Source organism: Flavobacterium tyrosinilyticum, assembly GCF_023656565.1.
Taxonomy (GTDB): domain Bacteria; phylum Bacteroidota; class Bacteroidia; order Flavobacteriales; family Flavobacteriaceae; genus Flavobacterium; species Flavobacterium tyrosinilyticum.
In genome coordinates this window covers 971,806-1,202,491 of the sequence record NZ_JAMOKG010000002.1, presented here as the reverse complement: position 1 = coordinate 1,202,491, position 230,686 = coordinate 971,806, and the positions used below count along the sequence as shown (strand labels likewise).

Below are 230,686 nucleotides of genomic sequence, written 5' to 3'. Positions count from 1 at the left end.
CTGAGTTTGATTATTCTTCTCCATAATTCCTAGTTTTTAAATGATTATTAAAATTAGCTCAAATACAATGGCTTGGTTTATATAATCATTTTTAAAAATTATAAAATAAAACTGCTCCTATTTATATCACACCTATTTACTGTATTTCGAAAATCTGCTAAGTATCGCTGTTTCCTAAAAGGCAATAAATACAACAAAACTTTAACTGACATATTATTAAGATACAGCAACTTAAATTAAATTTTAAAATCATGAGCTTATATCAACTTCAAAAAACCGCCATCATTATTATTGATCCCTTTAATAAAGCACTCAATATCAATAATTTGACAATTACAAAACTTCAACATTGAAAATCAAATAGTTTAAGCTTAACTTTGCATCCATAATACTTAAAGAGGTTATACAATAGAATATGTGGACTATATGCCATGAATGCCAGGGACAGGGTAAAATAAATCGCGGACTCAGTAAAAAAGCGCAACGCCTTTATAAAACGGAATTGGCTTTATATGAGAACAAGCAGAGTAATATTGCTCCAATACGTCCTAAGGCACATTTGCATTTGTGCACAAATTGTTCTGGGTCTGGATTAATGCAATCTGAAAATTATCTTGAACCCGATCTCACAAAACCGCACGTTGCCATTATTGGTGCAGGTATTGGCGGAGTTGCTCTAGCGGTAGCCTGTTTGCATCGCGGTATTCCGTTTACGATTTATGAAAGAGACAGCAACTTTGATGCCCGATCTCAAGGTTACGGACTTACGTTACAGCAAGCCAGTAAAGCTATGAAAGGGTTAGGAATTACTTCTTTAGGAGGTGTAATTTCTACAAAACATATCGTACACAATACCGAAGGAAAAATATTAGGCGAATGGGGAACCAGAAAATGGCTGGAAACCGCAATTAAAACGCCTACAAAACGCACCAACATCCATATCGCAAGACAATCGCTTCGTTTAGCTTTATTAGAGCAACTTGGAGGAAATAATACTATCCAATGGGGACATCAATTAATAGATTTTGCAGCATCTGAAAATGGTGTAGCGTTAAGTTTTCAGGTAAATGGCAAAATAAAAACTGCAAAAGCCGATCTTGTTGTTGGTGCCGATGGTATTCGCAGTGCCGTGAGAAAGCTAATAATTGGCGAAGAGGCAACACCGCTCCGTTATTTGGATTGCATTGTAATCTTAGGAATTTGTCCTTTAAGTTCGCTCGAAGGGCTTTCGAGTGATTTACTAGATGGTGCAACAATATTTCAGACTGCCAACGGAAATGAACGTATTTATGTAATGCCTTATACTGCAGATTCTGTCATGTGGCAATTGAGTTTTCCGATGTCTGAAGAAGAGGCCAAAGAACTAAGTGCAAAAGGACCACAAGCCTTGAAAGAGGAAGCCTGCCGAAGAACGCAATGGCATACTCCTATTCCTCAGATTTTACAGGCAACACAGGAAAATCTAATTTCTGGATATCCGGTTTATGATCGCGAGTTGTTGAGTTCTGAATTATTAGAAAAGAATCAAAATATTACTTTAATTGGCGATGCGGCGCATCCGATGAGTCCGTTTAAAGGACAAGGTGCCAATCAGGCTTTGTTGGATGCTTTAAAATTGGCTAGAAAAATTTCGAAAGGCTGTAACGCTAATTCCAAATGGAAAGAAAGAGGATTGAGAGAATGTGTATTAAATGATTTTGAAGCTGAAATGCTTGAACGCAGTGCCACGAAAGTACAAGGTTCTGCTGATGCCGCTCAGTTTTTACATTCTGAAATTATACTTCAAGAAGGTGATGAACCGCGAGGAAGGTGTTCTAAAAGGAGTAAAGAATAAAGAATAAAGAGTAAAGAATATAGGATAAAGAGCAAAGAATATAAATTGGAGATCAATAAAAAATGCTAAACCTATTGTTTAGCATTTTTTATATAGAGTTATTTTTCAGTCATATACATGGGAATTAAACAACAATTTAATATTTTTTTATAACTGATTCTGACGCGATCTTTTTACTTTTATGATCTCATTTACAAACAATTAAATAGTTGCGCCATGAATAATACACAAATAAATTTCAGTCCAAACAATAAAACCTGTACAGGCCGAACTTTGGTTTGTGATGGTGATAATAATGAATTAATATTTCGTAAAACTTATGTAGGAGATTGGGGAGATTGGGACGAGAAACCAGATGAAATTTTAAAAGATCAGCATCTTTACCTGGATCAAAATACTAGTTTTACAAATGCAATTTAAACTAAAAGCTACTTATTAAGTATATAATTTAAGCAATACAATCTTGCGATTCTATCTATTAGGCTAGAACGCTGATTGTATTGCTTAAATTTTCTTTGTTTATAAAATCCAAAATAAATTCTCTTACCTCTTTACTTGCTTCTGTTTTGGTTGCAAAAGAGTTAATGTAGAATTCATCGTCCTTGTCACTAATATGGATAATTTCTGTGTAGCCTTTAGTTATTAAACTCCCTTTTAGTTTAATAATGTTTACTTCTTGTTTTCCGTCAAGTTCTTTACGAACCTGTAATTTTATAGCTCTTTCCATATTCAAAAATTTTTAAATAATTAACTATCATTCAGTTATAAATTTAAAACATTTAATCTATCGAAATCAGATTTTAACACAGTTCGCAACGTATTATTTATCAACATATTATAAACATTTTCCTCTTTTTTAAAAAGAAATGTAAAACATCAGTAAAATCAATACTTTTCAAGCTAATTTCCTGTAAAATCTTTGTCGCTCAGGGTTTTCATAAATGCAAGAAGATTCTCTTTTTCTTGTTCTGTAAGCGGAATTCTATTGCCATTATTTTTAAAAATCGGATCTAAATTCTCTGCACTTAAGACTCCATTATCAAAATAATCTAAAACAGCTCTTAAGGTAGCAAACTGACCAAAACTTCCGTAAGGTGCTGTATATTCAACATTTCGCAAACTCGGAACTCTAAAACTCATAAAATCAGACGGAATTCCGGTAACTCTGCCTCGTCCTGCCTCATTAGAATCTGTGTTTAAAGGAAAACCGACATTTCTAAAACTCTGATCTGTAAACAATTCGGTACTATGACAGCTAGCGCATTTCTGCTGAAATGTGGCATAGCCTGCCACTTCGCTTTCTGTAAACGATTGCCCTTCTTTTCGTTTTACTTTATCGTATTTGCTGTTAGCAGAAATCAAGGTGTATTCGAACTGAGCAATACTTTTATAAATTCTATCAGGTGTAATCTCCTGATCTCCAAATGCTTTTTTGAACATCTCTTTATACGAAGCATCATCTTTAATTTTTCCAATTACTTCCAAAATCGAAGAATCCATTTCTTCGTGAGTTATAATAGGAACCAGAGGCTGAGTTTCTAATTGCAATCTGCTTCCATCCCAATTAAAGAATTTTAAAAACATTAAATTCTGAAGCGGTGGCGCATTTCTAAGTCCTACCCTCCCTTCAATTCCAATAGCTCGCGCATTATGATCTGCAAAAGCATTTGCTTGAATATGACAGCTCGAGCAAGAAATCGTATTGTCTTTACTAAATCTTTTGTCTGAGAAAAGCTTTTCGCCCAATTCTGCACCATATTTTGTGGGCTTATTCAAACTCACATAACTGTTTACCTCTGGAAAATCAGTCGGAATAGGCAATGAAAGCTCAGGATTATCAAAATAAGTCTCATCAGAATCACTACTGCTGCAAGAAGTGAAAAAGAGTACCATTAGGATAAAGCCAACTATTTTTTTCATTTTAATGATTTTTAAAATAGAACCGTCTTTATTAATTTCAGACGGCTCTGAAATATTTTTACAACATTTAGATTAAATTTAATCTGTATAAATCTGCTTTAATTCTTTTTAATCTGTGTGAAAAAATCTATTCGCAAAATATTTCACGCAGATTTTAAAAGATTTTAGCAGATTAAAGTTGATTTTAGCTTGATTAAAGTTTTCCAATAGCCCCTAGTTTTAATTAGGGGATTTTAGAAATGTAAATTAGCTAGGCTTTACCCAAACTAGCGTATTTAGGCTAAAGCCTTATTTGCGCAAATTTTATTTACCTCCATCTAAAGATGGAGGCAATTAATCTTCAAAACCTAAGAGTCAATTTAGTTTTCTACACTAGTAATAGAAAACATTCCTGTAATGTCGTTTGTTCCGTTTCCTCCTAAATTATCTACAAATTTTACCATTTGTGCTGCAGTATGAACATTTGGAGTTGCATTATCGCCCATTCCTGTTCCTGTAGACAACGTAATTGTATTGATTTTTCCGCTCAACAATTTGTCGAAATCAGCTTTAATTTTGATTTTCGGAGCATTTTTACCCACAGTTGCATTTGTAGTAAGGTTTAGTGTAATATCTCTGTATGCATTTACACCTTGTGTGTAAGCCCCTTCAGTACCCGCAACAGTACTTCCTGTATGAATAGATAGGGCTTTATTGTCTGTATCATAAAATCCTTCCACTTTTGTAAAACGATATCCTGTTCCCCACTCCCACATCATTGCCGTGTCGTTGGCACCAGCTGCTGCGTAAAACTTAGGAAATCTTGTTTGGTCTAGCGTATTTTGTTCTGTTTTAATTCCCAAACCAAATTTAATCTGCTTGTATGACGCAGAAGGCACATTGCTCAAAACATAGCTTAATGAAGCTGCTTTTGCCTGATCGATTACTGTTGCACCTTTGTCTAAATCATTTACGTTGTAAGGCACTTCACTTCCGTCATCTTTTATGAGACGAATATTACTAATCACATATTTTACTTCAGAAAAATGATGCACTTGTCCTACCGCTGAAGTATTTGTAGACGCAGATGCTGAAGTTGCATCTCCCAAAACAATGGTTTTATCTTTAAACGTATTGTTGAATTCCAACGTTACATTGTTTGCTGCTGGAGCATCATCATCGTTTGAACATGAAACAAATGCCAAAGCGGCCACTGATAATAAAAGGTATTTTTTAAAATTTTGCATTTTTATGATTTTAATTTTTGTATTGATTTTAAACCATTGAGCTAAATTATTCTAACACATAGAAACATAGTTTTCTAAACTTAAAAAAGGCGTTTCACTAATTTAAATTCACATAGCAAACTATGTGTTAGAAACTAGTTTCTTTCAATTTCCTTTACTAAAAAAGAAAAATCTATGTTTCTATGTGTTAAAGTTCAATTTAACGCAATGGCTATTTTATTAACCGAAAAGAAGATTATAAAATAGGCGGCGGTACAAAAATTTCAAGGCAAGGTTCTAGTCGATCCGATTCTTTGTAGATCGAAACTTTCTTGGGTGTTATAGTTTTTAATAGTGGAACCTGAAACTCAATAATTGTGTTTAAAGCAATATCGATCTTTTTGCTAATGCTTCTCAATTCCAAATCGGTATTTTTTTCCGATTCTTGAAGTTCTTTCTTCAAATGGCATTTACCATGACATTGCAGTTCTGGCTTGGCTTTGTTAACACAAAATTCTTTTTCTATAGCAACTTGATTCAGTTTAAAGTGCACCACGATAAGCGCCTGCTGGAAAGAAACCAGTAGGAACAGAATCGTCATTGTGATACTAAAAACTTTTTTCATTTTAATTATAATTATCCTTTTTATACACTTTTTTGTCATCCTGACAAACGTTGTCGTAGAACTATGTGTTAGAAACTAGTTTCTTTCTTTTTCTATTTTCTATTCTCTATTTTCTATTCTCTATTTTCTTTTTTCTTTTTTCTTTTTTCTTTTCAACATTAAAAAAACTATGTTTCTATGTGTTTCAATTTAATTTTAGTTAACGTATTAGAAATTCAATTTTAAAGAAGTGAAAATATTACGTCCCATTCTCGGGATATTTCCCCAATCGGCATAAGTACTGTAATACGCATTTAATACGTTCTCTGCACCAATTTGTATCCTGCTTTGCACCTTATTAATTTTAAAAGAATAATCGGCAGAAATATTCCAAATAGCATAAGACGCTGTCTGATCTTCTCCATATTCTGGACTGTAATTAATCTGTTCAAAATCACCATTTACAGAAGTCTGGATTCCAAAACTTTTATACATATAATGAATAGAAGTCAAATAGCTTAACGGACGTATAAAAGGCAGATTTCCTCCTTTATTATCCATTCCGCGTGCATAGGTAAGTGTTCCTTTCCAATGCAAATGCTCTAAAATATCGTAACCCACATTGGCAGACATATTTAAAAGCGTTGCATAATCTAATGACGTATACCCTTTTACTCCAACCGATTGATAATTCATCGGACTTCCCATGCTCAGGATTTTACCAATAATATAGTTCTTAATATAGAAATAGTTGACTTTTCCTTGAATGCTTAATCTTTCAATTTTAAAACCTGCGCTTGCATTTCCTTCATACGAAATTTCATTTTTTAGATTAGGATCTCCGATGTAATCATAACGGTCAAAACTATTATAGATATAATAGCCGTAACCCTCAGAAACAGAAGGTGCTCTATGGCCATAACCCGTTCCGACAGAAAAATTAAACTGATCAATATTTAAGTTATAGGCCGCATTTAGACTTGGCAGAAATCTCGTTTTTTCCTGAGGCGCTCCTGGATGAAAAATCCAATTAAATTCTACATATTTGGAATAATTGTAATTGACTCCCAAAGAACCTCCCAAATGCACTTGACTTTTTTCAGAAATATCCCAAGAATTATTCATAGAAAGTCCTGCATACCGAGTCGTAACCCAAGGCCAGCTGTAAGCAAACATCGTTCTTTCGCTACGATCTTGCGGATACATACGCATTTCTGCAATAGACAAATTATCATAAGCATTCAGCTGAATTTCAGAAGAGTAATCATTCTTTTTCAAATTCGCTTTCGAAACCAATCCGTATGTTGTGCTCCAACCCGGCATATCCATGTGAACTAAATTTTCTGGTCGTGTAGTATCGTCCATATAATGCTCAATGGCATTAAAATATACTTTCGTATCCACCACTCTAACCAAACCTTCTTCGAACAATTGCTTGTAAGAAGCCGAAGTAATTAGCGCTCGCGAAAGCCACAAATCCATTGGCAAAGCAGGATAACCTACATCTTTTGCCACATCAAAAATTGCGTCTAATCTAACCGATGATAAATCGCTGGTTTTATAAGCCAAACCCAACGAAGTATTGAATTTATTGTATTGAGAATGCTTTACTTCGTTGTTGTTTCCGTCGTAATAATTATCGGCCGTACGGTACGAAATGCTTCCATCGGCCACAAATTTTGTACCTGAATAAGCAATATTTCCTAAATTGAAAAACTGCTTGTTATTAAATTCAAATCCCGTTTGATACGCTCCATTCCATTTCTTTTGAAGTCCAAATGGTGTGCTTTTTCTTTTTAAATCAATACTTCCCGCAACAGTTGCTCCATGCAAGCTTCCCTCCTGACCCGATTTAATGTCTACTGCCGCCAAATTATTACTTTCAACATAAGACGTAATTGGATCCATTTTATCGGTGCACGCGCCAAAAACATGCATTCCGTCAATGGTAACCGTAGAACGTTCTGTACTCATGTTGTTTAATAAAGGTTCCCAAGCGTAAGCTCCACGTTTTATAAAACTAATATTATCAGATGAAGACAAAAATTCATCAACAGAAACAGCCATTTTCATCTCGGTTTCTATTTTCTTTTTCGTCGCGTTTTTTACCGTTACTTCTTCTAAGTTTTTTATGCTATCGTGATGTGCATGCTGATTTTGAGCTGTAACTGAAAAACCCAAGAAAAGCAGCATTATAATATATTTCATGTTTTTAAAATAAAGTATCAATATAAAGTTCACTTTTCGCGCCTTCTACTCCTGGCGTATGATCGGTTGGAACTATAGTTCCTTTTACGATTAAACCGTTTTGGTTCATCATAATTAAGTTTAAAGTCCAGTTTCCTGTCATCGTATAATTAACAACACCGTGATACAAACCATCATTTTCTTGTATCAAATCCTTATTATTTGGCGAAGAATGATTTCCCATAGAAGGTTCTGGCATTCTAGGATCTAATTTTAAAGTGTATCCCACAACTTTAGAATAAGAAAACTGTGACGGATCTGGAAAAGTTCCTGCAGGAGTTGTTGGCTTATTGTATTTGTAAACACCAGCAGCCAAAGCGTTTTCTGAAACTGTAGGCTTTTGAGGCGAAATCAAGGCAATTACATATTGCTCGCCATCATTTCCTGCAAAAGCAGTCATATTGAGGTTTTTATTGTTTTGTTTTTCAACACTAACATCTTTATTGATCTCATACTTTTGGTTATCAGCGGTAAAACTGATGTACAATTTCCAGCTTGCTGTTGTAGTGCTTTCTCCCGTAAAAACAGCATAACCGTTGTAGTATTTATTAGTAGAATCATATAACACATTATACTCATGCGGGCAAGAACTTTTACTTCCGTCAGCGTTACTTATTATGGGTAAAAAAGTTACTGCAGCTGTCGTCAATTCTTGGTTGTTTTGAGTATTGATAATTTTAAAATGAAGCTCATTATATCCTTTATAAAAAGTTCCGTTTAAAGCCTCTATACTAATCTTATAGTTACCGCTTGTAAGAGATGTGGCTTCTTTAAATTCTAGATTTTCAGGAACTTCAGAACCTATTTCAGCTTCGTAATCTGTTTTATCAATTGTACAGGAAGTAACCGCAAACAATAGTGCGATTATCCAAAAATTAAAAGATTTCATTTGATGATGTTATAAAAAACGTTTAAAATATAGCACCCTGCCATAAATTTTTGAATACCAAAAAAAGAGCCAAAATGCTGTGAGTGAGCCAAAAAAAAGGCGACGTAAATAAAAATGGAAGAGTTTTCCTTTTCAATTACAAAGAAGATCAAAATCAGTTTTAGAATAATAAATTATATAATCCTAGCCTAAACTTAGAATTTTTAATCCCTGCAAGTGAACCAAACCATTCAATTTCAGAATTGGAATTTGGAATTTAAAAATATTGGAATTTAAAACTAAATGTTGATCTCTAAACTGTGTAGAGAGGAGGATGAAAAGTAAGATTAGAAGCACCGATTGGTTTCTTCTCAAACAAAATTGAAGTGTTATTTTTTGATTCCATCACCGGAATTGCGCCAAAAGTGATTTCAGCAGTATTTTGAACATAAACAAGCTCTAATTTGTCCTTTAGGCTGTCTTGCATTTTTCGTTCATTATCAGAATATTTTTTAATGCTTTTTTGAAGTTCGCATCGACCGTTACAACTGTTAAAAGCTTGTTTACGCTGAACGCAAATCGTTTTAGCAATTTCTTTCTGATTGATTTTAAAAGAAGCATAAATAAACAAGCTGCCAAAAGATGGCGACATAAGTAAAATAGAAAGTGCTATGATGATTAACCTTTTCAAGTGCTTGTTCAAATAGTTTGGTCGCAAAAGTACATACTATTTTGTATTTATTTTAACTAATTCTGATTTTTTATTTAATAAAAGACAGATCCATTTTTATTTACAAAAAAGGGAATATTCATAAAATAACGAAATATCGTAAATAAAAAAACGCCGATTTTTAAACAATCCCCTTAAAATAAAGGTACTGCGAATAAGGCACGTTAATTGGCAATAGTTATGGCATTCTACTAAATCACTTAAAAATGCTACACATTATGAGGCCAAAATTACAGCCATTCTCAGGTCAAGATCCAGATTTTTGTAGAAAAGAAAAAGCAAATTTCTCTAGGAAAGATTCTGATAAGCTAAATTTTTTAACATCATTTTTCACTTCTTAATCTAGGTTAATCGATGCAGATGCTTTTCCGTAATAAGTTTGCATCAGAAACATCACAACATTGAACATCTATTAAGCCATTTGTTAAAAAATCAAACATAATTATCAATTATTCAAATATTTCAAAATAAAATTAATCCTAAAATCAAAAATCATGAGCACATTTACAGTAAAAGACGGAACACAAATTTATTACAAAGACTGGGGAACAGGACAACCAATTGTTTTTCACCACGGATGGCCTTTATCAAGTGACGATTGGGATGCACAAATGATGTTTTTTCTTCAAAAAGGCTACAGAGTTATTGCACACGACAGACGCGGACATGGTCGTTCTAGTCAAGCCTCTGAAGGAAACAACATGGAAACTTACGCATCTGATATCGCTGAATTAACTGAAGCTTTAGACTTAAAAGATGCTATACATGTTGGACACTCAACAGGTGGTGGTGAAGTAATTCGTTACGCTGCAAAATACGGAAAAGGTCGTGTTGCAAAAGCGGTAATCATAAGCGCAGTTACGCCAATAATGATTCAAAACGAATCTAATCCAGAAGGAGTTCCATTGTCTGTTTTTGACGAAATCAGAAAAGGAACAGGATTCAACAGAGCACAATATTTCTACGACTTCCCTATTCCTTTCTACGGATGGAACCGCGAAGGGCAAACTGTTCAAGAAGGCATCAAAGCAAATTGGTGGCGTCAAGGAATGATGGGTTCTGTATTGTCTCACTACGAAGGAATTAAAGCATTCTCTGAATCTGATTTTACAGAAGATTTAAAAAGTTTAGATATTCCAGTTTTAGTATTGCACGGAGAAGATGACCAAATCGTTCCTTATGGTCAAGCACCAAGAGCAGCAAAATTGTTGAAAAACGGGAAATTAATTTCTTATCCTGGATTTCCTCATGGTATGCCTACAACAGAGGCAGAAACGATCAACAACGATATTTTAGATTTCATCAAATAATCCATAACCACTGCCTGTAAAGGTTTATTTACAGGTAGTTTAATCTTCTCAAATTATGAGTTTTTTTCAACAACCCTCTTTTGATACGGTTACAGAAGCTTTGCAATGGTTGGGTACACAAGGTTTTACAGAAAACTTTAATCTGGATTCTAACTGTATTCGCTACAATAACAATACGCAGAGCATGTCGCCAGAAGAATTCAAAATCGAATATTTATTCCGTTTTGAAGGAGATACCGATCCAGGAGATGAAGATATTGTCTACGGGATTAAATCTGAAATCTACAATATCAAAGGTGTTTTAACCAGCGCTTTTGGAATTTATGCCGATTCAATTTCTTCCGAAATGATTAAGAAATTGTCTACACACTAATCTTAAAAAAAAACACGAAATATCGCTAATGATTACTCTATTTCATTAGCCTAACCAATTAAAAATCTTAAAAATAAATAGTATGAAACCATCAGTTAACTTATTATCACCAGATAATCACGCATTAGTATTAATCGATTTTGAAGGACAAATGGCCTTCGCAACGCACAATATTCCAGTAAGCGAATTACGCACGAATGTGGCAATTGTTGCTGGAGCATCGAAAATTTTTAACGTAGCAACAGTTGTCACTACAGTTGCAGAAGAAAGCTTTTCTGGACCTGTTTTTCCTGAAGTAGAAGAATTTTACCCTATTGCTACTTCTGGGTACATTGACAGAACTACCATGAATACTTGGGAAGACGAAAATGCTTATAAAGCTATCGTAGCAAAAAACAAAAAGAAAATTGTGCTTGCTGGACTGTGGACAGGCGTTTGCATTGTAGGTCCTGCATTGTCTGCAATTGAAGAAGGTTACGAAGTGTACATTATTACAGACGCTTGTGGTGATGTTACTGCCGAAGCTCACGAGCGTGCTGTACAAAGAATGATTCAAGCTGGAGCGATTCCGGTAACTTCTATTCAATATTTATTAGAACTTCAAAGAGATTGGGCACGCGAAGGAACTTACGGTCCTGTTACTTCTTTAATGAAAAAATATGGTGGTTCTTACGGAATTGGTATTCACTACGCACACAATATGTTGAAACACTAATCGGACTAATTCATTTTATTATAAATCTCTTACGCTTCATTATGTTGGAATCATCAAAATCCATATTATCAAAAATCCTTTTCCTCTGTATTGTTTCTTTTCTTTTGATAGGAAACACGGCATCGGCTCAAAGTTTTAAGCTGCTCCGTTACGATGAAAATTATGAATTCTTAAAAGATTCAAATAGAAACTTTTACGAACGACTAAAGTTCATTCCCTTAAATCAAGATAAAGACGTTTACATGTCAATTGGTGGCGAAGCCAGATATGAATATGTTGATTTCAACAATGAAGACTGGGGACGATTCAATATTGGGCACAACAATTTCTTACTGCAGCGTTACGATCTTCATGCCGATGTGCATTTAGGAAAACGCGTTAGAATATTTGCCCAATTGAGAAGCGCCCTAGAAGATGGCCGTGTAAATGGCGCTCGCGGTATAGACGAAGATCAGCTGAATGTGCAGAATCTTTTTGTAGATGTGAATGTATGGCAGCAAAAAGACAAAAAAATAACCGTACGCGCTGGAAGACAAGAGTTGGACTATGGTTCTGGAAGGCTAATTTCTGTTAGAGAAGGTCCAAATACGAGACTTTATTTTACAGGAGGAAAATTGATGTACACTTCGTCAAGAGTTTCAATCGACGCTTTTGCCATGATGGCTGACACGGTTCATAACGGTGTTTTTGATAATAAAATGTCCAAACAGCTTAATCTTTGGGGAGCCTATTCTAAAATAATTTTTCCAAAAGCAGGAAATCTTGATCTGTATTATCTCGGATTCAGAAGAGATGAATCTGTTTTTGAAGAAGGAATTGCTCCTGAAAGAAGGCATACAATCGGTTCAAGATTATGGAAATACGGTGGCGGTTTTATTTACAACCTTGAAGCAGCATATCAATTCGGAACTTTTGGTTCTGGAAAAATCAATGCCTGGACTGGCTCTGTAGATATTGGGTATATGTTTGAAAACGTAAAATTTAAACCCACCATAAATCTAAGAAACGATTATATCTCAGGAGATAAAAACCAAGGCAACGGAAATCTTCAAACATTTAATCCGCTGTATCCAAAAGGAGGATATTTTGGTTTTAGTCCGCAAGTTGGACCAGTAAACCTTATCGATATTCATCCGTATGCTACGATGGATTTATTGCCACAGCTAAAGATGCAGATCGATGTGGTTTTAAACTGGAGATTTTCAACACAAGACGGAGTTTATAGGCCAAGCGGAATTCTAAATCTTCGCGGAAGCGATTCTGACGAAAGATATATCGGAACTGCCTATCTCGCTAATTTTACCTATAGCGTAAACAAATATATTTCGGTTGTCAGTGGTATCCAGTATTTTAAAACTGGCGCTTTTATCGATGACATGATTCCGAACTCAAAAGACGGAGTTTTCTTTAATGCCCGTCTTGGATTCAAATTTTAATCAAATACATAAATTAATTTTTAACACATAGAAACATAGTTTTTGAGGCGTGAAAAGGCGTTTCACTTGCAATACTACACATAGAAGATGTACTGGCGCTATTTGAATTACAAACTTTGTCAAAGTTTTAAACTTTGACAAAGTTCTCACAAATCGTTAAAGTAGCTATGTGTTAGAAACTAGTTTCTTTCTCTACTCTTTTTCAAAGTAAAGAAAATCTATGTTTCTATGTGTTTAAAAAATTTTAACAACACTAAACCCTTAACAATGAAAACAAACACTTCAAAATATAGTTTTAGATTTTCCCATCTAATACTTCTAATCACAGCATTTGCAGGCTCTCTTAGCAACAATGCTTTTGCACAAACAGCTTCAATCGGTTCTACGGTAACTTGGGGGAAAGTAGACGGAATTGCAGTAAACGGATTGGTTCAAGGACCATCTGCAGCAGAAGCTGACTTGCAAGTTGCCTGCGTTTTTGAATATACAGAAGGTGATATTTTTAACCCTCCTGCCCTTCCTGCCAACTTAAACGGAATGGTGCATTTAGACGATGCGTTAAAAGGCATTATTACAGAACTACGCAAAAGTGGCAGATTTACTGGTCATTCTCTTGAAACTTTATTGATTACACCTCCAAAAGGAACTTTAGCATCCAAACAATTACTATTAATCGGATTGGGAGACCGCAATAAATTCACTCCAGATTTAATGATTAGTGTTGGAAGCACTGCCATGCGTGAAGCTTTACGTTTAGGGGTTTCAAACTATTCTTTTGCAAGTGATATTAAAGATGCAGGAATCGATTCACCAACTGCTCTGGTAGCCGAAAATGTGGTTTTAGGTTCGTTTGAAGCATATAGAACTCAATCTTATTTAAAAGAAAAAAAGTTAACAGATTATAAGCCTCTAACCAAAGTTATCTTGCTTGCTGGCCCAGCTTTTTATACCGTTGCCGGAGAAGGAATAAAAGAAGCAATTACCAAATTGAACGCTAAATAATCGAACTATGAAAGCAGATTTAATTTTATTCAACGGCAAAATTCATAGTTTCAACGCTGAAACTCCAAACGTTACAGCTGTTGCCATTAAAGACGGAAAATTTATTGCAGTAGGAAATGACAGCGACATAATGGATTTTGCATCTAAAGAAACCAAAATAATTGATCTTCAGAATAAAAGAGTTGTTCCTGGAATCAACGATTCACACATTCACCTTATTCGAGGTGGATTAAATTATAATCTTGAACTACGTTGGGATGGCGTTCCTTCGTTGGCAGATGCGCTTCGAATGCTGAAAGAGCAAGTAGATCGCACTCCAAATCCGCAATGGGTTCGTGTTGTTGGCGGTTGGTCTGAATTTCAGTTTGCCGAACGCAGAATGCCAACTTTAGAAGAAATCAATGCTATTGCACCCGATACTCCTGTTTTTATTCTGCATTTGTACGACAGAGCCATTATGAACAGAGCAGCGTTGAGAGCCGTTGGTTACAACAAAAATACGCCTGCGCCTCCGGGAGGACATATCGAACGTGACTCCAACGGAGAACCGACAGGGCTTATTATTGCGACTCCAAATGCGATGATTTTGTATTCGACTTTGGCAAAAGGCCCAACACTTTCTTACGAGCATCAGATTAATTCGACGCGTCATTTTATGAAAGAATTGAACCGTTTCGGAATCACAAGTGTTATTGATGCTGGAGGCGGATTTCAGAACTTTCCAGATGATTATAAAGTGGTTAATGAGTTGAACGAAAAGAAACAATTGACCGTAAGAATTGCCTACAATCTTTTCACCCAAAAACCAAAACACGAATTTGAGGATTTCTCCGATTGGATTGATACTGTAAAATTATATCAAGGAAATGATATGTACCGTCATAACGGAGCTGGTGAAATGTTGGTCTTTTCTGCTGCCGATTTTGAAGATTTCCTTCAGCCAAGACCAGATCTTCCTGAAAACATGGAAGCTGAATTAGAAAAAGTAGTTCGCCTTTTGGTAGAAAATCGTTGGCCATTTAGACTTCATGCGACTTATAACGAAAGCATTACAAGGTTTTTGAATGTTTTTGAAAAGATCAATCAAGATGTTCCTTTCAACGGACTTCCGTGGATTTTTGATCACGCTGAAACGATTGACGAAAGAAACATCGAACGTGTAAAAGCTTTGGGAGGCGGTATTGCAGTTCAAAGCAGAATGGCGTATCAGGGGGAATATTTCACCGATCGTTACGGAGCAAAAGCTGCCGAAAACACGCCGCCAATCAAAAAGATGATTGAAATGGAAGTTCCTGTTGGTGCAGGTTCAGACGCTACACGCGTAAGCAGTTACAATCCGTGGGTTTCTATGTATTGGATGACCGTTGGAAAAACTATTGGCGGATTGCAATTATACAATGAAACCAGATTGAACAGACAAACTGCTTTAGAATTGTACACCAGAGGAAGCGCTTGGTTTTCGCAGGAACAAACTAAAAAAGGAGATATTAAAGTGGGAATGTTTGCCGATTTAGTGGTTTTAGATCGAGATTATTTTACCATTGACGACGAAGACATCAAAAAAATCGAAGCCGACCTAACGATTGTCGATGGAAAAATTGTGTATGCTAATGGAGATTTTTCTTCATTCTCACCACCTCACATTCCGATTTTGCCAGATTGGTCACCAACCAATATTTACAACGGATATCCTGCAAGAAGCAGTTTCCAGAGTGCAATTGAAAAAAACGCAAAAGCAGATGCAAAACCAAAATTGACTTCGCAGATTCACAGCTGTAGCGGAAGTTGCGATGTTCATTTGCACAATCATGATGCTGCGAGAATGAGCAATGTTCCAGTAAACAATTATAACGCATTCTGGGGCGCTTTGGGCTGTTCTTGTTTTGCTTTCTAAATTTTAAAAATATGATCGAAATTATAAAACAAATATTGAATTCCGATTTAGGAAATTCATTCAACAACGCAGCGCTTTTAGCATTTAGAGTACTGCTGGCGATTGAGCTTTTCAGAGTACACGGAATGAAGAAATTCAGAGTTGAAAACGGTCAGAAAGAACAAGTTCCAAATCCGTTGCATTTGCCCGAAAAATTAAACGGTTTAGTTGCAACATTTTCAGATACTGTAATTCCGTTTTTTATTATTCTTGGACTTGGAACACGTCTTGCCGTTCTCCCAACAATTGGTGTAACTGCCATTGGGTATTTTGTAGTTCATAGAAATGATTCGCTAGAAGTGCGTGACGTTCCGTACATGTACACATTATCACTATTACTGCTTCTTGCCCTAGGCGCAGGAACGTATTCACTTGACAATTATTTATTATCATTACTAAACAATTAATTTTTAACACATAGAAACATAGCTTTTTTGAAGCGAGTAAAAGGCGTTTCACTTGCATTAATACACATAGCTTTTTCAACTTTCTCAAAGTTTTAAACTTTGACTAACGCAAAGAACTATGTGCTAGAAGTTTCTTTCTCTATTCTTTTCAAAAAACAGGAAAAATCTATGTTTCTATGTGTTTAATTTAATTACCCTTAACATAAATATTATTTATTAAACCTAATTTAAAAATGAAAACAAACATCGGAATTAAACAAGAAAACATCTCAAAAATTGTTGATGTATTAACTAAAATTCTTGCAGACGAATTCGTACTTTATACCAAAACAAAAAGAGCGCATTGGAACGTTGAAGGCCCAGATTTTTACAACAAACACCTTTTCTTTGAACAGCAATACGACGCCATTGACGAAATTGTAGACACGGTTGCAGAAAGAATTAGATCTTTAGGCCACTATACTCCAGCGACTTTAAAAGATTTTCTAGCGCTGACGCATTTAACAGAAGAATTAAAAGAGAAAAACGATAGTAATGGTTTTATCAAAGAATTGCTTTTAGATCACGAAAGCATTATTATTTATCTTCGAGAAAACATTAACCCTATTGCCAATGAATTGCAAGATGCTGGAACAAGCGATTTTATTACAGGTCTTGTAGAAAATCATGAAAAAATGGCATGGATGCTTCGTGCACATTTAAACTAAAAACAAATTATGGAAATTCAACAAAAAAATATTTGGTACGTAACCCTGCTTCTCACCATAATAGCAGGGTATTGCGATACCGTAACTTTTGTCGCAGCCGATTCGATATTTTCGGCGCACGTAACAGGTAACTTTATCGTTTTTGCCTATCAGATTGTAAAAGGTTCAGACCTTCATGCTTGGGTAAAACTGCTTACTTTTCCTGTTTTCATTATTGCGGTAATTACAGGAGGAAGAATTGCGCTAAAGGCAACCAATCGCTACACCATTTTATTTTGGGAAGGCATAATATTGGTTTTAAGTGGTATTGCATCTTATGTTTTTGGCTATTTGCAAAACTTCGAACAATGGACCATGTATACGGTTGCTATGACAACAGTTTTTGCAATGGGACTTCAGAATGCTTTTGGAAAACTTTACGCTAAAGAAACCTATGGACCAACCACTATGATGACAGGAAATGTGACTCAAGCTTCTCTTGATTTAGGAAGCTTATTAAAAAATGGGCTTAAAGATGCAGAAGTTCTTTTAAGTTTTAAAAAACAGTTTATTACCTTAATCGGATTTCTTGTTGGATGTTTTCTAGGAGCAGTTGCAGGAAAGTTTTTCGGATTAGGAACTCTAATTCTACCCGGAGCAGCCATGATTATTTGCTATTTATACCACCGAAAAAGCTAGTCAAATCTACATTTTCAGATTGCAGATTTCTGATAATATAGTATCTTTAAAAAATGATTTTAGTTCCCTTTTCTCAAAAGGGAATTCTAAAATCGGTCCAAAAGAAATTTCTAAAAAACTCCAAATTCTTGGCTATTCCTGAAAATTCTGAAATTATACAAACAATGTAATGAAGGAGAAACTACTAATTGTTGAAGATGATTTTATAGTTGCAAATGATTTAAAAATCATGCTGCATAAAGCGGGTTATCAAGTTGTTGGCATTGCTGCCTCTGTAGCTCAGGCTCGAAAATTAATCGAAGAAAAAAGCCCTGACTGGATTCTGCTTGATATCATTTTAAAAGGCCAATTGACTGGAATTGATCTCGCTTGGGAACTTCGCCAAAAAAATCTGCCTTTTCTCTATATTTCAGCAAATACCAATCAAAGTACACTTGAAGCTGTAAAAGCTACACATCCGTACGGTTTTATGGTAAAGCCTTTTAGAGAAAAAGATCTTATTGTAATGCTGGATATAGCCAGATATCGATTTAATCAGGAAAAAGAAGATTTGGCCGTAACGCAAGTAAATCCGGAAACTGAAGAAATTCAAGGAATTATTGGTCAGAGTCCTCTCCTAAAAGAAGCCATTGAAAAAATAAAAATTGTAGCTCCAACTGAAACTTCTGTTTTAATTTTAGGCGAAAGCGGTACAGGAAAAGAAAGAGCAGCAAACGCCATACACGAACTTTCGGCACATAACTCACATCCGATTGTAGTGGTAAACTGCGCCGCTTTACCTCAATCTCTAATAGAATCTGAGCTTTTTGGACATGAAAAAGGTGCTTTTACAGGAGCTAATGCCTTAAGAATCGGTAAATTTGAACAAGCCAATAACGGAACTATTTTTCTAGATGAAATTGGAGAATTACCTCTTGACTCTCAAGTTAAATTATTACGAGTTCTGCAAGAAAAAGAAATTCAGCGTCTTGGAGGCAATAAAACAATTAAAATTAATGTTCGTATTGTCGCGGCTACCAATAAAATTCTCGAAAAAGAAGTTGCAGAAGGACGTTTTAGATTGGACTTATATTACAGACTAAATGTGTTTCCGATACAATTGCCTTCTTTAAGAGAACGAAAAGAAGATATTGAAATGCTTGCTACTTATTTTCTGAAAAAATATGCATCAATTTCGAGAAGAAATGTAAACAGTATAAGCGCAAAAGCCTTAGGACAATTAAAAAATTACAACTGGCCAGGAAATATACGCGAATTAGAACATTTGATTGAAAGAAATGTACTTCTCGCCAAAACAAACGAAATCGAAAAATTTGATTTATCTTCCATTGCCTCTATCGTCTCTTTAGAAATCGGTACAGACAAAATAAAGTCGATGGAAGAAATGGAAAAAGAACATATTATGAATGCACTTCAAATGTGCAATGGCAAAGTTTCGGGTGTCGGCGGCGCTGCCGAACTTTTAAAACTGCAACCGCAGACTTTGTATTCAAAAATGAAAAAATTAGGTATAAAACAAGGATATAATTAAAATTATTTAACCGCAGATTTAACCGTAGATTTAACCGCAAAGCTCGCTAAGGTTTACGCAAAGTTCGCCAAGTTTTAATTAAAGATTATTGAAAAATTAAAAGTTTGCAAAAGCTTTGTGTAGACAAAGTTTTATCCGCACGAACCTTTGCGAACTCAATATTTAGATCTAGCTTAAGTTCTTTAAAAAAATCTTAGCGAACTCTGCGTAATTTTTTTGCGCAATCAAAAAGTTAAAAACTTCGCGAACTTTGCGTAACCCTTGCGTCTTTGCGGTTAAATTTCGCAAGCTATAAAAAGCAAAATATATGGAAACAATAAAATTAGAATTAGACGAGAAAAAACATGGAGCTTTCAACCTTTATGTAGACGATAAAAAACTAGGAGAAATGACTGTAAGCATCAAACCAGATTTGCTGACGGTTTACCACACAGGAGTTGAGCCAGAAGCAGAAGGAAAAGGCTATGCTAAGAAACTTTTAGAAGAAATGGTCTCTTATGTACGTGCCAATAACCTGAAAGTTTTACCGCTTTGTCCTTACATTCACGCGCAATTTAAAAGACATCCAGACGAATACGAAGATATTTGGAAGAAATAATTCTTGATAAAGCGGAGTAAATCTGATGACCGATTTTTCTCTCGCAGATTTAGCAGATAATGCAGATTCTTTAAAATCAAAATCTGCTAAAATCTCTTTAAATCTGCGTGAAACATTAATTCGCTGTTCTAATAATTTAAAACAAAAAACTATGAATACAGATATTTTAACAGATGGTATTCCTTTAAATGAAGCTAAAAAAGCCCTGATTCTAATTCACGGACGCGGTGCTAGCGCTCATGATATTCTTTCGATTGCAAAACATCTTAAGGTAGATGACTTTGCATTGGTTGCGCCTCAAGCAGAAAATAGAACTTGGTATCCGTATTCGTTTCTAGCTCCTTTGAACGAAAACGAGCCATCCTTTTCAAATTCATTAGAAGCCATACATAAAGTTGTGGTAGCTATACAGCAAAACGGAATCGAAAAAGAGAATATTTATTTCTTAGGGTTTTCTCAAGGTGCTTGTCTTGCTTTAGAATTCACTACAAGAAATGCAGCAAAATATGGCGGAATTGTCGCTTTCACGGGCGGATTAATTGGAGATCAAGTTTATGAAAATCATTATTCAGGAAACTTCGAAAATACACCTGTTTTTATCGGAACAAGCGATCCCGATTTTCACGTTCCTGTAGAAAGAGTCAATGAGACCGAAGCGCTTATGGAAAAAATGGGAGCAGATGTTACAAAAAAAATCTACCCAAATATGGGACATACGATCAGTCAAGACGAAATAAATTGTGCCAACGCATTAATTTTCAATAAAAAATAATGATTACGATAACTCGCGTTTACAGCGATACCAATGGAGAAAGTCATTTTGAAGACTTTGAAGTTCCGTTGAAAAACAAAGGCGATATCGGATTTTTATCTGATGATGAACCTGTGAAATCTATCGTTTTTAGAGAAGTTAGTCCTTCTTACGATTACGATTTTCACAATGCTCCAGATCGACAATACATTGTTTTGCTGGAAGGAGGCGTAGAAATTGAAACTTCATTAGGAGAAAAAAGAACATTCAATACGGGTTCTATTTTATTGGTAGAAGATACGACAGGAAAGGGTCACAAAACCAAAAATATGGAACCTAAACTGAGAAAATCTATTTTTATAAAGTTGGTTTAAATAGTTTCAGGTTTAAAGTATCAAGTATCAAGTTCTGTCGAACTTTGTCAAAGTTTAAAACTTTGACAAAGTTGATACTGTTTTTTTAAACACATAGAAACATATTTTTTTGATCGTGAAAAAGACTTAAAAAAGAAACTAGTTTCTAACACATAGCGCTATGTGTATTCATGCAAGTGAAACGCCTTTTGCACAAGCTAAAATCTATGCTTCTATGTGTTAAAACACTTTACACTTTCAAAAAAAATTAATCCAAAAAATGTTCTTTTTTAATTCCTAGCTTCTTCATTCTAGAAGTCAATGTTGTAGAGGGCAAACCGAGTAAAACAGCTGCGCCCTGCGGCCCCGAAATTCGTCCGTTGCATTTTTTTATGACTTTTAGAATGTGCTCCTTCTCTACTTCTTGAAGCGTTTTGGTATAAAATTCATTGACTAAAGTATCTGGGCTAGCCATTACAATTTCAGGAAAAATCATTTCTTTGATCTTTTCATCTTTGGCAAACAAGATGCTTCTTTCTACCATATTTTCTAGCTCACGTACATTTCCAGGCCATGCGTTAGTCATCATACTGTTGAGTACTTTTTTAGAAAACCGTTTTACATTTCTTCCCATTTTTGTGGCATGCTTTTCCAAGAAAAAATGTCCCAAAACCGGAATATCTTCTTTACGGTCGCGTAAAGCAGGAAGCTTGATCGGATAAACATTCAATCGAAAATATAAATCACTTCTAAAACGCTCGCCATAAACTTCTTTTTCAAGTATTTTATTGGTTGCGGCAATCACTCTCGCATTCACTTTTATGCTTTTGTTTCCGCCAACCCGTTCAATTTCCTTTTCTTGCAAAACACGAAGCAGCTTACCTTGCAATTCTAATGGCAGCTCTCCTATTTCGTCTAAAAAAATCGTACTGTTTTCGGCTTGCTCAAACTTACCAATTCTTTGTTCGGTTGCTCCTGTAAAAGCGCCTTTCTCATGACCGAATAATTCACTTTCGATTAAGTTTTCGGGAATTGAAGCGCAATTTACCTTAATCATTTTTTGGTTGGAAACTTCAGATAAATTATGAATTGCACTAGCTACAAGTTCTTTTCCGGTTCCTGTTTCTCCCAAAATTAAAACCGTAGAATTTGAAGAGGCCACTTGAGCAATCAATTCACAAACGTCTTTCATAGCATCGCTAGTTCCTATAATTCCATGAAAACCTTCCTTTTTCTGAATGTTTTTTTCTTTCTTTCCTAAAATATGCTGCTTCAATATTTGCAACTCAGCAAGCGTATCTTCATTTTGCTGCGTCAGCATAATGTTTCTCACTGTAATAGAAAGCTGCATCACAATTCCTTTCAAAACGCGATTCGATTCTCTGCTGAAAGTTTTAGCATTTTTAAAAAAAAGAAAAAGCACATTTCGATTTCCTTCTATATGAGGAAGCCCAACTCCAAACGCATTTTTAGAGCCTTTTTTATAAATGCTCTTAATGTAATCTGGATGCTTTGAGTTTGATAAATCGAAAGAAACTATATCAGCAGAATTAAGGCAATCATCAAAAAAGCCATCATTTATAGCATAACTTTTTGAATCTACATATTGATCTGTTGAATGAAAAATAAAATAATCTCCTTTGCTTTCATCAGAAGAAGCCAAAATAAAATCATCAAATTGGAAGTTATCTTTTAATATTCCGTTCACAACGGATTCTAGTTCCTTTTTGTTTAAAGCCCGAGAAAGTGCTGTACAAATAGATATAATAAGCATTTGTTCCTTTTCTCTTTCCTGCAATCGGTTTATTGCGATCGCAGCTTTATCTATAGGCTTTTCCATAAACGGTATTTATTGTGGTATTTTGGCGGTGATAGCGTAAAAATAAGGAATAGCATTTAGTAAACAAGTATAGATTTTCTAAATATGCCATTTTCAAATCATAAAATTACGATATATCGTAGGTTCTAAAATCTGGCACTTCTCCCAAAGCCTTGTTTTCAAAGCCTTTATTAAATCGGAATGTTATTTGGTTTGCTTTTGATGTTTTCAAAAAACAGTGCGTTTTTATTTCTTAATCTAGGTTAATCGATGCAGAAGCATAACCGCCGTAAATTTGTAAAAGAAAAATCAATAACAATTTAATATAAAAAATACCATGGAAAATAAAATTTTAGGCTTACACCATATTACTGCAATTGCAGGTGACGCTAAACGCAATTTTGACTTTTATTCAAAAATTTTAGGATTAAGATTCATTAAAAAAACTGTGAACTTTGACGATCCAGGAACGTATCACTTTTACTTTGGTGACGAAGTAGGAAGCGCAGGAACTATCTTAACCTTTTTCCCTTGGGGAGCAGGAATTCAGCAAGGAAGAAAAGGTTCTGGAATGGCAACTGAAATTGGATATTCTGTTCCTAAAGGAAGTCTTGATTTCTGGCAAAAACGTTTCGAAAAATACAACGTAATTTACAATAAACCAGCTGAAAAGTTTGGAGAAAAATATTTGACTTTCTTAGATCCAGACGGATTAAAATTGGAATTAATCGAATCTAAAACAGATGACAACAGAAAAGCTTGGGAAACTGACGAAGTAAAAGCAGATGTAGCTACAAAAGGTTTTCATAACATTACTTTGACTTTAAATAATGTTAAACCTACTGCGGCTATCTTAACTGATATATTTGGTTATAAATTGATTGACCAAGATGTAAACCGTTACCGTTATGCTACAGATGCTGTAGAAAATGCTGCAATTGTTGACTTGGTAGAACTACCGGAAGAAAAACGCGGTTTAAATGCAAACGGAACTGTTCACCACGTGGCTTTCCGAGTACCAAACGATGAAATTTTAATGAAATTCAGAGAAAAAATCGAAGACTACGGATTGCAGATTACTCCGCAAATTGACAGACAATATTTCCACTCTCTATATTTCAGAGAACCAGGCGGAGTTTTGTTCGAAATCGCTACTGACAATCCTGGATTTACAGTAGACGAAAGCTTAGAAGAATTAGGTCAAAACTTAAAACTTCCAGCTCAATACGAATCTCAAAGAGCTGCAATCGAAGAGCATTTGGTTAAAATTAATTAATTTAAAAATAAAACTAGGGTTAATCCCGAAACACACAACTATATTTTGAAAAAGCTGTCCTGAATGGGATGGCTTTTTTTGTTTGTTATATTGAAGGGGTTTATATCTTTTTATAGGAAAACATTTTATATTTGGGTAATCTAAAAAATGAGTTGGATTAGGATTACCTGCCCAATATAAAAAATGAACCTAACATGCATTTGTATTAATCGCAATAAAAATGAACCTAAAAACAATTCAACATCACAGATATGAAAAGGGACTTCCACAAGAAGGAAATTTTATACTCGGACAAAAAACTGGCTCCAATATTTTTGTCTATCAGGCATTCAATGATAGCATTGCAGATTATGCCATAAAAAATCAAAAATTCGGAGGAACAGATTACAGCTTCGAAAGAATGACGTGGATAAAACCCAATTTTTTGTGGATGATGTACAGAAGTGATTGGGCAGAAAAAGACAGCAACCAAAGTCGAATTTTGGCCATTGAGATGACTTTTGAAGGTTTCGAAGAACTTCTCGCTAATGGTGTTTTGACAAGCTACGACGAATCATATGGAGATGAATCAACATGGCGAGAAAATCTAAATAATAGCGATGTAAGAATTCAATGGGATCCAGACCACAATTTTAAAGGAGAAAAGCTAAAACGTAGAGCCGTTCAAATCGGAATTAAAAATGAGGCGTTACAAAAGTTCAACAACGAGTTCATAAAATCAATCCAAGATATTACTGCTTTTGTTAAAGAACAAAAAGCGAAAATTGATAGCGGAGACGAATGGTTTTACGTAATGAATGAATCCATAATTGAAGTCAACAACGCTTTAAAAAAGAAATTTTCAATTCCTGAAGCATTTCGCTCACCATTTGTAGAAGGAATAATTTCAGAATTTAACCATAAAAAGGCAATCAACCAAGCAGATTTTGAGAAATTGCTAATTTACAGTGACCAACCTGAAAGAAATGAATTTGTTGGTTATGTTAAAAATTACAAAAACACCGAACTATCAAGATATCTATTAAAAACCGCTATTGCTTACAGAAGAGATGATGAACTAGGAGAATTTGATTGTATGTGTGAAGACCTTTTAACGTTTAGTTACTTTGCTAGTAAAAATAAAGAGGTAATTGATCTTCACTTAATTTTAGAAGCTAAAATGGTTGACTTTGATACTTGGTGTGGATTTGATGGTGAAATGATTTTTTATCCATTAGGTCTTCAACCAACAAAAGAGTACATCGCAACGAATAAAGACTTTTTAGTGGAAAATATTGAAGGCTTTGCGCCCCAAACAGCCGATTATTTTATTGAATCATTTGATGAAGAATATGTGTATAATCAAATTCATAGTAGAGCGTTTTGGTATTTTTGATCAAAAAACATGTAACAAAAAAGCCATGTAAAAATTACAATTTAAAAAGAGATAAGTGCATTCGCTCAAAAAGTATATGAAATGATTAAAAAAAAGCTGCCTACATTCTAGGCAGCTTTTTTTATAATCGTTTCATCACATAATTCTTCGTCGGAGCAATAAATTATCAATAAAAATGTTTTTTAAACACTTTTAAATCCCTTAGTTTTACTCCTCCAAACAATCCTAAACATGAAAAAAGTAATTTTCTTACTTTTACTAACTTTCTTTACCACAACCACTTTTAGCCAAAATGAATCCAATAAACTTAAGCTTCAGAAAGATAGATTGATGCTACACAATGTCGCTATTTATCTTCGGAACGTTAATCAAGGTTCGATAGATATTGACAGCGCGATGATTTTGGCTAGCAAAGCACACAAACTTCCGTACACGCTTGCCAATGATGAAGGTTTTAATGACGGATCTAACTTTCCCGGAAATAATTTAATTACCAATAATTACGCTCGTGGAGCAGAATTGCTATTGCCAAGATTAAATACAATCGATCAAATTAGACTGTCCTTGCAAATTGGGAGCTTTTACCTTTTTAAAGCTGGCGCAAAAAAAGAGGATCTAAAAAATGCGCTTTTGTATATTAATAAAGCCCAAAAACTGGCAGAAAAAACCAAAATTCAAAAGTGGTATTTTCAATCCAAATATCTTCTTGCCAAATATTATTACCAAGCAGACAAACCACAACTGAGCAGCACCATTTTTTCGCAACTGGTTAATGCCGCAAGAAAAACACAAGACGAACAAATATTAGCAGAAGCTATTGACAATCAAGGTACGTTTATGCCCGATAGCAACAAAGAAAAAGCAGTTATTTTGGCTGAGGCTTTGGCTATTTATAAAAAATTAGGCAACAAGGAAAAAGAAATTGAGACCTATATGAAAATAATTCCAGTTCATTTTTGGACTGGTAAAATGAAACTGGCCAAACAAGAACTCCTTACAAGTCTTAATCTTCAGAAAAAATTTGGTTTTCTATACACACAATATACTGAAACGACTATTTCGTATATTGAATTATTTCACAACAATTTTAAAGATGCGCTTTATTATGCTTTAAGAAGCGTTAGCTCGATGGAGAAAACTAAAGATTATGCTTTTGCAGATAGCTTTTACATACGCCTAGGCAACATTTATAACAGCACGGGCTATTATGAAGATGCTATTAAATTTTATCAGAAAGGAATTGAGTACAACCAAAGAGAACTTAATGCGGGGACTTGGTACAAAAGTTTTTTTGGTTCTTTACGAGCATTAATGGATAATTCTAAATACTCAGAAGCGTTAAAATATTTGGAAAGCAACTCTAAAAAATACCCTCCAAAAAATGATTTGGATAATATGATCCTAAATCAGCTTAAAGCTTGCTGCTATGACCAATTGGGAAGGTTGAAAGAAGCCGAAGCCTGTTATGAAAAAGTTGATTTTTTTGCTAAAAAATTAAATTCAGCAGAAACAGTCAAAGATGTTGCGACTTGTACTTCTATTATGGCGCTGTTTTATGTCAAAATTCATAAACCTCAAAAAGCAGAAGAAATTACCAATCGTATTCTTGCTCTTCCTCGTGGCACAGAAGGATTTAGCCGTCATGTTTTGGAACTTACTTTATTTAAAATTGATTCCTTAAACGGAAATTATCTTTCTGCGATTGAGCACATGAAAAGCTATACTCGAATTCAAGATTCGATGGATAACATGCGTAAAAACCTTGATTATGAAAATTTGAAATTCAAGTTTGAAACAAGTGCCAAAATACAAAATATAAAATCTTTAAAACAGCAGACCGATCTTCAGAAACGTGAATTGCATTCTTCCAAACTTTTAAATATAATCTCTATAAGCAGTTTATTTTTATTGCTGATTATCATCATTTTATTGTACAACAGAGCCAAAATAAAACAGCGCAGTACGAGCCGCCTTCAATTAAAAGAAAAAGAAATTAAGCTTAAAAATGTAAAATTGGAGCGTTTGGTTGAAGAAAAAGAATGGCTTCTCAAAGAAATTCATCATAGGGTAAAAAATAATCTTCAAACCATCATTAGTCTGCTTAATTCTCAATCTTCTTATTTAAAAGATGATTTGGCGATTTCTACGATAAAAAACAGCCAAAACAGAATTTATGCGATGTCATTGATTCATCAAAAACTGTATAAGGAAGACAATGTCTCTATGATTGATATGCCCGATTACTGCAATGAATTGGTTGAGTATCTAAAAGAGTCTTTCAATGCAGAATACATTCATTTTGAAGTGAAAATTGATGCGATCGAATTGGATATTTCGCAAGCCATTGCATTGGGTTTAATTATCAACGAAGTAATTACCAATTCGATAAAATATGCTTTTAAGGATACGCAAAATTGCATTATTAGGCTTTCCTTATCTGGGATTTCAGAAAACTGCTATAAGCTGTTTATTTCTGATAATGGAATTGGTATACAAGATATCGTAGAGTTGCAAAATAGCAATTCGTTCGGAATGACACTTATAAACGGTTTAAGCAATACGCTTGAAGGAGATTTAGCGATTAAAAATGAAAATGGACTTAGCTTTGAGTTAGTATTCAAAAAGGAATTTAGATAAAAACTACTCTTCGGCGCCCATTAATTCTATTTTAGCCATAATTAATGCCAGATTATTTTCTAAAGTAATCTGGCCATCGCGCCATTCTTTTTTATTAGATCCTCTTGAAATTCTAAAAATGAAATCGCCTGTAAAAATGTAGCCAGAAGTTTCTCTTAAACCTGTTTTGGTCATTCTTTTCTGCGCTTCTCTTAAATCGATTTTTATTTCATTTTCATTTTTAAAGACGATGGTATCCAAACCATCAAGGCCTTTTCTAAATTCATGTCCGCGATATTGAATCAGTTTGATTAAAGCATTCATAAACAGCAAAGCACGATTCAGGTTTTCTTTAGAAACATTTAAATCTAAAATCTCTAATTTATCTGGCTGAATATCTTGATTTAAAGTTTTGTCTTCCCAATATTGCTTGGTTGCCGTAATAATCTCAAACGGATTTTCTAGCTTATCGCTAATGGTCAACGGAGCATCGACATCGTTTTTGATGCTTTGAGCCAAATCAAGCAAAGGTGTTGATTTTGAAGGAACTCGAAGTTGCATTTCGTACGTCTTTTTTAAAATGGCAATTTCATTATTTCCTTTAAAATCCAATGAAAGTTGAGGAACATTTTTTCTCTTATATGCGGGTCCAATCCAATGTCTGCTTTTAGGAAGCGGAATATTCATTTTTTCGCAAGCATTTTTAATTCCCATACTAGAAACTTCATAATGTTTTGCAATCTGCGGAATTGGAAATTTCCAAACCAAGCTATAAAGTTCTGATCGGGTAAAAGTAATTTTGTCCATACATCAGATAAAATCAATTCAAAAGAAAATTCACCATCTCTATAATTTCTTATAGCAATGGTGAATTAAGAAAAATTAAGTACTACTCTACTCCGCCTCCTAAAGCACGGTACAGGTTAATTGCTGCATTCAGTTTTTCGAGTTTTATGGTTACCAGATCCAATTCGTTTTGAAGCGAACTGTTCTGCGCTGCGATTACTTCAAGATAATTGGCCATTCCGCTCTTATAAAGTAGAGAAGCATCTGAAGTTGCTTTATCTAGAGATTCTGCTTTATCTTTTGCTAAAACAATACGTTCGTCTGCATATTTCAATCTAGACATGGCATCATTTACTTCGCCAACTGCTGTTATAAAAGACTGTTTGAATTGTACAACCGCTTTTTCTTGTTCTAAAACCGCTACTTCATAAGCTGTTCGCAAGGCTTTTTTTCTAAAAATGGGCTGTGCTAAATTGGCTACAATGGTTTTGGTAACAGAACCTGGAAAATTAAACCAGTTTTCAAATTCAAAAGAGTTCAAACCAATCGACGGACTCAGACTTAAAGTTGGATACATCGTTGCTTTTGCTAATCCCGTTTTAGCATTGGCAGACATTACCGCATATTCGCTCGCTTTTACATCTGGCCTTCTGCTTAAAAGTGAAGCTGGAATTCCTGTTGGAAAAAGTACCGAAACTTCGGCAGCATCAATATTCCCAGCTCTTTCAATCTTATCTGGATATTCTCCGCATAAAATCTGCAAAGCATTTTCTTGAACTGCAATATTCGCTTTCGCTAAAGGCACTAGCAATTCGGCCGTTTTTTTCTGAGCCTCAGTTTGGTTTACTGCCAAAGAACTAATAGAACCTGATTTGTATTGCAATTGCATCATGCTCAACGTATTCGTGCTCAACTCGATGTTTTTTTCTGCAATTTTCAGCTGTTCATCTAAACCTAAAAGATTATAATAAGACTGCGCTACCTGAACAATAATTCGAGTCTTTAATGCCGAAAGGTTTTCTTTTTGAGCAAAATAAGCCGCTTTAGCATCTCTTTTCTGCATGGCTGCCTTTCCCCAAATATCGACTTCCCAAGAAAGACGAAGATTAGCGCTATAGTCATCCATATAATCTTTACCAATAAACTGTTGACTCAAAGATCCATTCAAAGAATTTTTTGATGGATAAGAACGGCTCGCTCCAGCATCGAAATCTAGTGTGGGTAATAACGATAATTTGGCTTGTTTATAACTGAGGTCGAGCTGTTCCATACTTTTCATAGCAATGATAACTTCATTGTTTTTGACTAAAGCTTTTTCAATCAAAGCAACCAGCAAAGGATCTTTGTAATAGTTTTTCCACGGAAGCAAAACTGTATCTCCAGTAACCGCGACTTCTTCGCGGTACTTTTCTGGAGCATTTAAATCTGTACGAGAATATTTTTTGCCTACCACACACGATGTCATGACCGCTCCGGTAAGTAAAACCATTCCGATTTTATATAATGTTTTCATTCTTATTCTTTTATCGTTTGAACTTGAGTTGCGATCTTTTTTCTAGATACTTTTTCCTGTAAATATTGAAATACAATGAAAAGCAACGGAATCACAAAAACGCCCAGTACAACTCCGCTAAACATTCCGACAGCCGCACTCACACTGATTGATCGGTTTCCAACTGCAGTTCCTCCAGAAGCAAACATTAGTGGAATCATACCGACAATAAAAGCTAGCGAAGTCATGATAATTGGTCGTAATCTTGATCTTGAACCTTCAATTGCGGCTTCGACTATCGTTAATCCTGCCAAACGTCTCTGTAAAGCAAATTCTACAATCAAAATGGCATTTTTAGCTAGAAGTCCGACAAGCATGATTAATCCGACCTGAACATAAATATTGTTATCTAAACCAACCGCTTTAATTCCAGCGAAAGCGCCTAAAATTCCTGTAGGGATAGAAAGCAATACGGCAAGTGGCAATAAATAACTTTCGTATTGAGCAGCAAGCAGGAAGAATACAAACAATAGACACAACCCAAAAATGGCAACAGTCTGGCTTCCTCCTGCTTTTTCCTCCAAACTTAAACCTGTCCATTCGTACGTATAATCAGATGGAAGTTTATCTAAAACTTGTTCCAGATTTCCCATAATCTGTCCGTTACTATAACCTGGCAAAGCCATAGCTGTAATGTTCACCGAATTATAAAGGTTGTAACGGTTTACCGATTCTGGTCCATATACTTTATGGAACTTCACAATCGATTTTACTGGAACCATTTGCATATCGGCATTTCTTACGAAAATTTCATTAAATGCATCTTCATCCATTCTAAAAATACCATCCGCTTTTACATTCACACGGTAAAACTTACCAAATCTCGAAAAGTCAGCAGATTGATCTCCTGCAAAATACGTCTGTATATTTCCTAAAAGTTCCTTGATATTCACTCCCATTTGACGCGCTTTATCTTCGTCAACTTCCAATTCCAATTGCGGATAATCGGCTCTAAAAGTCGTATACGCATACTGCACTCCTGGCTGCTGCATAATCTGTCCGATTACTTTATCAGACATGGCTTTTAAAGTTTCTGGACTTCTCGCCATTCTGTCTTGCAATACGATTTCAGCACCGCTTGTTACCCCAAAACCTTCAACTGGAGGCATTCTGAATACCATAATCTGACCTTCTTTAATTTTAGCCAGTTTACCGTTTACGATATTCATGATTTCTTCAATATCTTTAACCGCTCCCCTGTCTTTCTTTGGCTTCAATTTGATAAAACCTAAACCGTAAGCAGGACTGGCACTGTTACTCAAAATATTAAATCCTGTAATACTCGTATTTACATCAATCGCTTCTATCGGAGCCAATTCTTTTTCTAATTTCTGAATTACAGCTGTTGTACGATCCAAAGCCGTTCCTGGCGGCATTGATAAACTGTATACCATGAAACCATCATCTTCTAGAGGCACAAAACTTTTTGGTGTCGATGTCATCATATATACTGCAAGTGCTGTAATTCCAGCCACTAAACCAGCCGCAATCCATTTTCTTCCAATTAAAAAACGTACGCCTTTAATATATCTACCCGTTAAATTGTTGAAACTTGTATTGAATCCAACGAAAAAACGGTCTTTAAAAGTAGTTTTATGCTCGTGATCACCATGTTTAGATCCGTGATTCTTTAGCAAAAGCGCACATAATGCAGGCGTTAATGTTAAAGCATTTACAGCCGAAATAATAATCGCAATAGCCAATGTATAAGCAAACTGTTTATAGAAAATCCCCGAAGATCCTGTCATAAATCCGATTGGAATAAATACCGCCGACATGACCAAAGTAATCGAAATTACCGCTCCCGTGATTTCTGCCATGGCGCTGTGTGTCGCTTCCTTGGCCGAAATTCCTTCGTCTTCTTCCATTTTACTGTGCACGGCTTCGACAACCACAATGGCATCATCGACCACAATTCCAATCGCCAATACTAAGGCAAAAAGTGTTAAGATGTTAATCGTAAATCCGAAAACAAGTAGGAAGAAAAACGTTCCCACAATCGCAACCGGAACTGCAATAGCCGGAATAATCGTCGAGCGAATGTCTTGAAGGAAAATAAACACCACGATAAATACCAGAATAAAGGCTTCAAAAAGAGTCGATTTTACCTGACCTGTAGCTTCATCCAATCTTTCTTTGGTACTCATTACGTTAACGTATTTGATACCTGGAGGAAAAGATTTAGACAATCGCTCTACTTCTTTGTTGATTCCGATTTCGATATCATTAGCATTTGAACCCGAAGTTTGTAAAATCGCCATTGTAACTGCGTTTTTACTATTCGATTTATTATCTCCGCTGTACGAAATAGAACCAAATTCTACTCTTGCAACATCTTTAAGTCTCAAAACATTGCTGCCAACGTTTTTAACCACAATATTTTCATATTGTTCTGGTTTGTTCTTTTTTCCTTTGTAACGAATTACATATTCTAATGCCGCAGAAGATTCTTCTCCCAATTTACCTGGAGCCGATTCTAAACTTTGTTCTGCAATAGCTTGAGTAACATCTGATGGAACCAACCCTGCATTGGCCATTTTACGCGGATCCAACCAGATTCGCATCGAATAATCTTTTTGTCCGAAAATCTGAACCTGCCCTACTCCCGGAACACGTTTCATTTGAGGCACTAAGTTGATATTGGCATAGTTCTGCAGAAACAACTCATCATATTTGCTATTATCATCTGTATATAAGTTGAAAATAACAATCATACTATTTTGCTGTTTCGAAGTCGTTAATCCCATTCGGATAACTTCCTGTGGCAATTTTGGAGTGGCTTGCTGCACTCTATTCTGTACATTTACCGCAGCCTGATCTGGATCTACACCTTGTTTGAAAATGACACTAATCGAGAAAGATCCGTCATTACTGGCAGTAGATTTAATGTACTGCATATTTTCAACTCCATTAATCTGCTCTTCCAAAGGCGTTACTACCGAACGAATAACGGTTTCACTGTTTCCTCCTGGATACGAACCGCTTACCATAACTGTTGGCGGGGAAATATCTGGGAATCGCGTTACCGATAATCGGGTAAGACCTATAATCCCCAGTATAACTAGTACAATAGAGATAACTGTGGCCAATACTGGCCTGTCTATTATTTTCTTTAACATGGAAATGTTATTTTATTAAATGAAAAATTATTTACTGCTTGCGTTTTGAGCAGCGATTTTTGGAACGACTTCCATACCATCAAAAAGGACATCGATATTGTTGAGTGCTACTTTATCTCCAGGTTTTAATCCAGATTTTACAAAATAATCTACTCCTGCACTTCCTGCAATCTCGATTGGAACCATGCCTACTTTGTTGCCTTCTTTTAAAACAAAAACAAAGAATTTATCCTGAATATCTTTTACGCTCGCCATAGGAACTGTAATAACAGACGACAAGCTTTTGTTTAAAACAATTCTTGCCGAACCGCCCGCACGCAATTCTTTTTTCGGATTTGGAAAAATAGCTTTTAGCGGAATTGTTCCCGTTGCACGATCGATGTTTCCACTGGCTACTTCTAGCTTTCCTTTTTGATCGTACTCGCTATCATCGGCCATAATTAAACTTACGGTCTGATTGTTTTTTGCATCTTTTGAGAAAGCCAGATAATCTGCTTCTGTTAAAGAGAAATATACAAATACGCTGTTAATCTCTGAAAGTGTTGTTAATGGAACGGCATCATTTGGCGTAACCAAATTTCCTATACGGTTGGGAATTCGGCTAATATAGCCGCTTACAGGAGCTTTAATCAAAGAGAAATCGGCATTTAACTGAGATGATCCTAAAGCGGCTTTAGCCTGTGCTACTTGTGCAGTTGCGGCTTCGTAATTGGCTTGTGCTGTTTTTAACTGCATGTCTGAGAAAACTTTCCCTTCAACCAAAGGTTTGATTTTTTCTACTTCTAGTTTTGCATTTGCCTGATTAGCCAAAGCGCTTTTGTAAGCTGCACGGCTGTTGTTTACTTGCTCGGCGTAAACATCGCCTTTTATTTTAAAAAGAGATTGTCCTTTGGTTACATAGTCTCCTTCTTTTACATAAATGGCTTCCAAATAACCTGATACTTGTGCTTTTATGTCAACGTTTACTGTACCTTCGACTGTTCCTGGATATTTCTTTTCTACTTCTCCTGTTGCCGAATTAGTCTGAAGAAAGTCTACTTCTGGCTTTGGTGGAGCCATTTGTGCCTCTCCGCTTTTTCCGCATGAAGAAAGGGAAATGATTATTAATAAAATTGCAATCCTGCCAATTGCTTTATTATTTTTAAAATACTGTTTTGTCATTTTACTTTTCATTTTTAAATGAATTACCTCAAATTTGGGCGCAAAATAACAGATCAAAACCCGTTTTTTAGGGAAGAACTTTACCCAAACGACATTTTTTGATACTGAAACGGATAGGTTTTGCTATGCCACGAAGACGCTAGGGCTCGAAGTTTTTTGCCACGAATTCACGAATTTTCTCTAATTAAAAGTTTGATTATGGAAATACTGAAAGTATATTTTTTTCGAATTGTTTATTATGAAGACGCGAAGTTTTTTTTAAAAGAATAATGAAAAGTAATCTCGCAAAGGCGCTAAGACGCAAAGTTTCTTTTTGCCACAGATTAAAAGAATTAAAGAGGATTTTTTTCTCGAAGATTAAGCGTATTCTTTGTCATCCTGACGAAGGAAGGATCACACTAGAAACTCGACAAAGATTGATAATTATGCCGACAAACTGCATGTAAATCACACTTTTCGAAGAAAAGAAAAAAACTCTTAACCTTTGTCCCTCTGAACCTTTGCACCTAAAAAACTCAGAATCTTAGCATCTCAGAACCTTAGCATCTTTCTCACCTATCCATCCACTGTTTAAAGAAAGGTGTTTTTTCCCTGCTGATGATTACTTCGCGTTCGGGGTCTAGTTTTAATTGGATTTTGAGTTTTGCATTGAAGTAGTTCGCAATAGATTTGATACTTTCTGCACGAATGAAAAACTGACGGTTGGCGCGGAAAAAAATATTTGGATCTAATTCCTGCTCGAGTTCTTCCATAGTTTGTGGAATAGAAATAATTACGCCCGATTTTAGGAATAAATTACTGGTTTTGAATTCCGAATATATAAAGTCAATATCGGAAACGTCTACGCTTTTATAGCCGTCACGATAGGTTACTAAAAAGCGCATTCTGAAAACTGGTTTTTCAATCAGTTCTTTTAGAATTCCGGCGATATTGGTCACGCTGGATTCGTTTTTATTTAAAGATTTAAATTTGCTTAAGGCAAACTCCAATTCGTTCTTTTCGATAGGTTTCATCAAATAATCGATGCTGTTTACCTTAAAAGCACGAATCGCATATTCGTCATATGCTGTAGTAAAAATTACAGGGCAAGTTATAGTAATTTCGTCAAAAATGGCAAAACTTAATCCGTCTGCTAGACGAATATCCATTGTAATGAGATCTGGACAAGGGTTTGATTTTAACCATGCCACAGTGTCTACAACTGTATCAATGATCTCTAAAATCTCACAGTTGGGTTCTAGTTCTTCGAGCAGCCTTTTTAGTCGGCTGGCATTAATACTTTCATCTTCTACAATTAAAATTTTCATAACTTTTAAATTAATGGCAGACGTACCTCATAATAGCTGCTTGATTCATTAAAAATCGGCATTCTCTCAGATAAAATTTTATAACGAAATTCGATGTTTTTATTTCCTATTCCTGTTGAAGCCAAGCTTTTTCCAGCGGTTCTCTGCAAGTTATTTCGAACGATAATATCACCAGAATCAGAAAAAACAGTAATGGTAAGCGGATTGGCCAAAGTTGCCATATTGTGTTTTACAGCATTTTCTACCAATAACTGCAACGTTAATGGTGGTAAATGAAGTGCTAAAGAAGGAGAATCAACTTCAATTTTCAAATCGATTTTATCGCCTAATCTTTTCTTTAGTAAATAAAAATAAGCATTTAGAAATTCTATTTCCTCTTTTACACTAATCGTGTCTTTATTTGAATTGGAAATCATATAACGATATACTCTCGTTATATTTTCTAAGAACGAAGCCGCTTCTTTCTGATCTTCATAAATCAGCTCTGTCAAAGTGCTGAAATTATTGAACACAAAATGCGGATCCAACTGCATTTTAAGAGATTCCAATTTGGAACGTGTTACCGCTTCTTGAAGTTCTGATGCTTTAATTTTTAATTCGGCCGTTTCAATAGCGTTTAAACGCCATCTGTTTAGCAAAAATATTCCGGTATGAATGGCGCTAATGAAAAGCGAAATAATCGCCGCCATAATTTTAGACTGCCAAATGGTAACCAAATCATTTTCTTCTAAAGCTGTACAAGGGTATAAATAATCCCAAAGGCAAGAAAAAAAGTAGTTTAAAAGTATATTTCCAGCAATAAGACAAATAAACTGTGCTATTGCTCTAAAGGCTGGATTTTGTTCCCAACTTATGTAGTAGTTTAATTTTCGGCCAACAAACAAAGTCAGTTCTGTAAGGATGGCACAGTAAAGCAAAATGATGAAGATATCGAAGGTCTGGTCTAAATCGAACAAACCTTCTTCTTCAAAATTCCTATATGGATTTAGAAAATAATACGATGAAAGATAGACCAAAAAAACGGCTGGAATTACTATAACCCTGTAGTATTTATAGAAAAAATTCTTGCCCGATTTTTTATTTTGGTTCTTTCTACCCATTTATTCCCTCAACTGTAAATTGAAAAATCCTATCTTATTAGTGTTCTACTAGAACACCTTCTTCTTTTTTATCTGCTTTTATGGTAGCAGTTGGATTTTTCTCACGCATAACGCCCCATTTTAAGCACGTTGCACCCCAAGAAAATCCTGCACCAAAAGTAGTGATCAATACATTTTGTCCTTCTTTAAAATCATCTTTGAAATCCCATAAACACAACGGAACTGTTGCAGATGTTGTATTTCCGTAACGATCAATATTTACTTTTACTTTGTCAAAATCAATATTCAAGCTTTCGCTTACAGCATTAATGATTCTCAAATTTGCCTGATGTGGTACAACCCAATCAATTTTATCTGCTTCTAGTTCATTTTTTGCCAAAGCATCTTGCGAAACTTGGCTCATTGCTGCAACGGCTCTTTTAAATACAAAAGCACCATCTTGTTTTAAATAATGTGTTCTGTGCAAAAGACTCTGCATAGAAGTTGGATTTCTAGAACCTCCAGCCGGTACAGCTAGAGAAGAAACACCGCTTCCGTCTGTTTTTAGAATGGTTTTCATCAAACCAGCATTAGATTCGGTTTTTTCTAACAAAACAGCTCCTGCTCCATCTCCGAAAAGAATACAAGTATTACGGTCTTCATAATCTACGATAGAGCTCATTTTATCTGCTCCAACGATGATTAATTTTTTGTAACGACCGCTTTCGATCATGTTTGCTCCCATTTCTAGTGCATACAAAAATCCGCTGCAAGCTGCATTCATATCAATTCCAAAAGCATTTGTAAGTCCGCTTTTATCGCAAACAATACTTGCTGTTGGCGCTAAAATGTGGTCTGGAGTTGCTGTTGCTACTAACAACGCTTCTATTTCCTCACGATCTACCTTATAGTTTTCGATAAGATTTTCAATCGCTGCTGCGGCAAGATCAGATGTTGCTGTATCGTCGTCTGCGATTCTACGTTCTCTAATTCCAGTTCTTTTAATGATCCATTCCTCCGATGTATCAACAGTTTCTGAAATCTTTTTATTGGTCAAAATTGATGATGGCACGAAACCACCTATTGCTGTAATAACTGCGCTCATTGTTTTTTATTTTTTTTTAAGCTTTGTACCCTTAGAACGCAATGCTTAATACTTTTTCTCTTCTTTTACAGTCCAGCTCAATTAAGAACTGATGCAGTAAATAGAGTGGTATTCCTTAAAAAGCCGATTAAATCTGCTGGCAATATCATTTATTGAGAAATATTGTTTTTTAAAACCTGAACAAGCTAAAAACATTATATAAAATCCAATTAAAATAAATTAAAAATATACACCAAGTATTCTCTCGGTATTACTTTGGAATAAAATCTTTAATTTATCTTATTTTTAAAATCATACAATGCTATTTCAGTTTGTAGATAATTCCCAATTATAGCTGTTGCCATACTGATAAAAAAACCTATTTGCATTTAAGTTTTTAGAGTGCCACAAAATTAATTTAAAAAAATCTGAAACTAGCAGACAATTAAGAATAATTAACAAAACTGCCTTAAATGTTAAAATATATTTTTGAAATTCGGCATCCAGCACTAAAAATTATAGAATCCCTAAAATCAAAAAAAATCTGTTAAAATTTATTTTGATAAAATTTCTTCAAAAAAACCTTGTAATTTTTATATCATTGTTTTTAAAACAAATTAATCTTTAATAATTTGGAAACGACAATAATGGAATATCTAGCCCTGCTGCCAAAATTCTAGTTTTGCTTCTGTGAACCAAAGAATCCCAAAAACCGTATTTTTGAGGCACCATAATCAGCAAATCGGCCTCATAATTCTTTATTTCCTTCTTAATTTCGTTAATAACCGCATTCGATCTTACGGTTTTATAAAGATATTTAACGTCTTCAAATTCTTTTTCAATATTCGAATTCATTAAAATTCTGTGCTGTTCTTCTTTTAAATCGTCCAATTTTTCGTCTACGCTAAAAAATTCGATTTCTGCTCCAAAATCTCCTAAAGCATTTTTGATCCAGCTAAACTTTTTAATAGCCGAAAAACTCAAACTATCGCAAGCGTATAATACTTTTTTAATATTCAAGAAACGGGCATTTTCAGGAACTGCCAAAACTGGAATCTGAAGATTCTTAATGGCTGTTGTAGTTGAATTTCCTAGTAATTCTTGTTCAAAGGAACGTTCTGCCATTCCCATTACAACAACATCTGCATTGGTTTCCTTGATAATTTTAGGAAGCTCATCTTCCAAAAAAGAATAAGTGCAAATTGCTGCTGTTTCAATTTTAAACGAATCTGCTATTTCTTTGGCTAAGTTTTCTAATCTAGAAATTGCTTTATCAATCTGTTTCTGCATTGCGTCTGCAGTAATATGCGAGTTTGCACTGTGCACACTCAGCGAAAATGAATTAAATAAAACCAATTTTGCTCCTGTAGCTTTTGCAAGCCCAGCGGCATAATTAACTGCATTAGTGGCAATGGCAGAAAAATTTGTTGCGGCGATTATAGTAAGAGGTGAATTCATAGAATATAATTAAGCTTTTGCGCAAAATTGCTTAAATAAAGGCTTCAAGCATTTTTTATATAACTGAATGATCATTTTTAACGACTCAACCGTAAAATATCATTTCTGAAAAAACAGACTTTCCTTTTTTGTTTCTTACTTTAAAAACCATAGAAAATAATCGGCTCTGTCCGTTTTAATATTTATTACTTTTACTTTTATTAAAACTTCAGCAATGGATGCCAAATCTTTATTAAAAGAGCATGTTTCTAAAATTGTCGCCTTAACAGACGAACAGTTTGATTATTTCTTTTCGCATTTTAAAACAGAAACTTTTAAAAAAGGGCAAACTATTATTAGTGAAAGTCAGGACGTTGACAAAGAGTATTTTGTAGTTTCGGGCTGTTTAAAGTCTTTTTATGTCAATGATGAAGTAAAAATGTACATCCTACAGTTTGCTATGCCAACTTGGTGGGCTTCTGATTATGCGGCACTTTACAACAAAACGAAAGCTACAATTAATGTAGATTGTGTGTCGGATGTTGAAATTCTTTCTCTTTCAAATCAGGATCGAGAGAAAATCTGTAGTGAAATACACGAAATAGAACATTTTTTTAGATGGAGAACCAATCGCGGTTATGTCGCTTCTCAGAAAAGATTGCTTTCTTTTATGAATAATGACACCAAAACGAGATACGAAGAATTGCTTGCGCTCTATCCTGCCTTATACAATACTGTACCTAAACATTTAATCGCCGCTTATCTTGGTGTATCCAGAGAAACGTTAAGCCGATTATACAACGCTTCTAAACCGCATTGACGAATGTGATCTACATCACGTAATCTATTTTGAATACCGCCATTACTTTGTATTATAAATTAATAACAATTTAAAATACAGAATAATGGAAACTAAAAATTTTAAAATTTCGAATACTGAAAGTCAAGTAAACTGGATTGGAAAAAAAGTTACTGGACAACACAATGGAACAATTAATATCGAGAATGGTCATTTTACTTTTTCTAATGACGAACTTAGTGGAGGAAATGTCGTTATAGACACTACTTCTATCCTAATTCTTGATGTTACAGACTCTGCAACAAATCAGCAGTTTGCGGGACATTTGGCTTCTGAGGATTTCTTCTCTACAGACAAATTCAAAACTGCATCTTTAGACATTACGGCGGTTTCTAAACAATCTTCTTCAGCTTATTTTATCGAAGGCAATCTTACCATTAAAGCCATTACACATCCAATTGGTTTTAATTTGAAAGTGGAAAAAAATGAAAACGATATCAAAGCTTCTGGTAAAATCATCGTTGACCGTACCAAATATGATATGAAATTCCGCTCTGGAAATTTCTTCACCAATCTTGGAGATACTTTGATTTATAACGAATTTGAATTGGATGTAAACCTAACAGCAAAACTTGCTTAATACTTAGAAATCATGCCATATGTAAAAATTGAAGTAACTCGTGAAGGTGTTACAAGAGAACAAAAACAGCAGCTCATTTCTGGCATTACGCAATTAATAACAGATGTTTTAGACAAAGATCCCAGTCTTACACACATCGTGATTCAAGAAATAGAATTAGACGATTGGGGATTTGCAGGCGAACAGGTTTCTGTCTTGCGTGAAAGAGGCATTACGGCTCAAAAAAAATAATCACTTTAAAATCAGGAAAAATGAAAACAATTATAGTAACCGGTGCCTCAACAGGCATCGGTAAATCAATAGCTCAGTTATTTTTAGAAAAAGGCTACAATGTAGTGATCAATTCTGCCAATTTGCAGAATCTTGAAACTACTTTTAAAGAATTAGGACATGTGAATCAACTTGCAATGGTACACGGTGATGTAAGCCGTATTGCAACAGGAAAAGAATTAGTTGAAACTGCTTTAGAACGTTTCGGAAGTGTTGATGTATTGGTAAACAATGCGGGAATATTTCAACCACAATCTTTCTTAGATGTTGAAGAACAAGACTTAGATCGTTTTTTAAACATTAATTTAAAAGGAACTTATTTTACAAGTCAAGCAGCTGTAAAACAAATGTTGCAACAAGGTGAAGGATCAATTATTAATATCGGAACTGTTTTAGTAGATCATGCCATCGACGGATTTCCTGCAACTGCACCTATTTCTAGCAAAGGCGGCGTTCATGCCTTTACAAGACAACTTGCTGCAGAATTCGGAAAAAACAATATTAGAGTAAATGCGATTGCTCCAGGGATTATTAGAAGTCCGCTTCAAGCTAAAACAGGTGTCGATAATGCCGATAGTTTGGCGGGATTACATTTATTGAAACGCATTGGAGAAACCCACGATGTAGCGCAATTGGCTCTTTATTTGGCCGAAAGCAATTTTGTAACTGGCGAAATCATTAATTTAGATGGCGGACACGTTGCTGGACACAGCATCTGATAACTTCAAAACTTAAAATCATGGAAAATTTTGGCACAAATGCAGCTCTGATTACAGCTGTGCTTATGAATTATTTTAACGGAATTTATACTGGTGATGTTCCTTTATTGCGAAGTGTGTTTCATCAAGAGGCAATTGTCGGTTTTGATATTAATGGGGAAACTCATTTTAAGACCGTAAATCAATATCTGGAAGGCGTAAAAAACCGTAAAAGTCCACAGGAATTGGGAGAAGAATTCAAAATGAAAATCCTATCTTTAGAAATTATTAATAATACCGCTGTCGCGAAAGTTCAAGTTCCGATATTCGAGTATAATTATTATGACCTTTTAAGTCTTATCGTTGTTGATGGCAAATGGGTTATCAGTAACAAATTAGCAACTAAAGTAAATTAAAATACAATGTGGAATTCAACCAAAATAACACAATTACTAGGTATTGAGTATCCAATTTTACAAGGTCCAATGGGCGGTGGTTTTTCAACTGCCGCTCTATTGGCTTCTGTAAGCAATGCAGGCGGATTAGGCAGTTATGGCGCTTACACACTCACACCTGAAGAAATTAGAGCAGCTGGAAAAGAAATTAAACTTGCTACTTCTAAACCTTACAATATCAATTTATGGGTTAATGATGTTGACAAAGAACTTCTAAATTATTCTCCAGAAAAACTGGAAAAGATAAAACAGAATTTTAAACCGTATTTTGATGAATTAGGGATTCCGCTTCCTGATTTATCTTCGAACATTCCTTCTAAATTTGAAAAACAAGTAGAAGTTGTATTCGAACTGAAACCTGCTGTTTTTAGCTTTATTTTCGGAATTCCGTCAAAAGAAATACTGAAAGAAAGCCGAAAACTAGGCATAAAAACCATTGGCGCGGCAACAACTTTAGAAGAAGCGCTTGCGCTAGAAGATGCCGAAGTAGATGCGATTATCGCTGCAGGATTTGAAGCGGGCGGACACAGACCTTCTTTCTTAAAACCGGCACAAGATTCTTTTACAGGATTATTTAGTCTTGTTCAGCAATTAAAAGCAAAAACTAAAACACCAATCATTGCAGCAGGCGGAATCATAGACGCAAAAGGAATAAAAGCAGCAATGGCTTTAGGTGCCGATGCTGTACAGTTAGGAACTGCTTTTATGGTTACAGATGAATCGGGCGCGACGCCTGTTCATAAAGAAATGCTTTTTACTCATCCGAATGTTCCAACTACGGTTTCAAAATCACTTACAGGAAGAATGGGCCGAATGATTAGCAATAAAATCTCTGACGCTGTTCCCTTTGAAACGGAAGTACTTCCTTTTCCTCTTCAAACCAAATTAATCGCCCCTTTAAAAGTAGCCGCACTCGCCCAAGGAAGAACCGACATGATTAGTTTTTGGTCGGGACAAAATACAAGCAATTTAAAATACCACAAAGCACAGGAATTGATGCAGTATTTAATTGCCGAAATGTCTGCTTAGTTTTTTTTTACCGCAAAGTACGCTAAGTTTTTTTGCTTTACATTATGTTTTTAAGTTCGCAAAGCATTGTCTTTTATAATCTCGCAAAGTCGCAGAGTCGCAAAGGATTTTATTTTTAAAGCCACAGATTATTAGGATTAAAAGGATTTTGTTTCATGCAGATTTTTCAGATTTAATTTTTATTTTTTTTTAAAATCTGCACAGATCTGCTTTAATCATTTCAAATCTGCGTGAAATAAAACTCCGCGACTCTGCGACTTTGCGAGATTAAAACCATAACATTTCCACACAAAGCTTTGCAAACTTAAATTCACCAGCATTTATATAAAAAAAACCTTAGCGAACTTTGCGTTAAAAAACACAAGTCACACCCTGTCCAGTTCACCCCAAAGTTTGTCCACTTCAACATAATTTCGATTTCGTTTTTAAGGCTTTCAACGCACATTTGTACCGTTAAATAACTTTAAATATCAAAATCATGAACTCAAAAACAACAAAAATTATCTATTGGACAGGCGCAGTATTAACTTCTTTATGGTTTGGCGCAAGCGGTTTCTTCGAATTAACAAACAATCCATTGGTTTGGGGAATTACACAGCAATTGGGTTATCCAGCACATTTCATTTACATCCTGGGCGTTTTTAAAGTAGCAGGTGTTATTACGCTTTTAATTCCGAATAAATTATTACGATTGAAAGAATGGGTTTTCGCAGGCGTATTTTTCGATATTATCTTTGCTTTCTTTTCCAAAATTGCCGTTTTAGGTTTTGGCGCAGCAACCGATGCCATTGTTGCCTTTGTAATGGTAAGTGTTACGTATGCAATGTATAGAAAATTATACACCGCAACTTATACTCCATCAGAAATAAACTAAAGAAAATATATCAAAATAAAATGCCTAATAATTGATATTAGGCATTTTGTTATTTCTTATTCTTAATAACGAATCAAGATGAAAAAAATCATTCTAATTCTCTGTTTTATACTTTCGGCTTTGTTTTTTATAAGCTGTTTTATGTTTCCTGGATTGTAAAATCAAGCCAATTAGTTTATCTGAAGAATGATAAATTAATTGGTTTTATCGGTTTTCTAACCAGCTTAAAAATGCGGTTGCTTTTTCTTTTCCTACCAATATTTTTTCTTCTGTCGGAACACTTAATTTCACGATTATTTTACGCGAAAAATAATGTTCTGCTTCACGAATGGCCGAAAAATTAACCAAATATTGCCTGTTGATTCTAAAGAACTGAATTGGCGATAAAAGTTTATGAATCTCATCTAAAGACTGTGTCAACGAATATTCGTTTTTATCTAAAGTCATTATCGTTGGCATTTCATTTTTGATATAGAAAAACGCAATATTCTCCGTTAAAACCGTCTGGTATTTATTGTTTTTGAAAACTAAAAAACTGCTTTTTCCTTTATTTTCGCCATTTCTAGTCAATAAATAATCGAAATCTGGCATGGCTTTTTTATTTCTTTGAAAGAAGTTTTTCAATTCTCCCGCTTTCTTTAAAGCCTGCGAAACACTATCTCTTGAGAAAGGTTTTAGAACATAATCAATTCCGTTTGATTTAAAAGCTTCGATGGCATAATCATCAAAAGCGGTACAGAAAATGACAGGCGACAAAACCTCAACATTCTTAAAAATCTCAAAACACTGACCGTCTGCCAGTTGAATATCCATAAAAATAAGATCTGGCTGATCGTTTTCTAAAAGATAATCTACTGCGCCGTCAATGCTTTGTATATAAGACAAAATCTGAACATCGGGTCTGATGCTCAGAATTAATTGACCAAGTGCTTTGGCCGTTTTTACTTCATCTTCAATTATTATGATAGTCATAATTTAGTGGTATTTTTACTTTAAAGGTAGTTTCGTCTTTATCAATTTCAATTTCTTTATGAATCAGGTGCATAAAACGCTGGTTGATATTATCTAAACCAACACCTGTAGACACGGCGCCTCTTTTAAGCTGAATTTTATTTTCAACTACCAAAAACTCATTTTCTGTATAAAGCTTTATTTTGAGAGGTTTATCTAAAGAAACAACATTGTGTTTGATGCAGTTTTCAATTAATAATTGTAAAGTAAAAGGTGGAATTGCCGAATAGTACTGCTTTGGATCGATTTCATTTTCTAAAACAAATCCGTCTTCAAAACGCGCTTTCAGCAAATACACATACGAATCCAGAATCTGAATTTCTTCGCTCAACGGAATCAAATCCATTTTTCGACTTTCAAGCGTAAATCGATAAAAATCAGATAATTTCAAGATAAAATCAGAACTCTGCGGATCTTGAATGTCGACCATAGATTTTAGCGTATTCAGACTATTGAACAAAAAATGCGGATTTACCTGCTGTTTTAATAATTCGTATTGAGCGCCAAGATTTACGGCTTTTGTACGTTCTAATTCTACCCCCATTTGCTGTGTCTGATAATTTTGAAAAAGCAGATGCAGAAACATATATACAATCAAGTTGATCAAAACTCCGCGAAGTTCAAACATAATTGGCGCATCCATTTTTGAAACCTGAAACAGTTCCTGATGTGCGATTACCAAAATCACCATTAAGACAATCCCTAGAATAACACTCAGTAAAAGTTTCCAGTTAAAAAGGCTTTTATTGGCATGATTAGCAGAAAATTTTGGTAAACTATAAATATTGTAATACCATATAAAAAGGGAAAACAGCAGTGTAATCGAAGAGTTTATGACAATATCTCCAGGTGTTGAACCGGCATCAAATAATTTAGGAATCGAAGCCAGAATCGCCAATGCAATCGAACTTCCCCAAATGACTTTGAGCGAAACCTGAAAACGTTTTGTTTTTTCCATATTGTAATTGGTTTGTTATCCTGAGAATCAAAGATAGGTTTATTTGAAAAAGATTTCACGCAGATTTTTAATGATTTTAGGAGATAAGCGCAGATAAATTTTAATCGCGCAAAGTCGCTAAGGCTCAAAGTCTTTTTATTCTTATTTTGTAGAGCTACTCGCGGAGATCCCTCGTTCCTCGGGATGACAAACAGGGCGGAAAACTAGAATCAAAAAAAATCTGCTAAAATCGTTTTAAATCTGCGTGAAACAAAAAATCTAAGCTTTCTTAACGCCCAAAATAGCACCTGAATTCATATCCTGAACAAAACCAATGATTTCGAAATCCTGTGCGTTATAATTTTTAGGAAGATGAATCGATGCTGTGCCTTTTTTGGCTTTGTTTAAATCTACAGATTGCAGATTACGAACAATTTGATAATGCGATAAAACCCGATGCGCATTCTCGCCTCTTTTTACATTGCTTTTTGTTTCTTTCTGAACAACTGCAAGCAATAAACGACTGTTTTTTGAAGTGCCTTCAACATTATAATTTACAGAAAATGAATTCGCATTTTGATTTGCCTCTAAATTTAAACTAGTCGAAACTGGCTTTAAAATTGCCGATTTAATTCCGTTTCTGAGACTCGTTTCCTGAGAACCGATATAATCAGTTTTTCCGTTAATGATTACTTGAGGCGTATAAATAGGCTCTTTTCCCATAAATTGGGCGTAATCGTACTGTCTTTTGGTAAAATCAGCATTACTGAAAATGTCTTTCCAGCCCTGTTTGTCCCAATAATCGACATGATAAGCCAATACATAAACATTTTTATCTCGGTATTCATTCTGAATTTTTCCAAGCAATTCATCAGCAGGCGGACAGCTCGAACAGCCTTCGGAAGTATATAATTCTAAAAGTGCAAAACCTTTTGAGTTGTTTTGGCTAAAAACGCTGTTTCCAATTAAAAAAAACAGCATTATAAAGCCACTTAAAATTTTTATCTTTTTCATAATTAAATTTATTAAACCTGACAGGTTTTAAAATCCTGTCAGGTTTGTTGAGAGCTGAATTATCGCATCAACTCATAACTCATAACTTAAAACTCTTTTTAAAGAATATTAATCTCAACGTTTATATTCCCTCTAGTCGCTTTAGAATACGGACAAGTCTGATGCGCTTGCGCCGCCAAAGCTTCTGCCGTTTGAGTATCAATTCCAGGAAGGCTGATATTTAATCTTGCCTGAAGAGAATATTCTCCTTCTGTTACGCACAAATCTACTTCGGCGTCTACAGCGGTTTCGGCTGGAAGTTGAACCCCAAGTTTAGAAGCTGCAATTCCAAGTGCTCCAATAAAACAAGCCGACCATCCTGCAGCAAACAATTGCTCTGGATTTGTTCCCGGACGTGAAGATCCTGGTGCGCTTAATTTGATATTCAATTGTTCGTCTGAACTTTGAGAAGCTCCTTCTCTACCGCCTGTTGTGTGTGTTTTTCCTGTGTATAAAATTTTTGTTTCCATGATTTTTTTGTGTAAAATGTTATTTGTAAAATGTGAAATGTTTATTGATATTGATTTTTGCTATTGCAATTGCTATTGAATTTGGAATTTGGGATTTAAAAATTGGAATTTACTTAGAGACATCAATTATCGCTTGTGCAAATGCCTTTGGATCTTCTTGCGGAACGTTGTGTCCACTTCCTTTTAAAATTCTGTGTTCGTATTTTCCAGTGAATTTGCTCGCATAAGCTTTTCCATCCGCGAAAGCGCCGTCAAAATCACTTCCTATTGTAATGGTTGGAACTTTAATCTCTGGTTTTGTAGCAAGGCGTTTCTCTAGATTATCGTATTTTGTTTCTCCTCCTTCAAGAGATTGTCTCCATCTGTAATTGTGAATCACAATCGCTACGTGATCTGGATTATCAAAAGATTGAGCCGTTTGATCGTAAGTTGCTTTATCGAAATTCCATAACGGAGAAGCGATTTTCCAGATTAGTTTATTGAAATCGTAAGTGTTTTGAGTGTAACCTTGTTTTCCTCTTTCGGTTGCGAAATAATATTGGTACCACCATCCTAACTCGGCTGCTGGAGGGAGCGGTTTTAAATTTGCTTCTAAGTTCACCACCAAGTAACCACTTACCGAAACCAAACCTTTTACACGTTCTGGCCAAAGTGCCGATACTATAACCGCTGTTCTCGCGCCCCAATCGAAACCACCAATTACGGCTTTATCAATTTTAAGTGCATCCATAAAAGCGATAATATCCCTTGCTAAAGCAGCTTGTTGACCGTTTCTGAAAGTATCTTTTGAGAGGAAAGTCGTTGTCCCGAATCCGCGTAAATAAGGAGTAAAAACGTGGTATCCTTTTGCTACCAAAATTGGAACAACTTCGTTGTAACTGTGAATATCGTAAGGCCAGCCATGAAGCAATATCACTGGCGTTCCGTTTGACGGACCTGCTTCTGTATACCCCACGTTCAATAATCCGGCATTAATTTGTTTTAAAGTTCCAAGTGAACTGCTTACTTCAATTGTTTTTTGTTTTGAAGTTTGTGCTTGAGTGAAAGCTGCATTCATAAAAAGAATAGCGATTAGAATATTGGATAGTGTTTTCATAATTATTATTTTTTGATTAGTTGATTATCAGTTAATTTCTTCGTCAAAGGTATCTTGACATTGTTTGTTTTAAAAGGTAAAAAAAGGTGAAGTGGACAAAGTTGGGGCTGAAATGGACAGGCTTTAATTTGGGATAACTTTAACGCAAAGAGTACAAAGGATTCGCAGAGAACACAAAGATTTTTTTGAGTTGAAACTAAGTTTCTTTTAAGTTCACAAAGCTGTATAAATAAAACTTTGCGACTTCGCGACTTTGCGAGATTAAAAAGCCCAACATTCACACAAAGCTTTGCGAACTTAATGTCTATTGGCATTCTTCTTAAACAGAACTTCGCGTCCTTTGCGAAAATCCTTTGCGCACTTTGCGTTAAAAACTACTCGCATTTCAACTTGAAACTATTTTTTCATTACAAGTATTGGCTTACCTTTTTCCACAATATAAGTCGCCAGTTCTGATGCTTTTACATTTGTATTATTTTTAGCCGAATGCACCACGCCCGCTGGAATAAAAAGCACTTCGCCTGCCTTTAAAATCACTGGCTTTTCTCCTTCAATCTGATACTCCAGCGAACCTTCAACCACATAAATCACTTCTTCGCCCGGATGAGAATGTTTTCCAAAAGCCGAATGTCCGTCAAAATCGATTCGTGCCTGAACCATTTCGCGTCCCGGAACGCTTAGATCGTGTTTTTGCAAATCGATGCGTTTAACGCCTGTCTGCGCCGCAATCTGATTCGGAACTAAAAAGGCAATGATTCCTAAAACAATAATTGCGATGATAACCCATGTTTTTTGTTTTTTCGTTTCCATAACTTCTGATTTTAAATTATTTGTTTTCGTTAATTTCTTAGTCAAAAGTATTTCGATACCCCTTCATACGAAATGAGAAAATAGGTGAAACGGACAAACTTTAAGGTGAAATGGACAGGCCGTGAGTTGTGAATTTTGAGAGGTAAAATGTTTGAGAGTTTAACCGCAAAGGACGCAAGGATTTACGCAAGGTTCGCGAAGTTTTTAATCTCGCAAAGACGCGAAGTCGCAAAGTTTTGCCTTTATTTTGCCACAGATTAAAAGGATTAAAAGGATTTTTGTTTCACGCAGATCCAGCAGATTTTAGCAGATTTAATTTTTAAGATTTTAGAAAATAATTTGCCTTTATCTGCTTAAATTATTTAAAATCTGCGTGAAATAAACCTTTTCGATTAAAATAAGAATTCGCAAAACTTTAAAAAGAAAACTTAGCGCCCTAGCGCCTTTGTGGCAAAAAAACGAGCACAAAAAAAATCAGGATTAGTATTTTACTACCATCCTGATCTTTTCGAATTAAAATTAACCTTTACTTTTTATCTTCTTCCTCTAAAACCACCTCCGCCTCTGAAACCACCACCGCCGAAGCCGCCGCCGCTTCTTTGGATATTTTGGAAATTACGCGTTTGCATTTCTCCGCGATCTCTTGAAATAGCCGAGCGATCTAGATCGTTTGTAACATCTGGACGACCAGCTTCTCCAAGCGGTTTATTTGGCTGTCCGAGGGTTTGATCTGCTTTAGGGAAATTATCTCTCTGAATTCCGTCTCCTATTCGGGTTTCGCCTCCTAGGTTTTGACCCGCTTTTGGCAAATTATCACGTTGAATTCTCTCTCCTGCCCCATTCGCCCCAAGTGCTTCACTAGGTCTGTCACGCTGAATTCGTTCTCCCGCGCCATTTGCACCAATTCCCTGATTGGGCTTATTACGCTGAATCGCATCGCCCGCTTTTTTGGACGAACCCAAAGTTCCGGCTTGCGTCCAGCCACCGTTTCCATTATTATAATGACTCCAGTTTCCGTTGGCATCTCTTTTATAAACATGTCCATCGTGACCAGCGTATACATTATTATTGGTATGAATCGTAGTTCCTCCGCCTCTTCTATGTGTAATTACACCTTCTTTTCCGCCTGAAGTTTCATAACCAATTGCCGTTCCGCGTCGGGTTGTAATATGTCCTGTTTGCGCCCACTGATTTCCATTTGTTGCAGCCGAATGTCCCCATTGCGCATACGCGTTATGTCCTTGGTTGGTTCTAGCGTAATTTCCCGTCCACGGATTATAAGTACTTGCAGCAGTGCGCCCGCCATACCAACCCTGAACACTTGCAGAACGCCCGTATCTTCCTGTTGCAGGATTATACCAAGCCGAAGTTCCAGCTGCTCCATAAGGTCCGTAAACGCGTCTTCCAGCTGCATAACCTCCCGTCCACGGATTGTAAACCGCTCCACCTCCGTACGCATAAGGCCACGGGCGATAAATTGGATACAGTCCGCCGTAATACATATAAGGCGGATAATACCATCCCGTGCCATAAGTCAATATCGCGCCGAATGTTGCGCCAATAATAAAAGCACCTAAATAGCCCGCTGTTGCACTGCTTTCAACCGTTGTATCAGTTGTAGTTTGCGTGACATACGTAACATTATAAACTGGCGAACTTGGCGGAATCGTATAAATTTCTTTCGGAACAGAATCGCATGTTTTCCAAGGTCCGTTCGGACTTGTCGACATAAACCAAACTGCCTGAAAACACAAATAATACAAATCTCCCACTTTTATAATCTTCTCCTGCGTGTTGCTTGCATATTGCATTTTGGTTCCTTCGATTGGTTTAAATTGAGGCGTTCCTCCATCATACGATACTTTTACTTTCGCTTCAGCATCCGATTTTTTCAAAATAGCCGTTGTAGGAACCTGCGATAACATTACCGCATCATTAGCTTCCTGCGTTCCTGGCACCGATGACAATACATTGGCACGCGGAGAATCTTTAGGAATTTTAGCAAAATCAGCAGGAAGACTATTACTAGCATAGCTCCACGGTCCAGTTAATTCTTTAGACTTAAACCATCTTCCAGACAACAATACATAATACTGACCCTTGTTTTCATCGGCAAAAACATCATTCTCGGTATTGTCAATATATAACAATTTGGTTCCTGGAATTTTAACGAACTTCGGACTTCCGTTTATCGCAATCAACTCCGCAGGTTTATTGCTGTAGAAAACCTCTGGAGCTCCGCCAGAAGACGGTGGCGGAATCATTTTTTTAACATCATCAAAATTCTGTCCCGAAGGCAGGTTGCTTAAACCCGAAGGCAATTTGTCTGTTTTAGTCCATTTACCCGCCATATTTTTCGAAGTCAGCCAGATATTCTCCACCAATAAATAATAATCTTTTGTGGTTTTATCAAAAAACAAATCCCAATTGGTATTTACCACGTATTGAATATCCGATTTTTCTACAGGCACCAAAACCGGTTCGCCTTGCACAATAAGCAAAATCGAAGGATTTGTACTATAAAAAATGTCTGGAGGATCATTTTTAGCCGTAATTCCCTTTGGCGGACTTTTGGTATGACTTAAATCTGCCAAAATACGATCTACCGAAATAGGATCTCCGCTCTGAGGCAACGTTTCTTTAAAAAGCTTTTCCATTTCAGGAACTTTCTTTTCGTCAAGAGCTGGAAACCGGATATCGGTTACCTGAAGATTTTTAATAAAAGCACTTCGGTTGTCTTTGTCTACCAATGTTTCTGCCCTCAAAGAAGCCACACCCAAAACCTGTTTTCCATCTTTTGGAGTCAGCGAAAAAGCTACTCTCGCTGTAAGTTCCTTAAAATCTTTCCAGTCGTCTACCTGAGGCTGATAATAAACCAGTTTTGTCCCGTTACTTTCCGCTTCCCGAGGCCAACCACGATCTGCAATTAATGTAGAGTCGGCAGTATCAGTCTTTTCTGCTTCTGTACTTACTTGCTCTTTATCCTTATCTTTTTTGCAGGAGAACAAAATTGAACTCAAACAAACCCCAATTATTAGAAAAGCATTTCTCATAAATTTAAAAGTTAGATTATTCATTGAAAATTTATTTTCTCGATCGTCTTATAAAATTGATTCCTATAAAATTAAATTCACCGCATAAATAAAACTACAAATCGGCCGCTTACTTTGTTTCACATTATAATTTGAAACCAAATAAGCATTTAAATGATCCTTATTTTCTTGAACTAAGATTTTAATCTGCACCTATAAGGTAAGCTAAAATGAAGCATTGATATTGATTAGGAGCTGTTTCCTGCTATCCGCTATATCTTTTCCTTGCTAAAGAAGCAAGAAAAAGGATACCGCTCCTATCAGGGCTAGGGCACTCATTTCCAAAAGGAAGTTTTACAGAAAATTATTATTTAAAGTGTTTTGTGTTCTAACCTCAACCTAATCAGTGGTTATAAATTATTTTTATAACTACTAAAAATTATTAATTTGATTAATAAACACCTTCCCTATACCTTTGCTTCATCAAAATCAAAGAAATGATTTGAACATCTTAAAAAATAACTTAAAAAATAGAAATCATGAAATTTACAAGAAGAGCAAACGCAAACTGGAAAGGTACAGGAATGGAAGGAAAAGGAACCATTAGTACACAAAGCACAACTTTAGATAATGCCCAATTATCATTCAAAACTCGTTTTGAGCAAGGTGTTGGAACTAATCCTGAAGAATTAATCGCAGCGGCACATTCTGGGTGTTTTACTATGCAGTTAAGCTTTTTATTATCTGAAGCAGGTTTTGTTCCAGAAGATTTAGACACAACGGCTAAAGTAACTTTTGAAGACGGAACTATCACCTTAATTCAGTTAGAATTGACTGGAAAAGTACCCGGAATTTCTGCAGAAGAGTTTCAGGAAACTGCTCAAAAAGCAAAAGAAATTTGTCCAATTTCTAAATTGCTGAATACTGAGATTACTTTATCAATCACTTTACTTTAAATAAATCCCAATACAAAAATCCCAAATTCCAAGTCTGAATGGAAAATTGGAATTTGGAATTTTCAAAATTGAAATTTCTATTCAAATTTAAAATCTAAATAAAATGAAAACAATATTTAAAAGCTTTTTAGCATTCGCAATACTAATTTTTAGTTTCGCATTTACAAACGTAAACGCACAAACTAATCCTAAAATCAAAAATGTCGTATTGGTTCATGGTGCATTTGCAGATGGATCTGGATGGCAAGGTTTATACAAAGTTTTGGCTAAAAAAGGCTATAATGTAACCATCGTTCAGAATCCGTTGAGTTCTTTGGAAGATGATGTTCAAGCCACAAATTTAGCTTTAGACAAACAAGACGGACCCACTATTTTGGTTGGACATTCTTGGGGAGGAACAGTAATTACAGAAGCTGGAAATCATCCTAAGGTAGCGGCTTTGGTTTATGTAGCGGCTTTACAGCCTGATAATGGTGAAAATTCTGTTCAATGGTTGCAAACTGCTCCTCCAGCTCCTGAAAATGGTGTATTGCCTCCAGATGAAAAAGGAATTGCGTATTATGACAAAGCTAAATTTCACGCTGGTTTTGCGGGAGACTTGAGCAAAGAGCAAGCCGATTTTATGTATGCTTCACAAGGTGCTTTTCATGCAAAAGGCTTTTTAACACCAATAACTAAAGCCGCTTGGAGAACTAAACCTTCTTACGGAATCGTAGCGACTGAAGATAAAAGTATTGTTCCGAGTATTCAGCACGCCATGTACAAACGTTCTAACACCAAAATCACTGAAATTAAAGGTAGCCACGTGGTATTTATTTCTCAGCCAGAGAAAGTGGCAAATGTGATTATTGAAGCGTCTAAAAATTAAATTCCAATATTTTAAACCCCAAATTCCAATGGATTGGGGGAAATTTCAAAATAAAAATTCCAAATTCCAATTACTGTATAGCTTGGAATTTGGAATTTTTTGTATTGGAATTTCTCAAATCATTTGGAATTTTTATTTTGAAATTTAACTCAACTTACTTACAGCTTTTATAAAATAAGGCGAATCGTTCCAGCGGATTTTTTTATAATTGAAATCTTTTTTGAGCGATTCGGGAAGGCAGTTCCAGATCGCTTCATTCATTTTCTCCAATAATAATTTCTTAGAGAAAGAATCCGACACTACAAGACTTATTTCTCTTACGGGAACAGGTTCCTTGAAAGGTTTAAAAAGTCCGCCTGATTCGTTTATGGTGGAAAGTTTAGGGATAATCGCAAATCCTAAATGGGCTCGAACTAGATTTTTTAAGGTTTCTATCGAATTAATATCGTATGTAAATTGTTCCTTTATTTTATCGGATGTTTTTAGTCCGCAGATGTCTAACAATTGTGCGTTGTAGCAATATTCGTGATGCAATAATAACAATTCGGTTTTGTCGCCAGGCTGCATTTCGTAAAATTCATCATTTGCCATAGGATGCGTCTGATTTAAATAGGCAACAAACGGTTCTTTAAAAACAACATGTTCGATTAAATTCGGATTTCCTGTTGGCGTAGCCATAATCGCAACGTCAATTGCCCCTGTTTCCAAATCGCGCATTAAATGCCCCGTATATCCTTCTTTAATAATAAAATGCACTTTTGGCGCCGCTTCTTTCATGGCCTGAATAAACAGCGGAATCAAATAAGGCGATAAAGTCGAAATAATACCAAGTTTCAGCTCTCCTTCCAACAGATTTTTTTCGTTGATTACAAAATCACGAATTTCATCGACCTCACGAAGTATCTTTTTGGCTTTATTGATAATTTCAATTCCTAAAACGGTTGGTGTCAACGGCACTTTATTTCGATCAAAAATCTTAATTCCGATTTCTTCTTCCAGATTTTTTAACTGAATGGTAAGTCCCGGCTGCGTTACCATACAAACTTCGGCAGCTCTCGCAAAATGCCGTTCTTCGTCTAAAGCTACTATATATTTTAACTGCTGAATGGTCATGTTTTCTAGTTTCTAAGGTACTGAGATGCTAAGGTACTAAGTTGCTACGTTTTTATTTTTAGTTTCTAATAAAAACTTTGCTTTTGTTATTCCTACATGATGTTTTTTAACAGTAAACTATTTTGCAAAAACAAAAAGCGATCTTAAACGGATCGCTTTTGTTTTTATTTAGTAATTTTAAATACCCTATTCTATTACTTTTTTGTCTTTTAGAGGTAGTCACTATTATTTCTCCCTGTCTATATTTACCATAATACCGCACTAAAAATACTGCGCATATACCAGCAGTAAATCCAACTACATTTTAGAAATCCCACTATTCTCCTCTATATCAAAATAAAGGATCGCAAAACTATTGCATCAAATTAACCTTAAAACAAACAGCATGAGCTTTCTAGCAAACTACAAATCAACGAAGAAGAATGTAACAGCATGAGCAAATTCCAATGCTCTTATCCATAGAACTGACCGCCAAAGAATCGGTTTTTGGCAATGCCAAGTTCTTAAAAAATAGATTTCAATTTAACCAATCACTACACTATTTAAATTTCTAAAAAATGTCAAAATTCTCCGAACAGGTACATATTACCATAGAAGGCTTTACTCAAAATGTTATCTATTACAATCTTGAGCTCTCTCAAAAAATGGCAGACCACCATCATTTTTCTTTCTTTTGGCAATACACAGGAAAACCTATTATTGCCCCGCAAGATCAGGAAAAAGCCTTTAGCAATTACATTGGCAGCGAGGTCATTTTTACCTTTAAAGTAAAAGGCATCCGATTAATGTCTAAAGGAAGAATTACAAAACTAAGTTCTGTCGATCTACACGGAAACCCCGCCGGACTGCACGTAACAGGAACAAGCCATACCATTGCTCTGGATGATATGCCGAAATCTAGAATCTTTCGCAAAAAAAGCCTCCAGCAGATTGGGCTCGAAATTTTTGCTGAAGAAAATTCGGGAGAATTTTATCAGAGAGAAGCCATTGTGCCTACTTATACAAAAGAATTCAGTTTTAAAATCCAGTACAACGAAACGAGCTTTGATTTTCTTAAACGCCTCTCTGCACGCTATGCACAATGGTTTTATTTTGACGGAATGCGCATGCAGTTTGGCCAGATTAAAAACACCGATATAAAACTTATAAACGAATCGTCTCTGCATAATTTTAGCATCGAGGCCAATCTGGTTTCGCACAAAACTTCGTTCAGCAGTTATGATTACAATAGCGCTTCCCGTATAAAAAATGGTGCAGAAAAAACCTCCGAAGGAAGCCGAGACCGTTTTGCATCGCTTGCCGTTTTTAAACAGCCTTACATTGTTAGACCCGGACTTGAAAACGGCGCGTATACCAGCAACGCTCAAAATAAAGAAGAAATTGATGAAATGGTGAAAATGCAAACCGCCGGACGCGATGCCAACAGCATATTCTACAGCGGCACCTCCTATCTGCCTATAGGTTTGGGACAGACTTTTTCTATTGAAAATAAAAACGTAGAACATCATTTACTGGCAATTGAAATTATACATTGCTCTGAAGTAAACGGGAATTACACCTGCAAATTTAAAGCTATTCCTGCCGATGTTGCAGCGCCACATTACACAGACGTAAATGCATTTGCTTCTGCCGAAAGCCAGCCCGCAGTCGTAATTGACAATAATGACCCCGAAAAAATGGGACGCATAAAAGTGGATTTCTTCTGGAGTGGCTGGTCAAGCAAAAGCGATTGGATGCGTGTGGTTCAGCCTTACTCTGGTTCTGGAAAAGGGCTTTATTTCAGACCCGAAATTGGCGAAGAAGTTCAGGTGAGTTTTGAAGGCGGCAATGCAGAACGCCCGTATGTTTCTGGCACCTATTACAACGGAAAAGAAATGCCCGATTTCTTTGATGACAAAAACCGAATTAAAGGCTGGAAACTCCCTTTTGGACAGCTTTTCAAGTTTATTGAAAAAGTAGGCATCTGGCTTTCTGACCCAAGTGGAAATGAAATTCATTTGGATGAAGAAGGCAAAAATATTAATGTGACCTCTCCTGAAACAGTTACTATACGTGCTAAAAATATTGTTTTTGAAGCGAGTGAAAGTATTACTTATACAGCTGGAACTAATATCGATGGTAAAGCAGATAACAATATAACACAAAGTGCAGGCAATGACATTACGATAAGTGCAGAAGGAAATCTATTCGAAAAAGGCGATGAAAAAATGGAATTTATCGATGAAAAAATAACAATTAATTCATCTGAACATATTGAAATGGCGGAGAAGATTAATATAAATGCTACAAATGGAGACATGACACTAAAAGCTTCTAAAACGATTCATGCCAATAGTGGTGAAAACAGCAATTTCAACTAAATCTTAAAATCATGGCTATTATAAAAAATGCCAAAAACAGCATTTTAAAAGTAAGAAAAAAACATTTTGTTTTAGCAAAAGAAGTAGAGAAAACTAGCGAGACTATAAAGTTAGTTGCTACGTACGGAAATATAGAATTAAACAGTACAAAAAAAATTATAAAAAATGGTAACATCAATTAGTTTAGGCAATTACGAACCAGAGGAAGTGCCAGAGCCTTGGGAAGAATATCAATTTAGAGACTTGTCAAGAGCGTACTACACACAAAGTATAAATATGGCTTTTAAAAGTGGTGATATTAATTTAGTACACTGCATTACAGCTTTAACTTCATTAGAATTAAATAAATGTTATACAGATTCGGCAAAAAATATCGACATAAATCACGTCCCAAGAAAATGTTATTTAAGCGCTTTAACTATTTATATGGATAATAAAGGCAAAATAGTGAAAGGAGAAAAAGTACTGACAGAATTTAAACTGATTTATGATTACTCCGAAAATAGACATCTTCTGGATACTTCATATAAAATAAGAAAAGAAAAAGAAGCCTGTATAGATGCTAAAGAATTGCACAAGGATGTTTTAGAAAATAAAACCTTGACCTTTAGGACAGGAAAAATTTATATCTTAAAAAAATTTCATGAATATATTAAACAGGCATCACTGTGCAATCGTAGAACCGATGTTAATTACACAAATCTAAAGGTTGCAGAAAACCGTGATGAACTAAATAAAACCTTAAGCTTATTAGGAATAACAACAGCGGCAGTTGGTTTTATACCAGGTAAAGCGCCAGTAATTGCAGACACGGCAATGAAAATTTTAGGAATGGCTTTAAGTGCAGAACCAAGGTTCAGTCTTGCAGAATATACTTATCCTATAAAAGGACCAGTTTATCTTGATAATACTACAATAATTCAAAAATATAAAAGAGACAATTCTAATGGGTACATTTCTCCTCAGAGACCAAAAGGAGATCCTGAAAAAGAAAATAGAGATTTATTAAAAGAACTAGAAGACTTTGGATTGGCACTAAAATAAATTGAAGATGAAAAATTTAGCTATATTATTAAACATGTTTTTATTTATATCATGCCATAAAGAAGACACTATAAATCACTTTTTAACTAAACCAGTTACTCAAAAAGAGCTAGAACTTAATGGTTTTTACAAATATTCATATGAGATTATAATAGACGATAAAGATAAAGTAGATGATACTATTCGTTCTGTAATTAAATATGATATGTATTCTAATGTGAAGCCAGAAAAAAATGAAAATGGAGATATTTATCCAACTAAATTATGGAAATTTTATAGTGAAGATTCTATAAAAAACAGAAAAAACATGGATTATCTTAAAAATGAATTAGATAATAAAATTATTACTTATTTGTTTAGAAATGATTCTTTGTTTTACAAAGATGTATCCATTGAGTTTTTTGATAAAACTGAAAAAAAAGTTCCAAATCTTACAAGTAGAAAAAAGATTATTAATTATTATAAAAAAAATAAAATTCCAATAGAACCCAAAATAAAGAATGCTAATGAAGGAGAAAAATATGCTACACAATTTATAATTGACGGCTATTTTACTCGTTTTTTTTACTCTAACAAGGAAGATAATTTTGAGATGTTTACAAATTATTTAACCACTTCAACTGCCTACCCGATTAAAGAAGATTGCTATTCCGGTCACATTTATAAAGTATATTATTTTGACTAAATGAAAAATTCAATTGTATTATTTGTAACATTTATATTGATGTCTTGTCATAAAAAAGATACAATTAACCACTATTTACCTGACCCAATAACACAGCAAGAATTATCGGATAATGGATTCCATAAATACTCATATACTGATACAATTGATGATTTTAAAAATAAAAACACGAATAGATACATTACAAAATACAAAATGTATTCAAATGTGAGACCAGAAAATAAAGATAATCCATTTTATCCCATGCAATTAGTTGGGTTTTACAAATCAGATTCAGTTAAAAATAAACAAAGTATTCAGTACATCAAAAATCAATTAAATAATAGAATTATTACCTATCTGTTTAGAAATGATTCTTTGTTTTATAAAAATGTGGTAGTATTTCCTCATGACCAAGAAATTGAAGAAATAGCTGATTTAAGTTCTGAAGAAAAAATCAAAAAGTATTATAGCGATCTGAAAATTCCGATAAGTATAATTATAGAAGGCAATAGGAGTAAAAAAAGTTACCCCACTTTGTTTCGAATAAATAATTACAAAACGAGTATTTATCATTAAGAATAAGATAAATCTTACAAATTGTTTATAAATTACATTAATGAAAATAATTTTTATAGAAATATTTTGGAGCACTATTATTTAGGGCAAAAGATTAATGCTCGTTATTATGATTAAATGAGAAACCTAATTCCCCCCTGCTGGCGAGAGCGTCCCGCTCGTGAACACAAAGAATGACAGAATTATAGACAAATCTTGCAAATGCAAGAGCGAGACGCTCGCGCCAGCAAGAGGGACTAAATCTAGTAAAAGACAAACCTAAACGCCAAATTATTGACGCCTAAAAAACGGATTATGAAAAAAATCATACTACTACTTAGTATTATTTTAACTACACAACCTACCTCTTGTCAAAAAATGGAAAATTATAAAACAGAAAAATTTGAATGGGATGGAGACGCTACAGCGCCATCTGGATATCCGATGCGGATTATATACCCTCATTCCTTTATTTTAAGTGATGGATATGAAGCTACAATACCCAACGGTAGTGAAATGGAAGATGGCTGGGAAGGTTCGGCAAACAGCTGGGCTGTAGGAGAAGCATACAAAGCAATGCCTGATAGCTTAAAAATTGCCTGGTATTCGTATACCGAAAATAAATTTTACAAAGGCAATTTTAAAATGCCTCAGGAAAAACTGTATAATCTTTTTAAGGATGGGTATCTTATTTATGGAATAGATGCAAAAAGACTTATTTATGAAGGTTATGATAAAAAAGAGCTTCATAAAGAAACCTTTAGCTCAATTACTGTCGGTCTCGCACCAAAAGGAATGGTAGTGGTTTGGGCAAGTGGGCAAAATAAAATTGAAATTGGGCGTTATCAAGCTGAAGCAGTTCTCGAAGGACCAGAAGCCGATCGCATGTGGAAACAAATAGCAGAACTAACTGATAGGCCAATAGTGGTAAAAGAAAGAATGGAAATTCATTTTAGCCTTGAAGTACGAGAAGAAGTAATGCTGGACAAAATAAGTTCTAAAAGATGGGATGATTATCGCAAGCGCTATCCCTGGAAAGTTGCCTTTAATCAAAAGCTGGAAATTTATGATTTTTATGTACGATTTTATAACAGTGAAATAATTGGCAATCCGCCAACCACAGATCAAATCGCATACAATAAAAACATCTTGCAATCCAACCTTAAAGCTGTTCCTAAAAAGTTTGGCGCATTTGTTAAATCTCTAGATGGCACAAAGCACTGGCTCAGAATTGATGCCTTTGACGAACAGGAAGCACTAGACTCATTTCAAAACTTATCGAAAATTAGCCCCGATAGTGAAATTACCATGTTACTAAATGTTGATGATAGTTTTACAAAAATGAGTATCATCTTAAAAAATGACTACAAACAAATCGAACTAAAAAAATGCAAAACTAAAATTTTCCTGATAGACAAAAGAGCAGAAGAAATTTTGAAGAATCAATAAACTAAATAAAGATTATGTATTCCGAAAAAATATTAGACGACATTCATATTATATTTCCATATCAAAGAAAGTATGAATATTATATAGTTATAAATAATCAAACAGAAGCAAAGTTTATATTCAATCGAACTTTGAAGTTTGAAGATGAAATAATGGTAATGTATATAGATTCTTATGGTAATTTAATGTCAAACAATAAAAATTTAAAAGTTACAATTGACAAAAGTGAAACAGTACTATTTAAGAAATATAGAGAACAAGTCATCTTAAGTAATAACTTGACAGTTACAATATTGCCAATGAAAGACATTCAGGAAATTGCTAATAACACATTTTATCTTGATCATCAACGCCACATTGTAGATTTTGTTAATCTAATAGTAAAAGATAATGATAATATATTACCACTCTTTTTTGTTTAGAATTTAAATAGAACCCTATTAAAAAAAATTATATCTATTCATAATGACAGCATTATAGACAAATCTTGTAAATGCACGAGCGAGACATTCGCGCCAGTGTGGGAATTTAGTTTTAAAAATAGTTCAACATATAAATTATGAGAATTACAACGTTTTTTTTCTGTCTTTTTCTTAATACATTAATTGCACAAAAGAATACTCCTGACTTTATTCAAAAGGAAATAAAATCATGTAGAATAGCAATTAATGATTCTTTAAGTGTTTATAAAATTCACGAGAATCTGTTTAACAATGAAATTACTTTTTTTCTAAAAACTGAAAATGTAATTACCTCAGAATGCAATAAAAATTCGCTAACAAAAAAGCTAATTGAAAAACTAAATTTTTCACAAAATCCAATAATAGAGATAAATAATTATGACATTAAAAATATTGTTATCAAAGATTTTACAAATCTCATTCCTATTAAGATCGTCGCATTAAAAAGATTAAATTATACAAGTATAATAATCGAAATAAATAGTTTTTCATACTCGACAATAGGCAATGGATATATCTATATATGCTTCAAAATTGATCAGAAAGGAAAAGTAATTGAGAAAAAAATACTTGAATCAAAACTGTCTTTAAAAACAAATAAGTATAAGAAAATTTTCTAAGTCACAATTTTGCAAACAAAAAAAATACCGATAGCGCGGATTTCCAATCCATGCCCTCAAAGATTGGTTTGGTTCTCTATTTTAAATATAAAACTAAAGCTGTGTGAATCTTTGTAGCTTCTGTCTTGATAATTTGTGTTGTGTGTTATTGTTACGGGCACGGTTGGAAAATGTGCGCTATTAGGAAAATAAATATTTAAGAATTTTACTACTTTTAATACTATTAAACCAACTTCTTTTTTAATATATTTGCAGTCCTAAAAGTTAAGACATGATTATAGAAAAAAAGTTTGCCCGTGTGGTATGGTGGCGGTATTGGAAACAACTGCAACGCGTTCTTAACTGCGTAGGACACCTAACCTGCGCGGGTTTTATATTTCCCTAAAAGTTAAGATTATGAGTACCAAAACCCTTTCAAAAGAAGCCGAAATCGGTCTAATGAATTTCTTCAACGACAGAATTGACCCACTCGATATGGCGAGAGCCATAAGACAGGTAAATCTAACCCTCGCATTGGGCGTTCTAAACGATCAAGAAAACATTCAGTTAAACGCTGCCAAACTTGGAGACAGCTTCTATTGGCTCAATGAACTAGCCGAAATTTTAGATCCTTATCTGGATTTGGAGTAAAAGGTTTGTTTCTTTTTGAAAAAATTAAAACCCTTGGTCTTGGAAAAGATTGAGGGTTTTGTTTTTTTCTTATCCAGTATAAATACTTATTGTTTTTGATTTTGGTTTATTAGTAAACTTGTTTATAATATTTTTTTACTCTTTTATGGATTTCCGTAAATCACTTGGTTATAATATGGTAATCTTTGTTAATAGAAATCATACAATAAAATTCTACTATTAATGATTTAATAATTCAAAAAATAATATTAACTAAATTTTAAAAATATGGGAGTTATAACAAGATCCGAATTACATTACACTGACTATTCATGGACCGCAATAAAAGGGGACGACCCTAGAGTTTCTGGTGAACCTGACAGCACTTTACTTAGCCGTAAAGAAGGCTATGAAGTGTTATATTTCGTAAATAAATTTTGTGAAATATATGAATTAAAACAAAAGCAATCGGCTATTAAAGTTGAAAAAATGATTAGAAACGAAGTTCCAAGTGATAAAAGAAGTCAACAAAATATAAAAGAGTGGATTAAAGAAAATTGGAAAAACAGTAAATACTAATAGTTAACTAGATAGTATCGTTTAGATACTATCTAGTTTTCTACTTTAAATACTTTTTGATAGCAAGAAAAGCAACATTCCTACTTTTCTTTATTTGCTTATCAAAAGAATTTGTTTGAAATTCATCGCAACAACGTTTAATGTAACTATGATAATTTGCTTGTTTTTTATTTTTTCGCTCACTAAACTTAAACTCATAAAATCCTCTGTCGTTTAAAACAAGATTATATTTCATCTTTTTCTTTACTCTTTTTTCCGTAAGATCTCCATCCTTAAACTTTACAGGAAGATTATAAATTTTCTTTACTTGATTTTTAAAAATCGCTTTTTTTGTATTTGGATTTTTTTCAATCAATTTTAAAGTTCTTCTACTTTTTCTTTTAACAGTAGATATAATTTTTCGATAATATTTAGCAAGATTAGTAGATTTTATTCCAGTATGATATCCTCTAAATTCAAATCCTAAATATGTCATAGCAGAAGAAACCTCTTTTCCATCTTTTAAAATTCTAAAACATTCTAATCTGCTATTATTTTTATGGGCTTTGTTTCTGAATACAAATTTTTCAGTTTTGTCAGTACTTATTTTTATCTCATACTTTTTTATTAAAGAATAAATATAACTTTCAATATTATCACAAAGCTTCTTGTCACAAATAATAAATATATCATCTGAATATCTTCTATAGTATACATTATGAGTTTTCACCCACTCATTTACAATATCTAAATCAAAATCAAAAAGATAAAGATTTGCCAGGACTGCACTGATAGGTAAACCTTGAGGAATACCGTAGTTTACTCTTTTTCCATTATCCAATTTTTTCGAAAAAGGATTTGAATAAATTGGTAATTTTCCTTCTTTTATATGTTCTCTAAAATCTTCATTAGATTCAAAAAAACACCTAAAACCTTTTCTTTTTCGGATATCAGCTAATTTAGATTCATCAAAAGGGGATTTTCTACCATTTCTATTTTTCCTTATACGTAAATCATCTAGAAGTACATACTTAAATTTTGTACAAGCTTTGAATACGTTGTAATGATCTTTAGGTATGTTCTCGCATTCATTTAAAGCTTTTGCCCATTGTTTCTTTAAAATTTTATGATCTAAAGTTGAAAAAAAACTTTTCAAATCAATCGCCAAAACAGCTGTCTCTACATCCTTTTGGGTTCTATTTTTAATTTCATCAAAGCACTCTCTAGCAAAATGAATATTAGATTTACCAATTCCTGAATTTTCAAAGGTTTCTATTTTTCTATATGCAATAACAGCCTCATCTTGTAAAGGTTCTTTTTTAAGAAGTCTCTCATATTTATTTCTTAAGATCTCAGCATAATATCCATAAACCAAAGCGTCCATATGACTTGCATAATGCAATGGTCTTTCTTTTGAATTCCTAACGGGATGTAGGGTATTTTTACGATAGTGAGTATGCTTTCTTTTTGCAGTAGTAAATTTTTCTTGATTACCTTTTTTGAACTTTCTATCAGAAAGAATTGTATGTATTAAAGGATAGAAAGCATAATTTTCAATATACTTTTTATTAGTAATTTTTCTTTCTATAGTTTGCCAATTACTTCCTAACTCCAATGATGGAGATAAATGCAAATATCCTTTTTCTTTCAGCCAGTTAGGTCTATCCATTATAATAAATTAAAAAAAGAATCTGCGATCAGCAATAGCGTTAATAAACTACATACCTCATTTTATGAGTTGGATCGGTACCCAATTACTGAGTCATTGGTTATGTGATTAAATGTAAAAGAACAATTATTATGAAACTATCAACTGAATTAATTAAATTACTATCTTTGCTATGCTTCTGGCTCGCAGGCAGTCATGCAGCAGTATTAATAAACTCTATCATTCTTCTTCTAAAGGTCATATATTTATTAATATATAAACTAAGATTTCTTAAATCTTCTCTCCTCATATATCTTTATATACATGAGTAAAACAAAATAAAATTTTGATTTAAGATCCACACAGCTGTAATTTACTCCTCACGCAGATTCTTTTCAAATTTAACATTAAAATTCATATATTGGCATCTTAACCAAAAATAAACTAATGTCTGAATTTAAAATTGGAGAACTTATAGTTTTCAAAACACATCCATTTATTAGAGAATTTACAAATATTAAACTCTCCGCTTATCCTGAATACACTTCGCCTATAATGGTGATTAAGGAAACAAAAGAAAAGTCTTACGACAAGGAAACTGGTCGAGATATCGGACAACAGTTGCATTGCACATATTATAACTCCAGAGATGGAAAATTTACTGATAAGTGGATAAATAGTAATCTAGTTAATAAAGTAAATTACTCTATATTAACTCACAAAATTCTTGCTGATTTCCATTTAAAAAAAGAACTGCAAGATTTAAAAAAAGAGCTTACTAGTAAAAATTATGAAAATTTAATTAAAGAAAAACATTTAAATAAAAAGGTCATTTTAAAAAGTGTCGATTTAGAATTATTTAAAAATAAAATTAATCGCACGAAAGAAAATGGAGAATTAGTTGAAACAAATCACTTAGAATTTCTTCCTCCTTTAATGACTATTATTGGCTTCAAATTTTCAGATGATAAAAACAAGTTTTGCGAAAAAACAGGTATTCCTCTAATAGAATTAAAATGTAAATGGTATAATTCTCATACGAAATCATTTTCAGAAAATTTTCTTCCTATTGAGACTTTGTATAGTGTTACTGATACACAGGATATAATATTGAAAGAAGATTTATTATCGGATATCGTAAGTTCAATTGAGGATAACTCTTTCTTCAATTTGCCTATTTTCCCAACCACGAAATGTTTTAATTTGGAAGGACGTGATATTAAAATATCTCATACACTGGGACATTCCGAAGCGGTGATATACAAGCATTATTTTTATCAAATGAATTATTTTGATTATATATACCAAAATAAATTTGCTGTCACAATAGACGATTCATTCACTAAAAAAAATGAAAAGGATGTTTTTGGAAAGAAATATCCCGATTATAATTCAAGAGGCTTTAGATTAAGGACAACTGATTGTAGATTTATTATTGATTCTTATTATTATATAAGATATAAAGATTCATATAACAACATAACAAAAAGAATTATAAAAATTTCAGAACTTTTTATTTATATAAAAGATTTTAAAAAATTTAAAGAGACATATACAAATTTAAATTCATGGATTGTTGATGATATTACTTTTGTTAAATATAATTACGAAGATGATGGCAGCATATACATTTATTTAGAAGGAGAAATAATTCCTGATAATAGATTATCGAAAAAAATTTTTACAGATGATAATGTTGAAATAATATTAAAAACGAATTGTCTATTAAGAAAAGGAAAAATTCGAAATTTTAAAATTAATAGTATATTAGAGATTCAAGAAATAATTGATGGACAATTTCTTTTTGAAGAACTACATTAAAGCAAAAGAGCCATTATAGGCTCTTTTGCTTTAAAAACTTATCCCAAACTCATCCCGCCATCCATAATAACATCAGCACCCGTCATAAACACCGCAGCATCACTACTTAGATAAGAAACCATTTTAGCCACATCTTCTGCCCTTCCCATTTGTTTTAGAGGCACTTTTTCTACTACGATATCCATAATGCCTTTTACGGTCGTTTCGTCTAAACCTACTTTGTTCATGACTTCGGTTTGAGTTGGTCCTGGGCTAACCGAATTGACACGAATCTTTCTTGGCGCTAATTCTAAAGCCGCAGATCTCATAAACGAATTCAAAGCGGTTTTACTAGCCGAATAAACCGAAGCTCCCGGCCCTGGCATACTCGCAGTATTCGAAGAAAGAAATACCACCGAAGCACCATCTTTCAAAATCGGGATAAATTTGCTTAAAGTAAAAAAAGCACCTTTTAGATTCACATTCATAATGCTATCGTACAATTCTTCTGTGGTTTGTTCAATTGTTCCTAAACCCGCGATTCCCGCATTGATAAACAAAATATCAACCGAACCGAAATCGGTTTTTACCTTTTCGGCCAGTTTTTCGATATCCGAAATATTCGATTGGTCTGCTGTAATGGCTGTAACGCCTAGTTCTAAAGCTGCCTTTTCTATGGCCTCTTTTCTTCTTCCTGTAATAATTACTTCTGCGCTTTGATCTTTTAATAATTGTGCTGTAGCATATCCTATTCCACTGTTTCCGCCTGTTATCACTGCCACTTTATTTTTTAAATTGTCCATTTTATATGTGTTTTAAATTAATGAGACAAAGGTAAATTCAAAATGGTATAACTTTGTAACCAGTATAATAGAGTATACCAGAAGTGCATTTTAACATTAAAATACTATTGAAAAATAAGTTTTAGTAAAAAGTCTCCTTTTTGTGTTAAATATCAAATCTTTATTCTGCACTTTTTTGGTTAAAATTCTTCGATTTATTTAGATTTTAAAACTAATTCTCTTAATTTACTTTTAAAACTTCATTAAATGCCTGTTAAATCTTAATGAGAATTCATTGAAAATTGTGCAGAAAAAGGTATATTTGAGTAATACAGAAATTTATTATCGTGCAAGAAAAAACAAAATCACATAGTTTTATATTTCCAAAAACCCCTACTGGAGTTGACGGATTAGATGAGATTACAGAAGGTGGATTTCCGCAAGGACGACCAACTTTAATCTGCGGTGGAGCGGGATGCGGTAAGACTTTATTGTCTATGCAGTTCCTTATAAAAGGAATTACAGAGTATAACGAACCAGGAGTTTTTATGTCTTTTGAAGAACCTTCAGACGACTTGACTCTAAATGTTAAATCATTAGGCTTTGACCTTGAACAGCTTAAAAAAGATAAAAAGCTTGTTGTAGATCATGTTCGCGTTGAAAGATCAGAAATTGAGGAAGCGGGCGAATACGATCTTGACGGCTTATTTATTCGTTTAGGACATGCCATCGATTCTATAAAAGCGACTCGTGTTGTATTGGATACCATCGAATCGCTGTTTGCTGGTCTGGACAATCAGGCTATTTTACGAGCAGAATTGCGAAGATTATTCCATTGGCTTAAAACCAAAGGCGTAACTGCCGTTATTACAGGAGAACGTGGCGAGGCCACACTAACCCGCCAAGGTCTGGAAGAATATGTTTCGGACTGCGTAATTGTTCTCGATCATCGTGTAATTGAACAGGTTTCGACTAGAAGGCTTCGAATTGTAAAATACAGAGGTTCAACACATGGAACAAATGAATATCCGTTCTTAATTGACGAAGACGGAATCTCAGTTCTTCCTATTACTTCTCTGAAATTGGACAACGAAGTTTCCTCAGATATTATCTCTACAGGTGTTCCTGGACTAAATGAATTGTTTCATGGCGGCGGTTTCTACAGAGGAAGTAATATTTTGGTTTCGGGAACTGCGGGAACGGCTAAAACAACTGTTGCCTGTTATTTTGCTAATGAACAATGCGAAAAGAACGAAAAAACGATTTACTTTGCTTTTGAAGAATCACCGCATCAATTGGTGCGTAACATGAGATCAATCGGAATTGATTTGGAGAAACACATCAAAAAAGGTATTTTGCAAATACATTCTTCCCGTCCTTCATTGAATGGTTTAGAGCTGCATTTGCTTACGCTTAGAAAACTAATCAAAGAGTTTGAGCCTACTACCATTATTATTGACCCGATCAGTAATCTTATTTCGGTAGGAAGTGAACACGAAGTGCGCTCGATGCTAGTACGATTAATTGATATGCTGAAAGCCAATAATATTACGGCCATGTTTACGTCACTAAACAAACAAACCGACACCGTTAGACCTGATCTGGCAGAAGAATCGGTTTCGTCATTGGTAGATACTTGGATCACAGTTCGCGATATGGAAGGTGTTGGCGAACGAAACCGCGGTATTTTTATCATCAAAGCACGCGGAATGGGACATTCTAATCAAGTTAGAGAATTTGTCATAACGAGTAACGGAATCGAATTATTAGATGTTGAATTAGGTCCGCAGGGAATTTTGACGGGAGCGGCGAGAAAGTCTTATCAATTCAAAAAAACCATCTCGGATATTAAGCTTCAAAACGAAATAAGCCGAAAAGACAGGGAGATTGAGCGTAAACGCAAAGTCCTTGAGGCGAATATTGAAGCATTGAGAACAGAATTCGAATCGGCTGAAGAAGAACTGAGTATTCTTAAAGCAACAGAAGAATTGCAGGAAAAACTGTCTTCTAAGAAAAAATAAATCAAATGAAAAAAGAAGTAGCCGAATGGCAATTATTGCTTTATATAGCAGGGCAAACGCCAAAATCGATCAAGGCGCTCGAAAACATAAAGAAGTATGCCGAGGAGCATTTAAAAGGAAAATACAGCATCGAGATTATCGATTTGCTGAAGAATCCGCAATTGGCAGAAGGCGATCAGATTTTGGCCGTACCTACTTTGGTGCGTAAATTTCCCGAGCCTATTCGTAAAATTATAGGTGACCTTTCTAATGAAGAAAGAGTGCTTGTAGGGCTGAACATCAAACCTATAAACTCTTAATCATGGAAGATTCATCTGATGGCACTAGTACAACCAAACATAAGTTTATGCTTTTTGTTTCAGGTATGTCTGTTAAATCAGGACATGCAATCGAAAATATACGCAAAATTTGCGATACCTATCTCACCAACAATTATGAATTAGAAATTGTTGATATCAGCCGTGATAAAGAACTGGCTGTGATTCATCAGATTGTAGCCATTCCTACCTTGATCAAAACACAGCCAGAGCCTAAAAGAATCATTTTAGGAGATTTATCAGATAAAGAAAAAGTATTATACATACTTAATATAAGCGAATAAATTGAAGGAAAATAAAAAAAATATTGCCGCTCTATTAGCCGAAATTGAGTCATTGAAAGAAGAACTTTATGAGTCAAACAGTATTGTTAATGCCATAAAACAAGGAGATGTTGATGCGCTTGTGGTAACGAGTAATGGAGTTCCCGAACTGTATTCTCTAGAAACTGCCGATTATACATATCGTCTTCTTATAGAGAAATTCGGTCAGGGCGCGCTGAGTATTTCAAGAAATGGATTGATACTCTATTGCAATGAGCAATTTTCAAAATTAGTCGGTCTTTCATCAGAGAAAATAACAGGAACGTACATTTATGAATACTTTACAAACCAAACACAGTTTGTTTCTATTATAGAAGCACTGAGATATGGAATTACTAAACATGAAATACTTCTAAAATCGGAGAATGAAAAGACTTTTCCAGCTTATATCGCTTTAACTGATCTTGAACCCGCTGTAGAAGCTATTGGGGTTGTAATTACCGATTTGACCGAAAAGAAAAAGCATGAGGAAGCTTTATTCCGCCATCAGAAAGAATTAGAAGAAAAAATAAACGAACTGAATAAAATCAATCGTAATCTCGAAGAATTTATTCATGTAATATCACACGATTTGAAAGAACCGCTGCGGAAAATTGTCATGAATACCAGCAGAATTGACGGAAGCTATTTTAAAGAAGCCGATACAAAAGCTATAAATGTCATGAAATTATCGGCTCTTCGATTGAATTCTCTTGTTGATGATTTGGTGCAGTATTCATCTCACACCGCACAGGAAGAACGAACAGAAATAGATTTAAGAACCATCATTTCGGAAGTTATTGAGGATTTTGAAATTATAATTTCGGATAAAAAAGCAGTTATCAAAACAGGAAAACTTCCTATTATCAAAGCTTCTCGAGTGCAAATGAGACAGCTTTTTTCTAATCTTATTTCAAACGCCATTAAATATAGTAAAACAGATATTGCTCCTGTAATAGAAATTTCGCAGGAAGAAAATTTAGATAGTGAAATACCGAATCAAAATGCTAAATTTGTAAAGGTTCAGATAAAAGACAACGGCATTGGAATGGAAGAAAGCCATTTGCTTAAAATATTTGTCATTTTTCAGCGCCTGCATGCCAGAAACGAATACTCAGGAAATGGTATTGGCCTCGCTATCTGTAAAAAGATAATGGAAAACCATTCTGGAAATATTACCGTTGAAAGTACATTGAACAAAGGAACCATATTTAACCTTTACTTCCCGATTTTATAAAATGCCGGAAAAATATAATTTACATATCGTAATTGCTGAAGATGACATAGATGATGCAGATGTTATTACAGAAACTTTTACCAAAAATCCAAATTTTAGCAAAGTCAGTCTTGTTGCCAATGGCGAGGAACTGCTTAATTATCTAAAAAACGATTCGAACGAAAATCCCGATGTTATTCTTACCGATATCAATATGCCTATTATTGACGGTATTGAAGCTTTGCAAGAAATCCTTAGCAATGATGAATTAAAAAAAATTCCGTGTTTTGTTTATTCCACAAGCATTAATCCTTCGTACAAAGAAAAATGCGATGTTATGGGCGTAAAAGCCTATTTGATTAAACCGTATTCTTTTGAAGCTTTCGCTGAAATTCCGAAAACTATTTTGAGCATTATTGAAGCTTAAATTTTCGTTACATCTTTATTTTTTTTTCATTATTTTAGATTTATGGTATAACTTTGTAACCAGTAAATTTTCTAAACTAATGCTGTTTTGTTATGGAAAGAAATCAGAAAGAAGAAGTACAAGCGCTTCAGGACACTTTACATGTTTTGGGCGGTAAATGGCGTTTGCCCATCATCAACTCTATCTGCAATGGAAACAACCGTTTCAGGGAAATTGAACGCAGCATTCCGGGAATTACGACACGCATGCTTTCGCGAGAACTCAAAGAAATGGAGATCAATATGCTGATCAAAAGAACCGAAGACCGTGATGCCGAAATTCAGGTCAAATACGAATCGACGCCGTATTGCAAATCATTCGGCCCAGTAATCGAAGAAATGATCAAATGGGGAAAATCGCATCGAAAGGAAATTATTCGAAACTCTTAAAATATTCTCCCGCAGATTTAGCAGATTATGCAAATCAAAAAAAAAATCTGCTTTATCAGCTAAATCTGCGAGAAAAAAAATAGAGAAACTTTAATTTTTTTCTTAAACACATAGAAACATAGATTTTTTTATTTCAGAAAGAATTAAAAAAGAAACTAGTTTCTAACACATAGTCTCAGTACGAAACGAACTTTGTCAAAGTGCGAAACTTTAACAAAGTTTAAACCTATGTGAATTAATGTTAGTGAAACGCCTTTATCCGCAATTTTAAACTATGTTTCTATGTGTTTAGAAAGAAATCAACACGAAGCCAACTTTGTCAAAGTTCAAAACTTTGACAAAGTTTAAACTATTAAGGAAAAACCGCATCGAAAGGAAAACATGAGAAATTCTTAAATAAAGTTTTAATTTTATTTAAGTCAAAATATACTTTTTGAGTCAAAACACTCTTAAATAAACTTAAAAAGTGCTTAAAAATGTCTTTTTTTATCATTTTTAGCTATAAAAGTTCTATCTTACAAAAAAGGTAAAAGCCGATTCTGTTGGCCCTATCGGCAGTATAAACTTTAAAAACTACAAAAAATGAAACAACTATTACAGTGGACCATCATTATTCCAATCCTTTCGTGGGTTCTTTTATTTAGCGGACTGATCGCCGACAGCAGCTTATTTCAGATTGTTGCTAGTATATTGCTTATTCTGAGCGTAATGTCTGCCGTTCATCACTCTGAAATTATTGCAGAACGCGTTGGAGAACCTTACGGAACCATAATTTTGGCTATTTCTATTACTGTAATTGAAGTTTCTATTATTGTTTCTTTAATGCTTTCTGAAGGTTCTGAAGCCGCTTCTTTGGCCAGAGACACCGTATATGCAGCCACCATGCTGATTCTGAACGGAATTATTGGATTGTGTCTACTTATTGGAAGCATCAAACATTACGAACAGAATTTCTCTACTTCTTCGGTAACGATTGGTTTGGTTTCGCTTATTTCGATTATTGTATTTACTCTGGTTTTCCCCACTTTTACAGAAAGTGTTCACGGCTCTTATTATTCAACGCCTCAATTGATCTTTGCTTCTATTGCCTGTCTGGTTATTTACGGTTCTTTTTTGTTCGCACAAACCAAAGGGTATCGCCAATATTTTCTAACCAATACTACGAGCGAAGACGAATCTAAAACACATCCAATCGAAATTAATAATAAAACATTTTATACAAGTCTTGTTTTTCTATTGGTGAGTTTAGGAATTGTGGTCTTACTAGCGAAAACCCTCTCACCTACTATCGAAACTATTATTATAAGTCACAATCTTCCAAAATCTTTGGTTGGGGTTGTAATCGCCATCATTATTTTATTGCCAGAAGCGATTGCAGCGATAATTGCAGCCAAAAAGAACCGATTGCAAACGAGTTTAAATCTAGCTCTAGGTTCTGCTCTTGCCAGTATTGGTTTGACTATTCCAACTGTTGCGCTCGTTTGTATCCTAATGGGAATTCCAATTGTTTTAGGACTTGATATTAAATCTATTGTTCTTTTGGCACTATCTGTTTTTACCGTAATGCTTTCTCTGAGCAAAGGAAAATCGAATATCGTTTACGGCGTTGTGCTTCTAGTCAATTTGTTTGCTTATATGTTTTTGATGATTTATCCTTAAAAAATTAAGATTTAAACACATAGAGACATAGATTTTTTTTAGTTGAGAAAGAACTAAGAAAGAAACTAGTTTCTAACACATAGCTTTAAAAAAGCCTGTAAAATTAATACTTACAGGCTTTTTTTATCATTTTTTAAAACAGTGTCAATCCAAAACTCCATCCAATCCATCCCAGAATATCTTTGCTATTATTGTTTATTATAGTATAGCGTTTGGTACAATCCTGAACGAATGTAGAAGTATTTAAGTTGCCGTTTTTATCTTGTTTCTCAGACCAATAAAAATTTAAAGAAGGTCCTGCAGATAGCGCTACACCTTTACATAATTGAAAAGAAAAGGAAGAATCAAATTTAGATAAGGAATTATAAATGTCCCAATTTACTAAATAAAGATATTGCGTGCTAAATTCGGGATTATAAGTAAAACGTTTTCCTAATGGAATGTTCTTCCCTAATCCAATTCCGAAAGAGAATAGCTTTTCTTCATCGTTTCTATCGCTTCTTCCCGCCATTAAAATGGTATACATTTTATGGTCTCCTGTTTTTACAGCGAGATTTATGTCTGAAATCTCGTTGCTTGTAATACTAATCTTTTTATAACCGCCTTTTTTAAAGTTTAACAGACCAAAACTATAACCAGACGGTGAATCTGTAATGTTGACCAATCCAAATTGGACTCCGTTTAATTCTTTGGCATAATTAAAAAGTCCCGTAATTTGGGCACCACGCACGGTATCTTTTCCAATATTGTAAATTCCCGAAAACTGTAATCCGTTTTGTGAACCCTTTACTGTATTACCAATTCCTGCAATTTGAAGCCCTTTAGAATCTTTATATACATTGTTATAAATACCACCCATTTGCAAACCGACTTGCGAACCTTTCACACTATTATGAATGCCACTTACTTGCAATCCTCTTAAATTGCCAAAAACATTATTATAGATTCCGGCTAACTGAATTCCGTTAACAGATCCTCCAACGGTATTAAATATTCCGGCTATTTGAAGCGCGTCAACATTCATACGATTAATATTGTAAAGTCCTGCCATTTCTAGCCCGCGAACTCCAGCATTATAACCTCCTAATATATTTAGCGAAAAATTATTGACAATTTGCGTATTCAGCATTCCTCGAGTGCTGATACTCGGAATTAAAGAAGCCTGCAAAGGAACCTTAGAAATAAATCCTCCTAAATTGAGCGCTTGTATTTTTTGTTTGGAAGAAATAAAGAAACGGCCAATTCCTGATCTTTCAATTGCAGAGAAATCTCCATCAATATAATCTGTTTTATTTTTTTTGTCTCCCATCTGAATTTTAATTTCAGAAAGAAATACCATCGTCACAGTTTTATAATTCTCCTTAACCGCCGTAAGTTCTATAGCTTGCGGTGCATTTTTTAATCGAAGTTCAAAAAAACCATCTTTATTCGTTAAGGTAGATACTAGTGCATTCTTCTCTAATACACTCACATTTTCAATACGATTATTGGTTTGTGTATCTACAATATAACCAATTACAATTTGCTGTCCGTCACTCAAAACAGTGTTTTTTTCTAACACCAAAGCAAGTTCCAAAGGAGCATAACGAACAATAACAAACCCTGGCGATTCTTTCAATTCATATTTGGCACCTAGCAGCTGATCTAAAACTCCTTTTATGGTATTATTATCAGCATGAATGCTAACGACACTATCTTTTACAGCCAGTTTGCCATAATAAGCAAATCTGAAATTTCCTTTTTCTTCCATTAAGTCCAAAACACTGCCTAATGGCTTCTTATCTGCTTGAATAGATATTTCGTTCTCTAATACCGACTGTGCATTTGCTTTAAAAAAGATACCCGAAGTAAGGGTTAAAAAGATGGCTGTAAAAACAAACTTTATGTTTCTTGGCATAAAAAGGATATAATACTTTAATGAATTAAATCTTGGATCCAATAATTGGGTTTTCAAAAATACCTCAATTCCTATATTTTCAATAAACATTTTTATAATTTTTTACTTCTTTTTTCTTACGAGCGTGAAGATGCTGCTAATAAAAGTATTCGCAAATGACAATAGCAGTATTATAACGATATAGTTGAAAAACAGTCATAATAAGCGTAATTTTTACACATAAAAAGTATCACAATAAAGACCAAAAGTGAACGATTTTACCCCTTATTTTTCAGCATTTTTCTCTAACTTAGCGCTCTACATTTTGAAATGTAAGATTAAAATAACCATTGTTTTGCTGCAAAACATTGAATGAAAAAGAATTACCATACTTTCTCTTACTTTTTGCTGCAAAAACATTTCTTCTAATAATTTAGTTAATTGAAAACTATGAGCAAATTTGATTTTGGAATTGTAGGACTCGGCGTAATGGGTCGTAACCTACTTTTAAATATCGCCAGCCATAACTTTGCGGCTGCAGGTTTAGACTTAGACACCGAAAAAGTCAATTCTCTTCAACAAGAAGCCGATGCCGACCACACTATTGAAGCGACAACAGATGTAAAACATTTTGTAGAGCTTATTCAGCAGCCAAGAGCGATTATGTTATTGGTTCCTGCGGGAAAACCAGTTGACAGCGCTATCGCTAGTTTATTGCCTCACTTAGACAAAGGAGACATTATTATTGACGGTGGAAACACTTATTTTACAGATACGGACAGAAGATTTATTGAATTGTCTGAAAAAGGAATCCACTTCTTCGGAATGGGAATTTCGGGCGGTGAAAAAGGGGCTCGTTTCGGTCCTGCTATGATGCCTGGTGGAGATCAGAAAGCATATGAAAGACTTCGTCCTATTTTTGAAGCCATTGCGGCAAAAGTAGATGGCGAACCTTGTGTAGAATATTTAGGAAATGGTTCTGCTGGAAACTACGTAAAAATGGTTCACAACGGAATTGAGTACGGAATCATGCAGTTGATTTCTGAGATTTATGACTTAATGAAAAGAGGTTATAACTTGGATGATGAAACGATTCAGAAAACTTTTGCCGAATGGAATCAGACTGATGATTTAAGATCTTATTTGATTGAAATTACTGGAAACATCTTAAAACAAAAAGATGAAGACGGAACACAATTAATCAACAAAATCTCGGATTGGGCAAGATCTAAAGGGACAGGAAAATGGACTTCGCAAAATGCAATGGATTTACAAGTTCCAGTTCCGACAATCGACGCAGCGGTTAACATGCGTGATATGTCTAAAACAAAACCAGAAAGAATTGAAGCGGCTAAAAAATTAGTTTGGAACGCTGATGAAACAAATGTTCCGCAAAGCGAAGCCATTGCGGATTTAAAATCGGCTTTGTATTTTTCTATCGTGGTAACTTACGCTCAAGGTTTAGCTCAGCTTCACACCGCTTCTAAAGAATACAACTACGGATTAAATCTAGAAACTGTTGCTAAAATCTGGCGTGGCGGATGTATCATTCGTGCTACCATTTTAGAGGATTTCAGAAAAGCATACGTAGCAAAATCAGATTTGCCAAATTTACTTTTGGATGGCGGAATTGCTTCAAAATTAGTAGAAAACCAAGCAGGAATGAGAGCTGTGATTCAGTTCGCTGTTCAGAAAGGATTGCCTGTTTCAGGATTAATGAACTCGTTATCTTATTTTGATGCTTATAGATCTGCTAATCTTCCAACTAATTTAATTCAGGCACAGCGTGATTATTTTGGAGCGCATACTTACGAGCGTATCGATAAAGAAGGCGTTTTCCATACACAATGGGCTGAATAAACAATTAAAGCAACACAACTACACACAATGACTAAAAATAAACTAAAGAATCCAACCATCATTGTTATTTTTGGCGGAACTGGAGATCTAGCAAAGAGAAAGCTCTTCCCCGCTTTCCAAAATCTGTACCTTGACGGACGCATGTCTGAACAGTTTCAGATTATTGCTCTTGGTAGAGCTGAAAAAACCAATGAAGATTTTCGCGCTTATGTAGCAGAAAATCTAAATCTGTTCTCAAGAAGAAAAGGAGTTGATGATCCAGAAACAGAAAAGTTTCTTTCGCATATCTCTTACCACAGTCTTGATATCGATAAAGAAGAATCATACTTTGGACTAAACGAAAAAATAAACGATTTTGACCTTGCTTTTGGCGAACGCGCTAATCGTCTTTTCTATCTTTCGATTACGCCTTCTTTCATTTCAACGATTTCAAACAATATCAAGAAAATTGGACTTGCTGCAAATCCGAAACAAGATCGTATTATTATCGAAAAACCTTTTGGCTACGATAAAGCCTCTGCAATTGAATTGAATGAAATGCTTTCACAGACTTTCAAAGAAGAGCAGATTTACAGAATCGACCACTATTTAGGAAAAGAAACGGTTCAAAATATTTTGGCTTTCCGTTTTGGAAACTCAATGTTCGAACCTTTATGGAGTCGTAATTTTATTGATTTCGTGCAAATTACCGTTGCAGAAGAAGTCGGCGTTGAAGAACGCGGCGGATTCTATGAAGGTGTTGGTGCATTGAAAGACATGATTCAGAACCACTTGTTTCAGATTCTATGTATGACGGCTATGGAGGCTCCTGCTTCTTTAAATGCTGATGACATTCGTAATCGAAAAGCAGATGTTTTAAAGTCAATTCGCCGTATTAAACCAGAAGAAGTCGATCATTATATTGTAAGAGGCCAATATGATGCTGGAGAAATAAAAGGAGTTCCTGTTCCGGGTTACCGTCAGGATAAAGGCATTGCGCCAGATTCTAATACAGAAACTTATGTAGCAATGAAAATCTATTTGGACAACTGGAGATGGCAGGGAATTCCGTTCTACTTGCGTTCAGGAAAAAGAATGGAAGAAAAACAATCTTCGATTATTATTCAGTTTAAACCAGTGCCACATTCTTCATTCTCATACGGAAAAGAAGGCATGACACCAAACCGATTGATTATCAACATTCAACCTTCAATGGACATTAAACTACAGTTTATGACCAAAAAACCAGGTTTATCGATGTCTTTAAGACCTGCAGAAATGGTTTTTGATTATTTTTCTTGTTCTACAATGTCACCAGAAGCTTATGAAACCCTAATTGCAGATGCATTATTGGGAGATCCTACTCTATTTATGCGTTGGGATCAGGTGGAAGAAGCTTGGGATGCAATTGAAACAATTCAGCAAGTTTGGAAAACAACGCCTCCAAAGAATTTCCCAAATTACAAAGCAGGAAGCTGGGGACCTGAAGAAGCTGATGAATTGTTAGCGCGTCAAGGCCACAAATGGATTCCGAATACACAAACAAAAGAAGAAGTTTTAAATGATACAGATACACAATAATACAGAAGAAATTAATACTGCAGCTGCAGATCTTTTTGTAGAATCAGCTCAAAAAGCGATTGCAGCAAAAGGCCAATTTACAGCTGTACTTACAGGAGGTTCTTCTCCTGCTGGGATTTACAAATTATTAGCTTCTGATGCCTACAAAAGCAAAATAGACTGGAGTAAAGTTTATATTTTTTGGGGTGATGAAAGATGGGTTCCGCTTAATGATGATTTGAGCAATGCAAAAATGTCTTATTCGACCCTATTGAGCCACGTTCCTATTCCGCAAGAAAACATTTTTGAAATGTACAAAGACGGAGTTACGCCAGAAGAATATGCAGCTGAATATGAAAAATCTATCAGAAAAGTTTTGGGCGAAGAAGGTAAATTTGACTTGATTCTTTTAGGTATGGGCGATGACGGACACACGGCTTCTCTTTTCCCAGGTGAAGCGGTTCTAAAAGAGCAAACCAAATGGGTTGATGCTTATTATTTGGCTCCTCAAAAAATGTATCGCATCACGCTTACAGCTCCGTTAATTAACAAAGCAGAGAAAATCGTAGTGGTGGCTTTTGGAGAAAAGAAAATCAACGCTTTGAAAGAAGTGACAACTGGCGAATACAATCCGACATTATATCCAATGCAATTGATTAAACCAGTTTCGGGCGAATTATTGTTTTTAGTGGATAAAGTTGCTGCTGGAACAAACTAAGAAATTATTTATTTCCATATAATTCAAGGTCTATACTGAAAAGTGTAGACCTTATTTTTTTGATAATTTTTTTCACGCAGATTTTGCAGATTTAGGCAGATCTAAACAAATCAATTAAAAAAAATCTGCGCGAATCTGCTTAAATCCTTTTTAATCTGCGTGAAACTCTAAAACCCAGCCAAACAAATACAAATCACTGAAAAACAAATATTTACACAAACTTATTTCTTTTTTAATTAATTTTGTCTAATACTCTCCGGATCAAACTATCATTATAAGCATTACCCTTCTTCTTTCGAGCTTTTACACTGATTATATAATTTCAAATCCATTTTGCGATGAAATATAATTACTTTCTAATTGCTGTTTTTTTTCTTTTTATTTCCTGTAAAGACAAAAACACAGAACCCAAATCAGTTAAAGTCAGCGCTTCGCAAGGGTGCTATATTCCGAAAACGAACGATAAAGATTGGTACACCCAAAACAAGAAAGCGCCAAAATTTAAGGATCTTGATGGTGTGAATTTTAAAATTACAACCGATAATCCAGAAGCGCAGCAATACTTCAATCAGGGAATGATGTTGGCTTACGGATTTAATCATGCCGAAGCAGCAAGATCATTTTATGAAGCTTCACGTTTAGATCCGAATTGCGCTATGGCGTATTGGGGTTTTGCTTATGTTCTCGGCCCAAATTATAATGCCGGAATGGAAGAAGATAATTTTCAGCGTGCTTATGATGCGGCTCAAAAAGCTAAAAAACTTTCTGCCAAATGTTCTCCAAAAGAAATCGCTTTGATTGATGCTTTATTGGTACGTTATGCTAAAAATCCTCCCGCAGACAGAAAACCGCTTGATATTGCTTATGCCGAAGCCATGAAAAAAGTATATACTCAGTTTCCTGCAGATCCAGATATCGGCGCGCTTTACGCGGAATCTCAAATGAATCTCCATCCGTGGGATTTGTATGAAAAAGGCACTGGAATACCTAAAAAATGGACTACCGAAATACTTGCCGTTTTAAACAAATTGATTACAAAAAATCCGAAACATCCGGGCGCACATCATTTTTTGGTTCATGCTGTAGAAGCATCTTCACATCCAGAAAACGGACTTAAAAGTGCCAAATTACTAGAAACTTTAGTTCCAGGTTCGGGACATTTGGTTCATATGCCTTCTCATATTTACATTCGTACGGGAGATTATCATGAAGGCACACTTTCCAACATTGAAGCGGTTCGAATTGATAGTTTGTATTCCACTGCTTGTAATGCACAAGGCGCCTATCCTCTAGCCTATTATCCGCATAATTATCATTTTTTGGTGGCTACCGCTGCTTTAGAAGGAAATTCAAAATTGGCTTGGAAATCGGCACAGATATTACAACAGCATATATCTCCCAAAATCATGCGTGAAGCTGGCTGGGGGACTTTACAGCATTATTATAGCATTCCGTATTATATCGCTGTAAAATTTTCGATGTGGGATAAAATTATGGAGATTCCACAACCTGAAAAAGATCTCGTATACCCGAATGCTATTTGGCATTACGCCAAAGGAATGGCATATATCGGAAAAAATGATATTACCAATGCCGAAAAACAGCTTGCTTCTCTGAAGCAATTAGCAAAATATAAAACCTTAAAAGAGGTTACCATTTGGAATATCAATACCACTTATGATCTTGTTCAAATTGCTGCCAATGTACTTTCAGCAGGAGTTGAATTAAAAAAGAATCATTTAGATAAAGCCATCGTACTTTTAAAAAAAGCAATAGCAATCGAAGATCAGTTAAATTACAATGAACCACCAGATTGGTTTTTCTCCGTAAGACATTATTTAGGCACAGTTTTGCTTAAAGCTGGAAAATATGCCGAAGCAGAAAAAATCTACAAACAAGATTTACAAACGCTCCCAAAAAACGGCTTCGCCCTAATCGGACTTTATAATGCTTTAACTTTTCAGAAAAAAGTAAAAGAGGCTTTAAAAATTAAAACCTCTTTTGATACTGCTTGGCGGTATGCTGATTTTGAGATTAAGGATTCTTCTAGTATTTTGGAGTGATTTTTAAAAGCAATGAGCCCGATACAATATCGAGCTCATTCTTATCAAATTTAATTATAAATTCGTCCAAACTTTTGGGTGCAGTCTAGAGACATTTGCGCAGCTTTTCAATTTAAGTCTGGCACTCTTTGCAGAGCTAGGGGCATAAGCATTCTGATTTTATTGCCAGACAAAGGAACAATTAGATAAGACTTGCTACAAGTACAACTTTTACTGTACCCTACTGTACCCATTTATGATTTATTGAGAATTTCATTTTTTATTATTTACCTGATCCGCAAAACAAGAAACCCTCTGCCTATTTCAAGTTCTCTAGAAAAATTAAAAAAAAAGATGAACATTGCTGCTCATCCTTAAAATTGCTTTCTACTAATAATTATATAAAACCTTTTTCCTCAAAGTAATTTTCCAAATCTTTTTTAAAATTTATCAAATCGAAGTCTTTAATTTTAGATTTCATTGTTTCTATAATTTCTAATGATTTTAAAATTTCCAACGATAAATGTTTTTTAGCCTCGATCTCTGAAAAATTTTTAAATGTCTCAAAATCTAATTTTATGCTATACTCTAAACATTTTTCAACTTCATATTCAAATCCCTCACTTCTTATATGTTTTTTTTCTTTAGTATATTTTGGAGGTTTTGGCTTAAAAAAATTTTCAAAGATTGGGCTCACACATACAATTCCAATTACAATTTCCATTAAATCTTTTCCATATACTTTTTGTGTGAAAGATTTTTCCATCTCATCTGAAAAATCGATTAAAAATCTAGTTTCTTTTTTTATTTCCGCCGAAGTATATTGAGCTAAACCTAGTTTCATATATTATCTTATTAATTATTATTATCTAAAAATTGGATTTCCTGGAGGTCTCTCTCCATGTAACAAGAAATACCCATATATGTAATATTTTTCTTGAATTAATATTTCCATTTGATTTCCACCTGGAGGAAGAGGTATCATTTCCAAACCTTTTGCTTTAAGTGATTTTTCTGAATACCTGTTAGCTTTTGTTGTTTGCCCATATTTCCAAACATCTCCAACTTTCAAATTAATTGTACCGCCTGTATTCAAATTCGGATAAGGACCATTTTTTGTCGCGACTAATTCATAAACAAAACCAGAAGCCCCAAAGTTCGTCTTTTTATTCCCTCAATTTCACGAGTCATCTTTTCAATATAATCGCCTGAATAAAGATATGCCCCTGCAGCAGCAGCGGCAATTCCATATCCAACCCATTTAGGCTAAGCAGCATCTAATGGATCAGGGAGTCGGGCAAAAAAAAACGCAAAAGTCTAAAGAGACATTTGCGCTTTTTTTTCAAATTTAGAAATTACTCTTCGAAGAGCTCGGATTTATTCACTAAACTTAATAACAGTCGCTTTTACATCCTCTTATTGATTTCAAAGTACTCCCTTTCAAATTCAGTCGAATACTTTCTAAAAAAATCAGCTCCTTTTATAATAAATTCAACTGCTCCAACAGGAAACTGAAAAGATACAACAGGAACTTTTGATTCTTCATCATTCAATATCATTCCCAAAAGATGCTTTTTATCGTATTGCAACTTATACCATAATCCGGTCTCTATATCTCTCCAGCGAAATGATGGATAAAAATTCATTTTTTCTTCTATTTCAATATTAGTTAAATACTCCCATTTTTTCATTTTTATGCCAGCTACAATTTTAGTGTAAAAATAAAAGCTATATCCTGAATTTAAAATTTCATTAAAATCCTGAGTTTCTTTATTTAAATTAAAAACCCAAATTAAATCGCCTCCCAGATAATTTGGATCTGTATAGAAATATTGGAAATATCTGACTTCGCCATTCTCAATTACTTTAAATATATCGCCTTGCTTTATTCTTTTTGCCATGATTTATTGCTTTTTTATTCCGTATTTAATCCAGTTTTTTTCCGCTACTGCATTTATCTTATTATATAGTTTTTCCAATTTAAGAGAAATTATTTCTGTTTGTTCATAAAATTTAGCTCCGTAACGACTAAGACCGCTTTTATATAAAACTGGTTCTACATTATGTATCCAAGCTTGCTTAGCGGGATCTAGTAAATGCTGTTCAAATCTTGTTAAAAAACCTTGACCCGTTTTACCAACATACTCAATTGCCTTTGTTTCTTTATTTACCAGATGATATACTTCATAGGCTTTTTCACCAGCTTTTGCAAACAGCATGACCTCTGCTTCACCTGTAATAAATTCTAAACCTCCACTGCTCGCAATCATATAAGGATTTTCCGGCCTACCAGATAATAATCTTTCAATGAGAGGCTTTTTTTTCCATTCTTCATAGTCTTTCAAATACTGCCCATACTTAACCAAAGAGGAAGGTGCTTCTAATGACGTTCCATTGATCCCTAAAAGCGAATTATCAGTTTCTGGATTAACTATAGGTGCATATTGGCCAATACCATTTTGCTTATCTTTAGAACTGCCATAACCAAAATCTGTGGTTATAGTCGTGCTAAAACTGATTCCGGCATTATTTGATGCGGCATTCCAGTCTCCAGTCTTACTATACTCAGCATATGCTACGCCAAAATGGGCCACTCCAGCTCCAATTAAGACGGCTCCAGCTCCAGTTCCAACCCCTGTTGCTGACAGAACCGCGCCCACGACTATTGCCACCCCAGCGATTATGTCATTAAAATTAATTTTAAACTCCCCGCTAGGATCTGTATATTTTAGAGGGTTATTCAATACATAGCCATATCGGTTATAATTTTGGGTGTTTCCAGGATCCTGCACGTAATTATCCGGCTGCAGGAAACGGTGGAGTTTAGGATCGTACAGACGTCCATTCATGTGTATCAGGCCTACACTCTGCAGGTGTTCATGACCTGTATAGCCTCTGTCAAGAATAGTAAGACCGTTTAATGCATTACCGGCACCATCCTGCACTTTTACAATAGCCCCCCAAGCATCAAACTGTCTTTTTTCCAATACAGCTCCCGTCTCATTAGTTATTGCCAAGATGCTCCCCTGATAATCTCTATGCAAATATAAAATTTGTTCCTGTACAGCTCCTTCACTACTGTATGTTTTTTTATAAACAATCGAAGCTGAGTATCCGTCACCATCCGCATAAGTTACGAACTCAATTGCTCCTGTCTGCGTATTTTCTTTAATCTCCATATATCCTTCAGCACTATAATGCTTTCGGTAGGTTCGGGTTTCTTTGAGCCCTAAGCCTCCATAAAACATTACGCTGCGGCTATCGTCTGCATTATACACAAAGCTTATTTTATCTCCGCCATCTTCCACTATTTCAACCGGACTCTTAAAAGTGTTGTAGCTGACTGTCTGCAAGGGTCTGTTCTGATAATCAGTTGAGGCCTGAGCAGTCAGCGTTATAGAGGTATTTTGATGCTTTTTATCTGAGATGCCATAATTATAGGTTCCCAATCCGTTTGATTTAATCCGTCCATCGTCTTCATAGGCCTGATCTTCCTGCACACCCTGTGCATTAGGGTACTGTATGAGACGGTCTTGGCTGTCATATCCGAAATTTTCAGTTACATTTCCGAAAAGGCTGTTTTTACGCCACTTGAGATTCCCACGCTGAGTATCAAAATTGGTGCCTAATTCCATGATAAGGGACGTGCCTAAGGTATGCTTTACATTGGTGATATAGCCATAGGCATCAAAATCCCTGCTAATGGCAATTCCATTGCCCAGCAATGCCTTGGTGACCTGCCCTTGGGCATTTACCTCGGTCGCTTCCCAAAGAGTTTTCGTCTTTTGTCCACTCTTTAGCTCATATACTTTATATGCAAAGCCATTTTTGTATTCATTTTGCGTGCTATATGAACTTGTTTTTCCGTTTAAAGATGCCGTCTTGGTTTCTTTCTCAATCCTGCCCCAAGCATCATATTCTATCCTATTTGTAAAAACAGCACCATAGCCTGTAGTTTCGGTAACGCTTTCTAATCGTTTTTTGGAGTCATAAGTATAATCGGTAATAATTGTTTTTCCTGCATCTCCTCCATCAGTGTAAACAGTCTTTGAAAGCAGCCTGCTGTCTGGAGTATAAGAGTACTGGGTGGTGCTCTTGGTGTTAGCGCCTTCTATGGTTTTGGTTTCGAGTTTGCCCCAATCGTTCAATTTATAGGTTGTCGTGCCGTTTGGAGTGGTTTCTTTTGTACTTTCTCCGAGTTCATTATAGGCATATGCATAGCTTCCGGCAGAAGGATCTGTCAGGCTGGTCTTGCGTCCCCAACCGTCTTGCGACACAATTATTTTAGTGCCATTGTAACTGGTTTCCTTAAGATTTCCGTTTGCAAAATAGCTATAATTTATGGTTCCTCCTATTGGGCTCTCAACCATTGCTACCAAATTGCCCATAGCATTTTTAGTCCCCGTTTTGATCTGACCGGTGCTGCCATCCGTAACTGTAGTGGTTCGCTTATCATATTTTATAGTCGATACTTTCCCCCTATAATCTGTAATGCTTTCAGGACGCCCGTAAACGTCATACAGAGTTGTATTCCATAATGGCGCCCCCGTGTTGGCTTCGCTGACACTAAAGTTGCGGTCATAAATATCGTATTTGAAATCTACATAGGACATAACGCCGTGCACGCCTTTTATGCCTGTGCGTATTTTTCTGCCCAATTCATCAAATAGCTCTTCACTGTAAGAATCATCAGTGTTTCCGGTCAGCGTGATTTTGGCTTTTTCATTTTCGCGTATGTAGGCATAGGTATGCGTCTTGCCCAAATAATCCGTAACCACAGTTTTCTTGAACCAGGAATTATATTCGTAGCCCGTCAGCAGTGCATTGTTCCAAACGCCTAACTCAGTCTGTCTGTTTTCCGATTTAAGAGTCCCGTTAGGATAATACTCGAATGCCGTTTTGAACCCCTCGATTCCAGTGCTCTCTTTTAACAAAATGCCTGTCGGATCATACTTGAAACTCGTTTGCCTATCTGCAAGACCAGATGCAGATATCGTTTTTAATATCACGTTTCCGAAAGCATCATAGGCATTGGATTCTGTTATAGCGTTTGTATTGTTGCCCCATTTTTGGACTATCTTCAATAGATTGCTTTCAGACCCCGAACCGTATTGATAAATCTCTTTAGAATTCATGCTGTCTCCAGAAGCAGTTACGTTTTGGGTTTTACTTTTAAGCCTTCCTACCATATAAGGGGCATTTATCAGCGGGTCGTAAGCTATTGCAGTAGTACTGACTTGCTGGTTAACTCCTCCAGACCTAGTTTTAGTAATAATCTCTGTAGGATTATTAAAATCATCATATACAGTATTGGTTTCATTACTGGTGTCATTTAGAATATCATAATTATTTGATCGTACATTTTGGAGCTTGAATACTTTGGACGAAGACAGGCTAGATTCATAAAATGACAGAGATTTGCTTATCAGTCCGTAAGCAGGATTAGTATTTGTTTCTGTATAGCCATTAGCATCATAATCGGAAGTAACTTTAGCCGTAAAAGCATTCCCTGCTCCAGGTTTAATTACTGCGCCAGGGCTAAACCTAATACTGTTTGTTGCCAAAATGGTTTCGGTTGCCGTTCTGGCATTGTCAACCGTAATATGGCTGGCTCTAGGAATGTTTGGAGCAGGACTGCTTAATGCTGCTGAAGGGCTGACCATCCCCAGATAAGTATAATTCTCAACAGCAGCACCTCGCAGGTAAGGGTCAAACTTAGACACAGTGCTAATCGTCTGATTATCGCTTTCGAACCAATTGGTTCGCATTGAGGCGCGATATCCCATAAAGCCAAGCCCTTCCAAATTGGAGACTGCTCCAGCATAGGCAAACAGCTGCTTTTTATAAACCGAAGCGCTTAATTTCTCTAATTTAGTAACTACCTGTACAACAGGTGCGAATTCTATATCCACTGTCGGGTAATTTTCCAAATATCCGCTAGTGTAAATTGACATGCGATTCTCATTTATTGAAGATGTAGACAATGGCTGATAGGTAATCACTTCCCTAACCCCATTTCCTGTGGTTATAGTTCGCAGCAATTGGTCTCTGGCACTATCTTTATTAGAATTAAAATAAAATATCTTATTGTTGCCCAAAAATGCAATTTCCAAAGTTGGATTAAACGGTTTGCCATCGCTACGTATTCCTCTTCCTGTATATAAGAAAATCGGCAGTATGCCCTGATTAATATCTGCACTGCTTGCACTTAATGCCGAGGCTGAATTAGGATAAGAAAAAATGCCGCCTTTACTGCTAAAACATTCTATTTCTATTCGTCCTAATGATGTGGACAATTTAGTACCCGAAGCTCTAATTAAATCAGTCTTTCCATCTTTATTGTAATCGGTGGCAAAATAATTGTGGGTAGAATTACTTTCATTAGGATAATACCATACGCCATAAAAAGGGGTTTTCACAACAGTAGTGCCAGTCGATGTGTAAGTGATCCATGACATGGTCCTATTGTTTCCTTCGCCAGGAATCATAAAATCTGTTTTCCCGTCTCCATTATAATCCCCCAGAAGAGGAAAATTCGAATTTGAAAAAATTTGAGGATCACTGTAATCAAATAATAACACGAGCTGGTTGCTGTCATTGAGGGTATAGGCAGTTGCCTTCCCTTTTTCAAAAATCATAAAATCGGATTTTCCATCGCCATTTACATCAGCCACTTCTACTTTAGTAGCGGAAGTAATAATTGACGCCAACTCACCCGAATAAGTTAAGAAATTAGTCGTGTTATCCCTTTTTAAATCCACAAAATAGACTTTTTTCGAATATATCGTTTCAAAGCCTATATCATCACAATTTGAACCATCGTTATAAAATGCTTCTGTCAATTGCAGATCAATGGCTATTACATCGGTGAGGCCATCACCGTTGAAATCACCTGAAAGTATTTTTTTAGGAAAAATCTTCTCGCTATAATGCGAATTACAATAAAGAATCTCCTGTATTGGTACAGTAGGGAAATTAACCGTTTTTTCGTACTGGAAATAAATAGGTGAGACTGTTCCTGCAGAATAAATAGTGAAAATGTAATTTGCATCTGTTTTTTTTGCTACAGCCCACCCCTGTTTTGACCATAATTTATTATTCCAGGTTAGCCAGCTGACAGGAAAAATAGCCTCAAAAGCTCCTACTTTATGTTCAAAACCTATGTTATCTCCTCCGGAATTTATATCCGAATATAGCCAGTACTTTGACTTGGTATCCGGTCCTGTTGTAGGGTAGATTAAAAAATCCATTTTTTCATCTCCCCCAAAATCTCCAGAAACAGTGGCTGCGTTTTGAGAAGACACATTTCCAAGGTTTACTTTTGTAGTAATATCTGCATACGATATAGACTCGCTGGTGTTTTCATATGTGAACACTGTTGGATTATAGCTCCTCATACCATCTCCGCTTGATTCAAATACTTTCTCCAAACGCTGGTATCCTATAGAATTTGCAAGATATTTTAAATCATAATTCCTAAATCCAAGCCCATTGCCTTTTACTTCAATTCTTTCTAAAATTTTGTCATCTAGAATGCTCTGCCCCCCAATATAGGATTGTTCAGTCCGCGCTCGGACACCATAAATAAATTTAATTTCATTGATAGGCATTGCAGCTCCTAAAGCTCCGTACTTAATACTGGTTAGAATAATATTATTTTGAGCTTTAGCATAATTATATGAGATCCTTACACCCTGCGGGTTTTGCCAATAATTTATGACCCATGCTTTGATTGATTGCGATTCTAAAGCAGAACCATATTCCGCAATGGAACCATCAGGGTATTCCACTAAGAAAGAAGCCGGTCCATAATTAGCGCCAAGAGGCGATACGCCAATAGCTTTAATTTTTACATTGGAGAAATTCTCTGTTTCGTAAGCTGTATTTGCCCCACCATAAGACACACCAGTTTTTAGAATCAGGCGCTGTCCATCCAAGGCGAAACGATCGTTAGCGTCAAGATTTATTCCTCCGACGCTTCCATCATGAAATTTTGTTCTGGGAATCCTTGTTATGGCTGAGACTCCTGAAATGTTCCAGCCGTAACCTGCAATTCCATTTCCAGACTGGCTATTATAAACTAGATTTACCTCGGGCACCACACCATTAATTCCCGCTGGCACTGCAATAGGAATAGAATAGTTCGCTGCGCCGCTAAGCGAAACTGACAGCTGTCCTTCGGTGACACCTACTTCATTTGATGTTCCCGTCGGCCCAGGTATTGCGGCTAAACTTGACAAATTAGAAATTTGGCTATTATTTTCAATGCCACTAACTTGAGTTTCTTCCGCTTTATTGATTTTCTTGATAATAGTCACTCCTTCAACAGGTGTTCCTCCCAAGTCTTGAGCTGAAGCAAAAAAAGATAAACCGGTAAATAAAAATGCTAAGTAAAAATGCTTCATATATTATTGCTTGATAATTTTAATCGTTTTCTGTTCCCCGTCTTTATAGTTAAGAACTACTAAATAAACCCCTCTAGGATATTCTCCAAAAGAAATAATCTGGTTATCGGTACTTTCTGTTCGAGAAAAATTCTGCAGAACCTGGCCTGATATTCCGTAGACGGTAATGGAAGAAACCTTGTTATCGTTTATGAGCTCCCATTTTAGATAAAGCTGTTCTTTTACGGGATTTGGGTAATAGGAAATAACATCTTCTTTTGAGAATTTAAGCAGGTCGTCTTCGGTAACCGCTTCCATTTCTTTGGCTTCATCGACTGTTTTTCCTGTAGGGTTACAGCCTGAAAGACATAAGCTTCTCAAAATCTGATTTCCTGCCGAGTCATAACTGAAGGTAATTTTCTGCTGGGCATTTGAAAAGGCGCAGATGCCTAATAACAAAAGTGTAATTATTTTTTTCATGGTTTGTTTTCAAGTTTTTCTAGGCGTTTGTTTTGTTCCGAAATAAGTTTGTTTTGCTCTAAAACAAGAGTTTTAAGTTTTTCTGTTTTTTCCTCTTGTTCAATCATATAAAGTGTCAATTCTTCAATTTTCTTTAATAATTTCATATTCATTTCTGCCAACATGAAACCATTTTTTTCTATTTCTTGAGCTGAGGAAATTTCGGGTAAATGATGATTCTCTTCAACATATTCTTTAATTTCGTGCAATGGTTTTAATTTATAGTCTTTCGCAAAAACATAGTCTGGCCAATTCCAAGCACTAGCAGATTTCACTACAATTTCTTCACAACCAATAGTGCCTTTTACTGCTAACTTATTTCCATTTGAATTACTTGTACCGATAGAAACGTCACCAGTATTCCTATCAAAACTCATAAATTGCAGTCCTTGACTGGTTCCGTTTCTTCTAAAAATATCTAAATTTCCATTTATTGGATTATCATAGAATGCCCAACCATATTTGGCGTCAGTTGGGTTTACTGAATTCAAAACTGCTAAAAAGGGTGTAGAATTACTAGCTCCGTGATTAAGATATAAAGGAGTGCTTTCTCCAATAGCAACATCTCCAGTGTTTCTATTAAAACTCATGAGTTTTATTCCTTGTGAGGTTCCGTTTCTTCTAAAAATATCTAAATTTCCATTTGCAGAATTATCATAAAATGCCCAGCCATACTTGGCATCAGTTGGATTTACTGAATTCAAAACTGCTAAAAAAGGTGTAGAATTACTAGATCCGTGATTAAGAAACAGAGGGCTAATCTCTCCAATAGCGACATCTCCAGTATTTCTATTAAAACTCATGAATTGTATTCCTTGCGAGGTTCCATTTCTTCTAAAAATATCTAAATTCCCATTTGTAGAGTTATCATAAAATGCCCAACCATATTTGGCATCAGTTGGATTTACTGAATTCAAAACAGCTAAAAAAGGTGTAACGCTACTAGCACCCCGATTTAAAAAGAGAGGAGCGCCTCCTCCTACTGTCAACATAGCGTTTGGATTTGAATTTCCAATTCCAACATTATTATTCCCTGATAATCCTTGCTCAACTGGGATATAAATTTGTGCTTTTACAAACGATGTAAAAATTAGTAATGTTATAAGCGTTAATTTTCTATTCATGTATTAATTTATTTTTTTACAATTTTCGATAACTTCTCTAAACCTAATCTAAGTTCTTTATTCTCTTTTTTGATAATCTCCATTTCCTCTGCTCTCTTTGCATTTTCTTTATTCGCTTCAATCATATATAGTGTCAATTCTTCAATCTTCTGCAAAAGCTTAGCATTCATTTCCCCAAGATTAATTCCATTCTTCAAAACCTCTTCTTCACTTGGAATATTCTCTAAATGCCCTTTTTCAGCAATATGTTTTTCAACTTCTTCCAGTGTCGGCAATTTGTATTCTTTTTTAAATACAAAATCAGACCAGTCTGTCATATCTACTTTTACCTCTTGTGAATGTATAGTTCCTTTAACATCAAGTTCATTCTTTGGATTTGTCGTACCTATGCCAACATGGCCATTAGACTGAAAAGTCACTTTTGCTTCATTCCCAATTAAACCATCTGAACCTCCAAAACTTAATAATAATTTCCCTTGATCTAATGAGTTGTTAGGAATCCATACAAATCCAGCATTCTGGATTCCATATCCTGCAAAGCAAAGTTTCGAAGAGGGCTGTCCTGAAACCGCAAGAGGATCTCCAAAATAAATATGAGAGCCATCTATACCAGGATTTTTCTTAATAATCACACTGCCAATTCTCGTATTACCATTTGCATCTGTCATTAATAATTGTCCCCATCCTCCCCATTGTGAATCTAACGGATAAGCATTTCTATAAAAAATACCGTCATTGTTGAAATTTAACTGATGATTTTTACCCCCACTATTTTCAATACTTTCCCATGGTGAAAAAGTTAAATTTGTTGAATAAAAACCGCTTCCTGGTACACCAATAGTACTTCTTTCTTTAAAATCCGCTCTGATGGAATGACTTAAAAAATTAGGCGCGTCATTCACTGATCTGGTATCATTGATAGTTATTGTTGCCGCTGCTTGCGCATTAGAAATAGAAGTATATATAAATACTCCAAAAATCAATAGGATCTTTTTCATTTTTGCTTAGTGTTAATCAATTCTAAAATTGTATTTTGAAATTCAATCTGATTATTTCTTAAAAGAGTATTTTCTTTTTTCATTTCAATCATGTACAAAGTCAATTCTTCAATTTTCTGAAGCAGTTTCGAGTTCATTTCCCCAAGACTAATTCCATTCTCTAAAACCTCTTTTTCATTAGGAATATTCTCTAAATGCCCTTTCTCAGCAATATGTTTTTCAACTTCTTCCAATGTTGGCAATTTGTATTCTTTTTTAAATACAAAATCGGACCAGCCTGTCATATCTACTTTTACTTCTTTGGAATGGATTGTACCGTTTACATCTAACTTGTTTGTTGGATTTGTTTGTCCTATACCAACATTACCTTTATTAATTGTTAAATAAGTCTCAGAATTGTTTCCCCATGATTGAATATTATCCAAAGGATCTCTTTCCCACCAAGTCTTAGTATCTACATTTGGAGTCTGAAAAGAAACGTCCACTGAAATACCATCATGGAGTCTTGAAGTATACCAATTATTTTGATTTCCATCTCTATATGTCCATAATCTATTTATAATTGTATTCTCACCAACATTTCCACTCCTTTGATCTATTAATTGAAAGGAATTTATAGTCGCTCCCAATGCTATAGGCTCATAGCTACTTATTGTACCAAACACATCAAGTTTCACAGCTGGATTTGTATTACCAATTCCTATATTTCCATTTGAATCAATACGCATTCTTTCATAACCGTATGTTCCGAAAACAATATTCCCCATCATATCTGGTACAGTAGAATATGCAGACAAATCAATATAAGTCTTGATTGGGTTTGTCCCTCCTCCTGCAGATAGTCTTAAAAATCCATCATCAGCACTATTCCAACCATTACTATAACCTCTAATTTCTCCATTTATCAATGTACCCGATGAAATAGGCGGTCTTGAACTAGCATTATTTAATCCTCCATTTACAGTAAGAGAACCAATAATTGTTAATTTACTAATAGGGTCTAAAGTTCCTATACCAGCATTTCCATTTGTTGGAAATGTATTTTGCGAAAAGCTTATTTGGAGAATAAAAGCAAATGGAATTACAATATACTTTTTCATTTTCTATCTTTCTTTAATATTTCAATTTCTTTTTTCATTTCAATCATATACAGTGTCAATTCTTCTATTTTCTGCAGAAGCTTAGCATTCATTTCTCCAAGATTAATTCCGTTTTTCAAAACCTCTTCCTCACTTGGAATATTCTCTAAATGCCCTTTTTCTGCAATATGTTTTTCAACTTCTTCTAATGTTGGGAGATTATATTCTTTTTTGAACACAAAATCAGGCCAAGTCCAGCCTGTCATATCAACTTTAACTTCTTTGGAATGGATTGTGCCGTTGACGTCTAACTTATTTGTTGGATTACTAATCCCTATGCCTATATTGCCAGTATTACTAATTATCATTTGATCATTCCATCCAGCATTGTAAGTTCCAAATATTATGGATTTAGAACCTCTAATTCCTAATTGCTGATCAACTTCTCTTGAAGTTAAATAATTAGTATCTCCCATATGTCCTAAGAATATACTTCCATTATTTTGCAAATCACCCTGAATATGTAATTTAGCTTGAGGGTCGGAGGTTCCAATTCCTATATTACCAGTATTACTAATTATCATGTGGTCATTCCATCCAGCATTGTAAGTTCCAAATATTATGGATTTAGAGCCTCTAATTCCTAATTGCTGATCAATTTCTCTTGACGTTAGATAATTAATATCCCCCATATGTCCTAATAAAATATTTCCATTATTTTGCAAATCACCTTGAATATGTAATTTAGCTTGAGGGGCGGAAGTTCCAATCCCAACATTTCCATCATTCCCCCTCACATAAAGGATATCATCACGATGACCACTTCCTGTGTGTGCTCCAAAACTTATATATCCTTTAGCTCCATCAAACCCCATAAATATTCTCGCCATATCTCCACTATTTATCCACGTATTATAAATATTGTCATTACTAATTTTAAGACTTCCAACATTAAAAGGGTTTTGACCAAAAATACTTTGTACCACTAATAAGGTCATTAATATTATTTTTTTCATAATTATCGTGTTTCAATTTTTTTTATTCTCTCTTCTAAATTTCTTTGATTTCTTTGGAGCGACTCATTTTCTTTCTTCATATTTTCATTCTCTTTTTTCATTTCAATCATATACAAAGTCATTTCCTCAATCTTCTGCAAAAGCTTAGAATTCATTTCCCCAAGATTAATTCCATTCTTCAAAACCTCTTCTTCATTTGGAATATTCTGTAAATGACCTTTTTCTAAGATATGTTTTTCAACTTCTTCTAAACTTGGCAAAGCATAATCTTTTTTAAATACAAAATCGGACCATCCTGTCATGTCTACTTTTACTTCTTTGGAATGGATTGTGCCGTTTACATCTAATTCATTTGTAGGATTCAATTTCCCTATACCGACCTTTCCATACATGAATGAAAATTGACTTGCATCTAACTGCATTTTAGAATGAGTGCCTAAACTTCTGTTATATGATTGTAGTCCTACTAAAGCACTAACAGGATCTAAATAAACCTCAAATCCTTCTTTATTGTCATTAGAAACTACAAACTTTTGCTGTGGATTCAAGGTTCCAATTCCTACGGAACCATACATAAATGAAAATTGACTGGCATCTAATTGCATTTTAGAATGAGTGCCTAAACTTCTGTTATATGATTGCAGTCCCACTAAAGTACTGCCAGGATCTAAATAAACTTCAAATCCTTCTTTATTGTCATTAGAAACTACAAACTTTTGCTGTGGATTCAAGGTTCCAATTCCTACGGAACCATACATAAATGAAAATTGACTGGCATCTAATTGCATTTTAGCATGAGTGCCTAAACTTCTGTTATATGATTGCAGTCCCACTAAAGTACTGCCAGGATCTAAATAAACTTCAAATCCTTCTTTATTGTCATTAGAAACTACAAACTTTTGCTGTGGATTTGTGGTTCCTATTCCGACATTTCCAGTTGGTGGATAAACATTTTGAGACAATACCTTTTGAACACATAACACAATCACTAACAAAAAAAATATCTTTCTCATTCCTAATTTCTTTTAAAGCTTTATTTGATCTATTAAATATTTATTTTTATTCATCTTTCAACTTTTCTAACCACTTACTCTGCTCAATTATATACAGTGTTGACTTTCAAAACTTCTAGAGCAGATTAGCATTCAATTTAACTCAATTAATTCTATCCTTTAAAACCTCTTTTTCAATCGGAAAGTTTCTAAAAGACCTTACTTTTGCAATATTTTTTTTAATTAAGTTAGGATTTATCAAATTTAATATTAGAATGGTATTCTGATGAAAAATAAAATAAGTAAAAGAAAGTTTTTACTTATTAATAAAAACAAAAAAATTAATCGCGCGCAAATCTAATAAAATAAATACCAAACAACTTTACGGCTTTCCTCATTTTGAAAAATTTTTATAGAATATAAACTGAAGTGACAATAGCTTTATCAGAAGCCAAAAAGAATCTCATTTTGATTTCTCTTTCAATTAAGAATGCAAAAAAACTGTACAAAGTCAGAAAGGCATTTACACAGTTTCCACTTAAATCATTAATTTATTTTAAGATATAACAATAAAAAAGTTTACTCTTTTACTAAATTCTCAAAATCCAATCGATACTAACTTATTAATAAGGAAGATACTAAAAAATTAAAACCCTAAAAACCAACTTCAAATATTATCAAATTTTTAAATCTCACGGTTTTTAGAAAAATTTTAAGAAACCTTACTTTTCAAATTACTATATTTGGCGCACTTTAAACAAATATATTCCCTCTTTTTAAGGAACAAAATTATATAATCTGCTGTACTGTAAATGAAACCCACCAAGTTCATATATGTCGTTTTACTATCGTTGCTTTCTTTTTTTAGAGGTACCGAGACGTATTCGCCGATTTATAGTGCTAGCAGCTGCATTACCTTAGATAGTGTTGCAGCAGACGACACGCAGATTTTTTCTTCTGACTTTTCTTCTTCTAAAAATCTAGAAGTCCATTATAAGCTCAAAAAGAAAATGAAATGCAGAGCGACTACTTTGGAACAAAGTACGATCAAAGCTCCGTATTTTAGCAATTTAGTCAACTTCAAAGTCTATAAAGAGACTTTAATATATGGTATAGCTTCAATATACCACATCGAAAGACATCCTCATCTTCATTTGTATCAGCTTTTCTAGGCTTTAAATTTTTGTCATTTTGTATAGAATAATTTCTCATTTGCTTATGCAATTGAGCTGCTATTGCTATAAAAACATTCTCAAAACGGTACTTTTCTAACAGAGAAGCATCCAAAATCCATTTTTATCTTTTGTTTCGATTGTTTTCGAAAACAGAATCCAAATTCATACTCCCGATATTTATTATCAAGGGAGAAAATCTATTTATTCAAAAATTTAAACCTAATGATGAGCATTTATAAAAATCCATTTCTTTTATGCACCTTGGCTTTATTCGTTTTAGTCTCGTGCGGAGATAAATCAAAAAAAGATTCAAACAACATAAAAACGTTTCCTGTTTATAAGGTAACTCTAAAAGACACTATAGTTTCGAGCAAATTTGTTGCCGACGTACATGCTAAAAACAATGTAGAAATTCACGTTCGTATTCCTGGTTTATTAGACAAAGTTTACGTTAGCGAAGGACAAAAAGTAAAAAAAGGGCAAATCCTTTTTAAAATAAGCGATGTTGAACTTCAGATTCAACTTCTAAAAGCCGAAGCGGTTTACAAAAGTGCAAAAGCCGATTTAAGAATTGCAACTGTAGAACTAGAACAAGCTCAAACCCTTTTCAATAAAAAAGTAATTGCAGATAAAGAATTAGAATTATCTAAAGCAAAAAATGATGCCGCTTCCGCGAAATTGGCTCACGCTGCTGCAGAAAGAAAAGCAATCAACCAACAGATTAGTTTTACCACGATCCGCGCGCCATTTGACGGAACAGTTGACCGTATTCCGTTTAAAGAAGGAAGTTTAGTAGAAAACGGTTCATTATTGACTACTGTTTCTCAATTGGACGATGTGTACGCCTATTTCTCAATTCCTGAGAATACCTATTTCCAAATGATGGAAGACAAAACCTTAAACACGCAGGGCGATATTAGATTGGTATTGCCAAATGGACAAGTTTACGATCAAAAGGGAGAATTAAGAACTGCTGATGGAGATATCGACAAACAAACAGGTTCTATTCAATACAAAGCAAAATTTCACAATCCGCAAGGATTTATCAAACACGGAACTTCTGGAAAACTAATTATTTCAGAGCCAAAAACCAATGCAATTTTAATTCCGCAGAAAGCTGTTTTTTCTATTCAGGACAAACAATACGTTTTCCGTGTGAACAAAGATGGAGTAGTTAAAATGACGAATGTTACAATTGAAACCACTCTAGATGATGTGTACATCTTAAACGAAGGTCTAAAAAGCGACGACCTAATTGTGCAAGAAGGTACGCAATCATTGAGAGATGGCGATAAAATCAACATGAAACAAATGTAGATTATCGACCTGTAAAACAGTTATTTAATTATTTATCTAAAAAATTTAAAATGATAGAGTTATTTATCAGAAGGAAAATATTGTCATTAATCATCTCGGTTATGATAGTCCTTCTGGGATTGCTGGCGTTGTTTCAGCTTCCCATTACCCAATTCCCAGACATTGTACCACCGTCTGTAACCGTTACAGCAAAATATACAGGAGCAAACGCAGAGGTTTCGGCCAATGCCGTCGCCCTTCCGTTAGAAAGAGCTATCAATGGTGTACCTGGAATGACGTATATGTCAACCGTAACATCCAACGATGGTTTGACCTTAATTCAGGTTTTCTTTGAAGTAGGAACCGATCCTGATCTGGCTGCCGTAAACGTGCAGAACAGGGTTACCACGATTCTGGACGAACTTCCAGAAGAGGTAATTCGTGCTGGGGTTACGACCGAAAAAGAGGTAAACAGTATGTTGATGTACTTGAACATTACAAGTACCGACAAAACTCAAGACGAACAGTTTATCTTCAACTTTACCGATATTAATATTCTTCAGGAATTAAAACGTATTGATGGTGTCGGACGTGCCGAAATCATGGGTCAGAAAGAATATTCGATGCGTGTTTGGTTAGATCCAGAAAAGATGCTTTCATATAATATTTCGGCAAATGAAGTTATTAATTCACTTCAAAAACAAAATATTTCTGCCGCACCGGGTAAAGTCGGTGAAGGTTCAGGACAAATGAACAATCAATTACAATATGTAATTAAGTATGGCGGAAAATTCTTCGAGCCAAAACAATATGAAGAAATTCCGTTAAGAGCCAATTCAGACGGAACTATTTTAAGATTAAAAGACATTTCGAAAATTGAATTTGGTGCGATGAGTTACGGAATGGTTTCTAAAACCGACGGAAAACCTTCGGCATCCATCATGTTAAAACAGCGTCCGGGTTCGAATGCTTCTGAAGTTATTGCGAGCGTAAAAGAAAAAATGGCAGAATTGAAAGGGTCTTCTTTTCCTCCTGGAATGGAATTCAACATTGCGTACGACGTTTCGCGTTTCCTTGACGCTTCTATTCATGAAGTATTGAGAACATTAGTTGAAGCCTTTATTTTGGTAGCATTTGTAGTTTTCCTTTTCCTTCAAGATTGGAGATCTACTTTAATTCCAGTATTGGCAGTTCCTGTCGCGCTTATTGGTTCGTTTACGTTTATGTCGATGATGGGCTTCTCGATCAACTTATTAACGCTTTTCGCTTTAGTACTTTCTATCGGAATCGTGGTTGATAACGCCATTGTCGTTGTCGAAGCCGTTCACGTAAAAATCTCCGAAGAACATATGTCGCCAATGGAAGCTACCATTAGCGCTATGAAAGAAATTACAGGTGCCGTTATCGCAATTACAATCGTAATGGCTGCCGTATTTATTCCCGTTGCTTTCTTGAGCGGTCCAGTCGGGGTTTTCTATAGGCAGTTTTCTTTAACAATGGCTATTAGTATTGTGATTTCGGGTATTAATGCCCTTACCCTTACTCCTGCCCTTTGCGCTATTATGCTAAAAGCGCACGATCCAAATAAAGAGAAAAAATCGCTTTTAGATCGTTTCTTCCACAGATTCAACCATTGGTTCGATAATATTACTTCAAAATACATCAAAGTATTGGTGAAGTTTGCCGATCGTAACACTGTTACAGTGGGTATATTAGTGCTATTCTGTATTTTAACTTGGGGAACAACGAAATTTTTGGCATCTGGATTTATCCCAACTGAAGACCAAGGAATGGTTTACGTGAGTGTTACAACACCACAAGGAGCAACGGTAGAACGTACTGAAAAAGCTTTGGACGAAGTAACTAAAATTGCTCGCGGAATTAAAGGTGTAGATAACGTAACAACTCTTGCGGGATACAGTATTGTAACCGAAATCGCAGGAGCTTCTTACGGAATGGGAATGATCAACTTAAAAGACTGGAGCGAACGTGATATTTCGGTAACCGAATTTATGGCGGAACTTACAGAAAAAACCAAAAACATTACCGATGCACAAATCGAGATTTTTGCTCCGCCAACCGTTCCTGGTTTTGGTAACACCAGTGGTTTTGAGCTTCGTTTGCTGGATAAATCTGGAGGAAGTATTACTAATACCGATAAAGTAACCAAAGAATTCATCAAAGAACTAAATGCTTCGCCAGAAATTCAGAACTCTTTCTCGAGTTTTGATGCCACTTTCCCGCAGTATTTAATCCATATTGATTATGATTTGGCGGCCAAAAAAGGAATTTCGGTAGACAACGCCATGTCAACTTTGCAAACCATGTTAGGTTCTTTTTATGCAACCAACTTTATCCGTTTCTCTCAAATGTATAAAGTAATGGTTCAGGCAAGTCCGCAGTTTCGTCAAAATCCAGAAAGTATTTTGGATATGTATCTGAAGAATGAAGCTGGCGAAATGGTTCCGTTTTCTACTTTTATTAAATTAGAAAGAGTTTACGGACCTGAGGTTTTAACGCGTTACAACATGTACATGTCAGCTATGATTAACGGTGAACCTGCTGAAGGTTACAGTTCTGGAGATGCCATTGCCGCTGTTGAAAAAATTGCAGCGGAAAAACTTCCTAGCCGTTTTGAACTGGAATGGTCTGGTATGACGCGTGAAGAGATTTTATCAGGAAACCAGACGATCTACATTTTTGCGCTTTGTATACTATTTGTATACTTATTATTGGCGGCACAATACGAAAGTTTATTGCTTCCGTTCCCAGTATTATTAAGTCTTCCGGTTGGAGTTTTCGGTTCTTACATCGCGCTTGTCATGGTTGGACTGGACAATAACATTTACGCTCAAGTAGCACTCGTCATGCTGATTGGTCTGCTCGCCAAGAATGCCATTCTGATTGTAGAATTTGCCATGGCGCAGAACAAGCTTGGACGTGATATTGTCGAAGCAGCGATTGAAGGAGCAAGACTTCGTTTCAGACCGATTTTGATGACTTCTTTTGCTTTTATTTCAGGATTAATTCCGTTGTGTATCGCTTCTGGTGCAGGTGCAATTGGTAACCGTTCGATAGGTACAGCAGCTGCAGGAGGAATGTTAATTGGAACTGTGTTTGGTCTTTTAATTATTCCTGGACTTTACATACTGTTTGCAAAATTGGAAAAACGAATGAGCAAATCTTAATGCGTAATTTTTTAAACACATAGATTCATAGGATTTAAAAAGCGTAAAAAAGGCGTTTCACTAGCATAAACACACATAGGCTATGTGTTAGAAACTAGTTTCTTTCAACTCCCTTTTCAAAAAAAAGAAAATCTATGTTTCTATGTGTTAAATAAAAAAATACACAGAAGATTGAACAAATAAATTAAACAATGAAAGAGATATTAAATCAATATAAAAATACTGATGTGATAAGGACAACCAAAAGCGCCGTTGTAATAACTGGAGTTTTACTTTTAACGGCTTGTTCGGCACCAAAAGTCAGTAACAAACTAGACGCAGCAAAGCTTCCAGAAAATTTTGATAGGGAGAAAAAAGAAGCTTCAACTGAGGCTCAACCTTTTATTCCGTTAAAAACGGAGACGTTTTTTAAAGATCCAAAATTAGAAGAACTATTAAAAAAAGCCATTACCAAGAATCCTGATTATTTAATCATGCAGGAAAGAATTTTAATTGCCAATTCGCATTTAAAAGTAGCAAAACTAGCACTTCTTCCCTCTTTAGATCTTGTGGCCGATGCTTCTGGAACACATTACGGAAAATATACAATGGATGGAGTTGGTAACTTTGATACCAATTTTTCTCAAAATATTAGCGATAAACAAAGAATCAACGAAGATCTTACTCCTAACCTATTTTTGGGAGCCAAAGTTTCTTGGGAAGCTGATATCTGGGGCAAATTAAGCAATCGTAAAAAAGCAGCACAGCAGCGTTTTTTTGCTTCTCAACAAGGAATGCGTTTGTTGCAAACACGCCTTTTAGGAGATGTTGCCGACTTGTATTTCAAATTGATCGCTTTAGATAAACAAGCGGCGATTTACGATAACAACTTGAAAACACAGGAAAAAGCGCTTGATATTGTTTCGGCACAAAGATCGGTTGGAAAAGCGACGGAATTGGCTGTACAGCAGTTTAATGCGCAAAACAATAACATTCACGCCCAAGCCTCAGAATTAAAATTAAGCATTGATCAAACCGAAAAAGCTCTATTGACACTTTTAGGCGAATATGGCGGAAAAATTGACAGAAGCAGTGATTTCTTATCTGGACATTTGGAGGTTTTAAACCAAAAAATCAGCGTGGATTCTATCATTCACAAAAGACCCGATGTATCAGAAGCTTACTTCGAATTATTAGCCAGTAATGCAGATGCCAAATCGGCTCGCGCCGCTTTTTTCCCAACTTTAAATTTGGGCGGATATGCAGGATTCAATTCATTTTCGTTCAATACTTTCTTTGATGCCGGTTCTTTCGCTTGGCAGATTTTGGGCGGATTAACAGCTCCCGTTTTCAATAAAGGCGAGATTAAACAAGAGTTTTATGTTTCCAACAGAAAACAGGAAATTTCATTTTTGCAATACCAAAATACGGTTACAACAGCTTTCAACGAATTAAGTGCTCTATTGCATAGAAATCAAGCTTATGAAGATGTTTTAAAATATAAATTAAACGAAATTGATCATCTCGAAATTGCCGTAAATGTCTCCAACGACTTGTATTTGAGCGGTTATGCTAATTATCTGGAAATCATCAATGCACAAAAAAATAAATTGCAGGCCGAATTGGATTTTGTCGATATCCAACTTCGAAATGCAAACTCACAAGTATTGCTTTATAAGGCTTTAGGCGGAGGAATAAATTAGTTTATATGTTGGTCAAAAATGGCTTCTGTTTATAATAGCTCATCGCAGAGGTTGTTTTATATCCCATTTCTTTTTGAAATGGGATTTTTTTATTAAAGTAACTTCATTTTGCCGTTTTACTTTTTACCTTTATTCTAAAATATTAAAATTCCGTTGATGGATATTTCTAAAATTCTGGATCACATACACCAACTTCCCGAGCAGTCTAAACTTGCTCTGCAAAACAATGTTACAGAAATGGCATTTTCTAAAGGGCACATTTTGCTAAAAGCAAATAAAGTAGAACCAAATATTTATTTTATAAAGAAAGGATTAGTAAGAGCTTATGTAGAAAGAGATAACGAAGTTACTTTTTGGTTTGGAAAAGAAGGTGAAACCATCATTTCGATGAAAAGTTATGTGGAAGATCAGCCTGGTTATGAAACGATTGAACTTTTGGAAGACTGCGAATTGTACGAACTTAAAACAGAAAACCTGAGAAAACTCTTTAATGAAGATGTTCACATAGCCAATTGGGGACGAAAATTTGCCGAAAAAGAGTTGATCAAAACCGAAGAACGTTTGATTTCTAGACAATTCAAAAATGCTTCTGAACGCTATTTGGAATTAATGAAAGACCATCCTGAACTTTTGCAAAGAGTACAATTAGGTCATATAGCTTCTTATTTGGGAATTACACAAGTGAGTTTAAGCAGAATACGTGCAGAATTAAAATAACCCTTTAGGCGATTTTTTTAAAATCTCCATTTAAATCTGAACAAATCTGAACAAATCTGAACAAATCTGCTTTAATCTGTGTAAATCTGCGTGAAAAAATCATATGCAAAAAGTATTTCACGCAGATTTACACAGATTTTAGCAGATCAAATTAGATTTTAATTCTTGAGCAAAACAGATTAAAATAACTTTCATTTTTTATCATTTGTTAATTTTTTTCTGATTTCCATAAAAGAACTTTGCATCACAAAATTTTAACTATATGAACTGGATTATTTTAATCATCGCGGGACTATTTGAAGTAGCCTTCGCGTCATGTCTTGGAAAAGCAAAAGCAACTACTGGAACCGAAATGTACTATTGGTATATTGGTTTCTTTATATCATTAACGGTAAGCATGCTTTTATTAATGAAAGCTACAGAAACCCTTCCGCTAGGAACTGCTTATGCTGTCTGGACAGGAATTGGTGCTGTTGGAACGGTTCTAGTGGGTATCTTTGTTTTTAAAGAACCTGCAGCTTTCTGGAGATTGTTTTTCTTAGCAACATTGGTTGGTTCTATTGTTGGATTAAAGGCGGTTTCTCACTAAAAATATATTTTACGATTATACTCAACTTTGTCAAAGTTTCGAACTTTGACAAAGTTTTTTTGTTTTAAACATATAGAAACATAGATTTTTTTTTCTGAAAAAGAGAATTGAAAGAAACTAGTTTCTAACACATAGAATATTCACGTAATCTTGTCATTCCGACGGAGGAGGAATCGCACAAGGGATTCGACAAAGATTGCACACATTCTGTGCGGAGTTTCTAGTGTGATTCCTCGTTCCTCGGAATGACAAACTGTTGATACAAACTGCTCGTATAACTTTGTCAAAGTTTAAAACTTTGACAAAGTTTCCACTCTAGTTTTGTCTTTTCATCTTGGAATTTGGAATTTAAAATTTGGAATTTACAACAACTAATGCAATTTCAGCATCACATGATAAAAAAATAGCATTTTTAATCATTATTCTCTCTTTTATCTTTGTCAAAAATTAAAGCCTAAAATAAAAAAATGACATTCAGCCATTCCACTAAATCTTTTGACGAATTAACCAATCACGAATTGTATAATATGCTTCGGTTAAGAAGCGACGTTTTTGTAGTCGAACAAAATTGCCCTTATCTCGATTTGGACAATAAAGACCAAAAAGGTTTTCATTTGTTATATTATGTCGATAACGAATTGGCTGGCTGTACACGTTTGCTTCCTGCTGGTATTTCATATAATGAAGTTTCAATTGGAAGAGTTGTCATTGCAAGATCGCACCGCGGATTAGGTTTAGGGGTAAAACTGATGGAAGCTTCGATTGCGGGCTGTGAAGAAAAATTTGGAAAAGGTCCAATCCGAATTAGTGCGCAATACCATTTATCTAAGTTCTATCAATCTTTGGGATTTGTAGAAAAAGGAGAAGTTTATGATGAAGACGGAATTCCGCATATCGCAATGCTGAGAGCTTAACCCTTTACGGAATAATCAATTTTAAAACATTGGAAAGCACAGGATTATGATCTTCAGTTCTCCAATTGACATATAAATCGGTTTCTAGCGGCAATTTGATAAATCGGATTCCTGGAATTTCATGAAAGACATACGAATCGGGTAAAATTGCGATTCCAAGTCCCTTACGAACCAAAGCGATTATAGAAGAACCAAATTCAGAATGAAGATATACTTCTGGCGCGTTCTCCAAAGAATGGAATAATCTTCGAATAATATCGCTGTAACTGCTGCCTTCATCATTGGTTGGTAAAATAAACTTCTGAGACGCAAGCGTTTCTTTAGTCAGATCCTCAGGCGTTTGATATGGATGATCTGCCGGAACCACAACCGCTAAATGATCGGTATGTATTTTTTGGGATTGAATATCTTTTGCATTATTAATATCTCTGGTAATCGCCAGATCAATTTTATAATTTCGCAGAAAATCCTGCTGATTCTCGTACAGCACCTGAACCAGTTTGATTTTTAGTTTTGGAAAAGCTTCTGAAATACGCGACAAAATTTCGGGCATAAGAGAAGCCGAAATAGAATCGGGATGAGAAATGGTAATGGTACCGCTCTCCCCCAACTGAATCTGGCGGGCAGATTGATGAATAAACTCCAGTTTACTCAATTCGACCTCCCATTTTTCTTTTAGGAACTGGCCAGCGGCAGTAAGTTTGACATTACGTTTGTTACGCTCAAACAACTGCACGCCAAGCTGATTCTCAAGAGACTGAATCTGGCGGCTGAGTGCCGATTGTGTAATATTCATTTTTCCGGCAGTGTTCCAGAAATGAAGTTCGCGGGCCAAAGCCAAAAAATATTTAATCTGCTGTAAATCCATTGATGCAATTTACGCATTTATTGCAAACAAAAAATAGCTTTTAACGCATTAAAGAAATAAAAAATGAACACGCTAAAAATAACTAAAGCCACAACTGATGACGTTTTAAAGCTTCAAGCAATTGGCCGACAAACCTTTTCTGAAACCTTCGCCGATGTAAACAGCGAAGAAAACATGAAAAAATATCTGGATGAAAGCTTCGCAACTGAAAAATTGGCTGCCGAACTCGAAAATCCGTCATCCTATTTCTATTTAGCTACTTTAGACGAAAAAGTAGTGGGTTACCTAAAATTGAATACAGCCAATGCTCAAACCGAAAAAGAAGATCTAAATGCCTTAGAAATAGAACGTATTTATGTAGCACAGGAATTTCATGGCAAAAAAGTCGCGCAGGCGTTGTACGCTCAAGCAGAAGAAATTGCCGAAGAAATAAAAGCTTCGTACATGTGGCTGGGCGTTTGGGAAAAGAATTTCAGAGCGGTAAGTTTCTATACTAAAAATGGTTTCGTACAATTTGACACCCATATTTTTAGATTAGGCAACGACGAGCAAACTGATTTAATGATGAAAAAAGTATTGATTTAAAATGGAAAGAAGACAGCTAATATTGTTTCTATTAATTCTTGGCACTGCCTTTTGGGGAGTTTCTTACTCCGTTACCAAAATGGCAATTGGCCACTATTCACTCAACATTTTTTTATTTTATCGTTTCCTGCTGGCCGTAATGGTATTGAGCATTGTTTTTTGGAAATACGTTAAAGACATTAATCGAGAAGCTATTAAAACCGGTTTTATACTTGCCGTTCCTATGTTTTTAGGAATTCAATTACAGACAACCGCATTAAAATATACCGATGCTTCACAATGTTCTTTCATTGCAGGACTGACAGTAATTATTATTCCGATGTTGAAGTTGGCTATTTACAGAACCAATACGCCTTTAAAGATTTGGATCGCCGCCCTTACTGCTTTAACGGGATTATTTATTATTGCTATAACAGATAAATTTACCATAAACATTGGCGATTTATTTACAATCTCTGGCGCATTTGCTTTTGCCGTTTATCTAATTTCTGTCGAAAAACATTCTGCTGCCAAAAATCTTTTGTACTCGATTGTTCCTATGTTTGCGTTTTGTGCTTTATTTACTTTTTGTATTGCACTTACAGATTCGCAAGCAGTTTGGTTTCCTAAAAACGATACGTTTTGGCTAGGTGCTGTTTACTGCGCTTTGTTTTCTACAGCATTTATGTACACGGTTTCAAACATTTCACAACGTTACTTATCGGCAGAACGTGTAGCAGTTATTTATTTGTTTGAGCCTGTTTTCGGGGCAATTGGAGCATTTTTTATTTTGGGAGAAAACCTTTCATGGCGACTGCTTTTGGGCGGAACTTTAATTTTCTCGGCCACTATTATTTCTGAAGTCAATTTTAAAAGTAAAAAATTAAAAATGCTGATTAGAAAAAACTAATATTTTAAAAGATTTCACGCAGATTTAAAAAGATTTAAGCAGATTTTATTATATAATCTATTTAAATCCGCTAAATCTGCGTGAAAAAAAACTTATTTACAAAGGCAAAAGCGTGTCTTCGGGATCACAAGGGAAATAAATAATAATATCAGTACCTTGATTTGGTTTCCCTTCTGCTTGAATATCTCCTCCAACTGCCTGCATAATCTTTTTACATAAAGCAAGCCCAATGCCCGAACCTGTATAGTGTTCCTGGGTATGAAGTCTTGTAAAAACTTTAAAAATAGATTCTGCATATTGCTGTTCAAAACCAATACCGTTATCAGAGAAACGAACCCAATGACAATATACTTTGAATCTATCGTGTATAAGAACAGGTTCCTGAGAAGCTGTGATTACAATTTTAGGCTGTCTTTCTGAAGAAGCATATTTGATTGAATTCTGAAGAATATTATTAAACAACTGGCGCATTAAAAAACTGATGGCGTGAACTTCCGGAAGATTTTCATGCTCTATTACAACTTGACTTTCTGCTATAGTTTCATGCATTTCTTTAATGGTAGACTTCAGTATTTTGTTTAAATCTACTTCTTCCAGCTTCTCTCTTGTATTTTTTATACGGGTATATTTCAGAATATCTTCCAGCAAGCCGCTCATTCTGTTGGCAGATTTAGAAACGCGCTGCAAAGAATTCGAAATTGATTCTGTAGAAATAACATCTAATTCTGAAAGCATTTTCGAAGTTATAAGCTGAATTTTACGCAACGGTTCCTGCAAATCATGCGTACTGATCCAGTTGATGTTTTCAAGCTCAGAGTTGGTTTCTTTCAAAATTTCACTTTGACTACGATACTTCTCTTCCTCTTCACTTAACATAATCAAAATCAAATGATTATACAAAGTATGAGTATATTGAGAAGCAGCATTAATTTCATACAGTTTCCAGTTACTGCTTTGGTTTTTTACTATTTGTTTATAAATATTGTATGAGTTTCCTGGATGGAGTCCTTTACTGTCTTTTACAATTCTTTTTTCTGGATCGCCTCCCCATTTAATTTCTGAAATCGTTTCTGGTCTAAACCATATTACATGCCCATTGCTACCTAATGAATGGTAAATAATTCCAGCGAAATTAGAATTTTCATCAAATTCTGGAAAATGGTCACTAATCTTATTCGTTGAGAAAAAATCAGTATTCTTTTTACTTTTGAGATGTCTGACTAAATCAATAATTTGTTCATCAGATGGCGTTAAACCATTTTTATAGATTTTATCTCTAGTGATAATAGATACACCAGAAGCATTTGCGATTTCTAACAATTGTGGTGCACTAACAATTTTTTCTAAAGACTCTTTTAAAACAGGAAGCTCCAAACTAGTTAACTGTTCTAATGCTAAATTTGTTTTTTGGGCACTAAGATACTCATCATTAGATTGTCTGATATCGATTTGAGAAGTAATAAACTGTCCCTGAAGTTTTGCTGCAAGCCTAATTTCAGGAGATATATTTTTCTTTGAATAATGATGGCAGGCAATTAATCCCCATAATTTTCCATGATGAATAAGAGAAATCGTCAATGTTGCGCCCACTCCAATATTTTTCAGGTATTCTACGTGAATCGGTGATGTACTTCTTAAAATAGAAAGACTTAAATCGAGATTTTTTCCCTCTTTATCATCAACCGTATAAATTGGAACAGGCTCATAATCAATATCTACAATCAGCCTCAACAGATTCTTAATATATAATTCTCTTGCTTGAGCTGGAATATCGGTATGAGGGTAGTGCAATCCTAAAAAAGGTTCTAGATCTTCTCTGCAATCTTCGGCAAAAACCTCTCCGTTATATTGTTCATCAAAACGATAAATCATTACACGATCATACCCCGTAATTTCGCGCGTTCCTTGTGCTACAAGGGCGCAGAGATCTTTAAGCGAAGTGGTTTTATTCATCTGACTTACAAACTGAATCGTTTGTTTGTAAGCGTTAGCAAGTTTTTCTTGATCGGCAAACAGTAATTCAGCTTCAAGAATGTAAATTCCTTCACTTTTATGAATGTTTATTTGAAATAAGCTGCCCAACAATTCTATCTCCAAAGGAAAAGCGTCTTTAAACTCATCTCCGTTTGTGTAAGCTAAAATTTCATTTTCGGCGGTAACTCCAAAAACTGCTGCAAAATCTTTTCCTAACATTTGAGTGTGAGAAATACCAAAATAAGCAGCAACATTTTCTGTACAGAAATCTATTTTCCATTGCAGTGTTATACCAAGCAAAAAACCGTGAGGCTGAATCTGACCTGGTATGTGTATAGGTTCATGCTCGCAGTTGGTTAACGTAACGATATCGCGATTAACTATATCCTTAATTTTCATTCTTTTTATTTGCTCTCAAAGTGATTATAAATACTATCAAAAGCAAATACAGCTCCTTCTATAATACTATCTCCACAATTATTTTGTTGTTCATATTCAGAAAGAAAATTCAAGAAAGATTTCCAGAAACTTCCTGTTTTTTCTCCATAACCATTAAAATAAGAAACGCCTTTATCTCCTGAAAGTTGTGGTACTTTTGAAACATTTTTTAAAATAAATCTTCCGCCCAGTGTGGAACCTTCAACCACATATAAAATACCAAGCGCAAAAGGAACTGAAATTTGTTCGGTCTTAAAAACTTTCTCTGAAGGAGTTAATTCGTAATTTAAAAATGAAAGATCTGCTTCTATAAGCTGTTTTTTTCTTCTTTGTTCTAAATCATCGATTAGATTAGCAAACAAAGGAAAAATAGTTCCCTCTGTATCTTGATGAACGTCATGCATCAAATTTAAGTATTTCGCATATTCATCAATTTTCATGTCTGGTGACATAATTGACATGGAAACCGGAAGTTCTTCTAATTTTTTATGAGAATCAGCAGTTTGTGTTTTTAGATCATTAAGAAAGCCAGAAGCTATTGCTGAAGTTGGATTTGTACTCATTATTTTAATATTATTATTATTTACAAGAGTCAAATGGCAACTCCTCTTTCACAAATTTAAACAAAAAAAATTATCCGAATTTTAAAAAGATATTTTAACCATTATTCTGTCAATCTTCAACCAAAGAAATCTCAAAAACAGTGGTATTATTTTCGCTTTTATGCGAAATATAACCGCCGTGTGCTTCAATAATATTTTTAGACAAAGTAAGTCCGATTCCTGCTCCTTCGGTTCGAGTGGTAAAAAACGGAAGAAATATCTTGTCTTCAATTTCTTTTTCGATTCCTTTTCCGGAGTCCGAAACTTTTATAAAAATACGATTGTTTTTGGCTTCCGCCGAAATCGAAATTTGCTTCAGATTACTGTTTTCTAAGGCATTAATAGAATTCGTCAATAAATTGATTATCACTTGTTCTATCTGTTGAGAATCGACATTGATCAAAATGTTTGGAGCAACGGTATTGGTTACTTCGATATTATTTTTCTTAAACAACGGATTCATAGTCTGAATACAATTGTCAACCAGATGCTGCAATTCTGCTTTTTCTTTTTTAGGAGAAGGAAGCATGGCCAGTTTTCGGTACCCTTCAACAAATTTCTGCAAATGATCGCTTCGTCTCAGCATCGTCTGCACGCTATTTTTTATATCTTCTAAGTCTTCTGTCGAAAGCGAATCTTGTTCTACTAAATCCTCCAAATTCTGGCAGATTGAACGAATTGGCGTTATAGAATTTAGCAATTCATGCGAAATCACTTTCATCAAATTAATCCACGCATCTTTTTCTTTTTTCTCTACTACGTTCTGAATCGAATCTAACAAAACAATAAAATAATCCTGTTCGAAAATTTCAGTTCGTGAAGCCTGCAAAACAAAGGTCTGTTTGCTTTGTTCGTTTATGCTAAGCTCGATTGAAGTTTTAATTTCGTGAAAATCATCTTCTTCTATTATTTCACACAAAGAAGGCAACTGATTTTTAAGATATCTCCATTTCGAAACTTTCGGTACGTTGAAATGACTCGAAAAATAATCGTTCATCAAAAAAATACTCCAATCTTTTTCTTGTTTCTGCAAAATAATAACACCCGATTCTATGTTATTTAAAATCGAACGGTAAATAATATCTCTTGTAACTTGCTCGTTTTGCTTGTTTTTTAAGGTTTCATACAAAGTAAACAGCTCATTATAAGTACTGTTGAATTTATGCTTAGAGAAATCGGAACTAAAATCATTCTGCAATATCGAAGAGATCGTTTTATTATAAATCAGAACCATATTTCTAACATAAAAATACATTTCCCTGCCCAATAGAAAAACCATGCAGAGTCCAAAAATTCCTGTAAAAAGCAAACCTATTCTAAAGAAATACAGCGACAATTCGATTCCGATCACGATAAAAATTAATCGCAGAAAAAGAAGTTTATAAGTTTGTAAAGTCCTTAACATAATTAGTCAATATTGATATTAAATTTCTCCAAACGTCTGTAAAGTGCACCTCTTGACAAGCCCAGTTCTTCGGCCGTTTTGCTGATATTGTTGTTGTTTTTAAGAAGTGCTTTTTCGACCGTTGCTTTTTCAACAGAAGAAAGCTGAATATCATCTGAGTTTTCCTCGTAAGGCGTTATCATTTCTAAATCCAGATCAGAAATGGTAATGGTGTTATTTTCGCAAAGAATAACCGCACGTTCAATCTTATTTTCCATTTCGCGAATGTTTCCATTCCAAGCGTGCTTTTCAATTTGTTCTAAGACTTTTTTATCAAACGTAATTTCTTCACGGCTATATTTTTCAATCATTTTGTCTAAAAGATATTCGGCAAGCGGAATCTTATCTTCGAGACGTTCTCTTAGCGGAGGCAAAATAATTTCCATCGTATTGATGCGATAATACAAGTCTTCACGGAAGTTTTTATCGGCAACTTCTAGTTTTAAGTTCAAATTGGTTGCGGTAATAATTCTCACATTCAAAGGTCTTGCTTTTGTTTCGCCCAATCTTATTACGGTTTTGGTCTGAATAACTTGCAAAAGTTTTGATTGCAAATGAAGCGGTACATTTCCTATTTCATCCAAAAAAATCGTTCCGTTCTGCGCCATTTCAAAACGTCCCGCAGTATCCGTTTTAGCATCAGTAAAAGCACCTTTGGCATAACCAAACAATTCGCTTTCGAAAATATTAGAATTTAAAGAGCCCAAATCAACTGCAATAAACGGCTGATTTTTTCTTTCGGATTGTGTATGAATATGATGTGCCAGAACAAATTTTCCTGTTCCGTTTTCGCCCAAAATCAAAACATTAGCATCTGTTTTAGCCACTTTATCTGCCAACGAATAAGCCTTTTTTATAATTTCAGAACTGCCAACAAAAAAGTCCTCTTTTATCTCAACATCCTTAGTTTTCTTCTGTTCTTTTCGGGCTTTATCAACTGCTTGTTTTACCGATTCTAAAAGCTTTTTATTTTCCCAAGGTTTCAAGATATAATCAAAAGCGCCCGATTTTAAACCTTCAACAGCCGTTTCCACTTTTCCGAAAGCCGTCATTAGAATTACCACCGTTTTAGGCGAAAGCGTTTTTATTTCTTTCAATAAATACAAACCTTCCCTTCCATCTTCAAATCCTAATCTGTAATTCATGTCTAAAAGGACGACATCAATGGCATTTTTTGCCAATAATTCGACAATATTTTTTGGATTATTGAGGGTATAAATGTTTTCAAAATACTTTTTCAGATAGACTTTTGATGCAAAAAGAATGTCTTCCTGATCGTCGATGATTAAAATAGATGCGTTGGTCTTTTTCATTATTGTTCAGTTTTGGACGAAAGGTGTCCACTTATGGACAGTTTAATTTTTTATTTAAAAATAATCCCTTAAAAACAAGGTGTTTACAATGTTTAATTTACTGGCACGAAAATCACATTAGAACTTGTAAATCATTAATAATTAACCTCTTTCGGAAGTACAAATAACAAAATAAATAGCGATAAATTAAAAATAATTTATCTTAATTTTCAGACTTGTTTCTGCTGTTTCCGAAGGCATAAAAATTTTAAAAGAAATCAATCAAAAATTAAAACAGTCCAATTATGATTACAATTACAAAACTTTCAAAAGTATTTAGAACTGAGGAATTAGAAACCAAAGCATTAAGCGAAATTTCGTTAACTATCAATCAAGGCGATTTTGTATCGATTATGGGACCGTCTGGAAGCGGAAAATCGACTCTATTAAACATTATTGGACTTCTAGACAGCGCTTCTAGTGGAAGTTATAAGCTTCTTGATCAGGAAATGGTTGGCTTAAAGGAAAAATCTAGAGCGCAAGCCCGAAAAGAAAACATCGGATTCATTTTTCAGAATTTCAATTTAATTGACGAATTATCGGTTTTTGATAATATCGAATTGCCTTTGATTTATAATAATGTTCCATCTGCCGAAAGAAAATCGCGAGTAAACGAGATCGCAAAAATTTTAGGAATTGCGCACAGATTAAAACATTTTCCACAGCAGCTTTCAGGCGGACAGCAGCAGCGTGTGGCTGTAGCGAGAGCTTTAATCAATAATCCGAAAATTATTTTGGCCGATGAGCCAACAGGAAATCTAGATAGCAGAAACGGAAATGAGGTTATGGAATTACTAACAGATCTTCATGCCGGCGGTTCGACAATCTTGATGGTAACACACTCCGATTATGACGCTTCTTTCTCGCAAAGAACTATTTTAATGAAAGATGGCGAAATTCTTTCTGAAAAAGTAAATCATAGAAATGTGGACGTTTTGGTAACTGCTAACAACTAGTTTATGCTAAAGAATTGGATCAATATATTTATATATCAATTAAAGCATAATAAGCTTTTCAACATTTTAAATATTCTTGGCTTAAGTATCGGAATTGCAGGTCTAATCTTTGCGACTCTATACTGGAACGATGAATATTCTTATGATAAATGGAATCCCGAAAAGGATAAAACATTTATTGTTATGAATAATGTGGGAAAAGGAAATATTTTTGCGACAAACTCTGCGATTACAGCGCCACTTCTAAAATCGTCTACTCCATATGTAGATAATTATTGTTATTTCAATGACTATTACACCAAGGAAACCGTACAATATGATGGTAAAATAGAAATCATTGATAAAATCTTTTCTGCGCAAAAAAATTTCTTTTCTTTTTTTCCGTTTGAGTTCAAATATGGTAATCCAAAAACGGTGCTTCAAGAACCGCAAAGTATTGTTTTTTCAGAAGAAACCGCTTTTCATTTATTTAAAAATGAAAATCCAGTTGGCAAGCAAGTAAAATATGCCGATAAAATGTATGTTGTTCGAGGCGTGTACAGAATACCTGGAAAATCTGTAGTAATGCCAAGCGCAGTTACCAACAGCATTGAAGAAGATCTTGAAAAACAAAAAGATCATTGGGGCTTTAATTTTGGTTTAGTCATAAAATTGAACAAAAAGAGTGATGCTCCATTGGTAGCCAAATCTTTAGATGAAATATTTATAGAAAAAAACTATAAAAGACAAGCCAGAAAAGAAGGCATGACGCTTGAACTGTTTATTAAAACATACGGCGAGCCTTTGAAAACAATAGTAATTCCTTTTGAAAATTCCAGACTTATCACAGGTAGTTATCCATTTCCAGAAGGAACAGGAAACCTTCAATTTTTAAGAATATTAATGGGGTTATCCATTGTAATTTTATTACTCTCGATCGTTAATTATATCAATTTAGCTACGGCTAATGCCATTAAACGGGCAAAAGAAGTTGGCGTGAGAAAAATTATCGGCGCTACAAAGGGACAAATCGTGCTACAATTTGTATTTGAAACTGCTTTAACCATGCTTTTTGCTTTATTACTGGCACTCGTAATTGTCGAAGTTTCTTTGCCTTTTTACAATCAGTTTTTAAATAAAGAATTAGTTATTGCGGGATCTCAGTTTTATCTCCAGCTTGTTGTAATCTTTATCCTTGTAGTTATTGTGAGCGGTGTTTTTCCTGCAGTTTACATCTCAAATTTTGAAGTTTTAAATGTATTAAAAGGAAATTTTTCGCACAGTAAAAGCGGTTTATGGCTTAGGAACAGCATGCTTATTTTGCAATTTTCGATTGCTGTTTTCTTTATTATCGGTTCTATTGTTGTATATCAGCAAGTTCAATTTATGGTCGAAAAAGACTTGGGTTTTAACGGATCTCAAATAATGAACATCACTTTTAGAGCACAAAAGGACAAAGAACAATTTAAGCGATATCAAACTATAAAAGAGGAAATAAATAAAATTGAAGGTGTTGAAGCCGTTTCTGCTGGAGCCTTTGCTATTGGCGAAAATTGGTCTTCGAGAGGTGGTTTGCATTATAAAAACATTCCAGAAGTACTCATTCAGCAATTGGGCTCTGATTTTGGAATGCTGGAAATGTTGGGTGTTAAACTAGTAAAAGGGCGATTTCTTACCGAAAAACTGGCTTCTGACACGATTTCTAACGTTTTACTTAATGAAGTAGCAGTCGAAAAGATAAACGAAAAAAATCCTTTGGATAAAATCATTGACTGGCAAGGAGGAAAATACAAGGTTGTGGGAATCGTAAAAGACTTTCATTATTATGGTCTCGATTATGAAATAAGTCCAATGATTTTCTTTCATATCAATACCCAAAAATGGACACAAGGTAATATTGAATCTATTTCAGTAAAAATTTCACCAAAAAACATGCAGCAAACTATATCGGAACTTAAGGCATACTGGTCTAAAAAAGTTGATTCTGAATATCCTTTTGAGTACAATTTCTTGGATAAAAATTTTGCGAGAACCTATAGAAAATATGAAGATCAGAGAAATTTATTTGCTTTATTGAATATTGTTGTAATTCTAATTGCCGTTTTTGGACTGTTTGCACTAGCTTCTTTTTCTATGGAAAGAAGGTTAAAAGAAATTGCAATCAGAAAAACGCTGGGCGCCGAAACCAATATTTTACTGAAAGAGCTATCCAAACAATATGTAATCTTCTGTATACTTGGTTTCTTTATCGGAATTGTTCCTGCTTATTTATTATTGCAGAAATGGCTTAAAAATTTCCCGTTCCGAATAGATATCACTCTCCTACCCTTTTTTCTTGCTTTTGTGTCGCTGCTTTTTCTTACGCTGACAATAGTTTTAGTAAAAGCCTATCAAGTAACAAAAGTAGATGTTTTAAAATACTTAAAATACGAGTAAGATGCTTAAAAACTGGACAAATATTTTTGTTTATCATATAAAAAACAACAAATTCTTTACAGCCCTAAATATATTGGGATTGAGTATAGGAATTGCGGGTTTGATCTTTGCAATTCTATACTGGAATGACGAACATTCTTATGACCAATGGAATCCTGAAAAAGACAAAATCTTCATTGTAATGAACGATTTTGGCGGAGGAAATATCTGGACAACAAACTCTCCAATTCCAGGCAGAATGCTTAATGCAACTACTTTCTATTTGGATAAATACTGTTATTTTAGAGTAAATTACACTACTGAAACTATTCAATACAAAGGAAAAATCGAATTGATTGACAAAATCTTTTCGGCCGAAAGAAGTTTCTTTTCTTTCTTTCCTTTTGAGTTTATTCAAGGAAACGCTAAAACGGTTTTCGCTGATCGCAACAGTATGGCCCTTTCGGAAGAAACTGCAGCACGCATTTTTAAGAATGAAAACCCAATTGGAAAACAAGTAAAATATGCAGATCACATTTTTGTTGTTCGCGGTATTTACAAAATGCCTAAAAAATCATCGGTAATGCCTGCGGTAATTACTCCTGTTGTAGAAGAGGAATTAGAACAAAACAAAGATAATTGGGGCTTTAGTTACGGATTAATGTTAAAGCTTAAAAGACCAAGCGACACTACAGCCGTTATTCAAAATTTAGACAAAATATTTCTTGAAGACAATTACAAAAAACAGGCAAAATCAGAAGGTTTATCGCTGGAACAATTTATTAAACAATACGGAGATCCTATAAAAGCAAGGCTTCTTCCGTTTACAAAAGCAAGACTTCAGCAGGGCAATTATGCTTTTCCTGAAAAAAACGCCAATTTACAGTTCTTAAAAATAGTAATGGGCTTATCGATCCTAATCTTAATTTTATCAATTGTCAATTATATCAATATGGCTACGGCAAATGCTGTAAAACGAGCCAAAGAAGTTGGTGTTCGCAAAATAGTGGGTGCTACAAAATCTCAGATTATAGCTCAGTTTGTATTTGAAACTACACTCATAACGCTGTTTTCTGTTCTGCTAGCCATGGTAATTGTCGAGCTTTCGCTGCCTTTCTACAATACGTTTTTAGATAAAAACTTAGTCTTGATTGGAACTCAATTTTACCTTCAGCTAATTATAATTTTCTTTGTCGTTATATTGGTTTCTGGGATTTTCCCTGCGGTTTACATTTCCAATTTTGAAACTTTAAAAGTGCTAAAAGGCAATTTTTCTAGAAGTAAAAACGGAGTTTGGCTGCGTAACGGAATGCTGGTACTGCAATTCTCTATTGCTACGCTTTTTATCATTGGATCATTTATTGTTTACAAACAGGTAAATTATATGATTGCCAAAGATTTAGGTTTTAACGGAGCTCAAGTTATGGATATTACTTTTAGACCTGTAAAAGGTAAAATTCAGTATGAAAGATATAAAACTATCAAACAAGAACTTTCAAAAATTAAAGGTATTGAAGCGGTCTCTACTGGCGTATTTTCTATCGGAAGCAATGAAAATTCTTGGCAAGGACTTCATTATAAATCTAATAAAGAAGTTATTACACAGCAAATGTCGGTTGATTTTGGTCAGTTAGATTTACTCGGAATCAAAATATTGAAAGGAAGAGATTTAAACAATAAACTGGCAACCGATAGTATTTCGAGCGCTTTATTAAATGAGACTGCGGCAAAAACACTTATGGAAAAAGACCCGATAAATAAGGAAGTTGTTTTTGGCGGACAGAAATTTAAAGTTGTTGGAATTGTCAAAAACTTCCATTATATCGGAATGGAATATAATGTGGCTCCCATGATTTTCGTTCACATTAAATCCTTTTCATGGGTGGAAAATGATTTGCGATTTATTTCTGTTAAAATATCACCTACAGAAATGCCCGAAACTATCGCTGCTATTCAGAAATTCTGGAAATCTAACGTCGATCAGGAATATCCATTTGAATATGATTTTGTAGATAAAAACTTTGCTCGAACATACAAAAAGTATCAGGATCAGAGAAATTTGTTTGCCTTGCTTAATATTGTCGTTATTCTAATAGCTGTTTTTGGTCTGTTTGCTCTCGCTTCGTTTTCTATGGAAAGACGATTAAGAGAAATTGCCATCAGAAAAACGCTTGGCGCCGAAACCAATATTTTGCTAAAAGAATTGTCAAAACAGTACGTGATTTTCTGCGCAATTGGTTTTTTAATCGGAATTGTTCCCGCTTATTTATTAATGCAGAAATGGCTTGAAAACTTTGCCTCTCGAATAGACATTCCTGTTCTGCCGTTTATAATTGCTTTCGTTTCGCTATTGTTTCTAACCCTTACAATTGTTTTGGCAAAAGCTTACCAAGTAACAAAAGTGGATGTTTTAAAATATTTAAAATACGAGTAATTAGTTTTTTTTTTATTTCACGCAGATTTAAAAGGATTTTGGCAGATTTTAGCAGACTATTTTTTGATTAAAAAAATCTGCCAAAATCTACAACTCGAGCGATAGCCAACAGATGAAGCAAATCTGCGTGAAACTAACCCCAAAGCAAAAACACCAATAAGATGCTTAGAAACTGGATCAATATATTTATATATCAAATTAAACACAGTAAATTATTTACTGCTCTCAATATTCTCGGATTATCAATTGGAATTTCAGGTTTAATTTTCGCGCTTCTTTATTGGAACGACGAACATAGTTACAATGCCTGGAATCCAGAAAAAGATAAGGTTTATCAGGTTTTGGTTCAGCTGGGTGACATGCCGGCAGTTGCCGAAAACTCGGTTCGATTAAAAGCATATTTAGAAAATGATTCTAATGTGGAGACAATCGTTTATGCAGACGATTGGTATCAGAAAGACAAAATAATCTATAAAGGAAAAAAAGAATTTACAGATAAAATTATCAATGTGGAAAGTGGTTTCTTTTCTCTTTTTCCATTTAAAATAATTCAAGGAAATAGCTTTTCGGCTCTAAAAGAAAGCTCAAGTGTGGCAATTTCGCAAAATATTGCAAAAAGATTGTTCGGCACCGAAAACCCTATTGGCAAACAGATTAATTGCCTATCAGAAACGTTCACTGTCAAAACTGTTTACAGCATTCCAGGAAATTCTTCAATCGCCCCGACAGTAATTGTCAATAAAATGAAAGATTTAGTCGATTTGAGCAAAAACCAAGGTTTGTTTGTTTTAAAAATACTTTTAAAGGTTAAAGATCCCTCAAAAATTGAGAGTACCAGGACAATGCTCGAAAAAGTATACTATGACGAAATTATTGTAAAAAACTCGAAAGAAGCTGGAATGTCTCCTGCTGAAATGGAAAAGAAAATTGGCCATTTTAAAGTCTTTATGGAACCGCTGTCTGAATCTAGATTACATTCTATATTAGACGGTTATCCAGAAGGAAGAGGCAATTATCAATTTCTCTTAATAATGGCTGGATTGTCTATTTTGATCTTGACTTTATCAATTGTCAATTATATTAACATGGCAACAGCAAACGCCATTAAACGTGCTAAAGAAGTTGGAATACGAAAGATTCTTGGAGCTTCAAAAAGCAAAATTGTTTTACAGTTTATTTTTGAAACGGCTTTAATTACCTGCTTTTCTATTTTATTGGCATTGGTCATTGTTGAGTTAACGCTTCCTTACTACAATAATTTTCTTGGTAAAAATCTAACGATCATAAATGCCCAATTCTACTTGCAACTTGTTATTATCTTTAGTATTACAATTTTAGCAGCTGGCTTATTTCCTGCACTTTATGTTTCTAATTTTGAAACGATAAATGTATTAAAAGGTAATTTTGAAAGAAGTAAAAATGGCATTTGGCTTCGTAACGGAATGCTAGTCTTTCAATTCTCGATTGCTGCATTTTTTATCATTGGCTCTAACATAGTTTATAAACAAATAGAATATTTAAGCAATAAAGATTTAGGTTTTAAAGGAGATCAAGTTATTGCTGTTTCTTTAAATTTTCCTTCGTCTTATTTTGAAGGAGAGGCAAACACTAAGAGAATTTATAATCGATACAATACGATAAAAGAAGAGTTATCAAAGCTAAACGGTATTTCTAAAGTTTCGACAGGACTGCTTGCATTTGACGGAAATGATAATTCTTTGTGGCCAGTCTGGTACAAAGAGGAACTCTTTAAACAAAAAGCAATTGGAATAGATTATGGAATGCTAGATCTGATGAACATAAAAATCATTCAAGGACGTGACTTTAATACAAAACTAGCTTCAGATACGGTAAATTCTGTTTTGATAAATGAAACAGCATTAAAACTGATGAATATTAAAAATCCGATTAACAGCGAAATTAGAATTGGCAATCAACCCATGAAAATTATTGGAGTTGTAAAAGATTTCAATCTTCTAAGCCCAGAATCCAGTATCGTACCAATGACTTTCTATCATATTAAATCTTTGGATATGGCTGCAGAGATGAACGTTGTTTACATAAAACTAAAGCCAGAAAACATACAAAACACCATTGCAGGCATTGAAAATTTTTGGAAAGCAAAAGTAGATTCCGAAAATCCTTTTCAATATGATTTTGTTGATAAGCAATACGCCAGAACTTATGAGTCGTATGTGAAACAAAACAACTTGTTTTCACTATTAAATATTGTCGTAATTCTAATTGCTCTTTTTGGATTATTTGCTTTAGCCTCTTATTCCATTCAAAGGAGAATGAAAGAAATAGCGATTCGAAAAACTTTGGGCGCAGAAACCAATATCTTATTAAAAGAATTGTCTAAACAATATGTAGTTTATTGTGCAATAGGTTTTCTTATTGCTGTATTTCCTGCTTATATTTTATTGCAGAAATGGCTGAATAATTTTGCTTTTAGAATCGAAATTCCGATGCTGCCATTTCTACTTTCCTTTTTGCTTTTATTATTTCTAACCTTATGCATTGTTTTAGCAAAAGCGTATCAGGCAACAAAAGTAGATGTCCTGAAATATTTAAAATATGAATAATTAGTTTTGAGTTTTTTTATTTCACGCAGATTTGATAAGATTTAAGCGGATTAGGCAGATGTTTTTTAGATTTTAAAAATCTGCTAGAATCTGTAAAATCTGCGTGAAACTAATCCCACAAAGCACGCTTTGTATTAATGTGTTTAAGTATTTAAAATACGAATAATTAGTTTTGAGTTTTTGTAAAAAGCTGTGCAAGTCTGAGCCCTTGCACAGCTTTTTTTATGAAATTATATTCCGTTAGGAATATCTCGTCGGTAGAAAAAAAATCGTTTTAAAATTTCCTTTGCATTGTCTGAAGCTACAAGCAATCCGCCACTCATCATGATAATGTCTTTGAGAACCAGACGGCCTCCGACAGAAAGATACGGAAAACCAAATTCTGGTGTTGGAAAATCTCCGCCCAAATTCGGCACGTAAACTTCTGGTGTTGTGATTAAAAACGATAAAGTCACAAATGCCATTCCGAACGTTAGAAGTCCGCCCACAAAGCCTATTTTAGGAAACCAAATTCCTAAAAGAACCAACAAGCCAATGGTCACAATAACAGTTCCTAATCCGTAAGAGAAAATATAAGTTCCGTTGGCTTCATGCCATTTAATATTTTTCTCCAGAGTTTTACCTTCAACGTTTTTGTAAAGTTTGTAGGCTTTGACGGTTTTACCATCTTCATTCACAACTTGTTTATTGGCATCTTTATAAAAGAAACTCATAAACGGACTATTCGCAACTAGCGGAACAATTCCGTCAGCTTCATATTTGAACGCTTTTAATCCGCCAATCCATGCCATTACAACAAATATGGCAATTCTTAAAAAGTGAATAAAGTTGTTTTGTCCACCAGCAATAAATCGTATAAATTTTTCCATTTTGATTCTATTTTAAATACATACCAAAATTACTATACTGCTATCTGGATAAAAATGGACTAAAAGGAGTTTTCATGGACTATTTTGCCACGATAGAAATGCCGACTTCTTTTCTGAATTCTTTAGGAGAAATGCCCACACTTTTCTTGAAATATCGGCTGAAATAAAATTCGTCTTCAAAATTAAGATCGTCTGCGATTTCTTTTATCGTCTTCGTTGTTAAATGCAACTGTTTTTTGGCTTCCAAAACAATGCGATCCTGAATAAGCTGAGAAGGCGATTTTCCGAAATGCTTTTTGATTCTTTTACTGAAAGTATTTACACTTAAATTGTATTTAGAAGCATAAAAAGCGACTTCTTTGGCTTCAAGAAAATGAGTGTCTAGCAAATACTGAAATTTCAAAATATCAGCATTTCCAATAAATTCCTGAATCTGTGGTGACATTTTGAGCTGTTTTTCTTTACTGCTCAAGGCGAGAATAACCTGCAAATAGGACTTTAAAATTGAATTATCATAATCCAGTTCAGAGTCTTCTACCCTTTTCATTCGTTCCATAATGCTCGTGATTTCTTCGTAAATAAAATCGGAAACCGTTACAAAAGGTTCGCTATAAATATCATTGAATAAAATTCCGTTGCAGGCCACTTCTTTTTTATGGTATTCAATGCAATAAAAATCGCCATGAAAACTGAGAACATTTATAAAAGATGCAGTCGAGCTTTTCCATTGCAATAACTGATATGGCGTTAAGAACAAAAGACATTTTCCTTGGCATTCGTAATCGGTTAAATCAACAGAAAAAGCCGCTTTTCCATCAAACATTAAAATGTTGTAATACGGCTCGTTGATTCCCTTTTCAAGAAAAGAAGATTGTTTCAGTTCGATTTTCATTTTACTAAACTACAATGTAATTGGAATATTCAGTCCTAATTTTTCTACTCCCATTGCGACAACGGTTCTAAATCTCTTAACATTTTTATTCGCAAAAAATAACTCTCTTGTAAGCTTTTCATAATCTGCCATTGATTTTGCTATAATTACTAAAACAAAATCAGATTCACCAGTAACGTAATAGCATTGTTGTACAGCCAAACAAGATACAAATAACTTTTTGGTTTCATCAATCAAATCGATTTGTTCATTTTCCAAAAATACTTCAACAATTAAGGTAACAGGATTTCCTAGGGCTTCTCTCTCTAGAATTGAAATATCTTTCTTGATTATGCCTTCTTCACGCATTCTTTTTTTATTCTTCGCTGTACTGCAGCAGCAGATAAACCAATTGTTTCTCCAATATCTCGTTGCGGAGTTAAATTATTTTTTTGAAGGATTTCTAGTATTTCTTTATCAAAACTATCCATAAATGAAACAAAATTGCAAATTCGTCTTCAAATTTAAACAAAATAACCTTTAAAAATGATGCAATTTTGCATTCTATAAATTAATAATGAACACAAAAATGAGTAAATCAATATTTAAGGGATTTCTTTTGGCTATTATAGCGGCCATATTTTGGGGAATTTCGGGAACGTTTGGACAATTTTTATTTCAAGAAAGACGAATAAATGTAGAATGGTTAATTACGGTTAGAATGTTAGTCTCAGGAATTATACTTTTATTTTATTCAAAAATAAGTCAAAAAACTGCTTTATTTGAAATCTGGAAATCTAAAAAAGATGCTTTTCAATTATTACTATTTAGCATTGCCGGAATGCTTTCTGTACAATACACCTATTTCGCTGCAATAAAACATTCTAATGCTGCAACTGCTACCATATTGCAATTCTGTGGCCCAATTATCATTGCCGTTTACTTAGCCTTAAAATTTAAGAAACTACCCAAAGCAAAAGAAACATTAGCTATTATACTTGCCGTAACTGGAACGGTACTCTTAGTAACGCATGGCAATCTTAATAAACTAGCTATTTCTGGAACTGCTTTATTTTTCGGACTTAGTTCTGCAGTTGCTTTGGCCATTTATACGTTACAACCAGCTAAATTGCTTCATAAATATAAACCTTCAGTCGTAATTGGTTGGGGAATGTTTTGCGGTGGTTTTGCCTTTAGCTTTATCAAAGCTCCTTGGCAAATAGAAGGACAATGGGATTCACTTACCTTTTTATATACCGCTTTAATAATTGTATTTGGAACTTTAATTGCATTTACATTCTATCTTAATTCCGTGAAAATTATTGGAGCTCAAAAAGCCAGTTTATTAGCATCTGCTGAGCCACTTGCTGCCACTATTTTAGCTGTTTATTGGCTTAAAACACCTTTCTCTGTGATTGACTGGATGGGAAGTTTATTAATAGTTTCGACTGTCTTTTTGTTGAGTAAAAGCACTGAAAAGAAAGCTATCTTAAAAACCGATTTAGACTAATCTTTAACTTTTTAAAGAAATAGCACCAAAAATGTCCCAGAAAGTTAGCTTTTCTGGGAGCATTTTAAGTTGAACAATTCTAATTTATTCAAAGCTGGTTTCGTAATATATTCCTCTTTAATTCAGGAAACAAGAATGCACTGGAAGTTGGTACAATTCTTCAAAATCTACTCCAATAAGATTTAGGCTTTTAAAAAATGTTTTGGCTTTATTTTTTGCCTGTTTATTCAATCCTGTATAAAATATTTCATTACCATTCTTCTTTTGGTTTATTATAGAAAACACTTCTGGATTAACTATATTAAGAACCTTTATAACATGAGCTTCCGGCAAAAGAGAAGCAATAATTTCAGGTGATGATTTTGAATTTGGCTTCAAGCATTCTAAACTAAAAATAGGATTGCTCTCGTATATAATTACTTTTTCGTTCATATCTGGCAAATCTGTCAAGAATAATCCAACATCTTCACGCGGAATAAACACTATCAAAATGCTGGCTTTTGCAGCTTCATCTTTGCTAACCAATTTTACGTTCTCTCCCAAAGTCTGCGCCATATCTTTAAACTGACGATTTTCGCGTGTAGAACTTAATAATACCTGATGCCCAGCCCCTACCGCACGGTTCACAAAATCCATTGTAAAACTACATAAACCAATTACCCCTACCTTCATACGTTTTGCATTTTGCTTTTAACCTTATAACGCAAATATAGCGGTACAAAGTACTATAAGACTTATTTTTGCTGTGCCAATAAATCTACAACGTTGTAGATTTAAAACTACAAACGGCAAATTGTGATTTATGTTTGCTAAGTTTGTTCTATAATTTAGTCAGATGCCAAAAATAGCGGTTCATATTTTGCGTTACTGTTGTTTTCTGCTTTTGCTCATTACAACCAAAATGGCCTGCCAAGAAAACTACTCGGCGAGATGGTACACTGCAGATAATAACGAGCTGCAGCAGAATAGCATAAAAGCAATTGTTCAGGGCAAACACAATTTTATATGGATGACGACCGAAAATGGCATTGTCCGATATGACGGAAATAATTTTCTTGTTTTTAATTCTTCCAACACCTCTTTAGAACATACCCGTTTTACAGATATTTTTGGAAGCATCGAAAAAGACAGTCTTACCAGTTTTAACGAAAGCAAAAAAGAGCTTGTCTTTATCCGAAATGGCAAAGTCCAAATACTCAAAAAAAGCGCTAGCAATTCTAGTTTAGTGCGAAACGGCAGACGTTTCTTTTTTCACGACGGTCTTCCCTCAAACTATAGCATTAATGAGCGTGAATCTTATTATATCAGATTATCTAATGGAAATATATTTTTTATAGATAATCAAAAGGTCGAATTATGCGATTCTAAAATGAAAAGCATTTCTAAAACTGCCTTTCAAAACGATAATGTTTTTAATTTTTTTGCAATCGACAATTCTCTTTTCTATCTCGCAGATAATGGCGATTACTACTGTTTTTCTAAAAAAGGCAAATCTTCTGGAAAGCTAAATGCATTAGTTTCAAAAAACAATCGTAAACTATATTGGAATATTACGACAGGACAGGTTTTTCTTTCTATAAAAAACAAAATCTATCAGCTAAAAAATCAAAATGACCATTTAACAGCCCAATTAATTGTCGAATACAGAGATTTTGAAACAAGTAATATTATCGCTATTTATTTTGACCAGAAAAACAAAAAACTGTATTTAGGAAGCGGTACAAACGGATTGTGTATTATTTCTTTTCCTGTGTTTAAAACAGTAACCAAAAACAAAGGAAAAGCTGAAGTTTACTATGCTGCACAAGCTTTTAGCGACAGTACCGTCATCACTTCTGAAGGGCTGATTATTAGCAATAAAGGAGTTCTTAACAGTATTCCTTTTCCTAAGAGCGTTTATCTGGATGAAAGAATAAACATCGCTCTTGATGACGAAAAAAATATCTGGATCAGCCGGGGAATGAAAATACTTTGTTATCTGAAAAAATCAGCATATAAAGAATATCGCACCTACCCTTTTGATCAAAACCCGAAAACAATATTTAAAGATAACAGCAATACCATCTGGGTTGCTTTGAGTCTGGACGAGTTTCACAAGCCCAAATTATATTCCATAAAAAATGGAGTTTCGAAGCTTGAAGCAGTTTTGAAAAACAACATTAATTATATTGTCCAGCAAAACAATATTCTGTACTTGGCTGGAGATAACGGTTTGTTTCTTTATAATCTAAAAACCAAAAAGTTAGATTTTGCAAAAAATACCGAAAAAATAAATATTCGAAGTGTCTTTATAGACAGTAAGCAAAAAATTTGGCTCACCACATACGAAAAAGGCTTTTTTCTGTATGAAAACCAAATGCTGCATTCTTTTCCAACAGATGAAGAGCATTATCTTAACACGACACACTGCATCATTGAAGATAAAAATAATTTTTTCTGGATATCTACCAACAAAGGACTTTTTCAAGTTTCTAGAAAAGCGCTTCTTCAATATATTAAAAATAAAAACACCGTTATTTACTACCATCAATACACTAAATCGGATGGTTTCCTGATTAACGAATTTAATGGTGGATGCCAGCACTGCGGCAATTTTCTAAAAAATAATGATATCGTTTTTCCGTCCATGAATGGCATCGTATTTTTTAATCCTTACAAAGTAGCTCCTTTACTGCCTGGCAAAGAACTTTTTATTGACAGGATTGTTTTGGATCAGAAAACAATTGATCCAAAAGACACCATTGTTTTAAACAACAACTTTCAAAGGGTTAGTTTTTTGGTTTCTTATCCTTATTATGGCAATCCTAAAAATCTGGCTATCGAAGCAAAAATGGACAAAATTGGCAGTGATCACTGGGAACGATTAAAAGCTGACAAATCGATATCTTTTACCACGCTTCCTCCTGGAACTTATAAACTTACCTTTAGAAGTTTATCTGGTTTTAATGCCAATTACGCCTACAAAACTGTAATTCTTGTTGTGCCTGCAAAATTTTACCAGACGATCTGGTTTGCCATTCTCTGCGGTATTCTGGCCGTTGGTTTTGTAATTTCGATCTGGCATATCAGATTGTATTATCAAAGAATGAAAAGAAGACAGCTGGAAGAAGTAATTGCGAAAAAAACCAAAAAATTAGCCTCTACGGTTAAAAAGCTTGAAAAAACGGAAAACAATCTAAAACAAGAAATTAAACAGCACGAAATGCTGGTTAAAAGTGTGAGCCACGATATAAAAAGTCCGTTAAAATTCTTGTCTTCTTCTATAAAACATATTTCGGAAAACAGCAGTATTCAAGACGACCAACGCCTCAAACAGCAATTAACGACCTTACAGACTTCGACATCTCAGCTTTATGAATATGTAGAAAATCTAATAAAATATTCTTCTATTTTTATTGAAGGAAAAAAACTGGAAGACGAGAGTTATTCTTTGCATGAATTGATCGAAGAACGAATCCAGATTTTTGAAAAGATTGCAGAAGCAGAAAACGTTTCTATTGCCAATAATGTAGAAAAAGGTTTTTGTGTGAGAACCAACAAGAAAGCGCTTTCTATTATCATTCATAATCTGATTGATAATGCCATAAAAAACACCAAAAACGGAAGAATTGAGCTCTTATGCACGATTCAAGAAAATATTCTGACTTTAAAAATTATAGATAATGGTAAAGGAATGAGTAAAGAACTTATTGATTATTACCATAATTTTTATAAAAACCCAATTTCAAAAAATTACCATCTCGGACTTCATATGATTATCGAACTTCTTATTCTTATTGAAGGGAATATTAACATTATTAGTGATCTTGATAAAGGAACTACAATCGAAATTATGGTAGAATACAACTAACTCTGAAACGTATTATATAAATTAATGAGTTCTACCAGATTATTGACTTTTAATTTCTCAAAAACCCTCGCTTTGTAAGTACTCACGGTCGACATGTGAATATTGAGTTTGTTTGAAATTTCTAAATTACCATTTCCTTGAACCAGTAAATCTGTAATTTGAAGTTCTCTTTTAGACAAACCTTCCAACGGATTTAAAGTCTTTTTACTCGTCTGAATATTTACTAGTTTACTAAATAATTCAGAAGAAATATACGTTCCAGACTCGAAAATTGAAGTAATAGCAAACATGATTTTTTCTTCACTGCACAATTTGTCTACATAACCGTTGGCACCAGAAGAAAGATATTTTAAAGCATATTGTTCTTCTTCGTGCGCTGAGAAAATCAATATTTTCACCTCGGGCTGAATGGCTCTTATATCGGTTATCATATCAGTGCTTTTTCCGCCTGGAATATTGATATCTAAAATCACTAAGTCAAAAGGGAGATTTTTTAAAAGTGCAATCGCTTCAAAGAAATTTTCAGCATTCGAAATGGCAACATCATCAAATTGTCGCTCCAAAATCATGGCCACTCCATTTCGCACTACCAAATGATCATCAACTATTAAAATTTTCTTTGTCATCTTCTATTTCTTCGTAAATCCTTTTCTGGTCATTTCTCCCCAACCTTTAGTCCCCATCATTTTTTCTTTATAACCAATTAACGCCGCATAAACTGTAAGCGGATGAAAGTAAAACGGCTCAATAAAAGCGGCCATTAGTAATTTGAAAAAATCGGCCTGTTTTGGGTATTTATGATAGGTTTTTTCTTCGCTGTACAAAGCAATCACCGAAAAGAACACTGCAAAGGTATACACAAAAAGCAGCAGCAAAAAGAAAAAATGCCAGTTTAGCAACCCGAATACTATAAATACAGCGGTTATAACCAAACCGATGAATTCTATTGCAGGCGCTAGAAACTCAAACAGAGTCCAATACGGCACGCTTAGCATTCCTAATAATTTATATTTTGGATTTAAGAACATTCCGCGGTGAATGCTTAATGTTTCTATAGTTCCTCTCATCCAGCGGGAGCGTTGTTTTTTGAATATTTTGAAATCCTCGGGCGCTTCGGTCCAGCAAAGCGGATCTGGAATATAACTCACCGAATAAGGCAGTTTATTGTCGAGCATATAACGGCGCATTCTGACAATGAGTTCCATGTCTTCTCCAACCGTTTTGGTGCTGTACCCGCCAGAAAGAATGGCTATTTCTTTGTCAAAAGCTCCAAAAGCACCACTAATAAGTAATAAACCATCTAATTTTCCCCAAGCCATTCGGCCTAAAAGAAAAGCTCTTAAATATTCTAAAACCTGAATTCTCGAGAGCATCACATCTGGAACATTTACTTCCACCAAGCGTCCGTTTTTAATTACACATTGATTGGCAATTCGCACCACTCCTCCTGTTGCAATAATTCGTTTTCCGTACGATTCTAAAAATGGTTTTGCGAGTTTTAAAAGCGAATCTTTATCTAAGATACAATCGACATCGATACAAACTACGTAAGGATTTTGGGCAATATTAAGTCCGACATTTAAGGCATCGGCTTTACCCCCATTTTCTTTGTCAACGACAATCAGTTTTTTGAAAGCGGCATTTTTAGAAGTGTAAATTCCTCTGATTTTTTTGGTTTCAATCTGCGGATGAAAATCCAAATCAGTCAAAACCAAATCGTAGGTTTTGGTTAAGATTTCCATCGAATTGTCTTTACTTCCGTCGTTGACCACAATAACCTGATAATTGTTGTAATTCAGTGAAAGCAGCGATTTTACATTTTCTTCGATAGTTAAACCTTCATTATAAGCCGGCGCAATAAGCGAAAGTTTTGGTGCGAACTCGCTGGTTAACAAAACCTCATAATCTACAAAGCTGTTTCGTTTAAGGTATTTTCTAAGCTCTTTTGTAGAAATATAAGCCAACATTAAATAAGAAGATATGATTAGTATGGCGTAACCCAATATAAGGAGTATATATACATCCAAAAACCACGTTATTTCAGTATTAAAAAAAGTCATTTTCTTATAATATTATGGTGTTAAGGTCTGTAAAAGACTCTGTGCTTTGTATTTAATTACAGTATTTGATGTATTGTCTGCCAAATGAACAACATAAGGAAGCTTTTGTGTTAGTTTAAGTTCTTTTATCAGTTTTAAACCAAGTGCAATTACAGTCGTATTTTGCGATTCTAACAAATGTTCAATTCCTTCTCTATCACCAATATCGTGTTTTTTAAAAGCACCAATGATATTTAACTGCATCCAATCGTCAATAGGATCTGAATGTTCTACAAGATATTTTATGCTTTCAGTGCCTTCAAGTTTAATAGCCGCATTTAGTGCTACAATTTTTAATGTTTTCTTTCTGGCTTTAGAATAAACAATAATCTGATCAAAAGCTTCATTGATATTAAACTCTGCCAGTTCGGTGATTCCTTTGCATTTTACCTCCCATTTCAGGCTTTTCAATTTTTTGAATGAATCTTTTATCAGTCCAGAATCTTTATAAAAATGTTCTAATTTTTGAGCATAAACACCTTCATAGTTTTTATGCAGATTGATAAGAGATTCTGTCAAAACTTCTCTGAAAAAAGAAGTGTCAAAAAGAACTAGGAAATTTTTGTCCTTCTTTACTTCGGCAAACGGAACATCTTCAAAAATAACAGCCGACAATATCTTATCTATTATTACACTGTATTCTTTGCTTAGACGTTCTCGCTTTATTTTACCGTTTCTGCTGGCAACAATAATAAGATATAGAATAAGTGAAGCCGCTATGAACAGATAAATCGAGAAAGTAAGAAAAGGCACTTCCCACTGACCTTGTTTATATAGTTCCCAGATTTCAGTCATTATTAAAAACGTTTTGTTACAATTAACTGCACATTAAACTTGTTTCTATATTCGCCAGGTACATATTCCTCATCTTCATAAAGGAAAATCGGGCGTACAAAGAACGAATCGCCAAAACGATGCTGATACTGAATTCCAATTCTATACGCTTTTAGAGGTTGCGTAAAATTATTGTATAGATACAAATAAGGAACGTTTCCGTATTGCAATTCCAGTCTGATAAGACGTTCTTTTTCTTCGTTTACACGCTGCACACTTAAAACATGAGAAAACAATTCGTTCGAAGTATCATAATAAGGTCTGTAAGCAAAACTATAAATTCCGGCGTTATAGGCCACTTGTCCAGTAAGCAGCGTAATATCGTCGGTATCAAAATGCATAAATCTTGCGCCAAGCGAAAAATCAAAATGTTTCTGTGGCTTAAAATAATATTCTAAACCTGCTTTGGCTACAGGAAATATAGTTTCTCCTGTTGATATCCCAGCATTTGCATACAAATAGCTTTTGTTTGAAAAGGTTTGATAGAAATCGGTTTCAAATAACATTTGAGTTTCATTGCTCACATTTCCAATATTTGCCCTTCCTACAATTGCCGATTTGCTGAATTTATGCGAATACTCTGCATATCCATAATGAAATGGAGATTGACCAGGATCTGAGGTTGAAATATTAAGATAAGAAAACGAAACAGCATTTTTTGCTTTACGCCCAATAAGCGTACGGATTCCTCTGAAAGCCTGCGTGCTATTATCTATATAAGATGCTTTTTCTATCAAATCTAAGGCTTCCTGATCGCGGTTTAATTTCTCCAGACAAGTTGCTTTAATCTTCAAAACATCAACCGATTTTGGATCAATGGCCAGATATTTATCGCAATACGAAATGCATTTTTCATAATCTTCTGTCCAAAAATAGACATTTACAAGTGCTTGTAAAGCTTCGAGATTCGGATTATTTCGGTCTGCCATTGGAGACAAAATTTTGATAGCAGTTTTATATTCTTTTTTCCAGCTGTAAATGCGTCCGGTATAAATTTGTATATCTTCGTTTTCAGGATATTTGGCGCGTAGAGGTTCTATAATCGATAAAGCTTTATCGTAGTTTTCTTTTTCGACTTCGCGCTTCACATTGGCCAAAGCCTCGTCTATATTGATTTCTTGTCCAATTGCAACAGAAGAAATAAAAAGCAGGAAAATAGAATAATAAATAAACTTCATCAGATTCGGGTTTTTAGTAGTTTATTAATCCTCACTAAAAGTACAGCCGGACTTACTGGTTTAGCAATAAATTCGTTTGCTCCAATATCAAAAGAGTCAAGCTCGGTCTGCTCAACTCCCGAAGAAGTCAATATAATAACAGGAGTATCAGATTTAAGGTTCTCTCTGACGTGTTGCGTAATTTCCATTCCGCTAACACCCGGCATGTTTATATCAGTCAATATTAAGTCATAGTTTTCTTTTTCGATTGCGTCCAACGCCTCTTTACCATCAGAAAACTGGTCAACACTAAATCCTTTCGACTCTAAGAAAAAAGATAACGATTTGCGTAGGATATCATTATCTTCGGCTACAATAATTCTCATTTTTTATTTTTTTATCTGGGGATATTCAAAATTATAACTTCTTATTTATAAAGCTACTGCATATTTCTTTTATATCATAGCTCTTTTAAAATTTTAACGACTTCTTCAATTCCGCAGTGAAAAATATTCACTTTATCTAATGTTTCCGCAGTAAATTCGCCAGATGACGCTTCTACTTCGATAATGGACAGACAATTGCTCAAATCCTGGAGCATAAATATATCCATGCTTGATTTCATATTATGCGCCAGTTTTTTTACATTTTCGTAATCGGCATTCTTAAATGCTTCTTCTAACTGTGCCACCTGACTTGGAATTTTTTCTATAAAAAGATCTATCATATCATTTCTAAATTCAGAATCGCCTCCAGACATTTCATCCAAAAAAGACATATCAATAATTCTCTTATGAGTCACATTGTGATCTGGCGTCATTACTGTTTTTATCGCTTTTAAAAGAACAGATTGTTTAAATGGTTTTGGTACATAAGCATTCATTCCTACTTTGTAGCATCGCTCCTGCTCGCCTACCAGAGAATGTGCCGTCATGGCAATAATTGGAATACTGGAATTCATCTCGTTTCGAATATATTCTGTGGTTTGATAACCGTCTTTAACAGGCATCTGCAAATCCATTAAAACCAAATCATATTCGTTTTGAGACAAAAGCTCGATGCCTTCTTCGCCATTTTGCGCAATATCCAAATCAAAACCAAAATTATTAATGACGCTTTTTGCAAGCTTTTGGTTTAAAACATTGTCTTCGCAAAGCAATATTTTAAGATTTCCTAAATCATTTTTAGAAACCGTTTTTACTGCGGTCTCTTCAAAATTTGACTTTTTGTACGAAAGGGTAAAGAAAAACTCAGAACCGCGGTTTAAAGTACTTTTTACGTGAACTTCTCCTTTCTGCAATTCAACCAGCTGTTTTACAATATTCAATCCAAGTCCGGTACCGCCAAATGTTCGCGTTGTACTTTCTTCGCCTTGTGTAAAGCGTTCAAAAATAGTGTCCAGTTTATCTTTCGGGATTCCGATTCCGGTGTCTTTTACAGAAAATTTAAGCGAATAACTGTCTTCTGTTTCCTCTATTTTCTTTACCGAAACGGTTACTTCTCCTTCATTTGTAAATTTCAGAGCGTTTCCGATAAGATTTACCAATATCTGATTAAGTCTTCCTTGATCTCCAATAACCAAATCTGGCATTTCGGCATCCAAGAAAAGATTAAACTCCACCTCTTTCTGCACTTTTACTTTCAGTAAATTATAGACGTGTTTGAGCGTTTTCTTTAAATTAAATGGTTCGGCTTCGATTGGTAAATTTCCCGATTCAATTTTAGAAAGATCCAAAATATCATTTACAATCAAAAGTAAATTTTCGCCTGCAATCTGCACACTTTCAATGTAATCGCGCTGTGTCTCATCGAGTTCTGTCTGTGCAAGCAAGTCTGTAAAACCAATAATTGCATTTAAAGGTGTTCTAATTTCGTGGCTCATATTGGCCAAAAAACTGTCTCTTGCCAGAACAGCGCGTTCGGCAATTTTTCGTTGCGTATATAATTGATGGTTTTTTGTGCCTAATTCGAGCTGAGCGATAACATGTTTCGCTATAATAGAAAGTGCATTACGCTGATTTTCATTCAGTTCTTTTACGACATGATCTACTGCGCATAAAGTCCCGATGTTATAGCCATCGGGCGTTGTAAGCGGTACACCTGCATAAAAACGAACATTAAATCCGCCTGTTACATTGGGATCGTCTTTGAATGTTTCGTTGACATGCGTATCGTTGATTTCTAGAATTTTTGTATCTAAAAGAGTGTAATTGCAAAAAGTGATTTCGCGCGGAACTTCAGAAACTCCTATTCCAATTTCAGATTTGAACCATTGTCTATTTTCATCAATAAAAGAAATATGGGCAATTGGCACACCGCAGATATAAGCAACAAGCTTTGTCGCATCGTCAAAAGCATCATCTGGAAGCGAGTCGAGTATATTATAACGTTTTAGAGCAGCTAAACGTTGAAGTTCGTTATCTGGAATTGGATAATCTTTATTCATTTTATTCAAGTGGTAAAGGTATAAAGGTAAGGCAATTTAGTCTAAGCCCCTTGCATTATCTCGACTTTTCTATCAAAACGACTTTAAGTATAGTAGTTTTCATCGGTCAAATCTTCCTTTTTTTATTTCATTACAAATTTTTTCTTGGTCATTACAAAATTGAATATCCCCTATTGGGCAAATGCTGATTTTGTTATAAAATTGCCCTGATTTTATCAACTAATCTCTTCAAAAAAGCCCTTTTTTCTATCTTTTTTAAAAGAAAATCAAGTCGTTGCGAAGAGCAAAAAATTAAAATAAATGAAAAATTTAAGAAACAGTATTTTTTACATTGGAGTTATTGGAGGATTCTCTGTTCTAATGTATTGGATTATTTTGTTAGGCGTAAAACTGGAAACAGGCCGAAATCTTAAAATCCCCACTTCTGACAAAAGCCAATGGAGCGAATTTCTCGATTCTCTTATAAAAAACCTGCACCATCCTTTAGCACTTTTATTGGCACAGATTGTTACGATTATCTTTGTTGCCCGCATTTTTGGATGGATTTGCATTAAAATAAAACAGCCTGCCGTTATTGGAGAAATGATTGCGGGAATTGTAATGGGGCCTTCTTTAATCGGAATGTATCTTCCTGAGTTTTCTGCGGCTTTATTTCCTGCGGAATCACTTGGAAACCTACAGTTCTTAAGCCAGATTGGTTTAATCCTTTTCATGTATATCGTTGGAATGGAGATCGATATGAAGATTTTGAGAAACAAAGCCCACGATGCTGTAGTGATAAGTCACGCGAGTATTATCATTCCGTTTGTTTTAGGAATGGGACTTGCGTATTTTATCTATGACGAGTTTGCCCCCGCAGATGTACAATTTACATCTTTTGGTTTGTTTGCCGGAATCGCGATGAGCATCACTGCTTTTCCGGTGCTTGCCAGAATTGTGCAGGAACGCGGCATTCATAAAACCAAATTAGGAACGATCGTAATTACCTGTGCCGCTGCCGATGATATTACGGCTTGGTGTATTCTTGCGGTTGTAATTGCAATTGTAAAAGCGGGTTCTTTTGGAAGTGCTATATACACTGTTGTTTTGGCTTTAGGATATGTTTTCTTAATGATAAAAGTGGTTCGTCCCTTCCTTAAAAGAATTGGAGATTTGTATGCAACAAGCGAAAAATTAAGCAAACCCATTGTTGCCATTTTCTTTTTAACTCTTGTCGTTTCTTCTTATTTAACAGAAGTTATCGGAATTCATGCTTTATTTGGAGCGTTCATTGCTGGAGCAATCATGCCTGAAAATATTAGATTCAGAAATCTATTTATCGAAAAAGTCGAAGACGTTGCGCTTGTACTTTTATTGCCGTTATTCTTTGTTTTTACTGGTTTAAGAACGCAAATTGGTTTGTTGAACGAGCCTTATTTATGGAAAATTGCAGGATTAATTTTTGCGGTAGCTGTTATAGGTAAATTTGTAAGCAGTGCGCTTGCAGCAAGATTTGTGGGACAAAACTGGAAAGACAGTTTATCGATTGGAGCTTTGATGAATACAAGGGGTTTAACAGAATTAGTGGCTTTAAATATTGGTTACGATCTTGGCGTATTGAGTCCAGAATTATTCTCTATGTTTGTTATTATGGCACTTGCTACCACATTTATGACTGGACCAACATTAGATTTAATCAACTGGCTTTTTAGATCTAGCAAACCAGAAACCGAAGAAGATATTGCATTAAAAAACAAGTACCGAATTTTATTGTCTTTTGACAGACCAGAATCTGGAAGGGCTTTACTTAAAGTTGCTGATGGATTAACCAATAAACGTTCTGAAAGCTCTGAAATTACAGCTATGCACTTTCTTCCTACAGAAGAATTACATCATTATAACACTGACGTTTATGAAAACGAAAAGTTTAAAGATATTGTAGAAGAATCTGTTGCTTTAAACCGAAATATCACTACTATGTTTAAGGCATCTTCTGATATTGATAACGAAATTGTAAATGTGGCCAACAAAAGCAAACATGATTTATTATTGGTTGGAATTGGGCAATCTATCTATCAAGGAAGTTTATTAGGAAGAGTACTTGGATTTACAACTCGAATTATCAATCCTGAAAATATATTAAATACCGTAACAGGAAAGGAAAACATTCTAGAATCTGCTCCTTTTGATGACGGAACAAGACAAATTATTGCAAAATCACATATTCCGGTTGGAGTTTTAATCGACAAGGATTTAGCCGACATCAACACGATTTTTATTCCGCTTTTTAGTTTAAAGGATTGGGATTTTATTCAGAACTACGTTCAGAAATTTATTCAGAATATCAATGCGAGAATTGAAATTTTGGATGTTGAAGGCAAAATTATGGCCGATTTGGACACGAAAGAAAAAATTAGGCTAATGGAACAGGCCGCTCCAAACCAGCTGACTCTAAGAAAAGAACAATCTATTGAAAAAGATTTTCTTGACCAACAAGATCTTATGCTGATTTCTATTGATGGATGGAAACATTTGGTAGAGAATAAAAGCCCTTGGCTTGCTAATATACCTTCTACTTTAATTCTTTCTGAAGATAAAAAATAGAATTTGTTTTGGATTTACAAAGAAAAAGCGCCTCTTTCAATAAGAAGGCGCTTTTTTGATTTAAATAATATTTACTGTATGAAAAATATTTAAATTTGTAAGAAAAAACATTTATTTAACAAGGAGAGCTATGAAAAAACATACTTATAATAGCAGTATAAATATGTACGAAATAGATCCAAGATTTTTGGAAGAAGGAATATTAAAAGCGCAGAAAAAATCTTTTGATTCAATTCGTATTAAAGCTTTTGCAGATGATTGTGATTTTAAATGCCATTTAGACCTATTGCCTTTAAAAGATAAAAAAATTATAAAAAAACTAATAATTGATGATTCTTTTAAACTTCAAAGCGTTAAGAATATTGAAGCCATTTATTCTCTGCAAGAACTAACAGATTTTACAATCGCATTACCAATAAATATTGATTTTAAAGAATTAACTCAATTAGAAAAATTATATCTTAATAATGAAAGCTATCAAAACTTAAGCTCTCTAATAAATTTAAAAGAGCTTTATTTTTCAAGATATTCTAAAGAAAATTGTTGTGAGTTATCTAAATTAAAAGAATTAACTTTTTTAAGATTAGACAACTCTAAAAATTTAATTTCACTTGATGGCATTGAAGAATTAGCGAATTTAAAATGGATTTGGCTAATGAGAAATTCTAATCTATATAATGCCAATAGTCTAGCGCAATTAAAAAAATTAGAAAGATTAGACATTGAAGGAAGTAAGAAATTAATTGATTATTCCTTCTTGAATAATAATCAAAGTATAAAAAAAATATTAATCTCTGATTTAGATTCTTTGGATTTTGTTCAAAACATGGATGCGTTAGAAAATATTAATTTTTGGAATTGTGAAAGTGGAGATTTATCACCATTGCTAGAGTGTTCAACTTTGAAAGAGGTGTCTTTTCATCCACAAAAAAAATATTATTCACATAAAAAAGATGAGATCAATAATATATTAATCGAAAGGAATAAAATTTAAATTTTCAAAATATTACCAAGCTCCAAAGTAAATTTTCCTGTAGAAAATTCTTTTGGAGCTTTTACTAATTTTTGAGCTAAAAATGCGGTTGTGATTGGTTTTAGGTTTTTAAAAAGTCCGATGGCGTTGAAGAATTTAATGACTTTTACCGAAATCTTTTCACCTAAACGATCTGTATTTTCTCGAATTAAAGGTCCTGGTCTGAAAATGATATATTGAGGAAAATGAAGCTCCTGTAGATAATCTTCTAGTTTTCCTTTCATCATCGAATAATATACATTGCTTTTTGCCGAAGCTCCGTAAGAAGAAACCAAAACCAACGAATTTACATTGTTTTGTTTTGCGGCAGAAACAAATTCAGCCGGAATATCATAGTCAATTTTCCATTGTTTCTCTTTTGAGCCCGCATCTTTTAAAGTTGTTCCGATGCAAGAAAAGAGAACATCGCCCGTAATTAATTCCCGAAACGAATTTACATCTGAAAAATCAACAACGTGTTCTGTTAATTTTGAATGCGATTTTCCTGTTGAACGTCGCACAAAAATGGAGACTTCTGAATAATCATTACTTTCTAAAAGAAGATTAACCAATTCTTTTCCCGTCGCGCCTGTAGCTCCAATTACCAATGCTTTCATAATATTCGCAAATTTTGTATCGTAAATATAATGATCTTTTTATTGAAAAAAACGTGTACCAATATGTCGTCTACCAATATTTCTCTCCTACGGAGCGTTTTCTTTGGTTATTCTATTTGCTATAAATATATTGCTCCTACGGAGCGATTTCAAAAAAGGCTGTCACCAAAGTGACAGCCTCAAATTATTACAATTCTAAATTTTATTTTTTAATAAATTTTTGTGTATACTTTGCTTTGTCTGTTGCAATATTGATAATGTAAAAACCTTTGACAAAATTACTTACATCAATTTGATTGTTGTTAATTCTAGTATTAAGGGTTCTTCCATTAACATCATAAATTACAACATCAATAACTTCCTCTTCACTACTGATATTCAGATAATCTGAAACTGGATTTGGATAAATAGACAAGTGCACTTTTGTGAATTCATCTCTTCCTAAAGTCGATGTATTAACTGAAATCGATTTTTCGACCACTTTTCCGTTAGAATTAAAACTAACTACAACTGTTGCTGTTCCTGGATTCTTTGGAGTTAAAACCAATTCTTCGTTAGTGTTAATTTCTGCTAAAACAATATTTTCATCACTATTTGATTTTATCGTTTTTACAATCGCCGCCGAAATATTGTCTTCATCTGAAACTACCGCTTTCAAATCAATAATTGTTGGACTTAACACTGAAACTTGTGAAGGTAAAATTGCATTGACAACTGGCGCTGCATTATCAGGAAATACCGTCATAGCAGGAAACCAATAATAATCGTTTAAAGTTTTAGTATCAATCAATTGCCCTGTAGTATCATAAGTATGAACCCAGTTTTTTTGATAATGCGCTCCAAATCCGCTTTCGGTTGTGTTTACAATAATCTGATCTGAAACAGGATCAATTCTTAATGCTGCTCCGTAAGGAATTTGCTTATAAGTTCCGGTTTGTCCTGGAAGTGTTGCAAAACTTTCATTGAATGTTTTGGTTGCCACATCAAATTTTATAATTTGTACACCAGAATTAAAGGAGTTGATAGAATTCATCCAATACAAAGCATTCTGTTTATTACTGTAAGTAAAACTTCCTGCATTCCATGCTCCCCAAGAACCTAAATATTGAGTGGTTGGCATGGCATATTCGATAGTTGCAAAAGTTAAGGGATCAATATTAATTATTTTCTTGTTTTGAATTCCCCAAACACTTCCATCTTTAGCCTGCGTAACCGAATGGAAAGCTCCAGAAATGTTTTTTACTACCGTATTGGTTTTAGGATCAATCACCAAAATTCCTGCACTCTGCTTAACAGCAAAAACATATTGCGAAGTACGAATCATATTCCCGATTTGCCCCAAGTACTGACTTCCGCCATCTGTTCCTGCAATCAAGCTTCCCACTTTCATATTGGCAATATCAAAAAGAAAAACTCCGTTTGAAGCACCTATATATCCTGTTTTTTCATCAACACCAATAAAAGAACGACCATCTCCTCCTCCAATGTTATCAAATCCTGCAATTTTTTTCATGGTTAAAGCATCGGCAACAACCAATCTTCCACCTGGCGTATATTGTGTATCTCCTCCATCTGCCGCCTGTTTAGAAACAAAATAAAACTTATCTCCGTAAATCGTTCCGTACTGTGTAGTTGCGCCAAAAGCTTTATTTTCATTTACATCACTATAAACTCTATAATTAATTTTTCCATCATTGCTGACAAAATTTACAGATCCATTAGTGTGGCCAAACCATTCTTCGTTTACCATGAAATAGCCTTTAGTAAAATCTATTGTTTTAGAATAAGGAGCAACTGGAGTAAAAGTTGCAGCAATATCAAACGTTTCCATATTGGGTTTAAAATTCCAGACATCCCAAGAACCATTTTGGAGTTCACGAGTAGAAGCTCCAACACCAGAATAATTATAATCGGCATCTGTTGGATCTTTAACCCAATAAGACCAATATCCTACCATCCATCCTGACTGCCAGTGATCATTTGGATCGATGCCTGTATAAGAATCAAAATCGTATTCGCTAGTATTAATAAGACCATCAAAAGGATAATATGGATATTTTTTATCTCCATCTTTATAAAGTCCGTTTGTACCTGTTCCATTCAAATCGAAACCTAACCCGCCAATTGCAGATCCATACTGAGTTCCTTGTCTGAGTAAGGCAAAGAAACGCGGATCGGCCTTTGCAATGGCTTTAACCATATCTTCTCCTGTTACAGTTCCATTCCATTTAAAACCCCAAACCAAAGCGTCAGCAGTTTTACCGTCATTCCATTGCACCACAAATGCGGCCTGATTAGATCCACTTCCAACCCAAAACTGAATATCTGCAAAAGTAGTTGCATTGGCACTTTTTGCCTTTACTTGTTTTTGCGTTACTGTTTTTGTTTTAATATCATTTCTAGAAACGCCTTGCACTGTTACCTGTGCATTGGTTAGAAATGCAAAAAATAACAGGATGACTATAAAGTAATTTTTCCTCATAATTTATTGATTTTTAAATGTTGTATTGATAGTTTTTTTTAACACATAGAGACATAGATTTTATTTCATCGAAAAGAATAGAAAAAGAAACTAGTTTCTAACACATAGCTATGTGTTTTTAAACAAAGTGAAACGCCTTTTTAGTTTCTAATCCCGCAGCTACAGGACTATGTTTCTATGTGTTTAAAAATTAGTTAAGATGTAAGTCGTAAGCCCCAGAAACTTCTGTAGAAACTTCTCCAAGCCAGCCTGCTTCCTGATTAATTGCGGTGTAAACTTTTACGAAATCAATTCCTGGAAGTTTGACGTATTTTCCGTTTTTATCTACTGCCCAAGAGATGTCTATATTGGAAGCTTCATCATTATTTGGCGCATTATCCGCATAGCCAAATTCAAACGATTTGCCTACCCAATACGAGCCTTCTCCACTTTGATCGTAGAAATTATCTGCTACTTTGGTTCCTTTCAAAGTATAAGAAGCGTCGGCAATCCAAAGCGGATAATAGTTTTGATTATGAAATACATTTTGCACTTTATAACCTGATTGCCCAGCATTATCCTGCCATTTAATATATTCTGTATCAAATTGCCAAAATTCATTTCCTGTCAAAGGTTCCTTATTTGCATCTGGTTTAAAATAAGTGATCTCGTAGTTTTTTACTGTAGTGCTCTTAAAATATTCGCTTCCAGCAATTTCGTACCATTCGTCTTCATCGGGTTTTCCGTTTTTATTCTTGTCGTAAGCCACCATAATAATTCCGGGTTCACACGATCCTGCGCGCGCTTCGTTGGCTTCATTTCCCCAAAAAGCATTTCCTAAAATCTTAAAATCGCGACCTCCCATATTCGGAATCGTATGATCGAAACCAAAAACTATATAACCGCCAAAACCACCAAGGGAAATCATAGACGTATTTGAACCCACGATTGCTTTTTTCGCAGCTGTAATGATGTTGGCCTCCGTATTTCCTGCTACATATTGCGGAATTTCATTAGTAAATTGCCCAACTGCTGGACGAAAATCAAGTACATTGGAAATATATTTACTGTAAGTTCCCGTTTCTTTTATCACATTAATTGAAGAAGTGTAGACTTTTGATTCTCCATTAATTTCTACTTTTAAAGTCAGCGGATAATTTTTTTGAAAAGGACTAATAAAATCTAAATCAGCATTTTCTGAAACAATAGAATCCTTGATACTCCAAGTCAGTTTTGCCGTATTCGGAAGAGCTGTCGCAATATTCAGCACTTTAAAACGGTCAATTGTATACGATTCTTTCAGCACTTCTGCAGGAAGCAAATCTTCTTCGTTGTCTTTATCGCAGGCAGCAAATCCCAAAAAGAGAATTGAAAACAAAGCGATTTTGAAAAGGTTTTTGTTCGACATTTTTTAATTTTTAGTTATAAAAGCAATATGAGCGGGAATATTTCCAGCGGTTGTTTTCCATTTTAATTTTCCGTCGGGCGTAAAACAGTAGATATAACCTGTTACTACGTAGTTTTGAGCGTCGGTAATGTAGATTTCTTTGGTTTCTGGATTGACTTGAAGTCCATACGGAATCATGATTTGTTTGTCGGTTCCGTCTGTGATAATTTGGTCTGTAATTACTTTTTTAGTTTTGGTGTCCAAAATTCCGTAACTCACTTTATTGGTTCCCGTTAGATAGCTCCAAGAAACACTATAGTAATACAATAAATCGTTAACGAGACAAGTTCCCGAAACCGGAATATCGAGTTGCATTTTCTTTTCATCTGTCTGCGTATCAATTACAAAAAGATTAGATGGCGTGTTGTAATAATCGCCTCGTGAACTCACATAAATATCGCCTCGGCTGTCAATCTGCATGCTGTATAAATTTATTCCAACATCGATTTTTTTAATCTCTGTAAACGTTTCCAGATCAATTACAGAAACTGTTCTGTCATAATTTGGAACTCTGTAACCGCCTGAATTCGCAACATATAATTTTCCGTTATGAACGACCATTTGTTCGGGCTGGTAACCAACCGTTACTTTTCTTTTTATTTCTAATGAAGTCGTATCAATTTCGGCAACAAAACCAATTTCAGCATTCGGATTTATTGCAACAGGCCCAGAATAAGAACTCACATACGCTTTGTCTTTATAAAAAGCCACATAACGGCAATTTGGAATGTCTATTTTCTTGATGCGTTTTGCTGTCCATTTTTCTAAAACTTCTACTTTGTTAGAACAATTAATGACCGCATAAACCTTATTTCCGTAGATTTTGATATCGTTTCCAACATCTCCCAATTCTTTTACCACACTCGGATTTCGTTCTGAATACACATCTGTGGTGTAATTTCCTGTTCTGTAATTGAAAACATCCAAACTCGCACGGTTCATTCCCATATTGCCTTCGTTTAGAAGATAAAAACCCTCAATCTTTCCATCGCTTCTTGGCGCTGCAACACTCACATCCGAAGAAAGAAATATCGTTTCATCTTCTCTGCAGGAAACTAAAAAAATGGCAATACTTAAACTGAATACTATTTTTAAAATGCTCTTTTTCATAACTCAAAACTGATTATAAATTTGAATGTTCTTCCCGGCATCGGATAATTGTAAATCACTTCATATTGCTGATTGAAAGCGTTGTTGACTTCAACCGTTCCATTCAGTTTGTAATCTTTGAATGTGAAAGATTTTTGAACCGCCAAATCGTGCGTATACCAAGGCTGAACTTCATTTACTTTAATATTATTGACATTTCCGTTGTAGCGTTTTCCGACATAAATAAAGCTGTAATTGAAATTCCAAGATTCATAACCCGCATTCAAAATTCCAGATCCGCTGTGCCAAGGCGTGTAGGGAATCTGATCTCCATAAGAAGACATTTCTAAACCGACAAACTTTGTAAAATCTTGACTTTGAGAATACGTATAGGTTAAATTGGCATCTAGTTTTAGCTTATTAAAATGCGTTGCCATATTCAAAACCGTTTCGATTCCTTTTCCTTTTACTTGCCCTATATTGGTCATCATCCAGCGAAACAAATTTCCTGTCGGGGCGGCAATAATTTTATCTTTTGTATTAGTGTAATAAGCATCTGCCTGAAAAGAAAATTTATCAAAAAAGCTTTCCCTTACGGGGAAATTATACGTAAAACCAACATCGTATTGATTCATGTATTCTGGCCTCAAAGTGCTCGAACCTATCATGGTATAATACAAATCGTTGAAAGTTGGCATTCTGAAAATTCGTTTAGCAAATGCCCTTAAATTGAAATCGTATTTCTTAAACGGGGTATAACCCAAAAATATAGCGGGAGTAAATTCAGTTTTATTGGGTGCTTTGGCATTGTACTTTACTTCTTCGATAACGCGAGTTGCGAGTACATTTCCTAAAACTTTAAAACCTTCATATCGATAGGAACTTGCCAGAGAAACAAGTGCAGTATAACGCTGCGGAAAAGAAAACTGTGTCTGAATGCCTCTTCTAGTTGCATTTAGTTTATTGTATTGAAAATCGGTTGAGAGCGAAACATCCCAAGTGGGTAAAATGCTGTACATATTGACTGCAGAAAAATAGGCTTCCTGCTGATAATAACTATCATCAGATTGCACGCCTTCTGTTACGGTTTCTCCTAAAACATTGGTTGTATCTCGTGCAATATAATGGGTGTAATCGTAAGCAAATTTTCCTTTTAGCTGAAATTTATATTTCTCTGAAACGTCTTTTGTTAAAGAAGACTGTCCGAAAAAATTCTTGTCAAATTGACGGAAACCATCTCGAAACTTATTTTCTACAATGGCACCTGGAGCGCCTCTTTCAGAATCGTAGTAATACACTTTGGCATCCCAAGTTCCTTTATTTATTTTTCCGAACAAGCCCGATTCCAATCGAAATGCTTCAATATCGCTATTCCATCGCGTTGCTGTGGTATCGTAGGCAATGCTTCCGTCTTGATTTTTTCTTTTGTATCTAAATTTATACTGTCCGTTTGATTTGATGTATTCTGAGCTTACGCTCATGCTTACTTTATCGCTCAGCTTTTGCTCCCATCTAAAAGAAGGATCGTGATAATTGATGGACATTGTTTTGTAACGAACCAGAAGATTTGTTTTCTTATTGCCTGAAAAAGCAGGCCGTTTGGTTCGCAAATAAATCGCAGAAGCAGAAGCGAAATCTTTAGCCGATTGAAAAATTTCACTTTTCTGACCGTTGTACATAGTCAAAGATTCCATGTCGTCAAGCGAATATTTCCCAAGATCGGTTACGCCGTTTTGCGCATTTCCAAGCTGAATTCCGTCGTAGAAAACACCAACATGATGTGTTCCCATATTACGAACATCAACCGTTTTAAGGCCGCCCACTCCACCATAATCTTTAATTTGAGTTCCGGCAAAATAACGAAGCGCATCTGCGACATTGTGAGTCGCCAAATTCTCGAGTAGAACGCCCGAAAGACTTTGTACGGGAATCACTTCCTGATAGGGTTTTCCTTTTAAAACAACTTCTTTTAAAACCCGTGAACTATCAGTCACTGCTTGTGAATGAAGCAAAAAAGGAACAAGTGCTAAAAAAACAGAAAATAAAGTTTTAGTCAATTTATACATCACGATTTTATTAAATAAACTTTACGTGATGCAACAATTATAAAAACATAGAAATAGACCAACTATCCTAAATAGCAGGTCATTATCTTGTCATCAACTTCATACCACGAAAGTTTTAAACTATGTGATCGTGGCAGGTCTCCTGACTTATTCCATCTTTAAACGGCCTTCTCATCCGAAACAACGAACAATGGCATTAGTAATGTTTAAAGACTTAAATAGAACTTACAGTAGCGGGTCTGTTCAGGATTTACACCTGATTCCCTTTTAACTATTTCTTCTGAATTGAAAAAATAGACCAAAATCAGCCGCAAAGATATAACTCAGCTATGGTGTCTGCAAGCTAGAATTTGATTTTTCGAAAAAAACAAAAAAACCACTCCTAAAAAAGAGTGGTTTAAAAAAGATATGAAGAAGAATGTTACTAACTCTACTTAAAAAAATAACCTACTGTTATTTGAAAAATTCGGTTCTTCATATCACTATTAATACTATAATTCGTGTTTGCGGCTACATCTTTAAAGACATCAGTATAAGAAACATTATATCTTGCATCTGCATAAAATTTCTCTTTAAACTGATAACCCAATCCGAAATTTACAGAAGCATCTACTCCATTTGAATACTCTTTTAAATTCATTTCTTCATGGTTATCATAACCTAAAAAGTTATCTTGATATTTATTGTTTGCTTTTAAAAGTATTCCTACTTGAGGCCCAGCCTGTAAACTCAATCCTTTAACAACATAATATTTCAGCATTACTGGAATGTTTAAATAATTTATGGCAATGGTGCTTTTGTAATGTGAGTTTTGAACTTCTGGATCTGAATAAGACAATTTCATTCCCTGCTGACTGTATAATAACTCCGGCTGTACCGAAAAGTTTTTTGCCAACGAAATTTCAGCCATCAAACCGGCTGTAAATCCTGTTTTATCAGAGGAGTTCAATTCGTTATCATCAAATGTTAGGCTCGAAATATTCAAACCCGCTTTTACTCCCAGTTTCACCTTTTCGGTTTGGGCCATTACACCTGCACACATCATTAGTGCACAGATTATTAGCTTTGATTTTTTCATCGTTTTTGTTTGTTTTTAGGAAGGGCAGTTCTACACGAGAACTGCCATTTCTATCTGTATTTTTGTTACTTTTTAATGATCTTAGCGGTGTACTTTTTACCTTGAACTGTACAGTCTAAAATATAAACTCCAGTTGCAAGCTGACTTACATTTACACTTGATGGAACAGCAGAATAGGTTTTACTCCAAACGGCATTGCCTTCCATAGAGTAAATTTTCATTTCAGCTTCGCCTTCTGCTTTTTCAGCCAAGAAAATGTTTACATTATCTGCAGCTGGATTTGGGAAAACTCGGAATGAATTTGTCAATTTTCCGATAAGCAACCCTTTAGAATCAATTGGAGCAGACATATTTGTACAGCCGTGTGCATTGGTTACTTGAAGGCTATAACTTCCTTCCCAAATTGTAGCAACTGTCTTTTCGGTTGCATTTGGCAAAGGTCTTCCGTTTAAATACCACTGATAACCTGCAGCATCACTAGAAGCTGTAATTTTATTTCCTTCTAATGCCTGGATCTCTGGAACTGTGTTTTCAAGAACATTAATCGTTGTAGTGAAAATTTTTCCTAATCCGTGTTCGTTGTAAACTGTTACATAGTAATCTCCGCTTTCTGTTGTAGTGAAAGTTGGATCTGTAGAACCGTCAAACCATTCGTAAGCAGCATAATTTCCTGGATTTAAAACTACTTCAGGACCACAAACATCTCCGCTTGGAAGCTCAGATTTGAAAGTATCAAATACCACAGTTACTTTTTCAGTAAGGCTACATCCGTTTTCTAATGTTGCTGTTACGGTATAATCTCCTGCTTTATCAACATTTATAGAATTGGTAGTTTCACCTGAACTCCATTTGTATGAAGTCGCATCTAACTCTTTAGCAGAAAAGTTTCTCTCTGCATCCAGAAATACACTTTTGCCTGCATAAGCATGGATAACTGAAGCGTCAAACATTTTAAAATCTGACGGTACACCTTGGTATACATAATTCTTGATACTATTGTTTTGTTCGATAGCATCGTTTTCCATTTTTGCATTTATGGCAAATACATGAGAATCTCCAGAATCATCTAATTTAGGCTGTTTAATAAAAGTATAATCAATACTTTCGCCAACCGGAATTCCCGATGCAACGGCTTCTGAGATTTTTTCTGATGTATTACTATACTCCAAATCTAACTGGATAGAATTTTCTTTAATAGCAACTTGTCCTTCGTTTGTCAGTCTAACTTTTACTTCGCTATTGCCACAAATATCTTTTGGAGACAAAATTTGAACAGAAACATCTAAAAAAGCCTCGCTAATCACTTTAAGATCATCTAAAACCATATAAGAATATCCATCTGATTTTGCATGTCTAAAACGGAACAATACTGATTTTCCAGCGTATTTCGTAATATTTAAGACTCCTTTTTGCCATTCGGTATCTACATAGGTTCCCTGATTTGTTGCTCTCCAAGCTTCAGTCCATTCTCCGCCAACTGGCTTAATATCTACAATTAAAGCATCATTGACATTACTTTGCATAGCGTAATAAAACTCTAAAGCTGTAGCACTTGCAGATAGTTTATAAAGTGGAGAGATTAATTCAGCATAATAATAAGGTCCCTCTAACTGACTGTATAATAATTTTCCGTTAGCGTCTCCTGTTCGGTTTTCTAGTGGAACCGTCAAATAGGTATTATCTGGAGTTGTAAGAGCTCTCCAAGGATAATTTTCATCACTTTGATTAGAAATAAACCCTTTTGATCCAAATATTGAACCTTGCGTCAGGTTAGAGAAATCCTCTGTGTTTAGTTCCAATGCTTTTTCAACAATTTGAAAAGATGAAGTAAGACTTTTAACATCTGTATTTGCCTCTCCATCGGCAATTGCTTGTACTTTAATTTCGTAATTTCCAGCTGCTAATTTAGGAAGACCGTCTATTTTATAGACAAGAGTTTCGCCTTGTCGTATCGTTTTAGTTCTTTCTAATGAAACTGGTTCGCCAATGGCGTTTCCGTTCTGAAGAATTTGATATTTGATAGTTACTTTCTCCAATGTTTTATAAGCTACATTTCTTGCATCAATATAAAACTCATGCGAAGGCACATCTTCATAAACCGTTTCACCCACAACTAAATTCGATAGCTGTAAATTACTTTTAGTTGATGTAATTTCAATATTATCTACTGCAAAACCATTACCAAAAAAGCCGTTGTCATTATGCTGAAAGGCAACCATAACACAAGAATTTCCAGCATAAGCACTTAAATCAACGTTATATCCAAACCAAGCACCATAATAAGGCATTTTAAACACCTCTTTCCAAGTTGTTCCACCATCTGTACTTACTTTTACAAAACCGTCTGACCATTGTTGCGGATCTCCAAAACCATCAAATGCTAGATGAGCTTCTTTGTAGTTGGTTAAATCAAATACTGGTGAAACCAACATATCGTTTGAAGCATCACAATTGCATTTGTCATCATTACTTGCCATAAACTTGGTGTGATCTTCAAGAAACCATCCTGGAGAGCCTAAATCTGCTCGCACTCCATGTTGCCATCCTGCAGAACCTTTATTTTCAGAAGTTCTCCATCCTTTATATTTAGAATCGTCTTCAAAATCCATTTTGTAAGGCAGTACAGAAACTTTCATGTCTTCATTATTCCAATTATCGTACGTTAATGTTACGGCATTGTTTCCTTGCTTAAGGTCTTTTGCCATGTCTTCAGGAAAAACAGAAACCGAAATCGTATGCTCTCCGATATTTTTTAGATTAATATTAGGAACAGAATAGTTTATCGTGTCTTTAAACTTAGCGAAGTTTAAAGTTGTTTTTTCTGATTTTGAAAAAACTTCGACTTTTGCTGCATCCAGAATTTTAGTTGTAATAATAACTTCCTGACTTGCAGTCGCAAAATTGTTTGTTATTTTAGCAATTACTGCCGCATTATTATTGTTGATATCACATTTACCAGCGTCTAATTTTGCCGATATAACTTCTAAATCGTAAGGCGCATCGCTCACTAAAATGTTATCTATAAATCCACCTAAGAATCCGTCATAATAGTCATCCGATTTTACATGGAAACGAATAGCCACTTTTTTTCCTGCTAATTCATTTAAACGAATTTGATACGGATCTTTTCTAAGTTGGGTATTTACACCTGTAAACCAAGCGCCATCAAATAAATCATTGCCATGTTCTATTTCTGGATAATTTACTGTATTTATTTTTTTCCAGCTTTTACCTTTATCTTCCGAATATTCAACAATTAAACCATCGTAAGTTCTATGCAGTAAATAATACAAATCGAATTCAACATATGGAGAAACTACATTAGTAAAATCGAAGATTGGAGATTCTAAAACGAAATCAGAATTAAGTCCCATTCTGTCATTTCCTTTAAAGTCTACCATTCCCCACATATATTGTGATTTAACAGTTCTAAAAGATGCAGGATAATTTTGAAATACAAACTTCTGATTCCCGCTTAATGCTTTTGTGTTCCATCCTCCAGGCGTTCTTTCGAATCCTTCACTATAAGGAAATTGTGTTATAACATTGCTGTAAGCAGCATTTATGATACTATTATTTGTAGTAACTGGATCTTTATCATAGGTTACATAAGCTTCGTAAGTGTGTAATCCCGCCGCTGATAAATCGACAGCAGTATCAAAAGATATTTTCATTTCTGAATTTCCTTTAAAAGCAGTCTGCAATGTCACATCTTTCCAAATTGTTGTGCTTCCTGCTTTGGTATCGGCATATCCAATTTTTAAAACAGTTCCCGCTGGAATATCTTGACAGCCTAAATTAAAAATCGTAATAGACGGAGTATAACTTGTAGTCAGTAAATCTCCTGTATACATTGGAAGATCTAAAGCTGTAGCTTTAATATCAAAATCTTTTTGTGCAGTGGCAACATATAAACCTGTAACAAAAGAATATCCTTCTTCAACCCCAAAATCTACAATCGGATTAAGATCTACTTTTACTTCTACATAGGTCGTCGCATTTATTTGATACGGTATTGTGCTTTTTACTTCAATAGTTGTTTCTTCTCCAATTCCTAAATCTTTAGTAAAAGGAACTTTCCCATCATTGGTATAAAAAGTAACAAGCCTGCCAAGTGCACTTGCCATGGCTCTTAATTTGAAATTTAAAACTTCATCTGCTTTAATAACAGAAGTTCCTGTATTTCTTAGTGTAATATAAAAAGGCTCGTCACCTTTTAATGGCCCGCAAGAAGTTGAAGGATTTTCTACCGAAACAATAGTTATTTGTCGATCTGCATAAGCTGTACCTACACCAATGGCATACCAAGCATTAGTAACTTGTTTAAACTCTTCAGAACCTAAACCATACAAATCTTCTGTTGCCATCAAAGTTGCCTGACGCATGTCGCTAAAATTTGAAGACGGCGATAAATATTCTGTTAATGCTATGTAGGCAATCTTTTCAGCTTTAGCTAAACCAATCGGTTTAACCGTATAACTGTTATTAAGATCATTAACCCCTTCTCCACCTTCTGCCAAAAGATAAAACCAATAATTGGTAATACCGCTGTTAATGTGCACACCTCCATTATCATACGATGTGTTGGCTGGATTTACCCAATTTGTACCTCCATAGGTATCAGGCTGACCTTGGGCTTTTGGATTAGCCATACTTCTTAAACTTCCATGAGAATACAATTCGTCTCCCAAAAGCCAGATATCATTTTTAGTATCTCTTCCAGCGTAAAATTCAATAGAAACACCAAAAATATCACTAAAAGATTCGTTCATTGCACCCGATTCTCCTTGGTAAATTAATCCCGCAGAAAATTGTGTTACTGCGTGCGTTAATTCATGTCCAGTAATGGCCAAACTTACAAAAGGCTGGTTTTTACCATCTCCAAATTGCGCCCATCCTCCTGTCCAAGAGGCATTTTCTACATTGGTTCCTAAGTGAGCAAGACCAAAAATGGTCATTCCTTTGTCATCAACACTATTTCGGCTAAATTTTTCTTCGTAATAGTTTAAAGTCTTTTGCAATCCCCAATGAATATCGATTGCCACTTCATCATGATCTTTGTTGTATAAATCATTCCAGTTATTATCTTCATCGATATATTCTGTAAGCACTTCATCAGATGCATGTTCTGCATGATTCATATTCAAAGTATAAATGGGCACTTTGTATTTTCCTTCCAAAGTTTCTAATCTATAACCATCTGCATATTGAGTTGTACCAAAAGTAACATCGCCAGAAAATCTTGCTTTTCCTTTACCAATTGTACTTCTGCCATCAATAATAGGCGAAGAAGAAGAATGAAGATCTCTACTTAAATCAATTTTTAAAATGACTTTTCCTGTATTAGCATCAACATAAATCGTCTGACTTGACTGCGGATTTGTAGCGAAAATATCGTATTTCCATGCCAAATGATATTCTGTTAATTCAGAAGAAAAATTAGGTCCCACATAAACCAATTCTCCTTGAGGTTTTGTACTGATTTTTTTATGGACTAAAGCCAATAATTTTTTGCTTTGCCAAACATATTCTTTAGCATTTACTGTATTTAATGCATTTTGTAAAGCTGCCGACGCGTTTACTTTATAATTACTGTTTGCAGGCAATTTTTTACTGATATGCCCAAAAGCTTCAATTTTGCTCTTGTTATCTCTCACTTTATAAATCGCTCCCTCAACAGGAACAGCATTATGCATTTGCTGATAAGTAGCGAGACTTCTGCCGTGTTTATCTGAAACCGATCTCAGTTGCATCTTATCTGCACTCGAAAGTTCAAAATCTGCTCTTTTAACTTCAAATACATTGCGAATTGTCAGATTAGACGACTTTGCAAAAGATCTCACTTTTGTGCTGTCTGCACTTTGAACATTTTTTGCCGTTGAAGCACTTTGACTTTTGTCAAAAAGTTTCTGACTAGCTTTTAATCTCTTATTTACATCATCACTTTCTTGCTGCGAAAGTGCTGTTCCATTGACACTTTTTTGAGGTGAAAGAATGTTAGAATCATCATCCTGATTAGCATTCTGATCGTTCTTTTTTTGAGAAAGCTGCTCTTTTTTCTGATTAGCCGCTGGCGATTGTACAGCCGTCTGCGCATTAGATGTTTTGTTTTTTGGAAAAGGAGATTGAGCCATTCCAGCGGAACAGACCAAGAAACCTAACAAAAGAAACAAATACCTGGGTTTAGAGTAAATCTGGTTCATTTTTTTTAATTTAAAATTAGTATTAAGGCTGCGAGTTAATAGATATGATGGTTCGCAGAAAACCACAAAAGCAAGTCCTTAGAATCAATTCGGCGGTTGATTCTTAGAACTTGCTTTCGTTATTTTTTGTAAAATTTTTAAGAGCGCACTCTTTTTTGTTTTTGTTTCTTCTAGAAGTTCTTCCAGACTTTTAGAGGGTTCTTCTTTTTTTGTGGTATTCATCCAAACTTGTTTTTGATAATCGTTTGGTAAAAATAGAAGGACGCTATAAGGCTCGAAAAAAAAGGACTAATGCAAAAACACTCGCAGGCAGAAATAGAGCACTCAGAAAACACTCTTTTTAAAATAAAAACAACTATATCAAACAGTTACACTTAAAATTATTTTACAATAAATCGCCTTTAAAACTGTTCAGATAAGTGGAAAGATTTACTTTTTCGTTGGTTAAATCGAACTTTTTGCGCAATCTGGTTCTCGCATTTTCTATCGATTTAAAGGATTGTCCTGTAATTTGGGAAATTTCTTTTGTAGTTAAGTCTAAATAAAGCAGCGCACAAAGTCGGCGTTCTTTTGGAGTAAGTGTTGGATAATCGATAGTCAATTTATCGAAGAAAGATTTATGAACCTGTTCAAAACTAATTTCAAATTCTTTCCAGATATCGGCATTCAAATCTTTTTCTAGACGTTTCAAAACAATATCAATTGCCTGCTGTAATTCTTTGTTGGCAGTTTTGAGTTTGATTTTTTTAAGATCCGTCAGGATTTCGTTGATATTATCGGTACGATGAATTTCGGCCATAGCCTTCCCTACCAAAACCATATTTTTGGCTTCAAGACTTTGATTCAATTCCTGCTGTTTGGCTTTTAATTTCTCTTTTTCCAGCTGATTGGTAATATTTCGGTTTCGATAACGAATTAATAAAAGAATTAAAGTCAATATTCCAATAACCAATATTAATCCAACCACATAATACTTAAATCTGGTTTTCTCTTCCACTAAAGTTCGAATCTGGCTTCGGACTTTATAATCTTGTTCGAGTTTTATTCTTTCTAGATTTACGGCCTTTTGTTCGATATTAATACTGTCACTAATTTTATTGAACTGCTGAAAATAAAAAACAGCATTTTTATAATCACCCATTTGTAAATAGGCTTCATAAAGCATTTTGTTCAAACGCATGCTAGAAAAACCAAATAGATTTCCTTGAGAATATTCCAAAGACTTTTTCGCATTTAAAATGACTTTATCCAGTTTTTTTTCTTGTAAATTATATTCGGAAAACGATTCAAAAACAAAGGCTTTTAGTGAATCATCGATAGGAGTATCTATTAATAAAAAAGCTTTTTCAAAATACAAATCAGCATTTTTTTTATCTCTTTTTAAACTATAAGCCCTAGCCAAATTGGTGTACACATAAACGGTTAAGGTATTGTTTTTTAGTTTTTTTGCAATTGCATCGGCTTTATGATAATAATGCAGGGATGAATCTAAGCTTTTACCAAGATAAGTTGTACCAATGTTGTTTAATATTTTTAGCAGTTTTTCTGGCTGGTTCTTAGATTTTTGATAACGATATACATTTAGGAAATACTTGAGTGCTTTTTCTTGATTATTGGTTTTTCCATAAGTAATGGCTAGATTATTTTCTACCTGAACAATTTCATCTTCAATGTTATTGCTTTTATAAATTTCATAAGCCTTTAAATAATATTGCAAGGTAATATCTAGTACGTCTTTTGAACTGTAAATTTCTCCAGCAGATAAATAAACTTTAGCTAAAGCTAAATCGGCTTTGTCTGTTTTTTTTGCCTCTGTTTCAGCTAGCTCTACATATTTTATCGCTCTATCCCAATCAGAATCTTGAAGTTGGGAAGCAATTTTCAGGGCTAAATCCACTTTTTTTTCGTGATTATCAATAGTATTTAAACTATCAATCCATTCTTTTGTTGAAGGTTGCGGATAAATATATAAAGTGGTAAAAATAAAAAATATGCAAAGTAATCGACCCATCGTATGTAAAAATGATAAAGATGGATTCAAAATTATACAAAATTATTAGTATTCAACAACAAACAGAAGAAATAAATGATATCTAAAAAAGACCAAAAAGTTAATCATGATTTACAATTTGGCGAAAAAGCATCAACTCTCCATTACTGTCTTTTTTCCAGACATTTATGCTTTTTCCTTTTACATTTCCACTGTTTTCTCCATCGCGCCAATCCACGTTGTAGAAACCAAATTCTACAATAGCTTTTTGTGCGTAAATAATATTTGAAGTTTCAATCGAAATTTGTTCGATCCGCAATGTACCAGGTTTTTCATGCTCTGTAAAATAATCCGTAATTTCTTTTTCACCCGAAAGAATCGGAGTATAATAAGTTAAATACATCGCATCTGGCATAAATATTTTGGCATGCTCTGCTCCTTGCCTATTTTGAACCAACTCTTTAATGGTTTTATTTCTTTCTTTTACCTCTACAGTTAATTTGTCAGTCGGAATATATTTTTTAGTCTTTGGAATTTCGATATCGTTTATATCCGGAATATTTTTATCATCAAAATAACTTGAAGAACCCCATATTTCAGCTGCAATTGTTGGAGGCACAGTTCTTTTTGAAGACTTTTTCCATAAAACTGCATATTTTCCAATATAAGAAAACGCTTTCTGTTCGTTTAGATTTAAGTCTTCATTAAATGTTCCAATTTCCAAAACATAGTTTCCAAAATCTTGCAACTCTAAAATTGTTTTTTGATAGGAAGTAATTTTTGCCTGTTTCAACCATTGTTTGTAAAAATCCCGAATCATTTTTCTACCCACTCGCTGTCTGCTATGCTCAGGCATAAAGATGGTTTGATCTGTATACGCTTTTACTAAATCGTCTTGATTCCCTTTTGTAAAAGCAATTGCAAATGAGGCATTATAATCTTCAATCTGCATTTTAATACTCGAATTTGTGCTGTTTTCCTGAGCAAAACCACCGAATGCAAAAAGGAAAAAGATAAAACTTAACCTATTCATACCAGAAATTATTTTATTGAAGAATAAATATACAAAATATTAATATTCAATATTTTACAATTAAAAAATATAAAAAGAAGGAATTTAAATCAATAGTTTAGAACATTTTTCCATTCCATTATTTAAGAAAGAATCTTCAAAACTTGACGAGAATATATAGATAATTCAGTTTCAGCAGAAAACAATTGTTTTTTACTTATAAAGAAGTTAATTTTTCGAGAAATAATTCCTAACAAGACAATATTTGGTTTCATAAAATGTTTATATATAAAAGATTATGATGCATCTAATTTTTTAAATCAATACCACACAAGATTAATAGTAGAAAAACATGAAAAAAATATTTTTGATAATTGCCTTTGCTTCCTTTTCATTGCACAGTTTTGCTCAGGAACTTGATAATAAATTCAAATCGATTCCAGCAAAAAAATCTCCTGTAAAAGAAGTTATTCCGCCAAAAGAAGAAGCTCCTAAAGAAAACCCGCCAGCGCCTATTGAGAAACCGGCACCGCTTCAGGTCAATCCAGACGAGTTATTTAAAAACACCAATCTTTATAAGCCAGAAGCGAATGTTGAGGGAATATTTTATAGAAGAAATCAGTTTTTGGGTAATTTTAATACAACAGCCGTTACTTCAACCATTATGTATCGCGATGCCGCTTTTGTAGACGGCGATAAAGTAAAAGTATATTTAAACGATCAGGTAATTGAACCAGAAGTTTTCTTAAATGGTGATTTTAAAAGTGTGAAAATAAACTTGGTAAAAGGAATCAACAAAATTGACATTGAAGCCTTAAACGAAGGTTTTGCTTCTCCAAATACAGCCGAATTTAAAGTTTATGACGATAAAGGTCAGGTTATTTCGTCAAGCGAATGGAATGTTGGTACGGGCTACAAAGCTGTTATTGTATTAGTTAAAGAATAAAACTTCTAACAAAAATCGTTTGAAATCATAAAAAATACTTAAAACTGCTGAGATCAGCAGTTTTTTTGTTGTATATATGTAGTTAACTACGTAGTTTTGTACATATATTTAATTTACAAGACAAATGCACATTCAGCCTATACAAAATAAGTACGAAAATGAAATCGTAGATTTGATTTTACACATTCAGCAAAAAGAATTTAATGTTCCTGTGACATTAGAAGATCAGCCTGATTTATTGGATATTGAGAACTTTTACTATAAACCAGGCGGGATTTTTCTTGGTGCTTTTATAGACGAAAAATTAGTTGGCACAATTGCTTTGGTAAAATTCAATTCTGAAGCTGCAGCAATCAGGAAAATGTTCGTTAAGAAAGAATATAGAGGTAAAGAATTCCAAATTGCTCAACAATTATTAGAACAGCTAATTGCATATAGCAAAGAAAAAGGAATTAAAGACTTATATTTAGGAACGGTATCTTTATTGCAGGCGGCTTTGCGTTTTTACGAAAAGAATGATTTTGTAACGATCGAAAAAGAAGCGCTTCCTACTGATTTTCCATTAATGAAACCCGATAATGTTTTTTGTCATTTAAACCTAAAGCAATAAAAAATGAATATAATTGACGAGATTGGAATATTAGCCATATCAACGCGGTTGCAGCGTCTGAGCGAGCAATTGCGCAAAGACGGTGCTTTAATCTACAAATCGTTCGGTATTGATTTTGAACCGAAATGGTTTCCTGTAATTTATACGCTTCACATTAAAGAAATGCTGAGTGTTGTAGAAATTGCGAGCGAAATTGGTTATAGCCATCCGTCAACTATAAGTTTATTGAAGGAATTAGAGAAACAAAAAATTATCAGTTCTAAAAAAGACAAGTTAGACGAACGGAAGAGATTAATTGTGCTTACAGCCAAAGGAAAAGAACTGGTCGTAAAAATGCAGCCCGTTTGGACGGTGATGAAAAATGCTTTAAACGAAATCACCGATAATCAGAACAATCTTTTGAGAGCTATTGAAGAAACGGAGCAAAAACTGGCTACACAAGGATTTTTTCAGAGAATTTCAGAACTCAAAAGCTGATTTATTCTTTACCCGTAATCTTTTTTCTATGATTATGCCCCCATTTTGCCAAAGAATCAATTACCTCTTTTAAAGTATGTCCATATTCTGTTAACTGATATTCAACCGTTATGGGCTGTGTATTTAAGACGGTTCTGGTAACCAATTGATTTTCTTCAAGGTTTTTTAGTTCTCTGCTTAACATTTTCCCCGAAACACCTTCTACTTCCCTCAATAAATCGGTAAATCTTAAGGTATTAAAACAAAGCGATGCAATTATAGAAATTTTCCATCTCCCATTTAAGATATACATGGCATCATGCACCGCCATAATGTGCTGGTTGCATGATTTTTTATCGTGTATTGGTTCTTTTATCATGTTCTATTAGTAGGTTACCTCGATGTTACAGTTACTTTTGGTAATCGGATGACAAAAATACACTTAAAGTTTTTACATTTGAATACAATTTTAATCAATTAAAAAAAATGGCCTTAATAGATGCACTAAAGTGGCGTTATGCTACAAAAAAAATGAACGGACAAGCTGTTCCCCAAGAAAAAGTAGATTATATTCTTGAAGCTGCAAAACTTGCTCCATCTTCTTCTGGATTACAGCCTTACAAGATTTTTGTTATAACTAACAAAGAATTAAAAGACAAACTAAGAACTGTAAGTTTTGACCAAAGTCAAGTTACAGATGCTTCTCACGTTTTAGTATGGGCTGCTTGGGACGGTTATAGTTTAGAAAAAATCTCTGCTGTTTTTGACAGAACAATTGCTGAAAGAGGAATTCCTGCTGATGCAATGGATGAATACAAACAAAGACTTTGGGGAATGTATGAGCCACTTGGACAAGAATGGCACGCTAACCACGCTGCAAAACAAGCTTACATTTCGTTTGGTGTTGCAATCGCTGCAGCTGCAGAACAGGAAGTAGATGCAACTCCAATGGAAGGTTTTATTCCTGCTGAAGTAGACAAACTTTTAGGTTTAAACGAACTTGGACTAAAGAGTGTTTTAGTTTTACCTCTAGGATACAGAGATCATGAAAATGATTGGTTGGTAAACATGAAAAAAGTAAGAACTCCACAAGAAGATTTTATAACAGAAATCAAGTAAAAAATTATTTTTTACTTAAACGAAAATGCTTTTGAAATGGTGCAGCAGCGCTTTTTCAGAAGCATTTTTCGTTTAAATAATTCATTTTCAAATTAAAACAAAATTCAATTTGAGGAAACAAAAAAACTGATTTTTAGAACTTATGTTAATTTTATTATTTGCCTAAAAATAGGTACACAATACGGATAATTAAATAATATTGTATAATTAATTTTGCCTCATCCAAAACGATTAATTCAAATTAAATCCTAAAAACCTATGTCTGATTTCTTAACGCAATTTGGGGAAGACCTAAAAAAGAACGTCCCAGGTTTCATCGCAGTATCTGTTGCTGAAATCGCAAGCGGTATGTCATATTATTCACACTCTGCAGTTGCAGATTTTGACCCAGAATTGGCATCTGCATACAACCTTGAAGTAGTAAAAGCTAAAATGAATGCTATTAAAGCTTTGAATTTAAACGGTCAAGTTATTGACAATGTAATGATTACATTAAGTTCTCAAATTCACATTATCGACGTTTCTGATAATCAAGATTATTTTATTTACCTGGCTGTAGACTCTACAAAAGCTAATTTAGGTATGACAAAATCTATCCTTAATAAGTATAAAAAAGAAATCGCAGGTAAATTGTAACAAAATTTTGCCCCCCTTGATAAAAAGGAATAGTCGTTTGTCGAGTATTCCTTTTTATTTTTTTAGCATGTTTTAAAAGATGTAGCTCCTCTGGAGCTTTATATCTTTTATGCTATTTCTTTCTATAAATATTGAGCTCCGCCGGAGCTTTGCATATAGGTAAAAGTCCTATCGGGGTGAAATATACATAGAAATATATTCTCAATCATACAAAAGCCTCAGAGAGGCGAAATATTTATAGAAATACAATCCAGTCGTAGAAAAGCCTCCGAGAGGCGATATATTTATAGAAATACATTCCCAATCATAGAAAAGCCCCAGCGGGGCGAAATATATCGACACAAATAACCCTATTCAGAAAACGCAAAAAAACATTTTATTTTTTCATTCCAATTTACGCTTCATTTCTTCAAAATATTTTATATTTCGAAACCTAAATGAGGAATTGTATAAATGGAATTACGCGCTTATTTTGAAAAATATTCTGATGAAGCAACTTGTATTGAAGAGCTCAAAAACAAACGTTTAGAAAATGGACTTTTGTGCCGAAAATGTGGGCATGACGTACATTCTTTTCGTCAGAATGATTTAAAATTTCAGTGCAGAAAATGTGGCAGTAGAATTAGTCTAAGATCTGGAACTGTAATGGAAAACTCCAATCTTCCTATTCGCTATTGGATGATTTGTATAGAATTAATGACACTTTCTCACCGAAAAATATCAATTCTTAAAATTCAATATTTGCTCGGCCATAAAAGATATGAGCCAATTTGGCTGATGGTACAGAAGATTCGTCTCGTAATGAAAATTAGAGACGAAAAATACAGACTACGTGCTTACTCCGAATTTGATCCCGAATTTCTTCAGAAAATTGACAAGCTTGCGATAGAGAAAAAAACTCAAAAATTGTGAATGGTGAATTGTAAATTGTGAATGGTAAATGGTGAAATGTGAAAACTGCAATAAAAACAGCCACAGATTACAGGATTAAAATGATTTTTTAAAATCTGTATCAATCTTGTAAGCTGTGGCTTTGTAACTTTATTGGAATGGATGAATCTTTGCGCGGGCTTCGACTTCGCTCAGCCTGACAATATAACGAAGTTATAGCTATCCTAAACAACTTCAACAATTAACAATTCACCATTTACAATTAATCATTTACAATTATTTCTTTTTATTCTTCTTTGCTTTAGATCTTTTTGCTTTCTTTTTAGCGATTTTTTTCGCTTTTGCTTTGTCTTTCGCTTTTTGAGCTTTTGCTTTCTTTTTAGCTTTAGCTTTTAGTTTTGCTTTTTTAGCTTTCTCTTTCTTTTTATCTTTTGCTTTTTCTTTTTTCTTAGCAACAGCTTTTTTCTTTTTCTCTTTTTTCTCTTTGTCTTTTTCTTTCATTTTTTTATTCTTTTTAGATTTTGGCTGATCGTTGTTTTCTTCAGATGTTTCTTCTTCAGCCTCAGACGAAATTTCTTCTATTTGTGTTGGTTCTTGAACAGCTTCTTCTACTGTGCTAGCCTCTTTTTCTGCCACTTTTTTAGGAGCTCTTTTAGGTTTTGGTTTTGCTTCTGGAGTTTCAGCAGATTCTAAAACTGGAGTTTCTTTTTGCTCGATTTCGTCATTTGAGATAACCGAAACAGCTTCTGCCTCCTGATTGATTTCATCAACAAGTATTTCTTTTGCCATTATTCTGTTAATTTTAAGAAATTGATTAAATTTATTTTTAATTAAGCTAATTTTTAATGTTATTAAATCATTAAATTAACATCAAAAAATAATAAACAAATATAGACTGAAAAAGACATTCGCCAATGTTAAGTTTTTCATTGCGCCTAAAAAACAAACACAAACAACTAATATACAACAACTTATACAATGTTAAGTTTTTCATCGCACTTTTTATCGAATTAGAAAGTCTCTTATAAGCTTTCTATAAGTGATTCTTTTCCTAGAAATAAAGTACATTTTGTTTACTTTCACTTTAAAATTTGATAAAATGTTCAACGATTTAGCATACAAATCCATAAAACCCAGCAAAAAACTCTTAGATTTTGTAGAGAGCTTTTGGTGCATGCAAAATAAATCGGATCAAACATTGGAAACGATTGGCCTTCCTGATGGACGAATTGATTTGTCCTTGATGAAAACTGCTGAAACTTCTTTTCAAATTAGACTTTTAGGTTTAGGAACGCAACAGTATGAAAAAGGGAAAATTCCAGCGAATAGCCAAACCTTTGTAGTTAGCTTTAAACTTCCTGCTGTTGAGTATATTTTTCATGATAGCATTACTGAAATTTTAAACTCAGGAAAACTTCTTGAAAACAACTTTTGGGATTTTAACGAAAATGATTTAGATGATTTTGAATTATTTTGCGAAAAAACTTCTTCCAAAATCGAGTCTTTATTGGTAAAGGAAATAGACAATCGAAAACAAAAACTATTCAGACTTATATACGAAACCAACGGAAACCTCACGGTAAAAGAATTATCAGAACAATCTAATTGGAGCAGCCGTCAAATTAATCGGTATTTTAATCAATATTTTGGTATTTCGTTAAAGGCCTATTGTTCTATTCTTCGCTTTCGTGCTTCATTAGAACATATTGCTAAAGGGAAACTTTTTCCAGAGGAGAATTTTACAGATCAAACACATTTTATTAAAGAAATCAAGAAAATTTCGGGATCGCTGCCAAAAGAGCTTTTTCAAAACAAAAACGACCGATTTATACTATTATCTGCTCTTTCCTCTAAATAATTTTGCAACATAGATTTTAACTACAAACTATGTTACTACAAAATAAACAGGTTGCCATTGTTGGCGGCGGAATGGGCGGTTTAGTATTAGCCCGTCTTTTACAGTTGCAAAATATAAAGGTAAAGGTTTACGAAAGAGACCTCAACTCAACAGTTCGTGTACAGGGTTCTCCTTTAGATTTACATGAAGATTCAGGTTTAATAGCCATGGAAAAAGCAAATTTACTAGATGAATTTTACAAAAAGATTCGCCCAAATGCTAGTAAGGCACGAATTGTAAATCAGAATTTTGAATTGAAATTTGATGAGCATGCTGATCAGAAAAGCATTTCTCAGATAAATTCAGAAAACAATCATGATTCACTTCAGGATATATCTAAACCACGTCCAGAAATAGATCGCTCAGAACTTCGATCTGTTTTATTGCATTCGCTTTTGCCAGAAACTATGGTTTGGGACAGTCAATTCCTTTCAATGGAAAAAGAAAATAATGGCTGGAGATTGTTCTTTAAAAATGAAAAAAATGTTTATGCCGATTTGGTAATTGGCGCAGATGGAGCAAATTCTAAGATTCGTTCTTATATAAGTATGCAAAAGCCTATTTATTCTGGTATAACCATGATTGAAGGTACAATTTATAATGCCAAAGAAAATGCTCCCAAGCTTTTTGAATTTTCAAAAGGCGGAAAAGTGCTGGCTTTAGGAAACGAACAGAGCATTATGTACGGCACAAAAGGAGACGGTTCTTTAATGTTTCTTCTTAGCAGTAAAATTGCTGAAAACTGGATTGCAGAAAATGATTTGGATTTTAAAAACAATCAGAAGATTTTTGATTGGTTTGCAGAGGTTTACAAAGATTGGAGTTCTGAGTGGCATGAATTTTTTAAAAGTGAAGAATTGCACTTTATATTTCGTCCACAGTATTATTATCCGCAAAACCAATCTTGGGAAACACAAGAAAACCTGACAATTATTGGAGATGCAGCACATAGAATGCCTCCTTTTGCGGGAAAAGGCGCTAATCTGGCTATGCTTGACGCTTTTGAATTGGCTGATTGTTTAACGAACAATTCATTTTCTGATATGAAAACTGCTATTTATTCTTTTGAAAAGAGAATGCTGAAAAGAGCCGCAAACGCCTTAACTGACACTTTAAGCAACGGTGAACAACTGCATTCTGAAAACGCTTTAGAAAAACTTGTTGCTATATTTAACAGGACAAAGTAACTTAATTGTTTTTATTTCAAATACTTACATTTTTTATTTAAATTTACAAGTATCTGAAAAGCGTAATTTAAGAATTATACGCCAATGTAATTTTCACTAAACAAATTATACAATGAGGCATTTTCTACTTTTACTCTTTTTTACAGCTTTTGTTTCTCCTTCTTCTGGTCAAAAAATTACCGATTCGGTACCGAAAAAGACAAAAGAAAAGAAAACTGAACTGCGAATAATGCCCTATCTAAGCTATAATCGGAATCTTGATTTCATGTTTGGTGCAATTCCGATGATGATGTATAAAGTGAATGAAGCCGATACTATTTCTCCAAAATCATTATCTGGAATGTCGGCTATTTATACTACCAATAAATCATACGCTTTAGCATTTTTTAATAAATGGTATTTAAATGAAGACAAATGGCGTTTGAAATTTTTCTTTTTTACTGGAAATCAGAATTCTCAGTTTTATGTGGATGATATTGACCAACCCGATTTTTACGATTACGGAACCAAAACGACCGTACTGAACGTTGGAGGTCAGCGTAAAATTGTGGGCAAGTTTTATGGCGGACTTTCTTATACTTATGCACATTACAATACCGTTTATGAAGATGATATTTCTCCTTCTTCTATTTCTCACAGTAATGCAGTTGTCCTTAATTTATTGTACGATACGAGAGATGCTGTTTACTATCCGACAACGGGTTACAAAATTAGAATGGACTGGTCTACTTATCCGAAATTTTTAGATAACGAACTGGCATCGAATCGAATTTCTTTTCAAGCCAATAAATATTTTCCTAACCGAGAAGGCAAAGATGTTATCGCGGTACGCTTTTATGGCAAGTTCGGACTTGGAAATGTTGCATTTGAGCAGCAAAGTACTATTGGAGGAACAGATATTCGCGGTTATTCTGAAGGAAAATACAGAGGGTCAGGATTAATGGATATTCAAGGCGAATACCGATATAACTTTGGAAAGAAAATGGGATTGGTAGGCTTTTTTGGTATTGCGACCATTTACGGTTCTGATACTCCCAGTTTTGACTGGAAAATGTATCCAGGAGGTGGCATTGGTTACCGATATAATCCTTTCAAAAAATCGAAATTCAATGTCGGTCTGGACGGCGCAGTCGGTAAAGGAGACTGGGGAGTTTATTTTAGAATTGGCGAAGCTTTTTAATTTTTAGGTAAAAATATACATAAAAAGGGCCGTCTTAAAAAAGACAGCCCTTTTCTGTTTTTCATAATTTCTCTAACATTTTACTAAGTTCATTTTGGTGTTTAAAAAGCTGAAATTGCTATAAATATTTTGCTCTGTTAGAACTATTTGCAGAAAAATATAATTGACAAACTTTTGAAACAATTGCTTTTTAATCTTATTGTAGAGCCTTTTATTGTTTCAAAATGTGTTTCTTGTTTCATTTTATAATATGCAACATACAAAAAAATATTTCATGGCTATCTTTCTTTAAATTTGAGTGACCCCAAAATATATTCGAAATCTTAACTACAATTAAATGCTCAAAATCAATTTATTAATTTCGAGGTAGTTGTAATTTGCTGTGCTGCCTTTTCATTCCTGATTGCTTATGGCACAATTTTATTTTTCTTGGAAAATCTGCACTTTATCAAAAAAACTAGTTTTAGCTGCATTAATACTCTTTCTGGCCACTTTTCAAACAAATGCACAAAACTGTACTGTAAACGCTGGAGTTTTAAATGTTACCATTTGTGCGACGGATGCATTGGTTTTAACTGGGAATAATCCTAGCCCTATTATCGGCACAGTCAAATGGACTCAGATCTCTGGGCCAGCTGTAACTATTAATTCGCCAACTAGCCCAAGTACTACCATTTCTGGTTATACAGGAGGAAATACTTATATTTTTAGATATAGCGCAACTTGCGGTGACGGAATTACAGCCTATCAGGATAAAGTTGTAAATGTGGAGCCTATAACTATTGCAAGTACCGGAAGTAATATCAGCAGCTGTCCTAATAGCACAGGAAATTTATCTATTACAGCAAATACGCCTCAAAATACCGGAGAAACAGGACATTGGGAAATAGTTGGAGCTAACAATGCAGGAGTAGTCATTAATTTTCCGAATCTACCCACCTCAACTATAACTTTACCCGATACAAGTTGCGGTATTACAACTCTTCAGTGGGTTATTGAAGGTCCTGAATATGCTCCAGGACAGCGCTGCAGAACTACTTCTCAGATAACAGTAACCAATTATGGAGGTGTAAAACCCGTTTCAGCAGGGCCTGATCAAACACTTAGCAATTGTTATACTACAACGCAAAGCACTAATCTTAATGCAACTTATGGCGGTTGCGGTCTTAATGGGCAAACGGGTCAATGGACTTTTGTAAGCGGCCCGAATACACCTGTAATTGATAATGCAACTTCAAGCAATACTCAAGTTTCTAACCTTGCTCAAGGAACATATACATTTAGATGGACGGTTACTGGTCCATGTGCTTCTGGCAATGACTTGGTTGTAATCACTGTTCCTGCTGCCACACAAGATGTTACGACTCTTCCAGGCGGTGATGAGAATATTTTCTTTTGTGACAACACTATTACTCAAGCAACTTTAGTTGCACAAACGCCTTTATATGCGGGTGAAACTGTTCAATGGACCCAAATATCAGGTGATCCAGGTGCTGTAATCGTTTCGCCAACAAACCCTACTACATTAGTTACCAACATATCTGATTTAGGTGATCCTTATAAGTTTAGATATACGCTTACAAACAGTAATACAGGCTGCGTTTTTACCAAAGATTATAACATTCAATATAATGGCGCAACTAGAACTATTGTTGCCAATAATGGCAATGATATGGTGGGCAGCTGTAATGCCACTGTATTTACTATTCCGCTTACGGTTACAGGAACAGGAGTAAATCAGTATAGAATTGTATCGGGACCAGACACCTCGCCTCTTGGACCATTTCCAACTACTTTGCAAGATGTTGGAAATTCTCTGACACTAACTTTAACTGCATCAGGAGAATATACTGTTGAATTTATCAGAAGCCAAAACGGATCAATTGCTGCTGGCTGTGATTATGGTTTTGATACTTTAAATATTCTTGCTTCTGGCGATCCAACCCCTTCTAATGCAGGATCTGATGTAAGTTTGCCTTGCGGTGATACGAGTACCATGCTTTCTGGGGTTGCAACAGGCGAAGGCATGCACTTTTGGAGTCAGCTTAGCGGTCCAAATGAAGCTGTAATTGCTGATAGTTTTGCTATAGATACTCAGGTAACAGGACTTATACCAGGAAGCTATGTTTTCCAATATATAACAAAAGGAGGCGGTGCAACTTGTGGGTTTTCTGTTTCAACAGTAACTATTCATGTATCCAATACTTCATTGGCAACTCCAGATGCTGGAGAGAACCAAGTCGTTTGTGCCAATGCTCAGGTACGTCTAGCAGCTGTACCTGTAGAAAGCGGAGAAATCGGTACATGGAGTCAGATTTCTGGGCCTAATACAATTTCCTTTTCTAATGTTAATGATCCAAATGCAATAGCTACAGGCTTTACATCAATTTCATCAATCTATGAATTACAATGGACAGTTTCTTATCTTCATCCTGGTCCGTCTTGTAGTTCATCTGTCTCCGATACAGTAACAATCGGGACAAATAATTCTACAGCAGCCTCAACTTCCGATGCGGGGCCTGACGCTTGTTATCCTTCGGGAACAACTTCTTTTAACCTTAGCGGTAACACTCCTGCGTTTCCCGAAATAGGAATTTGGTCTGTAACTCCGTCTACAGGAGTTATTTTTGCTGATGCTAGTGATCCCAACACCTTGGTTACTGTTCCTGGAAACGGAACCTATGTTTTTACTTGGTCTATAGAAACTATAACAAGACTTTGTGCACCTAATCAAAGTAGTGTTTCAGTAACAATTGCAGACACTCCTCCTGCTGCAAATGCAGGTCCAGATCAGGAAATCTGTGGGTCCACAATTACAATGGCTGCTACGACAAGCAGTGGTTCAATTGGAACTTGGACAAGGATTTCTGGCGTTGGGGACTATACAATAAGCGATATCCATGATCCAAATGCAATCTTTACTTTTACCTACAGCGGTTATTATATTTTTAGATGGACAGTCGATGCAGCGGTCTGTGGTCAAGCATTTGATGATGTTAATTTAACGATAGGCATTCCGCCTCACCAAGCTCTTGCAGGATTAGATCAAAATGTCTGTGCCAGTACCAGCGTTACAATGGCAGGAAGCACTTACGATAGTTTTTTTGAAACTGGCCAATGGTCTGTTTTAACAGGTGCTCCAAATCAGCCAACTATTGTGAATCCTAGCAATCCAAATACGGTAATTAACGGACTTGTAGCAGGGACTTACACTTTTAGATGGACCATAACAGCAAAAAGCATTTTCTTGTGTCAAGGTACTTTTGACGATATGGTTGTGGTAGTTACTCCAGCCGCAAATGCAGGTGCTGATCAAAATTATTGTGATGTCACGAGTATTCAGCTTAAAGGAAATGAAAATTCAACTGGAACTTGGACACTTACCAGTACATCTGGAAATCCAGCAGCTGTTGTTATAACGCAAACACCTCCTAATAGCTACATTGCAAATGCTACTGTAGTTCCTGGAACTAGTTATGTTTTTACTTATACGACCAGTTCTACCAATTTTCCTGATGGATCAACTTGTCCAGAATCATCTGATTCTGTAAATATCGAAATTTACAGTGGAGCAAGTATTCCTCCTGATGCCGGTGCAGACCAAACATTATGTATATCTGATGTCAATGGAACTGCGACTTTACAAGGAAATGATCCACCGACTGATGTTATAACTTCTGAATGGCGTTTTGTATTCCAACCGCCAGGAAGTGTGGCCAACATAACAACTCCTAATGCATCACTGACAACAGTTACAGGTTTAACAGTGCCTGGTTTATATATTTTAGAATGGGTATTTGAAAGTGAGTCCTGCAGGAGCTTGTCTGACATTGTGAGAATAGTAATGAATGCTCCTCCAAGCACAGCAAATGCTGGTCCTGATGACACAGTAGCTTGCCAGACTACTTACAAAACGGCTGCGGTACCGCCAACAGTTGGTATCGGAACATGGACATTTGCTTCTCAGCCATCTGGAGGAAGTGCTGTAATTGATAACCCTAATAGCCCTGTTACGACATTATCTAATATTAATGTTTTAGGTACTTATGTCCTAACTTGGACGGTTACTAACGGCTCTTTTACCAGTCCATCTTTATGTCAGCCAACCTCAGATCAGGTTTCCATAACATTCAATGATGTACCACCATCTATTGCCAATGCAGGACCCGATCAGGAATTATGCGCTGTTAGTACTGCTACTATGGCAGCCACACCCGTAACTTCCGGTAAAGGTACGTGGACTCAAGTGTCAGGGCCAAATACTGCCAACATTGCTGCCCCAGAACTTCCTAACTCCTTAATGCTCGGACTTGTTCCTGGTACTTATGAATTTCGCTGGACGACCACTACCTTAAATGTAAACGGCTGTATTTCTGAAGATACTGTTTTAGTGACCATTTATGCAAATCCGTCAACAGCAGAAGCTGGTCCAAATCAAATAGTTCCCCAATTTACATCTGTAAATTTAAATGCAACCGTTCCTACAGTAGGCACTGGTCAATGGAGTCAGGTTTCTGGACCAAGCGTTATAGGTTTTATGGATGTAAGCTCTCCTACTTCAGCAGTAACCGGAACTATTCCTGGAATATATACTTTACAATGGACCGTAAGCAATGGTAATTGTGCCGTTTCATCAGACACTATGAACCTAACCATTTTATCGATTGCCGATCTTGAATTAACTAAAACAGTAACACCAACAACAGGAAGTATTGGCGATGTGGTTACTTTCAATATCAACGTTTTCAATAATAACTCATTAGGTGGCTCTGCTACTGCAACTAATGTTTCCATACGTGATTTCATTCCGTTCGGTTTTGCACTTGTTGCGGGAACGGTTACTTCGGGCGGAATATATAATGTTGGTGATAATACTATTACTTGGAGTGGTGCAACAATTCCGAGTGGCAGTATCTTAAGTTTATCTTTTAAAGCCACAATTCTAGGTGGTGGCTCTTATGTAAATACAGCAGAAGTTATAAAATCAGATCAATTCGACCCTGATAGTACACCTAATAACCAGAATCCTACAGAAGATGATCAGGATAGTGCAACAGTAACTCTAGATGTAGCCGATTTATCATTACAAAAAACAGTTTCACCAGCGACTGTAAGCATAAACGATAATGTTGTATTTACAATCAGAGTTACCAATAGCGGTCCTAATAATGCTACTGGAATTACAGTTTCAGACCATTTGCCTTCTGGTTATACGTATATAAGTGATAATGGAGGAGGAAAATATAATAATGCCACAGGAATTTGGAACGTTGGCAATCTAAACAACGGAAACTCTCTTACTTTGCAAATTACAGCCAAAGTAAACGTCGTGTCATCACCAAATGACTATATTAATACTGCTGAAATAGAAACAGCTCACCAATTTGATCCAGACAGTACTCCTGGAAATGGATTATCAGAAGATGATATGGCAAGTGCTAATATTACCTTGAAACAGGCAGATTTAGAGCTTACTAAATCTGTAACTCCAACTTCTGCAGCAGCTGGAGAACAGGTAGCTTTTACCATCAATGTTGTTAACAATGGTCCCGGAAACGCAACTGGAGTTACTGTAAAAGATGTTATCCCTGTCGGATATACACTTATACCAGGGTCAGTATCTAATGGCGGAACCTATCAGATTGCGACGGCGACACTCGAATGGACAAATTTAACGATAGCGGCAAACTCTAATGTCGATCTCACCTTTAATGCATTTGTTAATCCTTTAGGTAATTATCTAAATATTGCAGAGATAACAGCTAGTGATTTACCAGATCCTGACAGTACACCAAACAATAATGTTGCTTCTGAAGATGATCAGGATGATGCAGAAATTATTTTCCTTGGTCCTTCTGCCGACTTATCTTTAACCAAAAATGTAGTTACAGGCAATACAAGTCCTGTAGTTGGAAGCCAAGTTTCTTTTGAACTTAAGATAACCAATGATGGTCCAAATAATGCAACTGGAGTACAGGTAACCGATTTATTGCCTACCGGTTTTCAATACGTAAATTACAGTTCGTCTGCTGGAACATACAACAGCACTACTGGAATATGGAATGTTGGAACTGTCGATGTTGGCGTTACAGAAGCTCTTATTCTGGATGCAAAAGTATTGCCAACAGGAGATTACAAAAATATAACACAAGTTACTGCCAGTAACCTTCCTGATCCAGATAGTACCCCTAACAATGACGATGGAGATCAGAGTGAAGATGATGAAGATAATGTTGTACTCACTCCTATACCGCCAGCAGCCGATTTATCATTAACAAAATCGGTAAGCAATACAACTCCTTTGGTTGGGTCTATTGTAACATTTAGCATTATCACCACAAACCACGGACCACAAGATGCGGCTCTAGTTCAGGTAACCGACTTATTACCTTCTGGTTATACATTCAGCAGTTTTAATGCAACAAGTGGAACTTATGATAGTACAACAGGTTTATGGACACTAGATATATTAGAAAGCAGTGAGTCTGAAACTTTACAGATTAATGCAATAGTTAATCCAACAGGTGATTATACAAATATTGCCGAAGTTACCAATAGTGACACTCCAGACCCTAACTCAACGCCAAATAATGGAGTGCCAACAGAAAACGATTATGGAACCGCGACTACGACTCCTATTTTACAATCTTCAGATTTGTCCTTGGTTAAAACCGTTAATAATGCGACACCATTGGTAGGTTCGCTTGTTACCTTTGAAGTAGTAATAACCAATAATGGGCCACAGGATAATTTTGGTGTACAGGTAAGAGATGTACTTCCGTCTGGATATACTTTTACTGGATTTACCATTTCTACAGGAACTTACGATACCGCTACAGGAGTATGGACAGTAGGCAATTTAGTTGCTGGTGATGCAGAAACACTTCAGATTGTGGCGCGGGTAAATCCAAGTGGCGATTATACGAATAAAGCCGAGGTCTCGGCTGCTAATCTTCCTGATCCTGACTCCACTCCAAACAACGGAGCTACTACAGAAGACGATTACGCAGAAGCCACAACAACTCCAGTTCCGACATCAGCAGATTTGTCATTGACAAAAGCAGTAAACAATGCCACTCCACTTGTGGGTTCACAGGTAACTTTCAGTATTCAGGTAACCAATTCTGGTCCGCAAGAAGCAAATTCCGTGGCTGTTACAGATTTACTGCCTTCTGGATATACCTACGTATCCTATAGTGCAACAACAGGAAGTTATGATTCCTCAACAGGTGTGTGGACTGTAGGAAACATGCCTGTTTCAGATTCTTATACCTTGCAAATAACAGCTGTTGTTAATGCTACAGGAAATTATACCAATACTGCCGAAATTACAGCAAGCAGCCAACCCGATCCAGATTCTACGCCAAACAATGGTGTTGTTACAGAAGATGATTATGCAGAAGCAACCACTACTCCAACAGTTCAATATTCCGATCTATCTTTAACTAAAACAGTTAGCGATTCGTCCCCAATTGTGGATACAGAAATTACATTTGAATTAATTGTCACTAATAGTGGCCCTCAGGACAATACAGGTGTTCAGGTGACCGATTTACTGCCTGCAGCATTTACTTTTACAGCGTATACTGTTTCAACAGGAACCTATAATCCTACAACAGGGATATGGAATATTGGAAACTTACCAAAAAATCAATCGGAAACATTGCAGATTAAAGCAATTGCAAATTCGATTGGAAATTTCGCAAATACAGCAGAAGTAACCTCGGCCGATCTTGCAGATCCTGATTCCACTCCAAATAATGGAGCACTATTGGAGGATGATTATGCATTTGCTCTAGTGGGAACAAGGGCAGATACACCGCCTCCACCACCAGTTTCTGACTTGTCATTAACTAAAACTGTAAATAATGCTACGCCATTAGTCGGTTCTCAAGTTACTTTTGAGGTTGTAATTATCAACAGCGGAAAAGACGACAATAAAGGTGTTCAAGTTACAGATTTGCTTCCTTCTGGATATACACTTACTGGATATACTATTTCTACAGGAACCTATGCGCCAGCGACAGGTTTATGGAACGTTGGCAATATCGTAAACGGAAAATCTGAAACTCTTCAAATTATAGCAACTGTAAACGCCTCTGGAAATTATACTAATATCGCAGAAGTAACGGCAGCTGATATTGACGATCCTGATTCCACTCCAAACAACGGAGTTACAACAGAAGACGATTATGCAACAGCAACCGTCACTCCAAATGCACAGGCAGCCGATTTATCTTTAACTAAAACAGTAAATAATGCGACGCCACTTATAGGTACGCAGATCATTTTTGAAGTAATTGCAACCAATAATGGCCCTCAAAATACCACAGGAGTGGAAGTGACAGATTTACTCCCTTCTGGATATACTTTTACTAACTACAGCACCACAAAAGGAACTTACAATCCAGCAACTGGAAAATGGGCAATTGGTTCATTCTTAAACGGAGATTCTCAAGTATTACGCATAACCGCTGTTGTAAATCCGACAGGAGATTATGTAAATATTGCCGAAGTTACTGCTAGTAATCTACCAGACCCTAATTCGACTCCAAATAACGGAATCACAACAGAAAATGATTATGCTGAAATTGCAACAACTCCTGTTGTTCCTATGGCCGATTTATCACTTACAAAAGCCGTAGTCGGCGGTAATATTAGTCCAATATTTGGTGCGACTGTTACTTTTGAAATAACTGTAAAAAACAGTGGACCTCAAAATGCAACTGGAGTAAAAGTAATCGATATGCTACCGAGCGGTTACGAATATGTGGTATACAGCTCAACAGCTGGGCAATATTTTAATACCACCGGAATCTGGGAAATTGGAAATATACCAAACGGCGGTTCAGAATCATTATTAATTGGAGCTAAAGTAAATACTACAGGTGTATACCAAAATATTGCAGAAGTTTACGCTTCTAACGAACTGGATCCAGATTCGACACCAAATAACAATGTCAGCGGCGAGGACGACATTAGTTCTGTATTACTGACTCCTGTTCCTGCTGTAGCAGATCTTTCTATTGAGAAAAAAGTAATCAATAACATACTTAATCCTGCTGTAGGATCGCAGATTTCATTCTCCATAACATTAACCAACTCAGGTCCAAGCAATGCCACTGGAGTTATTGTCAAAGATGTACTGCCTTCTGGATATGATTATATTTTCTATAATTCGACTTCGGGAGCTTATAATCCGGCAACAGGAGAATGGACTCCTGGAATTATACTTGCTGGCAATAGTCATACTTTAATTTTAAATGTTTTTGTAAAAGCTCCGACAGGTACTGCAGATGAATATTTAAATATAGCAGAAATTATGACTGCAGATCAGCATGATCCAGACAGTACACCAGGCAACGGAATTGCGACAGAAGATGATTACGACAGTATTTCTGTTACGCCTGTAATTGTAATGGCAGATTTATCTATTAAGAAAACGGCTCTTAATCAGGATGCGATTCATGAAGTAGGTTCAACGGTTATTTTTACCGTTACCGTTACCAATGATGGTCCTGCAGATGCATCTGGTGTAAGAGTAAAAGATTTGCTTCCTCCTGGATTCACCTATCAAACAAGTAGTCCTACAAGTGGTTTGTACAATTATGTCACAGGTATTTGGAATGTCGGAAATATTCCAACGGGAACTGATCAATCATTAGATATTTATACCACAGTAAATAAGCCATCGGGTATAGCAGGCGAATATACAAATACCACCGAAGTCATTGCCAGTAACCTGCCCGATCCCGATTCTACTCCAAACAACGGGGTAACCACAGAAGATGATTATGACAGTTTACAAATCAAAGTCGCCGTTGCCGATTTAAGTTTGGAGAAAACAGCCAGCAATAAAAACGCAAATGTAAACGAGGTGGTAACATTTACCATTCAGGTTAACAATGAAGGGCCAAGCACAGCTACCGGAGTTGCTATTGAAGACTTGATCCCGCTTGGATTCAAAAATATTTCGAACATCAATAATGGCGGTATTTTCAGCAAAAACATTATCAAATGGGTTGATTTGACCGTTCCTGTAGGCGGCATTACACTAACCTATGAGGCAACAGTGGTCAATCCGTTTGGACTGGAAAGTGTTGATTATGTTAATATTGCTCAAGTAACTGCCAGCAATCAATTTGATCCAGATTCAACTCCAAATAATGATAACGGAGATCAAAGCGAAGATGATGAAGATTCTGAATCTATCAACATTCCTTCTACCGACGTAGCCATCAATAAAGAAGTCGATAAAACAGATGTTCCTATGGATACTCAGGTAAATTTTACCATAACGGCAGAGAATTTAGGCAATTTAACTGCAACAAACGTAGAAGTTCAAGATGCGTTGCCTAAAGGATATTCATTAGTAAACTCAGCGGTAACTTCAGGAACTTATGATCCTAAAACCGGTATTTGGAGCATTCCATCAATCAATACAGGAGCTTTACAAACGCTAACTTTAACAGTTAAAGTGGTCGATTTTAATGATTATCTGAACACAGCACATTTGACAAAACTAGATCAGATAGACACCAATTCGGCCAACAATCAGGATACTGCAACTGTTTCGCCAAACTGTCTGAAAATCTATAACGAATTTTCTCCAAATGATGATGGCCAGAACGATTTCTTCTATATCGATTGTATCGAAAGATATCCAGATAATCAGCTGGAAATCTTTAACCGCTGGGGTAATTTGGTTTACTACCAAAAAGGCTATAAAAATACTTGGGACGGAAAAGAGGAAGGTTCTGCCAAAACGCTTCCTGAAGGCACCTATTTCTATATCCTTGATTTAGGAGACGGATCTAAAAAAACCTCTGGATGGGTTTACCTCAAATAAAACCATCCAGAAAAAAGAAAATTTAAGAATAGGATTAACCAAAATAAAATTGGCTATGATTAAAAATATAAAAAAGGTTTTCGCGATAATAACTCTATTCTCGGTATATGGAGCCTTTGCACAGCAAGACCCGCAATACACGCAGTATATGTACAACACACTCACCGTAAACTCGGCTTATGCAGGTTCGCTCGGACATTTAGCTATAACAGGAATTTACAGAACCCAATGGGTTGGTATTGAAGGAGCTCCAGACACGCAAAGTTTTTCATTAGATACTCCAGTCGGGAAAAATGTAGGTCTTGGAATTTCGATCGTAAACGAAGAAATCGGACCAACAGAAGAACAATATTTGGATGCCAATTTCTCCTACACCATTAAATCTGGCGAAACACACAAACTTTCTTTTGGAGTAAAGGGTGGTGGTCGCGTCATCAATATCGACTGGTCTAAGGGAAGTTATAAAGATCCAGATGTGCAATTTCGTGAAAACATTACCAACAAATTCCTTCCAGTTATTGGTGCGGGATTGTATTGGCACGGAGAAAGAGATTATGTGGGGCTTTCAATTCCGAATTTCATGACCCGAGAACGTTATACGTATGATGATATTAGCGAAGATTTGGTCAATCAGAGAATACACGTCTATCTTATTGGAGGTTACGTGTTTGACCTTTCGGCACATACTAAATTCAAACCTGCTCTTTTAGCAAAATATGTCGCTGGAGCTCCAATTATTGCCGATATATCAGCCAATTTTATGTTTAATAACGCTCTAACACTTGGTGTTGCCTATCGTACATCGGACTCTGTAAGCGGTCTTGTCGGAATCCAGATCACGCCAATGATAATGGCCGGATATGCATACGATTACACCACAACTGCTTTGCAGAATTACAACAGCGGTACACACGAAATTATGCTTCGTTTTGAACTGGTTTCACGCAAAAAAGGACTAAAATCACCAAGATTCTTTTAATACGGATAGTCTATGAAAAGAACAATTACTATACTCGCATTATTGGTTATACAGCTGATTTATTCACAAACCAAAAACAAAACTGCCGATGCTCTTTTTGATAAGATGTATTATGTGGAAGCCGCAAAATCGTATGAGCTTTCCATAAATAATGGTGATGCTTCCAAAGAAACGCTTCAGCGACTTGGAGATGCTTATTATTTTAATACTAGAATGTCAAGCGCATCAAAATGGTACGGAAAGCTGATTAATGAATATCCTAATGAAGTTTCTGCCGAATATCTATTCCGTTATGCACAATCATTGCAAGGAATTCAGAATTACGAACTGGCAAAAAAATGGATGAAAAGCTTCGCCGAAAAACAAAAATCGACAGATCCTAGAGCGAAGAACTTTTCTCTTAAAAATGTCACTCTAGAAGATATCGAAAATATAAAACCTTCTTTTCTACTAGAAAATTTAGACATAAATACTGCTAATTCCGATTTTGGGGCCATGTATTACAAATGCGACTTGGTTTATTCTACTACTGCCGATTCTTCCTATTGGAAAACAGATAAATACGGCTGGAATGATCAGCCTTATCTTAATATGCAACTGGGGAAAATTAGCGAGACACAATCTAATGTTACTTTTAAAGAACGTTTCGGAAAAGACATTACAACCAAGTATCACGAAGCCTGTATCGCCTTTTCTCCTGATGAAAAAACGATTTATTTTACCCGAAACAATTATAACGGAAAACTGAAACGTGACAGCAAAGGCATTAATAACCTAAAAATCTACTCTGCAACCGCTGTAGAAAACGAAAATGGCAGTACTAAATGGACCAATATTCAGGAATTACCCTTTAACAGCGATGGTTATTCAGTCGGACAGCCTTCAGTAAGTAAAGACGGCAAAAAGCTTTATTTTGTATCGGATATGCCTGGAACAATTGGTTCTACAGATATTTTTGTGGTTGATATTTTAGGTAATAATCAATTCTCTCAACCAAAAAATTTAGGCGAAAAAGTAAACACAACAGGACGCGAAATGTTTCCGTACATCACCGATCAAGCATTGTATTTTTCTTCTGACGGATTTTTAGGTTTAGGAGGTCTAGACGTATTCGAAAGCAGAATAAACGATGGCACTTTTGACACACCAGCCAATCTTGGTGCGCCTTTGAACAGCAATAGAGACGATTTTGGTTATATCGTTAACGAAGCCACCAACAAAGGTTTTGTCTGCTCTAACAGAAAAACAAGCAAAGGCGATGATGATATTTACTCTTTTGAAAGATCGTGCAACCAAGCCATAAGCGGTTATGTTTTTGATGCCATTTCAAACAACCGAATTGCAGGTGCCATGGTAACGCTGAAAAATGCAAACGGAATAAAAGTAGCGGAAACCGTTTCTCAATTGGACGGAAAATACGATTTCAATAACAATGTAAATTGCAATACTCCTTACACGATCGACGTTACAAAAGAGAATTATAACGCCAATACTAAAGCAATCGTAACGGCAAAAAGTTCTGGAAAAACAGAAGCTCTTGTAGGCTTAGATCCTGCTTTAATTGTTCGTGAAAATGGAGTTCTAAAAATAAAAATCGGAATTATTTTCTTTGATTTAGACAAATCTGATATTCGTTATGACGCTGCAATAGAACTTAATAAAGTAGTTCTCTTAATGCATCAGTATAATACTGTGATAATTAAAATCGAATCGCATACCGACTCCCGTGCCAACGACCAATACAATCTCGAATTGTCTGACCGAAGAGCAAAAGCCACAAGAGATTATCTAATTTCTCAAGGAGTTGCCCCCGAGAGAATAGAAAGCGCAATAGGCTACGGAGAAACCCAATTAATCAACAACTGCTCTAACGGAGTTCCCTGCACAGAAGCACAACACCAAATCAACCGCCGAAGCGAATTCATCATCACAAAAATGTGATAAAAATTTTTGCAAACCCCAGCGGGGTTAAATATTTATAGAATTACAAATAATAAATAGAAAAAGAAAGCTCCCGAGGAGCGACATATTCCTTAGCTAGATATGTCGCTCCTCCGGAGCTTTTTGCTCTAAAATTTCATTCAAAAGCTATAAATATTTCGCTTCTCCGAAGCCTAAAAAAGCTATTTTTCTTTTAAAATCTCTTTCATACATCAATTCTATTTTCTATTCTCTATTTTCTATTCTCTATTCTCCATTCGCCTACTGCAACTTCACACACATCCATTCCCCTTTCATAATCAATCTATCCTCATCAAAGGCTTCTCCAGATTGTTTTATGATTTTTTCGCTTGTACGAATGTTTTTTACAACAAATTTAACGAGTTTATTGAACTCAACGCCCGCAAAAAATTCAACATTATCCATACTAACCAACCCAAAAACGCCATCTGCAATTCCTAAAAGCTTTATACCTGCACCGCCACATTGCGCCATAGCTTCGATCAAAATAGTTCCCGGAACAAAATTAAAATCGGGAAAACTGCCCTGAAGCCAGGCATCTTTATCTGTAAACGTCTTTAAACCAACGATTGTGTCTGTTGTATAAGAAATAATTTCATCTACAAAGAGAAATGGAGCACGATGCGGAATTAAATCTTCTATTTTTTTAGTCATGTCTGTAATTTTTAACAATGTACGAATCTGAACTGAAATAGACAATATTAAAATTAATTCTATGTTAAAAGCAGACTAAAACGTTAAAATAATAATCTTTATTTCGTTTCGTAAAAGCGTAAAATTGAATTTTAGAACGACACGCTGGTCAGCTGAATCTATTTTTAAAAATGACCTGCTCAGAAAAAAAAAATCATAATTTGACAGCAAAATAAATTGGTTTTTTAAAGCTTTTTTTAGCTCTTTTTCTCCTAAAAAATAGCAGTAAAAAACAAAAAGCAAACTCAAAAGCAAAAAAACACACTCCAATTTAAGTTATTAAACTTTTTATTTAACTAAAATTATTTAAAAACTAAAAATCAGTACTTTAACACATCACTATAGAAAACCTCTATAATAGGAAATCTAATAAAAAGCAGTTATTTTACCACAAAAATATATTTCTTAATTTCAAAAAAAAGAGATTAAAAAATTCGTTCTCACCGCCTTCTTCAATTCATAATTTCTGACTTAAATCTTATACGTTTTCAGTCAAAAATTCAAACAAATAAACCATAACTCGCTTCTCTCCTGCTTTTAAAGTTTTTTAATGGATTTTAAAGCCTTTTACACACTATTAGCAAAGTGTTATTTTCCAATTCAAAAGCCATTAAAACCATATCTAAGTAAACAATTAAAAATTTTATAAAAAATTAACAAACAAGCAATTAACAATAAATATGTAAATCAACACATTAAACAGTAAAAAATACTCAAAATTTTAAAAACAATTCATTTTTAAGTTATCTTATTTATTAAAAAAAAGAAACATTACACCCATTTTCTAATTTTCTAATTGCCAAATTATCTCATTACCGGATCCCCAATAGCTGATACAATTCGTCCTTTTTATTCAAAGCTGCCGAAATAGTTTTTCCATCGATTAGTTCCACAACATTTCCGTTGAGACTTCTCACCGCTTCCAGATTTAAAATAAAAGAGCGTTGCACGCGAAAGAACATCGGAAGCTTCAACACTTCTTCCATAGATTTTAAAGTTCCTAAAGTTGTGTATGATGCGCCATTGATGACGAATTTCAGGTAATCTCCTTGGGCTTCGACATAAAGAATTTCACTCAAAAGGATTTTAATCAGCTTCCCTTCCGATTTGATAAAAATACGATCGGAATTGATTTGATGAACCGAAGTTGTTTTCTTTAGCGAAAGATATTCTTTGGCACGATTCACCGCTTTCAGGAAACGATCAAAACGAACGGGCTTTAAGAGATAATCGGCTGCTCCAGTTTCAAATCCTTCCAAAGCAAAATTGCGATGTGCCGTGATAAAAATAATAATCGGAGCTTTGGTCAGCGACTGCGCTAATTCTAAACCGTTAAATTTAGGCATCTCAATATCGCTGAAAACAATATCAATTTCGTTATCCTCCAGAAACAAAAAAGCTTTAGAGGCTTCTGCAAACGAATTCTTCAATTCCAAAAACGGAACTTCAGCAATAAACGATTCGATAATATCTCTTGCAATCGGCTCATCGTCAACGACAATGCATTTTAATTTTTCCATTATTTCCTTAATACAATTTTTAAATCGACTCTAAACGAACTTTCCAATCTTTCAATTTCTAACTCATGCAAGTCGGGATATAGCAATTTTAATCGTTTACAAGCGTTTTGCGTCCCTATTCCGCCAAAGACTGACTCGTGTACCATTTTTTCAGAATCGTTCTTTAAACTAAATAAAAATGCGTTATTTTCTATCTTAATGTCTAGTTTTACAAAAGCATTCTTGGTTTTTAAACCATACTTGAACGCATTTTCTATAAAAGTAAAAGTCAGAAGCGGTGCTATAAAAAGTCCTGGTGTATTTCTTTCTCCTTCAATGCTGACTTGAATATCAGCATCATCGGCATAACGCATTTTTTCTAAAGCGATATAATTTTTGATAAAATCCAATTCTTTTTCCAAACGGACCATTTCGGTATTCGATTCGTAGAGCGTATAGCTCATAATATCCGAAAGATTCAAGATTAATTCTGGCGCCAGATTGTCTTTCCTAACCGTCAGTCCGTACAGATTATTCAAGGTGTTAAATAAAAAATGCGGATTTAACTGCGCTTTCAGAAAGTCTTTTTCAATTTGAATATTCTGAAGTTCCAAAGTAGCCTTTTCTCTTTCAATTTGAAATTTCGTGTTGTACAATTTCGTGATCTCGACCAATATTTTAGCAAAACAAAAAGGCGAAAGCAAGGAGATGATAATTATAGTTTGAGAAAGCATTCTTTTTGGAGAAACCGCTTCCAAAAAAGTTTGATTTGCACTCATTTTAATGACGCCTTTCAGTTCTCCAAAAGTAATTTCGAGACCTAAAGCATAATAAAACAGTGAAATAAAATATGTTGCCGACATCCAGACCAATATGGAAACTGGAAAAACCAATAGCAGCAATATTATAATTCGGTTTTTGCTTTCTGAAAATATCTTTGGAAGCAGTAAATAAAACAGCATATAAAATACTATCATATTGACCAATGCCATTCTTATTGTTAGTAAAACAGCATCAAAATAGACTAATTTATAGCCAATTACATAGCTCAAAAAAAGCAATATAGAAAAACCTAGCCACATGAAAACGTGCAGTAAAATTCGATTTCTTCTCGTAAAAAAGTGATCAAAATTCAGCAACGCCATTTTATCTAAAAAATATCCCGAAGTTGATGTGGTATTTGGCATGTAAAAGATTTGTAAAGCAGTTTCAAATATAACTTTAATTTGGCAGGTTTTATAAAATTCTAATAACCGCATTGATCAAATTAATCGTGTTATGACCGAGAATAGAGTAAATAAGATTTCCTGAAAACTGTCTTAGAATACCAACGCTCAAAGAAGAAATCAAGGTTAAGTACACCATTGTAACAATATCCAACTTCAAATGTAGATCCTGATCTAGAATTGCTCCGTGCGAAACTCCAAATAAAACCGTTACAATGACAAATGCCCAGCCAAATTTAATGCCTCGATAATTCCAAGTTGGCGCAAAAGCTTTATCTAAAAGCCATAAAGAGATTCCTCTAAAAAGAATTTCCTCTGTTAATCCGGGCATTGTGGCTTGAAAAAGAAAAGTTTCTAGATTAAAGGGATTTCCTTTTGGAAATAAAATGAGTTTAAAAATAATATCGAACAACGTAAATCCGACGAAAACCAATAATCCGAATTTCAAGCTTGCTGGCGAATTGGTTTTAGCAGTAAAGCCGATTTTGATTCTTTCTTCTTTTGAAACCGAAAAGATAATAATCAATGCTAAAATTAAGCTCAGGAATTTTCCCGCCCAATTGAACTTTAAATCAAGATTTATCAATTCTTTTCCTGAAGCCTGTAAAAACACATCGGCAAGAAAATATAAAATGAAAAATCCTAAATATTTTAAATTCAATTTTTCCGATTTGAAACACGCAATAACAATAATCGGAGCGATTAACAAAATCCAAAGAAGGGGCGTAAATAATGACATAATTTTGATTTTTAAGGTTTTAATTTGAATCAAAAGTATATCGGGAGTATATGAAATAAAATTGTGATCGGTAGAATGAAGAACCTGCTCGGTGAAAGTGTTGTTTTACCCGATAATAGAATTTGATAATTAGAAAATGTGCCAATTAGATAATTACTCGCATTATCTAATTGGCACATTTTCTAATTGACAGATTGACTAATTTCTACCACATGTATTTCAAAATCAAACGTGCATTAAACGGTGTTCCTGCTGTAAAATGAATTTCTTCTACAGGATCGGTTTCATTTGCCAGTCTTGATTCGGTTAAGAATTGTGTTTCTTTCCATTTTGTATTGAAGATGTTGTCGATATTTACGCCAATTGAAACTTTTTTAATCTGATAATTTACAGAGAAATCGGTAATGCAATATCCTTTTGCTACAACCGAATTGTCTTCGTTTGCTGGTCTGTCGCCTAAGAAACGGGTTCTCAAACTTCCTGAAAATCCTTTTAGATCTTTTACTGAAATTCCGTTCATCAACGTATTTTTCGGAGCTAATGGAAGATAATCGTTTCCTTTAGGCTCATCAATTGCTCTTGCGTGTGTATAAGTGTAATCGGTATTCCAGAATAGCCAATTGGTCAATTGATATCTGAAACCAAAATCGAAACCTTTTCTTTCTGTTTTTCCGCTTGGCTCAACAACCGCTTCGTCTCCAACATAAACAAATTCCTGCGCTAAATACAAATACCAAACTGCTGAGTTAATAATCATACGTGGAAATGGTTTCCAGTTAATTCCTAAATCTGCTCCGTACGTTTCTGGTAGAATCTTTTCCCCTTTTTGCGCCACTACTACACGAGTATCGTTGCTGTGAAATCCTTTTCCTAATTTCAAGAAATAGTTCAGTTTGTCATTCTGCGTATATAAAAAGTTCAACTTCGGACTCACAATTGCTCTGGTCTGCGTCTGATTGCTGTAAGTCGCCTCCAATTGACCTTCATACCCAAATTTGAAATAATCTAAACGCAAACCTCCATTTACTAGCCACTTTCCTGCTGTAAAATCAAGACTTGAATACGTAAATAAATTAGTTTGATTTACATTTCCTAAACTCAAATAATCCAAAACCGTTTTTCTGTTTAATGTATGAGATAATTCTACATCTTTATTATTATCGTTTCGAAGTCCAGCGCCCAGTTTAAAACGCCACTTTTCGTTTAATTTCTGATCGTATTCAGACTGAAAACCTACAATAGTTCTATTTTCTTTTTGTTTGATCTGATCGCCATTTACAGGATCATTCAAGAAAAAAGTAAAATTAGAATACAGCTCAAAATCATATCTACTCAAATAAGCACTGCTTTTGATATGTATGTCTTCGTCAATTTTTGCATCATACTGCAAATTAAAATTGGTTCTATCTGTATTTCCTCCTTCATTAGAATCAATTGCTCCGAAATGCGAAATGGTTCCGTCGTTTACCGCACGATCTGGAATCTGTCCGCTGGCATCCCATTGGCTTTTAAAATGGGAAACCGAAATAGCCAGACGATCTCCATTCTCCATTTTAGCATTGTATTTTCCAAATAAATTAATTCGGTTAAAGTTCTGAGGCGCATCAAAATAACCATCCGTCATCATGTATTCTCCCGCAAAATAAGCCGACTGGTTTTCTGTGTTCAATAAATTAAACATCGCAACGGTACGGAAGGTATCAAACTGTCCTCCTTCAAAAGAAATAGAACTATTCTGCAAAGCATTTTTGGTATTAAAACCAACATATCCTGCCGTTGTAAAATCGCCTTTATCTACAAAATAGGCTCCTTTATCAAAATCAATATTATCGACTGTTTCTGGAATCACAAAATGCAGATCTGAATACCCTTGCCCATGTGCGTGCGAAACCATGTTTACGGGCATTCCGTCAACAGTGATATTAATATCGGTTCCGTGATCACAGTCAAAACCTCTTAAAAAGATTTGTTCTGCTTTTCCTCCTCCTGCGTGCTGACCGATGAAAAGTCCTGGAACTTTTCGCAGCAGATCTTGAGAATTTAAAATTGGCTGAATTTCAAAATCAATTTTAGAAATAGTATTCAGGTATTTTAAATTATGGCTAATCTTAACTTCTTCCAACAAAAATGGTTTTTCATTTATGGAAATCGTTAAAAAATCCAAAGAAGCAAGTTTAATTTTTTGAGGAGAAAATCCTTTTTTTGTAATCAGCAAACTATCATTTACCTCCACTCCTTCCAATGTAAATTTTCCGTTGGCATCAGTATGTGCGTGTGTTTTTGAAGTTAAATCACGAATTAATACTTCTGATAAAGATTTTCCGCTTCCGTCATTTACAATACCGTTGACAGATTGTGCATGAATAGAAACAGAAAGAATAAAAAAGAAAAGTGTTGATAAAGATTTCATTGCTATTTTGGTAATTAATTTGGTAATTTGAGCGCAAAAATAGCATAAAAAAGATTTTTTCAGCTTATTTATCGAAAATCAGAAACAGGAGAAACATTTTTCTTCGGATCGTATAGCATAGCTGTACACAAACAGTTTTTTCTGCCCTTGCTTAATAAAATAGGACAGTTGATACAGCTTTTACAGTTTTCCCAAAAAAGCTCATCATTTGGCAATTCAGCGTAAGTAACGGGTTCAAAGCCAAGTTCGTGATTCATTTTCATAACGGCAAGACCTGTAGTTAGGCTGAAAATAAGTGCTTTTGGATATTTTTCACGGCTGAGTTCAAAGATCTTTCTTTTAATCTTTTTTGCCAGGCCAGTGTGTCTAAACTCAGGCGCAACAATTAATCCCGAATTAGAAACATATTTGCCGTTTTCCCACGAAGATATAAAAGCAAAACCTGCCCATTTTCCATCTCGAGTAATTGCGATAACGGCTTCACCTTCTCTCATCTTTTTTTCAAGAAGCTCAGGCGGTCTACTTGAGATTCCTGTTCCGCGGGCTTTGGCAGATAATAATGTTTCTTCGCAGATTTGATTTAGATAAAAAATATGTTCGGCTTTTGTTTCTTCTAAAATAAATTCATACAATTCGGTAGCTTTTTCATGGGAAGAAAAAGTAGTTGCATCTTTTCTATACGCACTAGTTTTCATGATACCTAAACTATTTTAGCGATTAGCATAACGGTGATAAAAAGAACTACTGTAAAAACCATTAAGTTAACGAATCGATCTTTATTTCGTCTAGATTTATTTGAAAAGTACGTTTTTGTGATTTCTTTATTTCTTTTATTACTTGTTTTCATATTTCTTAAATGTTGTATAATTAAGGGCTTGTTTAATAATCAACAACATAAAAAACAAAAGGCATGCCATAGCATCTCAAACTACAATAAACAACTCATTATAAAACAAATAACAAAAAATTGGCTTTAATCAATTTACAAAAGCTTATCAAAATGATATGCTGATTTTCAAAATGGAAGGGATTTAAATAAAAAAGCCCTAAATCGAAATTTAGAGCTTTCTTATATTTATAAGTGACCTAATAAATTAGTCCCATTGATTGTTTTTAGAAAGGGCAAATTTACCTGCTCCAGTAAAAAACAAGGCAAGAGCTCCAAAAAGATAAAGCATTAATAATTCTAAAGCATAACCTCCATGATCGCTAATGGTAAAAATGTCCTGAGCGTGAGCCGTTGCAACTGCAACCACACAAGTAATAGCCAAAAGAACCGCCGCAATTCTAGTTCTAAATCCTAATAAAATGGCAATTGGAGCTAAAACTTCACCAATGTAAACCGCATATCCAAATGCGCCCATGTTATCTACAAGGAAAGAAATTCCGTGAATCAATTTAGAAACACCGTGAAAAAGCATTAATCCACCAGTACTAATACGCAATAGCAATAATCCAAGGTCTGTGTTTTTTGAAATCATAAAAAATTTTGTTTAGGTTAAAAATTTATATCAAAATTGGGTTTATAAGCCGACTAAAATACAAAAATTTCCCAATGAAAAACAATCTTATTTAAAACAATTCCAAATAACCGTTTTTAGACTATCACAAACACGATTTTACTTTAAAACTTTATCGCAATTTTTCCAATTGTTTTTCCAGATTCCAAAAGTTCGTGTGCCTTCTTTAGATTTTCGGCTGTAAGTCCGTTTAAAGTGGTGTTTAAAGTCGTTTTCAAGATGCCATCATCGAGTAAATCCGCTACAATATTCAGAATATTATGCTGCTCGATCATGTCTTCCGTTTGATACATAGAACGGGTGTACATCAATTCCCAAGAAAAAGAAACACTTTTACTTTTTAGTTTGTTTAATGCAAGAGTGTCACTGCTTCCTGTAATGGAGGCAATATGTCCTTGCGGTTTAATCAATTCGACCATTATATCCCAATAAGCATTGGTGTCTACAAAATCTAAAATAAAGTCAACATACTCAAAACCAGCTTCTCGAACCGAAGAAACCAAATCTTTATGATCTACAACAAAATCTGCTCCCTGCTGTTTGCACCAAGCAATCGTTTCTGGGCGCGACGCTGTTGCAATAACGGTTAAGCCAGCAATTTTCTTGGCTAGCTGAATAGCGATCGAACCAACTCCTCCTGCTCCACCAATAATTAAAATTGATTTTCCTTTGTCTTTATCAGCACTAATTCTGATTCTGTCAAATAGAATTTCCCAAGCGGTTAAAGCCGTTAACGGAATTACAGCAGCTTCTTCAATACTTAATGCTTTTGGTTTTCTGCCCACAATTCTTTCGTCTATTATCTGATATTCGGCATTGCTTCCTTGTTTGTTAATATCTCCAGCATAATAAACAGAATCGCCTACTTCAAACAAAGTAACATCCTGTCCGACAGCCTGAACGATTCCGACAGCGTCCCAGCCTATAATTTTTGGGGTTTCTAGAACGGTATCTTTTGCGCTGCTCTGGCGAATTTTAAAATCGACTGGATTTACTGAAATCGCATCAATTTTAACTAATAAATCGTGTGGCCCAGGAATTGGTTTTACGGCTTCAAATTCGATAAAACTTTCTGTTTTTTCTATGGGTAATGAGGTTTTAAATCCTATTGCTTTCATTTCTTTTTAATGTTTAAATTAAAACTATAGTACAAAGATAAGACGAGTTGAAATCTCAAAATTGGTATATATTGAGCGTATATTTGTATATATTAAGCATATTGTGTTTTTTGTTTCACGCAGATTTTACAGATTATAGCCGATTCTGCAGATTTTTTATTTAAAATCTGCTAAGATCTGCTCAAATCCTTTAAAATCTGGGTGAAATAATTTTAAAGACTAAATTTGCTAAAAATACTACACTATGAATATCAGAAAAGCCGAAAAATCAGACTCAAAATATATTGCTCCTATATTATTGTTAGCAATGGAAGACATCATCTATAAATTTATAGCTAAGGAAGATTACGCTTCCGCGAAAGACTTTCTGCAATATTTCGTTGAACGAGAAAACAATCAATATTCTTATCAAAACTGTTTTGTGGCCGAAGAGAATAATGAAATCATTGGTGCCGTAAACATTTATAATGGTGCTGACATTGAAGAATTACGAAATCCTATTATTGAGTACGTTAGAAAACATTATAATCCTGAATTTGATCCTGAATTTGAGACCCGTGAAGGCGAATATTATATAGATTCGTTGGGCGTGAATCCGAAATATCAGGGAAAAGGAATTGGTTCTCAATTATTGCAATTTTTGATAGATAAATACGTTCATAAAAATAAAGAGGTTTTAGGTCTGCTGGTTGAAGAAGACAATCCGAGTGCTAAAAAACTGTATTTAAAGCTTGGTTTTAAAGTAGTTGGAAACAAAACTTTGGTTAAGAAGAACCTAGAACATCTTCAAATCAAAAATTAATTATAGAATGAAAAATATCACAATATTAGAAGCAGGTTTAATTTTAAGAATAGTTTTAGGAATCACAATGCTTTCGGCCGTAGCGGACCGATTTGGAGTTTGGGGCGCACCAGGATCTCACGCGGTTGCCTGGGGAAATTGGGAAAACTTCGTACTCTACACTCAATCTCTAAATTCTTTTGCCAACAAAGCCACAGCAGAAGTCCTCGCAGGAATTGCCACTTTCTTTGAAGTTTTACTAAGCCTATTATTGTTATTCGGTTTCAAAACCAGACTTGCAGCTTTAGGAACTACCTTTTTAATGTTCTTTTTTGCCTTTGCTATGTCGGTTTCTGTTTCTGTAAAAGCGCCTTTCGACTATTCGGTTTGGACAAGTTGTGCGGCGGCTTTACTGCTTGCCAATATTGGTAAAACATCTTATGCCGTTGACAATAGGATATAGTTTTCGATAAAAGCGTTCTAGAAACTTTGTCAAAGTTTAAAACTTTGACAAAGTTAATCGCTTCTAAAAGTTCAGCTTAAAAAACATCAGTTCACATCTTTTTTCGGAAATAAATTCGTTTCGAAAATTCATCTTCTATACTTTCTTTCCCTACAAATTCTTCGTAATTTAATGATCGTAAAATATCGATCAAAGCAGTATCTACGGTAAAAGCGCTCACCCAAATTAAATCGTGTTTTCGCTGAGAAGCAATTTCTTCAGCACGTTTAATAAGCGCTTTTAAATCTTCTTCATCAAAATAAACAATCTCACTCAGATTGATTGCTTTTGACGCTCCAAGGTTTTCGTTTAATATTCTCGACGAATCTAATTTTAAATACGCTTGTGGGGTTTCGCCAAGATAAGCCATTAAAATCTCGATCGAAAAATCGTTCTGAATTCGAAACAATTCTTTTTTCGAAAGATGTTCTTTGGCATATTTTTCTCCTAACTCTTTTTCCTTAAATAAATTGGTATAGAATTGAACGGCTTTGTCTTCCATCCAAAAGACATTATCGTTGATTATGACAACAAATTTTGCAATTTTACTCATTTCTTTTCTTTAAAAATAAAAAGCAAAATTGCACCGAATGTTAGTCTAAAAAAAGAGCGAAAAGGCTTCTGTTTTGTGCAAAATGTCGGCTGAATGATTTTAATCGATCTGTTTTTTTCTATATTCTAAAGGCGAAATGCCTTCATAGTTTTTAAAAAACCTTCCAAAAACAGATTGATCTGAAAAATGAAGTAAATCGCTGATCTGATTGATGGACATTTTTTTATTCTGCAACAAAACTTTAGCTTCCAGAATTACCATTTCGCTAATCCAGTCACTCGCAGTCTTACCGCTGTGCTTCTTAATGACTTCAGACAAATATTTTCGGCTTACATTTAATTCATCTGCATAATGCTGTACGCTTCTGAAATTCAGAAAATCTTTAAAAAGAAGTTCTTTAAACTTTTCATATAAAGGATTTTGCACTTCCGTGGCAATTTTTTCTTTCTGAATACCATCAATTTCATAAATTAAAATATACAAATAACTTCTCAAAATAGAGGCTTGATGCTTCGACTGATCTTCTGACACTTCTTTGATTAAGCTAAAAATGCGTTCAAACTTGCTTTCGTCTATTTTTGTAATTGGGTAGGTATTACTATCACTATTTTCAAAAAAATCATATTGGGTTAGAAAAAAAACATTTGCTTGATTTTCTAGAAAAAACTGCGGTTTAAAAAATATAATATCGATTAGAATTTCGTCCTCATTTTTAGAAAAGCTTCTTATTACCGAAGGCCCTAAAGCAATAACAGCTGGAGCATGAACGACTTTTGTTTCGAGTCCAGTATGCATTACGATACTTCCTTTTCTTAAAAACTCAATTGCATAGCTTTCGGCACGATAAGGCTCGGTAATATAAGGATGCTCGCTAGTCTGAATATAGAAGTACTCTTTCTGATCTGCGTACGAAAATAAACTCTTGTGATGCGTTAAGGAATACGTGAGGATTTTATTCTTCAATACTGCTGTTTTAGTAATCATTATAGTTTCAAATATACCTTTTTTTAGTGGTCAGTGTTCAGTTTTTTAGTGTTCAGTCGCAGTTTGCAGTCTTTGCGGTAAGAAAGGCTAGCTTTGTCAAAGTTTAAAACTTTGACAAAGCTTCTCGACTCTTAACCTAACTGAGACTGAATACTAAAAAACTGAACACTGAATACTAAACACTGAGTACTAAAAAAATTTTTAAGGTATATTTAAGGCCATAAAGCTGTTTCGAACAAATTTGTATTCGTAAATTAGCCAATACAAAAACATATCATAAATGACAATACTTACCTTTACGCTGATTATGATTCTAGGTGCCTTTTTAGCAGGCTTTATTGGTTCATTATCAGGCTTAGGAGGCGGTATCATTATTATTCCGCTTCTTACTATTCTTCTCGGTGTCGATATTCATTATGCCATTGGAGCTGCTTTAGTCTCCGTTATCGCCACTTCTTCAGGTTCTGCAGCCGCTTATGTAAAAGAAGGAATTACCAACATGCGAATGGGAATTTTTCTCGAAATCGCTACTACTATCGGAGCCGTTTGCGGAGCATTGCTTTCTACTATCGCCCCTACTTCTTTTATTGCGGTTTTATTTGGTTTAACGCTTATTTTTTCTGCCATTAATTCGCTTCGAAAAAAAGAAGAACACATTGTTTTAGAATCTAGTCCGCTAGCTAAAAAACTTAAATTAGACGGAACTTATCCTGCTCATGATGGCGAAGTCATAAAGTACGGAACCAAAAATGTAATTGGCGGTTTTAGTATGATGGGAGTTGCGGGAATGATGTCGGGTCTTCTCGGAATTGGTTCTGGCGCTTTTAAAGTAATCGCGATGGATAACATTATGCGTGTTCCGTTTAAAGTATCTACAACAACCAGTAATTTCATGATGGGAGTTACAGCAATGGCGAGTTCTGTAATCTATATTCAAAAAGGATATATCGAACCTGGAATTTGCATGCCGGTTGTAATTGGAGTTTTGTTTGGAGCAATGGCTGGAGCAAAAATCTTAGTAAGAACGAATCCGAAGAAATTGAGAATATTTTTTGCCTGCCTTATTTTTGTTTTGGCAATAAACATGATTTATAACGGACTAAATGGAAAAATCTAATATGGTACAAGAAGAAAAATTTGGAGAAAAAGATTTTCAAACTATTATAGGAAACTTGCTTCGTTATGGGGTTTGGATTTCGTTATCGGTTGCTTTTATTGGCGGAATTGTATATTTAATTCACAACGGAAGCCAAATTGAAGATTATTCTGTTTTTAAAGAAAATGACCGAAATATATTTGAAGTAATTACCGCTATTTACAATGGTGCAATTCAAGGAAACGGAGAATCGTTAATATTTACAGGAATTATTTTCTTGTTCATGACACCTGTTTTACGCGTATTGCTTTCATTATTTTCATTTTTATTAGAAAAAGATTACCTATACGTTGGGATTACATTGATTGTATTCATGATTATCATTATCAGTATTTCATTTGGTTTCTCACATTAAAAAATTGTAGATTTTAGATTTTAGATTGTAGATTTTGGAGTTTGGGATTTAGAGTTTGGAATTTGGAGTTTGGAATTTGGAGTTTGGGATTTGGAATTTGGAATTTGGAATTTAAAATTTAAAATTTTAAAAATGGAAATAGGAATAGACAGTTTTGCATCGGCAATGTATGGCGATAACAACACGCTGAGCAGTGTTGATGCTATGGAACAGCTTCTGCAGCGAATTGAATTTGCAGATCAGGCTGGTCTTGATGTTTTCGGAATTGGAGAACATCATAAAAAAGAGTTCTTAGATTCTGCTACGGCTGTTATTTTGAGTGCAGCGGCGGCTAGAACAAAAAATATCCGACTGGCAAGTGCCGTGACTGTTTTAAGTGCAGCAGATCCAGTGAGGGTTTACCAGAGTTTTGCAACTTTAGATTTGATTTCGAAAGGAAGAACTGAAATTGTTGTCGGGAGAGGATCTGCCATTGAAGCTTATCCCCTTTTCGGATATGATTTGAGAGATTATGATGCTCTTTTTAAAGAAAAACTCGAATTGCTTCTTCAAATTAGAGATGACGAATTTGTTTCTTGGGAAGGAAAATTCCGTCCTGCTTTAAATAATTTACCCGTTTATCCAAGAGCTTTACAAGAAAAACTACCCATTTGGCTTGGTGTTGGCGGAACGCCAGAATCTTTTATAAGAGCTGGTTCGTTAGGACTTCCGTTAATGGTTGCCGTAATTGGCGGACAAACACATCGTTTTAAACCTTTAGTCGATTTATATCGTGAAGCTGGAAAAGCAGCAGGCTATAAACCAGAAGAGCTAAAAGTAGGCTTGCACTCGCCTGGATATGTTGGTACAACAACGGAAAAAGCAATTGAAGAATACTATCCCGGTTATGCCGAATTGTGGACAAAATTAGGATATGAAAGAGGTTGGCCTCCTGTAACTAAAGGCAAATTTGATGGTTTGATCGATGATTTAGGTGTTTTAATTGTTGGAAGTCCAGAAAGAGCTGCAGAGAAAATCCTAAAACACAGCGAAGCTCTAGGCGGCGTAGATCGATTTACTTTCCAAATGGATAATGCTGGATTGACACATAAACAATTAATGAATGCCATTGAATTGATTGGTACAAAATTGATTCCTTTGATACGTAAGGCATAATAATTAATCTCGCAAAGTCGCTAAGACGCAAAGTTTTTATAAAAAAAAAAGCCACAGATTATTAAGATTAAAAAGATTTTTTCCTAATCCTAATTTTTGAATGGTATCCAGCTTTAGCTGGATGAAAATATAGAACAAATATTAAAGGTTTCAGCCAAACATCACTAGTTTGGCTAAAGCCTTTTTTCAATCTTCATTTATAACCTCCAGTTAAAACTGGAGGCAATTCAAAAGAATTATACTTCTCAACCTTTGTAACTTTGTAACTTTGTAACTTTGCTTCTTAGAATCTTAAAATCTCAGAACCTTAGCATCTTAAAAAAAAAGCATCCAACAATTAAGTCAGATGCTTTTGTGTGATTTGCAATTTTTCAACGATAACAAACCAATTTAGAGCTTATAAGTAACACCAACTCTAAAATTTCTTGGCGCTTCAGTCTGCCAGTAATAAGCATTTAACCAGCTGTAGTATGAACCGCTATATAGATATTTATCTAAGATATTGAATACGTTTGCAGTAACTTTAAATTTACCGGTTTCATAAGATAAACCTCCATCCAATTTAAAGTAAGAAGGCAGTTTTTGAAGACCTGCACTCCAAGTATCAGTCTGGCGTCCGTCAAGGAAAGTTCCTCCAATAGAAGCACCAAAACCTTTTAATTTTCCATGCTGCAACGTGTAATTTAACCAAGCATTTGCGGTATGTTTAGCGTAACCCGGAACAATATCCCCCACCTTAATCCCATTAGCTTCAGAAACATCTGGATCAATTTTAGTTACAGTTGACTCTGTAAAGGCATAATTTGCAATAAGATTTAAGCCATCAAAGATTTTTCCTCTCAAATCAAATTCAACACCACGCGCTCTTTTTTCACCTAGAACTATTTTATACTGTTCATTTGGCTGATTATTAGGATCTGCCGTTAACTCATTCTTCTTTAAGATATTGTAAACAGATAAACTGGTATTCCAAGAACCGTCAAACCAATCCTTTTTAAGTCCAAATTCAACATTATTTCCTGTTAGAGGTTTTACATCACCGCTTCTCACAACACCCGATTGAGGTGTAAAAGCTTGATCATATAAGCCGTAAACCGCAAAATCGTCAGTAATGGAATAACTTAAACCTGCACGAGGCGTTATATGACTATCCGCAATTGGTTCTGCCTCATAGCTGCTAGTCTGACTAATCCATGTGTATCTTGCAGCAAGAGTCAATCTTAATTTATTTTCCAAAAAACCAAGTTCATCCTGAATATACCCAGCCGCATATTCTGAACCGTAAAGTCCGCCAGCTCTTTGGCTTAAAGGAGTATCGTGATCAAACTGTGGGAAACCATTTGAAGGCGTTCCGTAATTCGGATTATAAACATTAAACGGATTATCAACAGTATCCAAATCATGAGACTGTCCCCAATCTGCCATATAATCTTTGCTTCCTAAATCTACTCCACCCAAAATTTTATGAGAAACGTTTCCTGTATTGAATTTTCCGTTCACAAATATTTGTCCTAGGTACATATTACTTTCTGCATCCCAAATACCCACATTTCTAATGATTTCTCCATAAGCAAGATTTCCTTCCGGAACACCATCAAAATCTCTGTCAGCCGGTCCTGGACCAACAACTCCTGGCCATGAACTATATCCTTGCTGAATATATTTAAAATAAGAAGTCTGTGCAGTAAGTTTCCAGTTTTCATCAAACTTGTGCTCAAACTGAAGATATCCGCTATGATCCTGAATATTGGTATCAGGCAATCCTGGCTGCGTCATAGTAAAACCTACAGGTAAAGTTGCATAACCACCTGCTTGAGGTCCAAAAACATAATATGAGCCCACTTCCGTCATATTTGCATACTGGAAATTATATTCGGCCGTAATTTTTGTTTTATCATCAATCTGATATGAAATTACAGGAGCAATTACATAACGGTTATTACGCTCAAACGGACGGTGCGATCCTTTGTTTTGGGCAGCTCCATTAAATCTATAAAGCAATTTCCCTTTTTTATCTAATTTCCCGTCAAAATCAACGCTTACTCTATAGAAATCGTAGCTTCCGCCAAGTACACTCACCTCTCCTTTTGTAACTCCCGTTGGTTTTTTAGTTACCACATTGTACAATCCGCTCGGATCTCCGCTTGAAAGCATGAATCCTGCTGGTCCTTTTACAAACTCAATATGATCTACAAAACTCATATCTTCTGTTAAAGGTCCCCAGAAAGAAGAAACTACATTAAATCCGTTTCTAAAAGCCTGAATTTGAGAACCTCTCATAGTAATATTAGTATACAAATCTCCCCAGTGCTCCAAACGTACAGCTCCACTCACGTTACGAATTACCCCATCGCTCATACTCGTAATTTGCTGATCTTTTAAAGTCTGACCGCTTACAATTTGTATATTTTGAGGAATTTCTAAAACAGGAGTTTGAAGACGCAATGACAATGAAGGGTTATTTTGCTTGTATTTATTCTTTTTAATAACAACTTCTTCCAAATCTTCTTGACTTTCAGAAAGAGAAAAATTCTTAGTCGTCGTTTGTTTTGAATTGACTACAATCTTATCCTCAACAGGTTGAATTCCTATTCCATTTAATACAATAGTATACGTTCCCGGTTTTACATTTTTAATTTCAAAATGTCCTGAAACAGTTGTAATATCAGAATATTTTGTTCCTTTTAACGCTACAGCTATATTTTCTGCTGGTTTATTGCCACTCAAAGAAACTTTTCCGTTTACAGTTCCAAGCTGTTGTGCCATTATATTTAATGAGCTCAAAAACAGCACGAAAAGATAAACTTTTGCATTAATAATTATTTTCATTTGGTTTTGATTTTAAATTGAGCGACAAAAGTATGTGCTAATCTCAACTTTTCCAAATTATTTTAATTCATTCTAAATAAATAAAACAAATTAGATTAAATCAGTAGGAATAAATTTGAGAATCGCCATTTCTCAGTTATTTCCTGATAATATTAATCTACATTAAGTTTGAAACCAAAATCTATTTCTATCTTTATATTTCGAAATTTCAATGACCAAAAACAAATAACTTCCTGATATGAAATCAAATACAATAAGAAAAGTAGCCATTGTCGGTTATAACAGAATCCCTTTTGCGAGAGCCAATACAGCCTATTCTAATGTTGGAAACAAAGAAATGATGATCGCAGCACTCAATGGTCTTATTGACAAATACAATCTAAAAGGAAAATTATTAGGCGAAGTTGCTGGAGGTGCTGTAATTAAACATACTTACGACAACAATTTGATTCGTGAATCTGTTATGCAAACCAGTCTTGATCCTGCAACTCCTGCTTGTGATTTACAGCAAGCTTGTGATACCGGAATTGAAAGCGCTATTTACATCGCCAACAAAATTGCTCTCGGGCAAATTGATTCTGGAATTGCTGGTGGCGTAGATTCTATCAGCGATATGCCAATTGCGGTTAGTGAAAAACTTAGAAAAATTCTTTTAGAAGCTAGACAAGCAAAATCTTTGGGCGGAAAAATCAAAACATTTCTAAAGCTTCGTCCAAAAGATTTGTCTCCTTTAGTTCCTAGAAATGAAGAATCTCAAACTGGACTTTCTATGGGCGGACATACCGAAATCACAGCGAAATACTATAAAATATCAAGAGAAGAACAAGATGAGTTTGCGTTGAAAAGTCATTTAAACATGGCAAAAGCGTATGACGAAGGTTTTTTCGATGATATGATTACGCCTTTTAACGGATTAGAAAAAGACAATAATCTAAGAAGAGACAGTACAATTGAAAAATTAGCAAAATTAAAACCCGCTTTTGATAAGGTAAATGGTACGCTGACTGCAGGAAATTCAACTCCATTAACAGATGGCGCCTCTTGTATCCTATTAGCTAGCGAAGAATGGGCAAAAGAACAAGGGCTTCCAATTTTAGCCTACATCACTTTTGCTGAAATTGCTGCAATTGAATACGTTAAGAATCAGCAGAATCTTTTATTAGCGCCTTTATTTGCTGCTTCAAGAATGCTCGAAAAAGCAGAATTAAACCTTCAGGATTTTGATTATTATGAAATTCACGAAGCTTTTGCTGCACAAACTTTGGCCACTTTAAAAATCTGGGAAAGCCCAGAATTGAGTGCGGAAATTGGCTTAAAGAAACCACTAGGCGCAATAGATCGAAATAAACTGAATGTAAAAGGAAGCAGTTTAGCAGCCGCTCACCCTTTTGCTGCAACTGGAGGTAGAATTATTGGCGTAATGGCAAAATTATTGAACGAAAAAGGCTCAGGAAAAGGATTAATTTCAATCTGTGCCGCAGGTGGTCAAGGGGTTACCATGATAATTGAGAAATAACTTTTTTCCATTTTTCCAGAACATTTCAATTTAGTTTTATAAATCTGCGGGAGTAATTTTTGCTCGCAGATTTAGCAGATTCGGCAGATTTTTTTTTAATATCTATCAACCAAACCCGACAGTTTTTTTTAAACCTGTCGGATTTCATTATAGGCAATAAAAAAGAATTCTTCTTATTTCTTAAAAAGCAAATTCCTCCACCGAAGACAACGCTTTGGGCAACGCATTTTCTGCAAAATCAGGAATTGCAGTTCCTTCTACGCGAAATGTCGTTACATCGGTCATTCCTAAAAAGGCAAAAACCGTTCGTAAATACGATTCAGAGAAATCATAACTTTTGTACGGACCTTCAGAAAATATTGCTCCTGATGCAATTGATAAATATACTTTTTTATTATTTACCAATCCTTTTGGCGATCCGTCAGCATAACTGAAAGTCTTCCCTGCTCTAGCAACCTGATCGATCCAGCCTTTTAAAACAGCTGGAATCCCAAAATTATATAAAGGAACTCCAATCACAATTACATCAGATTCCAATAAATTTTCGATTGCCTCATCTGAATATTTTAGCGCTGATTTTTGTTCTTCCGAATGTGTTTCAGCAGGCGCATAAACGGCACTAATATGAGAACCTGTTAAATATGGCACAGGTGTTTTAGAAAGATCAAGTGTTTGTACAGTACTATCTGGATTTACTGCTTTCAGCTTTTCGATAACAGCATTAGATAATTGGTTACTAAATGAATTTTCTCCATTAGTACTTGTTAGTATTTGCAGAATTTTTTGGCTCATAATTGTATATCATTTGTTTTACAATACAAACTTATTTACATTTACTATCTCTTTTATAGTACTATCCTTGAGGATAGCGCTATCCTCGAAGATAGTAAAGCAAAAAAATATGGAAACAAGAACAGATATCATTAGCGAAATAGTAGAAAAAGACTGTAAACCACAAGAATGCATGGCAGCATTACTTCCTGTAAGAGATGCATTAGAAGTCTTGAGCGGCAGATGGAAACTTCCTATTTTAATTGCACTTTCTGATCGTCCAAAACGATTTAAAGAAATTTCAAAAGACATTAACGGAATCACTGATAAAATGCTTTCTAAAGAATTGAAAGACTTGGAAATCAATAAACTTGTTATAAGAACGGTTTATGATACTTTCCCGCCAACTGTAGAATATTCGAGAACAGAACACAGCAAATCGCTTACAAATGTGATTATAGCATTAAAAGACTGGGGAACTTTGCATCGAAAAGAGATTATCGGAAATCGAAATGAATAATCGTATTTCTATCTAAATCATAAAAAACAATATAAAATACTTACTTTCTTAAACTGTAAATCAATAATTTATAGTAAATTAGGACTTCCTTACAATTTAGTTTCTTTTTAAAATTTTGTTGCACTTTATTTTAAACCACTAAAATTATGGAGTCAAAAATACCCGAAGGTCCTCTTGCTGATAAATGGAATCTTTACAAGTCCAAAGCCAAACTAGTAAATCCCGCAAACCGAAAAAAGCTAAATATTATAGTCGTCGGAACTGGTCTTGCGGGCGCTTCGTGTGCGGCATCTCTTGCCGAACAAGGCTATAATATAAAGTCTTTCTGTTTTCAGGATTCTCCTAGACGTGCACATTCTGTTGCCGCTCAAGGCGGAGTAAATGCTGCAAAAAACTACAAAAATGATGGCGATAGCACTTTTAGAATGTTTTATGACACTATAAAAGGTGGCGATTTTAGATCTCGTGAAGCGAATGTTTATCGTTTAGCAGAATGTTCGGCTCATCTTATCGATCATGCTGTTGCGCAAGGCGTTCCTTTTGCAAGGGAATATGCGGGTTACTTAAATAATAGATCTTTTGGTGGCGTTCAAGTTTCTAGAACTTTCTATGCTAGAGGACAAACTGGACAGCAACTTTTATTAGGCGCTTATCAAGCCTTGGAACGTCAGGCATCTTTAGGAAAAGTTGATTTGTATACCCGCCACGAAATGCTCGAACTCGTGGTTATTGATGGCAAAGCCAAAGGAATAATTGCACGAAATCTTGAAACAGGAATTCTAGAACGCCACGCTGCAGATGCTGTCGTACTGGCTTCTGGTGGTTACGGAAAAGTGTATTATCTGTCCACTTTGGCAATGGGCTGTAATAGTTCTGCGCTTTGGAGAGCGCATAAAAAAGGGGCTTTTATGGCTGGCGTTAGCTGGATTCAGTTTCACCCTACTTCTCTTCCGCAACATGGTGAAAACCAATCTAAACTGACTTTAATGTCAGAATCGTTGCGAAATGATGGCCGAATCTGGGTTCCGAAAAAAGCAGTTGATGCTCGAAATGCAAATGCTATTCCTGAAGAAGAACGTGATTATTATCTAGAACGACGTTATCCTTCTTTTGGAAATCTGGCGCCGAGAGATATTTCGTCACGGGCGGCAAAAGAAAGAATCGACGCTGGCCATGGCGTTGGACCCATGAAAAATGCTATTTATCTCGATTTCTCGGATGCTATTAAAGCGCAGGGAAAAGATAAAATCGAAGCCAAATACAGCAACCTTTTTGCCATGTATGAAAAAATTACGGGCATAAATGCTTATAAAGAACCCATGCTGATTTCACCTTCAGCACACTTCACAATGGGCGGACTTTGGGTCGATTATGAACTTATGACTACGATTCCAGGCTTATTTGCTTTAGGCGAAGCTAATTTTGCAGATCATGGCGCAAACCGACTCGGTGCCAATTCGCTGCTTCAAGCTTGCGTCGATGGCTATTTTATTGCGCCATATACTATTCCGAATTATTTGGCAGGTGAATTGAATTTACCTAAAACAGACATTTCGCATCCTGCTTTTGAAGAAGCCGAAAATGCGGTAAGAAGACAGTTAGATCGTTTTCTACATACTAACGGAACGCTTTCAGCAGATTATTTTCATAAAAAAATCGGACGTCTTTTGTATGAAAAATGTGGTCTTTCGCGAAGCAGAAAAAAACTGGAAGAGGCAATTATCGAAATTCGGGAACTTAAAACTTCTTTCGAAAAAGATCTTAGAATTACAGGAGATAATACTTTAAACAGCGAATTAGAAAAAGCGGGCAGAATTTCCGATTACATTGAATTAGCCGAATTAATGTGCTACGATGCCTTACAGCGCGAAGAATCCTGTGGCGCTCATTTCAGAGAAGAATACCAAACCGCCGACGGAGAAGCTGTCCGCAATGACGCTGAATTCTGTTATGTATCGGCTTGGGAATGGAAAGGTCTAAATAACGAACCTGAATTGCATAAAGAACCTTTAACATTTGAATCGGTGGAACTTGCGGTGAGAAGCTATAAATAATGGTGAATTGTTAATTGTAAATTATTAATTAACAGCTCATAAATCGCGATATCTAATTTATAATTAACAATTCATAATTCACAATTATATATGAAACTTTATCTAAAAATATGGCGGCAGTTTAATTCTTCTACCAAAGGGGAAATGACAGATTATGAAATTGATGGAGTATCTGAACACATGTCGTTTCTAGAAATGCTGGATCTTTTGAATGAATCGCTTATTCAGCAAGGAGAACGTGTTATTGAATTTGATCACGATTGTCGCGAGGGAATCTGCGGGCAATGTGGCGTAATGATAAACGGACGAGCTCATGGCCCTCTAAAAAACACCACAACTTGCCAGCTTCATATGAGAAGTTTTAAAGATGGAGATACTATTTATATTGAGCCTTTTCGCGCGAAAGCTTTTCCTGTTTTAAGAGATTTAAAAATTGATCGAAAAGCATTTGATTCGATAATAGCCGCAGGAGGTTTTATTGGAGCTTCAACAGGTCAAGCGCCTGAAGCAAATAGCATTCCCGTTTCATACGAAACCGCCGAAGCTGCTTTTGATGCGGCTGCCTGCATTGGATGCGGAGCCTGTGTTGCTTCCTGCAAAAATGCCAGCGCAGCTTTGTTTGTTGGTGCCAAAATAACTCATTTAGCACTTTTACCGCAAGGAAAATTAGAAGCTCCTAAACGTGCCCTTTCGATGGTAAAACAAATGGATGAAGAAGGTTTCGGAAATTGCTCTGATACCAGAGCCTGCGAAATCGAATGCCCACAAGGCATTTCTGTGCTTTCGATTGCTAAAATGAATTTAGAATATATGAAGGCTTTGACTTTTAGGAAGTAAATAAGTGAATTTCTCGCAAAGACGCAAAGTAGCAAAGTTTTAAACCTAAAAAACTTAAAAAAAGAAAAACTTTGCGACTTTGCGTCTTTGCGAGATTAAATGTATTTTAATTACACCGTAAAATAAGGCGTCAAGATATCTTCAAAATTGTAAAGTCCTTTATCTTTTTCTTTTAGATTTTCGGCTACAAAAATAACTCCGTTTCCGAAAGCTTCTCTCGAAATCGATTCATGTATTAAACGCACTGTTTGAAAAGGAAAACCAAAAATAACTTCATGTTTTCCAACGATTCCTCCTGCCCTTACAACATTAATGTCTTCTTTGTCCACATCTAGTGCTTCTGCAATTTTTACTGCGGTTCCAGACGTTCCTTCTTTTGCTTTAAAGTGCTCTTCATTTACTTCAATATCTACCCAAGGTGCAATTTTCTTTAAAAATTTTGCGGCAAACAATAAGTAATTAACGCCCAAGGTGATATTTGGCGACCAGAATACGGTAGTTTTATCTGCCAGTTTCTTCAATAAATTCAATTCTTTTTCCTTGTAATGAGAAATGGCTGAAATTATTTTCACTTTGTGCCTCGCAGCTGTTTCTCCATAAGTGTAAATTCCTTCACTAGAAGAAAAATCGATTATGACATCTACTGGATGTTTTTCTAATAATTCTTCAACAGAGGTATGCGAACTGGAATAGATTAAGCCGGGTTCGTCTGACTGGATTCCAAAAAACTCGGGAACTGATCTGTGCTCCAAAACATTGCTTTGTCTTAAAACCCATTCAAGGCTGAATTTTTTATTTTCTAATAGTATTGAAGCTACTGATTTTCCAGTTTTCCCAAATCCGATTAATCCTATTTTCATAAGCATTTATTATTTTATGGGCGAAGCGTGCCCGGTTGAAAATATTGATATTGTAAAGTGGTCAATATCAATCCTAATTTTATTTTTTTAGACGGTTCTTAAAACCGCTTGTTCATAAAAATAGGAAAATCATAACAGAATTACCAACAAAAACTTCATTTTATAACAATAAAAACATCCATTAATACGATTTTTTCTGTTAATAGTGATTTTAAACGCATAATTTTTATAAGGAAGCGCTCTTTTAAATTATTCTCTTTAAAATGTTAAAAAATGACTTTAAAAAAAAGATTTGATCACATACAGGTTAATATATTTTGCCTAGTTTTATGGCCTGATATCCCCAAATTAATATCATAAAGAATGTCTTACAATACTAATGGATTACTTCGGTTCTTAGATGCTCAAAACAAGTTGTATTTAACAGCTCTAAACGAAATCAAAAAGGGTAAAAAAGAATCGCCTTGGATGTGGTTTATCTTTCCGCAGATAAAAGGAATGGGTTCGAGCGATAACTCCAAATTTTACGAAATCAAGAATGCCGATGAAGCAATTGCTTTTCTGGAACATCCCATTTTAGGAAAACATCTTGTAGAAATTACTTCAGAACTTGCCAAAAAAGAAGAAAGTGTTTCTGATATTTTTGAAGGTCTTGATGTAGAAAAACTTCAATCGTGCATGACTTTGTTTGCCAGCGTTCAAAACACAGAACCTGTTTTTCAAGAAGTGCTTCACAAGCATTTTGATGGCTCATCCGATTTTCATACGCTGCAATTATTGTATAGCAATTTATAGAAGTAAGAATCACTTTGCAAATCTGCAGGTTGTTCCAAAAATAAGGCCTATTTAACTGTATTTCTAAATAAGATATTTATATTTGCAACGCTGTTGCGTTTATTTATTTGATAATTAAACTTTTAAATATCCAGCAGAAATACCACGGAATGAAAAAGAAGATTACAGCCGTAAATTTCCTAATGTCTTTTGCAGTATTGTTTGCCATGCTGTTTCAGACGGTTCACTCCTATGAGCATATTTTAAAGCAGTCGGCAGAAAAACATTGCGATCATAAATACACCCCTGGTCAAAAAGAAATAACTCACAGCCATTCGGTCGATGCAAATTGCCATATTTGTCATTTTGCTTTCAGTACGTTTATTCCAAACGCATTTCAAACCTTTACATTTCATAAAACAGTTGCCGAAACCTCTTATACATTCTTATATTTTGAGGGAATATCAACATTTTTCAAGGGCAGTCTTTTTGCCTTGCGTGCGCCTCCTGTAATCTTTTAATTACTGCACTTTTTTAAATTCAAAAAGCTTTACTCTTTTATTCTAATGGAGTAAAAGAAATTCACATTGCCTTTTTTAGTTTGAACTGTTTAGCTCCAAGTTAAAGGCCTCTATTCATTGCAGTAATTATTCAATAAAAAACTAATTATCAAGCTTTTAAAGTTTATTAAAAGCCTGAGATTTCTATATCTATTTTTAAAAATCATTTTTTTTCAACAAACAAAACTTATGCTTACAGCAACAAACCTAACTAAAAAATACGGCGATCATACGGCTTTAAATGCCTTAAACTTAACCATAAAAGAAGGCGAAATCTTTGCTCTTTTAGGACAAAATGGTGCAGGAAAAACGACAACAATCAATTTATTTTTAGGTTTTATCGAGCCAACATCGGGAGAATTAGAAATCAACAATATATCGGTTACAGCAAACAATCAGGAAACTAAAAAACATGTGGCTTATATTCCAGAAACCGTAATGCTTTATCCAAATCTTACTGGTTTAGAGAATCTTAAATTCTTTTCGTCATTAGCAGGGTTTAACTATTCTGACGGCGAATTAACTTATTTTCTAGACAAATCAGGACTTCAAGCCAAAGCACATAATCAAAATTTAGGCGGTTATTCTAAAGGAATGCGCCAAAAAGTAGGAATTGCAATTGCGATTGCAAAAAAAGCGAAAGTGCTTTTGTTAGATGAGCCTACAAGCGGCTTAGATCCTAAAGCTTCTAATGAATTTTCTCAGATTCTAAAAGAGCTTTCAGCAGACGGAACGGCAATTTTAATGGCAACTCACGACATCTTCAGAGCGAGAGAAGTGGCTTCGCACATCGGGATAATGAGGCAGGGAAATCTTGTTACTGTTATTGAAGCGGATAAAATTTCTGCAAATGAGTTGGAAGATTTGTATTTACAGACGGTTTAAGATGAAAAATATATTCTCTTTTTTAATTTTAATCGGCGGTACACATTTCATCCAGGCTCAAAATAACAATAACAAAGTTAAAGACAGTATTGCAAAAGATTCTCTGGAAATGGAAACCAAACGAAACGAATTGCAGACTGTTGAAATTGTGGGGCGTTCGACCAAAAAATACAACAGCGACTATTCTTTTGCTGCCACTAAAACTGCAGCTTTAAACAAAGATATTCCGCAATCTATTTCGACTATAACCAAAGAATTAATTGCCGACAAAGGCGCTTTTTATCTGGCTGATGCCGTAAAAATGTCTAGTGGCGTAATTCCGGCTAGTTATTACAACCAATACACGATTCGTGGTATTAGTCAAAATGAAGAAGGACAGATAATCAACGGAATGCGAACGCGTCAGTATTATTTTCTGCAGCCTTTAACAAGCAATATTGAGCGTATTGAAGTCATTAAAGGTCCGTCGAGCGCTACATTTTCTTCTGTTGATCCAGGGGGAAGCATTAATATGGTTACCAAAAAGCCTTTGGCAATTGACCGAAAAGAAGTTAGCATGAGCGTAGGAAGTTTTAGCACTTTGCGCGGAACGCTTGATTTTACTGGACCGTTAAACGAATCTAAAACACTTTTATATCGTGTAAACGGCGCTTATCAGCAGGCAAAATCATTTCGCGATTTAGTCAATAATAAATCGTTTTTAATCTCGCCTTCTTTCAGTTATATCCCAAATGAAAAAACGGCAATTAATACAGAACTAATTCTGAGCGATATGACAGGAGTTTTGGATCGCGGACAGCCTATTTTTGGTGCTGTTGCGGGAAAAACAAGTCTGAACAAAACACCGATAAGTTTAAATCTTGGTGCGCCAGGTGATTTTTTCAAGTCGAAAGAAATGATTTTGATGACCAATTTTGCCCATAAATTCAATTCTAAAATTGGTTTTAATGCCTCCTACATGAAGCAAACCTGGAAAGAAGATCTGCAGGAACACAGAACTACAAATGCTTTTGCTGTAGACATGAATAATCAGCCTGTTACCAATCTAGCCATGATGCAATTTGTACAGCGTCAGCAAAACTGGGATGTCGACAACTTAAGCGCTTATTTTAATTTCGATTTTAAAACAGGTAAACTAAATCATAAGTTACTAACAGGTTACGATTTAAGTAGTTGGAATAAAAACAAAGGTGGCGGACAAAACGCAGGTAGAGGCTATTTATTGAAAGATGGAACTGTTGCCAGCACTTTTGTTTTTGCAAATGCTTCGAATTACCAAACTGTTACGATTGATGGCATTGTTTTGCCCAAACCCAATGTTGATTATTTTAATTTGAATAATCCGATTTACAGAATTACAAGTCCTGACGATTATACTTTGAATGTAAGAACGGCCCTGCCATCGGCATTAACAACTACAAATGCGATTTACATCCAAGATCAGATTCAATGGGAAAAGTTTACTTTTTTATTGGGTTTGCGAAACGAATGGTTTGAAGACATTACGAACTATAAAACTAGCAACGAACTGATTGTTAAAAAAACAGCTTTATTGCCTAGAATCGGAATCACTTATGCTGTAAATAGTGCAATAAATGTTTATACTACTTATCTAGAAGGCTATCAGCCACAATCAAATACCGTGACGCTAATGCCTCAAACGGGTTCTTTGCCAGGCGGAAGTCTATTTGATCCTCTAGAAAGTGATTTGAAAGAAGTTGGGGTAAAAACCACTTTTTTAAACAACACCATGACTTTTAATGCTGCTGTTTACGAAATCAATCAGCGTAATATTTTAATGAACGCAAATGATCCGGCAAATCCGGATTTATTGGTAACGCGAGGTGCTGAACGAAGCCGTGGTTTTGAATGTGATTTAGCAGGTTATATTACACCAGACTGGCAAATTAATGCTTCCTACAGTTATATCGATGCCGAAATAATTCAAGACAGCAATCCTGCTCTAATTGGTGCAAGAAAGCAAAATACACCAAAAAATAGCGCCAATTTATGGACACGCTACAATTTTGCTGCTGATTCTGCTTTAAAAGATCTCGGAATTGGATTTGGAGTTCAATATCAAAGCAGTAAAGTGCCTTGGTTTACAAGAGATTTTACACTTCCTGATTTTACCATTTTTGATGTGGCTTTATTCTACAAACCCAACAAAAGCAATGTGCAAATTGCTCTAAATGCGGGCAATTTATTAAACAAAACCTATTGGCTTGGCGCACAGAATTATCTGCGTTTATTTCCTGGAAGTCCTAGAAATGCAAGCCTTACCGTAACTTATAAATTTTAATTCCATTGAGATGAAAATATTTAAACACATAGAAATATAGATTTTGGCTTGTTTTTAAAAAGGCGTTTCACTAGAATAAATCACATAGCTATGTGTTAGAAACTAGTTTCTTTCCATTACTTTCTTTTAGAAAAAAAATCTATGTTTCTATGTGTTTAAACCATTCACTCAACAGATAAATTTTAATTAATATGAAATTATTACATACAGAACTCCTTATAGCCAGGCATTTTAAAAATTCTGTTTTTAAAAATCCGGCACTTTATATCATTACATTTTTTATTGGCGCATTACTTTTATTTGCCGCTTTTTCGGGTTGGGACAATTACAAAAGCCAAAACGAAACCAGTGAAAAATATCAGCATGAATCGCGCGAAGACTGGTTGAAAAATCCAGACAAAAATCCGCATAGAATGGCGCATTATGGCAATTTTGCCTTTAGAAAAAGTACCTCTTTAAGCGTTTTTGAATTTGGAATGGAACCTTTTTTTGGAAATGCGATTTTCTTAGAAGCGCATAAACAAAATACGGCTAATTTCTCTGAGGCAGGCTTTTCCAACAGCATGCTTCGTTTTGGCGAGATCAGCATTGCGATGGTTTTGCAAGTTTTACTGCCTTTATTAATCTTTTTTATCGGATTTAATGCTGTTGCTTACGAAAGAGAAAACGGAACTCTAAAAATACTTTTGAGCCAAGGAATTAATTGGAAACAGCTTTTATGGGGCAAAATCCTTGGTGTTGCTAGCGTTGTTATGCTTCTTTTTATTCCAACCATTATCATATTGGTTTTAATCTGGCTAATGCTTCAGGATTTTTCAATTTCGGCAGATGAGACGATCAAAATGCTGCTGTTTATTCTGTTTCATTTTATTTATCTAATGTTCTTTTGTGTTGTTGCTGTTTTGGTATCGGCGTCAAGCAAAACTTCAAAAAAAGCATTAGTTTCTTTAATTGGAATCTGGCTGATTTTAACGATTATCTTGCCAAGAACAACACAAGCTATTGGAGCTTATTTGTATGAAGCCCCATCAAAAATTCAGTTTACCAGCAATATCGAAAAAGATATTTTAAAACAAGGTGACAGCCACAATCCAAACGATTTGCACTATAAGGCAATAAAAGATTCTTTATTACGAGTTTACAAAGTCGATTCGGTACAAAAACTTCCTTTTAATTATTCTGGGTTTATTATGACCGAAGGTGAGCGAATCAGCTCGAATATCTACAATAGACATTTAGAAGATTTATTGAAGGTTTATGCCCAACAAAACAGCTTTTCTAAAGCCGTTTCTTTTCTGAATCCTTATATCGCGATGAAAAATTTATCGATGGGATTATCGAATACGGATTACGATTCTTATATCGATTTCCAGAAACAAGCGGAGAAATACCGTTACATAATGGCGCAGAAAATGAATGCGTTGCAAGTTAAATACATCAGCAATAAAAAACCTGGCCCAAATGATAAACCGCTAATAATTGGCAAAGAACACTGGGCAGATCTTGAAGAATTCCATTACGAGCCTAAAAGCATTAGCAAAATTTTAAAAACCGAAATCGTTTCTATTGTATCTATTCTTTTATGGGTAATTCTATTATTTGTTTTGATCAGAATTGCTGCTAAAAATCTAAAAGCCATCTAATATGCTAGTACTCTTATTTAAAAATTTCATACGATCAAAAGGTACCAAAATTGGATTACTTTTTTTATTAATCATTGGTTTTATTAGCCTTTTAATAGGCCATCAATTTCAGGAAAAACAACAAAATAATATCACTGAAGCGGCCGTCTATCAAAAAGAACATATTGCCAGAAATGCCGCTTTCCATAAAGATGAAATAGGTCTCCTGCTCTACTACATCAAGTTTTCATTGGTCAACAATACCTTGCCAATTAACAGTTTAGCCATTGGGCAGCGAGATGTTAATCCGTCTATTCAAAATGTTACCATTCGTGGTTTAGAAGGCCAGAAATACGATTCGGAACTCAATAATCCGAGTAACTTACTGTCTGGAAATATTGATTTTAGTTTTGTTCTTTTGTACCTGTTTCCACTTTTGATTATTGCTTTTTCGTACAATATTATTTCTGAAGAAAAAGAATCAGGAACCTGGAAGATCGTTGCTGTACAAAGTCCGAATACCTTTTTTTATATCCTGAAACTATTCTATGTTAGAATTTTAAGTTTAACGGCGCTTTTAACTTTGATTCTTTTGGCGGCGGCTGTCTTTTTACAGATTCCGCTTGATCAATCCTTCTTTGTGTTTTACGGACTTTCTATTTTGTACATTTTATTTTGGTTTGCGGTTTGTTTTTTCATTGTATCACTGCAGAAAAATTCTAATTTCAATGCGGTTATTCTGTTAACCATCTGGCTGTTTCTCATAATCATTCTTCCGGCCGCAATCAATACTTATATTATCAACAAATATAAAGTTCCCGAAGCTTTAGAATTGACCCTTACCCAACGAAATGCCTATCACGAAAAGTGGGATATGGACAAACAGGAAACGGTAGATAAATTCTATAAACATTATCCGCAGTTTAAAAAATATGCACTTCCTGACACAGAGTTCAGCTGGCTTTGGTATTACGCGATGCAGCAAATGGGCGACGACGAATCGGCAATTCAGTCCAAAGAATTAGAATCGAAATTAGAACAGCGAAATAATGCCAGCGAATTAATTGCCTTGTTTATTCCAACGCTTCATACACAGATTCAGTTAAACGAAATCGCAAAATCAGATTTACGCAATCAACTTTTGTTTTTAAAAGAAACAACTAAATTCCATGAAAAACTACGTCTGCATTTTTATCCAAAAATATTCGAAAATGCACCTGTAAATCAACAAAAATGGGAAGATTTTAAAGTAGAAACGTTTAAAGACAACTCTGAAACAAGTTTTATGAAAACGATTTTACCTTTATTGCTTTTCAATTTACTTTTGATTGGTTTTGGATGGAGAAATTTTAAACGTAAAGTTATTATTTAACCTCGAAGTTATTTAACCGCAAAGTTCGCGAAGGTTTACGCAAAGTTCGCAAAGTTTTTTAGATATTTGCCTTTTTTAACCGCAAAGAGCGCGAAGAGTTACGCAAAGTCCGCAAAGTTTTTAGACAAAGCTTTGCGGACTTTGCGTTTCCTAAACAAAAAAACTTTGCGTGCTTTGCGGTTAAAAAAGCAATACTTTGCGGTTAAAAAGTAGTACTTTTAATGAAATTTCCATTTAATGAAAAAATTATTTATAGCCGGCGTTGTCTTTGTATTCATTTTATATGCTTTCAAAAAATTAGTTTATGATTCTTATCAATGGAAAAAAGCAATTAACAGTCCTGAGCATAAATTGCAATTGGGAAGTTTTATCTTTAGCAAACAAAGCGGCTCTAACGGGAGTCAAAGCATGGAACACAAATACTTTATTTTTAGGGTAATTGAAATAAACGGCGATTATGTGAGACTTTCGGTTGTTAGGCAGTTATCGCAAAAAGACAAGCTGCTTCAATCTGATTTCTCTACTACCAAAGAAGCTTACAAAGATTTAAAACAAAACATAGGCAATATAAAAATTACCGGAATACTAAAAGAGGATTTGTATAAAGCCGGCCCTTCTTATACCTTGAATAATTTTTTATTAGAAAAATATCCTTCCTTAGTGCAGTCCAGATATTATTTTGAAGAAATTCCCGAAAATAAAAAACATGGTCCAATACCCGTTGATTACAATGAATTACAGGAATATTTCAGTTTAGTTTATTCTAAAAATGAAATCATAAACAAGGGAAAACTGGTTCCGTGGGTTTTAAATAACAATACTACACCCGAATTAGCCGAAAGGTTGTCTCAAAATATAGATTTGATACTTAATTAACCACAAAATTATTTAGCCGTAAAATTATTTAACCGCAAAGTTCGCAATGGTTTACGCAAGGTTCGCAAAGTTTTTAGACAAAGCTTTGCGAACTTTGCGTTTTTTTAAGAATCCTAAACAAAAAACTTTGCGTGCTTTGCGGTTAAAAAAGTAATACTTTGCGTTTAAAAAAACAGCAATACTAAACCTATTCTGAATAATTTTTTCATGAAAGTAGTTTATTTGAATTTTATTTAGAATTAATATAAATAAACTTTTATATTTGCCGCTTTCTGAGCAAAATTGAGTAGTTTTTAAAATTTCTTTTAATATTGCTTCACCCAAAGTAAATTTCGTTTAATGAATAATAATGCCAGTTTAGAATTAAATCTTTTCCATTCCTTTAAGGAAGGCGACGAAACTGCATTCAAGTTTTTTTACGATAAATATTTTAGGAGAATCCAATCTTTCAGCGTTCAATTTATTTACGATCAAGACGAAGCTGAAAATCTTGCTCAGGAATCCTTACTACACCTGTGGCAAAGTAGAGAAGACATAGAATCAATAAACGGAATCCAAGCTTTCTTATTTACTTATGCTAAATCAAAATGTTTGAATTTAATCCGTCATAATAAAGTGAAGGATAAATTCAAAAATGACCTCTTAAACCACAAAGAAAGAGAATTGGATATTGAAGTTTTAAATTCGATTCAGTTTGACACTTTAGAATTAACCGAATTAGAACGTATAATTCAGGAATCTATCAGCGATCTGCCTCCAAAAACCAGAGAAGTTTTTATCAAAAAACGCTTTGAAAATAAAAAAAATGCAGAAATCGCCGAAGAGCTAGGAGTTTCCTTAAAAGCCGTAGAAGCCCATATGACAAAGGCTTTGAAGATTTTAAAGACTAAATTATCTGATTATTTGTTCTTAATTTTTATCCTTATTTATAATAATTAAGAATAAAGGGTAGGGTATTTTAATTCTGAGGTGTACTTATAATGGCGAGAAGTTTTAAAAAGCATATATGACATCGGAAATAATAAATAAATACCTTTCTAATGAAGCTTCAGAACAAGAAGTTCAGGCACTTTTTGATTGGATCGAAGCATCGGAAGAAAACAAAAAACAATTTATAAAGGCTAAGAAAATTTGGGCATTAACCACACTTTCTTCAGACTTATCTATTGAAACTGTTCCGGTAATTCAGATGAAATCAAAAAACAAAATCAGACAGTATTTGCAATATGCTGCTGTTTTTATATTGTTTTTGGGTTTAGGAACTACTATTTATTTGTTTAAAAGTAAATCTGAAACTCCAAAAGAAATTGTTCTAGAATTGGGCGACGGCCGTCTGGAGTATTTCTCTGGAAAAACTCAGACCACTCTTTTAAATGACAAAGGCGATTTGGTTGCCAAAAAATTTCCGACGGAGATTATTTACTTTGGCAAAGTTCAGGATCACAAAGTGATTTATAATACGCTTTCTATTCCGTATGGAAAACGTTTCAAACTTAAACTTTCAGATGGTACTGTTGTGAGTTTAAATTCTGGAACCACTTTGCGCTATCCGGAGCAATTTGGCTTAAACGGAAACAGAAATGTGTACTTAACTGGTGAAGCATTTTTTGAAGTTGCCAAAGACAAAATGCATCCGTTTATTGTTCATGCTAATCAAGCAGATATTGAAGTTCTCGGGACAACATTTAATGTGAGCGCTTATCCCGAAAACCCTACAGTTAATAGTACATTAATTGAAGGAAGTATTAAAATGTCTGAAGCCCTTAATCCTTCTAATGCTATTTTGCTAGAGCCCAACCAAATGGCTACATGGCAAAATAATTCAAAAAAACTGGTCTTAAAAGAAGTAGATCCAACCTTTTATGCTGCCTGGACAAAAGGCGAACTTGCTTTTAAAGACACCCCATTTTCTACAATCGCTAAAATTATTCAGCGTACTTATGATGTTGAAATCATCAACGAAAATTCTGATTTGGCCAGACAGAATTTTACCGGTACGATTAAAATTAGCGAATCTAGTGTCGAGAACATTTTAGAACTGCTAAAACGTGACACGCCATTTAATTATTCTATTCAACAAAAAACCATTACAATCACCAATCCGCGATAAATAAAAAAACATGACATTTACGATACAACCCGTTTTAAGAAAAATTCTGTTTTTCTTAGCCATTCTCATATCTGGATTTAAAGGATTTTCTCAGAATAAACTCATAACATTACATGTAAAAAACAAACCTATAAGCCTAATTATCAAATCTATTGAAGAGCAAAGTGATTTTAGAATCATTTATAATGCAAAAAAAATAGATACCGATCAGTTAGCCGATATAGATGTTAATAATGCTTCTCTAGAAACGGTTTTAACGCAATTATTAAAAGATAAAAACATTGCCTTTTATATTCAGAAAAAGCAGGTTTTATTGACTCCTTCGGTTCCTGAAACTTCAAATTCAGCGGTTCAGGAAACTTCAAGAATGATTAGCGGAACAGTTTATAGTGCAAAAGACAAACAACCGCTTCCTGGTGCTTCAATTCGCATAAAAGGAACTGGAATGGGCGCTATTACCGATTTTAACGGAAAGTTTGTCTACCAGCTAAAAGGAAATACGATTTCGAATCTGGTTCTTGAAGCCGGTTTTTTAGGAATGGAAACCCAGTCTCAAAAAGCAGACGACAAAAAAGTTTTTGTTTTTTATCTTCAAGAAGCTACAGATGAACTAAATCCTGTTGTGATTACTTCGTCTTATGGCACTACAAAACTAAAAGAAGAAATTGTTGGAAGTATTTCGACTTTACAAGCCAAAGATATTGCCGTTGAGCAAGCTTCTGAGAGTTTTGATAAAATGATCACGGGACAAATTGCTGGAGTTATGGTAGAAAATACTTCTGGTGTAGGTGGCCCTGTAAAAATTAATATTCGTGGTCAAGGTACATTATCTTCTTTAAGTGGCGCAATTACCGGAACTTCTTCGCAACCGCTTATTATTATTGATGGTGTTGTAATGAGTGAAGAATATGCCATTGACAGCAGTTTGTTTAACGGAAGCGGCGATTTTTCTGAAAACATCGCTAATCCTTTAATGAAAATTGCTCCAGAAAATATTGAAACCATTTCTGTTTTAAAAGATGCCGCAGCTGTAGGTATTTATGGTGCCGACGGAGCAAATGGAGTAATTTTAATTACCACTAAAAAAGGTAAAAAAGGTAAAACGCAATTTGGTTTTTCAAATCAGTTGGGAGTTTCTTCTGCCATTAATCAAATTAAATATTTAAACGGAGAACAATACACCGAACTTCGAAATGAGTTCATGAAAAACACCACAACTGGCTATGTTCCTGTTGCTTATAATGGCGTAAATACTGACTGGTTTAACATTCTAAACCGAGCTGGAATTTATAACAAATATAATTTTAATGTTTCGGGTTCTACTTCTAAATTTTCGTACCGAACCAACGTTAGTTACACCAAAATTGACGAACCTCAGGTTGGAAATGAGTCTAAGCAATTAAATGCGGGAATTAATCTAGGCTACAGTTCTGGAAAATGGGATATTAATTTAATGCTGAATCCGAGTTTTGTGCAAAAAGATGCGCCTAACATTTTTTATAGTTTTGCCTACCTTCCTACTCTTCCTGTTTACAACGCAGACGGATCGTATGCCGATTTAGGTTTAAGTGGTGCTACAAGAGGAAATCCGTTGGCGGCAATTGAACAAAACAAAAATGAAGCACAGACTTTTGGTCTTTTAGGAAGTATCAATTTATCTTATAAACTCAATAAAAATATTCGTTTTTCTACTCTTTTCGGTATGGATTATACCGATAAAGAACAAGATCGTTATTTTTCTGCAGCAAATGAAAGCGGCCAGTTTAATGGAACTTTTATTTTGGACGGAACTACGTATGCCGCTTGGGGTCGTCGTCTTTTAAACGAAAGAAATTCGACTAAATGGAACTGGCAAGGACAAGCTTTATTCAATAAACAACTGAATGAAAACAATGAAATTGATGGTGTTGTTGGTTTTGAATTGGCTGAAGACAAAACAAATTTCAACTACCAATCTGGTGTTGGATTTTTAGACCCAAACCGTATTAATGCTGTTACAGATGCCATAAGAGATGACAATCCGAATACGCCTCAAGATGAATCTAAAGATGGTCAGACCTACAAAAATGAAATCAGTTACAATTCTAGAGTTTCTTTATTCTCACAGGTAAATTATAACTATAAAAAACGCTATTTCTTGTTGGCAAATTACCGTCGTGATCAGAGTTCTGTTTTTGGAGACGATACCGATGTGGCTCATAATGGAGGTTTAGGTGCTGGTTGGATTATTAGCAATGAAAACTTTTTAAGCTCTAATTCTTGGATTGATTTCTTGAAATTGAAAGCGAGTTATGGTACAACAGGAAATTCTAAAATTGGTTCGTACCGATCAAAAGGTTTGTATAATATCAGCCAAAACGGATACAATGGTTCTATTGGAGCAACTACAGGTTCTGCTCCAAATGGAAGGTTAAGCTGGGAAAAAAACACAAAATTCAATGCAGGATTTGATTTTAATATTTTCAAAAGAATCGAATTGACATTAGAATACTATTATGACAACAAAAGCAATTTAATTACTGCTCGCGATATCCCGACAGAAAATGGCTATAGTTCAGTACAATTAAATGCTGCCAGTATGTACAATAAAGGTTTTGAGCTTACTACAAGAATTAAATGGATAAAAAGCGATGCTTTTAAATGGACAACAGCATTCAATATTTCTACAATAGACAGCAAAGTAACCGACTTAAAAGGTCTAGGAAGCGATTATTCTGAAGCGAATATTGCATTGGCACAAAAAATAGGCTACAGCACTACAACATTATGGGGAATAAAATGGGTTGGTGTAGATCCTGCAACAGGAAGAGATCTTGTTCAAAAAAATGGTCAAGTTTACGATGCAAAAACCTATAATGAACTCCATACTGTTGCCGATTGGGAGCCAATTGGAGACAAGCAAGCAGATGCTTACGGAGGTTTTTACAACACTTTTACTTTCTACAACAACCTTACGCTGTCTGTTAGAGGAGATTATCAAATTGGTGGAGACTTATTGGCGTCAAGCGTGCTTATAGATCAATATAATGTAACATCAAACCGAAATCTTTCTGTAAATGCATACGATTATTGGAGAAATCCAGGCGACAACGTTTCACAATCAGCGGTAACACTTTCGCCAATTCTAAACAACTTAAGCAAGTATGTTTATGATGCTACTTACATCAGAATCAGTAATGTTAATTTAAGTTATAATGTACCGCTAAAAAACACTTTTCTGGATGCTCTTTCTGTTTTTGCCGATGCTACAAATGTGGCGTATTGGTACAAAGAAAAAAGTCCGAAAGGAATGAACGGAGTTCGAGAGTATAGTTATATCTATCCGCAGGCAAGAACAATTTCGCTTGGAGTAAATGCTAAATTTTAAGAAAATGAAATATTCAAAATACTTATCTATATTTTTTCTAATGCTTTCATTACAAAGCTGTAGTGACTTTTTAGAACAAGAACCTGGAACACAAACTTCTATAGACGAACTTTTACAGAACAAAACAGGGGTTTTACAGGCACTTACAGGTCTTTACACCGAAGTAGAAGCCAATGTAAGACCAGATCGCTATGCTGCTTATGCTGATTTGCAGGGCGGTAATATAAAATTTGCACCAGTTGCAACGGGAGGCTCTAGAGGTCAAATTTCTCCAGCAATAAATCTGCAGCAAGTTTATTCTTTTGAAGATGTAGCGCTAACCAGTAATTTCAAATCATTTTATGATAGCAGTTATGATATAATCAATCAGGCAAATTTAATTTTAGAATTTACTCCTGCCCTAACCGACGCCACTGAGGCAGAGAAAAACCAAATAAAGGCAGAAGCTTTGGCAATAAGAGCCTATGCTCATTTTCTTTTATCTCTTGTTTACAGCCAAGACTATAAATATACTCCAGATGCATCGCATTTAGGAATAATTTACAGTACAGAATCTATTAAATCTGGCATACAGTATCCTGCCAGAAAAACGGCTGCCGAAACGTATACTTTAATTATAAATGATTTACAAACGGCTATCGATAATTATTCAGACGCTTCGCTTCTTTCTGGTCCTGCTTATTCTTTCTTTAACAGAAAAAATACAAAAGCATTATTGGCGCGAGTTTATCTTCAAAAAGGAGATTGGACTAATGCTTACGAAATGGCAAATGATGTAATTACCAATTCTGGTGTTGTGCTAACCAGCAAAGAAACTTTAATTGCAGAATGGGAAAAACCAGATCTTCCGGTATCTGAAATTTTATTGGAATTTTCTATTCCAAAAGACACAGAAGGAAATGTTTCTTCCTCAATGACTCAGACTTATGGCTATACTACAGATACAAACTTCGAAAAATATACTGCTTCAAATGATTTGGTTAATCTTTACGAAAGCGCAGATTTAAGAAAACAATTGTTCTTAACAAAATCGCTTTTTACAATAGTAAGCGGCGTTCATACCAATCTTAATTACAATTTTACCAAAAAATTTCAGAACAATGCGGGTTATGTCGCTTCTAGGCTTAGCGAAATGTATTTGATTCGTGCCGAAGCAGCGCTAGAAACCAACAGAGCCGATTTGGCAATGGCAGACATTAACATCATTCGTGCCCGCGCCAATGCATCTCTATTAACCAATACAAACAATCTTAAAGAAAATATCTTTTTAGAACGAAGAAAAGAATTATGCTTTGAAGGTTTCCTATTTTTTGATATTGCCAGAATGCACAAAGATGTTTCTAGAAATGATGGCTGTATCGCTACGGTTTGCAGTCTTACTTATCCATCTTTAAAATACGTACTGCCAATACCAACATTCAACACTGATCTTAACCCAAACTTGCAGCAAAATGACTCGTATTAAGATATTCAGTATATTATTTATAGCACTATTATATATTTCATGTTCTAAAGATGATTACAAATTAGGCTCAGACATTGATCCTTTTTTACGATTTAACTTTTTAGTAAAAAGCGACAACACGCCTCTAGAATACCCAACTGTAAACGGGAATTTAGTTCCGCAGTCTACTTATGAAAACAAATCTGTAAAGACCTTAAAAGTTCCTGTAGCTTTAACAACACGCGAATTGAAAGGAACTGTTACAGCAAATTTTAGTGCCGAAACAAATGGTGCAAGCGACAGTTTTAGTGTAAATCCTGTCAATCAGCTTTCTTTTCAAGGCAGCAAATTAACAGATACTATTTATGTCTCGTTTGATAAAAGATGGACTCAAAGCCAGAATATTACATTAAAATTAGAAACGGTTTCTGATCCTGATATTCATATTGGAAACCTGAATACAGAATATCCAAACACTACTTTCAAAATTGATTTAGGAACTATTGCAACCAATTACACCTTTCCGGTAACGCAATACAATATAAAAGGGGAAATGGGCGAAAAAATCGATTTTATAGTCAATTATCCGAATGGGTTTTTCCCTGAGGAAATTGAAAATGCGTCTATTTTTAAATTCCAAAACGGATTCGAATATTCCTTAACTCACGATGATTATGGCAATAATAGAACTTCTGTAACTTATCATTTAACTCTTTTAGAAGATCTTCAAAATGATGATGTTCGATACGAATCTAAATTAACTCTTGTAAATATTCCGAATTACACTGCAACAGGAAACATCAACTTGACCATTGTAAAACCAATAAAAACGCCAAGAGATGTTAATGCCTATCCCGCTTCGAAATTTACAGACCCGACCAATGCGTTTTATCTAACATACGGCGAACATTGGTTTAACAATAATGGAAACTGTGCATGGATGACTTTCAACGCTTTAACTTTTCCAGTTATCGTGACCAAAGACGATCCAAATGCTATTTTATACAGCGATAAAGGAACTACAAATCCTAATGATGATATTTATCACGATGCTTTCAAAATTGGATTTAACGTCTCAAGCGGAACCAATACGGTGAATTCTTTTGGTTTAAAAAGATGGTTTTCTAACGAAAGTAACTCTGCTGCTATTTCGCCAGGATTTAATATTACTTCGGCTTTGGAATTTTTCCCATCCAACGGAAACAGCAAAACGGAAGGAACTGTTCTTGTAATTCCGCAAGATATTACAATCGGATCTAGCGCAACAAATACGCATAGCATTGCCATTTCTGGAGAAGGAACATACAAAGAAATCAGCAATGGTTTATATGAAATTTCATTTGAATTAAAACTGACAAACGACAAACTATTTGGAGGAACAGTTTCGACACAATACAGAATGTACAATAACAGAACGTATCCGAAACCTGCGGCTTTGAGTATTCCTTGTCCTAAAGAAGTTTCTCTTTAATATAAAAATGGTTTCAAGTTGCAAGTTGCAACAGAACCTGAAACTTGAAACCTGAAACTTGAAACCTGAAACAAAAAACAAAAACAAAAATTGAAAAAACTAATCTTCCCTCTCCTATTCCTGCTTGGACTATCGGCTTATAAAACAGCCGAAGGTCTTGATTATAAGGATATTCAGGAATTACGAAAATTGTACTCTAGCGGAGATTCATCAAAATGGCCCGCTGCAGAATTACATGAAAATGTAGATAAATCTAAATTTCAGGATATTGGCGTTTTGCCATCCGTTCCTTATCCTGCTTACAATCCGTATTCGAAGGAAAAAGAAAGTTTGGGAAAGATTTTGTTTTTTGATCCGAGATTATCGCGAAGCGGACAAATTGCGTGTGCTTCTTGCCACAATCCAGAATTGGGCTGGACAGACAATCTAACACGCTCTTTTGGTCATGATCGCCAAACAGGAAAACGCAATTCGATGACGATTTTAAACTCGGCATACGCAACCTCTCTATTTTGGGACGGACGAGCTTCGAGTTTAGAAGATCAAGCGCAATTTCCTGTTTCTGATCCTTTAGAAATGAATGAAAAACTGACGCTTGCTGTTGATAAAATAGCCAAAATAAAAGGTTACAATGCATTATTTACAGAAGCTTTTGGAGATAAAAAAGTGACTTTAGAAAGAATTCAATATGCGATTGCCACTTTCGAAAGATCTATCAATAGTCCGAAAAGTAAATTTGACCAGTTTGTAAGCGGGAAATCGGACATTTATACTGATCAGCAGGTAAAAGGAATGCATTTGTTTAGAACCAAAGCGCAATGCATCAATTGCCATAATACGCCTTATTTCAGTGATAATGAGTTTCATAACGACGGTCAAACTTTATTCGGAACAAAAAATGAAGATTTCGGACGCTATAATGTGACGAAAGATGTAAAAGATATCGGCAAATTTAGAACGCCAACACTCCGTGAAGTTGTAAATACAAAACCTTGGATGCATCACGGGCATTTTCCAACTTTATTGGATGTTGTGGAATTGTACAATTTAGGAAATCCGTCTCCTGTTCAGAAAAAATATCTAGGAACAGCCAGAGATTCTCTCATTCCGAAATCAGATCCAATGCTTAGAAAATTGAATTTAAGTAAGGAAGAAATGGGCGATTTATTGGCTTTTATTGAAACTTTAAGCACGCCAACCAGAAGAATTATGGTTCCCGAAATGCCAAAATAAGTTAGTTAATTGATTTGTATTTTGCCCCAAGTATTTACAAATCTGTTAAGCCCATTTCTTTTATGAAATGGGCTTTTTTATTCAAAAAAAATCGTAAAAATTATCTGCATAAAATTTTAACATAATTTTAAACCTCATTCTTTATTTTTTGTATATTTACTATCTATTCATCTCGAATACAAGTTTTTAAAAAGTTACAATTGTTTTTTCTATAAATATAATACCTTCTAATTTTATGAAAAATAACTTTTTGCTCACCGTCTTTTTTACACTATTTGCCTTTGGGACAACGCATTCTCAAAATTGGCCTGACAGAACAGTTTTACCGATTGAACCCTATCAAAAAGTTGGCAAAGTAGCTCCCACAATCAAAGGCTCAGATCCTATAGAATGGCCTAAAGAAATTAGTGCTCCCGAAAGCGCTCCAAATGTTTTGCTTATTATGATTGACGATGTTGGTTTTGGAGCAAGTTCTACGTTTGGCGGACCTATACCAACTCCAAATTTTGATGCTCTTGCCAAAAATGGATTACGCTACAACCGTTTTCATACCACAGCGGTTTGTTCGCCTTCCAGAGCTGCATTAATTACAGGAAGAAATCATCATACTGCTGCAACGGGAATTATTATGGAATTTTCAACTCCATATCCTGGCTACAACAGTTTAGTGCCGCGAAGCGTTGCTACAATTGGTAAAATCTTAACCGACAATGGTTACGGAACTTCCTGGTTTGGAAAAAATCATAACGTACCAGACTGGCAATCTACTCCAGCTGGACCTTTTAATTTATGGCCAACTGGCTTAGGTTTTGAATATTTTTATGGTTTTCTAGGTGCCGATGCGCATCAATTTAGACCCGCATTATTTGAAGGTACAAAACCTGTCGATCCGTATTTTAAAGATGATAAAGTTGATCCTGATTACGTTTTAGATCGAGATTTGGCCGATCATGCTATTCGTTGGATACAAACTCAAAAGAACGTTTCTCCAAACAAGCCTTTCTTTGCGTATTATACACCAGGAACAGCACATGCACCTCATCAGGCTCCTAAAGAATGGATTGCAAAATTTAAAGGAAAATTTGATCAGGGTTTTGATAAACAGCGAATTGAAACTTACGAAAATCAGAAAAAATTAGGGATTATTCCATCTGACGCTTTATTGGCTGTAACACCTCCAGAATATCAAAAATGGGATGCACTATCTCCAGGAATGAAAAAAGTAGCGGCTCGAGAAATGGAAGTTTATGCGGCAATGTTGGCTTATTGTGACAATCAGATTGGAAGAATATTGCAAGCCATTAAAGATCTTGGCCAATATGACAATACTTTGGTAATCTTTATTATGGGAGATAATGGCGCCAGCGCCGAAGACCCAACTGGACAAGGATTAACCAGCGAAATTGGTATTATGGTAAATGGCGAAGTTGATACCGAAGAATTTATGCTGAAACATTTAGATGATTTTGGCGGTCCATGGATGGCAGAACATTACTCGCAAAGCTGGGCGCATGCTATGAACACGCCTTTTCAGTGGGACAAAAAAATTGCATCACATTTAGGAGGAAGCCGTACTGGAATGGTAATTTCATGGCCGGCAAGAATTAAGCAAATTGGACAAATAAGAAGCCAATTTACTCACATTACAGATATTGTCCCTACTATACTAGAAGCGGCTAATATACCTGAACCTAAAAAAGTGGATGGTTTTGATCAAACTCCAATGGCAGGAAAAAGTCTTATGTATTCTTTTGATAATGCTAGTGCGCCAGAAACACATAAATCGCAATATTTTGAAGTTATAGCAAACAGAGCCTATTATAAAGACGGATGGATGGCGAGTACAACTCCCAAAAATCTGCCATGGCAAGGGCATCCAACGCCTACAGAAGATCCAGTTAAAGATTATAAATGGGAATTGTACGATTTGACAAAAGATTACAGTCAAGCCAAAGATATTGCGGCACAGAATCCAGAGAAACTGAAAGAAATGCAAAAAGATTTTATGGAAGAAGCCGAAAAATATAAAGTTTTTCCATTTGATGATCGTTACATAGACAGGGTAAATCCTGAAAATCGTCCTAATTTAAATAAAGGCCGAACTCAGTTTACTTTTCACGAAGGAACATCTCGCATTACAGAAGGAATGGCTCCTAACATGAAAAATACATCATTCAGCATAACAGCCGATGTTGATGTAAAAGCAGGTCAAGAAGGCATGATTATTACACAAGGCGGTTACTTTGCCGGATTGGCTTTAATGCTTCAAAAAGGTAAACCGACATTTGCATATGCTTTTTCTCATTATCCAAATCATAAATGGAGCATACAGTCACCAACTGCTTTAACAGCGGGTAAACATAAAATTGTAGTTAATTTTGACTACGCTGGCGGAGGTGTCGGAAAAGCGGCTAAAGCAACCTTACTAGTCGATGGTAAAAAAGTAGCCAGCGGTGACATCCCGAAAACAGTGCCAAGCCGTTTCTCTGCAGATGAGACTTTAGATGTTGGTGAGGATTTTGGAACGCCTGTTAACAGAACATACGACGCGCCTTTTACTTTTCAAGGTAAAATTGAAAAAGTTGTGGTGGATTTGAAATCGTAAATTGATTCTATCAAAACAAAAAATAAAAGTCCATTTCATAATGAAATGGACTTTTTTTTATATAAAAAACATCCCAATCAATACTATTTCCCTATACTTCCATTGAGGCATAAAATGACCTTACATGTTGAATATCTTTTGTATTATTTAAATTTGTTTGTCACTCAAAAGAAGCTTTTTCTTTTATAAAAAATTATTGTCATGAGAATAGATCAAATACAAATCAAAACGAACGATATTCAAAAAACGAAAGCATTTTACCAGAACCTTTTTGGACTTTTTGTTCTGGAAAATGATCAAAAATCAATCACATTTCAGGCTGGAACTTCTATTTTAAAATTTGTAGAAGATCCAGATTTTAATTCCATCTATCACTTTGCTTTTAATATTCCTGAAAATCAGCTTGAAGAAGCCATTCAATGGTGCAAAGACAAAGTGGATTTAATTGTTCTGGAAGATAAAAGCGTCGTTACTAACTTTGAAAACTGGAATGCGCATTCTATTTATTTCTTTGATCACAACGGAAATTTACTCGAATTCATTGCTAGACATGATCTTAATAATGAACAAGTTGGTGAATTCAACTCTGCTTCTATTTTAAACATAAGCGAAATCGGAATTGTTACGGAAAATCCGTTAGAATTAGGAAATCAATTAATTGAAGAACACGGATTGCATTTCTTTTCTCAAAATACCAATACAGATAAATTTGCTGCAATTGGCGATCATGAAGGCTTATTGATTTTGGTTCAACCGACTAGAAATTGGTATCCAACTCAAATTCCTTCTGAAAGTAATCCGGTAAAAATAACTTTGGAGAATAATGAAAACATAATTGAATTACGTTTTTAAAACACTTTGTTTCAAGCACATCAAAATATAATTTGTATTTTCATCTTCCAAAAGCTGAAAAAATGAGTTTAAAATATCTGAAACAATATGGATTTCTCTTATTGCTATTTAGTTTTTATACTTCTAAAGGGCAAAATAATCTTGCATACGAAGCTTTAATTGCAGAAGCTTCGTTATTGCATCTTCAAAAAGATTATAAAAACGCCATTCCAAAACTGGAAAAGGCATTTTCAATTGAAAAACCCAATGATCTAAATGCTTACAAAGCGGCTGGAATGTATTCGCTTGACGAAAATAAAACAAAAGCGTTTGAGTATTTAGATTTGTCATTGGATAAAGGTTGGACGGAAACAGACCAATTATTGATCGATCCGTATTTTGATTTCATTCGGAATAACTATCCTGAAGAATGGAAAGTTATAGCGCAAAAATCGCATTTGAAAGAACAAGAATATGAAAAGACATTGTTACTTCCTGAGCTTCGAAAACAAATTATTGCAATGGGAATTGAAGATCAGAAAATCAGGTATTCTAAAATTCAAACTTCTGATCCTGCACAATTGAATGAAATACAGCAGAAGATTAACGAGTTAGATTTTAAAAATCTTTCTGCTGCAAAAGAGATTTTGAAAAAACACGGCTGGCTCAAAATATCTCAAATTGGTAAAGACGGCGCTCACAATTTCTGGCTCATTGTACAGCACTCAGATCAAGATATACTATTTCAAACAACTGCTTTGCATGAAATGGAAAAACTAAAAGGAACAAAAGAACTCGATATGGAAAATTATGCTTTTTTGTATGATAGAGTTCAGTGCAATCTCAATTACAAGCAACTTTACGGAACGCAAGTAAATTGGACCCAAAACGGTGAAGCATCAGGTTTTAGAGGAATTTTAAATGAAAATGAAATCGATAAAAGGCGAATTTCTTTAGGATTGCTTCCTTTAAAAATTTATGCGCTGAATTATGGTTTTAAATATACTCTCCCAACAGCTTTAGACGCTACAAAAAAAGAAAAAAAAGATATAGAAGACACTTTAAGTCTTATCCGTTTAGCTAAAAAATATTATGTGACAAAAGAATTTCAGAAAGTATATGAAAACTACAATAACGCCTCAATGATTCTAGGTGGAATGACGAGCGCACAAAACTTTGAAGCTGCAGAACTTTTTGCAAAAATTTACAATCAGAACAATGAAGAACAATATCGAAGTATTGCTTTAGATTTTTTAAGTTTAAATCATCTTAGAGGCGATTTAAACTTAAAATCATTATTATCTAATGCAACATTTCAAAAATTCTATTCCGAAAGTAGATGGAAAAATATAATCAATAAATAATTCGATTTTTTGTACTTTTATTGTTGATTTAAAAACTGAATAAAATGCCATTTGTTAGAATAAGTCTTCCAAAAAAACTTTCGCTTGAAACAAAAAATACTATTTCTGAAGTTATTCATCAATCTTTAATTGAAGAATTTAATATTCCTGTCGATGATTATTTTCATGTAATTGAAGAACTAGAAACATATCAGATAAAATATCCTAAAAGTTATTTAGGAATTTCACATTCTGAACAAATAGTTTATGTACAAATAACTGCGGGACAAGGAAGAACTTTAGAACAAAAGAAAAAACTATATCATAAAATTGCTTCAAAAATTTCGGCTTCAACTGAAATCCTAATCAACAACATAATTATTGTTTTACTAGAAAATAATGGTCATGAAAACTGGTCTTTTGGCAATGGAGAAATTCAAGAGCAAAAACATTTAAAGAAATAAGTAAAAAGCCCAATTCGTATGAATTGGGCTTTTATTATCTTAAAATTTCATTCTCTGAATTCTTACTGCATTCAATATCGCTAATAAAGCCACACCAACATCAGCAAAAACAGCTTCCCACATTGTGGCAAGTCCGCCCGCGCCAAGAATTAAAACAAAAGCCTTAACCACAAAAGCAAGTGTAATATTCTGCCAGACAATCTTTTTGGTCTGTTTTCCGATATTGATTGCCATTGCAATTTTACTAGGTTTATCGTCCTGAATTACGACATCGGCAGTTTCTATGGCAGCATCGCTTCCTAAACCTCCCATGGCAATGCCGACGGTGCTTAAAGCAATTACAGGCGCATCGTTTACGCCATCGCCCACAAAAGCAATCGTTTCGTTTTTGGCCTTAATTTCGTTGACTTTATTGACTTTATCTTCGGGAAGCAAATCGCCAAAAGCTTTCGTAATTCCAAGCTTATCTGCTACGAATTGAACGACATTCGATTTGTCTCCACTCAACATGGTCAGCTTTACGCCTAGAGATTTTAGTTTAGAAACCGTTTCTTTCGCATCTTCTTTAATTTCATCTGCAATGGTTAAATAGCCGGCAAACTTTCTGTCGTAAGCGATGGCAATTGTGGTATAAACTACAGAAGACGGATCAATATCATACGAAATATTGAATTTCTCAAGAAGCTTGAAGTTTCCCACATGCAGCTCTTTTCCGTTTATCTGAGCCTTTAAACCGTGACCTGAGATTTCTTCTACATTATTCAATTCGATTGATGAATCGATTATTCCAACATGATTATGAATGGCAGTTGCTACAGGATGCGTGCTTTTTCCTTCTAAAGCATTAACAAATTTCAGAATTTCCTCTTTATCAAAATCCGGTTTTATAATAACTTCCTGCACTTTAAAAACACCTTCGGTCATGGTTCCCGTTTTATCAACCACCACATTCTGAATAGTCGAAATACTGTCGAGAAAATTACTGCCTTTAAACAAGATTCCGTTTTTACTTGCAGCACCTATTCCGCCAAAATAACCCAGTGGAATACTGATAACCAAAGCACAAGGGCAAGAAATTACTAAGAAAACTAAAGCTCTGTACAACCAGTCACTGAAAACGTAATTATCTACAAAAAGCATTGGAAGCAGACAAATCGCAATGGCCAGATAGACTACAATCGGTGTATAGATTTTAGCAAACTTTCTAATAAACAATTCGGCAGGAGCTTTTTTGGTTGTGGCGCTTTGTACCAATTCCAGAATTTTAGACAATTTACTGTCGTTGTAAGCTGTTGTTACTTTTACCTCAGCAATAGTACTTCCGTTTAGCATTCCTGCCAAAACGGTATCGCCTTTCTTTTTAGTGTCTGGTTTACTTTCTCCCGTTAAAGCCGCTGTATTAAACGAAGCGGAATCGGATAATAATTCGCCATCCAAACCGAGTTTTTCTCCTGCTTTCAGCTGAATAATGGCTCCAATCTGAACGTCTTTGGCTTTGACTTTTACTGCAACATTGTTTTCTAAAACATGAACCTCATCTGGACGTTGATCGAGCAGACTTTTAATACTCGATTTGGCTCTATTAACCGCCATTCCTTGAAAAGTTTCTCCAATGGTATAAAACAGCATAACAGCAACACCTTCTGGATATTCTCCAATGGCAAAAGCACCGATTGTGGCGATACACATCAGGAAAAATTCTGAGAAAACATCTCCTTTTACAATGCTTTCATAAGCTTCTCTCAAAACTGGAAGTCCGACCGGAAGATACGCAATTGCATACCAGACAATTCTAACATATCCTGTAAACCATTCTTGCGGAAAATAGTTATCAAAACCAATTCCGATTAGCAATAAAATAAAAGATATAATTGATGGAAGAAATAGTTTAAATAAATTGCCACTTGCATTGTGTTCGTGATCATGTCCGCCATGATCATGCCCATCATTGTCTGAATGCACTGGTTCGTCATGAGAACAGCAGCAGGAAGGTTTGGCTTTACTTTTTATCGTTTTTATTTCTTTATCTTGATGTATCATTTTTTGAGTTTCAGGTTTCAGGTTTAAAGTTTCACGTTTTTAATGCCTGAAGTTATTGTTTAAATAATGTCCTAAAATTAAGCATTTTGTGCTAAAGTTTGTTGCCACGAAGACACTAAGTCTCTAAGTTTTTTTAAAGTCTGGTGGAATTAATCTCGCAAAGACTCAGAGCCGCAAAGTTTTTTTTAAGTCGGATTGAGTTAGTCTCGCAAAGTCGCAAAGCTGCTAAGTTTTTTTTTCTCATTTTATGTCATTTCGACGAAGGAGAAATCTCCGCTAGAAACTCCACAAAGATTGAATTCTAGGAACGGAGCTACTTGTGGAGAT

The 230,686-nt window shown here is 34.8% G+C and carries 184 protein-coding genes, 1 pseudogene and 1 riboswitch (1 of these 186 cut by a window edge); of the genes and pseudogenes, 104 read left to right on the top strand and 81 right to left on the bottom strand.

The features are described 5' to 3' along the window. Positions 1 to 24: the 5' portion of a hypothetical protein gene (locus NCC77_RS12980; RefSeq protein ID WP_250835951.1), read on the bottom strand. The gene continues 180 nt to the left of window position 1, outside the view; the window shows 24 of its 204 coding nt (coding positions 1–24); it begins with the start codon at positions 22 to 24; its stop codon lies off the left edge, out of view. Positions 25 to 415: 391 nt separating this feature from the next. Between NCC77_RS12980 and NCC77_RS12975 the strand changes: the two genes are divergently transcribed. After that, entirely contained in the window at positions 416 to 1,834 is a 1,419-nt protein-coding gene (locus NCC77_RS12975) for an FAD-dependent oxidoreductase (RefSeq protein ID WP_250835950.1), read from the top strand. A gap of 216 nt (positions 1,835 to 2,050) precedes the next feature. After that, the gene (locus NCC77_RS12970; protein WP_250835949.1) at positions 2,051 to 2,254 is read left to right on the top strand and encodes a hypothetical protein; all 204 of its coding nucleotides are present in this window, start codon (positions 2,051 to 2,053) and stop codon (positions 2,252 to 2,254) included. A gap of 58 nt (positions 2,255 to 2,312) precedes the next feature. Here the strand turns inward: NCC77_RS12970 and NCC77_RS12965 are convergent, their stop codons facing one another. From NCC77_RS12965 to NCC77_RS12935, 7 genes are all read right to left on the bottom strand, one after another. Then, the gene (locus tag NCC77_RS12965) at positions 2,313 to 2,561 is read right to left on the bottom strand and encodes a hypothetical protein (protein ID WP_250835948.1); all 249 of its coding nucleotides are present in this window, start codon (positions 2,559 to 2,561) and stop codon (positions 2,313 to 2,315) included. 173 nt (positions 2,562 to 2,734) lie between these two features. Continuing rightward, positions 2,735 to 3,754 carry a cytochrome-c peroxidase gene (locus NCC77_RS12960; RefSeq protein WP_250835947.1) on the bottom strand — a complete coding sequence of 340 codons (1,020 nt, stop codon included), beginning with the start codon at positions 3,752 to 3,754 and terminating at the stop codon, positions 2,735 to 2,737. Between the two features lie 359 nt (positions 3,755 to 4,113). Next, entirely contained in the window at positions 4,114 to 4,980 is an 867-nt protein-coding gene (locus tag NCC77_RS12955) for an MbnP family protein (protein ID WP_250835946.1), read from the bottom strand. Positions 4,981 to 5,215: 235 nt separating this feature from the next. Next, entirely contained in the window at positions 5,216 to 5,584 is a 369-nt protein-coding gene (locus NCC77_RS12950) for a hypothetical protein (protein WP_250835945.1), read from the bottom strand. 207 nt (positions 5,585 to 5,791) lie between these two features. Continuing rightward, on the bottom strand, positions 5,792 to 7,771 hold the full coding sequence (locus NCC77_RS12945) for a TonB-dependent receptor plug domain-containing protein (RefSeq protein ID WP_250835944.1): 1,980 nt from the start codon (positions 7,769 to 7,771) through the stop codon (positions 5,792 to 5,794). 4 nt (positions 7,772 to 7,775) lie between these two features. Next, on the bottom strand, positions 7,776 to 8,699 hold the full coding sequence (locus NCC77_RS12940) for a hypothetical protein (RefSeq protein WP_250835943.1): 924 nt from the start codon (positions 8,697 to 8,699) through the stop codon (positions 7,776 to 7,778). Between the two features lie 292 nt (positions 8,700 to 8,991). Continuing rightward, positions 8,992 to 9,330, bottom strand: a complete 339-nt coding sequence (locus NCC77_RS12935; RefSeq protein ID WP_250835942.1) for a hypothetical protein — start codon at positions 9,328 to 9,330, stop codon at positions 8,992 to 8,994. Positions 9,331 to 9,902: 572 nt separating this feature from the next. Between NCC77_RS12935 and NCC77_RS12930 the strand changes: the two genes are divergently transcribed. The 13 genes from NCC77_RS12930 (at position 9,903) to NCC77_RS12870 (ending at position 21,223) form a co-directional block, all read left to right on the top strand. Then, complete coding sequence (locus NCC77_RS12930; protein WP_095929151.1) at positions 9,903 to 10,718, top strand: alpha/beta fold hydrolase; 816 nt, start codon at positions 9,903 to 9,905, stop codon at positions 10,716 to 10,718. Positions 10,719 to 10,773: 55 nt separating this feature from the next. Then, positions 10,774 to 11,091: a phosphoribosylpyrophosphate synthetase gene (locus NCC77_RS12925; RefSeq protein ID WP_250835941.1), complete on the top strand. Its 318-nt coding sequence runs from the start codon at positions 10,774 to 10,776 to the stop codon at positions 11,089 to 11,091. Positions 11,092 to 11,173: 82 nt separating this feature from the next. Next, on the top strand, positions 11,174 to 11,806 hold the full coding sequence (locus NCC77_RS12920; RefSeq protein WP_250835940.1) for a hydrolase: 633 nt from the start codon (positions 11,174 to 11,176) through the stop codon (positions 11,804 to 11,806). A gap of 104 nt (positions 11,807 to 11,910) precedes the next feature. Further along, the gene (locus NCC77_RS12915; RefSeq protein WP_250835939.1) at positions 11,911 to 13,242 is read left to right on the top strand and encodes an alginate export family protein; all 1,332 of its coding nucleotides are present in this window, start codon (positions 11,911 to 11,913) and stop codon (positions 13,240 to 13,242) included. A 267-nt stretch (positions 13,243 to 13,509) separates the two neighbouring features. Further along, on the top strand, positions 13,510 to 14,244 hold the full coding sequence (locus NCC77_RS12910) for a M17 family peptidase N-terminal domain-containing protein (RefSeq protein WP_250835938.1): 735 nt from the start codon (positions 13,510 to 13,512) through the stop codon (positions 14,242 to 14,244). 7 nt (positions 14,245 to 14,251) lie between these two features. Then, on the top strand, positions 14,252 to 16,138 hold the full coding sequence (locus NCC77_RS12905) for an amidohydrolase (protein ID WP_250835937.1): 1,887 nt from the start codon (positions 14,252 to 14,254) through the stop codon (positions 16,136 to 16,138). A gap of 11 nt (positions 16,139 to 16,149) precedes the next feature. Next, positions 16,150 to 16,584, top strand: a complete 435-nt coding sequence (locus NCC77_RS12900; RefSeq protein ID WP_250835936.1) for a DoxX family protein — start codon at positions 16,150 to 16,152, stop codon at positions 16,582 to 16,584. A 233-nt stretch (positions 16,585 to 16,817) separates the two neighbouring features. Beyond that, complete coding sequence (locus NCC77_RS12895) at positions 16,818 to 17,291, top strand: Dps family protein (RefSeq protein ID WP_250835935.1); 474 nt, start codon at positions 16,818 to 16,820, stop codon at positions 17,289 to 17,291. A gap of 9 nt (positions 17,292 to 17,300) precedes the next feature. Continuing rightward, the gene (locus NCC77_RS12890) at positions 17,301 to 17,969 is read left to right on the top strand and encodes a YoaK family protein (protein WP_250835934.1); all 669 of its coding nucleotides are present in this window, start codon (positions 17,301 to 17,303) and stop codon (positions 17,967 to 17,969) included. A 169-nt stretch (positions 17,970 to 18,138) separates the two neighbouring features. After that, positions 18,139 to 19,500, top strand: coding sequence for a sigma-54-dependent transcriptional regulator (locus NCC77_RS12885; protein WP_250835933.1), 1,362 nt, complete (start codon positions 18,139 to 18,141; stop codon positions 19,498 to 19,500). A gap of 307 nt (positions 19,501 to 19,807) precedes the next feature. Continuing rightward, on the top strand, positions 19,808 to 20,098 hold the full coding sequence (locus NCC77_RS12880; RefSeq protein WP_250835932.1) for a GNAT family N-acetyltransferase: 291 nt from the start codon (positions 19,808 to 19,810) through the stop codon (positions 20,096 to 20,098). Between the two features lie 151 nt (positions 20,099 to 20,249). Then, the gene (locus tag NCC77_RS12875) at positions 20,250 to 20,870 is read left to right on the top strand and encodes an alpha/beta hydrolase (RefSeq protein ID WP_250835931.1); all 621 of its coding nucleotides are present in this window, start codon (positions 20,250 to 20,252) and stop codon (positions 20,868 to 20,870) included. Then, positions 20,870 to 21,223: a cupin domain-containing protein gene (locus tag NCC77_RS12870; protein ID WP_250835930.1), complete on the top strand. Its 354-nt coding sequence runs from the start codon at positions 20,870 to 20,872 to the stop codon at positions 21,221 to 21,223. Before NCC77_RS12875 ends, NCC77_RS12870 begins: the two co-directional genes overlap by 1 nt. Positions 21,224 to 21,470: 247 nt before the next feature. On the opposite strand, the gene NCC77_RS12865 is transcribed toward NCC77_RS12870, so the two are convergent. Continuing rightward, positions 21,471 to 23,042 carry a sigma-54 interaction domain-containing protein gene (locus NCC77_RS12865; RefSeq protein WP_250835929.1) on the bottom strand — a complete coding sequence of 524 codons (1,572 nt, stop codon included), beginning with the start codon at positions 23,040 to 23,042 and terminating at the stop codon, positions 21,471 to 21,473. A 316-nt stretch (positions 23,043 to 23,358) separates the two neighbouring features. Here NCC77_RS12865 and NCC77_RS12860 point away from each other — a divergent pair, with 316 nt between their 5' ends. The 3 genes from NCC77_RS12860 to NCC77_RS12850 all read left to right on the top strand — a co-directional run bounded on the left by NCC77_RS12860 (position 23,359) and on the right by NCC77_RS12850 (position 28,309). Further along, positions 23,359 to 24,297, top strand: coding sequence for a ring-cleaving dioxygenase (locus NCC77_RS12860; RefSeq protein WP_095929140.1), 939 nt, complete (start codon positions 23,359 to 23,361; stop codon positions 24,295 to 24,297). A gap of 220 nt (positions 24,298 to 24,517) precedes the next feature. Next, positions 24,518 to 25,672 (top strand): DUF4291 domain-containing protein, encoded by a 1,155-nt coding sequence (locus NCC77_RS12855; protein ID WP_250835928.1) that lies wholly within the window; start codon positions 24,518 to 24,520, stop codon positions 25,670 to 25,672. A gap of 231 nt (positions 25,673 to 25,903) precedes the next feature. Next, entirely contained in the window at positions 25,904 to 28,309 is a 2,406-nt protein-coding gene (locus NCC77_RS12850) for a tetratricopeptide repeat-containing sensor histidine kinase (protein WP_250835927.1), read from the top strand. Between the two features lie 3 nt (positions 28,310 to 28,312). Here the strand turns inward: NCC77_RS12850 and NCC77_RS12845 are convergent, their stop codons facing one another. The 8 genes from NCC77_RS12845 to NCC77_RS12810 form a co-directional block, all read right to left on the bottom strand. Continuing rightward, positions 28,313 to 29,095, bottom strand: coding sequence for a hypothetical protein (locus NCC77_RS12845; protein ID WP_250835926.1), 783 nt, complete (start codon positions 29,093 to 29,095; stop codon positions 28,313 to 28,315). 82 nt (positions 29,096 to 29,177) lie between these two features. Continuing rightward, positions 29,178 to 30,587 carry an efflux transporter outer membrane subunit gene (locus NCC77_RS12840; RefSeq protein ID WP_250835925.1) on the bottom strand — a complete coding sequence of 470 codons (1,410 nt, stop codon included), beginning with the start codon at positions 30,585 to 30,587 and terminating at the stop codon, positions 29,178 to 29,180. Between the two features lie 2 nt (positions 30,588 to 30,589). Then, the gene (locus NCC77_RS12835) at positions 30,590 to 33,745 is read right to left on the bottom strand and encodes an efflux RND transporter permease subunit (protein ID WP_250835924.1); all 3,156 of its coding nucleotides are present in this window, start codon (positions 33,743 to 33,745) and stop codon (positions 30,590 to 30,592) included. Between the two features lie 27 nt (positions 33,746 to 33,772). Then, a complete protein-coding gene (locus tag NCC77_RS12830) occupies positions 33,773 to 34,906 on the bottom strand; it encodes an efflux RND transporter periplasmic adaptor subunit (RefSeq protein ID WP_250835923.1) in 1,134 nt (377 codons plus the stop codon). A gap of 551 nt (positions 34,907 to 35,457) precedes the next feature. Next, positions 35,458 to 36,213 (bottom strand): LytR/AlgR family response regulator transcription factor, encoded by a 756-nt coding sequence (locus NCC77_RS12825; RefSeq protein WP_250835922.1) that lies wholly within the window; start codon positions 36,211 to 36,213, stop codon positions 35,458 to 35,460. 5 nt (positions 36,214 to 36,218) lie between these two features. Continuing rightward, positions 36,219 to 37,313: a sensor histidine kinase gene (locus tag NCC77_RS12820; protein ID WP_250835921.1), complete on the bottom strand. Its 1,095-nt coding sequence runs from the start codon at positions 37,311 to 37,313 to the stop codon at positions 36,219 to 36,221. Positions 37,314 to 37,350: 37 nt separating this feature from the next. After that, positions 37,351 to 38,397, bottom strand: a complete 1,047-nt coding sequence (locus tag NCC77_RS12815) for a beta-ketoacyl-ACP synthase III (protein ID WP_250835920.1) — start codon at positions 38,395 to 38,397, stop codon at positions 37,351 to 37,353. A gap of 603 nt (positions 38,398 to 39,000) precedes the next feature. Further along, a complete protein-coding gene (locus NCC77_RS12810; RefSeq protein ID WP_250835919.1) occupies positions 39,001 to 39,834 on the bottom strand; it encodes a universal stress protein in 834 nt (277 codons plus the stop codon). A gap of 214 nt (positions 39,835 to 40,048) precedes the next feature. On the opposite strand from NCC77_RS12810, the gene NCC77_RS12805 reads away from it, so the two are divergent. The 7 genes from NCC77_RS12805 to NCC77_RS12775 all read left to right on the top strand — a co-directional run bounded on the left by NCC77_RS12805 (position 40,049) and on the right by NCC77_RS12775 (position 44,578). Further along, positions 40,049 to 40,633: a Crp/Fnr family transcriptional regulator gene (locus tag NCC77_RS12805; RefSeq protein ID WP_250835918.1), complete on the top strand. Its 585-nt coding sequence runs from the start codon at positions 40,049 to 40,051 to the stop codon at positions 40,631 to 40,633. Between the two features lie 85 nt (positions 40,634 to 40,718). Beyond that, on the top strand, positions 40,719 to 41,252 hold the full coding sequence (locus NCC77_RS12800; protein ID WP_250835917.1) for a YceI family protein: 534 nt from the start codon (positions 40,719 to 40,721) through the stop codon (positions 41,250 to 41,252). A 12-nt stretch (positions 41,253 to 41,264) separates the two neighbouring features. Beyond that, a complete protein-coding gene (locus NCC77_RS12795) occupies positions 41,265 to 41,483 on the top strand; it encodes a tautomerase family protein (protein WP_095929127.1) in 219 nt (72 codons plus the stop codon). Positions 41,484 to 41,503: 20 nt separating this feature from the next. Further along, positions 41,504 to 42,241 carry an SDR family NAD(P)-dependent oxidoreductase gene (locus tag NCC77_RS12790; protein ID WP_250835916.1) on the top strand — a complete coding sequence of 246 codons (738 nt, stop codon included), beginning with the start codon at positions 41,504 to 41,506 and terminating at the stop codon, positions 42,239 to 42,241. A 20-nt stretch (positions 42,242 to 42,261) separates the two neighbouring features. After that, on the top strand, positions 42,262 to 42,636 hold the full coding sequence (locus tag NCC77_RS12785; RefSeq protein ID WP_111290579.1) for a nuclear transport factor 2 family protein: 375 nt from the start codon (positions 42,262 to 42,264) through the stop codon (positions 42,634 to 42,636). Positions 42,637 to 42,642: 6 nt separating this feature from the next. Next, positions 42,643 to 43,704, top strand: coding sequence for an NAD(P)H-dependent flavin oxidoreductase (locus NCC77_RS12780; RefSeq protein ID WP_250835915.1), 1,062 nt, complete (start codon positions 42,643 to 42,645; stop codon positions 43,702 to 43,704). A 478-nt stretch (positions 43,705 to 44,182) separates the two neighbouring features. Then, a complete protein-coding gene (locus NCC77_RS12775) occupies positions 44,183 to 44,578 on the top strand; it encodes a DoxX family protein (protein ID WP_250835914.1) in 396 nt (131 codons plus the stop codon). A gap of 204 nt (positions 44,579 to 44,782) precedes the next feature. Here NCC77_RS12775 and NCC77_RS12770 read toward each other — a convergent pair whose 3' ends face one another. From NCC77_RS12770 to NCC77_RS12740, 7 genes are all read right to left on the bottom strand, one after another. Then, positions 44,783 to 45,550: a LytR/AlgR family response regulator transcription factor gene (locus NCC77_RS12770; RefSeq protein ID WP_250835913.1), complete on the bottom strand. Its 768-nt coding sequence runs from the start codon at positions 45,548 to 45,550 to the stop codon at positions 44,783 to 44,785. Then, entirely contained in the window at positions 45,531 to 46,547 is a 1,017-nt protein-coding gene (locus tag NCC77_RS12765; RefSeq protein WP_250835912.1) for a sensor histidine kinase, read from the bottom strand. The genes NCC77_RS12770 and NCC77_RS12765 overlap by 20 nt, the downstream gene beginning before the upstream one ends. Positions 46,548 to 46,805: 258 nt before the next feature. Then, positions 46,806 to 47,540 carry a DUF1223 domain-containing protein gene (locus tag NCC77_RS12760; protein ID WP_250835911.1) on the bottom strand — a complete coding sequence of 245 codons (735 nt, stop codon included), beginning with the start codon at positions 47,538 to 47,540 and terminating at the stop codon, positions 46,806 to 46,808. 98 nt (positions 47,541 to 47,638) lie between these two features. Continuing rightward, positions 47,639 to 48,049 carry an organic hydroperoxide resistance protein gene (locus NCC77_RS12755; protein WP_250835910.1) on the bottom strand — a complete coding sequence of 137 codons (411 nt, stop codon included), beginning with the start codon at positions 48,047 to 48,049 and terminating at the stop codon, positions 47,639 to 47,641. 109 nt (positions 48,050 to 48,158) lie between these two features. Then, on the bottom strand, positions 48,159 to 49,145 hold the full coding sequence (locus tag NCC77_RS12750; RefSeq protein WP_250835909.1) for an alpha/beta fold hydrolase: 987 nt from the start codon (positions 49,143 to 49,145) through the stop codon (positions 48,159 to 48,161). A 396-nt stretch (positions 49,146 to 49,541) separates the two neighbouring features. Next, positions 49,542 to 49,955 (bottom strand): cupin domain-containing protein, encoded by a 414-nt coding sequence (locus NCC77_RS12745; RefSeq protein WP_250835908.1) that lies wholly within the window; start codon positions 49,953 to 49,955, stop codon positions 49,542 to 49,544. Between the two features lie 533 nt (positions 49,956 to 50,488). Next, positions 50,489 to 53,032 carry a hypothetical protein gene (locus NCC77_RS12740; protein ID WP_250835907.1) on the bottom strand — a complete coding sequence of 848 codons (2,544 nt, stop codon included), beginning with the start codon at positions 53,030 to 53,032 and terminating at the stop codon, positions 50,489 to 50,491. Positions 53,033 to 53,526: 494 nt separating this feature from the next. Between NCC77_RS12740 and NCC77_RS12735 the strand changes: the two genes are divergently transcribed. Continuing rightward, positions 53,527 to 53,943: an OsmC family protein gene (locus NCC77_RS12735; RefSeq protein ID WP_250835906.1), complete on the top strand. Its 417-nt coding sequence runs from the start codon at positions 53,527 to 53,529 to the stop codon at positions 53,941 to 53,943. Between the two features lie 103 nt (positions 53,944 to 54,046). Next, the gene (locus NCC77_RS12730) at positions 54,047 to 54,811 is read left to right on the top strand and encodes an alpha/beta hydrolase (RefSeq protein WP_250835905.1); all 765 of its coding nucleotides are present in this window, start codon (positions 54,047 to 54,049) and stop codon (positions 54,809 to 54,811) included. 144 nt (positions 54,812 to 54,955) lie between these two features. On the opposite strand, the gene NCC77_RS12725 is transcribed toward NCC77_RS12730, so the two are convergent. Then, positions 54,956 to 55,924, bottom strand: a complete 969-nt coding sequence (locus tag NCC77_RS12725; protein WP_250835904.1) for a hydrogen peroxide-inducible genes activator — start codon at positions 55,922 to 55,924, stop codon at positions 54,956 to 54,958. 557 nt (positions 55,925 to 56,481) lie between these two features. Here NCC77_RS12725 and NCC77_RS12720 point away from each other — a divergent pair. From NCC77_RS12720 to NCC77_RS12675, 10 genes are all read left to right on the top strand, one after another. Continuing rightward, positions 56,482 to 58,284 (top strand): type VI secretion system Vgr family protein, encoded by a 1,803-nt coding sequence (locus NCC77_RS12720; protein WP_250835903.1) that lies wholly within the window; start codon positions 56,482 to 56,484, stop codon positions 58,282 to 58,284. A gap of 11 nt (positions 58,285 to 58,295) precedes the next feature. Continuing rightward, positions 58,296 to 58,466 carry a hypothetical protein gene (locus NCC77_RS12715; RefSeq protein WP_250835902.1) on the top strand — a complete coding sequence of 57 codons (171 nt, stop codon included), beginning with the start codon at positions 58,296 to 58,298 and terminating at the stop codon, positions 58,464 to 58,466. Then, positions 58,450 to 59,328, top strand: a complete 879-nt coding sequence (locus NCC77_RS12710; protein ID WP_250835901.1) for a hypothetical protein — start codon at positions 58,450 to 58,452, stop codon at positions 59,326 to 59,328. Before NCC77_RS12715 ends, NCC77_RS12710 begins: the two co-directional genes overlap by 17 nt. Positions 59,329 to 59,335: 7 nt before the next feature. Then, positions 59,336 to 60,013, top strand: a complete 678-nt coding sequence (locus NCC77_RS12705) for a hypothetical protein (RefSeq protein WP_250835900.1) — start codon at positions 59,336 to 59,338, stop codon at positions 60,011 to 60,013. Positions 60,014 to 60,052: 39 nt separating this feature from the next. Then, a complete protein-coding gene (locus NCC77_RS12700; protein WP_250835899.1) occupies positions 60,053 to 60,571 on the top strand; it encodes a hypothetical protein in 519 nt (172 codons plus the stop codon). A gap of 294 nt (positions 60,572 to 60,865) precedes the next feature. After that, entirely contained in the window at positions 60,866 to 61,999 is a 1,134-nt protein-coding gene (locus tag NCC77_RS12695) for a DUF2931 family protein (RefSeq protein WP_250835898.1), read from the top strand. Between the two features lie 14 nt (positions 62,000 to 62,013). Further along, a complete protein-coding gene (locus NCC77_RS12690) occupies positions 62,014 to 62,421 on the top strand; it encodes a hypothetical protein (RefSeq protein ID WP_250835897.1) in 408 nt (135 codons plus the stop codon). 137 nt (positions 62,422 to 62,558) lie between these two features. Then, the gene (locus tag NCC77_RS12685; protein ID WP_250835896.1) at positions 62,559 to 63,080 is read left to right on the top strand and encodes a hypothetical protein; all 522 of its coding nucleotides are present in this window, start codon (positions 62,559 to 62,561) and stop codon (positions 63,078 to 63,080) included. A 396-nt stretch (positions 63,081 to 63,476) separates the two neighbouring features. Beyond that, complete coding sequence (locus NCC77_RS12680) at positions 63,477 to 63,710, top strand: hypothetical protein (RefSeq protein WP_095931884.1); 234 nt, start codon at positions 63,477 to 63,479, stop codon at positions 63,708 to 63,710. A gap of 267 nt (positions 63,711 to 63,977) precedes the next feature. After that, positions 63,978 to 64,268 (top strand): hypothetical protein, encoded by a 291-nt coding sequence (locus NCC77_RS12675; protein ID WP_250835895.1) that lies wholly within the window; start codon positions 63,978 to 63,980, stop codon positions 64,266 to 64,268. A gap of 40 nt (positions 64,269 to 64,308) precedes the next feature. On the opposite strand, the gene NCC77_RS12670 is transcribed toward NCC77_RS12675, so the two are convergent. Beyond that, positions 64,309 to 65,916, bottom strand: a complete 1,608-nt coding sequence (locus NCC77_RS12670; protein WP_250835894.1) for a reverse transcriptase domain-containing protein — start codon at positions 65,914 to 65,916, stop codon at positions 64,309 to 64,311. A gap of 426 nt (positions 65,917 to 66,342) precedes the next feature. Here NCC77_RS12670 and NCC77_RS12665 point away from each other — a divergent pair, with 426 nt between their 5' ends. Further along, positions 66,343 to 67,716, top strand: coding sequence for a hypothetical protein (locus tag NCC77_RS12665; RefSeq protein WP_250835893.1), 1,374 nt, complete (start codon positions 66,343 to 66,345; stop codon positions 67,714 to 67,716). Between the two features lie 38 nt (positions 67,717 to 67,754). Here the strand turns inward: NCC77_RS12665 and NCC77_RS12660 are convergent, their stop codons facing one another. Next, on the bottom strand, positions 67,755 to 68,498 hold the full coding sequence (locus tag NCC77_RS12660; RefSeq protein ID WP_250835892.1) for an SDR family oxidoreductase: 744 nt from the start codon (positions 68,496 to 68,498) through the stop codon (positions 67,755 to 67,757). A gap of 326 nt (positions 68,499 to 68,824) precedes the next feature. On the opposite strand from NCC77_RS12660, the gene kaiC reads away from it, so the two are divergent. From kaiC to NCC77_RS12625, 7 genes are all read left to right on the top strand, one after another. Continuing rightward, the gene (gene kaiC / locus NCC77_RS12655) at positions 68,825 to 70,498 is read left to right on the top strand and encodes a circadian clock protein KaiC (protein ID WP_250835891.1); all 1,674 of its coding nucleotides are present in this window, start codon (positions 68,825 to 68,827) and stop codon (positions 70,496 to 70,498) included. A gap of 5 nt (positions 70,499 to 70,503) precedes the next feature. Further along, positions 70,504 to 70,797 (top strand): circadian clock KaiB family protein, encoded by a 294-nt coding sequence (locus tag NCC77_RS12650; RefSeq protein WP_095927489.1) that lies wholly within the window; start codon positions 70,504 to 70,506, stop codon positions 70,795 to 70,797. 2 nt (positions 70,798 to 70,799) lie between these two features. Continuing rightward, positions 70,800 to 71,099: a circadian clock KaiB family protein gene (locus tag NCC77_RS12645; protein WP_250835890.1), complete on the top strand. Its 300-nt coding sequence runs from the start codon at positions 70,800 to 70,802 to the stop codon at positions 71,097 to 71,099. 1 nt (position 71,100) lies between these two features. Beyond that, positions 71,101 to 72,354: a sensor histidine kinase gene (locus NCC77_RS12640; protein WP_250835889.1), complete on the top strand. Its 1,254-nt coding sequence runs from the start codon at positions 71,101 to 71,103 to the stop codon at positions 72,352 to 72,354. 1 nt (position 72,355) lies between these two features. Beyond that, positions 72,356 to 72,760, top strand: a complete 405-nt coding sequence (locus NCC77_RS12635; protein ID WP_250835888.1) for a response regulator — start codon at positions 72,356 to 72,358, stop codon at positions 72,758 to 72,760. Positions 72,761 to 72,852: 92 nt separating this feature from the next. Further along, positions 72,853 to 73,188, top strand: coding sequence for a winged helix-turn-helix transcriptional regulator (locus tag NCC77_RS12630; protein ID WP_250835887.1), 336 nt, complete (start codon positions 72,853 to 72,855; stop codon positions 73,186 to 73,188). Positions 73,189 to 73,770: 582 nt separating this feature from the next. Beyond that, positions 73,771 to 74,847 (top strand): calcium:cation antiporter, encoded by a 1,077-nt coding sequence (locus tag NCC77_RS12625; protein ID WP_250835886.1) that lies wholly within the window; start codon positions 73,771 to 73,773, stop codon positions 74,845 to 74,847. Between the two features lie 133 nt (positions 74,848 to 74,980). Here NCC77_RS12625 and NCC77_RS12620 read toward each other — a convergent pair whose 3' ends face one another. Continuing rightward, on the bottom strand, positions 74,981 to 76,834 hold the full coding sequence (locus tag NCC77_RS12620) for a carboxypeptidase-like regulatory domain-containing protein (protein WP_250835885.1): 1,854 nt from the start codon (positions 76,832 to 76,834) through the stop codon (positions 74,981 to 74,983). 339 nt (positions 76,835 to 77,173) lie between these two features. Between NCC77_RS12620 and gndA the strand changes: the two genes are divergently transcribed. The 4 genes from gndA (at position 77,174) to NCC77_RS12600 (ending at position 82,903) form a co-directional block, all read left to right on the top strand. Beyond that, a complete protein-coding gene (gndA, locus tag NCC77_RS12615) occupies positions 77,174 to 78,583 on the top strand; it encodes an NADP-dependent phosphogluconate dehydrogenase (protein ID WP_250835884.1) in 1,410 nt (469 codons plus the stop codon). Between the two features lie 27 nt (positions 78,584 to 78,610). Beyond that, entirely contained in the window at positions 78,611 to 80,143 is a 1,533-nt protein-coding gene (zwf, locus tag NCC77_RS12610; RefSeq protein WP_250835883.1) for a glucose-6-phosphate dehydrogenase, read from the top strand. Then, a complete protein-coding gene (pgl, locus tag NCC77_RS12605; protein ID WP_250835882.1) occupies positions 80,124 to 80,840 on the top strand; it encodes a 6-phosphogluconolactonase in 717 nt (238 codons plus the stop codon). The genes zwf and pgl overlap by 20 nt, the downstream gene beginning before the upstream one ends. 338 nt (positions 80,841 to 81,178) lie before the next feature. Next, positions 81,179 to 82,903 (top strand): tetratricopeptide repeat protein, encoded by a 1,725-nt coding sequence (locus NCC77_RS12600; protein ID WP_250835881.1) that lies wholly within the window; start codon positions 81,179 to 81,181, stop codon positions 82,901 to 82,903. 376 nt (positions 82,904 to 83,279) lie between these two features. Here NCC77_RS12600 and NCC77_RS12595 read toward each other — a convergent pair whose 3' ends face one another. The 10 genes from NCC77_RS12595 to NCC77_RS12550 form a co-directional block, all read right to left on the bottom strand. Next, positions 83,280 to 83,726 (bottom strand): Imm44 family immunity protein, encoded by a 447-nt coding sequence (locus NCC77_RS12595; RefSeq protein ID WP_250835880.1) that lies wholly within the window; start codon positions 83,724 to 83,726, stop codon positions 83,280 to 83,282. A 21-nt stretch (positions 83,727 to 83,747) separates the two neighbouring features. After that, complete coding sequence (locus NCC77_RS12590) at positions 83,748 to 83,978, bottom strand: hypothetical protein (RefSeq protein ID WP_250835879.1); 231 nt, start codon at positions 83,976 to 83,978, stop codon at positions 83,748 to 83,750. A gap of 310 nt (positions 83,979 to 84,288) precedes the next feature. Beyond that, positions 84,289 to 84,783, bottom strand: coding sequence for a hypothetical protein (locus NCC77_RS12585; RefSeq protein WP_250835878.1), 495 nt, complete (start codon positions 84,781 to 84,783; stop codon positions 84,289 to 84,291). A 3-nt stretch (positions 84,784 to 84,786) separates the two neighbouring features. Continuing rightward, the gene (locus NCC77_RS12580) at positions 84,787 to 91,287 is read right to left on the bottom strand and encodes an RHS repeat-associated core domain-containing protein (protein ID WP_250835877.1); all 6,501 of its coding nucleotides are present in this window, start codon (positions 91,285 to 91,287) and stop codon (positions 84,787 to 84,789) included. 3 nt (positions 91,288 to 91,290) lie between these two features. After that, positions 91,291 to 91,746 carry a T9SS type A sorting domain-containing protein gene (locus NCC77_RS12575; RefSeq protein ID WP_250835876.1) on the bottom strand — a complete coding sequence of 152 codons (456 nt, stop codon included), beginning with the start codon at positions 91,744 to 91,746 and terminating at the stop codon, positions 91,291 to 91,293. Continuing rightward, complete coding sequence (locus NCC77_RS12570) at positions 91,743 to 92,909, bottom strand: hypothetical protein (RefSeq protein WP_250835875.1); 1,167 nt, start codon at positions 92,907 to 92,909, stop codon at positions 91,743 to 91,745. The genes NCC77_RS12575 and NCC77_RS12570 overlap by 4 nt, the downstream gene beginning before the upstream one ends. Positions 92,910 to 92,917: 8 nt before the next feature. Next, positions 92,918 to 93,907, bottom strand: a complete 990-nt coding sequence (locus tag NCC77_RS12565) for a hypothetical protein (protein WP_250835874.1) — start codon at positions 93,905 to 93,907, stop codon at positions 92,918 to 92,920. Beyond that, the gene (locus NCC77_RS12560; protein ID WP_250835873.1) at positions 93,904 to 95,007 is read right to left on the bottom strand and encodes a hypothetical protein; all 1,104 of its coding nucleotides are present in this window, start codon (positions 95,005 to 95,007) and stop codon (positions 93,904 to 93,906) included. Before NCC77_RS12560 ends, NCC77_RS12565 begins: the two co-directional genes overlap by 4 nt. After that, a complete protein-coding gene (locus NCC77_RS12555; RefSeq protein ID WP_250835872.1) occupies positions 95,004 to 96,002 on the bottom strand; it encodes a tail fiber protein in 999 nt (332 codons plus the stop codon). The genes NCC77_RS12560 and NCC77_RS12555 overlap by 4 nt, the downstream gene beginning before the upstream one ends. Positions 96,003 to 96,004: 2 nt before the next feature. Beyond that, positions 96,005 to 96,964 carry a hypothetical protein gene (locus NCC77_RS12550; RefSeq protein ID WP_250835871.1) on the bottom strand — a complete coding sequence of 320 codons (960 nt, stop codon included), beginning with the start codon at positions 96,962 to 96,964 and terminating at the stop codon, positions 96,005 to 96,007. An 842-nt stretch (positions 96,965 to 97,806) separates the two neighbouring features. Here NCC77_RS12550 and NCC77_RS12545 point away from each other — a divergent pair. From NCC77_RS12545 to NCC77_RS12515, 7 genes are all read left to right on the top strand, one after another. Continuing rightward, positions 97,807 to 98,166, top strand: a complete 360-nt coding sequence (locus tag NCC77_RS12545; protein WP_250835870.1) for a hypothetical protein — start codon at positions 97,807 to 97,809, stop codon at positions 98,164 to 98,166. Positions 98,167 to 98,391: 225 nt separating this feature from the next. Beyond that, the gene (locus NCC77_RS12540) at positions 98,392 to 99,486 is read left to right on the top strand and encodes an efflux RND transporter periplasmic adaptor subunit (protein WP_250835869.1); all 1,095 of its coding nucleotides are present in this window, start codon (positions 98,392 to 98,394) and stop codon (positions 99,484 to 99,486) included. 50 nt (positions 99,487 to 99,536) lie between these two features. After that, a complete protein-coding gene (locus NCC77_RS12535) occupies positions 99,537 to 102,653 on the top strand; it encodes an efflux RND transporter permease subunit (RefSeq protein WP_095927502.1) in 3,117 nt (1,038 codons plus the stop codon). Positions 102,654 to 102,844: 191 nt separating this feature from the next. Next, on the top strand, positions 102,845 to 104,335 hold the full coding sequence (locus NCC77_RS12530; RefSeq protein WP_250835868.1) for a TolC family protein: 1,491 nt from the start codon (positions 102,845 to 102,847) through the stop codon (positions 104,333 to 104,335). Between the two features lie 156 nt (positions 104,336 to 104,491). Continuing rightward, positions 104,492 to 105,052, top strand: coding sequence for a Crp/Fnr family transcriptional regulator (locus NCC77_RS12525; RefSeq protein ID WP_250835867.1), 561 nt, complete (start codon positions 104,492 to 104,494; stop codon positions 105,050 to 105,052). Positions 105,053 to 105,314: 262 nt separating this feature from the next. Next, positions 105,315 to 105,641, top strand: coding sequence for a DMT family transporter (locus tag NCC77_RS12520; RefSeq protein WP_026728926.1), 327 nt, complete (start codon positions 105,315 to 105,317; stop codon positions 105,639 to 105,641). Between the two features lie 467 nt (positions 105,642 to 106,108). Then, positions 106,109 to 106,555, top strand: coding sequence for a GNAT family N-acetyltransferase (locus NCC77_RS12515; RefSeq protein WP_250835866.1), 447 nt, complete (start codon positions 106,109 to 106,111; stop codon positions 106,553 to 106,555). A 4-nt stretch (positions 106,556 to 106,559) separates the two neighbouring features. Here NCC77_RS12515 and NCC77_RS12510 read toward each other — a convergent pair whose 3' ends face one another. Then, positions 106,560 to 107,423 carry a LysR family transcriptional regulator gene (locus NCC77_RS12510; RefSeq protein WP_095927506.1) on the bottom strand — a complete coding sequence of 288 codons (864 nt, stop codon included), beginning with the start codon at positions 107,421 to 107,423 and terminating at the stop codon, positions 106,560 to 106,562. Between the two features lie 63 nt (positions 107,424 to 107,486). Here NCC77_RS12510 and NCC77_RS12505 point away from each other — a divergent pair, with 63 nt between their 5' ends. Beyond that, on the top strand, positions 107,487 to 108,008 hold the full coding sequence (locus tag NCC77_RS12505; protein ID WP_250835865.1) for a GNAT family N-acetyltransferase: 522 nt from the start codon (positions 107,487 to 107,489) through the stop codon (positions 108,006 to 108,008). A 1-nt stretch (position 108,009) separates the two neighbouring features. After that, the gene (locus NCC77_RS12500) at positions 108,010 to 108,897 is read left to right on the top strand and encodes a DMT family transporter (RefSeq protein ID WP_250835864.1); all 888 of its coding nucleotides are present in this window, start codon (positions 108,010 to 108,012) and stop codon (positions 108,895 to 108,897) included. A gap of 96 nt (positions 108,898 to 108,993) precedes the next feature. Here NCC77_RS12500 and NCC77_RS12495 read toward each other — a convergent pair whose 3' ends face one another. From NCC77_RS12495 to NCC77_RS12480, 4 genes are all read right to left on the bottom strand, one after another. Beyond that, entirely contained in the window at positions 108,994 to 111,270 is a 2,277-nt protein-coding gene (locus NCC77_RS12495; protein WP_250835863.1) for an ATP-binding protein, read from the bottom strand. A 5-nt stretch (positions 111,271 to 111,275) separates the two neighbouring features. Further along, positions 111,276 to 111,872 (bottom strand): biliverdin-producing heme oxygenase, encoded by a 597-nt coding sequence (locus NCC77_RS12490; protein WP_250835862.1) that lies wholly within the window; start codon positions 111,870 to 111,872, stop codon positions 111,276 to 111,278. Between the two features lie 109 nt (positions 111,873 to 111,981). Continuing rightward, positions 111,982 to 113,316, bottom strand: coding sequence for a sensor histidine kinase (locus NCC77_RS12485; protein ID WP_250835861.1), 1,335 nt, complete (start codon positions 113,314 to 113,316; stop codon positions 111,982 to 111,984). A gap of 2 nt (positions 113,317 to 113,318) precedes the next feature. After that, positions 113,319 to 114,668 (bottom strand): sigma-54-dependent transcriptional regulator, encoded by a 1,350-nt coding sequence (locus tag NCC77_RS12480; protein WP_250835860.1) that lies wholly within the window; start codon positions 114,666 to 114,668, stop codon positions 113,319 to 113,321. Between the two features lie 284 nt (positions 114,669 to 114,952). Between NCC77_RS12480 and NCC77_RS12475 the strand changes: the two genes are divergently transcribed. The 4 genes from NCC77_RS12475 to NCC77_RS12460 all read left to right on the top strand — a co-directional run bounded on the left by NCC77_RS12475 (position 114,953) and on the right by NCC77_RS12460 (position 123,076). Further along, complete coding sequence (locus tag NCC77_RS12475; protein ID WP_250835859.1) at positions 114,953 to 115,663, top strand: ABC transporter ATP-binding protein; 711 nt, start codon at positions 114,953 to 114,955, stop codon at positions 115,661 to 115,663. A 3-nt stretch (positions 115,664 to 115,666) separates the two neighbouring features. Beyond that, complete coding sequence (locus tag NCC77_RS12470; RefSeq protein ID WP_250835858.1) at positions 115,667 to 118,078, top strand: ABC transporter permease; 2,412 nt, start codon at positions 115,667 to 115,669, stop codon at positions 118,076 to 118,078. A 1-nt stretch (position 118,079) separates the two neighbouring features. Further along, entirely contained in the window at positions 118,080 to 120,491 is a 2,412-nt protein-coding gene (locus NCC77_RS12465; protein ID WP_250835857.1) for an ABC transporter permease, read from the top strand. A 161-nt stretch (positions 120,492 to 120,652) separates the two neighbouring features. Then, positions 120,653 to 123,076, top strand: a complete 2,424-nt coding sequence (locus tag NCC77_RS12460) for an ABC transporter permease (protein ID WP_250835856.1) — start codon at positions 120,653 to 120,655, stop codon at positions 123,074 to 123,076. 230 nt (positions 123,077 to 123,306) lie between these two features. Here NCC77_RS12460 and NCC77_RS12455 read toward each other — a convergent pair whose 3' ends face one another. The 4 genes from NCC77_RS12455 to NCC77_RS12440 form a co-directional block, all read right to left on the bottom strand. Then, a complete protein-coding gene (locus NCC77_RS12455) occupies positions 123,307 to 123,945 on the bottom strand; it encodes a DUF417 family protein (protein WP_250835855.1) in 639 nt (212 codons plus the stop codon). A gap of 79 nt (positions 123,946 to 124,024) precedes the next feature. Then, positions 124,025 to 124,837, bottom strand: a complete 813-nt coding sequence (locus tag NCC77_RS12450) for an AraC family transcriptional regulator (protein WP_250835854.1) — start codon at positions 124,835 to 124,837, stop codon at positions 124,025 to 124,027. Positions 124,838 to 124,846: 9 nt separating this feature from the next. Further along, complete coding sequence (locus tag NCC77_RS12445; protein ID WP_250835853.1) at positions 124,847 to 125,185, bottom strand: Lrp/AsnC family transcriptional regulator; 339 nt, start codon at positions 125,183 to 125,185, stop codon at positions 124,847 to 124,849. Beyond that, positions 125,167 to 125,307 (bottom strand): Lrp/AsnC family transcriptional regulator, encoded by a 141-nt coding sequence (locus NCC77_RS12440; RefSeq protein WP_250835852.1) that lies wholly within the window; start codon positions 125,305 to 125,307, stop codon positions 125,167 to 125,169. Before NCC77_RS12440 ends, NCC77_RS12445 begins: the two co-directional genes overlap by 19 nt. A 98-nt stretch (positions 125,308 to 125,405) precedes the next feature. Here NCC77_RS12440 and NCC77_RS12435 point away from each other — a divergent pair, with 98 nt between their 5' ends. Beyond that, a complete protein-coding gene (locus NCC77_RS12435; protein ID WP_250835851.1) occupies positions 125,406 to 126,326 on the top strand; it encodes a DMT family transporter in 921 nt (306 codons plus the stop codon). 117 nt (positions 126,327 to 126,443) lie between these two features. On the opposite strand, the gene NCC77_RS12430 is transcribed toward NCC77_RS12435, so the two are convergent. Next, on the bottom strand, positions 126,444 to 126,998 hold the full coding sequence (locus NCC77_RS12430; RefSeq protein ID WP_250835850.1) for an NAD(P)-binding domain-containing protein: 555 nt from the start codon (positions 126,996 to 126,998) through the stop codon (positions 126,444 to 126,446). A 163-nt stretch (positions 126,999 to 127,161) separates the two neighbouring features. Here NCC77_RS12430 and NCC77_RS12425 point away from each other — a divergent pair, with 163 nt between their 5' ends. Then, positions 127,162 to 130,176: a sensor histidine kinase gene (locus tag NCC77_RS12425; protein WP_250835849.1), complete on the top strand. Its 3,015-nt coding sequence runs from the start codon at positions 127,162 to 127,164 to the stop codon at positions 130,174 to 130,176. Here NCC77_RS12425 and NCC77_RS12420 read toward each other — a convergent pair. The 6 genes from NCC77_RS12420 to NCC77_RS12395 all read right to left on the bottom strand — a co-directional run bounded on the left by NCC77_RS12420 (position 130,173) and on the right by NCC77_RS12395 (position 136,712). Then, positions 130,173 to 130,802 carry a response regulator gene (locus tag NCC77_RS12420; protein ID WP_250835848.1) on the bottom strand — a complete coding sequence of 210 codons (630 nt, stop codon included), beginning with the start codon at positions 130,800 to 130,802 and terminating at the stop codon, positions 130,173 to 130,175. The two genes, NCC77_RS12425 and NCC77_RS12420, sit on opposite strands and share 4 nt — an antisense overlap. Positions 130,803 to 130,805: 3 nt before the next feature. Further along, positions 130,806 to 132,236 (bottom strand): glycosyltransferase family 2 protein, encoded by a 1,431-nt coding sequence (locus tag NCC77_RS12415; RefSeq protein ID WP_432442322.1) that lies wholly within the window; start codon positions 132,234 to 132,236, stop codon positions 130,806 to 130,808. Positions 132,237 to 132,248: 12 nt separating this feature from the next. Beyond that, a complete protein-coding gene (locus NCC77_RS12410) occupies positions 132,249 to 133,070 on the bottom strand; it encodes a hypothetical protein (protein ID WP_250835846.1) in 822 nt (273 codons plus the stop codon). Positions 133,071 to 133,072: 2 nt separating this feature from the next. Next, the gene (locus NCC77_RS12405) at positions 133,073 to 134,287 is read right to left on the bottom strand and encodes a tetratricopeptide repeat protein (protein WP_250835845.1); all 1,215 of its coding nucleotides are present in this window, start codon (positions 134,285 to 134,287) and stop codon (positions 133,073 to 133,075) included. Beyond that, positions 134,287 to 134,652, bottom strand: a complete 366-nt coding sequence (locus NCC77_RS12400; RefSeq protein WP_250835844.1) for a response regulator transcription factor — start codon at positions 134,650 to 134,652, stop codon at positions 134,287 to 134,289. Before NCC77_RS12400 ends, NCC77_RS12405 begins: the two co-directional genes overlap by 1 nt. A 74-nt stretch (positions 134,653 to 134,726) precedes the next feature. Beyond that, entirely contained in the window at positions 134,727 to 136,712 is a 1,986-nt protein-coding gene (locus NCC77_RS12395) for a GAF domain-containing hybrid sensor histidine kinase/response regulator (RefSeq protein WP_250835843.1), read from the bottom strand. A 300-nt stretch (positions 136,713 to 137,012) separates the two neighbouring features. On the opposite strand from NCC77_RS12395, the gene NCC77_RS12390 reads away from it, so the two are divergent. Both NCC77_RS12390 and NCC77_RS12385 read left to right on the top strand, forming a co-directional pair. Beyond that, entirely contained in the window at positions 137,013 to 139,295 is a 2,283-nt protein-coding gene (locus tag NCC77_RS12390; protein ID WP_250835842.1) for a cation:proton antiporter domain-containing protein, read from the top strand. A gap of 130 nt (positions 139,296 to 139,425) precedes the next feature. After that, positions 139,426 to 140,289 carry a leucine-rich repeat domain-containing protein gene (locus NCC77_RS12385; protein WP_250835841.1) on the top strand — a complete coding sequence of 288 codons (864 nt, stop codon included), beginning with the start codon at positions 139,426 to 139,428 and terminating at the stop codon, positions 140,287 to 140,289. Here NCC77_RS12385 and NCC77_RS12380 read toward each other — a convergent pair. The 10 genes from NCC77_RS12380 to NCC77_RS12335 form a co-directional block, all read right to left on the bottom strand. Next, entirely contained in the window at positions 140,286 to 140,924 is a 639-nt protein-coding gene (locus tag NCC77_RS12380) for an NAD(P)H-binding protein (protein ID WP_250835840.1), read from the bottom strand. The two genes, NCC77_RS12385 and NCC77_RS12380, sit on opposite strands and share 4 nt — an antisense overlap. Positions 140,925 to 141,126: 202 nt before the next feature. After that, on the bottom strand, positions 141,127 to 143,406 hold the full coding sequence (locus NCC77_RS12375) for a DUF5074 domain-containing protein (RefSeq protein ID WP_250835839.1): 2,280 nt from the start codon (positions 143,404 to 143,406) through the stop codon (positions 141,127 to 141,129). A 190-nt stretch (positions 143,407 to 143,596) separates the two neighbouring features. Then, on the bottom strand, positions 143,597 to 144,793 hold the full coding sequence (locus NCC77_RS12370) for a cell surface protein (RefSeq protein WP_250835838.1): 1,197 nt from the start codon (positions 144,791 to 144,793) through the stop codon (positions 143,597 to 143,599). Positions 144,794 to 144,796: 3 nt separating this feature from the next. Further along, complete coding sequence (locus NCC77_RS12365) at positions 144,797 to 145,942, bottom strand: beta-propeller fold lactonase family protein (protein ID WP_250835837.1); 1,146 nt, start codon at positions 145,940 to 145,942, stop codon at positions 144,797 to 144,799. Next, positions 145,939 to 147,987, bottom strand: coding sequence for a TonB-dependent receptor (locus NCC77_RS12360; protein WP_250835836.1), 2,049 nt, complete (start codon positions 147,985 to 147,987; stop codon positions 145,939 to 145,941). Before NCC77_RS12360 ends, NCC77_RS12365 begins: the two co-directional genes overlap by 4 nt. A gap of 115 nt (positions 147,988 to 148,102) precedes the next feature. Continuing rightward, positions 148,103 to 148,305: riboswitch (cobalamin riboswitch) on the bottom strand. Positions 148,306 to 148,417: 112 nt separating this feature from the next. Beyond that, the gene (locus NCC77_RS12355) at positions 148,418 to 149,065 is read right to left on the bottom strand and encodes a porin family protein (protein WP_250835835.1); all 648 of its coding nucleotides are present in this window, start codon (positions 149,063 to 149,065) and stop codon (positions 148,418 to 148,420) included. 65 nt (positions 149,066 to 149,130) lie between these two features. Further along, a complete protein-coding gene (locus NCC77_RS12350) occupies positions 149,131 to 155,268 on the bottom strand; it encodes a M4 family metallopeptidase (RefSeq protein ID WP_250835834.1) in 6,138 nt (2,045 codons plus the stop codon). A gap of 84 nt (positions 155,269 to 155,352) precedes the next feature. Next, complete coding sequence (locus NCC77_RS12345; RefSeq protein ID WP_250835833.1) at positions 155,353 to 155,490, bottom strand: hypothetical protein; 138 nt, start codon at positions 155,488 to 155,490, stop codon at positions 155,353 to 155,355. Between the two features lie 163 nt (positions 155,491 to 155,653). Further along, complete coding sequence (locus NCC77_RS12340; RefSeq protein WP_250835832.1) at positions 155,654 to 157,279, bottom strand: tetratricopeptide repeat protein; 1,626 nt, start codon at positions 157,277 to 157,279, stop codon at positions 155,654 to 155,656. 100 nt (positions 157,280 to 157,379) lie between these two features. After that, positions 157,380 to 158,291, bottom strand: coding sequence for a YybH family protein (locus tag NCC77_RS12335; RefSeq protein ID WP_250835831.1), 912 nt, complete (start codon positions 158,289 to 158,291; stop codon positions 157,380 to 157,382). Between the two features lie 331 nt (positions 158,292 to 158,622). On the opposite strand from NCC77_RS12335, the gene NCC77_RS12330 reads away from it, so the two are divergent. The 3 genes from NCC77_RS12330 to NCC77_RS12320 all read left to right on the top strand — a co-directional run bounded on the left by NCC77_RS12330 (position 158,623) and on the right by NCC77_RS12320 (position 160,303). After that, positions 158,623 to 159,216 (top strand): hypothetical protein, encoded by a 594-nt coding sequence (locus NCC77_RS12330; protein WP_248726532.1) that lies wholly within the window; start codon positions 158,623 to 158,625, stop codon positions 159,214 to 159,216. 124 nt (positions 159,217 to 159,340) lie between these two features. Then, complete coding sequence (locus NCC77_RS12325) at positions 159,341 to 159,826, top strand: GNAT family N-acetyltransferase (RefSeq protein WP_250835830.1); 486 nt, start codon at positions 159,341 to 159,343, stop codon at positions 159,824 to 159,826. 3 nt (positions 159,827 to 159,829) lie between these two features. Then, on the top strand, positions 159,830 to 160,303 hold the full coding sequence (locus NCC77_RS12320) for a MarR family winged helix-turn-helix transcriptional regulator (RefSeq protein ID WP_250835829.1): 474 nt from the start codon (positions 159,830 to 159,832) through the stop codon (positions 160,301 to 160,303). Position 160,304: 1 nt separating this feature from the next. Here the strand turns inward: NCC77_RS12320 and NCC77_RS12315 are convergent, their stop codons facing one another. Further along, on the bottom strand, positions 160,305 to 160,661 hold the full coding sequence (locus NCC77_RS12315; protein ID WP_250835828.1) for a winged helix-turn-helix transcriptional regulator: 357 nt from the start codon (positions 160,659 to 160,661) through the stop codon (positions 160,305 to 160,307). A gap of 107 nt (positions 160,662 to 160,768) precedes the next feature. Here NCC77_RS12315 and NCC77_RS12310 point away from each other — a divergent pair, with 107 nt between their 5' ends. The 3 genes and pseudogenes from NCC77_RS12310 to NCC77_RS12300 all read left to right on the top strand — a co-directional run. Next, the gene (locus NCC77_RS12310; RefSeq protein WP_250835827.1) at positions 160,769 to 161,401 is read left to right on the top strand and encodes a nitroreductase family protein; all 633 of its coding nucleotides are present in this window, start codon (positions 160,769 to 160,771) and stop codon (positions 161,399 to 161,401) included. Between the two features lie 258 nt (positions 161,402 to 161,659). Further along, the gene (locus NCC77_RS12305; RefSeq protein WP_095927542.1) at positions 161,660 to 162,037 is read left to right on the top strand and encodes a hypothetical protein; all 378 of its coding nucleotides are present in this window, start codon (positions 161,660 to 161,662) and stop codon (positions 162,035 to 162,037) included. Between the two features lie 453 nt (positions 162,038 to 162,490). Continuing rightward, a pseudogene (locus NCC77_RS12300) lies at positions 162,491 to 162,940 on the top strand (transposase); the annotation flags it as partial. A 264-nt stretch (positions 162,941 to 163,204) separates the two neighbouring features. On the opposite strand, the gene NCC77_RS12295 reads toward NCC77_RS12300, so the two are convergent. Further along, a complete protein-coding gene (locus NCC77_RS12295; RefSeq protein WP_250835826.1) occupies positions 163,205 to 163,717 on the bottom strand; it encodes a hypothetical protein in 513 nt (170 codons plus the stop codon). Between the two features lie 310 nt (positions 163,718 to 164,027). Between NCC77_RS12295 and NCC77_RS12290 the strand changes: the two genes are divergently transcribed. The 6 genes from NCC77_RS12290 (at position 164,028) to NCC77_RS12265 (ending at position 180,961) form a co-directional block, all read left to right on the top strand. After that, positions 164,028 to 164,786: a helix-turn-helix domain-containing protein gene (locus NCC77_RS12290; protein WP_250835825.1), complete on the top strand. Its 759-nt coding sequence runs from the start codon at positions 164,028 to 164,030 to the stop codon at positions 164,784 to 164,786. Positions 164,787 to 164,815: 29 nt separating this feature from the next. Further along, entirely contained in the window at positions 164,816 to 166,012 is a 1,197-nt protein-coding gene (locus tag NCC77_RS12285) for an FAD-dependent oxidoreductase (protein ID WP_250835824.1), read from the top strand. 112 nt (positions 166,013 to 166,124) lie between these two features. Beyond that, the gene (locus NCC77_RS12280) at positions 166,125 to 167,192 is read left to right on the top strand and encodes a BamA/TamA family outer membrane protein (RefSeq protein ID WP_250835823.1); all 1,068 of its coding nucleotides are present in this window, start codon (positions 166,125 to 166,127) and stop codon (positions 167,190 to 167,192) included. Between the two features lie 409 nt (positions 167,193 to 167,601). Next, positions 167,602 to 178,041, top strand: coding sequence for a PKD domain-containing protein (locus NCC77_RS12275; protein ID WP_250835822.1), 10,440 nt, complete (start codon positions 167,602 to 167,604; stop codon positions 178,039 to 178,041). Between the two features lie 55 nt (positions 178,042 to 178,096). Further along, positions 178,097 to 179,020, top strand: a complete 924-nt coding sequence (locus NCC77_RS12270; protein WP_250835821.1) for a PorP/SprF family type IX secretion system membrane protein — start codon at positions 178,097 to 178,099, stop codon at positions 179,018 to 179,020. 12 nt (positions 179,021 to 179,032) lie between these two features. Beyond that, positions 179,033 to 180,961: an OmpA family protein gene (locus tag NCC77_RS12265; protein ID WP_250835820.1), complete on the top strand. Its 1,929-nt coding sequence runs from the start codon at positions 179,033 to 179,035 to the stop codon at positions 180,959 to 180,961. 261 nt (positions 180,962 to 181,222) lie between these two features. Here the strand turns inward: NCC77_RS12265 and NCC77_RS12260 are convergent, their stop codons facing one another. From NCC77_RS12260 to NCC77_RS12225, 8 genes are all read right to left on the bottom strand, one after another. Further along, positions 181,223 to 181,636 (bottom strand): 3-hydroxyacyl-ACP dehydratase FabZ family protein, encoded by a 414-nt coding sequence (locus NCC77_RS12260; RefSeq protein WP_095927837.1) that lies wholly within the window; start codon positions 181,634 to 181,636, stop codon positions 181,223 to 181,225. 851 nt (positions 181,637 to 182,487) lie between these two features. Next, complete coding sequence (locus NCC77_RS12255) at positions 182,488 to 183,195, bottom strand: LytR/AlgR family response regulator transcription factor (protein ID WP_250835819.1); 708 nt, start codon at positions 183,193 to 183,195, stop codon at positions 182,488 to 182,490. After that, on the bottom strand, positions 183,195 to 184,361 hold the full coding sequence (locus tag NCC77_RS12250; RefSeq protein WP_250835818.1) for a sensor histidine kinase: 1,167 nt from the start codon (positions 184,359 to 184,361) through the stop codon (positions 183,195 to 183,197). Before NCC77_RS12250 ends, NCC77_RS12255 begins: the two co-directional genes overlap by 1 nt. Positions 184,362 to 184,410: 49 nt before the next feature. Continuing rightward, positions 184,411 to 185,139: a CPBP family intramembrane glutamic endopeptidase gene (locus NCC77_RS12245; RefSeq protein WP_250835817.1), complete on the bottom strand. Its 729-nt coding sequence runs from the start codon at positions 185,137 to 185,139 to the stop codon at positions 184,411 to 184,413. 205 nt (positions 185,140 to 185,344) lie between these two features. Then, on the bottom strand, positions 185,345 to 187,549 hold the full coding sequence (locus tag NCC77_RS12240) for a TonB-dependent receptor (RefSeq protein WP_250835816.1): 2,205 nt from the start codon (positions 187,547 to 187,549) through the stop codon (positions 185,345 to 185,347). A 68-nt stretch (positions 187,550 to 187,617) separates the two neighbouring features. Continuing rightward, on the bottom strand, positions 187,618 to 188,244 hold the full coding sequence (locus NCC77_RS12235) for a GNAT family N-acetyltransferase (protein ID WP_250835815.1): 627 nt from the start codon (positions 188,242 to 188,244) through the stop codon (positions 187,618 to 187,620). Positions 188,245 to 188,643: 399 nt separating this feature from the next. Next, the gene (locus NCC77_RS12230) at positions 188,644 to 189,030 is read right to left on the bottom strand and encodes a DoxX family protein (protein WP_250835814.1); all 387 of its coding nucleotides are present in this window, start codon (positions 189,028 to 189,030) and stop codon (positions 188,644 to 188,646) included. 143 nt (positions 189,031 to 189,173) lie between these two features. Then, positions 189,174 to 190,187, bottom strand: a complete 1,014-nt coding sequence (locus NCC77_RS12225) for a zinc-binding alcohol dehydrogenase family protein (protein WP_250835813.1) — start codon at positions 190,185 to 190,187, stop codon at positions 189,174 to 189,176. A gap of 244 nt (positions 190,188 to 190,431) precedes the next feature. On the opposite strand from NCC77_RS12225, the gene NCC77_RS12220 reads away from it, so the two are divergent. After that, positions 190,432 to 190,989, top strand: coding sequence for a GNAT family N-acetyltransferase (locus NCC77_RS12220; protein WP_095927564.1), 558 nt, complete (start codon positions 190,432 to 190,434; stop codon positions 190,987 to 190,989). Positions 190,990 to 190,996: 7 nt separating this feature from the next. Then, entirely contained in the window at positions 190,997 to 191,431 is a 435-nt protein-coding gene (locus tag NCC77_RS12215) for a DoxX family membrane protein (RefSeq protein ID WP_250835812.1), read from the top strand. Between the two features lie 91 nt (positions 191,432 to 191,522). Here NCC77_RS12215 and NCC77_RS12210 read toward each other — a convergent pair whose 3' ends face one another. Both NCC77_RS12210 and NCC77_RS12205 read right to left on the bottom strand, forming a co-directional pair. After that, a complete protein-coding gene (locus NCC77_RS12210; protein WP_250835811.1) occupies positions 191,523 to 192,023 on the bottom strand; it encodes a hypothetical protein in 501 nt (166 codons plus the stop codon). 99 nt (positions 192,024 to 192,122) lie between these two features. Next, complete coding sequence (locus NCC77_RS12205) at positions 192,123 to 193,007, bottom strand: helix-turn-helix domain-containing protein (protein WP_250835810.1); 885 nt, start codon at positions 193,005 to 193,007, stop codon at positions 192,123 to 192,125. A gap of 280 nt (positions 193,008 to 193,287) precedes the next feature. Between NCC77_RS12205 and NCC77_RS12200 the strand changes: the two genes are divergently transcribed. The 3 genes from NCC77_RS12200 to NCC77_RS12190 all read left to right on the top strand — a co-directional run bounded on the left by NCC77_RS12200 (position 193,288) and on the right by NCC77_RS12190 (position 195,673). Continuing rightward, positions 193,288 to 194,124: a sulfite exporter TauE/SafE family protein gene (locus NCC77_RS12200; RefSeq protein WP_095927568.1), complete on the top strand. Its 837-nt coding sequence runs from the start codon at positions 193,288 to 193,290 to the stop codon at positions 194,122 to 194,124. Then, on the top strand, positions 194,111 to 194,518 hold the full coding sequence (locus tag NCC77_RS12195) for a DUF1634 domain-containing protein (protein WP_250835809.1): 408 nt from the start codon (positions 194,111 to 194,113) through the stop codon (positions 194,516 to 194,518). Before NCC77_RS12200 ends, NCC77_RS12195 begins: the two co-directional genes overlap by 14 nt. A 132-nt stretch (positions 194,519 to 194,650) precedes the next feature. After that, entirely contained in the window at positions 194,651 to 195,673 is a 1,023-nt protein-coding gene (locus tag NCC77_RS12190) for an LLM class flavin-dependent oxidoreductase (RefSeq protein WP_250835808.1), read from the top strand. A 390-nt stretch (positions 195,674 to 196,063) separates the two neighbouring features. Here NCC77_RS12190 and NCC77_RS12185 read toward each other — a convergent pair whose 3' ends face one another. Then, on the bottom strand, positions 196,064 to 198,502 hold the full coding sequence (locus NCC77_RS12185) for a TonB-dependent receptor (protein WP_250835807.1): 2,439 nt from the start codon (positions 198,500 to 198,502) through the stop codon (positions 196,064 to 196,066). A 238-nt stretch (positions 198,503 to 198,740) separates the two neighbouring features. Between NCC77_RS12185 and NCC77_RS12180 the strand changes: the two genes are divergently transcribed. Continuing rightward, positions 198,741 to 200,018 (top strand): acetyl-CoA C-acetyltransferase, encoded by a 1,278-nt coding sequence (locus tag NCC77_RS12180; RefSeq protein ID WP_250835806.1) that lies wholly within the window; start codon positions 198,741 to 198,743, stop codon positions 200,016 to 200,018. A gap of 180 nt (positions 200,019 to 200,198) precedes the next feature. Here NCC77_RS12180 and NCC77_RS12175 read toward each other — a convergent pair whose 3' ends face one another. Further along, entirely contained in the window at positions 200,199 to 200,810 is a 612-nt protein-coding gene (locus tag NCC77_RS12175; RefSeq protein ID WP_250835805.1) for an FMN-dependent NADH-azoreductase, read from the bottom strand. A 109-nt stretch (positions 200,811 to 200,919) separates the two neighbouring features. Here NCC77_RS12175 and NCC77_RS12170 point away from each other — a divergent pair, with 109 nt between their 5' ends. The 3 genes from NCC77_RS12170 (at position 200,920) to NCC77_RS12160 (ending at position 204,200) form a co-directional block, all read left to right on the top strand. Beyond that, positions 200,920 to 201,309, top strand: coding sequence for a winged helix-turn-helix transcriptional regulator (locus NCC77_RS12170; protein ID WP_250835804.1), 390 nt, complete (start codon positions 200,920 to 200,922; stop codon positions 201,307 to 201,309). 146 nt (positions 201,310 to 201,455) lie between these two features. Further along, a complete protein-coding gene (locus tag NCC77_RS12165) occupies positions 201,456 to 203,363 on the top strand; it encodes a fumarate reductase/succinate dehydrogenase flavoprotein subunit (RefSeq protein WP_250835803.1) in 1,908 nt (635 codons plus the stop codon). A 90-nt stretch (positions 203,364 to 203,453) separates the two neighbouring features. Next, positions 203,454 to 204,200, top strand: coding sequence for a succinate dehydrogenase/fumarate reductase iron-sulfur subunit (locus NCC77_RS12160; RefSeq protein ID WP_250835802.1), 747 nt, complete (start codon positions 203,454 to 203,456; stop codon positions 204,198 to 204,200). A gap of 110 nt (positions 204,201 to 204,310) precedes the next feature. Here NCC77_RS12160 and NCC77_RS12155 read toward each other — a convergent pair whose 3' ends face one another. Continuing rightward, positions 204,311 to 205,060, bottom strand: coding sequence for a 4-hydroxy-tetrahydrodipicolinate reductase (locus NCC77_RS12155; protein ID WP_250835801.1), 750 nt, complete (start codon positions 205,058 to 205,060; stop codon positions 204,311 to 204,313). Between the two features lie 363 nt (positions 205,061 to 205,423). Between NCC77_RS12155 and NCC77_RS12150 the strand changes: the two genes are divergently transcribed. The 7 genes from NCC77_RS12150 to NCC77_RS12120 all read left to right on the top strand — a co-directional run bounded on the left by NCC77_RS12150 (position 205,424) and on the right by NCC77_RS12120 (position 213,451). Next, positions 205,424 to 205,855 carry a DUF1810 domain-containing protein gene (locus NCC77_RS12150; RefSeq protein WP_095927574.1) on the top strand — a complete coding sequence of 144 codons (432 nt, stop codon included), beginning with the start codon at positions 205,424 to 205,426 and terminating at the stop codon, positions 205,853 to 205,855. Positions 205,856 to 206,004: 149 nt separating this feature from the next. Then, a complete protein-coding gene (locus tag NCC77_RS12145; RefSeq protein ID WP_250835800.1) occupies positions 206,005 to 206,355 on the top strand; it encodes a hypothetical protein in 351 nt (116 codons plus the stop codon). A gap of 228 nt (positions 206,356 to 206,583) precedes the next feature. Continuing rightward, positions 206,584 to 207,279, top strand: coding sequence for an ABC transporter ATP-binding protein (locus NCC77_RS12140; protein ID WP_250835799.1), 696 nt, complete (start codon positions 206,584 to 206,586; stop codon positions 207,277 to 207,279). A 1-nt stretch (position 207,280) separates the two neighbouring features. After that, entirely contained in the window at positions 207,281 to 209,581 is a 2,301-nt protein-coding gene (locus NCC77_RS12135) for a TonB-dependent siderophore receptor (protein WP_250835798.1), read from the top strand. Between the two features lie 191 nt (positions 209,582 to 209,772). Next, positions 209,773 to 211,224 (top strand): ABC transporter permease, encoded by a 1,452-nt coding sequence (locus NCC77_RS12130; RefSeq protein ID WP_250835797.1) that lies wholly within the window; start codon positions 209,773 to 209,775, stop codon positions 211,222 to 211,224. A 1-nt stretch (position 211,225) separates the two neighbouring features. After that, positions 211,226 to 212,575 (top strand): DUF3526 domain-containing protein, encoded by a 1,350-nt coding sequence (locus NCC77_RS12125; protein WP_250835796.1) that lies wholly within the window; start codon positions 211,226 to 211,228, stop codon positions 212,573 to 212,575. 237 nt (positions 212,576 to 212,812) lie between these two features. Then, the gene (locus NCC77_RS12120; RefSeq protein WP_250835795.1) at positions 212,813 to 213,451 is read left to right on the top strand and encodes a hypothetical protein; all 639 of its coding nucleotides are present in this window, start codon (positions 212,813 to 212,815) and stop codon (positions 213,449 to 213,451) included. Positions 213,452 to 213,502: 51 nt separating this feature from the next. On the opposite strand, the gene NCC77_RS12115 is transcribed toward NCC77_RS12120, so the two are convergent. After that, complete coding sequence (locus NCC77_RS12115) at positions 213,503 to 213,775, bottom strand: hypothetical protein (RefSeq protein ID WP_250835794.1); 273 nt, start codon at positions 213,773 to 213,775, stop codon at positions 213,503 to 213,505. Between the two features lie 15 nt (positions 213,776 to 213,790). On the opposite strand from NCC77_RS12115, the gene NCC77_RS12110 reads away from it, so the two are divergent. From NCC77_RS12110 to NCC77_RS12065, 10 genes are all read left to right on the top strand, one after another. Beyond that, positions 213,791 to 214,390: an RNA polymerase sigma-70 factor gene (locus NCC77_RS12110; protein WP_250835793.1), complete on the top strand. Its 600-nt coding sequence runs from the start codon at positions 213,791 to 213,793 to the stop codon at positions 214,388 to 214,390. Positions 214,391 to 214,457: 67 nt separating this feature from the next. Continuing rightward, the gene (locus NCC77_RS12105; RefSeq protein WP_250835792.1) at positions 214,458 to 215,561 is read left to right on the top strand and encodes a FecR family protein; all 1,104 of its coding nucleotides are present in this window, start codon (positions 214,458 to 214,460) and stop codon (positions 215,559 to 215,561) included. Positions 215,562 to 215,571: 10 nt separating this feature from the next. Continuing rightward, positions 215,572 to 218,928, top strand: coding sequence for a SusC/RagA family TonB-linked outer membrane protein (locus NCC77_RS12100; RefSeq protein ID WP_250835791.1), 3,357 nt, complete (start codon positions 215,572 to 215,574; stop codon positions 218,926 to 218,928). A gap of 4 nt (positions 218,929 to 218,932) precedes the next feature. Next, positions 218,933 to 220,393, top strand: coding sequence for a RagB/SusD family nutrient uptake outer membrane protein (locus tag NCC77_RS12095; RefSeq protein ID WP_250835790.1), 1,461 nt, complete (start codon positions 218,933 to 218,935; stop codon positions 220,391 to 220,393). Beyond that, positions 220,380 to 221,843 carry a hypothetical protein gene (locus NCC77_RS12090; protein WP_250835789.1) on the top strand — a complete coding sequence of 488 codons (1,464 nt, stop codon included), beginning with the start codon at positions 220,380 to 220,382 and terminating at the stop codon, positions 221,841 to 221,843. The genes NCC77_RS12095 and NCC77_RS12090 overlap by 14 nt, the downstream gene beginning before the upstream one ends. Positions 221,844 to 221,933: 90 nt before the next feature. After that, on the top strand, positions 221,934 to 223,076 hold the full coding sequence (locus NCC77_RS12085; protein ID WP_250835788.1) for a cytochrome-c peroxidase: 1,143 nt from the start codon (positions 221,934 to 221,936) through the stop codon (positions 223,074 to 223,076). 235 nt (positions 223,077 to 223,311) lie between these two features. Further along, on the top strand, positions 223,312 to 225,681 hold the full coding sequence (locus NCC77_RS12080; protein WP_250835787.1) for an arylsulfatase: 2,370 nt from the start codon (positions 223,312 to 223,314) through the stop codon (positions 225,679 to 225,681). A 201-nt stretch (positions 225,682 to 225,882) separates the two neighbouring features. Next, a complete protein-coding gene (locus NCC77_RS12075; RefSeq protein WP_250835786.1) occupies positions 225,883 to 226,533 on the top strand; it encodes a VOC family protein in 651 nt (216 codons plus the stop codon). A gap of 62 nt (positions 226,534 to 226,595) precedes the next feature. After that, on the top strand, positions 226,596 to 227,876 hold the full coding sequence (locus NCC77_RS12070; protein ID WP_250835785.1) for a DUF6624 domain-containing protein: 1,281 nt from the start codon (positions 226,596 to 226,598) through the stop codon (positions 227,874 to 227,876). 44 nt (positions 227,877 to 227,920) lie between these two features. Next, positions 227,921 to 228,319, top strand: a complete 399-nt coding sequence (locus NCC77_RS12065) for a tautomerase family protein (protein WP_250835784.1) — start codon at positions 227,921 to 227,923, stop codon at positions 228,317 to 228,319. Between the two features lie 39 nt (positions 228,320 to 228,358). On the opposite strand, the gene NCC77_RS12060 is transcribed toward NCC77_RS12065, so the two are convergent. Further along, positions 228,359 to 230,359, bottom strand: coding sequence for a heavy metal translocating P-type ATPase (locus NCC77_RS12060; protein WP_250835783.1), 2,001 nt, complete (start codon positions 230,357 to 230,359; stop codon positions 228,359 to 228,361). Positions 230,360 to 230,686: the final 327 nt, after the last annotated feature.

Bases quoted from the DNA above. Each gene is read 5' to 3' on its own strand.
- zwf (WP_250835883.1), top strand. From the start codon at position 78,611: ATGACTAAAAATAAACTAAAGAATCCAACCATCATTGTTATTTTTGGC.
- NCC77_RS12315 (WP_250835828.1), bottom strand. From the start codon at position 160,661: ATGATAAAAGAACCAATACACGATAAAAAATCATGCAACCAGCACATT.
- NCC77_RS12955 (WP_250835946.1), bottom strand. From the start codon at position 4,980: ATGCAAAATTTTAAAAAATACCTTTTATTATCAGTGGCCGCTTTGGCA.
- NCC77_RS12405 (WP_250835845.1), bottom strand. From the start codon at position 134,287: ATGAAGTTTATTTATTATTCTATTTTCCTGCTTTTTATTTCTTCTGTT.
- NCC77_RS12435 (WP_250835851.1), top strand. From the start codon at position 125,406: ATGAGTAAATCAATATTTAAGGGATTTCTTTTGGCTATTATAGCGGCC.
- NCC77_RS12790 (WP_250835916.1), top strand. From the start codon at position 41,504: ATGAAAACAATTATAGTAACCGGTGCCTCAACAGGCATCGGTAAATCA.
- NCC77_RS12210 (WP_250835811.1), bottom strand. From the start codon at position 192,023: ATGAGTAAAATTGCAAAATTTGTTGTCATAATCAACGATAATGTCTTT.
- NCC77_RS12200 (WP_095927568.1), top strand. From the start codon at position 193,288: ATGACAATACTTACCTTTACGCTGATTATGATTCTAGGTGCCTTTTTA.
- NCC77_RS12565 (WP_250835874.1), bottom strand. From the start codon at position 93,907: ATGAAAAAGATCCTATTGATTTTTGGAGTATTTATATATACTTCTATT.
- NCC77_RS12495 (WP_250835863.1), bottom strand. From the start codon at position 111,270: ATGAAAATTAAGGATATAGTTAATCGCGATATCGTTACGTTAACCAAC.
- NCC77_RS12545 (WP_250835870.1), top strand. From the start codon at position 97,807: ATGAAACCCACCAAGTTCATATATGTCGTTTTACTATCGTTGCTTTCT.
- NCC77_RS12630 (WP_250835887.1), top strand. From the start codon at position 72,853: ATGGAAAGAAATCAGAAAGAAGAAGTACAAGCGCTTCAGGACACTTTA.
- NCC77_RS12130 (WP_250835797.1), top strand. From the start codon at position 209,773: ATGAAATTATTACATACAGAACTCCTTATAGCCAGGCATTTTAAAAAT.
- NCC77_RS12180 (WP_250835806.1), top strand. From the start codon at position 198,741: ATGAAATCAAATACAATAAGAAAAGTAGCCATTGTCGGTTATAACAGA.
- NCC77_RS12535 (WP_095927502.1), top strand. From the start codon at position 99,537: ATGATAGAGTTATTTATCAGAAGGAAAATATTGTCATTAATCATCTCG.
- NCC77_RS12870 (WP_250835930.1), top strand. From the start codon at position 20,870: ATGATTACGATAACTCGCGTTTACAGCGATACCAATGGAGAAAGTCAT.
- NCC77_RS12765 (WP_250835912.1), bottom strand. From the start codon at position 46,547: ATGGAAAAAACAAAACGTTTTCAGGTTTCGCTCAAAGTCATTTGGGGA.
- NCC77_RS12385 (WP_250835841.1), top strand. From the start codon at position 139,426: ATGAAAAAACATACTTATAATAGCAGTATAAATATGTACGAAATAGAT.
- NCC77_RS12625 (WP_250835886.1), top strand. From the start codon at position 73,771: ATGAAACAACTATTACAGTGGACCATCATTATTCCAATCCTTTCGTGG.
- NCC77_RS12805 (WP_250835918.1), top strand. From the start codon at position 40,049: ATGGATGCCAAATCTTTATTAAAAGAGCATGTTTCTAAAATTGTCGCC.
- NCC77_RS12760 (WP_250835911.1), bottom strand. From the start codon at position 47,540: ATGAAAAAGATAAAAATTTTAAGTGGCTTTATAATGCTGTTTTTTTTA.
- NCC77_RS12275 (WP_250835822.1), top strand. From the start codon at position 167,602: ATGGCACAATTTTATTTTTCTTGGAAAATCTGCACTTTATCAAAAAAA.
- NCC77_RS12685 (WP_250835896.1), top strand. From the start codon at position 62,559: ATGAGAATTACAACGTTTTTTTTCTGTCTTTTTCTTAATACATTAATT.
- NCC77_RS12420 (WP_250835848.1), bottom strand. From the start codon at position 130,802: ATGACAAAGAAAATTTTAATAGTTGATGATCATTTGGTAGTGCGAAAT.
- NCC77_RS12770 (WP_250835913.1), bottom strand. From the start codon at position 45,550: ATGACTATCATAATAATTGAAGATGAAGTAAAAACGGCCAAAGCACTT.
- NCC77_RS12530 (WP_250835868.1), top strand. From the start codon at position 102,845: ATGAAAGAGATATTAAATCAATATAAAAATACTGATGTGATAAGGACA.
- NCC77_RS12740 (WP_250835907.1), bottom strand. From the start codon at position 53,032: ATGAATAATCTAACTTTTAAATTTATGAGAAATGCTTTTCTAATAATT.
- NCC77_RS12335 (WP_250835831.1), bottom strand. From the start codon at position 158,291: ATGAATAGGTTAAGTTTTATCTTTTTCCTTTTTGCATTCGGTGGTTTT.
- NCC77_RS12575 (WP_250835876.1), bottom strand. From the start codon at position 91,746: ATGAAAAAAATAATTACACTTTTGTTATTAGGCATCTGCGCCTTTTCA.
- NCC77_RS12820 (WP_250835921.1), bottom strand. From the start codon at position 37,313: ATGGGTAGAAAGAACCAAAATAAAAAATCGGGCAAGAATTTTTTCTAT.
- NCC77_RS12270 (WP_250835821.1), top strand. From the start codon at position 178,097: ATGATTAAAAATATAAAAAAGGTTTTCGCGATAATAACTCTATTCTCG.
- NCC77_RS12360 (WP_250835836.1), bottom strand. From the start codon at position 147,987: ATGTATAAATTGACTAAAACTTTATTTTCTGTTTTTTTAGCACTTGTT.
- NCC77_RS12065 (WP_250835784.1), top strand. From the start codon at position 227,921: ATGCCATTTGTTAGAATAAGTCTTCCAAAAAAACTTTCGCTTGAAACA.
- NCC77_RS12240 (WP_250835816.1), bottom strand. From the start codon at position 187,549: ATGAAATCTTTATCAACACTTTTCTTTTTTATTCTTTCTGTTTCTATT.
- NCC77_RS12725 (WP_250835904.1), bottom strand. From the start codon at position 55,924: ATGACCATTCAGCAGTTAAAATATATAGTAGCTTTAGACGAAGAACGG.
- NCC77_RS12675 (WP_250835895.1), top strand. From the start codon at position 63,978: ATGGGAGTTATAACAAGATCCGAATTACATTACACTGACTATTCATGG.
- NCC77_RS12320 (WP_250835829.1), top strand. From the start codon at position 159,830: ATGAATATAATTGACGAGATTGGAATATTAGCCATATCAACGCGGTTG.
- NCC77_RS12845 (WP_250835926.1), bottom strand. From the start codon at position 29,095: ATGGACAAAATTACTTTTACCCGATCAGAACTTTATAGCTTGGTTTGG.
- NCC77_RS12730 (WP_250835905.1), top strand. From the start codon at position 54,047: ATGAAAACAATATTTAAAAGCTTTTTAGCATTCGCAATACTAATTTTT.
- NCC77_RS12215 (WP_250835812.1), top strand. From the start codon at position 190,997: ATGAAAAATATCACAATATTAGAAGCAGGTTTAATTTTAAGAATAGTT.
- NCC77_RS12165 (WP_250835803.1), top strand. From the start codon at position 201,456: ATGGAGTCAAAAATACCCGAAGGTCCTCTTGCTGATAAATGGAATCTT.
- NCC77_RS12455 (WP_250835855.1), bottom strand. From the start codon at position 123,945: ATGGAAAAATTTATACGATTTATTGCTGGTGGACAAAACAACTTTATT.
- NCC77_RS12910 (WP_250835938.1), top strand. From the start codon at position 13,510: ATGAAAACAAACACTTCAAAATATAGTTTTAGATTTTCCCATCTAATA.
- NCC77_RS12650 (WP_095927489.1), top strand. From the start codon at position 70,504: ATGAAAAAAGAAGTAGCCGAATGGCAATTATTGCTTTATATAGCAGGG.
- NCC77_RS12795 (WP_095929127.1), top strand. From the start codon at position 41,265: ATGCCATATGTAAAAATTGAAGTAACTCGTGAAGGTGTTACAAGAGAA.
- NCC77_RS12715 (WP_250835902.1), top strand. From the start codon at position 58,296: ATGGCTATTATAAAAAATGCCAAAAACAGCATTTTAAAAGTAAGAAAA.
- NCC77_RS12485 (WP_250835861.1), bottom strand. From the start codon at position 113,316: ATGTTAAGGACTTTACAAACTTATAAACTTCTTTTTCTGCGATTAATT.
- NCC77_RS12125 (WP_250835796.1), top strand. From the start codon at position 211,226: ATGCTAGTACTCTTATTTAAAAATTTCATACGATCAAAAGGTACCAAA.
- NCC77_RS12175 (WP_250835805.1), bottom strand. From the start codon at position 200,810: ATGAGCCAAAAAATTCTGCAAATACTAACAAGTACTAATGGAGAAAAT.
- NCC77_RS12205 (WP_250835810.1), bottom strand. From the start codon at position 193,007: ATGATTACTAAAACAGCAGTATTGAAGAATAAAATCCTCACGTATTCC.
- NCC77_RS12160 (WP_250835802.1), top strand. From the start codon at position 203,454: ATGAAACTTTATCTAAAAATATGGCGGCAGTTTAATTCTTCTACCAAA.
- NCC77_RS12060 (WP_250835783.1), bottom strand. From the start codon at position 230,359: ATGATACATCAAGATAAAGAAATAAAAACGATAAAAAGTAAAGCCAAA.
- NCC77_RS12140 (WP_250835799.1), top strand. From the start codon at position 206,584: ATGCTTACAGCAACAAACCTAACTAAAAAATACGGCGATCATACGGCT.
- NCC77_RS12255 (WP_250835819.1), bottom strand. From the start codon at position 183,195: ATGGAAAAATTAAAATGCATTGTCGTTGACGATGAGCCGATTGCAAGA.
- NCC77_RS12520 (WP_026728926.1), top strand. From the start codon at position 105,315: ATGAACTGGATTATTTTAATCATCGCGGGACTATTTGAAGTAGCCTTC.
- NCC77_RS12875 (WP_250835931.1), top strand. From the start codon at position 20,250: ATGAATACAGATATTTTAACAGATGGTATTCCTTTAAATGAAGCTAAA.
- NCC77_RS12865 (WP_250835929.1), bottom strand. From the start codon at position 23,042: ATGGAAAAGCCTATAGATAAAGCTGCGATCGCAATAAACCGATTGCAG.
- NCC77_RS12425 (WP_250835849.1), top strand. From the start codon at position 127,162: ATGCCAAAAATAGCGGTTCATATTTTGCGTTACTGTTGTTTTCTGCTT.
- NCC77_RS12785 (WP_111290579.1), top strand. From the start codon at position 42,262: ATGGAAAATTTTGGCACAAATGCAGCTCTGATTACAGCTGTGCTTATG.
- NCC77_RS12460 (WP_250835856.1), top strand. From the start codon at position 120,653: ATGCTTAGAAACTGGATCAATATATTTATATATCAAATTAAACACAGT.
- NCC77_RS12930 (WP_095929151.1), top strand. From the start codon at position 9,903: ATGAGCACATTTACAGTAAAAGACGGAACACAAATTTATTACAAAGAC.
- NCC77_RS12900 (WP_250835936.1), top strand. From the start codon at position 16,150: ATGATCGAAATTATAAAACAAATATTGAATTCCGATTTAGGAAATTCA.
- NCC77_RS12395 (WP_250835843.1), bottom strand. From the start codon at position 136,712: ATGAATAAAGATTATCCAATTCCAGATAACGAACTTCAACGTTTAGCT.
- NCC77_RS12415 (WP_432442322.1), bottom strand. From the start codon at position 132,236: ATGACTTTTTTTAATACTGAAATAACGTGGTTTTTGGATGTATATATA.
- NCC77_RS12935 (WP_250835942.1), bottom strand. From the start codon at position 9,330: ATGTCGCCATCTTTTGGCAGCTTGTTTATTTATGCTTCTTTTAAAATC.
- NCC77_RS12150 (WP_095927574.1), top strand. From the start codon at position 205,424: ATGTCTTACAATACTAATGGATTACTTCGGTTCTTAGATGCTCAAAAC.
- NCC77_RS12645 (WP_250835890.1), top strand. From the start codon at position 70,800: ATGGAAGATTCATCTGATGGCACTAGTACAACCAAACATAAGTTTATG.
- NCC77_RS12840 (WP_250835925.1), bottom strand. From the start codon at position 30,587: ATGAAAACATTATATAAAATCGGAATGGTTTTACTTACCGGAGCGGTC.
- NCC77_RS12310 (WP_250835827.1), top strand. From the start codon at position 160,769: ATGGCCTTAATAGATGCACTAAAGTGGCGTTATGCTACAAAAAAAATG.
- NCC77_RS12380 (WP_250835840.1), bottom strand. From the start codon at position 140,924: ATGAAAGCATTGGTAATTGGAGCTACAGGCGCGACGGGAAAAGAATTG.
- NCC77_RS12265 (WP_250835820.1), top strand. From the start codon at position 179,033: ATGAAAAGAACAATTACTATACTCGCATTATTGGTTATACAGCTGATT.
- NCC77_RS12390 (WP_250835842.1), top strand. From the start codon at position 137,013: ATGAAAAATTTAAGAAACAGTATTTTTTACATTGGAGTTATTGGAGGA.
- NCC77_RS12515 (WP_250835866.1), top strand. From the start codon at position 106,109: ATGACATTCAGCCATTCCACTAAATCTTTTGACGAATTAACCAATCAC.
- NCC77_RS12580 (WP_250835877.1), bottom strand. From the start codon at position 91,287: ATGAAGCATTTTTACTTAGCATTTTTATTTACCGGTTTATCTTTTTTT.
- NCC77_RS12850 (WP_250835927.1), top strand. From the start codon at position 25,904: ATGAAAAAAGTAATTTTCTTACTTTTACTAACTTTCTTTACCACAACC.
- NCC77_RS12500 (WP_250835864.1), top strand. From the start codon at position 108,010: ATGGAAAGAAGACAGCTAATATTGTTTCTATTAATTCTTGGCACTGCC.
- NCC77_RS12635 (WP_250835888.1), top strand. From the start codon at position 72,356: ATGCCGGAAAAATATAATTTACATATCGTAATTGCTGAAGATGACATA.
- NCC77_RS12880 (WP_250835932.1), top strand. From the start codon at position 19,808: ATGGAAACAATAAAATTAGAATTAGACGAGAAAAAACATGGAGCTTTC.
- NCC77_RS12775 (WP_250835914.1), top strand. From the start codon at position 44,183: ATGAACTCAAAAACAACAAAAATTATCTATTGGACAGGCGCAGTATTA.
- NCC77_RS12100 (WP_250835791.1), top strand. From the start codon at position 215,572: ATGACATTTACGATACAACCCGTTTTAAGAAAAATTCTGTTTTTCTTA.
- NCC77_RS12720 (WP_250835903.1), top strand. From the start codon at position 56,482: ATGTCAAAATTCTCCGAACAGGTACATATTACCATAGAAGGCTTTACT.
- NCC77_RS12700 (WP_250835899.1), top strand. From the start codon at position 60,053: ATGTCTTGTCATAAAAAAGATACAATTAACCACTATTTACCTGACCCA.
- NCC77_RS12475 (WP_250835859.1), top strand. From the start codon at position 114,953: ATGATTACAATTACAAAACTTTCAAAAGTATTTAGAACTGAGGAATTA.
- NCC77_RS12525 (WP_250835867.1), top strand. From the start codon at position 104,492: ATGGATATTTCTAAAATTCTGGATCACATACACCAACTTCCCGAGCAG.
- NCC77_RS12680 (WP_095931884.1), top strand. From the start codon at position 63,477: ATGAGTACCAAAACCCTTTCAAAAGAAGCCGAAATCGGTCTAATGAAT.
- NCC77_RS12260 (WP_095927837.1), bottom strand. From the start codon at position 181,636: ATGACTAAAAAAATAGAAGATTTAATTCCGCATCGTGCTCCATTTCTC.
- NCC77_RS12250 (WP_250835818.1), bottom strand. From the start codon at position 184,361: ATGCCAAATACCACATCAACTTCGGGATATTTTTTAGATAAAATGGCG.
- NCC77_RS12940 (WP_250835943.1), bottom strand. From the start codon at position 8,699: ATGAAATCTTTTAATTTTTGGATAATCGCACTATTGTTTGCGGTTACT.
- NCC77_RS12710 (WP_250835901.1), top strand. From the start codon at position 58,450: ATGGTAACATCAATTAGTTTAGGCAATTACGAACCAGAGGAAGTGCCA.
- NCC77_RS12540 (WP_250835869.1), top strand. From the start codon at position 98,392: ATGATGAGCATTTATAAAAATCCATTTCTTTTATGCACCTTGGCTTTA.
- NCC77_RS12960 (WP_250835947.1), bottom strand. From the start codon at position 3,754: ATGAAAAAAATAGTTGGCTTTATCCTAATGGTACTCTTTTTCACTTCT.
- NCC77_RS12245 (WP_250835817.1), bottom strand. From the start codon at position 185,139: ATGTCATTATTTACGCCCCTTCTTTGGATTTTGTTAATCGCTCCGATT.
- NCC77_RS12945 (WP_250835944.1), bottom strand. From the start codon at position 7,771: ATGAAATATATTATAATGCTGCTTTTCTTGGGTTTTTCAGTTACAGCT.
- NCC77_RS12105 (WP_250835792.1), top strand. From the start codon at position 214,458: ATGACATCGGAAATAATAAATAAATACCTTTCTAATGAAGCTTCAGAA.
- NCC77_RS12585 (WP_250835878.1), bottom strand. From the start codon at position 84,783: ATGGCAAAAAGAATAAAGCAAGGCGATATATTTAAAGTAATTGAGAAT.
- NCC77_RS12370 (WP_250835838.1), bottom strand. From the start codon at position 144,793: ATGTCGAACAAAAACCTTTTCAAAATCGCTTTGTTTTCAATTCTCTTT.
- NCC77_RS12290 (WP_250835825.1), top strand. From the start codon at position 164,028: ATGTTCAACGATTTAGCATACAAATCCATAAAACCCAGCAAAAAACTC.
- NCC77_RS12670 (WP_250835894.1), bottom strand. From the start codon at position 65,916: ATGGATAGACCTAACTGGCTGAAAGAAAAAGGATATTTGCATTTATCT.
- NCC77_RS12815 (WP_250835920.1), bottom strand. From the start codon at position 38,397: ATGAGCGCAGTTATTACAGCAATAGGTGGTTTCGTGCCATCATCAATT.
- NCC77_RS12185 (WP_250835807.1), bottom strand. From the start codon at position 198,502: ATGAAAATAATTATTAATGCAAAAGTTTATCTTTTCGTGCTGTTTTTG.
- NCC77_RS12855 (WP_250835928.1), top strand. From the start codon at position 24,518: ATGAACCTAAAAACAATTCAACATCACAGATATGAAAAGGGACTTCCA.
- NCC77_RS12470 (WP_250835858.1), top strand. From the start codon at position 115,667: ATGCTAAAGAATTGGATCAATATATTTATATATCAATTAAAGCATAAT.
- NCC77_RS12665 (WP_250835893.1), top strand. From the start codon at position 66,343: ATGTCTGAATTTAAAATTGGAGAACTTATAGTTTTCAAAACACATCCA.
- NCC77_RS12135 (WP_250835798.1), top strand. From the start codon at position 207,281: ATGAAAAATATATTCTCTTTTTTAATTTTAATCGGCGGTACACATTTC.
- pgl (WP_250835882.1), top strand. From the start codon at position 80,124: ATGATACAGATACACAATAATACAGAAGAAATTAATACTGCAGCTGCA.
- NCC77_RS12070 (WP_250835785.1), top strand. From the start codon at position 226,596: ATGAGTTTAAAATATCTGAAACAATATGGATTTCTCTTATTGCTATTT.
- NCC77_RS12975 (WP_250835950.1), top strand. From the start codon at position 416: ATGTGGACTATATGCCATGAATGCCAGGGACAGGGTAAAATAAATCGC.
- NCC77_RS12570 (WP_250835875.1), bottom strand. From the start codon at position 92,909: ATGAATAGAAAATTAACGCTTATAACATTACTAATTTTTACATCGTTT.
- NCC77_RS12365 (WP_250835837.1), bottom strand. From the start codon at position 145,942: ATGAAAAAGAGCATTTTAAAAATAGTATTCAGTTTAAGTATTGCCATT.
- NCC77_RS12355 (WP_250835835.1), bottom strand. From the start codon at position 149,065: ATGAAAAAATCAAAGCTAATAATCTGTGCACTAATGATGTGTGCAGGT.
- NCC77_RS12120 (WP_250835795.1), top strand. From the start codon at position 212,813: ATGAAAAAATTATTTATAGCCGGCGTTGTCTTTGTATTCATTTTATAT.
- NCC77_RS12095 (WP_250835790.1), top strand. From the start codon at position 218,933: ATGAAATATTCAAAATACTTATCTATATTTTTTCTAATGCTTTCATTA.
- NCC77_RS12905 (WP_250835937.1), top strand. From the start codon at position 14,252: ATGAAAGCAGATTTAATTTTATTCAACGGCAAAATTCATAGTTTCAAC.
- NCC77_RS12345 (WP_250835833.1), bottom strand. From the start codon at position 155,490: ATGAATACCACAAAAAAAGAAGAACCCTCTAAAAGTCTGGAAGAACTT.
- NCC77_RS12340 (WP_250835832.1), bottom strand. From the start codon at position 157,279: ATGGGTCGATTACTTTGCATATTTTTTATTTTTACCACTTTATATATT.
- NCC77_RS12195 (WP_250835809.1), top strand. From the start codon at position 194,111: ATGGAAAAATCTAATATGGTACAAGAAGAAAAATTTGGAGAAAAAGAT.
- NCC77_RS12925 (WP_250835941.1), top strand. From the start codon at position 10,774: ATGAGTTTTTTTCAACAACCCTCTTTTGATACGGTTACAGAAGCTTTG.
- NCC77_RS12145 (WP_250835800.1), top strand. From the start codon at position 206,005: ATGAAAAAGAAGATTACAGCCGTAAATTTCCTAATGTCTTTTGCAGTA.
- NCC77_RS12450 (WP_250835854.1), bottom strand. From the start codon at position 124,837: ATGAAAATCGAACTGAAACAATCTTCTTTTCTTGAAAAGGGAATCAAC.
- gndA (WP_250835884.1), top strand. From the start codon at position 77,174: ATGAGCAAATTTGATTTTGGAATTGTAGGACTCGGCGTAATGGGTCGT.
- NCC77_RS12705 (WP_250835900.1), top strand. From the start codon at position 59,336: ATGAAAAATTTAGCTATATTATTAAACATGTTTTTATTTATATCATGC.
- NCC77_RS12295 (WP_250835826.1), bottom strand. From the start codon at position 163,717: ATGGCAAAAGAAATACTTGTTGATGAAATCAATCAGGAGGCAGAAGCT.
- NCC77_RS12430 (WP_250835850.1), bottom strand. From the start codon at position 126,998: ATGAAGGTAGGGGTAATTGGTTTATGTAGTTTTACAATGGATTTTGTG.
- NCC77_RS12970 (WP_250835949.1), top strand. From the start codon at position 2,051: ATGAATAATACACAAATAAATTTCAGTCCAAACAATAAAACCTGTACA.
- NCC77_RS12885 (WP_250835933.1), top strand. From the start codon at position 18,139: ATGAAGGAGAAACTACTAATTGTTGAAGATGATTTTATAGTTGCAAAT.
- NCC77_RS12325 (WP_250835830.1), top strand. From the start codon at position 159,341: ATGCACATTCAGCCTATACAAAATAAGTACGAAAATGAAATCGTAGAT.
- NCC77_RS12555 (WP_250835872.1), bottom strand. From the start codon at position 96,002: ATGAAAAAAATAATATTAATGACCTTATTAGTGGTACAAAGTATTTTT.
- NCC77_RS12965 (WP_250835948.1), bottom strand. From the start codon at position 2,561: ATGGAAAGAGCTATAAAATTACAGGTTCGTAAAGAACTTGACGGAAAA.
- NCC77_RS12950 (WP_250835945.1), bottom strand. From the start codon at position 5,584: ATGAAAAAAGTTTTTAGTATCACAATGACGATTCTGTTCCTACTGGTT.
- NCC77_RS12860 (WP_095929140.1), top strand. From the start codon at position 23,359: ATGGAAAATAAAATTTTAGGCTTACACCATATTACTGCAATTGCAGGT.
- NCC77_RS12330 (WP_248726532.1), top strand. From the start codon at position 158,623: ATGAAAAAAATATTTTTGATAATTGCCTTTGCTTCCTTTTCATTGCAC.
- NCC77_RS12480 (WP_250835860.1), bottom strand. From the start codon at position 114,668: ATGAAAAAGACCAACGCATCTATTTTAATCATCGACGATCAGGAAGAC.
- NCC77_RS12235 (WP_250835815.1), bottom strand. From the start codon at position 188,244: ATGAAAACTAGTGCGTATAGAAAAGATGCAACTACTTTTTCTTCCCAT.
- NCC77_RS12510 (WP_095927506.1), bottom strand. From the start codon at position 107,423: ATGGATTTACAGCAGATTAAATATTTTTTGGCTTTGGCCCGCGAACTT.
- NCC77_RS12225 (WP_250835813.1), bottom strand. From the start codon at position 190,187: ATGAAAGCAATAGGATTTAAAACCTCATTACCCATAGAAAAAACAGAA.
- NCC77_RS12690 (WP_250835897.1), top strand. From the start codon at position 62,014: ATGTATTCCGAAAAAATATTAGACGACATTCATATTATATTTCCATAT.
- NCC77_RS12490 (WP_250835862.1), bottom strand. From the start codon at position 111,872: ATGAGTACAAATCCAACTTCAGCAATAGCTTCTGGCTTTCTTAATGAT.
- NCC77_RS12895 (WP_250835935.1), top strand. From the start codon at position 16,818: ATGAAAACAAACATCGGAATTAAACAAGAAAACATCTCAAAAATTGTT.
- NCC77_RS12735 (WP_250835906.1), top strand. From the start codon at position 53,527: ATGAAATTTACAAGAAGAGCAAACGCAAACTGGAAAGGTACAGGAATG.
- NCC77_RS12750 (WP_250835909.1), bottom strand. From the start codon at position 49,145: ATGAAAACACTATCCAATATTCTAATCGCTATTCTTTTTATGAATGCA.
- NCC77_RS12920 (WP_250835940.1), top strand. From the start codon at position 11,174: ATGAAACCATCAGTTAACTTATTATCACCAGATAATCACGCATTAGTA.
- NCC77_RS12350 (WP_250835834.1), bottom strand. From the start codon at position 155,268: ATGAACCAGATTTACTCTAAACCCAGGTATTTGTTTCTTTTGTTAGGT.
- NCC77_RS12505 (WP_250835865.1), top strand. From the start codon at position 107,487: ATGAACACGCTAAAAATAACTAAAGCCACAACTGATGACGTTTTAAAG.
- NCC77_RS12890 (WP_250835934.1), top strand. From the start codon at position 17,301: ATGGAAATTCAACAAAAAAATATTTGGTACGTAACCCTGCTTCTCACC.
- NCC77_RS12560 (WP_250835873.1), bottom strand. From the start codon at position 95,007: ATGAAAAAGTATATTGTAATTCCATTTGCTTTTATTCTCCAAATAAGC.
- NCC77_RS12230 (WP_250835814.1), bottom strand. From the start codon at position 189,030: ATGATTTCAAAAAACACAGACCTTGGATTATTGCTATTGCGTATTAGT.
- NCC77_RS12595 (WP_250835880.1), bottom strand. From the start codon at position 83,726: ATGAAACTAGGTTTAGCTCAATATACTTCGGCGGAAATAAAAAAAGAA.
- NCC77_RS12835 (WP_250835924.1), bottom strand. From the start codon at position 33,745: ATGTTAAAGAAAATAATAGACAGGCCAGTATTGGCCACAGTTATCTCT.
- NCC77_RS12465 (WP_250835857.1), top strand. From the start codon at position 118,080: ATGCTTAAAAACTGGACAAATATTTTTGTTTATCATATAAAAAACAAC.
- NCC77_RS12190 (WP_250835808.1), top strand. From the start codon at position 194,651: ATGGAAATAGGAATAGACAGTTTTGCATCGGCAATGTATGGCGATAAC.
- NCC77_RS12745 (WP_250835908.1), bottom strand. From the start codon at position 49,955: ATGGAAACGAAAAAACAAAAAACATGGGTTATCATCGCAATTATTGTT.
- NCC77_RS12780 (WP_250835915.1), top strand. From the start codon at position 42,643: ATGTGGAATTCAACCAAAATAACACAATTACTAGGTATTGAGTATCCA.
- NCC77_RS12075 (WP_250835786.1), top strand. From the start codon at position 225,883: ATGAGAATAGATCAAATACAAATCAAAACGAACGATATTCAAAAAACG.
- NCC77_RS12440 (WP_250835852.1), bottom strand. From the start codon at position 125,307: ATGGATAGTTTTGATAAAGAAATACTAGAAATCCTTCAAAAAAATAAT.
- NCC77_RS12810 (WP_250835919.1), bottom strand. From the start codon at position 39,834: ATGAATTCACCTCTTACTATAATCGCCGCAACAAATTTTTCTGCCATT.
- NCC77_RS12220 (WP_095927564.1), top strand. From the start codon at position 190,432: ATGAATATCAGAAAAGCCGAAAAATCAGACTCAAAATATATTGCTCCT.
- NCC77_RS12825 (WP_250835922.1), bottom strand. From the start codon at position 36,213: ATGAAAATTTTAATTGTAGAAGATGAAAGTATTAATGCCAGCCGACTA.
- NCC77_RS12285 (WP_250835824.1), top strand. From the start codon at position 164,816: ATGTTACTACAAAATAAACAGGTTGCCATTGTTGGCGGCGGAATGGGC.
- NCC77_RS12280 (WP_250835823.1), top strand. From the start codon at position 166,125: ATGAGGCATTTTCTACTTTTACTCTTTTTTACAGCTTTTGTTTCTCCT.
- NCC77_RS12375 (WP_250835839.1), bottom strand. From the start codon at position 143,406: ATGAGGAAAAATTACTTTATAGTCATCCTGTTATTTTTTGCATTTCTA.
- NCC77_RS12660 (WP_250835892.1), bottom strand. From the start codon at position 68,498: ATGGACAATTTAAAAAATAAAGTGGCAGTGATAACAGGCGGAAACAGT.
- NCC77_RS12800 (WP_250835917.1), top strand. From the start codon at position 40,719: ATGGAAACTAAAAATTTTAAAATTTCGAATACTGAAAGTCAAGTAAAC.
- NCC77_RS12755 (WP_250835910.1), bottom strand. From the start codon at position 48,049: ATGGAAACAAAAATTTTATACACAGGAAAAACACACACAACAGGCGGT.
- NCC77_RS12830 (WP_250835923.1), bottom strand. From the start codon at position 34,906: ATGACAAAACAGTATTTTAAAAATAATAAAGCAATTGGCAGGATTGCA.
- NCC77_RS12400 (WP_250835844.1), bottom strand. From the start codon at position 134,652: ATGAGAATTATTGTAGCCGAAGATAATGATATCCTACGCAAATCGTTA.
- NCC77_RS12155 (WP_250835801.1), bottom strand. From the start codon at position 205,060: ATGAAAATAGGATTAATCGGATTTGGGAAAACTGGAAAATCAGTAGCT.
- NCC77_RS12090 (WP_250835789.1), top strand. From the start codon at position 220,380: ATGACTCGTATTAAGATATTCAGTATATTATTTATAGCACTATTATAT.
- NCC77_RS12600 (WP_250835881.1), top strand. From the start codon at position 81,179: ATGAAATATAATTACTTTCTAATTGCTGTTTTTTTTCTTTTTATTTCC.
- NCC77_RS12080 (WP_250835787.1), top strand. From the start codon at position 223,312: ATGAAAAATAACTTTTTGCTCACCGTCTTTTTTACACTATTTGCCTTT.
- NCC77_RS12445 (WP_250835853.1), bottom strand. From the start codon at position 125,185: ATGCGTGAAGAAGGCATAATCAAGAAAGATATTTCAATTCTAGAGAGA.
- NCC77_RS12170 (WP_250835804.1), top strand. From the start codon at position 200,920: ATGGAAACAAGAACAGATATCATTAGCGAAATAGTAGAAAAAGACTGT.
- NCC77_RS12620 (WP_250835885.1), bottom strand. From the start codon at position 76,834: ATGTTTATTGAAAATATAGGAATTGAGGTATTTTTGAAAACCCAATTA.
- NCC77_RS12410 (WP_250835846.1), bottom strand. From the start codon at position 133,070: ATGACTGAAATCTGGGAACTATATAAACAAGGTCAGTGGGAAGTGCCT.
- NCC77_RS12695 (WP_250835898.1), top strand. From the start codon at position 60,866: ATGAAAAAAATCATACTACTACTTAGTATTATTTTAACTACACAACCT.
- NCC77_RS12305 (WP_095927542.1), top strand. From the start codon at position 161,660: ATGTCTGATTTCTTAACGCAATTTGGGGAAGACCTAAAAAAGAACGTC.
- NCC77_RS12110 (WP_250835793.1), top strand. From the start codon at position 213,791: ATGAATAATAATGCCAGTTTAGAATTAAATCTTTTCCATTCCTTTAAG.